195 protein-coding genes and 2 tRNA genes (2 of these 197 running past the window's edge) are annotated in these 230686 nt (G+C 38.7%); 104 read left to right on the top strand and 93 right to left on the bottom strand.

Annotation, left to right across the window (positions count from 1 at the left end; all coding sequences use genetic code 11):
- From OQ267_RS14775 to OQ267_RS14750, 6 genes are all read right to left on the bottom strand, one after another.
- Positions 1–356: the 5' end (the start) of a phosphoglycerate kinase gene (locus OQ267_RS14775; RefSeq protein ID WP_322974872.1), read on the bottom strand. It extends 838 nt beyond the left edge of the window; 356 of the gene's 1194 nt are visible here — the first part of the coding sequence; its start codon is at positions 354–356; its stop codon lies off the left edge, out of view.
- A gap of 9 nt (positions 357–365) precedes the next feature.
- Positions 366–797: a GNAT family N-acetyltransferase gene (locus OQ267_RS14770; protein WP_088300070.1), complete on the bottom strand. Its 432-nt coding sequence runs from the start codon at positions 795–797 to the stop codon at positions 366–368.
- 257 nt (positions 798–1054) lie between these two features.
- Positions 1055–3508 (bottom strand): glycoside hydrolase family 3 N-terminal domain-containing protein, encoded by a 2454-nt coding sequence (locus OQ267_RS14765; RefSeq protein WP_265836563.1) that lies wholly within the window; start codon positions 3506–3508, stop codon positions 1055–1057.
- A gap of 21 nt (positions 3509–3529) precedes the next feature.
- Positions 3530–4417 (bottom strand): alpha/beta hydrolase, encoded by an 888-nt coding sequence (locus OQ267_RS14760; RefSeq protein WP_265836562.1) that lies wholly within the window; start codon positions 4415–4417, stop codon positions 3530–3532.
- Between the two features lie 81 nt (positions 4418–4498).
- The gene (locus OQ267_RS14755; RefSeq protein WP_265836561.1) at positions 4499–6802 is read right to left on the bottom strand and encodes a glycoside hydrolase family 3 protein; all 2304 of its coding nucleotides are present in this window, start codon (positions 6800–6802) and stop codon (positions 4499–4501) included.
- A 4-nt stretch (positions 6803–6806) separates the two neighbouring features.
- Positions 6807–9044 carry a hypothetical protein gene (locus OQ267_RS14750; protein ID WP_265836559.1) on the bottom strand — a complete coding sequence of 746 codons (2238 nt, stop codon included), beginning with the start codon at positions 9042–9044 and terminating at the stop codon, positions 6807–6809.
- A gap of 185 nt (positions 9045–9229) precedes the next feature.
- On the opposite strand from OQ267_RS14750, the gene OQ267_RS14745 reads away from it, so the two are divergent.
- Positions 9230–9964: an NUDIX hydrolase gene (locus tag OQ267_RS14745; RefSeq protein ID WP_265836558.1), complete on the top strand. Its 735-nt coding sequence runs from the start codon at positions 9230–9232 to the stop codon at positions 9962–9964.
- A gap of 69 nt (positions 9965–10033) precedes the next feature.
- Here the strand turns inward: OQ267_RS14745 and gap are convergent, their stop codons facing one another.
- The 7 genes from gap to OQ267_RS14710 form a co-directional block, all read right to left on the bottom strand.
- On the bottom strand, positions 10034–11032 hold the full coding sequence (gene gap, locus OQ267_RS14740; protein WP_265836556.1) for a type I glyceraldehyde-3-phosphate dehydrogenase: 999 nt from the start codon (positions 11030–11032) through the stop codon (positions 10034–10036).
- A gap of 85 nt (positions 11033–11117) precedes the next feature.
- A complete protein-coding gene (locus OQ267_RS14735) occupies positions 11118–12194 on the bottom strand; it encodes an MraY family glycosyltransferase (protein WP_265836554.1) in 1077 nt (358 codons plus the stop codon).
- Between the two features lie 189 nt (positions 12195–12383).
- Positions 12384–13127: a glycosyltransferase family 2 protein gene (locus OQ267_RS14730; RefSeq protein WP_265836552.1), complete on the bottom strand. Its 744-nt coding sequence runs from the start codon at positions 13125–13127 to the stop codon at positions 12384–12386.
- Positions 13096–13470: a hypothetical protein gene (locus OQ267_RS14725; protein ID WP_088300083.1), complete on the bottom strand. Its 375-nt coding sequence runs from the start codon at positions 13468–13470 to the stop codon at positions 13096–13098. Before OQ267_RS14725 ends, OQ267_RS14730 begins: the two co-directional genes overlap by 32 nt.
- Positions 13471–13646: 176 nt before the next feature.
- Positions 13647–14054 carry a hypothetical protein gene (locus tag OQ267_RS14720; protein ID WP_265836550.1) on the bottom strand — a complete coding sequence of 136 codons (408 nt, stop codon included), beginning with the start codon at positions 14052–14054 and terminating at the stop codon, positions 13647–13649.
- Positions 14020–14829: a hypothetical protein gene (locus tag OQ267_RS14715; protein WP_265836549.1), complete on the bottom strand. Its 810-nt coding sequence runs from the start codon at positions 14827–14829 to the stop codon at positions 14020–14022. Before OQ267_RS14715 ends, OQ267_RS14720 begins: the two co-directional genes overlap by 35 nt.
- 175 nt (positions 14830–15004) lie before the next feature.
- A complete protein-coding gene (locus OQ267_RS14710; protein ID WP_265818848.1) occupies positions 15005–15652 on the bottom strand; it encodes a LexA family transcriptional regulator in 648 nt (215 codons plus the stop codon).
- A gap of 109 nt (positions 15653–15761) precedes the next feature.
- Here OQ267_RS14710 and OQ267_RS14705 point away from each other — a divergent pair, with 109 nt between their 5' ends.
- Together OQ267_RS14705 and OQ267_RS14700 are read left to right on the top strand one after the other, a co-directional pair.
- On the top strand, positions 15762–16943 hold the full coding sequence (locus OQ267_RS14705; protein WP_265836547.1) for a hypothetical protein: 1182 nt from the start codon (positions 15762–15764) through the stop codon (positions 16941–16943).
- A gap of 1 nt (position 16944) precedes the next feature.
- Positions 16945–17739, top strand: a complete 795-nt coding sequence (locus tag OQ267_RS14700) for a HEPN domain-containing protein (RefSeq protein WP_265836545.1) — start codon at positions 16945–16947, stop codon at positions 17737–17739.
- Positions 17740–17763: 24 nt separating this feature from the next.
- Here the strand turns inward: OQ267_RS14700 and OQ267_RS14695 are convergent, their stop codons facing one another.
- Positions 17764–18036: a hypothetical protein gene (locus OQ267_RS14695; protein WP_265818851.1), complete on the bottom strand. Its 273-nt coding sequence runs from the start codon at positions 18034–18036 to the stop codon at positions 17764–17766.
- A 434-nt stretch (positions 18037–18470) separates the two neighbouring features.
- Entirely contained in the window at positions 18471–19094 is a 624-nt protein-coding gene (locus OQ267_RS14690; RefSeq protein WP_265836543.1) for a hypothetical protein, read from the bottom strand.
- 615 nt (positions 19095–19709) lie between these two features.
- Between OQ267_RS14690 and OQ267_RS14685 the strand changes: the two genes are divergently transcribed.
- From OQ267_RS14685 to OQ267_RS14545, 29 genes are all read left to right on the top strand, one after another.
- Positions 19710–20483 carry a polysaccharide biosynthesis/export family protein gene (locus OQ267_RS14685; RefSeq protein WP_265836542.1) on the top strand — a complete coding sequence of 258 codons (774 nt, stop codon included), beginning with the start codon at positions 19710–19712 and terminating at the stop codon, positions 20481–20483.
- A 314-nt stretch (positions 20484–20797) separates the two neighbouring features.
- The gene (locus OQ267_RS14680; protein WP_265836540.1) at positions 20798–23200 is read left to right on the top strand and encodes a GumC family protein; all 2403 of its coding nucleotides are present in this window, start codon (positions 20798–20800) and stop codon (positions 23198–23200) included.
- A 154-nt stretch (positions 23201–23354) separates the two neighbouring features.
- Positions 23355–23858, top strand: a complete 504-nt coding sequence (locus OQ267_RS14675; protein ID WP_265836538.1) for a UpxY family transcription antiterminator — start codon at positions 23355–23357, stop codon at positions 23856–23858.
- Between the two features lie 402 nt (positions 23859–24260).
- Complete coding sequence (gene asnB, locus OQ267_RS14670; protein WP_265836536.1) at positions 24261–26051, top strand: asparagine synthase (glutamine-hydrolyzing); 1791 nt, start codon at positions 24261–24263, stop codon at positions 26049–26051.
- A gap of 179 nt (positions 26052–26230) precedes the next feature.
- On the top strand, positions 26231–27205 hold the full coding sequence (locus OQ267_RS14665; RefSeq protein WP_088300104.1) for a glycosyltransferase family 4 protein: 975 nt from the start codon (positions 26231–26233) through the stop codon (positions 27203–27205).
- A 40-nt stretch (positions 27206–27245) separates the two neighbouring features.
- A complete protein-coding gene (locus OQ267_RS14660; RefSeq protein ID WP_265836534.1) occupies positions 27246–28103 on the top strand; it encodes an ABC transporter permease in 858 nt (285 codons plus the stop codon).
- 129 nt (positions 28104–28232) lie between these two features.
- Positions 28233–28487, top strand: a complete 255-nt coding sequence (locus tag OQ267_RS22465; RefSeq protein WP_265836532.1) for a four helix bundle protein — start codon at positions 28233–28235, stop codon at positions 28485–28487.
- Between the two features lie 278 nt (positions 28488–28765).
- A complete protein-coding gene (locus OQ267_RS14650) occupies positions 28766–30037 on the top strand; it encodes a polysaccharide ABC transporter ATP-binding protein (RefSeq protein WP_265836530.1) in 1272 nt (423 codons plus the stop codon).
- Between the two features lie 7 nt (positions 30038–30044).
- The gene (locus OQ267_RS14645; protein WP_265836527.1) at positions 30045–30836 is read left to right on the top strand and encodes an FkbM family methyltransferase; all 792 of its coding nucleotides are present in this window, start codon (positions 30045–30047) and stop codon (positions 30834–30836) included.
- Positions 30833–31798 (top strand): DUF6492 family protein, encoded by a 966-nt coding sequence (locus OQ267_RS14640; protein ID WP_265836525.1) that lies wholly within the window; start codon positions 30833–30835, stop codon positions 31796–31798. The genes OQ267_RS14645 and OQ267_RS14640 overlap by 4 nt, the downstream gene beginning before the upstream one ends.
- Positions 31799–31825: 27 nt before the next feature.
- The gene (locus tag OQ267_RS14635) at positions 31826–32665 is read left to right on the top strand and encodes an alpha-1,2-fucosyltransferase (protein ID WP_265836524.1); all 840 of its coding nucleotides are present in this window, start codon (positions 31826–31828) and stop codon (positions 32663–32665) included.
- A 1-nt stretch (position 32666) separates the two neighbouring features.
- The gene (locus tag OQ267_RS14630; protein WP_265836523.1) at positions 32667–33680 is read left to right on the top strand and encodes a glycosyltransferase family 2 protein; all 1014 of its coding nucleotides are present in this window, start codon (positions 32667–32669) and stop codon (positions 33678–33680) included.
- Positions 33681–33682: 2 nt separating this feature from the next.
- Positions 33683–34573 (top strand): glycosyltransferase family 2 protein, encoded by an 891-nt coding sequence (locus tag OQ267_RS14625; RefSeq protein ID WP_265836522.1) that lies wholly within the window; start codon positions 33683–33685, stop codon positions 34571–34573.
- Positions 34570–35451 carry a glycosyltransferase gene (locus OQ267_RS14620; RefSeq protein ID WP_265836521.1) on the top strand — a complete coding sequence of 294 codons (882 nt, stop codon included), beginning with the start codon at positions 34570–34572 and terminating at the stop codon, positions 35449–35451. The genes OQ267_RS14625 and OQ267_RS14620 overlap by 4 nt, the downstream gene beginning before the upstream one ends.
- Positions 35452–35455: 4 nt before the next feature.
- The gene (locus tag OQ267_RS14615; RefSeq protein ID WP_265836520.1) at positions 35456–36106 is read left to right on the top strand and encodes a class I SAM-dependent methyltransferase; all 651 of its coding nucleotides are present in this window, start codon (positions 35456–35458) and stop codon (positions 36104–36106) included.
- A complete protein-coding gene (locus OQ267_RS14610; RefSeq protein ID WP_265836519.1) occupies positions 36103–36870 on the top strand; it encodes a glycosyltransferase family 2 protein in 768 nt (255 codons plus the stop codon). Before OQ267_RS14615 ends, OQ267_RS14610 begins: the two co-directional genes overlap by 4 nt.
- A complete protein-coding gene (locus OQ267_RS14605; RefSeq protein ID WP_265836517.1) occupies positions 36870–37901 on the top strand; it encodes a glycosyltransferase family 10 domain-containing protein in 1032 nt (343 codons plus the stop codon). Before OQ267_RS14610 ends, OQ267_RS14605 begins: the two co-directional genes overlap by 1 nt.
- 2 nt (positions 37902–37903) lie before the next feature.
- Positions 37904–38890 carry a glycosyltransferase family 2 protein gene (locus OQ267_RS14600; protein ID WP_265836516.1) on the top strand — a complete coding sequence of 329 codons (987 nt, stop codon included), beginning with the start codon at positions 37904–37906 and terminating at the stop codon, positions 38888–38890.
- A 94-nt stretch (positions 38891–38984) separates the two neighbouring features.
- Positions 38985–39965 (top strand): hypothetical protein, encoded by a 981-nt coding sequence (locus OQ267_RS14595; RefSeq protein ID WP_265836515.1) that lies wholly within the window; start codon positions 38985–38987, stop codon positions 39963–39965.
- Positions 39966–40454: 489 nt separating this feature from the next.
- Positions 40455–41627, top strand: a complete 1173-nt coding sequence (locus OQ267_RS14590) for a hypothetical protein (RefSeq protein ID WP_265836514.1) — start codon at positions 40455–40457, stop codon at positions 41625–41627.
- Positions 41624–42931 (top strand): glycosyltransferase, encoded by a 1308-nt coding sequence (locus OQ267_RS14585; RefSeq protein WP_265836512.1) that lies wholly within the window; start codon positions 41624–41626, stop codon positions 42929–42931. Before OQ267_RS14590 ends, OQ267_RS14585 begins: the two co-directional genes overlap by 4 nt.
- Positions 42909–43766, top strand: coding sequence for an FkbM family methyltransferase (locus OQ267_RS14580; RefSeq protein ID WP_265836510.1), 858 nt, complete (start codon positions 42909–42911; stop codon positions 43764–43766). The genes OQ267_RS14585 and OQ267_RS14580 overlap by 23 nt, the downstream gene beginning before the upstream one ends.
- A gap of 1 nt (position 43767) precedes the next feature.
- The gene (locus OQ267_RS14575; protein WP_265836509.1) at positions 43768–44961 is read left to right on the top strand and encodes a glycosyltransferase family 4 protein; all 1194 of its coding nucleotides are present in this window, start codon (positions 43768–43770) and stop codon (positions 44959–44961) included.
- Complete coding sequence (locus OQ267_RS14570; RefSeq protein WP_140418629.1) at positions 44948–46360, top strand: exosortase Y-associated Wzy-like protein; 1413 nt, start codon at positions 44948–44950, stop codon at positions 46358–46360. The genes OQ267_RS14575 and OQ267_RS14570 overlap by 14 nt, the downstream gene beginning before the upstream one ends.
- On the top strand, positions 46357–47565 hold the full coding sequence (locus OQ267_RS14565) for an XrtY-associated glycosyltransferase XYAG1 (RefSeq protein ID WP_265836507.1): 1209 nt from the start codon (positions 46357–46359) through the stop codon (positions 47563–47565). Before OQ267_RS14570 ends, OQ267_RS14565 begins: the two co-directional genes overlap by 4 nt.
- Complete coding sequence (locus OQ267_RS14560) at positions 47558–48421, top strand: glycosyltransferase family 2 protein (RefSeq protein WP_088300137.1); 864 nt, start codon at positions 47558–47560, stop codon at positions 48419–48421. The genes OQ267_RS14565 and OQ267_RS14560 overlap by 8 nt, the downstream gene beginning before the upstream one ends.
- Positions 48422–48451: 30 nt before the next feature.
- Entirely contained in the window at positions 48452–49036 is a 585-nt protein-coding gene (xrtY, locus tag OQ267_RS14555; protein ID WP_088300139.1) for an exosortase Y, read from the top strand.
- 26 nt (positions 49037–49062) lie between these two features.
- On the top strand, positions 49063–49614 hold the full coding sequence (locus tag OQ267_RS14550) for a WcaF family extracellular polysaccharide biosynthesis acetyltransferase (RefSeq protein WP_088300141.1): 552 nt from the start codon (positions 49063–49065) through the stop codon (positions 49612–49614).
- A 315-nt stretch (positions 49615–49929) separates the two neighbouring features.
- Positions 49930–50439: an RNA polymerase sigma factor gene (locus OQ267_RS14545; RefSeq protein ID WP_088300142.1), complete on the top strand. Its 510-nt coding sequence runs from the start codon at positions 49930–49932 to the stop codon at positions 50437–50439.
- Positions 50440–50515: 76 nt separating this feature from the next.
- Here the strand turns inward: OQ267_RS14545 and OQ267_RS14540 are convergent, their stop codons facing one another.
- Entirely contained in the window at positions 50516–50755 is a 240-nt protein-coding gene (locus OQ267_RS14540; protein WP_265818880.1) for a hypothetical protein, read from the bottom strand.
- A gap of 270 nt (positions 50756–51025) precedes the next feature.
- On the opposite strand from OQ267_RS14540, the gene OQ267_RS14535 reads away from it, so the two are divergent.
- Entirely contained in the window at positions 51026–51826 is an 801-nt protein-coding gene (locus OQ267_RS14535; protein WP_265836505.1) for a murein L,D-transpeptidase catalytic domain family protein, read from the top strand.
- Here OQ267_RS14535 and OQ267_RS14530 read toward each other — a convergent pair.
- Positions 51823–53355 (bottom strand): L,D-transpeptidase family protein, encoded by a 1533-nt coding sequence (locus tag OQ267_RS14530; protein WP_265836504.1) that lies wholly within the window; start codon positions 53353–53355, stop codon positions 51823–51825. The genes OQ267_RS14535 and OQ267_RS14530 overlap by 4 nt on opposite strands.
- 250 nt (positions 53356–53605) lie before the next feature.
- Between OQ267_RS14530 and OQ267_RS14525 the strand changes: the two genes are divergently transcribed.
- Positions 53606–53776 carry a hypothetical protein gene (locus OQ267_RS14525; protein WP_172406444.1) on the top strand — a complete coding sequence of 57 codons (171 nt, stop codon included), beginning with the start codon at positions 53606–53608 and terminating at the stop codon, positions 53774–53776.
- Positions 53777–53832: 56 nt separating this feature from the next.
- The gene (locus OQ267_RS14520; protein ID WP_088300150.1) at positions 53833–54018 is read left to right on the top strand and encodes a hypothetical protein; all 186 of its coding nucleotides are present in this window, start codon (positions 53833–53835) and stop codon (positions 54016–54018) included.
- 78 nt (positions 54019–54096) lie between these two features.
- Here the strand turns inward: OQ267_RS14520 and OQ267_RS14515 are convergent, their stop codons facing one another.
- The 3 genes from OQ267_RS14515 to OQ267_RS14505 all read right to left on the bottom strand — a co-directional run bounded on the left by OQ267_RS14515 (position 54097) and on the right by OQ267_RS14505 (position 57250).
- The gene (locus tag OQ267_RS14515) at positions 54097–54387 is read right to left on the bottom strand and encodes a hypothetical protein (protein WP_265836503.1); all 291 of its coding nucleotides are present in this window, start codon (positions 54385–54387) and stop codon (positions 54097–54099) included.
- Positions 54388–54488: 101 nt separating this feature from the next.
- Positions 54489–56684 (bottom strand): catalase, encoded by a 2196-nt coding sequence (locus tag OQ267_RS14510; RefSeq protein WP_265836501.1) that lies wholly within the window; start codon positions 56682–56684, stop codon positions 54489–54491.
- An 11-nt stretch (positions 56685–56695) separates the two neighbouring features.
- Positions 56696–57250 (bottom strand): ferritin-like domain-containing protein, encoded by a 555-nt coding sequence (locus OQ267_RS14505; RefSeq protein ID WP_265836500.1) that lies wholly within the window; start codon positions 57248–57250, stop codon positions 56696–56698.
- A gap of 268 nt (positions 57251–57518) precedes the next feature.
- Here OQ267_RS14505 and OQ267_RS14500 point away from each other — a divergent pair, with 268 nt between their 5' ends.
- The gene (locus OQ267_RS14500) at positions 57519–57995 is read left to right on the top strand and encodes an ankyrin repeat domain-containing protein (protein ID WP_265836499.1); all 477 of its coding nucleotides are present in this window, start codon (positions 57519–57521) and stop codon (positions 57993–57995) included.
- Positions 57996–58271: 276 nt separating this feature from the next.
- Here the strand turns inward: OQ267_RS14500 and OQ267_RS14495 are convergent, their stop codons facing one another.
- The 5 genes from OQ267_RS14495 to OQ267_RS14475 form a co-directional block, all read right to left on the bottom strand.
- The gene (locus tag OQ267_RS14495) at positions 58272–60125 is read right to left on the bottom strand and encodes an alkaline phosphatase (RefSeq protein WP_265836498.1); all 1854 of its coding nucleotides are present in this window, start codon (positions 60123–60125) and stop codon (positions 58272–58274) included.
- Positions 60119–61639 carry a RagB/SusD family nutrient uptake outer membrane protein gene (locus OQ267_RS14490; protein ID WP_265836496.1) on the bottom strand — a complete coding sequence of 507 codons (1521 nt, stop codon included), beginning with the start codon at positions 61637–61639 and terminating at the stop codon, positions 60119–60121. The genes OQ267_RS14495 and OQ267_RS14490 overlap by 7 nt, the downstream gene beginning before the upstream one ends.
- An 11-nt stretch (positions 61640–61650) precedes the next feature.
- Positions 61651–64998 carry a SusC/RagA family TonB-linked outer membrane protein gene (locus OQ267_RS14485; RefSeq protein ID WP_265836494.1) on the bottom strand — a complete coding sequence of 1116 codons (3348 nt, stop codon included), beginning with the start codon at positions 64996–64998 and terminating at the stop codon, positions 61651–61653.
- Between the two features lie 86 nt (positions 64999–65084).
- Entirely contained in the window at positions 65085–66029 is a 945-nt protein-coding gene (locus OQ267_RS14480; RefSeq protein WP_265836492.1) for a FecR family protein, read from the bottom strand.
- A gap of 110 nt (positions 66030–66139) precedes the next feature.
- The gene (locus OQ267_RS14475) at positions 66140–66697 is read right to left on the bottom strand and encodes an RNA polymerase sigma factor (protein WP_265836490.1); all 558 of its coding nucleotides are present in this window, start codon (positions 66695–66697) and stop codon (positions 66140–66142) included.
- Between the two features lie 262 nt (positions 66698–66959).
- On the opposite strand from OQ267_RS14475, the gene OQ267_RS14470 reads away from it, so the two are divergent.
- Positions 66960–67544, top strand: coding sequence for a hypothetical protein (locus tag OQ267_RS14470; protein ID WP_088300166.1), 585 nt, complete (start codon positions 66960–66962; stop codon positions 67542–67544).
- 73 nt (positions 67545–67617) lie between these two features.
- Here the strand turns inward: OQ267_RS14470 and OQ267_RS14465 are convergent, their stop codons facing one another.
- The gene (locus OQ267_RS14465; protein WP_265836488.1) at positions 67618–68883 is read right to left on the bottom strand and encodes an ATP-binding protein; all 1266 of its coding nucleotides are present in this window, start codon (positions 68881–68883) and stop codon (positions 67618–67620) included.
- 234 nt (positions 68884–69117) lie between these two features.
- Here OQ267_RS14465 and OQ267_RS14460 point away from each other — a divergent pair, with 234 nt between their 5' ends.
- The 4 genes from OQ267_RS14460 to OQ267_RS14445 all read left to right on the top strand — a co-directional run bounded on the left by OQ267_RS14460 (position 69118) and on the right by OQ267_RS14445 (position 71306).
- Positions 69118–69732: a Crp/Fnr family transcriptional regulator gene (locus tag OQ267_RS14460; protein WP_088300168.1), complete on the top strand. Its 615-nt coding sequence runs from the start codon at positions 69118–69120 to the stop codon at positions 69730–69732.
- A gap of 30 nt (positions 69733–69762) precedes the next feature.
- Positions 69763–70455 (top strand): dipeptidase PepE, encoded by a 693-nt coding sequence (pepE, locus tag OQ267_RS14455; protein WP_265836487.1) that lies wholly within the window; start codon positions 69763–69765, stop codon positions 70453–70455.
- Between the two features lie 143 nt (positions 70456–70598).
- Positions 70599–71036 (top strand): DoxX family protein, encoded by a 438-nt coding sequence (locus OQ267_RS14450; RefSeq protein ID WP_088300171.1) that lies wholly within the window; start codon positions 70599–70601, stop codon positions 71034–71036.
- Between the two features lie 185 nt (positions 71037–71221).
- Positions 71222–71306: transfer RNA gene (locus OQ267_RS14445), tRNA-Ser, on the top strand.
- 498 nt (positions 71307–71804) lie between these two features.
- On the opposite strand, the gene OQ267_RS14440 is transcribed toward OQ267_RS14445, so the two are convergent.
- Genes OQ267_RS14440 through OQ267_RS14425 form a run of 4 tightly spaced genes read right to left on the bottom strand, consistent with a single transcriptional unit; the run spans position 71805 to position 78481 of the window.
- Entirely contained in the window at positions 71805–73286 is a 1482-nt protein-coding gene (locus tag OQ267_RS14440) for an NAD(P)/FAD-dependent oxidoreductase (RefSeq protein WP_265836485.1), read from the bottom strand.
- Between the two features lie 10 nt (positions 73287–73296).
- On the bottom strand, positions 73297–74673 hold the full coding sequence (locus tag OQ267_RS14435; protein WP_088300174.1) for a radical SAM/SPASM domain-containing protein: 1377 nt from the start codon (positions 74671–74673) through the stop codon (positions 73297–73299).
- Positions 74674–74697: 24 nt separating this feature from the next.
- On the bottom strand, positions 74698–76959 hold the full coding sequence (locus OQ267_RS14430) for a hypothetical protein (RefSeq protein WP_265836483.1): 2262 nt from the start codon (positions 76957–76959) through the stop codon (positions 74698–74700).
- Positions 76960–76978: 19 nt separating this feature from the next.
- Positions 76979–78481: a ferritin-like domain-containing protein gene (locus OQ267_RS14425; protein WP_265818898.1), complete on the bottom strand. Its 1503-nt coding sequence runs from the start codon at positions 78479–78481 to the stop codon at positions 76979–76981.
- A gap of 828 nt (positions 78482–79309) precedes the next feature.
- Here OQ267_RS14425 and OQ267_RS14420 point away from each other — a divergent pair.
- On the top strand, positions 79310–79732 hold the full coding sequence (locus OQ267_RS14420; protein ID WP_265836481.1) for a hypothetical protein: 423 nt from the start codon (positions 79310–79312) through the stop codon (positions 79730–79732).
- A 49-nt stretch (positions 79733–79781) separates the two neighbouring features.
- Positions 79782–80591 (top strand): hypothetical protein, encoded by an 810-nt coding sequence (locus OQ267_RS14415; protein WP_265836479.1) that lies wholly within the window; start codon positions 79782–79784, stop codon positions 80589–80591.
- A 263-nt stretch (positions 80592–80854) separates the two neighbouring features.
- On the opposite strand, the gene OQ267_RS14410 is transcribed toward OQ267_RS14415, so the two are convergent.
- The 3 genes from OQ267_RS14410 to OQ267_RS14400 form a co-directional block, all read right to left on the bottom strand.
- Entirely contained in the window at positions 80855–83116 is a 2262-nt protein-coding gene (locus OQ267_RS14410) for a mechanosensitive ion channel family protein (RefSeq protein WP_265836477.1), read from the bottom strand.
- A 345-nt stretch (positions 83117–83461) separates the two neighbouring features.
- Positions 83462–84097, bottom strand: coding sequence for a response regulator (locus tag OQ267_RS14405; RefSeq protein ID WP_265818901.1), 636 nt, complete (start codon positions 84095–84097; stop codon positions 83462–83464).
- Positions 84084–86087 carry a sensor histidine kinase gene (locus tag OQ267_RS14400; RefSeq protein ID WP_265836476.1) on the bottom strand — a complete coding sequence of 668 codons (2004 nt, stop codon included), beginning with the start codon at positions 86085–86087 and terminating at the stop codon, positions 84084–84086. The genes OQ267_RS14405 and OQ267_RS14400 overlap by 14 nt, the downstream gene beginning before the upstream one ends.
- 363 nt (positions 86088–86450) lie before the next feature.
- Between OQ267_RS14400 and OQ267_RS14395 the strand changes: the two genes are divergently transcribed.
- Together OQ267_RS14395 and OQ267_RS14390 are read left to right on the top strand one after the other, a co-directional pair.
- The gene (locus OQ267_RS14395; RefSeq protein WP_265836475.1) at positions 86451–87245 is read left to right on the top strand and encodes a hypothetical protein; all 795 of its coding nucleotides are present in this window, start codon (positions 86451–86453) and stop codon (positions 87243–87245) included.
- 77 nt (positions 87246–87322) lie between these two features.
- Complete coding sequence (locus OQ267_RS14390; protein WP_265836474.1) at positions 87323–87973, top strand: DUF6624 domain-containing protein; 651 nt, start codon at positions 87323–87325, stop codon at positions 87971–87973.
- A 28-nt stretch (positions 87974–88001) separates the two neighbouring features.
- Here the strand turns inward: OQ267_RS14390 and OQ267_RS14385 are convergent, their stop codons facing one another.
- Positions 88002–88514, bottom strand: a complete 513-nt coding sequence (locus OQ267_RS14385) for a hypothetical protein (RefSeq protein ID WP_265836472.1) — start codon at positions 88512–88514, stop codon at positions 88002–88004.
- A gap of 307 nt (positions 88515–88821) precedes the next feature.
- On the opposite strand from OQ267_RS14385, the gene OQ267_RS14380 reads away from it, so the two are divergent.
- A complete protein-coding gene (locus OQ267_RS14380) occupies positions 88822–91323 on the top strand; it encodes a TonB-dependent receptor (RefSeq protein WP_265836471.1) in 2502 nt (833 codons plus the stop codon).
- A 116-nt stretch (positions 91324–91439) separates the two neighbouring features.
- Positions 91440–92453: an FAD:protein FMN transferase gene (locus OQ267_RS14375; protein WP_265836470.1), complete on the top strand. Its 1014-nt coding sequence runs from the start codon at positions 91440–91442 to the stop codon at positions 92451–92453.
- A gap of 115 nt (positions 92454–92568) precedes the next feature.
- Here the strand turns inward: OQ267_RS14375 and OQ267_RS14370 are convergent, their stop codons facing one another.
- The 5 genes from OQ267_RS14370 to OQ267_RS14350 all read right to left on the bottom strand — a co-directional run bounded on the left by OQ267_RS14370 (position 92569) and on the right by OQ267_RS14350 (position 101463).
- Positions 92569–94758: a PepSY domain-containing protein gene (locus OQ267_RS14370; protein WP_265836468.1), complete on the bottom strand. Its 2190-nt coding sequence runs from the start codon at positions 94756–94758 to the stop codon at positions 92569–92571.
- Positions 94759–94770: 12 nt separating this feature from the next.
- Positions 94771–95256 (bottom strand): DUF2271 domain-containing protein, encoded by a 486-nt coding sequence (locus OQ267_RS14365; RefSeq protein WP_265836466.1) that lies wholly within the window; start codon positions 95254–95256, stop codon positions 94771–94773.
- 4 nt (positions 95257–95260) lie between these two features.
- On the bottom strand, positions 95261–96733 hold the full coding sequence (locus OQ267_RS14360) for an ankyrin repeat domain-containing protein (RefSeq protein WP_265836464.1): 1473 nt from the start codon (positions 96731–96733) through the stop codon (positions 95261–95263).
- Between the two features lie 175 nt (positions 96734–96908).
- Positions 96909–98423 (bottom strand): SusD/RagB family nutrient-binding outer membrane lipoprotein, encoded by a 1515-nt coding sequence (locus tag OQ267_RS14355; RefSeq protein WP_265818911.1) that lies wholly within the window; start codon positions 98421–98423, stop codon positions 96909–96911.
- Between the two features lie 13 nt (positions 98424–98436).
- Positions 98437–101463 (bottom strand): SusC/RagA family TonB-linked outer membrane protein, encoded by a 3027-nt coding sequence (locus OQ267_RS14350; RefSeq protein ID WP_265836462.1) that lies wholly within the window; start codon positions 101461–101463, stop codon positions 98437–98439.
- A 96-nt stretch (positions 101464–101559) separates the two neighbouring features.
- Between OQ267_RS14350 and OQ267_RS14345 the strand changes: the two genes are divergently transcribed.
- A complete protein-coding gene (locus OQ267_RS14345) occupies positions 101560–102531 on the top strand; it encodes a helix-turn-helix domain-containing protein (RefSeq protein WP_265836460.1) in 972 nt (323 codons plus the stop codon).
- Between the two features lie 70 nt (positions 102532–102601).
- Here OQ267_RS14345 and OQ267_RS14340 read toward each other — a convergent pair whose 3' ends face one another.
- Positions 102602–102895 (bottom strand): hypothetical protein, encoded by a 294-nt coding sequence (locus tag OQ267_RS14340; protein WP_088300200.1) that lies wholly within the window; start codon positions 102893–102895, stop codon positions 102602–102604.
- Between the two features lie 134 nt (positions 102896–103029).
- Positions 103030–103725 carry an arylesterase gene (locus OQ267_RS14335; RefSeq protein ID WP_253248969.1) on the bottom strand — a complete coding sequence of 232 codons (696 nt, stop codon included), beginning with the start codon at positions 103723–103725 and terminating at the stop codon, positions 103030–103032.
- Between the two features lie 89 nt (positions 103726–103814).
- On the opposite strand from OQ267_RS14335, the gene OQ267_RS14330 reads away from it, so the two are divergent.
- The 3 genes from OQ267_RS14330 to OQ267_RS14320 all read left to right on the top strand — a co-directional run bounded on the left by OQ267_RS14330 (position 103815) and on the right by OQ267_RS14320 (position 107671).
- Positions 103815–104507, top strand: a complete 693-nt coding sequence (locus OQ267_RS14330; protein ID WP_265836458.1) for an ABC transporter ATP-binding protein — start codon at positions 103815–103817, stop codon at positions 104505–104507.
- Positions 104497–107031, top strand: coding sequence for an ABC transporter permease (locus OQ267_RS14325; protein WP_265836457.1), 2535 nt, complete (start codon positions 104497–104499; stop codon positions 107029–107031). Before OQ267_RS14330 ends, OQ267_RS14325 begins: the two co-directional genes overlap by 11 nt.
- A gap of 100 nt (positions 107032–107131) precedes the next feature.
- Positions 107132–107671, top strand: coding sequence for a lipocalin family protein (locus OQ267_RS14320; RefSeq protein WP_088300383.1), 540 nt, complete (start codon positions 107132–107134; stop codon positions 107669–107671).
- Here the strand turns inward: OQ267_RS14320 and surE are convergent, their stop codons facing one another.
- Positions 107672–108400 carry a 5'/3'-nucleotidase SurE gene (gene surE / locus OQ267_RS14315; RefSeq protein WP_088300204.1) on the bottom strand — a complete coding sequence of 243 codons (729 nt, stop codon included), beginning with the start codon at positions 108398–108400 and terminating at the stop codon, positions 107672–107674. It abuts the gene before it with no gap.
- 59 nt (positions 108401–108459) lie between these two features.
- Between surE and OQ267_RS14310 the strand changes: the two genes are divergently transcribed.
- The 3 genes from OQ267_RS14310 to OQ267_RS14300 are packed head-to-tail and all read left to right on the top strand — an operon-like array spanning position 108460 to position 110918.
- On the top strand, positions 108460–109380 hold the full coding sequence (locus OQ267_RS14310) for a diacylglycerol/lipid kinase family protein (protein ID WP_265836455.1): 921 nt from the start codon (positions 108460–108462) through the stop codon (positions 109378–109380).
- A gap of 39 nt (positions 109381–109419) precedes the next feature.
- Positions 109420–109602: a hypothetical protein gene (locus tag OQ267_RS14305; RefSeq protein WP_088300207.1), complete on the top strand. Its 183-nt coding sequence runs from the start codon at positions 109420–109422 to the stop codon at positions 109600–109602.
- A 26-nt stretch (positions 109603–109628) separates the two neighbouring features.
- Positions 109629–110918, top strand: a complete 1290-nt coding sequence (locus tag OQ267_RS14300; RefSeq protein ID WP_265836453.1) for a gluconate:H+ symporter — start codon at positions 109629–109631, stop codon at positions 110916–110918.
- A 32-nt stretch (positions 110919–110950) separates the two neighbouring features.
- Here the strand turns inward: OQ267_RS14300 and OQ267_RS14295 are convergent, their stop codons facing one another.
- Positions 110951–111808: an NAD(P)-dependent oxidoreductase gene (locus OQ267_RS14295; RefSeq protein ID WP_265836452.1), complete on the bottom strand. Its 858-nt coding sequence runs from the start codon at positions 111806–111808 to the stop codon at positions 110951–110953.
- Positions 111809–111979: 171 nt separating this feature from the next.
- On the opposite strand from OQ267_RS14295, the gene OQ267_RS14290 reads away from it, so the two are divergent.
- Positions 111980–113083 carry a DNA alkylation repair protein gene (locus OQ267_RS14290; RefSeq protein WP_265836451.1) on the top strand — a complete coding sequence of 368 codons (1104 nt, stop codon included), beginning with the start codon at positions 111980–111982 and terminating at the stop codon, positions 113081–113083.
- Here the strand turns inward: OQ267_RS14290 and OQ267_RS14285 are convergent.
- The 8 genes from OQ267_RS14285 to OQ267_RS14250 form a co-directional block, all read right to left on the bottom strand.
- Complete coding sequence (locus OQ267_RS14285; RefSeq protein WP_265818919.1) at positions 113067–113534, bottom strand: NUDIX domain-containing protein; 468 nt, start codon at positions 113532–113534, stop codon at positions 113067–113069. The two genes, OQ267_RS14290 and OQ267_RS14285, sit on opposite strands and share 17 nt — an antisense overlap.
- A 115-nt stretch (positions 113535–113649) precedes the next feature.
- Positions 113650–113841 carry a hypothetical protein gene (locus OQ267_RS14280; RefSeq protein ID WP_088300214.1) on the bottom strand — a complete coding sequence of 64 codons (192 nt, stop codon included), beginning with the start codon at positions 113839–113841 and terminating at the stop codon, positions 113650–113652.
- A 72-nt stretch (positions 113842–113913) separates the two neighbouring features.
- Positions 113914–115998 (bottom strand): glycoside hydrolase domain-containing protein, encoded by a 2085-nt coding sequence (locus OQ267_RS14275; RefSeq protein WP_265836449.1) that lies wholly within the window; start codon positions 115996–115998, stop codon positions 113914–113916.
- 143 nt (positions 115999–116141) lie between these two features.
- Positions 116142–116660, bottom strand: coding sequence for a DUF2911 domain-containing protein (locus OQ267_RS14270; RefSeq protein ID WP_265836448.1), 519 nt, complete (start codon positions 116658–116660; stop codon positions 116142–116144).
- A 31-nt stretch (positions 116661–116691) separates the two neighbouring features.
- Complete coding sequence (locus OQ267_RS14265; protein ID WP_265836447.1) at positions 116692–118383, bottom strand: sodium:solute symporter; 1692 nt, start codon at positions 118381–118383, stop codon at positions 116692–116694.
- Between the two features lie 168 nt (positions 118384–118551).
- The gene (locus OQ267_RS14260; protein WP_265836445.1) at positions 118552–121020 is read right to left on the bottom strand and encodes a PIG-L family deacetylase; all 2469 of its coding nucleotides are present in this window, start codon (positions 121018–121020) and stop codon (positions 118552–118554) included.
- A gap of 77 nt (positions 121021–121097) precedes the next feature.
- A complete protein-coding gene (locus OQ267_RS14255; protein WP_265836444.1) occupies positions 121098–122204 on the bottom strand; it encodes a M20/M25/M40 family metallo-hydrolase in 1107 nt (368 codons plus the stop codon).
- A gap of 12 nt (positions 122205–122216) precedes the next feature.
- A complete protein-coding gene (locus tag OQ267_RS14250) occupies positions 122217–122822 on the bottom strand; it encodes an N-acetyltransferase (protein ID WP_265836443.1) in 606 nt (201 codons plus the stop codon).
- Positions 122823–123106: 284 nt separating this feature from the next.
- Here OQ267_RS14250 and OQ267_RS14245 point away from each other — a divergent pair, with 284 nt between their 5' ends.
- The 10 genes from OQ267_RS14245 (at position 123107) to OQ267_RS14205 (ending at position 135780) form a co-directional block, all read left to right on the top strand.
- Positions 123107–124444 (top strand): sigma-54-dependent transcriptional regulator, encoded by a 1338-nt coding sequence (locus tag OQ267_RS14245; RefSeq protein WP_265836442.1) that lies wholly within the window; start codon positions 123107–123109, stop codon positions 124442–124444.
- 47 nt (positions 124445–124491) lie between these two features.
- Positions 124492–124725 (top strand): hypothetical protein, encoded by a 234-nt coding sequence (locus OQ267_RS14240; protein WP_265836441.1) that lies wholly within the window; start codon positions 124492–124494, stop codon positions 124723–124725.
- A gap of 249 nt (positions 124726–124974) precedes the next feature.
- A complete protein-coding gene (locus OQ267_RS14235) occupies positions 124975–126555 on the top strand; it encodes a M1 family metallopeptidase (RefSeq protein ID WP_265836439.1) in 1581 nt (526 codons plus the stop codon).
- A gap of 315 nt (positions 126556–126870) precedes the next feature.
- On the top strand, positions 126871–126948 hold the full coding sequence (locus OQ267_RS22390) for a potassium-transporting ATPase subunit F (RefSeq protein WP_082468366.1): 78 nt from the start codon (positions 126871–126873) through the stop codon (positions 126946–126948).
- Positions 126949–127042: 94 nt separating this feature from the next.
- The gene (gene kdpA, locus OQ267_RS14230; protein WP_265836437.1) at positions 127043–128761 is read left to right on the top strand and encodes a potassium-transporting ATPase subunit KdpA; all 1719 of its coding nucleotides are present in this window, start codon (positions 127043–127045) and stop codon (positions 128759–128761) included.
- A 47-nt stretch (positions 128762–128808) separates the two neighbouring features.
- Positions 128809–130836, top strand: coding sequence for a potassium-transporting ATPase subunit KdpB (gene kdpB / locus OQ267_RS14225; protein ID WP_265836436.1), 2028 nt, complete (start codon positions 128809–128811; stop codon positions 130834–130836).
- A 111-nt stretch (positions 130837–130947) separates the two neighbouring features.
- Complete coding sequence (locus tag OQ267_RS14220) at positions 130948–131508, top strand: K(+)-transporting ATPase subunit C (RefSeq protein ID WP_088300235.1); 561 nt, start codon at positions 130948–130950, stop codon at positions 131506–131508.
- Between the two features lie 150 nt (positions 131509–131658).
- Positions 131659–132729 carry a porin gene (locus tag OQ267_RS14215; protein ID WP_265836435.1) on the top strand — a complete coding sequence of 357 codons (1071 nt, stop codon included), beginning with the start codon at positions 131659–131661 and terminating at the stop codon, positions 132727–132729.
- A gap of 101 nt (positions 132730–132830) precedes the next feature.
- Entirely contained in the window at positions 132831–133955 is a 1125-nt protein-coding gene (locus OQ267_RS14210; RefSeq protein ID WP_265818929.1) for a sensor protein KdpD, read from the top strand.
- A gap of 85 nt (positions 133956–134040) precedes the next feature.
- Positions 134041–135780 (top strand): ATP-binding protein, encoded by a 1740-nt coding sequence (locus tag OQ267_RS14205; protein WP_265836434.1) that lies wholly within the window; start codon positions 134041–134043, stop codon positions 135778–135780.
- Here OQ267_RS14205 and OQ267_RS14200 read toward each other — a convergent pair.
- The 4 genes from OQ267_RS14200 to OQ267_RS14185 all read right to left on the bottom strand — a co-directional run bounded on the left by OQ267_RS14200 (position 135777) and on the right by OQ267_RS14185 (position 141337).
- A complete protein-coding gene (locus OQ267_RS14200; RefSeq protein WP_265836431.1) occupies positions 135777–136253 on the bottom strand; it encodes an acyl-CoA thioesterase in 477 nt (158 codons plus the stop codon). The genes OQ267_RS14205 and OQ267_RS14200 overlap by 4 nt on opposite strands.
- Positions 136254–137331: 1078 nt before the next feature.
- A complete protein-coding gene (locus tag OQ267_RS14195) occupies positions 137332–139488 on the bottom strand; it encodes a glycoside hydrolase family 97 protein (protein WP_265836429.1) in 2157 nt (718 codons plus the stop codon).
- Positions 139489–139614: 126 nt separating this feature from the next.
- Entirely contained in the window at positions 139615–140868 is a 1254-nt protein-coding gene (locus OQ267_RS14190) for a DUF2130 domain-containing protein (protein WP_088300242.1), read from the bottom strand.
- A gap of 79 nt (positions 140869–140947) precedes the next feature.
- A complete protein-coding gene (locus OQ267_RS14185; protein WP_265836427.1) occupies positions 140948–141337 on the bottom strand; it encodes an OsmC family protein in 390 nt (129 codons plus the stop codon).
- Positions 141338–141533: 196 nt separating this feature from the next.
- On the opposite strand from OQ267_RS14185, the gene OQ267_RS14180 reads away from it, so the two are divergent.
- Together OQ267_RS14180 and OQ267_RS14175 are read left to right on the top strand one after the other, a co-directional pair.
- The gene (locus OQ267_RS14180; protein ID WP_088300245.1) at positions 141534–141899 is read left to right on the top strand and encodes a YtxH domain-containing protein; all 366 of its coding nucleotides are present in this window, start codon (positions 141534–141536) and stop codon (positions 141897–141899) included.
- Positions 141900–141953: 54 nt separating this feature from the next.
- Positions 141954–142694: a YdcF family protein gene (locus tag OQ267_RS14175; protein WP_265836425.1), complete on the top strand. Its 741-nt coding sequence runs from the start codon at positions 141954–141956 to the stop codon at positions 142692–142694.
- Positions 142695–142772: 78 nt separating this feature from the next.
- On the opposite strand, the gene obgE is transcribed toward OQ267_RS14175, so the two are convergent.
- The 6 genes from obgE to OQ267_RS14145 all read right to left on the bottom strand — a co-directional run bounded on the left by obgE (position 142773) and on the right by OQ267_RS14145 (position 148044).
- Positions 142773–143768: a GTPase ObgE gene (gene obgE / locus OQ267_RS14170; RefSeq protein WP_088300248.1), complete on the bottom strand. Its 996-nt coding sequence runs from the start codon at positions 143766–143768 to the stop codon at positions 142773–142775.
- 115 nt (positions 143769–143883) lie between these two features.
- The gene (locus tag OQ267_RS14165; RefSeq protein ID WP_088300249.1) at positions 143884–144453 is read right to left on the bottom strand and encodes an adenylate kinase; all 570 of its coding nucleotides are present in this window, start codon (positions 144451–144453) and stop codon (positions 143884–143886) included.
- Between the two features lie 367 nt (positions 144454–144820).
- Entirely contained in the window at positions 144821–146197 is a 1377-nt protein-coding gene (locus OQ267_RS14160) for a jacalin-like lectin (protein WP_265836423.1), read from the bottom strand.
- A gap of 225 nt (positions 146198–146422) precedes the next feature.
- Positions 146423–146496: transfer RNA gene (locus OQ267_RS14155), tRNA-Arg, on the bottom strand.
- A 99-nt stretch (positions 146497–146595) separates the two neighbouring features.
- Complete coding sequence (locus OQ267_RS14150; RefSeq protein WP_265836422.1) at positions 146596–147060, bottom strand: redoxin domain-containing protein; 465 nt, start codon at positions 147058–147060, stop codon at positions 146596–146598.
- A 75-nt stretch (positions 147061–147135) separates the two neighbouring features.
- Positions 147136–148044 carry an SDR family oxidoreductase gene (locus OQ267_RS14145; RefSeq protein ID WP_265836419.1) on the bottom strand — a complete coding sequence of 303 codons (909 nt, stop codon included), beginning with the start codon at positions 148042–148044 and terminating at the stop codon, positions 147136–147138.
- Between the two features lie 160 nt (positions 148045–148204).
- Here OQ267_RS14145 and atpD point away from each other — a divergent pair, with 160 nt between their 5' ends.
- From atpD to OQ267_RS14045, 21 genes are all read left to right on the top strand, one after another.
- Complete coding sequence (gene atpD / locus OQ267_RS14140; RefSeq protein WP_088300253.1) at positions 148205–149707, top strand: F0F1 ATP synthase subunit beta; 1503 nt, start codon at positions 148205–148207, stop codon at positions 149705–149707.
- 81 nt (positions 149708–149788) lie between these two features.
- A complete protein-coding gene (atpC, locus tag OQ267_RS14135; protein ID WP_029283968.1) occupies positions 149789–150034 on the top strand; it encodes an ATP synthase F1 subunit epsilon in 246 nt (81 codons plus the stop codon).
- A gap of 441 nt (positions 150035–150475) precedes the next feature.
- A complete protein-coding gene (locus tag OQ267_RS14130; protein ID WP_172406446.1) occupies positions 150476–150613 on the top strand; it encodes a hypothetical protein in 138 nt (45 codons plus the stop codon).
- A 76-nt stretch (positions 150614–150689) separates the two neighbouring features.
- Complete coding sequence (ilvE, locus tag OQ267_RS14125; RefSeq protein ID WP_088300254.1) at positions 150690–151580, top strand: branched-chain-amino-acid transaminase; 891 nt, start codon at positions 150690–150692, stop codon at positions 151578–151580.
- Between the two features lie 5 nt (positions 151581–151585).
- Entirely contained in the window at positions 151586–152173 is a 588-nt protein-coding gene (locus OQ267_RS14120; protein WP_088300255.1) for an O-methyltransferase, read from the top strand.
- 26 nt (positions 152174–152199) lie between these two features.
- A complete protein-coding gene (gene ilvD, locus OQ267_RS14115) occupies positions 152200–153882 on the top strand; it encodes a dihydroxy-acid dehydratase (RefSeq protein WP_265818940.1) in 1683 nt (560 codons plus the stop codon).
- A gap of 77 nt (positions 153883–153959) precedes the next feature.
- Positions 153960–154553, top strand: coding sequence for an ORF6N domain-containing protein (locus OQ267_RS14110; protein ID WP_265836417.1), 594 nt, complete (start codon positions 153960–153962; stop codon positions 154551–154553).
- A 21-nt stretch (positions 154554–154574) separates the two neighbouring features.
- Complete coding sequence (gene ilvB / locus OQ267_RS14105) at positions 154575–156326, top strand: biosynthetic-type acetolactate synthase large subunit (protein ID WP_265836416.1); 1752 nt, start codon at positions 154575–154577, stop codon at positions 156324–156326.
- A 76-nt stretch (positions 156327–156402) separates the two neighbouring features.
- Complete coding sequence (gene ilvN, locus OQ267_RS14100; RefSeq protein ID WP_088300259.1) at positions 156403–157041, top strand: acetolactate synthase small subunit; 639 nt, start codon at positions 156403–156405, stop codon at positions 157039–157041.
- Between the two features lie 85 nt (positions 157042–157126).
- A complete protein-coding gene (locus tag OQ267_RS14095) occupies positions 157127–157525 on the top strand; it encodes a glyoxalase superfamily protein (protein ID WP_265836415.1) in 399 nt (132 codons plus the stop codon).
- On the top strand, positions 157522–157983 hold the full coding sequence (locus OQ267_RS14090) for a DinB family protein (protein ID WP_265836414.1): 462 nt from the start codon (positions 157522–157524) through the stop codon (positions 157981–157983). The genes OQ267_RS14095 and OQ267_RS14090 overlap by 4 nt, the downstream gene beginning before the upstream one ends.
- A 172-nt stretch (positions 157984–158155) precedes the next feature.
- Positions 158156–159637 (top strand): ketol-acid reductoisomerase, encoded by a 1482-nt coding sequence (gene ilvC / locus OQ267_RS14085; protein WP_265836412.1) that lies wholly within the window; start codon positions 158156–158158, stop codon positions 159635–159637.
- 105 nt (positions 159638–159742) lie between these two features.
- Positions 159743–161155 (top strand): 3-isopropylmalate dehydratase large subunit, encoded by a 1413-nt coding sequence (leuC, locus tag OQ267_RS14080; protein WP_265836410.1) that lies wholly within the window; start codon positions 159743–159745, stop codon positions 161153–161155.
- A gap of 62 nt (positions 161156–161217) precedes the next feature.
- On the top strand, positions 161218–161334 hold the full coding sequence (locus OQ267_RS22570; protein ID WP_416348657.1) for an antibiotic biosynthesis monooxygenase family protein: 117 nt from the start codon (positions 161218–161220) through the stop codon (positions 161332–161334).
- A gap of 227 nt (positions 161335–161561) precedes the next feature.
- The gene (locus tag OQ267_RS14075) at positions 161562–162251 is read left to right on the top strand and encodes a class I SAM-dependent methyltransferase (RefSeq protein ID WP_265836409.1); all 690 of its coding nucleotides are present in this window, start codon (positions 161562–161564) and stop codon (positions 162249–162251) included.
- Between the two features lie 59 nt (positions 162252–162310).
- On the top strand, positions 162311–162895 hold the full coding sequence (leuD, locus tag OQ267_RS14070; protein ID WP_265818949.1) for a 3-isopropylmalate dehydratase small subunit: 585 nt from the start codon (positions 162311–162313) through the stop codon (positions 162893–162895).
- Positions 162895–164385, top strand: coding sequence for an ATP-binding cassette domain-containing protein (locus OQ267_RS14065; protein ID WP_265836408.1), 1491 nt, complete (start codon positions 162895–162897; stop codon positions 164383–164385). The genes leuD and OQ267_RS14065 overlap by 1 nt, the downstream gene beginning before the upstream one ends.
- 58 nt (positions 164386–164443) lie before the next feature.
- Positions 164444–165535: a 3-isopropylmalate dehydrogenase gene (leuB, locus tag OQ267_RS14060; protein WP_265836406.1), complete on the top strand. Its 1092-nt coding sequence runs from the start codon at positions 164444–164446 to the stop codon at positions 165533–165535.
- A gap of 10 nt (positions 165536–165545) precedes the next feature.
- On the top strand, positions 165546–166706 hold the full coding sequence (locus OQ267_RS14055; protein WP_088300269.1) for a 2-isopropylmalate synthase: 1161 nt from the start codon (positions 165546–165548) through the stop codon (positions 166704–166706).
- Between the two features lie 353 nt (positions 166707–167059).
- On the top strand, positions 167060–168310 hold the full coding sequence (gene ilvA, locus OQ267_RS14050; RefSeq protein ID WP_172406448.1) for a threonine ammonia-lyase IlvA: 1251 nt from the start codon (positions 167060–167062) through the stop codon (positions 168308–168310).
- Positions 168311–168398: 88 nt separating this feature from the next.
- Positions 168399–168746, top strand: coding sequence for a cupin domain-containing protein (locus tag OQ267_RS14045; RefSeq protein WP_088300271.1), 348 nt, complete (start codon positions 168399–168401; stop codon positions 168744–168746).
- Between the two features lie 70 nt (positions 168747–168816).
- Here the strand turns inward: OQ267_RS14045 and OQ267_RS14040 are convergent, their stop codons facing one another.
- Positions 168817–169377 (bottom strand): DUF4230 domain-containing protein, encoded by a 561-nt coding sequence (locus OQ267_RS14040; RefSeq protein WP_265836404.1) that lies wholly within the window; start codon positions 169375–169377, stop codon positions 168817–168819.
- Positions 169378–169512: 135 nt separating this feature from the next.
- Between OQ267_RS14040 and OQ267_RS14035 the strand changes: the two genes are divergently transcribed.
- Positions 169513–169950: a hypothetical protein gene (locus tag OQ267_RS14035; protein ID WP_088300273.1), complete on the top strand. Its 438-nt coding sequence runs from the start codon at positions 169513–169515 to the stop codon at positions 169948–169950.
- A 7-nt stretch (positions 169951–169957) separates the two neighbouring features.
- On the opposite strand, the gene OQ267_RS14030 is transcribed toward OQ267_RS14035, so the two are convergent.
- Positions 169958–170950 carry an ABC transporter ATP-binding protein gene (locus OQ267_RS14030; RefSeq protein ID WP_265836402.1) on the bottom strand — a complete coding sequence of 331 codons (993 nt, stop codon included), beginning with the start codon at positions 170948–170950 and terminating at the stop codon, positions 169958–169960.
- Positions 170951–171141: 191 nt separating this feature from the next.
- Here OQ267_RS14030 and OQ267_RS14025 point away from each other — a divergent pair, with 191 nt between their 5' ends.
- A complete protein-coding gene (locus tag OQ267_RS14025; protein ID WP_265818960.1) occupies positions 171142–171423 on the top strand; it encodes a DUF6364 family protein in 282 nt (93 codons plus the stop codon).
- Positions 171389–171829: a PIN domain-containing protein gene (locus tag OQ267_RS14020; protein WP_265836401.1), complete on the top strand. Its 441-nt coding sequence runs from the start codon at positions 171389–171391 to the stop codon at positions 171827–171829. Before OQ267_RS14025 ends, OQ267_RS14020 begins: the two co-directional genes overlap by 35 nt.
- Before the next feature lie 81 nt (positions 171830–171910).
- Here the strand turns inward: OQ267_RS14020 and OQ267_RS14015 are convergent, their stop codons facing one another.
- From OQ267_RS14015 to hemA, 15 genes are all read right to left on the bottom strand, one after another.
- A complete protein-coding gene (locus tag OQ267_RS14015; protein WP_088300276.1) occupies positions 171911–172723 on the bottom strand; it encodes an outer membrane beta-barrel protein in 813 nt (270 codons plus the stop codon).
- A 136-nt stretch (positions 172724–172859) separates the two neighbouring features.
- Positions 172860–173615 (bottom strand): hypothetical protein, encoded by a 756-nt coding sequence (locus tag OQ267_RS14010; RefSeq protein ID WP_265836400.1) that lies wholly within the window; start codon positions 173613–173615, stop codon positions 172860–172862.
- Positions 173596–174165, bottom strand: a complete 570-nt coding sequence (locus tag OQ267_RS14005) for an RNA polymerase sigma factor (protein WP_088300278.1) — start codon at positions 174163–174165, stop codon at positions 173596–173598. The genes OQ267_RS14010 and OQ267_RS14005 overlap by 20 nt, the downstream gene beginning before the upstream one ends.
- Positions 174166–174515: 350 nt before the next feature.
- Positions 174516–175673 carry a hypothetical protein gene (locus tag OQ267_RS14000; protein WP_265836398.1) on the bottom strand — a complete coding sequence of 386 codons (1158 nt, stop codon included), beginning with the start codon at positions 175671–175673 and terminating at the stop codon, positions 174516–174518.
- Positions 175674–175837: 164 nt separating this feature from the next.
- Complete coding sequence (locus OQ267_RS13995; RefSeq protein ID WP_265836397.1) at positions 175838–176392, bottom strand: CopD family protein; 555 nt, start codon at positions 176390–176392, stop codon at positions 175838–175840.
- A gap of 27 nt (positions 176393–176419) precedes the next feature.
- Positions 176420–176701, bottom strand: a complete 282-nt coding sequence (locus OQ267_RS13990) for a type II toxin-antitoxin system YafQ family toxin (protein ID WP_265836396.1) — start codon at positions 176699–176701, stop codon at positions 176420–176422.
- Complete coding sequence (locus OQ267_RS13985; RefSeq protein WP_265836395.1) at positions 176701–176913, bottom strand: hypothetical protein; 213 nt, start codon at positions 176911–176913, stop codon at positions 176701–176703. Before OQ267_RS13985 ends, OQ267_RS13990 begins: the two co-directional genes overlap by 1 nt.
- A 58-nt stretch (positions 176914–176971) precedes the next feature.
- The gene (hemE, locus tag OQ267_RS13980) at positions 176972–177997 is read right to left on the bottom strand and encodes a uroporphyrinogen decarboxylase (protein ID WP_088300283.1); all 1026 of its coding nucleotides are present in this window, start codon (positions 177995–177997) and stop codon (positions 176972–176974) included.
- Between the two features lie 194 nt (positions 177998–178191).
- On the bottom strand, positions 178192–178707 hold the full coding sequence (locus tag OQ267_RS13975) for a hypothetical protein (RefSeq protein ID WP_088300284.1): 516 nt from the start codon (positions 178705–178707) through the stop codon (positions 178192–178194).
- A complete protein-coding gene (locus tag OQ267_RS13970; protein WP_029284042.1) occupies positions 178707–179411 on the bottom strand; it encodes a response regulator transcription factor in 705 nt (234 codons plus the stop codon). Before OQ267_RS13970 ends, OQ267_RS13975 begins: the two co-directional genes overlap by 1 nt.
- Positions 179412–179419: 8 nt before the next feature.
- Positions 179420–180286 (bottom strand): sensor histidine kinase, encoded by an 867-nt coding sequence (locus OQ267_RS13965; protein ID WP_265818967.1) that lies wholly within the window; start codon positions 180284–180286, stop codon positions 179420–179422.
- Between the two features lie 182 nt (positions 180287–180468).
- The gene (gene hemL / locus OQ267_RS13960; protein WP_265836394.1) at positions 180469–181839 is read right to left on the bottom strand and encodes a glutamate-1-semialdehyde 2,1-aminomutase; all 1371 of its coding nucleotides are present in this window, start codon (positions 181837–181839) and stop codon (positions 180469–180471) included.
- Between the two features lie 140 nt (positions 181840–181979).
- Complete coding sequence (hemB, locus tag OQ267_RS13955) at positions 181980–182948, bottom strand: porphobilinogen synthase (RefSeq protein ID WP_265836393.1); 969 nt, start codon at positions 182946–182948, stop codon at positions 181980–181982.
- A gap of 146 nt (positions 182949–183094) precedes the next feature.
- Positions 183095–184684, bottom strand: a complete 1590-nt coding sequence (gene hemC, locus OQ267_RS13950) for a hydroxymethylbilane synthase (RefSeq protein ID WP_265836392.1) — start codon at positions 184682–184684, stop codon at positions 183095–183097.
- A gap of 361 nt (positions 184685–185045) precedes the next feature.
- Entirely contained in the window at positions 185046–186272 is a 1227-nt protein-coding gene (gene hemA, locus OQ267_RS13945; protein ID WP_088300288.1) for a glutamyl-tRNA reductase, read from the bottom strand.
- A gap of 104 nt (positions 186273–186376) precedes the next feature.
- Between hemA and OQ267_RS22460 the strand changes: the two genes are divergently transcribed.
- Complete coding sequence (locus OQ267_RS22460; protein ID WP_088300289.1) at positions 186377–186769, top strand: DoxX family membrane protein; 393 nt, start codon at positions 186377–186379, stop codon at positions 186767–186769.
- A gap of 123 nt (positions 186770–186892) precedes the next feature.
- Positions 186893–187720, top strand: coding sequence for an alpha/beta hydrolase family protein (locus OQ267_RS13935; protein ID WP_265836391.1), 828 nt, complete (start codon positions 186893–186895; stop codon positions 187718–187720).
- A gap of 22 nt (positions 187721–187742) precedes the next feature.
- On the opposite strand, the gene OQ267_RS13930 is transcribed toward OQ267_RS13935, so the two are convergent.
- On the bottom strand, positions 187743–189017 hold the full coding sequence (locus OQ267_RS13930) for a mechanosensitive ion channel family protein (protein WP_265818973.1): 1275 nt from the start codon (positions 189015–189017) through the stop codon (positions 187743–187745).
- 51 nt (positions 189018–189068) lie between these two features.
- Positions 189069–191045, bottom strand: coding sequence for a (E)-4-hydroxy-3-methylbut-2-enyl-diphosphate synthase (gene ispG, locus OQ267_RS13925; RefSeq protein ID WP_265836389.1), 1977 nt, complete (start codon positions 191043–191045; stop codon positions 189069–189071).
- A 162-nt stretch (positions 191046–191207) separates the two neighbouring features.
- Between ispG and OQ267_RS13920 the strand changes: the two genes are divergently transcribed.
- Positions 191208–192404 carry an ATP-binding protein gene (locus OQ267_RS13920; protein WP_265836387.1) on the top strand — a complete coding sequence of 399 codons (1197 nt, stop codon included), beginning with the start codon at positions 191208–191210 and terminating at the stop codon, positions 192402–192404.
- A 108-nt stretch (positions 192405–192512) separates the two neighbouring features.
- On the opposite strand, the gene OQ267_RS13915 is transcribed toward OQ267_RS13920, so the two are convergent.
- The 4 genes from OQ267_RS13915 to OQ267_RS13900 all read right to left on the bottom strand — a co-directional run bounded on the left by OQ267_RS13915 (position 192513) and on the right by OQ267_RS13900 (position 195597).
- Entirely contained in the window at positions 192513–193124 is a 612-nt protein-coding gene (locus OQ267_RS13915; protein WP_265836386.1) for an RDD family protein, read from the bottom strand.
- Between the two features lie 85 nt (positions 193125–193209).
- The gene (locus OQ267_RS13910; protein WP_265836384.1) at positions 193210–194187 is read right to left on the bottom strand and encodes a LiaF transmembrane domain-containing protein; all 978 of its coding nucleotides are present in this window, start codon (positions 194185–194187) and stop codon (positions 193210–193212) included.
- Between the two features lie 5 nt (positions 194188–194192).
- Positions 194193–194888 (bottom strand): PspC domain-containing protein, encoded by a 696-nt coding sequence (locus OQ267_RS13905; RefSeq protein WP_265836382.1) that lies wholly within the window; start codon positions 194886–194888, stop codon positions 194193–194195.
- Positions 194889–194907: 19 nt separating this feature from the next.
- A complete protein-coding gene (locus tag OQ267_RS13900; RefSeq protein WP_265836380.1) occupies positions 194908–195597 on the bottom strand; it encodes an SDR family oxidoreductase in 690 nt (229 codons plus the stop codon).
- 144 nt (positions 195598–195741) lie between these two features.
- Between OQ267_RS13900 and OQ267_RS13895 the strand changes: the two genes are divergently transcribed.
- The 4 genes from OQ267_RS13895 to OQ267_RS13880 all read left to right on the top strand — a co-directional run bounded on the left by OQ267_RS13895 (position 195742) and on the right by OQ267_RS13880 (position 199302).
- Positions 195742–196476 carry an MlaE family ABC transporter permease gene (locus OQ267_RS13895; RefSeq protein WP_029284070.1) on the top strand — a complete coding sequence of 245 codons (735 nt, stop codon included), beginning with the start codon at positions 195742–195744 and terminating at the stop codon, positions 196474–196476.
- Positions 196476–197228 (top strand): ABC transporter ATP-binding protein, encoded by a 753-nt coding sequence (locus OQ267_RS13890; protein WP_029284071.1) that lies wholly within the window; start codon positions 196476–196478, stop codon positions 197226–197228. The genes OQ267_RS13895 and OQ267_RS13890 overlap by 1 nt, the downstream gene beginning before the upstream one ends.
- 53 nt (positions 197229–197281) lie before the next feature.
- Positions 197282–198163, top strand: coding sequence for a class I SAM-dependent methyltransferase (locus OQ267_RS13885; protein WP_265818980.1), 882 nt, complete (start codon positions 197282–197284; stop codon positions 198161–198163).
- Positions 198164–198255: 92 nt separating this feature from the next.
- Entirely contained in the window at positions 198256–199302 is a 1047-nt protein-coding gene (locus tag OQ267_RS13880; protein WP_265836379.1) for a hypothetical protein, read from the top strand.
- A gap of 76 nt (positions 199303–199378) precedes the next feature.
- On the opposite strand, the gene OQ267_RS13875 is transcribed toward OQ267_RS13880, so the two are convergent.
- The 4 genes from OQ267_RS13875 to OQ267_RS13860 form a co-directional block, all read right to left on the bottom strand.
- The gene (locus OQ267_RS13875; RefSeq protein ID WP_088300301.1) at positions 199379–200467 is read right to left on the bottom strand and encodes an acyl-CoA dehydrogenase family protein; all 1089 of its coding nucleotides are present in this window, start codon (positions 200465–200467) and stop codon (positions 199379–199381) included.
- A gap of 70 nt (positions 200468–200537) precedes the next feature.
- A complete protein-coding gene (pnuC, locus tag OQ267_RS13870) occupies positions 200538–201158 on the bottom strand; it encodes a nicotinamide riboside transporter PnuC (RefSeq protein ID WP_265836378.1) in 621 nt (206 codons plus the stop codon).
- A 502-nt stretch (positions 201159–201660) separates the two neighbouring features.
- The gene (locus OQ267_RS13865; RefSeq protein ID WP_265836377.1) at positions 201661–204636 is read right to left on the bottom strand and encodes a DNA gyrase/topoisomerase IV subunit A; all 2976 of its coding nucleotides are present in this window, start codon (positions 204634–204636) and stop codon (positions 201661–201663) included.
- Positions 204637–204808: 172 nt separating this feature from the next.
- Positions 204809–205297, bottom strand: coding sequence for a cytidine deaminase (locus tag OQ267_RS13860; RefSeq protein ID WP_088300304.1), 489 nt, complete (start codon positions 205295–205297; stop codon positions 204809–204811).
- A 147-nt stretch (positions 205298–205444) separates the two neighbouring features.
- On the opposite strand from OQ267_RS13860, the gene OQ267_RS13855 reads away from it, so the two are divergent.
- The 3 genes from OQ267_RS13855 to OQ267_RS13845 are packed head-to-tail and all read left to right on the top strand — an operon-like array spanning position 205445 to position 213754.
- A complete protein-coding gene (locus tag OQ267_RS13855; protein WP_265836375.1) occupies positions 205445–210439 on the top strand; it encodes a translocation/assembly module TamB domain-containing protein in 4995 nt (1664 codons plus the stop codon).
- Positions 210423–212726 (top strand): BamA/TamA family outer membrane protein, encoded by a 2304-nt coding sequence (locus OQ267_RS13850; RefSeq protein ID WP_265836373.1) that lies wholly within the window; start codon positions 210423–210425, stop codon positions 212724–212726. The genes OQ267_RS13855 and OQ267_RS13850 overlap by 17 nt, the downstream gene beginning before the upstream one ends.
- A gap of 5 nt (positions 212727–212731) precedes the next feature.
- On the top strand, positions 212732–213754 hold the full coding sequence (locus tag OQ267_RS13845) for a YihY/virulence factor BrkB family protein (RefSeq protein WP_088300306.1): 1023 nt from the start codon (positions 212732–212734) through the stop codon (positions 213752–213754).
- Positions 213755–213790: 36 nt separating this feature from the next.
- Here OQ267_RS13845 and OQ267_RS13840 read toward each other — a convergent pair whose 3' ends face one another.
- Positions 213791–215785, bottom strand: coding sequence for an ATP-binding protein (locus tag OQ267_RS13840; protein WP_265836371.1), 1995 nt, complete (start codon positions 215783–215785; stop codon positions 213791–213793).
- 39 nt (positions 215786–215824) lie between these two features.
- Complete coding sequence (locus OQ267_RS13835; protein WP_265836370.1) at positions 215825–217693, bottom strand: DNA topoisomerase IV subunit B; 1869 nt, start codon at positions 217691–217693, stop codon at positions 215825–215827.
- A 380-nt stretch (positions 217694–218073) separates the two neighbouring features.
- On the opposite strand from OQ267_RS13835, the gene OQ267_RS13830 reads away from it, so the two are divergent.
- Together OQ267_RS13830 and OQ267_RS13825 are read left to right on the top strand one after the other, a co-directional pair.
- Complete coding sequence (locus OQ267_RS13830; protein WP_088300309.1) at positions 218074–219432, top strand: APC family permease; 1359 nt, start codon at positions 218074–218076, stop codon at positions 219430–219432.
- Positions 219433–219479: 47 nt separating this feature from the next.
- Positions 219480–220877: an MFS transporter gene (locus OQ267_RS13825; RefSeq protein WP_265836369.1), complete on the top strand. Its 1398-nt coding sequence runs from the start codon at positions 219480–219482 to the stop codon at positions 220875–220877.
- A gap of 72 nt (positions 220878–220949) precedes the next feature.
- Here OQ267_RS13825 and OQ267_RS13820 read toward each other — a convergent pair whose 3' ends face one another.
- Both OQ267_RS13820 and OQ267_RS13815 read right to left on the bottom strand, forming a co-directional pair.
- Positions 220950–222665 (bottom strand): RagB/SusD family nutrient uptake outer membrane protein, encoded by a 1716-nt coding sequence (locus tag OQ267_RS13820; protein ID WP_265836368.1) that lies wholly within the window; start codon positions 222663–222665, stop codon positions 220950–220952.
- Between the two features lie 15 nt (positions 222666–222680).
- Positions 222681–225911: a SusC/RagA family TonB-linked outer membrane protein gene (locus OQ267_RS13815; RefSeq protein WP_265818990.1), complete on the bottom strand. Its 3231-nt coding sequence runs from the start codon at positions 225909–225911 to the stop codon at positions 222681–222683.
- 541 nt (positions 225912–226452) lie between these two features.
- Between OQ267_RS13815 and OQ267_RS13810 the strand changes: the two genes are divergently transcribed.
- The gene (locus OQ267_RS13810; RefSeq protein ID WP_265836367.1) at positions 226453–227751 is read left to right on the top strand and encodes a DEAD/DEAH box helicase; all 1299 of its coding nucleotides are present in this window, start codon (positions 226453–226455) and stop codon (positions 227749–227751) included.
- A 189-nt stretch (positions 227752–227940) separates the two neighbouring features.
- On the opposite strand, the gene leuS is transcribed toward OQ267_RS13810, so the two are convergent.
- Positions 227941–230686: the 3' portion of a leucine--tRNA ligase gene (gene leuS, locus OQ267_RS13805; RefSeq protein WP_265836366.1), read on the bottom strand. 80 nt of this gene lie beyond the right edge of the window; the window shows 2746 of its 2826 coding nt (coding positions 81–2826); its start codon lies off the right edge, out of view — the gene reads right to left on this strand; its stop codon occupies positions 227941–227943.

Here is a 230686-nt window from a genome sequence, read left to right as displayed (position 1 = left end):
TAAAAGCGGAGATTTTCTAATAACAGCACTTCACCCGGAAAAAGATTTTTTGCCTGATTAACAGCATCTTCACCAATACAGTCGGCAGCAAATTTCACTTCCAGATCAAGCATCCGCGATAAATCGCCCAGAATATGTTTTAAAGAGTATTTGTTAGTGGGGCCATCTTTTGGTCTGCCCAGGTGAGACATTAACACAACAGAACCGCCATCATTTAAAATTTTAGTGATGGTTGGCAATGCCGCACGCATTCTTTTATCATCGGTAATTTTAAATTCTTCATCAAGAGGCACGTTAAAATCTACCCTGATAAGCGCTTTTTTATCTTTAAAATTTAACTGATCGATTGTTTTCATGTTTATATATTATTTTAGTTTTAGTCGCATTTCATAATGGAAACCAATGCCTGGAATGTCAAATTCAGGTGATTCATTGATAAAGCCTATTTTTTTATAGAAAGTTACAGCGGCAGATCTTGCATTGCACCAAAGGTAATCGGTATGATATTCTTTCAGATATTCGACCGCAAAATGAATTAATGCTGCGCCGTAACCCCGGCCACCATAATCAGGATGTGTAGCCATTCCGCGGAGTTGATAACCTTCACCATCTTCCGGAAAAAAATCATTCCGCATAAAGGTAGCTACAGAAAGGATTTGATCATCTTCCACGTAACCGAGATGAAAGGTATCATAGGCTTGATCTCCATCAAAAACACATTCATTCAATGGCTTACCATTTCTCAACATCAGGCTTCTTAGCGGGAGAACTTCTTCAGGAAGAATGAATTTAACCATATTTTACTTTAACAAAAGTGTTGTACTTACTTACAAGGCAAATACTAGGATGTTTTTCAAGAGCCTTGGCAAAGTTAGCAAAGCATTTGAAACCTGATTAAAATTGAGGTAAGAATTTTGTTAATGACTTTTATTATCACCAGCAAATTGTGGTATTGACGAGGATGTCAGGAATATGGTTAGATGAGCGAATAATACATCTTTTTGAAAAAGCAGTCATAAAACCCCATGAAAAGGATTCTATGACTGCCTTAAATTTATTTACCTTTTAGTTCGTTAACCGGTGTGGTTAATGTAAAAGCTTTGTGTACTTTTTCTACTTCCAGTTCTTTAGCCAAAGAAAATTCTGCAGATTGTTTTATTGATAATGATGAGGTACCAATGTTAACTTTATAGGTTCCTGCTTCAGCTATCCATGCACTTCTGCTTTCCATAAACGAAGCGAGATCTTTTGGAGACAGTGTAAGTTGCACAGTTTCTGACTGACCAGGTTTTAACAACTTTGTTTTAGCAAATGCTTTTAACTCTTCCGCCGGTTTATCAACGTTTTGATGTGGTGCTGAAAGATAGAGTTGTACAATTTCCTTCCCGGCAACCTTTCCCGTGTTCTTAACGGTAACTGAAGCCGTCAATTTTCCTTCGAAATTTTTGCTGCTTAATTTTAGGTTGGCATATTCAAAACGGGTATAAGATAATCCGTAACCAAACTCAAAGGATGGTTTTACTTTGAAGGTATTAAAATAACGGTAACCCACATAAATACCTTCGGCATAAGTTACGTTTTCAGGGTTGGATGCAGGTGTACCCAACCAGTTTTTGGCTGAGGGCGTATCTTCATATTTTACCGGGAAAGTCATGGTTAATTTCCCTGAAGGTGTTACTTTACCACTAAAAATATCAGCTACAGAGTTTCCACCTTCCTGACCAGGCTGCCAGGACAATAAGATAGCATCTACTTTATCTTTCCAGCTGGCCGTTTCAATCACGCCGCCAATATTTAAAATTACCACCACTTTTTTGCCTTTTGCATGAAAAGCTTCAGTTACATTATTCATCAGGTTTACCTCATCCGCAGCCAGGTTAAAGTCATTATCTACAGTACGATCGCCTCCCTCACCAGAATTTCTTCCGATGGTGATCACCGCCAGTTCAGTTGATGCTGCCTTTTTTGCAATCAGCTCTTTATTTAAATCCAGCTCGGGCAATCTTTGCGGCAATGCCAGAATTCCCCGTTTTTTACGGCTTTCCAATTCTGCTGCCTTTTCTTTTGCTGCAAATGGCGTGTATAACGTTTTAAGTTCATCATCCAATTTATAGCCGCCCTTTTCCAGCCCCTCGATCAAGGAAACCGTATAAGCTTCATTCACATCACCACTTCCGGTTCCGCCCGAGATGAAATCGTATGAGGTTACCCCAAAAGCTGCAATTGATTTTCCTTTGGTCTGATAAGGCAATAAATGATCATTATTTTTCAATAAAATCATGCCTTCGGCAGCCGCACTCCTGGTCACCTCAGCATTAGCTTTTAAATCCGGGTGATCAGTATATTTATATTTCGCCATGGTTGGGGATTTGAAGACCAGCTCCAAAATTCTTTTAATGTTTGTTTCTACTACTGCTTTTGAAAGTTTACCATTTTTCATATTTTCAAGAATGGCTTTTTTCTGTGCAGGGAGGCCGGGCATTAATAAATCATTTCCTGCCTCAAGCTGGGCAACAACATTACTGGTACCACCTTGCAGTGAACTAAATCCGGCGTAACCGCCAAACCAATCCGTCATTACAATTCCTTTAAAGCCCCATTCATCGCGAAGAATATCCGTTAACAAATCTTTTCTTGCTGAAGTATAAGTTCCGTTAATCAGGTTATAAGATGACATCACCGTCCAGGGATTGGATTCTTTAACAGCAATTTCAAAGCCTTTTAAGTAAAGTTCACGCATGGCTCTTTCGGTAATGTGTTCGTTAATAGAAAGGCGATTGGTTTCCTGATTATTAGCGGCAAAGTGCTTAATAGATGTCCCTACACCGTTTGACTGGATGCCATTTACCATAGCTGAAGCAATTTTACCAGACACCAATGGATCTTCGGAGTAGTATTCAAAATTCCGGCCATTTAAGGGATTGCGGTGAATATTTAAGGCAGGAGCCAGCAGCACATCTACACCATATTCTTTCACTTCATTTCCCATGGCTTTACCAACAATCTGGATTAATGCCGGGTTCCAGGTAGAGGCGAGCGCAGTGCCTACCGGAAAAGCTGTACAGTAATAGGTATTCTTATCCTTTTCACGAATGGGTTTAATGCGTAATCCGGCAGGACCATCGGCTACAATGATTTCCGGAATCCCTAAACGCTTGATGGCATAGGTGCCACCGGCTGCTCCCGGAACACGACCTTCTATTGCACCAACCACTGGTGTTAAACCATCAAAACCAGGCATGCCCGTACCCATTAACATAGATGCTTTTTCTTCATCAGTCATTTTGCTGATCAAATCATCAATACGCTCACTGACCGGTAAACGGTAATCTTCATATTTATCTAACCTTCCGTTTCTGTTTAAATCTTCGAAAGTAAAACCATTTATGGTAATCCTAAGTGGTTTTTCTGTGTGTTTCGGGGATGCATTTTTCCAGGAAAGATTTGAAAATACCAATGCTGCCATCAGCGATAGCTTTAAATTCTGATTTACGTGATGCTTTTTCATATTTTATCTATTTGGCTATGATTAGTTTAATAATTTGTGATATTTTAACCAGTCTTCAAACCGGTCAACCCAGCTATCAACAGGCAGATTTTGCTTTCCCATTCCGAAGCCATGACCGCCTTTTTCATACATATGCAACTCTGCCGGGTAACCACCTTCAAGCCATTTATTATACAACTGAATACTTCTAGGTGCAAGTTTTAGCTGATCATCTGTTGCGGCACATACAAATAAAGGAGTGCTGAGTTTAGGTAAAGGCTTTTGTAACAGTGCTGCAGAAACACCACCATAAATGGACGCCGCAAAATTTGGAACGAAGTTGCCGTTATTGTTCAATACGGTTTGCATGGCAACAGTACTGCCTGCGGAAAAGCCAATAATGCCAATCTGATTGGTTTTAATATCATATCTGGACGCATTTTCATAAACGTACTGAAGGGCTTTTTTTCCATCTTGTGACGACATTTCAATTAACGGTGCAGTACTTTTTTCGAAAGCAGCCCGGTCTTTCAGTTTATCCATCATTTCTTTTGCAGGATCATTCGAAATGGTTTCGAGTAAACGATATTTTAAAACAAAAGCAGTAATTCCCTTTTCACTCAATCTTTTGGCTAAATCTATCCCTTCCCTGTTGATGGATAAACTCTGGAAACCACCACCAGGTGCAATTACCATGGCTGTACCTGTATTTTTCACACCTTCGGGCACTTTATAAACCAGAACCGAGGGATCAGTCACATTGTAAACCACTTCTGTTTTAAAGAGCTCGGAATAAACCTGTGCTTCTTTCTGCTTCCAGTTTTCAGACCCTGGCGCCTTGCCGTTATAGAGTTTTATAACTTCCTGTGCCTGAATGGAGGAAGAAAAGCCAAGGGCGGTAAGTAGTAATAAAGGGATTTTATTTTTCATGGGATTCTATTTTGTTATTGTCAATCTAAATTTCAAAACACTATCTTAAATGAGATAGCATCAGCATAAAATTTCTGTTCGTTATTTTTTATATTTTTCTGTTCTTGCATCTTTGATTACGCCTTTCCAGTTTAAGCCATAAGCAAAATCATAGCGGTTCCCATCTGTATCCTGATGTGGAATTAAATCAAACGGGACGTCCTCTTTCTGTTTTTCCACAGTTGCCATATTTGCCGGCATTTGCAAAGGCAACAAACCTGATGGTTCAGTTTTGCCTGAAATAACATCTAAAACAGCTTGTGTGGAAACACCAAAATTCAGTACAATGCCATTTACACTTTTCTCAAACTCATTAAAAATCATCGGTTTTGATGCGGTAACTGAAACGATAACCGGTTTTTCTTTCATCATTTCGCGGGTATCGAGAATGGTCCGCAAATCCATGGTATTGGATGCAGTAACCGTTTTGTCCTTATAGTTCCGGTCTTTAATAGTTGGGTCGATTACAGGATCGCCGGCAGCAATGCTTTTGGATCTGGCACTTTCTGCAGTATAGGTTCCGTATTGCAAGCTGATGGGCACATAACCATTACTGCCACTCTTGCGATCGTTGATATCATAACCACCTTCAACACTTTGCGGACTGCTTACAAATACGATAGCGAAATCTGCCTGATCAGGTACATCTGTTACGTTGTAATATTTTTTAACCAGTTCTATGTTAACCGGGTATTCAAACTTTGCAGCCGTATAAATGCCCCACCAGTCTTTGGTGGCCGCAGTGTATATTTTGGGGATATAAACCGTTTGTTTTGCTTTTACAGGAAGTACGTTAGCACTGTTTTTTAACAGTATAACAGATTTTAACTGTGCGTTATATCCTGCTTTCATAAATTCAGCATTGCCAACAATTGCTTTGGTTTCGGCTACATTTAAGTAAGGGTTTTCAAAAAGCCCGACACGGAATATGTTTTTAAGTAAGCGCACGGCAGACCTTTCAAAACGGGCCCGCATAAATTTTTCACCGTATTCTTTTATGCCCATTTGATAGGCTTCCAAAACAGGTTTCTGATCATTATTACCGCCAAACTGATCTACGCCTGCCATTAAAACTTTATAATGTCTCTGGGCAATGGTTAAAGCTTCGGCACCCCAGGGTTTACCGGCAAAAAGATTTGGCGTTTTTCCTTCATCACCAGTAACGAGCCAATCGGTACATACTACGCCATCGTAGCCATATTGATCTCTCAATAAATCGGTAATTATATACTTACTGAAGCCATTGGCTACATTTTCCTTATACTTTTTATCCTGATCAAAAGTGATGGTATAATAAGGCATTACTGCTGATGCTTTTGCTGTTTTTCCTTTTAGTTTAAAAGCACCATTTATAAAGGGATCAATATGTTGCTGCAAATTATTGCCGGGGTAAACCGTAAATTTTCCATAAGCCCAATGCCCGTCTCTTCCCCCTTCTTCTGCCCCGCCACTTGGCCAGTGTTTTACCATTGCATTTACACTTTGATAACCCCAGCCATCCTTAATTTCATCTTTTCCATAAGAAGTTTGAAAACCATCAATGTAGGCGCGCCCCATATCTGTGGTTAATAACGGGCTTTCGCCAAAAGTCATTGCAATGCGATACCAGCGGGGTTCGCTTCCAAGGTCAATCTGGGGAGACAATGCCGTTGCAATGCCAAGGGCGCGGTATTCTTTCGCTGCGATTTGACCAAACTGTTCCACAACTTCCGGATCGAAGGTTGCCGCCATGCCCAAACCATCAGGCCACATGGAAATTTTACCACCCGCACCAGCATTAAACTCACTTGTGGCTATTGCGGTATGCCGCGGATCCGAACTGTTATTTGCCGGGATGCCTAAACCAATGCCTTCAACAAAAGCCTGAACATTGTTATTCCAGGTGGCTGCAATTTCCGGCGTTTGCACACTGGTTAACAAGACATGGCGCAGGTTATCCTTTTTTAAAAAAAGCTTTTGCTGATCAGTTAAATCTGATGCCTTCGCCTTACTCTCCGGAAACACCTTACCACCGTAAGTACCCATATTGTATCCGGCTACGCCTGCCGGCAATGCCTGGTGCCTGCTGTAAAGCATTAAGCCGGCAATTTGTTCTACCGTCATTTTCGAAACCAGGTCTTTTGCCCTTTCATCTGCGGTTAAACGCCAGTCTTCATACCGGTCTAGTTTGCCATTTTGATTTAGATCTTTAAACTTTAATCCGTTAACCGATAATATTTTAACACCCGAACTGGTGGAATAGCCAAGCATGGCACCTCGGTTATTTTTAACGATGGAGAACTGTTGCGCATTTAATGAAAAATTCGCCAACAGGGCTATAGACAGGGTTACTGTAATTTTCTTCATTTGGTTAGAATTTGAAATTTAATGAGGCCTCAACGGTAAACGGACGGATATAGGAACCTACTAAAATCTGGTTGTAATAAGCAGATGCATCTGTAATTAACTCGGCACCGTTAATGGTACCTTTCGCACCGGTCTGGTTTAAGAAGTTAACTGCAGTTACACCGAAGTCAAAATGTTTGTTCACTTTATAATTTATACCGCCAAAGGTTTCCCAGCGTGCAGCAAAGTAAAGTGCATTGGTTAAGTTAGCAAATTGCTTGCTGAAATAGCGAAAACTGGCCCAAACTTTAAAATCTTTGTAGGTATAACTTGGATCAATCTCCATTAACACTTTAGAAATCTCCAGTACGTTTTTATTATCGTATGAGTAGTTATTTCCAAAGGCGGTGAAGTTGTAATTCTTATAAATTGGATTTTGAAAAGTAACGAGATAGTGGATATTGAACCCTTTAAACGGATTGGCTACAATGTCGGTAGTCCAACCCAATGTTTGTATGTCATAGTTCACTGTCGCCACCTGCGACTCGCTGGCATTGCCTGGATTCACCAGGTTTAAACGAGAGAAGTAATTGTTTCTGGTTAAATAAGTAGCCTGAGAAACAACACTAAATTTATCGTGATTATAGTAGATACCAAAAGCACCCAGCGGACTTTTAGTTTTAGACATGTTTGGCACTACCGCACCTGAATAGCTTTCCAGTCGGCCGTTATTCTCCGCATAGGTAAAATCAGCCAGTAAGCCAAGCCTATTGGTAATTTTGTAAACGGCATTTACTGATCCCCCAAAATGGAACCAGTTGTTATCAATCGGGCTTGTTTGTCTAGGATCGAATACAAAGCCTGCGGTACGTGGTGTTTGGTAATAATTTCCGCTTAATTTCTGGTATCTTAAATTAATGCCATAGTTGAGAGAGAATTTATCTGAAATGCTCCAGTTGTCTGAAAAATAGGTAGACAATTTATTTTCATAGCCATCATGATATTCTCCGCCAACATTATAGTTGTAAAAACCATCGGCATCTGTATTTGAAGTTCCGCCTGGTGTATTCCGTACCAGCTTTTCCGGGTTAGCTGAAACGGTTTGATAATAGAATGACCGGCTGGAAGTGTATTGATCCACATTATAATAATATTCGGTTAAACCCAGTCTTAAATTGTGGTCATTTACTTTTTTTGTTAATTCAAATCTTGAAAGAAAAGTTTGGGTAGGCGTTTTAGGGGTAGATAAGCCCAGCATAGAATTGACATTTCCGGTGTAAGCCTGTCCGTTACTTACATATGAAAAACCATCGTTTGATCCAGCCTGAAGAATGCCTAAAGGAATATTGGTTAGCGTTGTGGCTTTCGCAAATCTTAAACGCGTACTGAAATTAAATTTCCAGTCGTTTTTGAGCTTGTAATTTCCAAGCACATCAAAACTATGAGAGCTTGATGCAGCATCATTTCCACCTTCATTCTTAAAAGAAAACGCACCTGTACGGATATCCTTAAACTTCATGATCCCATCATTGATGATGTAAGAATCCCTGCCAATTCTAAAGTTATCCAGCTCTTCAACCTGCCCGTTTTCTTTATATTTAAACACGGCATAATTGGTTAACGAAATGGAATTGGCATATTTATACAGAAAACTGATCTCACCTTTATCTTTTTTGAATCGTTTGGTTAACCCGGCACGATAAATTTGTGTTTTATCAGAATAATTGGAAAATTGCACATCAAAAGAATTGGGATCATAGTTTTGGTAAATGCCAGCTACATATGACCAACCGTTTAATATTGGCCCCGAAACATTTACATCCCCTTTTAACCAACCATAATGGCTGCCAGATAAATTACCGACAACTTCTAATTTTGGTGTACCCAGTTTTGTATAGGAATTAACCGCAAAACCCAGATCACCTGTGGTAATCACTGATTCTCCTATTTTTAATAAACCTGTTTTTTGCAGGCTCACACTTTGGCGCCAGGTTCTGTTAGGCAATTCAGGCCAGAAAAAGTAAACGACAGGCAGGTTATTTTCCTGAATGGTAATGCCGCCTACCGTTGATGGCAAACCGATATTAACATCCCTCGGACCAGTATTATTTGCTGCGTTCAGCATGACGTTTCTATTATCCTCTTCTTTTTTCTCGCCAATTTTCTTTTGAGGAATGGAATCTCTTTTTATTTTTTCTTGCGCATAAGACGAAATGTATAATACGGAAAGTACTAACATCAGGGTACTCTTTAGGGTGCTCATAGCCAACTCGGATTTAGTATGTAATTTTTAAAGTAGTTTTTCAGCAAAAAAATGAAGGAAAGCGATATTGGTTAGCGTAAATCAGCATATTTATCATTGCTTCATTATGAAGCAATATTAATATGTTTAATTAAGAAAAACAAATTATTAATTTTAGAAGTCATTAATTCATATAAAATAAACCTATGATCAATCAGGATATTAAAGATAAAAGTGTGGAGTTATGGCGAAGTTCAATACCTCATATTTCAATAGACAGTGTGGTATTCGGCTTTCTGAACAACCAGTTAAATGTGTTATTGCTGAAGCTTAAAGAGGAAGAAAACTGGATTTTACCTGGTGGATATTTGCAAAAGGATGAAAGTATTGATGATGCAGCAAAAAGAATTTTATATGAAAGAAGTGGTGCCGATAAAATATTTCTGAATAATTTTTGTGTGTTTGGAGACCTCAACCGATCTGAAGAATATTTTAAGGATTATCCTGATGACCTGTGGCATAAGCAGCGTTTTATTACCATCGGTTATTATGCACTGGTTGACCAGACCAAGGTAAAACCGGTACCTGATAACTTCACCGACCGTTGTGAATGGATGCCGGTTAATGCCCTTCCCAGATTGGTAATGGACCATGAAACAATCATCAAAGAAGCATTGAGCACCTTAAGGGAACATATCAGTTATAAACCTATCGGCTATAATTTACTTCCTGAAACTTTTACACTTCCTGAATTGCAGGGACTTTATGAGGCTATTCTCGAAGAAAAACTAAACCGGGGGAATTTTTATAGAAAGATGATGCGTTATGATATCCTCATTAAACTTGACCAGCAGCGAAGAGGTGGTGCCTATAAAGCACCTGACCTGTATAAATTTGATGAAGCAAAATATAAAAAAGCGCTGAGTGGATTAAACTGGTAAATCATTCAGGCTTGATCATAATACTCAAGCCTGAATAATAATATTGAAGAACCAGGGGGAAACCAATTGTTAATTATATTCGTTCAACTGGTTTATTTTCTTTACAATATCAACCAGGCGTGAACTGTAGCCAAATTCATTATCATACCAGCCCACCACCTTTACCATATCGCCAACAATAGAAGTTAAAAGCGAATCAAAAATGCAGGAATGCGGATTATTGATAATATCTACCGATACAATCGGATCTTCAGTATATTCAATTACACCGGTCAGTTCATTCGATGCAGCACTTTTAAATGCAGCATTAATTTCACTGATGGTGGTTTTCTTTTTTAATAAACAGGTAAAATCAGTCAGCGATCCGTTCAACACCGGAACCCTTATTCCAGCTCCGCCTAAACAGCCATCCAACTCTGGAAAGATGTGGGTAATGGCTTTCGCCGCACCTGTAGTAGTGGGGATAATGGATGAAGATGCAGCCCTTGCCCGGCGCAAATCTTTATGATTGGAATCATGCAGGTTCTGATCACCTGTCATAGAGTGAATGGTAGTGATATAGCCTTCTTCAACACCCCAATGATCATTCAGGATTTTTATCATGGGCGCAATATTATTGGTCGTACAGCTGGCATTAGATAAGATTTCACTTTTAAGGTCAATCTGATCATCATTTACACCCAGCACCACCATTGGAATATCATCTGCTGCAGGTGCTGAAATTAATACCTGCCTGGCCCCGGCTTTAATGTGTTGTCCTGCCGTGTCTGTTGTCAGGTTTTTCCCTGTGCAATCTATTACGAGGTCAACCCTAAGGGCAGACCATGGTAATTCTTTAGCTTCCTTAATGGAAAAAACAGGAATGGTAAGTTTATCAATAACCAGTGCATCAGGTTTCGCGGCTACTTCGCCATTAAAAACACCATGTACAGAATCATATTTAAAAAGATGGGCCATGGCTTTGGCATCAGCCAGGTCATTGATGGCTACTACCTCAAAGCCCTCAAGCAATGCCAAACGCAAAAAAGTTCTGCCTATTCTCCCGAAACCATTTATCGCAAGCCTCATATTAAAAATTTAGAGGGCAAAATTAATGTTTATTTCCAGATTATAGCCCCATCATATGCTCTTCGTTCATTTTATTTTTGTCTGTTTAATCAGTTCGTTTTGAAAGCTGTCTTGAGATCAGTAAATTGAATATCATGCAGATGCCGATTAAAAGAAATATCAGGAGGAAGCTTCCCAGGTGTTGCAAAATCATGGTACAACACATGGCACTGAAATTCAGAATTACAGTTAGCATAACAATTTTATCCGGTTTAAAACCGAGGTCTTCCAGCCGGTGGTGAATATGATTCCGGTCACCAAGAAAAGGTGATTTTTTCTTTAAAATACGAACGGTAAATATGCGGAGTGAATCAAAAATCGGAACAATTAAAATAGATACAGCAATGGCTGGTGCCGAATAAAACGCTGGTGTATTCAGGCCTGTAAACTTATTTAACTCTATAAATTTAATGGCTAGTGCAGCTGTGGTTAAACCAATAATCAGTGCGCCGGTATCGCCCATAAATATTTTAGCCGGAAACCAGTTATACCTTAAAAAGCCGGCAAGGGCACCTGCCAGGGCAAAAGCAATAAATGCATAAGGCAACTCATCCATGATGGCAAAGCAGATACCAAAGCTCAGACTGGCCAGGATGCCAATGGTACCTGCCAGGCCATCAATCCCGTCAATCAGATTAAAGGCATTGTTTAAAAAAATAATCAGGATGATGGAAAATATTCCCCCGCCCAGGTAATTGATTTCATTGATTCCTAATACACCATACAGACTGGTAAGCCGGAAACCACCAAAAAAAACAAGTATGGCGGCAACAACTAATTGCAGCAAAAATTTTGTACTGGTATTGATACCATAAACATCATCTTTTAGGCCAAGGCCCGCCAGGATAATACAGGAAACAATTAAATAATTAGCCTCCTCAAAATTGATCAATGCGGAGAACAATAAGGTACAAATAGTAAAAATAGAAACGATTGACAATCCGCCCAGCCTCGATATATTTTCTGCATGATTTTTACGATGCAGATCGCTCACATCAAAAAGTTTATATTTCAGTGAAGCATGAATGATAGAAGGAATACTCAATATGACCAGGAGCAGTGCCAATAAAAATATTGCACAATAGAATACTTCTGGAGCAGTTGTTAAAAAATTTTTGAACAAAACGGGGAACTATTTTAACAAATATAGCCAATGATTGTAGACAATCCTGTTCTTTTTGTTCTTTACGAGTAATCATATCATTTACTTTACAATAACTTAACCGCTATACCGTAATAATTGCCGGGTTGAAACTTAATTTTCAATGTATCACATAAAATTTGTTTTTAATTTTGCTTAGAGGTGCAAAGATTACAGGTATTGAATAATTTTAGATACTTTTTTCCGCCATAATACCATTAATGGATTCGGGATTCTATTTCTTTTTAAAGCTTTATAATCATTCTTCAATGCCGCCATTAAATTCATGAAATTTTTATTGCTAACCCCTCCGGTCCTCATATTCACCATCAGCATTGGCAGGTAAACGGCTTTTAACTGGTGAACAAAAAAATACCGCAGGATGAGATCATAATCTGCGGCAGTACCCAAGTCAAGTGCATAATGTCCATACCGGAGAAAAAGTTCTTTTTTGATGTACAATGTAGGATGAGCCGGCATCCAGCCTTTTGCAATATCTTTTTCATCGGCCTGTTTGGATTTCCATCTTCTTAAAACCTGGTTATTAACCGGTTTAATATAATGAAGATCACCATAAATGGCGTCTATTTCAGGATTTTCGGAAAACTTCGCAGCTACATGTTTAATCACATGACGGTCAGCCAGCATATCGTCAGCATTTAAAATACCGATTACTGTTCCTGATGCCATCTGAATACCTTTATTTATGGCATCATATAATCCACGATCAGGTTCAGAAATAAAATGTTTTACAGCATATTGATAGGTTTCAATAATCTGAAGGCTTCCATCTGTTGATCCGCCATCTACGATAATATATTCAATATCGGGATAAGATTGATTGACAATTGATGCAATACACTCTTTCAGATAAGCCTCCCCGTTATAAATGACCGTGATAATGGATATTTTCATTTTTAAATGGCAGAAGCCTTTTACTTATGGTTAAAAAAGATATTCCTGCGGTAAATATAAATAATAAGGGAATAAAATCATCAATTGGGCATGCCTGGTAATAGGTACCTTTTTTACCGGCTTTACCATGACCAACGCAACCAGCAGAAGGCATTGACATATCCAGTGTCCAGGCACAATTGGCCTCAGGATAAATTTCACCTGGCGTGTTTGAAAATGTTCCGCCTGGCGGATTACTCTGATGAGTAAGCAATTCCGGATATCCGGGAACAAGACAGCCATATTCAGCGAAAACAAAAAACGGGATAAGATAAAGAGGGATGATTAAACATAACTTTTTCATAAGCCATTGGATTAATCATACACGAATGTAAGAAAAAAAATCAATACCTAAATATTAGGTATAATCAAAAATTCATTCTTTTTATAATTAAGTTTAAACTTTAAGGTAACGAATCATATTTTTATTTTGCTTACCCCACTTAGTCTTATCATTTTAGAAGCCATAACGATTATTGGCTAAGGCATTGGAATATCTCTGCCATAATCTTTTATATAATGAATTACGTTTCTTATTTCACAGTCGCTCAAAGTATCCATCCTTGCTGTTTTATAAGGCCCCTTTTTACTATACCATCCTTTATGCGCTTCTTTAAAACTATATCTGATAAGCTTTAAACTATCCATATTCGCCAAGCCACGAAATGTAGGCCAGCCACGGTCGTCCTTTAATTCCAAATCAGGTGCGAGATGACAGTTCCTGCAGCCAAGCGCAGAAATAATCTGACCGGCTTCATACTTATAATACCTACACGTATCACCTAAATTTTGGTTATTTAAAGTATTCTCTTTTGATTTATTTATACACGAGAGTGCCACTAAAAGCAGCAAACTACCTAAACTTAGCTTTATTATATTTGAAACCATTAGTTTTATCATTTATAAAAATTCTTAATAATTGAACAGTGTTATTGCTTATACTTGAATAACTACCTTTTAACATTTGTCTCAAATCTCTCATTATAAACTGCATCATATCTCCTTTTTCCATATCAGAAATGGATTGGCCTGAATTATCTTCTAGGTGATACATTAATCTTTCCTTTTTGCTATGATCTTCAATATCATCTAAACCCAACGTATGAAAAAATTCGTGAACCCCTAAATATTTATTTCTTTGCCAAATATTGTAAGTAATTACGGCAGGACCTCCCATTCCTTTTGTTAAACCACCAGAATAATGGCGCTTACCATACTGATCGGTAAACTGATGACTCATACTATCCACTACAGCCAATACAAAATCATTTCCTCTTAGTTGGCTCAACATATTAATCTGTATTACATGAACACTAAAGCTAAAATTATAGCGGATAGTATAAGTCCAGGATTTACTTTGATCGAAAATCTTTTTTGTAGCGTTATACTTTAAAAATCTAACCCCACTCTTATACCCACCTCCCCTTAACTTCGAGGTTATCACCTGCTGGGTAAAAGTCATCAGGCTGTTTAAATCAGGCGCACCATCAGTAGTAAGATCAAGCACTTTCAGGGTAATGGTAAAATCGCCGTATAGTGTTAACTCTCCACTACCATTATCGCTGATATGAAGGTTTTTGGCTACAATTCCTCCAGATAAGGGTTGATTTTGTAGCAATGAAATTTTGGTTTTAAATAAGTCAATTAAGTCATCAGTCATCATGAGTAAAATATACCTATATAAATATAGCCATAAATCATACAAACAACAAAATAGTGCTTACAGGTTAATTTGAAATTATTGATGGCTTATTGGATAAATGATTATCCTATTGCCTGATCAATCTTTATCCTAATTGCTTTCCCTATCCATGGAATTTACCAAAAGATATGTCGGTTTAAATTAAATTTCTGGTGATTTTTCCCTTGATTATATATAGCGAAGTGATGTTGCTTTTTTCGATGATGGTATCGCCTTTAAAGTTGGGGTTGGATGAACGCAAAATCAGTTTATTCCGGTCGGTATGTTCATAAATCATTTTGATGCTCCGCAGGTAGTTGGCTTTCGCATCAGCCATCACCACATATGCTTCTCCCCATTGCAGCACATCGTAATTTGTTACTTCACGAACAGCAATAATTTCACCGGATGCATATCTGGGATACATGCTGTCGCCGTAAACCGGAAGATAGGCTGTACAATCATTAAAAGGTTTATAATTTACAAAATACTCCGCCTTTTCTTCCATCAAAATCAGGGTATCGGTATCTGATAAACTGATATCATAATAAGGTACACCTTCCTTAATTTCAGAAATTACCGGACCGATTTTCTTTACTGCTTCCCCTACGCCGGTTTCCAGCCATTCGATGTTAATATTTAACTTAAAATTCAGCCTATCTTTAATAGCGTTAGAAATTCCGGTACGCCCGCGTAATATATCAGAGAGTGAACCATCCTTAATATTTAATGCCGCAGCAAAATCTCTCTGGGTTTTGAAACCTAATATATCCATTAATAATTTAAGGCGATCCAGTTCATTCATAATTAAAAATGTTGATAAGTTTAACTAAAATTATTTAGAATAACTTATTTTTTTAATATTTTTGTTATACCCCACGCAAGATAAATAAATTTTAAATTAAAATAAGCTCATGAAAAGTATCGAAATTAATATGCATCCTACCTTCGCATTTTATAAAAGATTTTTCGAACTGAAAAGTGTTTCCAATTACCAGTATTTTATGGATGAATGGATGGAACTCATGCTATCAGATTACTCATCTGAACAAAAGTATGCACCTGCCGATTTACTTTTTTTCTACCGGCTCCTGGTTGAACTTTATGAAATTTCATTTGCAACAAATAAGGAAGTATCTGCAGTAAAAGACTTCATCAGTAAGCACAGCAGTGTAACGGAAGATTTGCTCGAATATGAAACATATTGTTACTTTTTCAATAGCCGTTATTTAACAGTTGAGGAACTGATGCAGCCGCTTAAAACACTGAACTTTCTTTATGATGAAGACCAATTATTTAAATACAAAAATTTTCTGTTCGAATGGCTCAGCCACTCATTGGAGCAAGGCATCACTGATGGTTTTGACTCTTCCATTTACTCGCTTTATCGCAATACCAAGAGGTTAATTGAAGCCAGCTGGCTAATTTATGAACGGTTATTGAGGGCATTAGAAAGGCCATCCACCGTAATTAAAATCAATCACTTTCAGGATACCTGCCCTACCTTGCTGAGAAATGAATACCTAAAAAATCCCTATCATCAAATTATTCAGTTTTTCAGAGAAGGAAGCCTGGGCAGTTACCGCGATCAGCTCAAAGCATGGTTTAAAGCGGTTATAGCAAATAACCTGACAATGGCACCACCGGATTTTATATACCTGCATGACCAGCTGACCAGGCTTCTGGAAGCCTGTTACCTTATTTCAGCCTATCAAATTCCGGTTTCAACGCCTACTTCAGCTTCAGCGCAACCCCATCTCTTTTCCAGTTGGCTTGCCCTGCAGAACATCATCCATACCTCGCCGGAAGAGAACGATCCTTACGCCATTTTAACATTGCAGGAAGATGAAAAGACCAGCCCCCTTGATGTCTTCCACCCAATACTCACCCTTGAAAACATTATTAACATCAGAGAAGACTTAAAAGAATGGAGTTATTGCGGTTCAAAGGCATGCCATATTGCGCCAGCTAAAGGCAGTGCCTTTGATTTATACGAAATATTGATCAAAATCATGGAACTTGCTTTATTACTGGTTGCGGTTGATGAAGACAAGTTGTACTTACATTTTCACAATGAAACATTTATAAACCGATAAGATGAACTTCAACGCCTTGGAAACGAACAGAACCCTTGCTGCTTTAACTCAAAAGCAGTTTACGCATCTGCTGGAACTCATCACCAGCCTGATTCCGTTAGCCTATATTTTCCAGCGCAGGGCCGATGCAGGGGGCATCACTTTAATTATGGTTTTAGACCGCTTTCAATACCAACCGAGTGATGTCACCAGAAACATGCTGGAATTTATTGCCCTGGCCAAGATTAATATAGAAATCAGGTATTTCCCTTATGGAACCATGCACGATATGTTAGCGCGTGGCAATATATTTTATTCTAGCTATTGCCGTCGCGAACATTGTATCTATCAATCTGCCCCGCAATACGAATTGATTGAAACCGCTGCATGTACATTATCCGAAATCCGGGCACAATCTGCCGTGGTCATTCATCATAGACTAGAAAAGGCCAAGAGTTTTCAGGAAGGTGCATCAGTATATTTTAAGGAAGGTAAATTCCAGCTGTCAGCTTTTATGCTTCATCAGGTGTGCGAGCAAATGTTTAAGCTCATCATCAATTTATCCGAAGAGAAAATGTGCAAAAGTCATCAGTTAGTATTATTGCAGCAAACAGCTGGTTTTTATGTTCCTGAAATCAGGAATATCTTTGATGTAAGAAAAAGCAAAGAATTGAATTGGCTGGAGTTATTGCAAAGCGCTTATCTTGGTGCACGCTATGATGATCATTACGAAATCAGGCCTAAACAGGTTATTTACCTTCAAGAGAAAATTGCTTTCATGCTGGAAAAACTAGGGCAAAAATTACAGGCTTGCTAATCATTAAGCAATAAAATAAATCTACTACAGGATTTTCCTACTCCTGATCATAAACACCCCAAAAGCACTAGCTACGGCAGCCAGTGGAAAAGTATAATCATCCAGGTTGCAGTATACAAATGATTTGGTTACGATAAAACCATCAAGAGCTGTACCATTACAACCGGTGCCACCTATCGAAAATGCATAACCACCGGGGCAGACCCTACAGCCACCGTTCGCAGTGACCCATTTGGTCTGGCTATTATTAACACAGCTAGAGGTTTGTGGTTCGGTTGGAGAATTTTTATACGCCAATCTAGTTCCAAAAAGCAATCTTATGGTGTTATCTAAAAATCCTAAATCATCAACCGAGGTATAAACTGTAGACCCAACCTGGCATCCATTTGTTTGCGCATTAGAAATGCACGTACAGAATAGTAGTAAACAAAAACAAATAAAACCTTTCATATGCAGCGCGTTACAGCTGCAAAACTACATGGTGTTACGTTCAATATTAACGTTCATTTTATTCAATATCAAGCAGTTAAACTTATTCACTTAATGAACAGCAAAGATTTAAAATGAATGAAAATGAGTAAATGTCATATAAGAAAAAACAAAAGCTTGGCAACTTTAGCAATGTATTCAGCACATGCAGCACTTCAATTATAAAATTAAATAAATTGAAGTGCTATTGGTTACATTAATGAAATCCCCATCACACCATTATCAAAATATCCTGGTTAAATTTAAATGAGTTTTTTGCGAATAACGGGCAAAGAAATTACCCCGGTTATCACTACTAAAAAAGAAAAATGATCATCTAAAGGAAGATTGTCAGGACGTGTAGAAGCACACTTATTCGGATCTCTATAGGTATAGCCAACAATTGTTCCCTCGCCATCGGGTGTAGCATAACGTGATGATGCCACCACACATTCATGCTGCCGCGATGATGGATTTCGCCTGATATCATGACTGGCAGGAACAGTTATAAATCCACCATATGGCTTTATGGATGAATTCCAAACCTGAAATTCATCATAATCATTTATGGCACCACAATCATATGACCTGCCATTTCCCTTGTTAATTGGAACTGCTGATGAAGTGCTGTATACCTCAACAACATCGCTTACATTACCATAATATGTGGCTTTACCCAAATATTGAATAGCGATTCGCCCACCAAAATCGCAACCATTTCCTTTAATCTGGGCATCACACTTCAGCGTAATTATGGATAGCATTACAGTTGATAATCCAATTAACTGATGCTTTAAACTAATATATTGATAGAAATGATTTAATCGTTGATAGGATAGTTTGATCATTAACACCAACTGTTGCGTGATACTAAGAAATGAGGACATCAAAATAAATATTAAAACGTATTACTTATTTTACAAAACTATTCAAAACAAAACTATTAGCCAAATAAACAAGTCTCCATAAGTATTGTTTTTAAAATCAAAAAAAGTAGATTTTTATTTAAAAAACCCAGCCATTTTACTTTAAACGAATATTTTTTAATATATCACATAACAATTTGTACTCCAAAAACATTGACCATTGTCAATCTTAAAATTTTCAATAACAAAAAAACAGTGTATTCTTATTTTTATCTTATCTATGCAAATTAACCATATAAAAAAAAGTGAATTTATACTACACAATTACTGCTATAAAGGTTAAAAAAAGAAGTACTGATTTGAAAAAATAATTTAAGCCGAAAAAGCCATATTGATTTTCAGGTACATTTATTTTCACACTGCACCTTGCTGGATAATATTTAAATAAAAAGCTCAGATACTATAGCAAGAGTTATCGGCAGAAAAATATACAATCAATGCTTTTCACCTGCAACTTGTGCTAAAGACATTTTAAATTGTATTTTTATCCTAATTTTACATTTCAGCAAATACACCACACTTAGCCTTATGCCATATCTGAAATCGCATCTCCATTTTCTATTGATCAGCTTAATCATGGCCAGCCTTTTTGGTTGTGGTGCACGCAAAGAGCGTACTTTGTTTAATGCCCCTTCAGATATTGTGACTGACACCATTAAACAGGTATATGTGGTAAATGACCAGGGCATTAGCGATGCTTATTATAAAATCAAAGTAAATGACCAGCTCGCCGTTCGTAATGTTCAGAATTTTGAATTTGGTGCAACAACCAATAGTGGCTCAGCTACTGGTTCGGCGAATCAGAATGCATCCGGAGGCGGTCTCCAGAATGTACTTTCTTATCCGGTAGATTTGGATGGCAAAGTAAATTTACCTGCCATTGGAAAAGTTGAAGTAGCTGGCTTAAGCAGAAGGGAAGCAGCCATTAAAATCCAGGACATTTATAAAAATAAATTATTGAAGGAACCTATTATAGAACTTAGTGTGGTAAACCTTAAAGTTACCTTGCTGGGTGAGTTTGGGAAGCAGGGTAATTTTCTGCTGGAACGCGACAATACCACGCTAATTGATATTATAGGAGAAGCCGGTGGAATCAGTAAAACGGCAGATCCGAAAACCCTGAAAATTATCCGCGGCGACAGAACGCATCCGGAAATTATTTACGTTAATCTTAATGATATTAATAGCTTGGCCAGTAAAAAGCTGATCCTTCAAAATCATGACATTATTGTATTGCAACCTACTAAAAGCGCAGCCACGAGTGATAAACTTCAGAGTTTAAATAATATTTTGCAGCCATTGTTAGTGGTGGTGAATTTAGCTGTGCTTATTTTTACAGTAACCAGGTAAGTATTCTTAGTCTTTAGTCTTTAGTCTTTAGTCTTTAGTCTTTAGTCAAAACACAGATTCCAGTTCATGGTTTTAATCAATTGCCGGCATGCTTTAAAATAATTCTACTGATGACTATAGAGAACTATTCATCTGACATTCGAAATCAGCAAATCCTTGTTGCATACCTTTTTTCATTATCGCTGGAAGTACAAACGGGCAGAGACTTTTCAAAATGAAACTCAAAACATTTCCAATTAAATCATCTCTTTTTCAAAATTGATTTTATCTTTATACTTTAATTGATTGTTCCCAAACTTCAAAATCAAAAAACATTGACAGAGTTAGTGCAAGAGAAAAAGGCTGTTAGCCAGAGTATTGATTTTTATAAAATATTCAGGGTATTTTTAAGCCGTTGGTACTGGATTACCGGAACAGTTGCCCTTGCGCTCTTCGGTGCCTGGCTTTATTTATGGTATACTCCACCTATTTATCAAACAGGCGCATCTCTTAAATTGGAAGACAGTAATCCCAATCTCGGAACAAATGCCGGTATCGTTGCCTCACAAAACTACAATTACACAGATAAAATCCAGGCAGAAAGTTTTACTATCCGCAGTAATGAAGTGATTGCCAACGCTGTAAAAACACTGGATTACAAAATCAGCTATTACCTTAAAGGCCGTGTACGTACCACAGAACTGTATCCCAATGTTCCGTTTGTGATTGAAATCCTCAAGCAGGATAGCGTAAATTTCAGTCGCTCACTTTATACCGTAACAGGCAAAGACGAACAGCATTTTGAACTTTCTACTGCTGATAATGAAGACAAAAAGACCACTTATCAGTATAATGCGATAATCAATATTGGCAATATGTCTTTCCGGATCAAGGATAAAATACCGGTAAAGAGTACCTATCAATTTAAATTTAACAGTCAGGAAGATTTTATTGGCCGTGCGATGGGTGGTTTAAATATCGGCGAAGCGGCACGTTTCACAAATGTAATGGGCTTGAATCAAACAGATGGAAATGCCGTTTTCGCTGCTGATATTCTGAATGCCATCATGAAAGCGTATGTAAAATATGATGTGATCCAAAGGAGACGATCAGCCAGACAGACAGTTGATTTCATCAATAGCCAACTGGGCTTCATTGATACTGCAGCAGGAAAATCAGGCAGTACCCTCGCCAGTTATAAAGCTAGAAACAAGATGCTGGATGTCAGTTCTTCTACTTCCATGACAGTAGGAAAACTATCTGATTTTGAAAAGCAAAAAACCGAGCTCAACCTGAAACAATTAGGTATCAGGCAACTTCAGGAACAGGTTAACAGCAATAAATCGAAGATTGAAATCGGTATGGATCTTGATGGGGAGATCAATTCAGGCATGGGTACCCTGGTTACGCAGCTCAATAACCTGCTGGCCAGCCGGGAAGCAAAACTCAGCCAGTTTAATAATGATTCACAGCCCGTCAGGCAAATTGAACAACAAATTTCAAACGTGAAGGCCGGCATCAGAAACGCTGTGGCCGGTATGCTTCGCAAGAATGAGCAAACCATTCGTTACATAGATAGCCAGATTGCAGGTGTAACGCAAAAAATGAGTACCATACCACAAAAAGAACAAAACTTTGTAAAACTGCAAACCAATTTTGAAGTCAACAATAAAGTCCGTTCTTATCTTTCCGAAAAAAAGCTGGAAGCAGAAATGAATGCAGCCGCCATAGTACCGGGTGCATCCATCGTCAACCCTGCTTATCCATCTTATTATGCTATTTCGCCAAACAGCAGCAAAGCCTATACCACTGCACTGATGTTAGGCCTGACATCTGGTTTTGGCTTAATCTTGCTGGTACGGTTCCTCAATCCTTATATTTACGATAAGGAAACGGTTGAAGGCTTAACCCATACACCCATTATTGGCGTTATCCGTAAGTTCCCCGATTATATTGACCAGGACAGCAGACAGGCTTTATCGCTTTCGAAACCAAAATCGGTATTTGCTGAATCGGTTCGCTCCGTGCGGACAAACCTCAGCTTTCTGGCCAGTCATAAAGAAAGTAAAGTCATTTGCATCACTTCAGAAGTTTCGGGTGAAGGAAAATCATTTGTAACCATTAACCTGGCCGGAACCCTTGCCCTGATTGACAAGCGCATTATCCTTATAGCTGCCGATTTAAGACGTTCCAAGCTGCATAAGGCATTCGGCAATGACAATAAGAAAGGATTAAGTTCCCTGTTGTCTGGCCAGGCTAGCCTGGAAGAGGTGATTAGTCACGATGAAGTGCATCATATCGATTTTATCCCTTCAGGTCCAGTACCACCTAACCCTTCAGAACTCCTTCACTCCGCTACAATGAAAGAACTATTGTTAAAACTGGAACAACAGTATGATTATGTTTTGGTGGATACGGCACCTGTAGGATTGGTATCAGATGCGATTCCGTTAATCAGAAATGCTGATATTAATTTATTTGTTATCCGTTCCGGTGTTTCACAGCAGAGAGCTGCCAATATCCCTGAGCGTTTATCAAGAGAATATGGCTTAAGCAACCTGGCCATTATCCTTAACGCCTTTGGTGACGATGCCCTGTATGCAAATTATTATACCACTGATTATTCACGCGGAGGGGGCAACAGCACTTATTATTATTCTGATTATAGTGGTTATTCCGGATCGGGTTATTATGATGATGAAAACCGCAAATGGTGGATGTTCTGGAAAAAGAAGTAATGGCTTTTGGCATAAACAATTTTAGGGGCAATTTTCAGATTTATACTAAAAAATATCACCACTCAGGTTTCAAAAAAAATGATGATACATCCCTTTCCTATCGAGAAAAAGCTGAAAGGCAGATTGAAACTTATCACGGCATTTAATTTCAGACATGATCGACAATAATTACCGATGGTATCCTGTTTATACACGCTCAAGAGCAGAAAAAAAAGCATACGAAGAACTAATCCGGAAAGGGATTAATGCTTACCTTCCGCTCAGGAAAACCCTGAAACAATGGAGCGACCGCAAGAAATGGGTTAAAGAACCCCTCCTGAAGTCATATCTCTTTGTCTATATTTCCAGTAAGGAATACGCAGAAGTAATGATGACCAATGGCATTGCCAGGTTCCTCTATTTTTCAGGACATATCGCTGCTATGCCCAGCCAGCAAATTGAACATTTAAAATTATTACTCGCAACGGAACAAGACCTGGAGGTATTTGATCATGACATTAAACCAGGGCAGAAGGTATGGGTTAAAGCCGGACCGTTTAAAGATATGGCAGGAGAGCTGGTTTCCATCCATAACAAACAACGCATCATATTACGCCTGGATAATATCGGTTATTCCATCGAAATCAATACCTCAATGGCATTTGTATCACCTTTGTAATTCTGGAAATACATATTTAACAAGAAATCTGTTGCTTTCATTTAAATGAAAATAAAATCGCTTGTAAATACTTCTTTGCAAGTACCCGGTTTTCGCACAGATTTAGCATATTTGGGCTTAAAGCCTGTGGGATACATGAAAAGATTAAGGTCAATCATTAATAGAAAAACACAAAAGGATTAATAGTTAACCTCCTTATTGATTAGTTTTGCAAAGGGTAAACCTTTTGGAATTGAAACTCCGGGCATCAGATTTAAATATACTCGTCAGTTCATTTTTTTTTAAGAAAATGTGACTGAAGGGGCGAAGCTGTGTCAGGCCGGCATAAAATGACTTCAATCCATCAAAAAATAACTTTGAAATATCTGGTCTGGATAAAACCAGGAGCATAAAAATTGGGGCGTGTGTAGAATTGCGGGTGTCATAGATAAAAAAGCATATCCTGATCAACTCAGGCAGGATGTACAGCAGATGTGCGATGTTATGCGCCATGGTGGACCTGATGATGAAGGATTTTACACTGATGAGGCTGGAGGTTTAGGCTTTGGCCATCGCAGACTGGCCCTTATTGACCTCACTGCCGGCGGACACCAGCCCATGTTCGGACCGGAAGAAAAATTAGTCATCACCTTCAATGGCGAAATCTATAATTTTCCGGAATTGAAAAAAGAATTGTCTGCAGCGGGCTACCCCTTCCATACCCAGAGTGATACTGAAGTAATCCTGGCCGCTTATCAAGCCTGGGGTGTAAATGGTTTTAGGAAACTTAACGGGATGTTTGCTTTTGCACTGTATGACCGCTCCAAACAACTTAGTTACCTGGTTCGGGATCAATCAGGCATTAAACCCCTGTATTACGCCATTCAAAATCAGCGGCTGATCTTTTCATCTGAAGTAAAAGCCTTTAAAGAAACCTGTTATCCATTTATTGAAAATAAGGACTGGAAAATGTATTTCCTGGCTTTTGGACATATCCCCCAACCTTTTACAACGTTGCAGGATGTATTTTCATTAAAACCCGGGCATTATCTGAAATGGGATCATCAGCAACAGCTTCATGAAATCATTTCTTTTGAACAAAGCCCCCCTTCCCCATCCGTAACGTCTTCCTTAGAGGCTGCGGCCAACTTGGGTAAAAGCCTTGAGGCGGCAGTTCATCGCCATCTGATTGCCGACGCCCCCATTGGGGTATTTTTGAGTGGCGGCATAGATTCCAGTATCATTACCCTGCTCGCCAATCAACACACGGGTAAACACCTCCAAAGCTTATCTGTCAATTTTACGGATCAGGCTTTCTCTGAAGAAAAATATCAAAAAATCATTACCGCAAAAACCAGTGGCATTCATCGCACTTACCTGATTGAAGCACAGGATTTTGATGCAGACTTTGAAAAAATTATGGGGGCAATGGATCAGCCCACCAATGATGGCATCAATTCGTGGTTTGTAAATAAATATGCCAAAGAAAATGGCTTAAAGGCTGTTTTATCCGGAGTTGGTGCTGATGAACTGCTTGGCGGATACCCGTCATTCAGCAGAATGAAGATCATCAATATATTAAAAAAAATACCCCGCTTTCTTTTAAGGTTATGTAACCGGCTGCCTTCAGAAAAACTGAAAAGAATATATTACCTCAGCTACCGGAATCCGATTGGAGAATATCTTTTTCTCAGGGGATTTTTTACTCCGGAAACCATCGCCCGAATATTAAATATCGAAAAAAAAGAAATTGATCAGTTGTTTGAAAACTTTCCTATGGATGAAGAAATAAATGCTTTAAGTGGTGCAGAAAGGATTTCATGGCTGGAGACCCGTATTTTTATGCAAAACCAATTGTTAAAAGATACCGACTTTATGAGCATGAGCCACGGAGTAGAAGTCCGCGTACCTTTCCTTGATCAGCATTTCTTAGAAACCATCAATAGCATCGCTACCCCGCAACGCTTTCCTGCAGAAAAGAAAGGTTTGTTAATCCAGGCGTTTAAAAAAATCCTGCCTGAAGCAATATGGAAACGGCCTAAAATGGGTTTCAGTTTTCCGCTTCAACAGTGGTTTATACAAGGCGGACAGATTACAAATGAACAGATTTATGCCGATCATGATTTCGCCAGGCACCTGATGGAAAGATTTAAATCCGGAAAGATACATTGGTCTAAAGCCTTTGCGCTCTACCAGGTATGTAAAAAGGGTTAAGGGATAGTCAGAATGGGAAATAGAGAATAGAATTGGGGAATAGCGGATTGAAAAGTGAAAAGGTGTTATTTTTAAGTTTACATACTTTCAGCCTAACAGGTGGGATAGAAAAGGTATGCCGGTGCATCAGTAAAATTCTTAGTGATTTAAACATCACAAAAAATAATACGCATCAGCTAATGAGTCTCTACGATGATCAGCCGGATCTGCGTTATGTAAACACCGGAGATTTTAAAGGCTTGCGCGGAAAACGTTTAGCCTTTCTGCTCAATACCATCAGATTAGGCCGCAAGGCAAACACCATCCTGCTCAGTCACATTAATCTTTTACTATTTGCCTGGATCCTGAAAAAAATTCAGCCGCAAAAGCGAATCATTCTGCTGGCCCATGGTATTGAAATTTGGGAGAAACTGCCTAAATGGAAAACAACGTTTCTTCGTAAACACACAGAAATTTGGGCAGTCAGCCACTTTACGGCACAACAGATCGAAAAAACACATCAGTTAAATCCATCAATGATTAAGGTACTCCCTAATGGCCTGGATCCATTCTTTCCTATACCAACCCATTTTGAAAAACCAGGTAAACTGCTTCAACAGTATCGGCTTTCCACATCCAATAAAATACTTTTTACCTTAACCCGTCTTTCTTCACATGAACAATATAAGGGTTATGATCAGGTGATTCTGGCATTAAAAAATCTGCCTGAAGAAGTGGTTTATGTTTTGGCAGGTAAAGCCGATGATACGGAAAAGAAAAGGGTATTGACCTTAATTGAACAGCATCACCTGGCCCATAGGGTAATACTCACTGGTTTTCTCGAAGAAACAGCTTTGCAGGATTATTTCCTGCTGTCCGATTTATTTATCATGCCCAGCCAGGGTGAAGGTTTTGGGATTGCTTTCATAGAAGCGGCCGCCTGTGGTCGGTTTTCCATCGCCGGAAATGCTGATGGTAGCCGGAACGCCCTCCTGAACGGGAAACTTGGCTGCTTTGTTGATCCGCATCATATACATGAAATTGAAACAGCCATTTCTAAACAACTGGAAGATTCAAAATCCACTGCTGATGCCTCGGGCTTACAGCAAGCCTGTTTAAATGCTTTTAACTTTGAACAATACAGAATAAACTTTCTTAATCTATTATCCAATTAGATGAATCCTGACTACCAATTTTACACAGTTTTATCTGTTTATGGAGCATAAAGAAGAGTACAGCTGGACCATTGAAGCAAAAGCTTCGCTTTTTGACCTGAAGTTTGGTGAGATCTGGGCGTATCGCGATTTATTGTGGCTGCTGGTGCGTCGCGATTTTGTTTCCTTTTACAAACAGACCATTTTAGGTCCGCTATGGTTTTTCATTCAACCCTTGTTTACCACCATTATTTTTACTTTTATTTTTGGTAACCTGGCGGGCATATCCACCGATGGACTGCCTAAACCTTTGTTCTACATGGCCGGCATTACCGCCTGGAATTATTTTGCAGATTGTTTGACTAAAACATCTACCGTATTTAAAGATAACGCCGGTATTTTCGGGAAGGTATATTTCCCCAGATTGATCATGCCGCTCAGCATTGTGGTGAGCAACCTGGTGCGTTTCGGCGTACAGATGTTGCTGTTTATGCTGATGATGGCCTATTACCATTTTACGGGTGCGGCCTTCCATATCACCTGGGCGATTTGGCTCTTTCCTGTTATAGTGGTGCTGATGGCTTTACTGGGATTAGGTACCGGCATGATGATCTCAGCCATGACAACCAAATACCGCGACCTGGCTTTCCTGGTCACCTTTGGCGTGCAGCTTTTAATGTATGCCACCACCGTGATTTATCCGCTATCAGAAGCTTTAAATAAATATCCTGAATATGCCTGGATCATTGAATATAACCCCATGACACCCATTATTGAAACCTTCCGGTACGGATTTCTGGGTGAAGGAAGCTTTAGCTGGGGAAGTTTAGGTTATGCCACCGGCCTTACCGCTACCCTGCTCCTTTTCGGCGTGGTCATTTTCAATAAAGTAGAACGGAATTTTGTGGATACGGTTTAGGAAGGGAAGTGGATTAGATGGTTAGAATTTTGACTAATATTATATAATAAGTGATCATCCTTTATTTATTAATTCGTCTATAATAAAGATGACGCACGTTTATTTAGTGGAGAAACTGGAAGTTTGGACATGATCAATGTTGCTCAGAAAAGACATATCCAACTGACTAAAAAATTTCCAAAAGAAGAGACTTTTGGCCTGACCAGTCAGATCAAAAGATCAGTGAACAGTATGGGAGTATGCTTAGCTGAAAGATCCGGGAAGATTGCATTTGAACAGAAGACTCATTACACCAATATGGCTATTCTACTACGTTTGAACCTTAAATCATTTCATTGGGTTTACCTTTTGTTTACCCTTTCTCTACCCCTTGTTAACCCTTAGTTAACCCTTTGGTAACTCTTTGGTAACCCTTTGTTAACCCCCTGCTTACCCTTTGGTTACCTGCAAGGTAAAGCAGGAGTAACCAGGCAGTAATGAAATGGCAATGATTTAGCCCGTTTATATTAACTTAGTCAGGAGGATTATATATTGTACAGACATCAGATAGAAAATATTATCCTTAAACTTACCCATCTGTGAAATTCACAGCTCAATGGTAAGAACTGACATTTGTACATCACTAATCTAAATTAATCAACACATACGCTAACACCCATATCTTGTTGTCACACATCGCCATAAAAGTAGAAAACCTCAGTAAAGCTTACCAGTTAGGTCAAATCGGTACCGGCACCATCAGCCGGGATCTGGAACGCTGGTATGCCAGGATGCGTGGAAAAGAAGATCCCTTCCTGCGAATCGGGGAAAGCAACAATCAGCACACAAAAAGTGAAAGTGATGTAGTATGGAGTTTAAAAGACATTAATTTCGAGATTGAAAAAGGCGATGCTGTTGGTATTATTGGCCGTAATGGCGCTGGAAAGAGTACACTCCTTAAAATTTTAAGCAAAGTTACAGCCCCCACGACCGGAAAAATTTCAGGTAAAGGCCGGATTGCCAGCTTGCTGGAAGTAGGAACGGGATTCCATCCGGAGCTATCTGGCCGGGAAAATATATTCCTGAATGGAGCTATCCTGGGCATGCGTAAAAGGGAAATCCAGCGCAAACTGGATGAAATTGTCGATTTCGCCGGAATTGAACGCTACCTGGATACGCCTGTGAAACGGTATTCATCAGGCATGTACGTGCGACTGGCCTTTGCCGTGGCCGCACACCTGGAATCTGAAATCCTGATAGTAGACGAGGTACTGGCTGTAGGTGATGCAGAATTTCAGAAAAAGTGTTTAGGCAAGATGGGCGAAGTAAGTAAGGGTGAAGGACGGACGGTGCTGTTTGTGAGCCATAATATTAATAGTATAAGGCAACTCTGCAATAAAGGTATTCTTTTAGAGAATGGTCTGATTGTTACGAATAGTGGAATTGAAACTGTGATAGCAAAATATCAAGAAGAAGCTAATCAGTCTAACTCTTACTTTTATAATAGGAATAATGAAGTAAAGGATAAATACGTAAAATTACTAAAGCTTTTTTTTATCGATGCAAAAGGTGCCCCATTAACAAACTTTGATGTCTGCGAGGATTTTGGAGCTTACATAGAATATGAAATTTCAGACAGTTCTTATAAGCCAGATCTAAGCTTTCTTATTTCAACAGAAGATCGTATCGAGGTATTTCATATTGTTAAAGAAACTAATGATTATACAGTAGGTATAAAAAAATGGAGTGTATGGTTTCCAAAAGATTTATTTAATAATATGAAATATATCTTCACTTTAGGAATCACATCATCGAACCCTATTCACATACACTTACAAACTGAAGTTATGTTTGAAGTTAATGAAAATTACAACTCTCCCACCAGAGACAATAGCTATCGCGGAAAAATGCACGGCGTTGTTCGACCAAATTTAACCTGGACCCAAATAATTTAACATCAATATGCTGCATATTCCTGAACCAAATACAGAATCCATTTTAAAAATTAAAGACCTTTATTATCATTTCTTTAATTCCCAGCCATTTACAATCTTTGAATTTGGAGCACGCTATTGTGAAGATAGTTTAGAAATGTCAATAAATTTTCCAAATGCTAAAATTATCTGTTTCGAATGTAATCCCAACACTTTATCTGAATGCAGAGAAAAAGTTAAAAGTAATTCTAATATTAAATTAATTGAATCTGCGGTTGGAAATCACGATGGTACAATTACGTTTTATCCTATTAATAAAGAAAAAACTATTACAACCTGGGAAGATGGTAACCAAGGCGCATCGTCTATTTTTAAAGCTTCAGGTAATTATCCGGTCGAACAATATTACCAAGATGAAGTAGAAGTGCCTATTAAAAAACCAATCAGTATCATTAATGAGTTAAACATTGATCAGATTGATCTCTTATGGATGGACATCCAAGGCTCTGAATTATTGGCATTAAAAGGTTTTGAAGATAAACTAAGTTCAGTAAAATTGATTTTTACAGAGGTTGAGTTTATGGAGATATATTCGGGGCAACCTTTATTTAGAAATATAAAGCAATTTCTCGAAGACAATAATTTTTCATTTATTCAGCTTTTCAATGAAAGTAGTTTTTCTGCAGATGCTGTTTTTATAAATAACAAATTCGCATCAAAAGGTAAAATAGAAGAAGTTATAGCACTAAATCGAGCAGACATCACACAACCTAAAATTTTTAATCGAATAAAAAACAAGATAAAATCTTTGTTAAAATGATGAAAGGAATTAACTTCTTCCTTAAACTTTTTAACGCGATTATAATTTCATTTTTGGAGCATTTGAGAAAAATTCGTGGCTTTGATTCTCATTTTATGATTTCTTCACCATTAACTCGAAATCAACGAAATCGGGCATTATGGAAAATCAAAGTTTATTTACCTTTGTTTAATTTGGATAGCAACTTAAAAAGAAATGTTTCAAGTAATATCCCACTTGATGTTTTTATACCAATCTCTTCAAAAGATAGTCAATCCTTAAAAAGAGTAATTGATAGCATTAATAAAAATATCAAACATCCTATAAATAACATATATATTGTTAGTACAGCAGATCATTCTTTATTAACTTTTTGTCAAAATGAGGGTTTAATTTTTATAGATGAGAATAGCATGCTTGGCTATAATAAAAGTAGAATTGTCTATAAACACAACAATCAAGATAGATCTGGATGGCTATTTCAACAACTTCTTAAATTGAACTCAGACTCCATTTGCCAAATGGATAACATTTTAATATTGGATGCAGATACGTCCTTTGTAAGACCCAGGATTTTTATAAGAAAGAATAAATTTATAATAGATCAATCTGAAGAAAGGCATGAACCATACCATAATGTATATGAAAAAATGTTGGGGCGAAAAACAACATCACCACTTTCTTTTATTACACATTACATGATATTTAATAAATCTATACTTACTGAATTAAAACAAAAAATTGAAAAGATGCATAATTGCAAATGGGACGAAGCAATTATAACATATAATGATTATTCAAGTAATTCTGGTTTTTCAGAATATGAATTATATGGTAATTATATATACGAGAACCATCGTAAAAATATTTCATTAGCCTACTGGTTTAATGTAAATACACTACCAGATACCTATCCCAATTATATTAAATCTATCTCTTTGCATAGTTATTTAAAGACAACTACGAATAAATTCTATAATTAAAAATGAGGAGCATACCTTTTCTATAAAATGATTATAGTAAAATTACAGGGAGGTCTTGGTAACCAAATGTTTCAGTATGCGGCTGCCAGAACTTTATCTAATTCTGGGAAAGTATATCTGGATTTTTCTTTCCTGAATAAGAATAATATCACGACAGATTCTTTCACCGCACGTCAGTTTGAACTGGACATTTTTAAAAGAACGAAGACTCACATTTCAAACCCCTATTTTATCAGATTAATTCGTTCAAACAGAAAGATTTTTAAAATGCTTTCACCAAGATACCAGGAAGTAAAAGATGAAAACATTTTTGATTTTCTGAATAACAATTCATCAAACCTCTACTTAGACGGTTATTTTCAAAACCCACTCATTTTTCAAGACATCCGGAATATTTTAATGGATGAATTTACATTTCCTGAATTATCAAAACTGTCAAAAGAAATTGAATTAAATATTTTATCAACTACAAATCCTGTCGCTATACATATCCGTAGAGGAGATTATACCAAGCCGGAAATTCAGAGTTACCATGGAATACTACCTCTAAATTATTATAAACAAGGCATTGAACGTATTAAGTCCAAAGTAGAAAACCTAATATTTTATATTTTTTCTGATGATCCTGAATGGTGTGAACATAACCTGTCATTTATAGATAATAAACATATTATAGCTGGAACTAAACAGGCTTGGGAAGATATGTATCTCATCTCAAAATGTAAACACCAGATCATAGCAAACAGCAGCTTTAGCTGGTGGGGGGCCTGGCTGAATGCAAATCCTGAAAAGATCGTAGTCGCACCTAAAAAGTGGTTTAATAATGTTGACATCAATATTTTACCTAAAGAATGGATAAGTATCTAATATGATTAATAAGCCTCTTATTTCTGTTATAATGCCAGTCTACAATGCTGAAGATTTTGTAGCAGAAGCTATAGAAAGTATCCTAAGTCAAAGTTATAATAATTTTGAATTATTAATCTTCGATGATTCTTCTACAGACAAATCAATTGAGATAATAAAAGGTTTTAAAGATAAAAGAATAAAGTTATTTGAAAATATAGAGCACAAGGGGATTATTACCCTCTTAAACTATGGCATACAGATTGCAAAAGGTGATTTCATAGCAAGAATGGATGCAGATGATATCTCCCATCCGGATAGATTTATTTTTCAAATTAAGGCATTTGAAGATGATAAATCTTTAGGCGTATGTGGTACTATGTTTACAACATTTGGCGATAATAACATCTTAGTTAATCTACCTGAAAATCAAAAAGAAATATTAGGAACTCTGTTAATGGGTTGTTGTATCGGACATCCAACCGTTATGTTCAGAAAAAAAAATTTTATAGAAGGGAGTGTAGTATATAACAAGTCATTTTATACAGCAGAAGATTACGAATTATGGACTAGGCTAATATTCACAACAAAATTTAGAAATCTACAACAATCATTGCTAAAATATAGAGTACAAGAAAAACAAATTAGCCAAAGAAAGAAGGAAATACAAAATAATACCTCATACAGAATTTCACTAAAATATTTTAACAAAATATGCTTTATACTGATAAGAAAAAATATCGAAGCTGATGATTTTGGCAGTGAAGTTTTTGATTTTTTAATAGAAAATGCATCACTTATTATTAGTACTAATAAAAAAGAAGATCTAATAGAAGGAAAAGTTTTGCATCAAAGCCTAATTATGTATTATCAACTTTGCATTTTAAAAGGTATTAAATATAATCCTGTATTACTTTTTAAATCAATCAAGTCTTTATATTTTGAAAATTTAAGTCCATTACTTAAATTAAAGTTTACCGCAAAAAATCTATTATTTTATAGAAATAATAAAAGACAAATGAACACATCATTATAAGCATGATTAATAACACAAATTCTAATTACCTAGTTTCAGTTATTGTACCATGTTATAATCAAGCAGAGTATCTAGAAGAAGCCCTTAGCTCTGTCTTAAATCAAACCTATCAAAATTGGGAATGTATAATAATAAATGATGGATCAACAGATCATACTCAGGATATAGCAAATGAGTGGTGCGAAAGAGATAAAAGATTTATTTGTGTAAGTAAATTAAATGGTGGTTTAAGTTCTGCAAGAAATGCTGGACTTAAGATAGCTAATGGTGATTGGATACAATTTTTAGACGCTGATGACTATATCAATAAACAAAAAATTGAGCTGTCCTTGTATCAAATTACAAATCAAACAACGGTAGATGTTATCGTTACAAACTTTATGATGTTTACCACCACCCCCTTAAAGCCTACCCCTGCATTCTGTATATTAAATCAAGATCTATTAAAATTTGAAGATATTTTGTTCCGTTGGGACACTAAATTTAATATACCAATACATTGTGGTCTATTTAGAAAAAAGGTATTTAATAATGATACTTTTATTGAAATTCTGGAAGCAAAGGAAGACTGGGTGATGTGGGTTAAAATATCATCACAAAATTTTAAGTTTCTATTCTTTAACGAGCCATTCGCATTATATCGAATTAATCCAAATAGCATGACTAAAGATAAAGCTTTTGTAAGAAAGACTTTAATTGAAGCTTATAAGTATCTACTTAAAACTATCCCAATAGAGTATAAAGAAAGATTCGCTTTCAATATTATTGATCGTTTCAATGATGAACTTATAATGTATGAAAACGACATAATGCATTTTAAAAACAAAATACTCTATAAAACTGAACAAAAAATTAAAAAATCACTAAAGTCTTTTTTATTAAGAAATCATTGATATCCTTAATTATCTGCTCCAGAACACCCAAAATTTCTGAAACGTTACTTTCAAATATTAAGAAATCAATTGGGTTAAGATTTGAATTGATCACGGTTGATAATTCTGATGGTATATATAATATATTTGAGGCATACAATATTGGTGTACAACAAAGTAAAGGTGATATTTTATGCTTTATGCATGATGATATTATTTTTCATAGTAAGGATTGGGGAATTAAAATATTAGATCATTTCAAAGATATTAATACTGGAGCGATAGGTATTGCAGGAAGCCCATACCTTTCGAAAGAAACAGGCTCGTGGTGGGGTAGCGAACTTGTTAATGAATATTTGGCTATTGTTAATGATAATAAAGTTACTATAAAAAGTAAATATGATAATGGTATTGAATCTAACAAAAAAAGAGTAGTTACTTTAGATGGTGTATTTCTTTGTATTAGAAAGAATTTATTTAATTCAATTTCCTTTGACAATAAAATATTTTCAGGATTTCATTTCTATGATATTGATATATGTGTGCAAATTTTTATGTTAAATTACAAATTGTATTGTGTTTACGACATATTAATTTCACATCATTCAATAGGTGATATGAGCCAAAGATGGATTGAAAATGCACTTTTATTTAATAAAAAATGGAAAAATAAGTTACCATTACTATCTATTACACTGCCTTATACTAAACAAATTAATGGGGATCTGAAAACCATTAGAGAGATGGCAGATATATTAATTACAAACGGTGAATCTAAAAAGAAAATTTATTATAACTCTATACGAAAAATATTTACCATTAGCCAAGCTTTTTTATATTATAAGACATGGAAATATTTAGCATATTTTTCTTTTCAACTCATAAAGAATATCATATAATCACATGAAGGAAATTTATTTAAAAAAGGATGTATCTTATTATAGCCATACTCGAATAGAAATGTTAAAGTTTTTACCTAAGAGTTTTAGAACTGTTTTAGATGTTGGTTGCGCTACTGGCAATTTCGGCCAAATATTAAAACAACATTACTCTTGTGAAGTTTGGGGAGTTGAGCCAGATGAAAATTCAGCGGTAATTGCAAGAAAAAACCTAGATAAGGTTTATTGTGGAGTATTTGATGAAACAATCGAAATGCTTGCAACGAAGCAATTTGACTGCATATTTTTTAATGATGTGCTTGAACACTTGTCCCAACCTGATGAAGCTTTGAGAATTGCTAAAAAGTACTTGCTTCCTGATGGTTGTGTGATTGCATCAATTCCAAATATTAGATACTATCCAGTTATACTTTCTTTATTAAGATATAAAGATTTTGAATATGTTGATGCAGGAGTAATGGATAAAACACACCTGAGATTTTTCACTAAAAAAAGTATGGTTAGGCTTTTTGAAGAACAGGGGTATGAGATTCAAGTAATAGAGGGAATTAATCGTAACCATTTTAAATTTTTATCATTAATAAATTTTTTTTCATTTAAATCTGTTGATGACATGCACTTTCCACAATTTGTGTTAGTCGCAAAAAATAAATGAATAGCGAAAGAAAAATATTTATTGATGTAATTATCTTAAGCTACTCTAAGAGTGATCAACTTAAAGAACTTACAAAGCAAAGTGTTAGTACTTGCTTAAAATCAGAGAATGCAAGCTTTATAGAATTTAATATAATAGTTATCGAATCAAATCAATTATTAAAACCATATCAATTTGATAATACTCTAACTATTTATCCTGATGTTAATTTTGGTTTCCATAAATATTTAAATATTGGAATAAGGTCGTCTTCAAACGAATTTATTTGCTTGTGTAATAACGATTTGATTTTTCATAAAGGTTGGGCAACATCAATTTTAAATGCGATGGTTAATGACCCTAATTTGATGAGTGCTAGCCCATATTGCCCGACTTTTCATGGTACTAGAAATATTGTAAAATGTGATAATGTGATTTATGGCTATACTAACGGAATACATTTAGCTGGATGGTGTATATTTGTTAAAAGAAAACTGTTTGAACAAATTGGATTACTGGATGAACGGTTTATTTTTTGGTGTTGTGACGATGATTATAGAATGACTTTAAAAAAATATAATATTCCACATGCATTAGTGTGTAATTCTGTAGTGGAGCATTTAGAAAGCTCATCGATCAATAATATTGACACCAAGCCAGTAAGAAGTTTCCGTACAAAATTGTACACTACAGCGCAACAACACTTTTTCGATTTTAAATGGAATCATAAAAGTCGATTAATCCTTTATTTAAAATATTTGAAATTATTTATTTTAGATAAATAATGATAGTAAATCGACTTAAAAAAAATATAAAGATTAAATTTCAAAATGGTCTTTCATTTAACGATTTTAAGACCGAAGTTTTAGATATAAATTATCTTGATGAGTACTTCAACTTTATCGAATCAGAACAGCCAGATTTTATAATATTCGGACCTTATGGAAATGAAATTCCAGAAAAATCCAGTGATTACATACGAGTAGGTTATTTCTGTGAAAATATTCGTCCAGATTTTTCTTGCTGTGAATGGGCTTTCGGAATACCTAGAGAAACTGACATTAATCATCCCAGATATAAACGTATTCAATGGCACGGTTTAGAGCCTAAAAGCCTACTTAAAAATTTAACGGATAATGAAATAGATAGAATAATTTCATTAAAAAACAAGTTCTGCAACTTTCTCTATTCTAATCCAGTATTTTATCGTGAAGAATTTTTCAAACAACTTTCCAAATACAAAAAGGTAGATGCACCTGGAAAATCTATGAATAATATGTTATCTATTGATAAAATTTATAATGGGTCATTTTGGGATAGAAAAAGAGCATTTTTAGAATCTTATAAATTTACTATAGCCTTTGAAAGTTATAGCTATCCTGGCTATCAAACTGAGAAGCTCTATGATGCAATGCAAGTGAATAGCATTCCAATTTATTGTGGAGACCCCTATATTGGTGAAGTTTTTAATACCAACAGCTTTGTAAATGTTCCTGATCACACTTTAGTCTGTCGTTCAACCTTAGTGAAATTCGCGGAGCTAACGGGTCAACAAACTTTTAATGATTATAGACCGCAGTTTTATAAAAGCCCATTTTACAGAATTAAAAGGAAAACGAAGACATTAATTAGGAATCAAAAAATGAACATACAGTTCAATAATTTAAACTTTAGCGATATAATAGAACAAATTATTACAATTGATAAAAATGAGGATTTATACATCCAATATTTAAAACAACCATGGTTTAAACAAAATCAATTACCACAAAATACAAATAATAGAGAAACCTGGTTAAAGATTTTCAATTCTTAACTATGAATCCGCTAGTATCAATTATCATTCCCATTTATAATTCAGATCTTTATCTAAAAGAAACCATAGAGTCTGCTATTGATCAGACTTGGCCATATAAAGAAATAATATTAATAGATGATGGTTCTACTGATAAATCACTTGCAATTGCGAAAAGATACGAGTGTGATTGGATAAAAGTATATAGTCAATCAAATCAAGGTGCAAGTGTTGCAAGAAATTATGGCCTCAGCCAAGCAAAAGGAGATTACATCCAGTTTTTGGACGCAGATGACCTACTAAGTAAGAATAAGATTGAGCGGCAGATAAGGTTACTAGAAGACAATAAAAATTTCGTATCAATCTGTCCAACAGTTCATTTCAACGATGGTGAGTACCCTTATTCTGCAAAACCGGACGAGTATAATCGCAGTTTCCTTTTCTCGACTACAGATACCCATAATTTTCTCATCAATCTGTACGGAAAAAATGGAAAATCAGGTATGATCGCTATTCACTCTTGGTTAACACCAAAAACTGTCATTGATAAGACTGGATTATGGAATGAAATATTAACCACTGATGACGATGGTGAATATTTTTGTAGGGTTGCCCTAAATGCAGACGGAATTATATTAAGCGATGATGTTCTAAATTATTACAGAAAATACAAAGAAAGAAAAAGCTTATCTATGCAAGATTCTCGACAAGCATTGAAAAGTAGTTTAGATTCGGCGTTAATCAAAAAAAAGCTATTGCTTGATAAAAACAGTTCTAATGAAACTTTGGTAGCAGTTTATCATTTACTAATAAATATTGCAATACGTTCATTCCCTAGATATTTTTCAATTTATAAATTGGCCATACAGGAACTTCCAAAAATCAAATACTCATATAAACTTGAAGTAGGAGGTCGGAAAATCACAAACAGTATCGCAAATAAAATCGGTTGGCAACCCATCAGATTAGTGCAGTGTTTTTGGAACGTAATAAGAATTAAACAAAGATGATGCGAAAAGTCTAGAGTTAAAATTTTCAATTGGAATATATTTTTATAAAAAAGCCAAGAATTCTACTTAACGAACGACTTTATAATAGACCACCTTGAAGGCAATTAATCTTTTCTATTCAGAACCAGATCCAGATCGATGGATAAAATTTGATCGTTATCCGAGGAGATGGATTCGCAGAATACTGAGAGGTAAACCCAAACCTGGTGGTGTGATGATGGTAGCGCTTGAGCTTATAAAGGGACTGGAACTATTAAACATCCCCTATCGGTTCAACGACTATAAATATGCTAAACAACATCCAGAAGAATTAATTGGGGTTATCGGCAAGCCACATCTAATATTTGAAAGAAGATTCAAAAATCCAATTCTGTTTGGTGCTGGTGTTTTCTCACATCCAATCGAATGTCCTGACTTATTTCAAAAATATCCCAATGTCAAAAAAATATTAGTACCTGGTGAATGGATGAAAAAAATGTGTGAACCTTACTATGGTACTCAAGTCAGAAGTTGGGCAGTTGGTATTGATAGTAACCTATGGAAACCAACCTTCGAAAAGCCAAAAGAATATGATTTCCTCATCTATGATAAGGTGAGATGGAACTACGAAAGTGTGAATGACGAACTTATTAATCCAATCTATAAAATTCTTAAAGAAAAGAATTTGTCTTATCACATTATCAAGTACGGCAATTATATACCAAGCCAACTAAGGGATGTGATTGAGATGAGTAAAGCAGTAATTTTTCTTTGTGAACACGAAACGCAAGGCATTGCCTATCAGCAAATCCTTTCAACAGATACCCCAATTTTTGCATGGGATAGAGGCGGATTTTGGCAAGATCCTTACTATTACCCGGAAAAGGTTAAGTTTCAGCCCGTGAGTTCTGTACCATACTGGGATAATAGATGTGGACTGAAGTTTAGAGATATAAACCAGTTCAATGAGCTATTTCCTCAATTTCTTGACCAGCTCCAAAATCATAACTTCGAGCCCAGACAGTATATTTTAGAAAATTTAACATTGAAGATTTGTGCACAGAAATATATCGACACTTATCAATCACTATATTAAATGAGAATTTTAGTTTATCCTGGAATTCCAATTCCTCTACCCTTGTATGGCGACATGAACGCCTGGTAGATATGTTTGTTAAGGACTATGTTAATCAAGGGTATGAAGTGAGCTTACTATCTGGTCCAGATTCAAAACTACTTTGTAAAACATTTAATTTTGGCAAGTATTAATCTTGATAAGACCCGGGCAACAAATATTATTCAGTATCTAAAAACAATATGTAGAGGAAATCCACCATTTAAACTCCCTGAGGATATTTTAACTTCAAAACTGAAATCAGATCAAATGTTAAGGATTGATTTTAAGGGTAGTGATCCTGGGCTATAGGTCACTCCATCCTCCTTACAGAACATCTAAATTTTATGAAAACTTACCACAAATCATTACAAGAATAGAATGTAATGATTTCCCTGAATCACAAAATGGCTTTTATGATATTGTGGATGAGTTTGTGGATTGGACAGAAGCAAAATCTAAACTAAAAATATGAAAAAAATTCTTTTATTATCACCTTTTCCACCAACACAAAATCCAAGGCTATTAAAAGAATATGATGTATTATTAGCATACGGATATCATGTTAAAGTTATTTACGGTGAAAAAGATAAATGGTCTTCAAAATTAAATAAGAAAAGTGATAAAAATTTTATTAGAGTTGGAGGTAAACCAGGGTCCATAGTACATATTTTAACAAGAATTATTCAGAAACTATTAAATTTTGTTAGTCCTGTTGAATGGAACTATAATAGAGTTAGTTGGCTACTGTATTTTAAAGCTATTTTTTTTAAGGCAGATCTGTATATTGGACATAATCTAGCTGCTCTTCCCATAGTGGCTAAACTTGCTAAACTACATCATAGTAAATACGGATTTGATGCAGAAGACTTCTATCGACAAATAGATAATGATAATTTAGCCGGGCCTTCTTTTCAAAAAGCTAAATATTTAGAAGATAAATATTTGGTACATGCTGCCTACTTAACGGCTGCAAGCCCCTTAATTGCTAAACATTATGCTATTTTATATCCTTCTATTCATCCAATCGTAGTCAATAATGTATTTTCGAATCCTTGTCCGAAATCAGATCAATATTTAAAAAAGGTATCACAATTAAAATTATTTTGGTTTTCGCAAACTATCGGTAAAAACCGTGGATTGGAAGATATTATTGAAGCGCTTAATCTGGTTGGTAATCCGTTAATTGAATTACATTTGCTGGGTAATTTATCAGTTCAAGACACCATCTATTTTAACGGATTAGCCAACTTCGTTATTAAATATTATAAACCAATATCTGCTGATCAAATATTTGAACTAGCGCATAATTTTGATATTGGTTTAGCTCTTGAGCCTGGTTTTTGTTTAAATAATGAAATTGCATTATCAAACAAAATCTTTACCTATCTGATTTCCGGACTGGCCATTATCGCTTCTGATACGCAAGCACAAAAAGAATTTATGACATCAAACACCATTATTGGCGAATTGTATCCAATAGGAGATGTTACTGCTCTAGCGAATATAATCACCAAATTATTTAACAATAGGGACTTATTGAATACTTACCGGAAAAATTCATATAAACTGGCAAAATCAAAGTATAACTGGGAGATGGAACAGGAAAAATTTTTAACCATTATCAAATCGCTTGTCAGTTGAAAAAGCTTCTGATCATTTCCCCCTATTTCCCACCAATCAACGCAGCAGACATGCAACGCATCAGAATGAGCCTGCCCTATTTTTCCTCCCATGGATGGGAACCTGCGGTGGTAATGGTAGAGCCGGAATATACCGACCTGCCGACTGATACCCTTTTGAATGAAAATATTCCTGCCAGCGTAACCATCCACCAGGTAAAGGCCTTGCCGAAAAAATGGACGAGTAAGGTGGGTTTAGGCAGTATTGCTTTACGTGCTTTATGGTTCTATAAGAGAAAGGTGAATCAATTGCTCAAAAGTGAAAAATTTGACCTCATTTATTTTAGCACTACACAATTCCCCGTATTAATTCTAGGCCCGTACTGGAAAAAAAAATTCGGGGTTCCGTATATAATCGATATGCAGGATCCCTGGCGTTCTGAATACTACCAGGACAAATCGAAGATTGAACGCCCGAAAAAGCACTGGTTTTCATATCGGTTGAACAAGTTTTTAGAGCCTATTGCCATGCAAAAAGTTGATGGGTTGATCAGTGTTTCAAAAGGCTATTTAGATACACTGACCGAGCGGTATCCCCAATTAAATGATTTACCAAAACGCATAATCACATTTGCCGCATTTCCTCCAGATTTCGAGACGGTAAGGAAACACCGCGCAGAATTCAACCTACCCTATCTAAAAACCGCATCGAATTATAATTTTGTATATGTCGGCCGCGGCGGCCACGATCTTAAACAGGCTGCAGAAATTTTATTTTCGGCATTTCAAACCGGGCTTAAAGCACATCCTAGGTTATTTAAACATGCCCGCTTTCACTTTATCGGCACCAGTTACGCTCCCAAGGGAGAAGGAGTTGCCACTATTCAACCCATTGCCCGACAAATGGATATCTCAACATATGTAAATGAACAAACCGATCGTTTACCTTTTTATCAAAGCCTGTTCACACTCGATAATGCTGATCATTTAATGATACTGGGATCTGAAGATAAAAGCTATACTGCGTCTAAAATCTTTCCTTATATTTTATCTGACAAACCCATACTGGCCTTTTTTCACTCTGAAAGCAGTGCCGCACAAATTATTAGTGAATGCCAGGCGGGCACGGTGATTCCGTTGGAAGAAGATGCTATCCATTTACAGAAGATAGTGTATGAATATTTACATCGGGCACTGCTAGGCAGACAACAACCTGCGAAAACCGATTGGAAAGCCTTTGAAAATTATGAAGCGTTTAACATGTGCCGTAAGCAGTGTGAAGTTTTTAATGAAGTAATAGCAAATGCGGAAAGAAAAAATGGTTAAAAAATCTATACATCGTTTGTTGCGCTTCATTTTAAGGAGGAAGCTATTTAAGGGCCAATTCAGAATTTTCCTATCACTGTTCAAACGTCATATCCTTCATGGAATAATCACCATTACCAGGCCATTGTCTGGAAATTTTCGCTTAAATGTAAATACCGGTAACTTTATTGATGCAGCTATATATTTTACTGGTGATTACGAACCCTATTTAAAAAAACAATATCAAAAACTGATCAACCCTGGAGACTATGTCATGGATATTGGTGCCAATATTGGCTTCCACACGATGTATTTTGCTGAACTTTGCGGACCTGATGGAATAGTGTTTGCCTTTGAACCCATCCAATTCAACTACGATGCTTTATTGGATAATTTATCATTAAATAGCTTCACTCAAATACGCACTGTTAATGCTGCCTTAGGAAATGAAAACAGGGAAATGGATATACATATCGATCCATCAGCAAAAAATCCAGGAGCATATAACCTCCTTAGCGAAGGAGAAAAAAACACCTTTATAACCTGCCTGAAGGGTGATGATTATCTTTCGAGTATAGCACTTAAAAACATCAATTTTATAAAAATTGATGTTGAAGGTTATGAATATGAAGTATTGAAAGGTTTGAAACAAACGATACTACGTTTTCGCCCCACTATAATTTTTGAATATGACCGGAATTACCAGCTCAAGATGAACGCAGATGCCAGGCTTATTTTCGATTTCTTAAAAGAGCTAAAATATAATTTTTACTGTGTTGATGGTTATGGTGTACGAAAGCCTTTTACATATAATGAGCATGTACAGGGTGCTGAAATCATAGCACTTGCAAATTAACATGAAAAAACTCGCCATCATTGTTACCCATCCCATCCAGTATTACGTACCTGTTTATCAGCAACTTGCTAAAGCCTGCCATTTGAAAGTTTTCTATACCTGGGGAGAGCAGGGTGCCGCTTCAAAATATGATCCTGGTTTTAAAAAACATATTCAATGGGATATTCCACTACTGGATGGTTATGATTTTGAGTTTTTAAAAAATACGTCCAAAAATCCCGGATCACACCATTATAAAGGCATCATTAATCCTCAATTAATTGAAAGAATCAAAGCCTTTCAGCCAGATGCAATACTCATTTATGGCTGGGCTTATCAAAGTCATCTTAACGTGTTGCGCTACTTTAAAGGAAAAATCCCGGTATGGTTCCGTGGCGATTCTACCCTGCTGGATAAAGGTACCGGCCTTAAACAGTTATTGCGGAATTTATTTTTAAAATGGGTTTACCGTCATGTAGACCGGGCGTTTTTTGTCGGCAGTGCAAACCAGGCATATTTTTTAAGATTTGGCTTGCAAAACAGGCAACTTGTTTTTGCACCGCATGCAATAGACAATAGCCGTTTTGCAGCAGACAGATCAGATGAGGCCCTTTTGCTCAGGAAAAAACTGGGTATTGATCAGGACGCATTAGTCATTCTATTTGCCGGGAAGCTGGAGAAAAAGAAAAATCCTGAATTATTATTGCATGCTTTTATCGATCTGAATATAAATAACGTTCATCTCCTCTTTGTTGGGAATGGCGAACTGGAAACTGTTTTAAAGCAGAGAATCGAAAGCCTGGAAACGGATAACACTGATACAATCAACTTACCCTTACACACGAAGATTCATTTTATAGATTTCCAGAATCAGACGGATATGCCTGTAGTTTACCAGGCATGTGATCTATTCTGCCTACCTTCACAGGGTCCTGGTGAAACCTGGGGTCTGGCTGTTAATGAAGCCATGGCTGCAGGCAAAGCGATTTTGGTTTCTGATCGGGTAGGTAGTGCAAAAGATTTAATTTCAGAAGGAATAAATGGCAACATATTTATTTCAGGTGATTTAACCGACCTGAAAAATAAACTATTGATCTTAACTGCAGACCGTGAACAGCTATCGGCCATGGGGCAGGTATGTAAAGAGATGATTCAAAACTGGACATTCAAACATCAGGTTAACGCATTGATTAAAACATTACATGAAGGGCACTAAGCATGTTTACTATATCCTATTGTATATACCGTACCTGCTCAGCGTGGCTGTACGATCTTTACCCCATAGTTCTTACTTAATTGCCTGGTTTGGCTCATTCTTTATCTTTTGGGTGTGTTTCAAAGGAATTATTAAAAAACTCCCAAATGATCTGCCCCTCTTTGAACAATTATTAAGACCTGTCTTTTTTCTGCATGTCATCTTTGCAGGCTATATGGCCTGTACTTCTATTTTTTATTATGTGAATGCTTTAGGTTATGAATATTTCAGTTATGTGGGAAACAGGGATTTTTTATCAGGAGATATTTATAAGTCCATTGCGCTTTGTCAGCGTTATTATGTTTTAGGCCATGCTGCACTCGCACATGGGATTATTGCCGGGATGAATGATCCGCAGGAAAAAAAGTACCGGGTTTATGCACCATCCATGAGTAACTTATTATTGGGTATTTCAGTGGCATGTTTGCCTTTAGGCTATGTATTCTCTAAAATTGGCAGCTTAAACCAGTTTAGTGTGCAGTTAAGCGGCCTCAGTTTTGTGGCAGGCAGCATTGCACTGGCCTTTGCCATCCGGGAAAATAAAAGCGTTAATCTTTGGGCATCAGCAGGACTCTTTGTTTTGAATATGATGTCGGCCTTAAGTTCCGGATTTAAAGAACCCATCATCATTTGTGTATTACTGCTGGGTGTTTTTCTCCTGCCCGTTTACGGGAAAAAAGTATTACCCGTACTGATTCCAGTATTAGTTTTATTATTTTTTGTGCTCCCCACCTTTATTGGAAACTTTAGAAAAATATCTTCACAAGGGACGGACGCCATCACCGCTAGGAACAAAAGTTTCGACAGCATTTTCAACAATGATCACTTGAGCAATGATTTACAGGAAGATAACTGGGCATTTTTAACTGGTCGTTTATCCGAAATCAGTATGTTTATTACCTATACACAATCTACCCCCTATTACATCCCCTACTACAAAACCAATCTGCTTAAAAGTGCCTTGCAAACTATCGTTCCACGTGTATTATGGCCTGGAAAGCCAAATGTTGAAGAATTGGTTATGAATCGGGTTTATGCTGCGAGAGTGGTTGACAGGGAAAGTATTGTATCGGCCAAGCCTGCATTTATTGTAGACTGTTACCTCTCTTATGGTGGAATAGGCATCTGGATAGGCCTGTTTTTATATGGATATGTCGCCCAGAACCTTTCAGCACTTGCAGAAAGGATGTTCGGCGGTTATTTTATGGGAACGGCCGTGATGTTTGCAGGTTTGTTTCAAATTCTGTGGCGGGGAAACAGTTTTGAATTTGTTGCAAATGCTGTTTTCTGGAGTTTGATCACCATGCTGATCTTTCAAAAGGTATTTAAAGCCAGGGGAATCTTATATCAAGCCAGTTGAAAGTTATTCACGTTACTGCTTCCTATAAACCTGCATACATTTATGGTGGCCCTATTCAGAGTGTGGGCAAACTTTGTGAAGCCCTTGCTGCCGATCATAAGCACCCGATCCATCTTGAAGTTTTCACCACCACCGCCAATGGCGCTGCTGAACTTGCGGTAGAGACGCAGCAACCGCAGGTGGTTGATGGGGTTCAGGTAACCTATTTTAAAAGATGGACAAAAGACCACAGTCATTTTTCGCCAGGCTTACTATTAAGATTAAGAAAAGTACTTAAACAGGCTCAGCAGAACGATGAACAACTCATTATTCATATCCATGCATGGTGGAACCTGGTTTCTGTATTGGGTTGTCTGATTGCCAAATGGTATAATCTCCAGGTAGTACTTTCCCCAAGAGGCATGCTTACCCGTTATAGTCAACATAACCGACACTCCTTTGCGAAGCGTTTCATTCATTCCATTATGGGCAGGCACCTGTTAAGCTACTGCCATATTCATGCAACCAGTTTGCAGGAAAAGGCAGATATTCTGCAAATAATTCGTCATAAATCCATTACCGTCATCCCCAATCTGATCAATTTGGCACCAGCAACACATCAGCCGCAGCCGATTTCAACCGGATCCACGTTGAATCTGATTTTCCTTTCCAGAATCGAAGAAAAGAAAGGACTGGATTTATTATTCGATGCGCTTGCAAGGCTTAATTTTTCGTGGCATTTAACTATAGTGGGATCCGGATCAGCAAATTATGTGAAAAATTTAAAAGATCGGGCCAATGACTTGAAGATTGACGATCAGATTAAATGGTACGGACAAGTGAGTGATCAGGATAAGTTTGAATTGATGTCCGCACATGATGTACTGGTTTTAACCTCTTACAATGAAAACTTTGCTAATGTTGTGCTCGAGAGCCTTAGTGTTGGCACCGCCGTTTTAATTTCTGATCAGGTTGGATTGGCAGACTATGTCGAGGATAAAGATTTAGGATGGATTTGCCGTTTAACAGTAAACGATATCGTAAATAAACTCATTTCTTCAAATGATCAAAATAAAAGAGAAAGGATCAGACTGACAGCACCAGATCTGGTGAGACAGGATTTTAATGCAGCATTACTGGCAAGAAGATATTTGGAAATGTATAAGGAAGCGATGCGTTGTGAAGTTGATCAGACGGGTATAGTTGGGGATTATAATAATGAATAAGAATTATAGTTTTATTATACTCACCTTCAACGAAGAAATGCACTTGCCCAGGCTTTTGGAATCTATCAAAGGTCTCCATGCAGCAACCTATATTTTAGACAGTGGAAGTATTGATGCCACCATCGGGATTGCAGAAAAATATGGTGCTATAGTTAAACTGCATTTCTTTGAAAACCACCCTAAACAGTGGGATTTTGCTTTAAAAAACTTTGATATTCAAACGCCCTGGACTATTGGCTTGGATGCAGATCAAATCGTAACACCTGAACTTTATCACCTGCTTGATCAATTTAAAGCGGAAGAATATACCGGCGTTAACGGAATTTACTTTAACCGTAAAAATTATTTTCAGGGAAACTGGATTCGATTTGGAGGCTACTATCCGATTTACCTCCTAAAAATGTTTCGAACGGGAATTGGATATTCAGACCTAAATGAAAACATGGATCACCGCTTTATTACCTGCGGAAAAACAATGATCTGGAAAAAGGGTCACCTGGTAGAAGAAAATCTGAAAGAAAACGATATTGATTTCTGGTTTAAAAAACATGAGCGATATAGTGATCTTATTGCGCTTGAAGAAGTGGAAAGAATGCAAAACAAAAGAACACAAACCTTAAAGCCAAATTTATTGGGGAATCCTGATGAACAAAAGGCATGGCTCAGGCGCCTGTGGTGGAAACTACCCCTGGGCTTCAGGCCCTATTTATATTATGGCTTCCGGATGTTTTTTCAATTCGGTTTATTCGATAATAAAACGGCCAGACGCTTCCATTACCTTCAAGGACTCTGGTTTAGAAAGTTAGTGGATAAAAAAATCAATATTCTACTCCAAAAAAAAAATCTTTCACAATAGTATCATATTCTCACCTAGTTATAGCTCAAGATGCAAAGCCAAAAAATTACAACAGATAAAAAAGCGGCTAATAAAAAAGCCATCCAGTTTATTATTACCTTATTTGTACTGTATATTTTTTTCAGTCAGGGTAACCTGTTCATGTTTAGCGTGATGACACCTACCGGGCGTTATTACAATCCATACATTGCTGAACATTTTGATTATATTCAGGGTCTGAAAACTGCATTGATTAATCCAGCCGTATGGATAATCAAGTTATTTGGCTTTTATGCCATTCATAATGAAATGGATGTTTTAATCATTAACGGTCCGTATTTAAGAATAAACTATTCTTGCCTGGGTTTAGGAGTAATGAGTTTTCTGACTGCTTTTGTACTCGCCTATCCGGCATCTTGGAAAGCTACCTTTAAAATGCTTTTTTTAGGTATAATAACCATTTATATACTGAATATCTTGAGAATTGCAGGACTAGGGCTATTATTTGGTTTATTTCAAAGCCAGCGCAATTATTTTGAGTATCACCATGAAATCTTCAATGTTATCGTTTATATCATCATATTTGTGATGCTTTACATCTGGATCAAAAAGAACACTACAAAAGTTAGGCTTTAGGAAAAATTATCATTAACCATAAAAAATTGCTAAAAACACAGTTACAGAAAGATTTTGATACCGGTCATTTTCAGATTGGTGCTTCAGTTTTGAAGCAATTGCTATGGTATTTTACGGATGTGTTTTTCTTTAGAAGTAAGCTTATTCCATTCAGCACTGTGCTCGTTTTTTTATTAAGGGCATTTGGTGCAAAAATTGGCAGGGAGGTCCGCATTAAACCAGGCATACAAATCAAATATCCCTGGAAACTGGAAATTGGTGATTATTCCTGGCTGGCAGATTGTTATATAGAAAACCTGGATTGGGTAAAGATTGGTAACCATTGTTGCATTTCACAGCAGGCCATGCTCATGACCGGTAACCATAATTATAAAAAAACAACTTTTGATTTAATGATATCGCCCATCATTTTAGAAGATGGGGTATGGATTGGTGCAAGGGCGACAGTATGTCCGGGTTTGAAATTACATAGCCATTCCATATTAAGTATGGCTGGTGTGGCTGTAAGCAATCTTGACGCTTATGGCATTTATCAGGGAAATCCTGCTGTAAAAATAAGAGACCGGATAATTCTTTAAATATGAATTATTTATTAAATTTCTTAAGCCACTTTGTGGCTTTTTTTGTTGGTGATCATCTTTCAGGTGTTTTAATTCATCCAGTATTTTAGCTACCTGAAGCACCGATTCGAAGAAAAGTTAACCTATACTGATAAAAATCTAATACAGAATACGAACAGATATATTACTGTTGCTGAAAAAGTACCTGTACAAGCTGAGTATATCTACCCGTTTTTACCTCATTAAGGCAATTCTGCCCGTTATTTAAAAACCCTCCTGAAAGCTTTAGTGTTGTTTCCACAATCACCCTTGTTAAACCTTAACTGTTTACCTATGACAGAAAATGAATTTTCCATCAGCGTTAAAACACATGCTAAATCGCTGATCTCGCATGCGTTAAAATTTACCAAGGACCTCGATGATGCGAATGATCTTGTTCAGGATACACTCGTTAAAGCCACCCGGTTTGCTTACCGGTGCGATTATGAAACCAATACTAAAGTCTGGCTTTTTGTAATCATGCGAAATACCTTCATTAACAATTACCACAAAGGTGTTAGGCACAGAAGTAGAATTGTTCGGGAAGATGAGATATCCTCAAATCAGATGGCTTACAGTGCAACTACCAATGGTGCTGAAACCAGTTTTGCAATGGATGATATTAAAAAAGCATTGAACAGCCTTCCGGCCATGTATTCCGTGCCATTTATACGGTATTTTGAAGGCTATAAATATCAGGAAATTGCCGATGAACTGAATTTACCACTCGGAACCGTTAAAACTTATATCCATCATGCCAGGTTAAGGTTAAAAAAATTGCTTAAGCAGTATAAAAACAACTGAGCCTGTTTAACTCAAACCTAACCGGTCATCCTGAAAATTTCAGGATGACCGGTTTTATTTCCGGGTGTTAGAACTTTTAAAGCACAATATCAGCTATTTCAGCAGCTGAAGCGCCCGCATTTCCCCTGGGTGTATTTTCATTGTAAGAAGCCTCCAGGTGATTCAGGTATATTTTTAAATTCTGAATCTTCACATTTACCGCATCCTGCTGTTCAACAGAATGTTCAGGAGCGCCATCCATGGCATTGAGTACATCCACAGAATAATCCATAAAATCCTTCAGATTCTCGGATAAGAGTTCTTTCTTTTCTATCATTTTAATTTTGTTTGTAGAAATAACAGGAAGAACAGCAAAAGGTTCAGGTTAAATTTAAAGGCTGGAAGTTGCCGGCACTAAAGAACAGAATTAATGCTTCATTGATGATTTAAAAAGTGATTTTTCAGACAAATTCATACACTTGATACACATTAAATGTTTGCCGTTAATTTGCATTTAACGTAACATTTTTGTATCTTTATGTTCAACCAAAAAGAAAAAGCCTATTCATCAAGACCTACTTAAATCATTATTATAATCGTATAGCCTATGAGAAATTATGTTTTGGGAGTCTCCGGTCTTTTATTAATTGCCACTTGCTCATTGTTTACCGCATGGAAAAATGATGATGCCAAACAAGCAGGTAAGCGGTTTTCATCCGAAAACACTTTGGAGACAGCCTATATTCATCATGCAAGATCACTTTATCAATCTGCACATTTAAAAGATTCAGGACTTTCTTTTCCTGTATTTGAAAAAGCCTTAACTGGTTACTATAATTTGAAAAAAGCTGGCTTGCTTTCTGATCATGCCCTTTTAAGCATCGCTGATTTTGATCAGCCAAGCACCAGTAAAAGATTGTATGTATTAAATGTTGACCAAAGGGATGTGGTGCTCAATACCTGGGTAGCGCATGGACAGCGAAGTGGTGAAAATCAGGCTGTAACTTTTTCCAACCAGAATGATTCATTTGCGAGCAGCATTGGTTTTTTCGTTACCGGCGAAGAATATCATGGTACACATGGCCGATCCTTAAAACTGGATGGCATGGACCCGGGTTTTAATGATAATGCCAGGCTCCGTTCTATCGTGATTCATGGTGCGCCATACGTTAGTGAAGGTACTATAGCAGCTTTAGGACGATTGGGCAGAAGCCAGGGTTGCCCTGCTGTGGCTCCCGAGCTGGCTGATCCGCTTATTTCTTCCCTTGGTGAAGGTAGTGTACTTTTCATCAATAAATCTTCTGAGCGGTATGCTTCTACCTTTCTTAATGAAGAAAGTGCCTATCTGGCGATGATGCCTGAAATTAATGATACGCCGCTTTATGGCAACATTTCCAATATGGATTAAATTTTAATGAGATGCGTATACAACACGGCATCCAATCCATAAATATCCTTTGCAAATTTCAGTTTTCCTTCAGTATTCTGCCAGCAGGTATAATAGCTGAGATACACTGGAATTTGCTTTGAAAGTGAGATATTTTCGGCTTTTGGGTCTTTACTGACCATACCTGTACTGATCCTGTCGAATTTTTTTCCTGTACCAAAAAGTGCTCTTGCTAGTTCAAGAGGCTGTTCTACCCGAACACAGCCATGGCTCACCGCCCTTACAGGCTGATTAAAAGCCGCTTTTGCGGGCGTGTCATGCAAATACACACTACTTTGGTTATTAAACAGGAATTTGATTTTACCCAATGAATTATCATCCCCCGGACGTTGTTTAAAAGTATAGGTTTTTCCAACATCGGCAGCAGACCAGTCAATAGTTTCCGGGTCTTCGACCAGTTTTCCCTTATAAAACACATCAATATTTTTATTACCTAAATAATAACGATCTTTTGCTGCGTATTTAACAATTTTATTGGTTGCAATACTTTCCGGAATATTCCAAACCGGATTTACCTGAACGCTATGGATCATACTTTTTAGCTGTGGTGTTTCACGGTTGAAAGGCCTGTCTTTTTCAAGGTCATTGTCATCAAATTCTGTTAATGATGGGGCAATATTCTGGTTCCGCCCCTCTCCTACACATACTTTCATGGTTAAAGCAGCTTTTCCATTTTCGATGACATGAAGCTTAAATTCAGGAATGTTTACCCAAACGTACTTATCCTCGGCCGGGATATTCTTCCAGCGTAAACGTTCAAGATTTACCGCAATGAGGCGTTTGCTTTCTTCAGCAGAGCATCCCGGAGCAAGCACCTCTTGTTTCAGCGCCTGCTGCAGCATTTTATAATCTGCTCCTGCCGGCTGGATGCTGTCCAGAAAGAAGGCCAGATTTTTAGTTTGATAAGGTTTGATAAAACTTAATGAATCTGGTCTTTTTGTTTTGGTATAATATTGCGCATAAATGCGACGCGGACTTACCTTTCCAAATTCTATCGCCTGACTATAAGCTGTAATGGAATGGCTGGCGGCAAGTTCTAGTTCTATCAACGCCTGGTAGGCTGCATCCAGGTTATTTATATTGGTTTGCTGGTGGATTTTTGCGAGTGTTGATTTAAATTCCGAAACCTTAAATGTTTCCGGGGATAAACCATGATCTCCAGCCCGGGAAATGATTTCAGTAGCCTTTAACAATCCGCTATCCGGAAAATATTTCGTCACTAATACCGGTTCATAATTGTTGGCTGCGTATATAGCTTCAGTAAATTTAGGGTTTTGAAGTGTTTTCGCACGACTGGCTATGGCTGATTTTAGCTTCTGACCGAATTGCTCCATATCTACCTGACTGAAAATCTTATTACCGGTTTCTTTAGCCAGCTGCGCACCAATTTGTGATTTATTTTTCTTGCAACTTTGTAATATAGTTAAACTGAATATAATCAGCAGGAATATGCCCAACAGCCCGGGCCTTCTAAATTTCAATAAATACATAGCCTATATAATCTGATTTTCAGGCGATTTGTTTTATCAATTTCTTATCTGACTGACGACTAAATCATTGCATTAATTATGATATCCATGAAGTATAAAATAGCCAAAGGATATAATGCATTTTACCAAATTGACGAAGTTTTCTTTTCAAAAAGCTTATTTAGTCAGAAGTTCATTAAATCTTCATTTGATATGTAGAATTTTATGGAACAATTAACAACGTTTATAAATCGATAATTCAACAAGCAAAATGAAAGCAATAAAAATTTTAATGATCGCCCTTGTAGCTGCCTTTACTGTAAATACAGTTAGCGCACAAACAAAAACTCCTGCAAAAGCAAAAGCTGATACAGCACAGGTTAAAAAAGTAAAAAAAGAGCATGGCAAACACAAAGCCAAAAAAGCGGAAGTAAAAAAATAGTAATTAATATTTAATCTGCAATTAATCAGATTTATTCATCCATAATTAAAAACAACATGAAAGCAATTAAAATTTTAATGATCGCCCTAGTAGCAGCTTTTACTGTAAATACAGTTAGCGCACAAACTAAAACTCCTGCAAAAGCAAAAGCTGATACAACACAGGTTAAAAAAGTAAAAAAAGCACATGGTAAACATGCCGCAAAAAAAGCTGAGGCTAAAAAAGCTGAAGCTAAAAACTAATACCAATCACAAATGAAACCTACAAAGGGGTTGCCTTGAACTTTAAGGCAGCCCCTTTGTGATTTAAATAGTTGTGACCTAATTTAACGGCAGCTCACCCAAGCCTTCCAAAAACCATCCTGAATGGTATTTAAACGTTACTTCCTCTTCTCCAGATTTACGAACTACCTTTGAAGTAAAATCATGTGCGATTTCCTTTTTACTTTCTAAAACTGCTTTAGCTAAAAGGGCAAACTCATCCAGGTTTAAGCCATCTTCGATTACAAAATAAGGCTCTCCAGCTTCTGTCCAGCGGGTCTCTACCAATCCTTCTTCAAATTTTTTCTGTTGTTCTTCAGTCAATTGAGGAACATGGTTTTGATTATCCATATACTGTTAATTATTTAATTAATAAATCTTCTGCGAAATGCATAAGACAAAAAAAGACCGGCTTTGCGCCGGTCTTAGTATTTTAATACCTGGCTTATAAATTAAGCCGGAATTTTCCTAGGCACTTCCCTATCCCAGAATCTGTGCATCGCAATCATTTGTGCAAACAGATCTGTTAAAGCAGAAAGATCATCGGATACAATAATACCTTCGCTAAGTACGGTTTCAGCAGAATATTCTGCCGGAAGTTTTTTATGGAAATAACCAGCCTCCAATACTTGAATGGCAGCAGCATCAGCAGCAATCGCCTTGCAATGCTTAAAGGCTTCATTCAGGAAATGTACCGCATTGGCTTCAGCTTCTAAACTGGCTACACTGTTGGTTCCTCCCGGAACATACACGGCATCATAAAGTACAGATGCAGCAGTTAGAAAACTTTCATCTACCTGGATGTGCTGATCTTCTGCTGAAATAATCTCACCCAATTTAGGCGCAATAATATGAACCACTGCACCTTTTGCCACAAGTGCATCTTTTACCGTGCTTAATGATTTTCCATCAACTCCATCTGCAGCCAGGATAGCAATTTTTCTGGTTACAATAGAATCCTTGATGGTATTGGCCATGCTTAAAGCTTCTGACTTAGCCAACGATCCTTCTTTTTTCTCAGATGCATAATCTTCAGGATCAGCATCTGCAGGAACACTTCCATTGATTTCGGCAAGTGGAATCTCAGGCACATGTAAACCTAGCGAATAGGCAACGGCAGCAGCCAGACCTTTATCAATGTGTGCTAAAACACCCAGCATACGCTCACGGATAGGTACCATTTTCACCTTACCCAACTCAAAACAAAGGGCATCAATCAAGTGATTTTTTTCAGGGTCAGACTGGCTATCGAAAAATAATTTTGCCTGAGAAAAATGATCGAAGAAACTTTTGCTTCTGGCCCGTATCTTTCTGGCATCGATGCGTTCATTATAACTGGTAAAACCTCCATTTGCAGCAGCAGTTTGCTGTGGATCATTTGCCGCAATGGCATTTGGTCCGTAACTGGTTTTGCCACGATTAATGGTCTGGCGCATGTAGCCATCACGCTGGTTATTATGTACTGCTATCACCGGACGGTTAATCGGGATTTCATGAAAATTTGGTCCACCCAAGCGGATCAATTGCGTATCGGTATAAGAAAATAATCTGCCTTGCAACAGGGGATCATTGGTAAAATCAATTCCGGGAACGACGTGACCAATATGATAAGCCACCTGTTCTGTTTCTGAAAAGAAATTATCGGGATTGCGGTTCAATGTCATTTTACCGATTCTTTGCACAGGAACCAACTCTTCCGGTATCAATTTGGTAGAATCTAACAAGTCAAATTCAAATTTAAATTCATCTTCTTCCGGTATAATCTGAACACCCAATTCCCATTCAGGGAAAGCACCGGCCTCAATGGCATCCCAAAGATCTCTTCTATGAAAATCAGGATCTTTTCCGGAGATATTCTGGGCTTCATCCCAGGCTACTGCATGCACGCCCAAGAGAGGTTTCCAATGAAATTTAACAAAACTCGCTACGCCGGAAGCATTCACGAACCTGAAAGTATGCACGCCAAAGCCTTCCATCATACGGTAACTTCTGGGTAAAGCGCGATCGCTCATGGCCCACATAATCATATGTGCAGATTCAGGAAGCTGAGAAATAAAATCCCAAAAAGTATCATGGGCAGATGCGGCCTGAGGCATTTCATTATCGGGTTCAGGTTTTACCGCATGGATCAGATCCGGAAACTTAATGGCATCCTGAATAAAGAAGACTGGCATGTTGTTTCCAACCAGATCGAAATTTCCTTCCTGGGTATAAAACTTAACGGCAAATCCCCTTACATCCCGGGCAAGATCCGTTGATCCTCTTGATCCGGCTACCGTAGAAAACCTTACAAATACAGGTGTTTCTGCACCCGGATCACAAAGAAATGCTGCCCGTGTTACTTCAGACATGTCTTCATACACTTTAAATACACCGTGGGCGGCTGATCCCCTCGCATGAACGACACGTTCTGGAATACGCTCATGATCAAAATGCGTAATTTTTTCCCTCAGGATAAAATCTTCCAGCAGGGTTGCGCCCCTATCGCCAGCTTTTAATGAATTCTGATCGTCACTGATTTTCACCCCATGATTGGTGGTCATCTGCTGTCCGGTACTATCGGCCACAAATTCTTCCAGCTTAGTGGTTTTATCGTTTTCAACCTGAGCAGGTTTAGTGCTATTATTATTTACTGATTTCTTCGCCATCCTATTTTCTTTTAAGCTTCCTCAGCTGCTTTATAATTGATTTCGTTGCCTGCGATATCCGAAAGTTTCGAATCCGCATTTTTCTCTTCAGAAAGTGTTTCTTCCAAAAGATCGCCAACTTCTGTTAAACCCAAAGTGGTAGCCAGTTGAATTAAACCACTATAAGATGCAATTTCATAGTGTTCTACTTTTTGTGAGGCCAGAATAATGCCTACATCACGGGTGGCCGTACCTGGTTCTGTTTCTTCCACAATGCCTTCACCCTCTTTGGTAATCCCTTCCATGGCATCACATTTCTTTGCAATGGCCTTTTCTCCCAGCAATTCAAAAACCTGTTCTAATCTGGCTACATGTGTTTTTGTTTCTTCCAGGTGAGATTCAAGTGCAGAAACAAGTTCCGGGGCAGTAGCGGCAGAAATCATTTTTGGTAACGCTTTCACCAGGTGATTTTCTGCCCAATATAGGTCGCGGATACCGTCGGTAAAAAGTTCCTGAAGCGCTGAAGAAGAATCTTTAGTGGTTTTAGTACTCAACTTTGGTTCAGTACCGCTTTCCTGTTTTTTCATATTGATGTTTTGTTTAAGTTGATATTGGTGACTATACTGCATAGATGGATCAGAAATTATCTCTGGTTCCGTTTCTGCAACAAGTCGTTTTAAGAGAACCCATGCCAACACGAAATAGTTTTAAGAGTTTTAAGCAATAAATGTTTTTCTTTCGCAGGGATACCAAGTTAAAATCTCGATTCTCCACGCTAAAACAAGATGCTGATCAAAAGCATCAAATAAACTGTTCATTATCCAAACTTTGACAGGATAATATGGTTTTGATTGCATGGAAAATATCGACCAGTTGATGATACCCGCCGCAAGAAAAGGCGAAATGGAAGTTTTAGCAGAACTGATTCGCAGAAATGCCAATGTAAATGCACGCGATGAAAAAGGATATACGCCACTAATTATTGCCTGTTACAATAACCAGCTAGCTGCCGCGAAGGCACTGCTTGATGCCGGAGCAGATATTAATGCCGCCGATGATGGTGGCAATACAGCGCTCATGGGTGTAAGCTTTAAAGGTTATATTGAAATTGCCAGGTTATTAATTGAACGTGGTGCAAAGCTCGACCTCCAGCATGGTAATGGTGGAACAGCACTGATGTTTGCCAGCATGTTCGGACGGAACGACATATTGCAATTATTACTTTCCAGCGGAGCCAATGTAGAAATAACTGATTTTCGCGGGCAAACCGCAGCAGATCTGGCTGCCATGCAAAGGAATGAAGAAGGACTAAAATTGTTAAATGCATCCTAACCTCATCCTGAATTTAAGTCTGGATCTACATCATTGTTAATTTTAAAGGTGCTGAATCAGGTTCAGCATGACGAGTAATGGTCGTTATTTACGTCATCAGATAAGCGGCACGGTGACGATTAATACATTATTTATCGATAAAAAAGATTGCGTCGTCGGCAGAAAAAGCCTTCTCGCAATAACGGAGATATTGGAGAAAAAGTTAAAGAATTAACCAACAGCGTTGTCAACTCCCTCCCATAAAATAAGGAGGGGAGTTGATGCTACAATTATTAATTATTTTACACCAAATGCCTGTAAAATTCGCTTACAAATCTCAGTGTTCGGATAAACGCCAGTGAATTTTTGCGATCCCGGGCCGTAGGCAAAAACTGGAACCATGATGTTGGTATGGTCATCACTGCTGAAGTTCCCCCTAACGGTACCCTTTCTATAAGAAGCATCCAGCATGGATAGCCCGCCAGTTTCATGATCTGCCGTCACGATAACCAGTGTTTCCCCATCCTGATCAGCAAATCGCATGGCTTCGCCAACCATCCGGTCAAAATCATGCAGCTCGGTAACCACATAAGGTAAATCGTTTGCATGTCCGCCATGATCAATTTGTGCCCCTTCAGCCATAATAAAGAAACCCTTTTTATTTTTAGATAGCAATTCCATACTTTTTACCAGTGATGTTTTAAGCATTTCTCCCCTACCCTTTAAAACACTTCGGGTAACGGAATCATCTAACAATACCAATTGCCTGCCCGATGTTGCTGTCCTAAATTCACTCAGGTTATTTTGCAACTGGTAACCTTTGGCCTTTAGTTTCTGCATTAAACTGGCATCCTTATTTTCTAAAAAGCTTTTACGATTTGAACCAATTAACACATCAACCGGACTGTTCTGAAAATCGGCTGCAATATCCTGCGACATGGTTCGTTCGATCTGATGCGCATAAAATGCTGCCGGAGTGGCATCAGTGATATCTCCACTGGTGATGATAGCCGTTTTCATGCCAAGTGGTGCTAAAATTTCAGGAATAGATGATAAAGGCTTACCATTTACATCCATACTGATGTAACGATTGTTGGTTTTCTGTCCGGTGGCCATCGCCGTAGCACCCGCCGCAGAATCAGTAAAATCAGAATTGGAAGCCTCTGTGCGAGAAAGGCCAATATGCTGGATATTCATCATATTGAGTTGTCCGAAATTGGCACTTAAACCCGCCTGAATTTGAGCCAGTCCCATGCCATCTCCGATTAAAAGAATCACATTTTTAACCTTTTTAGGTAAACCGTCATTTTTATATGTGGGTTGATAGGGCTGATACTTTTTGGTATTGGTGTACTCCAGCTTATCTCTGTTTTTATAAAACTCGCCTAAAACAGTCGGCCGATCTGTTCCAATCCAGTCTGCTCCCATTTGCTCCAATTCTTTCCAGCTATTCGGACTATCTTTTGTGGCCCAAAAACGAAAGGGCTTGCCCATCCGGTGTGCTTCAGCAATCACATTTTTCATCTTCTGCAAATCAGGTGGTGTTGGTGTACCCTTTCCATTCCATACGGAAAAATACGAAAGATCATCACTGATCATCCCGATATGCTTCAACTGTTCATCAGTATAATTCCTCCCCGGACGACCGTCAAAAAATATCATTTGCGGATATTGGCTAAACTGATCAGCAGGTGGCACATCACCACTCATTACAATTTTAATGGCAGATGGATTTTTAGACTGATCAAACACAGATTCATAACCTTTCAGCTGTTTAATCAAGGTGGCAAGCACATGCGGGTAATCTTCCTTAATATCAATTACCAGCTGAAGTTTTTGTGTAGCACTGGCGTAAGGTTGATTTCCGTTTTCCTTAAACAAGGCAACCAGCGGGTCGAGGTAAATCTTTTTTAAGGTTTTGCCCGGCTTAATCTCGTTGCTTTCATGCGCTACATAAAGTTCTCCTTCGCGATAGAAAACATCAGCTTCAATGGAGCCCATCCCTGCGTAATAAGCCTGAAGTAAGGGGATTTGCTGTTTATAATCATTGTGACTATGACCATTATTGGCGGTCAGTTTCCGCTGTGCAGAAACTGACTGAATACCAAAAATGATGAACAATAAACAAATGAGTTGAGTGCTCTTTACCATCCCGGGTTTTGTTTAATTACGCCTGAACTGTTATCAATTTCTCTTTGCGGAACGGCCCATACATCATGAACCTGTGGGTTAAACATTCTGGCCGGCCAGATAACCGAACCATCATAGTCATGAAGTGGTTTGGCATAGGTGGCTTGTGCATCTCCCCAACGCACCAAATCGCGGTGGCGATCGGCCCATTCGCCGGCCAATTCATTCCGGCGCTCACGCTTTAAATCAGTCATGGTCATTCCGGTTTTGGATGCCAGACCGGCCCTTACCCTGATTCTGTTTAGTTCGGTATCGCCTGCACCAGCGCCATTTAAATTAATTGCTGCCTCAGCTTTAATCAAAAGGACTTCAGCAAAACGCATTAAAGGCACATTTAAATCTGTTGTTCCATTATCGCCATTTGGGTTAACGTGGGTAGGAATGGGATTGGCATAACTAAAAGGCTCCATATACTTTTTAAACTGGTAATTTGAAGTGGCACCACCATCTTTGGTAAAACTCCGCTCGGCACCAAAAAACATAAATTTATCACCTGGTTTTAAAATTGTAGCTTCACGACGCTGATCTCCTGTTTCAAAAGAATCATAAAGTTCTTTTGTAGGCAGGTAATAGCCCCAGCCATTATAAATTCCCCAGGCTTTGTTAGTCAGCATTACACCTGGCAATTTACTACCCCAGCCTGTGCCACCACCGTTTGGCGTACATACTACCGACCAAATGTATTCTTTAGACCAATTATTTGAAGCTTTAAATACATCAGCAAAGTTAGACAGCAAATCATGCTGACCAGAGCCAATGACCATATCAGCATATTTTGCTGCGTTTGCATAATCTTTCTTAAACAGATATACTTTTGATAAATATGCCCAGGCAGCCGTTTTGTGTGCTTTGCCATAATCAGCGGATTTCATTGCTGAAAAATTAGGCAAATTATCTGCGGCTTTCAATAATAATGAAATGATGTAGTCATAGTTCTCTGTTACATTTTTTGCCCTTGGGATGGCTACAGATGCATCAGCATCCGGAGTTACAATGGGTACGCCAGCTTTATCATTACCATAATTAGCCGCCAGTTGAAAATAAACCAGTCCGGCATTAAAATAAGCATCACCAATAATCTGTTTTTTTAATGTTTCATCCATGGCGATGGCTGGTACATGGGTAATGATGTCGTTTGCCCTTTTAATAATGGCATAACGCATGCTCCATTGCGATTCGGTATAACCACCGCCTACATAACTCCGGTTAAAGTTTTTGATATTATCTGCTTCTGGCTTATTTCTACCCGTAACCATATCATCGCTGGCATTGATAAACCAGAACATGCCACGACCATAAAAATCTTCTGCATTATAATTTTCATACATTCCGGCTTCGGCCTTCATGGCATCTTCCTTTGTTTTCCAGAAATTTTGCGCAGACGGAGATCCCTCTGGTGTGATATCCAGTTGCTTGGTGCACGAGGCGAAAGCTGCAATAACAATCAGTGCCAGGTATTTTATATTCGTTTTCATTAAATTATAAATTAAAGGTTAACACTCAAACCCAAGATGAAACTTCTGGCTTGCGGGTAACGGCCCACATCAAGGCCATTATTATCCATCCCGATTTCCGGGTCGAAGCCTGAGTACTTGGTAATGGTAAATAAATTGTTGGCAGTGACATAAACCCTTACCGCCCCGGTTTTAAGTTTGCCGGTGAGTGATTTTGGCAAACTATATCCGAGTGTTACATTGCGGATACGCAGATAGGAGCCATCTTCAATATAAAAATCGGAAGCGTTAAAGTTTCCATTGTTATCACTGGTAGAAATGACAGGTACTTTTCCACCCGGATTTTCAGGAGACCACGCATCTAAAATGCCCACCAGCTTATTGTAAGAAGGTCCGCTGGCACTATAAGTCGTTCTCTTAACCGCATTGAAAAGTTTATTTCCTTGCACGCCCTGTGCGAAGATATTGAAATCGAAGTTTTTATAACTGGCATTAAAGCTTAAGCCATAAGAGAAATCAGGATAGGCGCTCCCTGCGAAGTAACGGTCTTTGCTATCAATTGATCCATCGCCGTTAAGATCTGCAAATTTGAAATCGCCGGCTTTAGCATTTGGCTGAATTTTCTGTCCATTTGCATTTTTATAATGATCGGCTTCTGCCTGGCTTTGGAAAATACCTTCCGTTTTTAAAACGTAATAGCTATACAGCGGTTGGCCTACTGTAATAGACAGGGGCGCAAGCTCATTTCTGAAATTGGTACCTATAGCAATATTGGTTAATCCTGGTGCCAGTTCCTCTACCTTGTTATTAACTTTGGTTAACGTAGCGTTCACGGAATAGGTAAATGCCGTATTTTTAGCACTGTTATAAGTTAAACCAAGTTCAATACCTTTATCTTTCACTAATCCTGCATTGATGGTTTGAGAAGTTAATCCTGCGGTGCCTGGCAAAGAACGGGTCAGAATCATTTTATCCGTTTTCTTAATAAAATAATCTGCCACCAAACTTAAGCGATCAAGAACCGTTACATCCAAACCTATATTGGTTTGTTTACTTTCCGCCCATGTTAAATTTTTGTTTGCAAGAATGGTTTGAACATAACCGTTTTGCAGGGTTGGTGTTTGACCGAAATAACTCTGTGTTGCAGCCAGTAACGGATTAACCGCTGATGAAGATAAACTCCCCAGGTTACCTAAAATACCGTAACTTCCTCTTAGCTTTAATTCATTTAACCAGTTGGCTGATTTTAAAAACGCTTCTTTGTTGATAGACCAGCCTGCTGAAACAGAACCATAATTTCTAAACCTGTTTTCTTTGGCAAGCATAGATGAACCATCTCGTCTGCCGATAAATGACAATAAATATTTTTCCTTATAATTATAATTGGCCCTTAAAAACAATGATGAAATGGCTTTGGCATCATAATAACTGGTAGAAGGTTGAATAATGGTGGCATTGGTTAAATAACGGTACTGATTAGACTCATCATCAAAGCCAGATCCGGATGTGTACAAGCCATTGCTTTTGGTTCTCTGAAAGGTATAGCCACCTGTTAAATCAATTTGGTTAGATCCAATGGTGGTTTTGTAGTTTAGTACCTGTTCTGCTAAAAAATCATTTACCGCATCTGCTCTTTGTACCAAACTATTGCTTAACACCGGCTTTCCAACTTCCGGGCGTTTTGGTGTAAAACTTTTAAATTGGGCATCTGATTTGGTGATACTCAGGTTTGACCGAAAACTTAAACCTTTGGCCAGCTGAAGGGTAGCATAAGGATTCACCACCAACACGTTGACAGGGTTATTGATGTCAATTCTTTTTAATTCGGCAACCGGATTAATAATATCTCCGTAATCACCGGCATATTGTCCGCCAGGTAAACCTGCAAAACTGCCATCAGCATTGTAAGGTGTACCATTTGTAGGGTAATAAATGGCCGACAAAAGTGCACCCGTATAATCACTGCTGGTATTGGCACCATTACCATTGGTACTGCTATAAGAAAGGTTTTCACCCACTTTTAACCAGGGTGTAAGTTCATGTTCAGAATTGACCCTGAAATTATAGCGTTTGGTTTTGGTGTTCAGTACGATGCCTTCAGCATTGCGGTAATTGAAACTTAAATAAAAGGTTGATTTTTCACTTCCCCCGTTAATAGCCGTATTATAGTCCTGCAGTAAGGCATTTCTAAACACCTCATCCATCCAGTTGGTTCTGGTGGTTTGTCCGTCAGGATATTTGGAGAGATCAAATGCAGGCAAAATGGTTGTTCCGCCGTTTTTAGCTGCCGTTGCTGCCACCTGTGCACGTTGCTGGGCATTTAAGGTTTCCAGCTTTTTCCAGGCACTTTGTTCTCCAACCTTGGCATCAAAGCTGATTTGCATTTTGCCTTTCTTTCCTTTTTTAGTGGTGATTAAAACCACACCACCAGAAGCACGCGCACCATAAATTGCCGCGGAAGCATCTTTCAATACCGATATTGATTCGATATCGTTAGGGTTCAGGTTTGGCGTCCCCAGAAAAATTGATCCATCAATGACGTAAAGAACACTTTCGCCATTAATTCCACCCGCTCCTCTGATATTGATTCTGGGTGCTGATGTCGGGTCGCCACCTTCATTGGTTACGATTACGCCTGGCGATTTACCAGCCAATACTTCTCCAACACTATTTACAGACCTCGATGACAGTTTATCCAGTGAAACCAAACTCACCGCTCCTGTTAATGTTTCTTTCTTCTGGGTTCCGTAACCTACCACCACCACATCTGCCAAGGTGGATCTTTCCTCATTCAATATAATGTTAATGGTAAGGTGATCACCCACGGTTACCTCTTTGGTGCGGTAACCGATCATGGAAAAGGAAAGCACCGTTTGTGCACTTACTTCAATGCGGTATGCACCATTGGCATCAGTAGTGGTACCGCTTTGGGTACCCACTACTTTAACGGATACACCAGGTAAAACCAAACCGGTTGAATCTTTCACTACACCTGTTACAATCCGGTCGGGTTGATTAAAAGTAGCATTATTCAAAATGACGTAGTCGCCCTTTTCTTCTACGCGAAGGCCTAATTTATCCAGCAAAGAACGAACAGGCTCCATCTGGAAATCGCCGCTGAGCTGTGTATTTGTTTTTTGAAGAAGATCGGGATTGTAAACAAAGCTTAAACCTGAAACGCTTTCGATCTCCCGGATAATTTCATTGAGTTTACGGCCCTTGCTGATTTTAATGTTCACTTTGCTTTTGGCCAATCGCTGGGCCATACCGGGCGAAGCCAAAAGTGAGCTGCAGAATATGCAGATGATTGAAAATGTTAAGCATGAATATTTCATGATCTGATAAAGGGATAAGGTCCTCCTGGACGAGGTTGTTTTCATTTGTTTGTTTGCTTATAAGAGTTAAAATAGTTGCGAATAGTCTGTTTGAATAGCCACAGGTAGTTTATGAATGATTTAATTGTACATTATTGATAGATTTTAAATGTTTGGTGATTTTGATCTGAACTAAATTTGAGGTGGTGCAGTGTGCAAATGATATCAAGAATTTCTTCAGGCCGCTGTGCACTGTTAAATGTTGCCGTTGTTTTTAAGTTCACTAAGGAAGTTTGATGCAGCTGAATTTTAATATGATAGAGGTATTCCATCCGCCGGACAACCTGCATTAGTGTGGTTCCATTGAAATTGATTTCAACGGGGCGGACATCACGAACAGTATTGAGGATAGATTTGCCGCTAGTTTTATTAAATGAAAGTTTCTGATTTCTGGTTAACGTTCCCAGCAGTTTATCTTCATTTTTAATGGCCACCTTACCTGTTGAAACGATGACTTCCACTTCTTTTCTGGCATGATAGGCACGAATGAGAAACGAAGTTCCTAATACGGAAACATTTAAATGGTTGGGAAGCTTCACCTGAAAAGGTCTTTTTTCATCATGCGCAATGGAAAAAAATGCTTCTCCTTCTATGATGGAAACCTTTCGGGAATTTTTCAGGAATTTCTCAGGGTAAGTAATTTTGGCTAAAGGGGCTAAAGTAATTTCCGAACCATCGCTCAGTTTAATTTTTTTACGCTCGCCTGCCTGGGTTGAGGCTGTGATTTGTGTATTAGGGATTTCATGCCCTGTATGCTGTTGCCAAAGCCAGAACGTAACAGAAACAACAATTGCGATGGCAGCGGCAATGTTGATCCAGTGTTCCAATAAGAAAGGCTTCCTGGTTTCCTGATGATTAATAGCCAATCGCAGTTTTTGAAACATCTCTTCACTGATGGCAGCTTTTTGCTTGCCTGCAGGTGCTTCCTGGTTGGTGCCTAAGGCATTGTACCAATCTGTTACCTGATCACATTCTTCAGAACTTGCCGCTCCGTCCAGATATTTCTCCAACAGTTGTTTTGCCTTTTCTTCGCTCATTTGTATAGATGTCGTTTCAAAAGGAAAAGGGTACTAACCAAAAATGTTATCAGTAAGTTAAGTTTTGGTTAAGACCGGTAAAATGAAGAAAAGACCAGGTCTCAAATGAATCAAAACCATAAAAATGCGATAAGCAGCAAGTAGGATAAGTTTTCGCGGAGTATTTTCATTGCTGTGGTAATCTGGTTTTTTACCGTCTGTACAGAAATGTTAAGTTCAGCTGCAATCTCCTTAACGGTTTTATCCTGTTCCCTGCTCATCGAAATCACCAAACGCATCCGCTCAGGTAGAAGTTGCAGTACAGCCTCTACCTCTTTTGCAGTATCCTGGCGTATGAGGTGTTCATCCGGGGCAATTTCCCTCCGCTGATTCATCAGGTTGGCGTATTCAACCTGGTGAATATCTTTAATGGAACTGGATCTGTAATAATCGATTACCCTATTTTTTACCGCACCACATAAGTAGCCGGAAAGGTGGCCCGTTAAATCAAGTTTCTTTCGTTTTTCCCATAAAGAGATAAAAATCTCCTGCGTGATGTCTTGCGCAAGTGTTTCGTCGCCCAGCTTTTTAAAGGCTAAATCAAATACCTTTTCCCAATGGATATGGAATATTTGCTCCATTGCAGAAGGATCATCGTTTTTTAATGATGCAATTAATAAGTCGCTCAATGCTTTTAGTTTGCTGCAGCAAAGCTAGCAAGCCAATATTCACTTCATATTAATTCTTTATAAAGAGTGATGCATTAACTGCTCTTTCATGAAGGACTTATTTCAAATTAGTATCTGTATTAAGTGATTAGAACATCAATAAAACCTAAAATACTGATTTTCAAAAGGAAATAAAATAATTTAAACATTATTTAATTATAAATGTTGGCTCTTTAAATCGAAAATAATCTCGGTTATTATATTTATTATTAAATCATTTATCATGAAAAAAATTTTTATCTCTAGTTTATTCTCAGTAGCATTATTTATGGGTGTTGCTCAGGCACAAATTCAAAAAGGCAATGTAATGGTTGGTGGAAACCTGGCCAATATCAAGTTAGGTTTGGATAACCCTAAAGTTTTCAGTGTAGACATTACACCTAAAGCAGCCTGGTTTATCCAGGATAACCTGGCATTGGGTGGATATGTAAACTTTGGTTTAAGTACGACAAAAAATGCACCAACTACAACTAATTATGGTGTAGGTGCGTTAGGTCGTTATTATGCCGGTAAAGACGTTGAAGTATTAAACCACGGACGTTTCTTTGCAGAGGCAACAGTTGGTGTTGGTGGTACCAGTGTAAGCAGAGGTGGTGCCAATACAAACGGCTTAAACCTAAGTGTTGGTCCGGGTTTTGCTTATTTTATTACACCAAACATTGGTTTAGAAACCTTGTTAAAATACAATGGTTTAGTAGGATTTGGTAATACTACAGCTCAAAACAGCTTAAACCTTTCTTTTGGTTTCCAGGTTTATTTACCTGGACAAAGAACGGCTAACAAAGTAAAAGGCGATATCCGTAATTAATAACGAATAAATATTACAAAAAATGCCGGTATCGATCAGATACCGGCATTTTTTATTTCTGTAAAAGAAGCATTTATACAGGTAGCCCTAAAGCCTCTTTTAATTCCTGACAATCTTCTTCCTCCAGCGAAATAATTTCATTCAGCAGATTAAAGATTCCCTCCTTTTCATTAGTTTTTAGCATCAGATCAAATAAACGGATCACCATTTTCTTTTGATCAATGTTTAAACTGCTAAATAATTTAGGTTCTACTTCATATAATATTTTAATCAGCCGGATTAATTTTGGTTTAACCAGTTCCTTTTCGTGTGCAGTTGTATAATTCGGAAAAATCCCATCCTGCTCCAGACTTTCTATTAAGCGATCTGCATATTCCCGTAAAAATGGCTTTCGTTTATTTTTCAGGTAATCATTTAGTTCCTTAATTAGAAAACGATATTCCGGAGAAGATTTAGCTGACCCGAACAAAGCCACTTGTTCTTCATTTTCAAAACTTTTAAAATCAAAATCCCTGAAAAAGTCGCTATCTATATAAACGCTGTGAAAGTAATCGTCACTTTTTTTATTCAGGGTAGTGTAATCCTTATAAATTTCTTCGCCACCTGCCATAAAGTAATATTTAGAGAGTTCTTTATGCAGACTCTCCTTCCAGTGTACATATTTGATTTTAAACCTAAAGGCTGTATCCGCATAGTAAAGCTCAAACTCTTCCATACTTTTAACATTGGCTGAGAAATCCAGCGCATTTCCATTCACCAGCACTTGCAGTTTCTGGTGTCGGTTTAGTTCAATAAACCAACAAAATTCCTGAACTAAGAAAGGGATTACGGTTTGCTTAAAATCCAATTCACCAATACGCAGGTTAGTAAAGGTAACCACTGTTCCCGTCGTTTTAGCCGCATGAGGCTGCTCAAAGGCTTCGTAACTATTCAACCTTCCGGTATTGATTTGGATGACTCCCTGATGAAAGCCTTTATCATCCTGGTAAGTGGTATTCCAGCTGGCATTGTGGGCAAAAGTGAAAAAAGTAAGCCGGCCAACACCGTTCCGTCCGTGCATTTTGGAAGTATGCTTGGGAGCTGCAATTTGAACAGCCTTTTCTGATTCGAAAAAGGGATCAAACTTCTGCTGTAATTTTTCAAAGTTAATGCCATAACCATTGTCTGCAATTTGAAGACTATCCAGCCAGCCAAGTTCATTGCTCACATAATCGATGTGAATGGTATCAGCATTGGCGTCAAAACCATTCCAGATATATTCTGCTATCGCTTGCTTTTCATTATAATTTTTTAATACCCTTTGAATTCCCTTGGAGGTAATATTAACTTTCTCAGACATCTATTACTAAATTAATTAGCAAATATATCAGAATATTCCTGAATCTGTAAACTGTTGATGTCATTCACATCATTTATATTAACAATACTAAGGGAAGCAAGACTAAATGAATTTAGTTGTAGGTATGTGGCTTATCCCATTATCTAACTAAAACACCATAAAAGCATAACTAACTTTACTATTCTGCTATTTTTATATTTTTAATTGCGAATTTTGCTGAAAAGTAATTTTTAAATGAACATCGAAAATGTCTATGGCGATCAAAAGTGGGCCTCATCTGGCGGGCAATCACCCTTAATTGCTGTCTTTAAATCATTTCATCAACTTAATCCAGAAATTGAGGCAGTGATCAATGCCTATACTTTTCCGGTAAACTTTCCGAAAAATAAACACATTGCATCGCCATTAAAAAGAAACAAGTATATCTATCTGATCCTGCAGGGCGCTGTTCATGGTTACATTAAAATGGGCAATAAAAAAATCACCACGTGGATTGCTGCGGAAAATGAACTTGCAGGAACAATCAGAAACCTGTGGGAAGATGTCATTACTGATGAATATATTGAAACCATTGAAAATGTGTTCGCCATTGCCATTCCACACAGCATGTCTAAATTGCTATATGAAAATTATCCTGTCGCCAACTATGTAGGCAGAAAGATGACCGAAATGTATATCAAAGGTGCATCCGAAAGGGCATTTATTGTGCGGTTACCTACAGCTTTAAAACGCTATCAAAGATTATTAATTTCTTACCCGCACCTGATGAACAGGGTACCGCTAAAATATATTGCCTCCTTTATCAGCATGCGTTTAGAAACACTTAGCCGCATCAGAAGTAAAGTTTAACAACTATGCTTTTTATAATCCAACTACATAATGAATATTATTCTCGCTTCTACTTCGACGCTCTTCGGCGGCACTTATCTCCACTACCTTAAAGATGAAATTATAGACCTTTACAAAGGCATTGATGAAATTATCTTTATTCCATTTGCCAGACCAGGCGGCATTTCGCACGATGAGTATACCGATAAAGCCAGGGATTTTTTCGCCGCCCTGGAGATTAAGGTACGTGGTTTGCACGAATTTGAAGATCATATTAAGGCTATAAACGACGCCAGGGGATATTTTACCGGTGGCGGAAATACGTTTATGCTGGTCAAAACCCTTCATGAAAACGGCTTAATGGATGTTTTAAAAAGCAATATCGGAAATGGCAAAGCTTATCTGGGCTGCAGCGCCGGAAGCAATATTGGCGGCATTAATATGAAAACCACGAATGACATGCCGATTGTTTACCCGCCTTCCTTTAACTGTATGGAACTGGTTCCTTTTAACATTAATCCGCATTACCTGGACGCAAACCCTGACCTGAAACATAACGGAGAAACCCGGGAAACAAGAATAATGGAATTCTTAACTCAAAACAACATTAAGGTGATTGGTTTAAGAGAGGGCAACTGGATCAGAAGAATTGGCGACCGGATTACTACGGAAGGTACGGAACAGACAAGAATTTTCGAACAACATAAAACCCCATATGAAGTTGATCCGGGTACAGTGCTTTAACAACAGCATCCTGATTAAAGACCTACCCTTTTTAACATGTGTAAATATGATGATCACATGATTTAAATTACTGAAAATAAAGCAGGTAAACTTTGTTATTGATACCGACTTTCTGTAAATTGGATATACCAAATATAGAAATCATGAAACTACTCAAGAAAATTAAAAAATGGGGGGATCAGCATCATCCTCAATGGATTGATTATTTCAGAATATTGTTAGGCATCATTCTCATCTGGAAGGGTGTTGGTTTTTACATTAACATAGAAGCCTTTAATCATTTAATGCGAGGCGCAATGCTCAGTACGGCATTCAGTATTAGCATAGCAGCTCATTTTATTATTTTAGTCCATATTATTGGCGGTATTGCTATTGCCCTGGGCACACATACCAGGTTATTTTGCCTGGTTAACCTGCCCATACTAATCGGAGCTGTCTTTTTTATCAATATTTCTGCCGGGATATTTAAACCCTATTCGGAATTCTGGTTTTCATCGCTGGTATTGATTGGACTCATTTGTTTTATTGTCGAAGGAAACGGGGTGCTGGCTGTAGACAAAACGCAGCCTGTTCCTCAATAATTGACGTTTAATCGGGACTTTAATTCTGGCTAAAAAGCCAGGGATGCCACTATTTCCGCGAATTGAGCTTGATTTTTCTTTAAAAATAAAATGCTAACTTAATGGTTAACAAGAAGTAATGTTTTTTATTGAATATTAAAGCTAAAATGATTTGCAGATTACGATCAACTTTGTACTTTTGCAGCGGAGAGCTGGCAGAGTGGTCGAATGCGGCAGTCTTGAAAACTGTTGACTGTAATAGGTCCGGGGGTTCGAATCCCTCGCTCTCCGCAGCATAAAATTAAAAGCCTGTTTATCGTATGATAGACAGGCTTTTTGCTTTTTGGTAAAAAATATAAGGCATGATTTTACCTGCGAATATGATTTCTGTTTGAGGCGGTTCGGAGAAGCAATAATAACTTTGCGGTGAAGTACCTTAAAAATTTCGGAAAGATTATCAGGATCTGTTTGGCAAATGGATGGATGACCAAGGAATCATTTCCTAAATTATAAGCATAACGTTAAACCTGTGAAAAGACAGTATTTGACGGAAGGTGCAATTAAGATTATTGCTTCTAAATCCATATCTCGGAAAGTCTAATGAACTTGTAGTTAACTCGTTTTTTACTTTTACAGCCTATTCTTCCATGAGGCTGCTCATTAAAATTATCCGTTCCAGATTCTTTTTCATGGTAATTTCTTATTAAACTATTATGTCCCCATTGCCTGCGTTTTGGTTTTGGACAACAAAATATTCACACTTAAGCCCTAAAAAAGTAATAGCTACGCTCAAATTACTTCCAACAGTCCGAGATGACACAAACGGACTAGGATATCCCCGGCCATTTCAAATGGTATCTGCCGGCTCCAGAAATAGATCAGCTCTCCAATGGTTTCACCTCCTTTAACCGAGCTGATAAGGGGGAAAATCGCGACATTGCCGATATAAGCAACTTCCCTCTCCAACATAGGATGCCGAATAGTATCCTTTAACTGTAGACGATCGTTTTCGACACAGACTGCTTTGGTAAAAGTAACCTGTGGAGAAATCCTTACCTTTTTATGCCATAATTGGTCTATCGCATCTGCCGGCTTTATACGGGCACCGACAGTATTGTCTTTTTTATTGATGGGGCTTTCCTGTAACTTTAGCTTCAGTTTAGTGTAGAAGGCAGTTTCGTTAGCCTGTGCCGATATACCTACTTGAGATCTTTCTTTCCAGAAGCCGTTGTTGCTACCGGGCCAAGCACTATGGTAATATCCGCCTGTCCATTTTATATGCTGACTAATTGAATCTGCCATGTGATTCTCAAAAAAGGCCTGCGAAATTTCCACATCTCCGGAGTTAAGTATATTATTTACAGCAATTACCGTCTGTAGCGAAAAACGCATCGCTTTTTCCACTCCTGAAGAGGATAAGGGATCGAGTGTAAATGCGGCCTCTCCAATCCTGACATAGTTGTTGTCCCAGGGGTTATTATGACAATAATTCAATACCACACAGCTTTTGATTCCGGAATTTGAGAGACCAGTAAGCCCCTTACGAAACAATAAGGAAGAAGATACGCTGTGTTGAAAAAGCTTTTCTGGATGCTCTTTGCGAAGATCTGCCAGCGCAAAAAAAGCCATCATCCTAAATAACTTATCACCTGGTAAGGGTGAGCCCCATAACCAACCATTTTCCTGTGCCTCTATCAGGGTACAGGCTGGCATCGAAACGCTGCTGGTATTTGCGTAAAGCGCAACCATCGGTGGCGCAGTAATGATTTTATCGATCATCCTGCTACTGCTCCTACCTCTGGAGTCAAGCACAAAAATCGTTTTGAGCTCCATACACTGATTTTTTATCCTGATCAGCACCTTCCAATGATCGCTTTCTCTGCGAAAAATTTCCTGCTTTGCAGGCTGAAACAACACCAGCCCCTTTGAAACTGCCAACTGGATCAGATCATGGTCCAGTTTCCCTCTATCTACCATAATACCGCCGTTATGGTTCCTTAGCTCAATATTTCCCTCTTTGGCATTCTCCCAGATTACCCGGGCTGGGAGCTCATCGATATAGCCACGCTCCTTCAGCAGATGTCCTGCACCCAAGTAATCGAAAATGTTCCGAATACCTACAGATAAGGATTCCCCGATCTGCGGACGTGGAAAAACATGCTGTTCAACCAATGCTACGCGGTGACCAAGATCAAGAAGCCTGATTGCAGCAGAGGTTCCAGCAGGCCCTCCGCCAATGATTACTACGTCGAATACTTCAGGATTTCCCATTGAAACAAACTTAATTGAACCAGCCAGGTGCCAATCTCGAAATCCGCTCGTGTGCCTGAATGGTATAATGGAGCCAGCCTCGTATATAATCACAGGCATTTCTTCCTTTATCAATCACTTCATGATGACAACCGCCTCCACAGAGATAGCGGGCCCAGCACTGGTTGCAGGGAGACTGTTGATGCACATGTCTTGACTCCAGCCAACCATTCTGCAACTCTACATCAATGCCATTTAAAATATCACCCATGCGCCCGGCCGGTTCATTAACAAACCTGTGGCAAGCAGCAATTTCTCCATCTGCAGATACCCCCATGTAGCCTGCACCGGCGCCACATGGGTAGGGCCGGTGTGTTCCTTTATTGATTTCTTTAAGGGCATTGACCATATTCAGGTAAGGATAACGTTCACCCTGCAGCACTTTCTTTTCAAAGTGCAAACCACAGGCGATCATTGCCCCTAACAATTGCTCTAGGTCTTTTTCATCCATTTCACCTTTTCCGTTACTGGAGTTTAATAACGGGGAAAAACCTACACTATGGAAACCCATTTCGATAAAACCCTCAAGAACCTCAAGCAGATTAAGGTTTGCAGGAGTAACCGTTACACGGGCTGATACCTGCATTTTCCGCTGAATCTGCAGCAGCGGCTTAATATTTTCCATAATCTGATCATAGGTACCAGAACCGCTTTTCAGTGGCCGTTGTGCATCATGTTCTTCCCTTAATCCATCAAGGCTGACTGTAACGGAAAAAGCATATTTTTCAAAAAAAATGGCATCATCTTCGGTCAGCAATGTTCCGTTCGTAGTAATGGAAAAACCGATGTTAATATTTTTTTCCAGTGCCTTTTCGGCTGCGTATGCAGTTGCTATCCTTATCGCTTTCCGGTTCAGCAAAGGTTCTCCACCAAGGAAAGTAAGCTGTACACTTCCGTTTTCAGGACAGTCTTTAAGCAGTAGGTCGATCGATCTGGTGGCCACATCTAATGACATGCTTTTCATTGCGCCGCCAAAGCCTCCCTGATCTGCATAACAATAGGTACACCCCATATTGCATTTTTGAGCTATAGCCAATGAAAGCGCATAGACCGCGGGGCTTTTTAATGGCACATCATTTATTTTCAGCGGTGCATCAAGGCCCATATCCATCAGCTTGTTTTTAAGCCCGTTTTCATCTTTTGATCCCAGGAGCACTCGAAACTCTGCCTCAGTCTGGGGAGAAATCCGGTAAAGCATAGTGCCGTTGGTAACCAGTAACTGTGTATCCTGTCCACCTCTAACCAAGTGTACCTGCGGAGAGACCGGTTTGGATTCGGCTGCAATTTTTATCGCCATCCTGCCAGCTATATTGCCTGCCGGGGAATCTGTCTGTTTAAGCGTTAACATAAGTTATCTCCTTTTTTATAAATTCTACTTTTCCTGATCTGTTCCGGTAGCATCATTACCCTTGATGATAAAACTTAGTTCACCCTCCCAGTTTCTAAACAAGTCATCATAACTCAACAGACGTGAATCTGTCCTATTGTCGAGAATATATTCACCTGTTCTTTTCTTTGCCATCCAGTTATCGCCGGAACTAAGTCCTTTTTCGTCCGGCACTACATTTACAAAATCCGGACGGCTGGCTGCCCAATAATAGCAGGCACATTCACGATAATCGTTCTGCCATGGCGCACATAGCCCTTGGGTCATTTCGCCCGGCTTAATGATTTCTTCAGAAAAAACACTTGTGTCAGCTTCAAAAAAGTGATTTACTTTTAGGGGCACTTTTTGGTACAATTTTTCATTATCAAGATCTTTTGCCAAAGCAACAACCTCTGTTATTGATGGTCCAATGGTAAAATGGCATATTACTTCCTCTCCCTGTTTCTGTAATACCTGCGCCATAGAATTTGACCATTCCATAAAGGAAACTCCATTTGGATTGGCAGCAGTAATCAAAGGAATACTGTCGCCGCCCGGAAACACAGGACCAGAGGTAGCAACCATGGTTGGCTTATACCCTATCGCAACCAGGCGACAGCCTTTCAAATGCTCGAACTCTGGATCAGCGCTAACCACATAATTGTTATTTTCGATGAGCAAGATGCCTTCAAATGCACGCCGCCAAAGGTTCCTAAAATCGAATTCGAGTCCTGGAAAACAGTTGGAAATCGCTGCCCTCGGCAAGATGGAAAAAGGATTTCCCTCACCCAGATAATGTAGCTGGGCGGTAAGGTTCGAGGCCTTTAGGGCCTTATCACTTAAAGAGGATTTATTAAGTGCTCCTGCCGCCTGGCTATCCTTGAAAATTGCACCGGCAGCTGCCTGGATTACCAAATTAATCTGGCGATGCGTCAGGGTAAGCGATCGCCCATCTGCACCGCGCATAAGTGCCGGCATCTTGCGGAGCATTGGGCTGGAAAGATCGCCAATTTCATTCGGACGGCGAAGCGCATCGGCAAACCATGCAGCTGCACCTGTGCTGAGGCCTCCGAACACCCGTTCATGAAGCGCGCGCAAAGCCAGATTATCTACAATTGAGGTTGCCATTATCGGTTCATAAAGACGGCCAAAGTCATTGGTATTCTGTCTAACCATTGTACTGGCCGCATTCTGTATGCCTTCAAAAGAATTGCCGTTCATCACACTGGTATTCATCAACCTAATCGTTTCCAGTGCCCTTCGTACAATTTCCTCTGCTTCTTCAATATCTACTTCGCCAGTAACCTCTGGTCCAAGCAGGATCTGTTCGAGCTCATCCGAAACTACCCTGACCGGAAGCGTATCGGGTGCAAATGCCGGAGGTCCGGCGCTGATATGTGCCCTTGCTGTAAGCTTATCATCCTTACCCTTAAGATGTACAGAAACAAAACCATCACACTCGTCATCCAGATAACCCCAGCTGATTCTATCATTGTTCTCCAGGTAGTAACCTGCAAATATCTGTGCCGGATTGGTGTAGGTGGGTTCTCCAACTCCCTTTTCACAGTAACCCCACCAGCCTTTTTCTTTGTCGTAGATCACAAGATCTTCCGAATTGATGATCGGATCAGGCTGATTGAGCTTGTTTGGACTCTCATTCCTAAACCTGCTCGAACCATAAACCTTTCCCGCCCCTGGAGTAAAGCGGAAGCGAACTTCAGGAAATTCGGCCGTTGGCGAAATAAACTGTACTGATCCCAACGGCAATGTCTTTCCAGGGAGGAAGTTTTCGCTCTCGCCTAGTAAAGGCGCGACAGCATGGCTATTGAGGCCTAAAACCTTAGCATAAATCTTATCACCTTCCTTACCTGTTCTCCGGAATATCTTGATATTTCCAACCTCTACGTCCCAGCTGATGTCTTTTAGACTATAGCCAGCCTTTATCAATAATGCTTCAGTTAAGGGAACAAGCCTGTCTCCATCTTCATCGGTAAGTGCAAATACTTCAAGAAAAGGCGCTACAGGATGTATCTTGCCATCTTTGGATTCTACAGAAGGTGCATCCTTAAAATTGATCTGCTTTGGCAGTTCACCGGTAATCTTTCCCGAAACAGGATCAACACTAAAAGTCTGTTTTGGTATTATATTCCTGAAGTCAAGCGGTCTTTCCGGGGACAGACCAAGATCGTAGGCGGATAGGGGAACTGCAGAGGAGCCCAAACGGCCGATGGCAATAGGAGGAAGAATGCGAAGCGCTAAAATTTTCATAACAATAAAATTTAGGTTATTATTTAGAGGTAGAAATAAGTTCTTTTATAATTGCTGAAAGTCCCTGATCGGCTTCCCTTAGCACATAAAGGTATTTGAGGTTGGTAGGTGATACAAAGGGCACCAGACTTTCTATGATGGTTTCACTGGCATCTATCAGATCCTGATGTTCACGCCAGCGGTTTCCCTCTCCCATCGGGAGATCCAGCGTATAAGGAATGCTGAAAGGTGGCCCTGCCATCTTATCATCTATCCCGGGCGGGTTAAGTGGTGTTTGAACGAGTACATTAGAAATACTTCTTAAATTGTACATTTCTCCAAATGTGGCATTGATAATGGTAGCTCTTGGTGAGGTAGCACCGTTATTGTTAAAACCATTATCTAACAGGAAACTATGCGCAAGGTAATTCAGCAACATCCGGTAGCGAACATTAAAGAGATGGGCCCATGCTCTGGCCTCGGGATTGGTTATTGCATCCTTCTGATAATCCGTCCCAACCTTTTTTGAAGGTTCCAGGCTACCGTCAGCCTCCCTTTCGGCAATAAATGGATTAGTGGCTACATTTCTTGATGGCTCCCATGATCCGCCTATTTCTTTTTCCAGTTCACGCAGCTCTTTGTAAACAAACAGAAACCGTTCGAAATGTGAAGGCTTACCAGCATTTTCTTCATTTGTCGGCGCCTCGCCCTGTTCGGAAATTTCAAGTAAGGCAGCGTAAGCATCATCCCTACAGGTAAGTGGGGCAACCAGCACATCAGGACCTCCTTTAGGTCCTGTTTGCGCACTGCCGCGTTGTCCTCCCGTATATCCGCGTCCCCATTCATCAAATTTAGCCTGAAAGGGATAGGTATTGGCATGAAAAAGTTCATCAGGAATCTGTTTATCATCATTGATAAGGCTGAGAATCACTGTAAAAAGCGCACCTACCCGGTGAGGATCTGTGGTATCTTTATATACTTTTTCTTTGACCTCGATAGCGATTGGATCATCACTATTGATCCATTCTTCAGGGGATTCAGCGTATACATACTTGGCAAGCGATTCTAAGGTAAGCCGTTCTAGTTTAAAGGGAAAGGGATAAAAAGGGGTATCCCAAGGGTAGTCCATCCGTCCAAAGTTTAACGGAGCACCAATAAGCTTGAGTACATTCTGTACAGAGATAAAATGCCCCATTTCTTCTTTTGCTATGCCAAGAATAATATCTTGCCAGCCTTTAACCTTTTGCTGATACTCTTCAGGGATTTTTGAACCACCGATACTGTAACCCGCATACAGGTACTGGAGCATCAGTCCATGCTCTATTTCTGCATTAATGTAGAGCAAAAAGGAAAGATAATCTTTAGCATTAAATTCATATGGGATTTCGACTTTCAGGTCTTTAGGATCCGGAGGACCGGAAGCCCCGCCGGTTTCAATAGCGTGGAAATTTTTGATTCCTTCGGCTTTCATTAAAGCCTCTGCTCTGTTGCTTTCCGCCAACTGAAAAACAGGCTTTAAAAATCGTTCAAAATTGCTTTGCATAGTATGGTTTTTAGAGGTTAAAATTTTAATATTTATTCTTTGAATGATACTATGGATGATGTATCCTCAACACGTTATAAGCAGCATACCCATTTGTATTTTAGGAAATACATAAAATCCGGATCTACAGGCCGCCGCTGTATTACACTTACCGATCGGTTTACACTTACTGAGCCATATGAAAACTCAACTACTGGAACCGCGTATAAATATATTGAAGGTATAAAGCTTGTAAAAAGATTTTTTATCAGTGACTGACAGTGAAATAAGATAAACCTATAGCGTCCACCACTTAAGGATGGAGTAATATGAATGGAGAGCATATCGTGAGAGCGTTTTGTAAGTTAGTATCTAATGTAGTATTTATAATATAAATAAACAACTATAAAATTGTAAATAATACACAACATAAACACAATGAACAACCATCCATACCGGCTGGAAAAAAACATGGATATACCATTTGGAATTTTAAATTAATGATGAAACCTATTGTTAATTGAAAGTGATGATGATAAAAGGCGGGCTAACAGAAAAAATAACTAAAGAAAGGAATAGCGCTGCTTAAGGTCCAGCACCTGTTCATCCACAACCATTCCAGATCATATTTCTGGATAATTAATCTTGCTTTAAAACCAAAATAGGCATGAAGTGTTTATAGTTACAAAATCGAAAGTCTTGATGAATTATTCACCACAAAAAACTTATGGAAATAAGTCAAATCAGGGCAATATGATCTGGAATAATTGAGATTATAGCAAACCTGATTTGCACAGATGGCTTTAAGTAAATAGGTAACGAATAAAGCATTTAACTACTTAAAATACAATGAAATATATTCTAATTATCGCTTCTTTTCTTATCCTCAGCTCACAGGCGCATTCACAGATAAAACCAGTTCGAAAAGGGTGGCATTCTTTCACTATTCAATGGATAAGTTTTAATAAGATCAATCCAGGTAAGGTATATATTAAGAGTATTGGCGATGAGGAATATAGTATTGAAGGGGAACAAAGGGATAAAAAAACGAATGAATATGTAACTATCAAAGGGACATTCCTGAACCAGGGACGTACCTTAAAATTCAATGGTGATATTGTTTCAAAAATCAATTCGATTAACGGTGGCCAACCTTGCACACTGAACGGGCTTTCCATTTTTAAGGCCAGTGGCTCCAGAAAATACTGGAGGTTACAACAAATGCTTAACTGTGACGGTGAAACCACAGACTATATTGACATCTTCTTTTAGATCTGATCACTTCATAAAATAAACTCCATATTATTGAATCAATAACGCTATGAAAAAAAAGCTGCCTTTTGCATTATTCATGCTCATTACCATTTCTGTATTCACAACAGCTTGCAAGAAAAAACCAGCTGATGAACCAACTTCGCCAAGCAATTGTGGTACAAAATACGAAGTGATGTTCGGGGAATCGGGACCAATTAATGAAAATGCATCCGCGAATTATGAAAATGGTCAGCTTAAATCAATCAGCTCTGGCAGTTCAAATTTTAGCATCGAATATGCAACAGACAAAGCAGTTTTATTGGCTTTGGGTGTTCCATTTTATCAGATCGATATTGTAAATAAATTAGCCACAAGATCTACTGATCTAAAAAGTCAGACAGAAGAGCGAATGTCTTATGATGGTAACCGAAATCTCATTAAAATAGAAGCCTATCAGAATAATAGTTTAACAGACACCAAAATCCTGACATACAGCAATGGTAATCTTGCTTCCCTTACCCAAACCTATCCTGATGCGCCTGCGGTGAAAAGATTTACCACGTATAGCTATTTATCTGAAATTGCCTCAAAAGCTGACAATGATACACGTCATTTAATATTTGGTCCGCTAGACTTTTACACACCCCTGTTTCTTACCGGATCAACCTCCAGAAATCTTTTATCAGGAAGTTTATATATTTATACAGCCGAAAACTTTCGTACAGACCTGACAAAAACTTATACTTATACCAGAAATAGTGGTGGCATCATTACCAAAATTGTAGAAGATTCCCATACCGTAACAGTTAGCAATGGTGTGCAAACACAAAATGAAAGATTAAAAAGAACCATTTTCATTAACTCTACTTGTAATTAAAGGGGTTGCGAATTGGTGGCAAGCTACTGTCAACTTTAATCTAGTTTTGCCCGCAGATTAAAATGATGTACGCGGATTGGAATAGGATGGTGACACATTATCCTTTAATCGTCGTTCTGATCTGCTGGAAGAAATAGTAAGATAAGCACAGATTAATCATAACCGGCCAAGGTAGTTGCCCGCAGATTTAAAATGATTTACTGGTCCATTTTAATTATTAGGTGGCCCTTTATAAGCAGAGATTCCAGTGAACAGGCAAATGATTACAAAATTTCAATTCCCTTCTCTTCAAATGCTTCAAAGACCTGTGCATTAATCATGCTTCTGGTTAAATCCGCTTTGGAAATATCTTTACACCAAAAATAGATGTTGACGTTACTGTTCAGCTTACTCACCGGACTAATCATGATGATGGGTTCTTTACTGGTAAAGACATTATTGTTTTCCACGATAATATCCCTGATCAGACTCACTACTTCAGTTGAATTAAAAGGTTTGGCAATCGAAAGGGTTAAATCCACACGCATTTGATTGTTGCTGAGTGTCCAGTTGATGATGTTATTTGATAAAATGGAACCGTTAGGGATGATAATCTCAGCCCCCTCATCGCTTAGCAAAGTACTTGCACGCACACCTATTTCCTTCACTCTCCCCTTTTTATTGCTTAACTCAACAATATCGCCTATTCGGATGGTTTTATCAAAGATGAGAATAATGCCTGAAACAAAATTACTGACGATATTTTGTAAACCTAAACCAATACCTACACCCAGGGCACCAAGAATCACTGTGATTTTATCAATAGGCAACCCGGATGCGGCTACAGCAATTAAAAAGCCCCCAATTAGCAGGACTAACCTGGTTACCAACAGTTTGGAACGCTCACCTTTATTGTCATCAAAACTGTCATCTCCCGTATCACCAAAGAAATAAGCAATATACTTTTGTAAGAAATTCGCAATCCAGATAATACCCAGAAACAAGAAAATGCCTCCAAAAGTAAAAGAGAAACTCCCTATAGTTCTTTTTTCGGTTAACACCTCCATTACTGATTCATAAAGTCCGTTAAAGACATTAAGATTAGTGGCAAAAATCACAAACCAGATGATCGTAGCACCAATACCGGTTAATTTTTTAAGTCCGGAAATAACCGGTTGCCAATCGAAATACTCGGGATATCCTTTACGGATCCTGCTGCTTTTCATCTGCAACAAAAAAGCTTCTACCAAAACTTTGGCTAAAATGGTAAGTGATATTGCATTCAGCAACGAGCTTACTCCGGTTGAATAAAATATTTGTGTTAGCGTAAAGCGGCCAAACAGGTTACAGAAAACAGCGATAATGGCAAATCCGGTATAAATAAAACCTGTTACAAGGATCATCCTGTATCTCTTAATATTTTCATCAAGCATTTTCCACACCATTATACCATAAGCCACTGAACATAAGCTTAACAAGAGGAGCATCCAGCGCTGGTATCTGGGTGGCATACCTAAAAGACGCAAGAAAACAGGCGCCAGCAGGAGTACAACAAACAAGCACCAGTAATAGAATATTCTTGAACCCAATTTTTTTCGCAGATAAAAGGAAAGCACAATAGCCAGCAGTACCTGAACAGCTTCTATATAAAGTGCTGGCGCCCTGAGATCGAAAATGGGTGCCAGCGCAAAAAGCATAATTAGTGTAATTAAAAAGGGCTGCGGACTGATTAGTGAAAAATCATCAAGGGTTTCTAAGCGGTCATGCTGTTTTACACTCCGGAAATTAAAGAATACCCAGAAAAAGAATATGGCACAGGTAAAGAGCAAAAGAAGCCGGCTGCTTCTGGTATACACAAAATAATAACCTGATATTTCCTGCTCTCCCTGAATAAACCTTCGGAAACCCAGGCTCTTATTTGCTGACCGGTTTACTGATTCCCAAAGATACCGGCGCTCTTTACCAAAGGCTTTAATACTTACAGCATCAAGTTGACTATCTGTAATATACATTAACTCTTTGATGTTAATCAGATTCGATGAGGTTCTGGCATGAAGGTTATTGATGGATAAGGTAGCTGCTTTTATTAAACTATCTGTGACGAAACGTTTCTTTTTTAATTCGGCAAACTGGTCTTTAAACAGGATACGCAGGGCAGGCAATGTAAATACTTTGGCCAGTACGGTATCCTTCCTGAGATTCAGGAGTTCCGTTTTTAATGACCTTAATTCCTTTTCATATTCATCAAGATCTGCTAAACAGTCCCTGTTATTGCTTTGCAGCTCATCCAGCAAAGTCTGATCCATCTGAAGGTTCTGAAGATTTAAACTCCGGTCTGCCATAGTAAGCCTGCTCTTCAGCAGGGCCAGGGCAGCTTCATCCTGGGTTAAGTGCGCTTCCATCGGCTTTAACTTTTTAAAAGAACCTATGGTTACCGGAACTTTATTGATGGCTTCAAAAACTTTTTCCAGGTGCATGAGATAATCGCCCTTGGTTAAGGTTGCAGAATCAGAAAGAATAGAGACATCCTGATCTTTTTCTATCATTCGCCCTTTTTGAGCAAATGCATGGCTTAAACCAACGATGATAAGGAATATGATGAGGCTAGCAACCTTAAAGGAAAAAGTTTTTTTTGTTATCATTAGCATGGACATACCGCCTGCTGGCGTCAGGTCAAAAATAGCGAATTCTATTGGTTTAATAAACGATGCAATTGGCATTTGATAGAGGAAAGCCTATTGTCCTTTGGTTTACCAATATTTTAACAGCCAGCTGAAGATTTATCAAACGACATCGTGATATTATTATATTGGTTTCCCGGTAAAACAGATCGCTTCGCGATTAATCAAGCCATTTTAAATTAATTTCATGAACTTGACAGCTTTTTAAGCCTAAAATAAGTGTTGCTGGTTGGCAGACATGATTAACTCTGCTACGTTTTTTACCTGAAACTTTTGTAAAAGGTTTTTTCGGTGGGTATCAATAGTCAGCGGACTAAGAAATAATTCCTCACCAATGGCCTGACTGGTTTTGCCTTGGGCAATGAGTTCCAGGATTTGCTTTTCGCGTTTGGTTAGCCGGGGTGCCGCGAGCAATTCATTTCTGGATGGCCGGCTCAGAATCTCCGTAACTTCTTTGCTGTAACAAATGCTTCCTTTTACAGCTTCCGCAATACAAAGACGGAGTTCATCAAGCGAACTGTTTTTCAACAGGTATCCACTGGCCCCGTTCTGTATGGTTTGCACCACGATACTTCGCTCCGTTCTGTTACTTAGAATTAAGACAATAACAGATCTGTATTTTTTCTTAATCTTCAGGCAGAGATCCATTCCATTCACATCCGGAAGCGTAATATCAAGCAGGATGAGATCCACCTTTTCTGATTCGAGATACTTCATAATGGATTCACCATCCTGAAATCCACCAATCAGTTCAATATTTGATTCATTTTTTAAAAGATTTTTCAGCCCTTCAATCACAATCGGGTGATCATCAACTATAGCTGTTTTTAATTTATTTGGTTGCATCAATATTCAGTTCTATATTTATAGTTGTACCTTCCCCTTCAGCTGAAAGAATTTCCATTTGTCCGTTAAAAAAATCCACCCTGTTTCTGATACTCTTTAAGCCCATTCCCTTACTTTTTTCTTCCCGCAGATGATCAAAACCAATGCCGTTATCCTCCAGTGTAATCAAAAAAACTTTGGCGTCCTGTGTACATTGTAAAATAATACTGGAAGCTTGTGCATGTTTAATCGCGTTGGAAAGCAGCTCCTGAGCAATCCTGTAAATATGAAGCTGAATGGCAATCGGGATATTGGTTTGAATGTTAAAAGCTTCGAAGGCAATTTGCAAATTGTCACGCATGTGAAATTCACAAAGATCCTTCAAGGCTACTTCAAGTCCAAAATCAAGCAGCGTTTCGGGCACCATATTCCGGGCAATCCTTCGCAACTCACTTACAGAAGTATCCAACTGGCCAATAATTCGGTGCAGATCTTTATCCTGAGAAGCACCCGGCCGGGTATCGGTCCAGCCGGATAAGCCGATTTTTACACCTGCCAGCATTCCGCCCAAACCATCATGCAAATCTCTGGCGACACGCTCTCTTTCATGCTCTTCACCATCAAGCATAGCTTTAGTTACTTTAAGCTGCTGCTTTTGCTCCATTTCACTCAGCTGCTGACGGTAATTGATTTCTTTCTGCTCTGCCAGTTTTGATTTGTTCCGGGCAATTACGGCAACAAAAACCAATGATGCCAGCAGAAAAAGGCAACCAAGACCGAGAACCAGATTGTATAGCCGGTTATTCCGGGCATTCAGCAATGCCTGTTTATTTTGCACTTCCAATGATGCTATTTTATGTTGATTCTGAACGCTCCTGTATTTGGTTTCCAGCTCATTAACCTTCACTTTTATTTGATCATTATTAATGCTATCACTCACGCTACGGTACTTGCTTAACCACTTGTAAGCTTCTTTATAATCGTTCAGCTTCGCACTGGTTTTAGCCACCTCTCCATAAATGGTAGCCTTATCAATCATACTGGCCGTTAGCGTACCTTCCTTAATAATATCCAGTAGAATTTGCCTGGCCTTTCGATATTCTTTTTGCTGCCCGAAAATATCATACTGACGGAATAAAAACTGCTGATAGAGTTGATTTTGGTGATACTTTTTAGCCAATACGATGCCTTTATTAATGCTGGACAATGCCCGATCAAAGGCCTGAATAGTCGAAAAATAAAGTACCTCGTTATAAAAATACAGCGTATAATTTACGGATTCAGGAAATGGTTTTAAAAGTGCATTTGCCTTATCTAATAGTGTTTTCGCCTTTTCCGCATGATTTTCATAACAATAAATACTCACACCACTCAGGTAAGCAAATAACAGGCTGGTCTTATCATGTTTAGCGCTTTCAAGCAGACTGATTGCTTTCTGATTATAGAAAGTAGCCTTGGCAAATTGTGAATTGTTCATTAAGATGGTAGAAAGCCGAGTATAATATTGCGCCACCAGAGTCGAATCACCAGATTTTTCAGCATCGGGAATAGCCTTTTCAAGCGTAATTTTTGTAATAAAACTATACCCCTCCTTTTCTATATTCATGATGGCATAATTGTACCATGCGGCTGCCCGCATGACATAAGCCTTTTTAGTAGTAAAATAGGAGAGTGCATCTGCTGCCTTCCTAAATGCTACCGATGCCCTGGCTTTGTTCCAGTTAAAATAGTATTCTCCCTCATAAAAACTGGAAACTGCAATAGAATAGGGATCCTTTTTCGCGATTTTTTTCCCAGCTAATAGATAAGCTTTACTCTTCAGGGTATCTTTAAATTTCCAATAATCTACCAGCAAGAAATTAGCATTGGCTTTTGAACTATCTGCACCGGATGTCTTCAGGATATTTTGCAGACTATCCAGATAATGTTTTTCATTAATTGGAATCTGCTGCTGACAGAACACATAATGCGCACTTAACAGACAAAGAATAAATAAAGATAATTTTTTCATTGATTAAAAACAGTATAAACTGGAGCTGAGCATGATACACAGGAAATAATAACTACTTAAAAGAAACAAAGCTCAGGTGTAAATATCAGTCATAATTTGTAAGCAACCATAATTTCAGCCATTTGCTGCGAAAAATACCTAAAAACCAGTAGAAAAAAAACGATGAATCATGGTATTTCTTTTGAGAATGACTTCTGATAATTTTGTATGAGTTGCCTGAATAAGTAAAATGTAATGAGAAGCACAAGCGATCTGCAATGCGAATGGTGTAATTAAATGATGCATCACAAAGGGTATGTTTATTCTTTATACAGCCTATTAACGGAAGATCAATCATTTAAATCAGGATCTAATTTTATAATTATGATGAAAAATTTTTTATCGTTTTCTTTGGTCGCCTTCCTCCTGCTATCAGGAAATAAAGTACATGCCCAACTGGAAAACCTGCTGCAAAAAGCAAAAGATAAGGCAGAAAAGGCCTTAGAAAAAAAAGTAACTCATAAAGATGCTTCCCGCAAATCTAAAAATAGCGGTACGGATATGGGCTTTGATTTTACTCCTGGAGACTCATTGATCTTTGCAGAGAATTTTTCAAAATATGCAAAAGGAGCAACTGCTGCCAGCATCAAAACCAATGGAGCAGCAATAGTGACGACAGTAGAAGATGAAAGAGGTAAGTGGATGCTGTTAAGGGATAAAGCTACTTACAAGCTGACTAAACTCATCAGGTATCCAAAGCAATTTACAATTGAATTTGATATACTGGCCTCCGCCGATCAGGCAAATGATATCTCACCTTTATCATTTGGCTTTACAACAGATAATAGTGTACAGGATTATACCAGCAACGCGGGTGCTTATGTTGAGCTTCAGTATTATGATACCGATCAGGTGAATGTTGGCAATAGCAATCCCAAAAAATATGTCAATACAACCTTTGATCTGACTGAAAGCTTAAATCGCCCCCTAAAGGTATCTATACACGTTGATGGAGAAAGAATGATTGTATACCTGGATAAAACCAAGCTTGTAGACACGGAACTGTTTACCCCTACTGCTGCTAAAAACTTTTACATCACTGCACCCTGGGATTATACAAACGGAGCCAAGGTGATGGTAAGCAATATCATGATCAAGGGTTTTAGTAAAACTAAGTAGATTTAAAAAAACTATAAGTAAATGATAGCGCTGTTGCGATATTATGAAGTACCAGCAATATCAATTAATATAAAAAAATGAGACCCCTGATCACGCTTTTATTTCTCTTCTTCATTTATACACTACACGCTCAGGATCTGTTATGCGATGACCGAAAGTCCATTAGTGAGAAACTTGAAATGATCCGCGAAACGGATCAGGGAATCAGGAGCAGGCTGATTAAAGAAATGGCCACGAAAGATCCGCAGGCCATGAAAAAAATTGCACTGGAAATGAAAGCCAGCGACAAACAAAACCAGCTTGTTGTCGGATCACTTCTGGATAGGTGTGGCTGGCCAAAAGGGCTCAGTGCAGTTGAAAACAATACCATTTTCCTGGTTATTGATCATGCAGATACAGCGTTTATGATCAGGTACTTTCCTTTGTTGAAATCACAGGCAGACCAGGGCAAAGTGGCCAGGCGTGATTTGGCGACACTGCAGGATAGAATGCTTTTGAGAAGCGGGAAAAAACAATTCTTTGGTACCCAAACCCTGAAAGAAGGCAATATCGTGACCATCTGGCCGGTAGATGATCCGCAAGGCCTCGATGCACGTCGTAAAGAAATGGGACTCATACCAATGGGTGCATACATGGCGCTATTGAAAAAAACCTATCAATCGGAAGTGATCTGGGATCAGGACTTATCAGTGGATGCAGCTCAGGAAAAAATGCGTAAAAAGAATTAAGAGTCCAATATCAATGATCAAACATCGTTTAGTGTTTAGACTCACGCTCCATATATTGCGTTAATTCAAAAAGCCAATCGCCTCCATAAACAAACAAAATGCAAACCGTCACTAAAATAATAACATAGGTAATCACTTGTTTGAGCCTTTTATCATTGTTTTTATCCTTCAGGAAAAAAAAGTTTATGACCAAAAAGATTAATGCAGAAATAATACCTGATGGAATGCCCAGCCATGCGGCAGATAAAGCATTCCAGGGGTCTTTAAAATAGAAAGCATAGATAGAAGCAAACCCTAATAAGGCACTTGAAAAGAGTAATAACAACCCTTTAAAAAAATATTTGCCCATCAAACCAAACATCATCAAAAAAAGTGAAATGGCAAGTGTTAAGTAAGTGTAAGGAAGTTCTGTAATGAGATACGTTTTACTGCTTTCAATCGGAAAAATGATTCCAACACTGATCAGCAGGATCATCATACCAGCGATTAGACAAAGTTTTTTTAATTCCAGTCCTTTTGAGGGCAAATTAGTATCATGCATTAGTGATTGTGCTTTGTGATTCAAAATATTTCTAAGGATTGATAAAATGTAAGATAGGTATTCTTAATCATTAAACACACCGTTTTGCATTTGTTAAACTATTTGTATTAATCCCTATATATCAAAAACTTACACCATCTCTATTCTGATTTATGCTTAAAGTCATTAGCTCATGGGCAGAACAAATCTGATTTCTAAAGCAGCAAAATATTCAAACACATATTATTATTTAGAATAATTAAAAATAAGTTTCTAATCCCGTTTTAATTTCTTTCTTTTGCGACAACTAAGAATTAATCTAAATAAAATGAAGAAAACCTTTACCTATTTTTTTAACATAATCCTGCTTTCTATTTTTCTCACGGGCATCACTTATGCACAATCCAGAAACGGATCAGTATCCGGTTCCATTAAAACCAGCGATGGTAACCCTGCTCCTTTTGTAAGTGTTGGCTTGAAAAACACGGCTAAAACAACACAAAGTGATGAAAAAGGAAACTTCACTTTAAAAAATGTTTCACCTGGAAACTATGTATTAAAGATTTCAGCAATTGGTGTTTCGGTACAGGAGAAAAATGTTTTGGTTGTAGCTGGCGAAAATGCAGAAGTTTTATTATCCATCGCGGAATCGTCTTCCCAATTGGATGAAGTAGCCATCACAGGTTATAAAACACCTAATAAAAAACCGGTAAACCTCGGCAAAATTGCCATCGCCCCGATGGATCTTCCACAATCAGTACAGATTATTGGCAACCAGGTCATTACTGATCAACAGGCCAATCGCTTAAGCGATGTACTAAAAAATGTTAACGGTGTGGCTTTTGGTGAAAACCGTGGATCAGTAAGTGGTGAAACATTTTTCGCCCGAGGTTATAGCTTAGGTACCAACAATGTGTTTAAAAACGGATCACGTGCCAGTAGCGGAGGCATGCCTGAAACCAGTACCTTAGAATCAGTAGAAATTTTAAAAGGAAGTGCAGCCTTACTTTATGGCGGCGTAACAGGGGGCGCAGTGGTAAACATGGTCACTAAAAAACCTAAATTTGAGTATGGTGGAGAAGTATCTATGCGCGCCGGAAGTTACGACATGTATAAACCCATGGCAGATATTTACGGACCAATCTCTAAAAAAGTAGCATTCCGTTTAATCGGTACTTATGAAGATGCAGCAAGTTTCAGAAATTCTGTAAAATCAAACCGGATCTATGTAAATCCTTCCTTGCTTTACAAAATAAGTGATCAAACAGATCTTTTGCTTCAGGGGGATTATTTAAAAAGTGACATGACTCCTGATTTCGGGATTGGCACTGTTGAAAATCAGATTGTTGATATTGGTCGCGGTGCATTCGTAAATGCACCCTGGGCTTATAACAAAACAAACACCGCAACCTCACAATTAAACCTCAATCATAAATTTAATGATAGCTGGAAATTAAATGTTTTGGCTAATTTCCAGTCTTACAACCGCAATTACTTCAGTGCAGAGCGACCATTTGCCGATACCAAGGTGGCAACTAACCCTCTTCCATATGGTTTCGCGGCCCGAAATGTTACCCGTTCTAAAACAAAAGAATTTACTTACAATGAGCAGATCAACCTGAATGGCTTCTTTCAAACCGGAAGTATTACCCATACCTTGTTAGTTGGTGCAGATGCAGATCAATCGCGTACCACAAGCGGTGGCTTCAATTTTAATAATAACCTCACTACATTCAATTATGGAAATGTCAACCTACTGGATCCAGCCACTTATTTCGGATCGGGAATTGAGCCAATCGCAAACATGATTACCCAGACCTTTGCACCATTGTATCGTATGGGTGCTTTCGTACAAGATTTAGTTTCCATCACTGATCAGTTTAAAGTGCTTGCCGGAGTACGTTATACCTTTCAGAAAACACCGAGAACCGTGGCGACCAATCTGGCCACCGGTGTGCAAACGCTCAGCGTAAACAGTTTAGACAGGTCGAAAGTAGAAAGTGCTTTCACACCAAAATTTGGATTGATTTATCAGCCCTTAAAAACAACCTCTATTTATGCCAGTTATGCCAGCAACTTCATTCAGAATACGGGTACAGATATTAATCTAGCACCTCTTGATCCATCTACCGTTGATCAATATGAAGCCGGTGTTAAAAACGACCTTTTCCAGGGCAAACTTTCTGTTAATTTAACTGCTTACAGAATTTCAAATGATAAATTTGCCCAGCAGGCACTTCTAAATGCAAAAGGCGCACCTAATGGTGACACCAACATTAAAGAACTTAATGGAAAAACATTAAGTGATGGTCTGGAACTTGATATTACCGGTACAATTGTAAAAGGCTTAAACTTTATTGCAGGCTACAGTTACAATTATATTCGCTATACGCAAACACGAGACAAAACAGTTTATACCGTTCCTGAACCTACTACAGCACAGCCTAACGCCACCAGAACGGTTACATTAGGTGGCATTATTGAAGGTCAGCGTTTAGTAGGCTCTACGAAAAATACTGCAAATGGCACCTTATTTTATACCTTTCAGGATGGCCGTGTGAAAGGATTAAAACTGGGTGCTTCAGCTTATTACACAGGAGCAAGAAACGGTGGGTACAATGATTCTAAAATTCAGGCTTACAGCAGGCTCATTCCATTACGCGCCTTTACCACATTCGATTTCTCTGCGGGCTACAACTGGAAAAAACTTTCATTGCTGGCAAAAATTGCCAATATAACCAACGAGCTAAATTATTTCGTTCATGAAAACTACAGTGTGAATCCTATTCCGCCACGTCAGTTCATGACCACATTATCTTATAAATTTTAACTGATAAATCAGTCATGCCGAAGGCCTCAAAGTGTGTAAAATACTTTGAGGCCTTTTTATGGCTTGGATTACTGGTTTCCGGAATTGCTTTCTTAAATTTGACGATCAACCACCAAATGAAACACCTTTTACAAATTAAGCTGGCTACCTTCCTCCTGTTGTTAAATTGTGCTGTCTTCGGACAGACAATGAAAAAGAGAACGACCCTTTTAATGGGAAGTAAATTTGAAATTACCATCGTTGCAAAAGATGCACAAACTGCTTCGGCTAATATTGATACGGTGATTCAGGAAATCAGCAGAATTGAATACCTGATATCCGACTGGAAACCCAGCTCACAAATTTCACAGGTAAACAGCCATGCGGGTATTAAACCCATTAAGGTAGATAAAGAAGTTTTTGATTTAACCAAAAGGGCATTGAAACTGTCTGAAATTACCGGAGGTGCTTTTGACATTAGTTTTGCAGCCATGGATAGAATCTGGAAGTTTGATGGTTCCATGAAAGAGATGCCTACTGCCGAAGCCATTAAAAAATCAGTAGAAAAAGTAGGTTACAAAAACATTATTCTGGATAGCGTCAATTCCACCATCTTCCTGAAATTAAAAGGAATGAAAATTGGTTTTGGCGCACTGGGGGAAGGTTATGCAGCAGACCGGTCTCGCAATATGATGCTCCGTAAAGGCATCAAAGCCGGTATTGTTAATGGCTCAGGAGACATGAGTACCTGGGGAAGACATCCTAAAGGCCATTATTGGACCATCGGAATTACCAATCCTTTTCACAAAGATAGTTTATATGCTATAGTTCCCATTAAAAACGGTGCCGTGGTAACTTCCGGAAGCTATGAAAAATTTGTAGTCTTTAATGGAAAAAGATATGCCCATATTATCAATCCGGTTACGGGTTACCCGGCAACAGGTTTAACCAGTGTAACGGTATTTGGGCCAGATGCAGAACTGGCAAACGGTTTCAGTACATCTATTATGGTTTTGGGAAAGGATGCAGGTTTAAAGTTCATCAGTCAGTTTCCAAAATTTAGCTGCATCATGTTTAGTGATGATGGCCAGGTGTATCATTCTGATAATTTAAGCCAGAAAACAATTAAACAATGGAAAAAAGGCTTATAACATCTTCAATTTATTCCCCGCATCGATAATATTTTAGGATATTCTATTGATCAAATCAGGAAAACTGCATCCTGAAAAATAACTTCTTTATAATCCATTACCAAAGCGAAACTGCTTAATAGCAATCCATTAAAATCTGTCCCCTCGACTGGTAAAAACTGACACTTTGATTTGATGATTGCTGACATGCATCTTCCAGCCAGTCGATCACATCCTTTTGCATGCCCAGTGAACCGCAAAGCATTAATACCCCGCCATCATTGAGTGCTTCACCAACAAAAGCAGCATCTTCAGCCAGTAAATCTTTAACATATTGTTTGTTTCCTTCTCTGGAATAAGCCACATTTAATTTAGCCAGTTTGGAAAGTTCATTTTGCAAGGTATTTTCATAGAGCGAAAAGGATTCCTTATTCTTAAAACCGCAATAAAGATGAACATTTCTGCCCTCGCCATGCTGGCTTAACATGCCCAGAAACGGGGCAATACCAGTACCGTTTGATACCATAATTACAGTACGGGCTTTTTCAGGAAAGTGGAAATGCTTATTTTTAACAATGATGGCATTTATGGTTTGGCCGGTTTTAAGCTGATGTAAATAACCTGAACCCAAACCACCCTCATGCAGTTTAACACTTAACTGAATTTCTCTTCCAATTTTGCCAATTGAATATTGTCTTTCGCGATGATCACCGGCCGGATAAATGGCAAGCAAATCTCCTGAAGTAAATCTTTTTCTGCGCTTCGGGCGCAAGCGAATAATAAATGAGGTTTCGGCATGAGTGGAAATGGTTTTCTTTACCACTTCAAAAGGCTGCGTTTTTGGACGTTTCGCATCCAGCAATTTCGACAAGAGAGACAGCGTTATATCCGCATGTTGCGCCCATAAATTCGCCCATCTGGTAAAATCATCCGGAGATCGGTCATTAATGGTATGAATATCAAGTAATGGCCTGGCCCACTTCTGATGCGATAATGCGTTATTCACTTCGTAACCAAACTTGCAGAAATCAGGATAAGCATGAGAACCAAAAGCAATTACAGAAAAATCAACGGAATTGCTTTGTGGATATTTTTCCAATAGTGCACTGAACTTTTTAGCGTTTACAGGCGATTCACCCTGACCGTATGTAGCCGTAAAAACCAGCAATTGCCTGGCCTTGGCAAAAACCTGATAATCGTTTAGCTCAGCCATAAACGATGTTTTACCATTCTTTAACAGTTCCTGATGTATCGCACTGGCAAAGCGGAAGGTGGTTCCGTTTTCTGATCCAACCAATAGGATAAATTCTGCCTGATCTGATCGAAACTTATTTTTAATCCTGCCTGAACTGCGTTTCCACCAGATCACAAAGCCTGAATAAATAAAAAAAAGGATATTTACCGAAGCAATAGCCAAAACCATTGCCCAGAGGGCACTTCCTCTACCGGTATGTAAATCCAGACTAAGGTTATTGAAAAGTGTAGCTTTTGAATAGGCTTGTTCCGTCAGGATATCGCCGGTTATCTGGTTTACAGTAATTTCTTTATTATCCAGTTTCAGTGTAAAATAATCTTCTACATCCTCAGAGAAAGGAAATTCAATGGATTGAACTTTAGTCAGTGGAATATTTCTGAATACTTCGAAATCCGCCACTTTTTTTTTCGGCTCCGTTTGAAGTGCATCAAAATCAATCTTATGCGTAATCTTTTGTGTTTTAACGAGCCCAAATCTTTGCAGCGACAAAAATGTACCACTTAAGGAAATGATGATAACCGGAATCAGCATCAGTCTGCCCAGCACCACATGATAATATGCTGCAAAACCATCTTTGACAATTTTTCCGAAGAATTTTTTAATGCTTCGCTGGCGTTTGATGATCAGGATTGTACCTGAAGTGGCAATTAAGAACAAGAAAAAAGCCGTTAGCCCGATAAAAATCCGACCGGTTTCATGTAAAAACAAGGAACGGTGTAAGGTAGTTACCCACTGAAAAAATACATTTTCCTTTTCTACCTTCCCCAATGATTTTCCTGTTGCCGGATCCACATAAAAATTTCCGGAATTAGCTGCGAAGTCAGTTCCGTTTATCTTCACGAACTGATTGGCATCTATGGTAACATCGCCAATATCAGTATACGACTTTTGAAGACGTGGAATGAGTTCAGCAACGGTAAGCTGACTGAATTTTTCTGACCGGTAAGGTTGATTTTTTTCCGCAACAGGCTTAAAAGACAGGATGACCCCCGTAACGGAAGCAAGGGTTATAAAAAGAAAAGAAGATACCGCCAGGGCTAAATGGCTGTATCTCCATATGGAAATTGTCATTAATAAAGCTGTTTAGTTTGCACTTAGGCGTACATACCTGATGTAACCTGTGCCTTCAGTTTTAGCGGTCAAACCTTCGGTGGTTAACGGAATTTCAATATCTTTTAAATAGTATTTATTATCTTCAACAGCGGTTTCAAAACGCAGCTTGTAACCTTTGTTTATTTTATCGGTTTCAATATCCAGAACCGTAACGCTGCGATCGCCGCCCGTAACCGAAGCACCGGTTATGGCACTGATATTAGTTGGTTTTTTCTTGTATGCTTTGTGCCACTCTTTAAGGTCAGGATACCACTTTTTATCAGATCCCATCACATAAAGTGTTTTTTCATAGGCCCCTTTCGCATCTATTAAAGACACCGCGATGTAAGCACCTTCGCCAACATAATTGGTCATTTGCACCATACATTTATACTTTGTAGTTTTTTGGGCAACACTGACTGCAGGAACGGAATAAATTAATGTTAATGCCAGGCACAGTTTAAAAAAGTTATTCATTTGATTATTTTAAAAAGTCGATTGATACTTTGTTTTTAGTTAAAAATTCATTTTCTGATGCCAAATCATAAGGTGTTTCCTTAAAATCTGTAGCCACATCTTTTTTAGCACCTGCTGAAATTAAATAGTGCATCAGTTCTGTATCCTTTGCGGTCATCGCCGCTTTATGCAATGCCGTATAACCTTCTTTATTTTTCAGATTCACATCAACCTGATAACCAGCCACAAGCTTAGCCAATGCCAGGTCATTTTTAGCCACAGCCAGGTGATATAAAGAATTTCCGTTTGGCTGGATTGCAGCCACATTGAAACCTTTATCGGTTAACACCTTCAACTTGGCGTTGAAATCGTCCATACTCCTTGTACCGTAAGATTGGAAAAGATAATAAGCCAGGTTATTACCCTCTTTATCGGCTATGTTCATATCCGCTCCTTTGTCAAGCAGGAATTTCACTACCTCACCGGAGTTGCTGCGAACCGCCATGGCAAGTGCCGATACGCCTTTGGCATTTGTTTGATTGATGTTTTTTACCTTTGCCGAAAGCAATTCAAGTGTGGCCAGGTCTCTCGTAAAACCGGCAGCATTAATAAATGCCGTATTTCCGTCTTTATCAGCCTGATTTATATCTACTCCTTTTGAGAGAAAATAATTGATCACTTCTTCCTGTTTAGGTTTGCGGACAATATAAAATAGTGCATTTTCACCATTACTCCCGGTAACCGTTGGTTTCAATTTTAATCCTTCCAGGTATTGAAACACAGCTAAACCATTGGAAGATCCGCGACCGCCCTGAGCCGCCATGATGAACGCATGATCATTGTATTTTACCCCTTTTGCGATGAGCTTATTCATCAGTTCTATGTTTCCGCTTCTGGCTACGTAATTAAAAGCAGTATTTCCGTTCGCATCCACACTATTCAGGCTTAAGCCTTTCGATACAAAATAATCCGTCAGGGCAAAATTCTTGTCATTTGAAATGGCAATTAAAAGTGCATTTGCGCCGTCATGATTCAGGTCTTTTTTGAGATCAGCACCTTTTGAAAGTAATAAGTCATAAACTTTAGTATTGGCCTGGCCACCAACTGCGGCGAATGTTAATGGTGTAAAACCATGACTATCCTGAAGATCCACCTTTGCACCATTTTTCAAAAGGTATTCCATCACCGGGATATTTCCTTTTGATGCAGCCCAGAACAAATAGGTTCTGCTGTCGTGGGTTAATTTATTGACATCGTTCCCTTTTTGAGCCAGCAGGTATAAAATAGATTCCTCTGGTGCTCCATTGTTAATGGCATAAACGGTGGCATCAAAAGACATTTGATTTAACTGCGAAGGACTATTTCCCTTCTCAATTTCTGATTTAATGGTGGCCAGGTCTGTATTTCCTTTCCAGAAGGATTGCTCCAGAAAGGTATTTTTTTGAGCCTGTGCCCCAAGAGCAGCCATGGCAAGAACAGCAAAGAAGATTTTTTTCATTTTGAAGCTGAATAGTTATTGATTTCAATTCTCCGGGCGAACCACAAGAATTCCGGCTAAGTTAACAAGAATCGTTCTAAATAATGGATTGTATTGAATTTATTTAAATTAATTACAGATAAATTTTCTGTTACAGAAAAGCCGCAGCTTATGTGTCTGCGGCTTGAAATTAACATTAGTTATCCCACCAAACTTTATCAATAGTAACCTGATCGCCGCCCTGTTTGGAGGCTTCTGCGTTATTGGTTTGTCTTTCCGATTCCGGGTACATCAAACGAAGGGGTCTGGCATCTGCTGAAGGCGCTTGTAACGAATTAGGTATGGCCGGCAAACCCAGTCTTCTATAATCACTCCAGGCTTCAATGCCGTTTGTGCCATTCATCGACAACCATTTTTGTGTAATGATGGCACTGATTTTATTGGCTGCCTGATCAAAATTAACCGCAGTTTGTGCATTATAGGCCGTGAAAGCCGACGCCGGAACTTCATTGTAAGCGAAAGATGCTTGAATGCCCTGCTCATAAAAGTTTTTTGCACTCCCGGCAATCCATCCTCTTTGTGCCGCTTCGGCTTGTAAGAAAAGACTTTCGTAAGCACCCATTAAAACCAATGGCTGTAAGGCACTTTTCAGTAAACCCGCAGCAGCATTTGCATTTTCCTGCGGTCCGCGGAGGGCTGAAGTGAATGCCCGGTTATATTCTGCCGCAGCATTCGGATTTCCGAAAAGCACTCCCTTATAATCTCCGGCAATGGCCTGATAAATTTTGGCCATTCTTGGATCATTCCGTTGTTTATACTGATCAATTAAGAATGTAGTAGGCCTTAAGTTATCGTAAGCAGCCGTAGTAGCCCCCTGAACATTGCGGTAATACGTTTCCCAAAAAGGATTAATCTTTCCTGCCGTATTTTCATATCCGGGTTTAAGTGTCACATGCTGGTTCAGTTCCAGGTAACCGCTTCCTTCCGCCTGGATTTTCTGAATTTCTGCCGTAATGTAAGCCTGATTATTTTTTTCACTCTGGCGGATCAGTGCCCTGAGTTTAATGGTATTGCCAAATTTCGCCCATAAAGGTTTTGATCCATTGAAGATGATATCTGCACGGGCAATGCTCGCATCAGCAGCTGCTCCTTTAATTTCATTTATCCCTTCAGTAATGAGGTTAATGGATTTCTGATAAACCGCCTGGCCACTTTCATAACGCGGGGTCGGAAATCTGGTACCCTGCAAGGCATCATCAAAAGGGATATTGTTGTAAATATCAACCAACCTTAAAAAATGCCATCCTTGCATCATTTTAGCAATGCCGGAATAGTAGCCTGCACCTTCCTGCTGCCCCTGTTCTTTAATTAACTGGTAATAAAGCAAATTCTGGAAACCATTTTCCCAAATGGGAATCCCATCCCGCTGGTGCCTGATGGATGGACCATCATAACTTTTTTCTTTAAAATATTGATTAATACCTTCACTATTGGTTCCCCAGTAGCCACCCCAGAAAGCACCAAGCTGATTGAGCTGAATGGCTTCCTGATTTACTGTACTCAAAAGGGCAGCGGGTAGTTTCGCACTTAAAGGGAGATTCTGATTAACCGGATTATTTGGATCGTTATTCACATCCAGAAATTTTTCACAGGCACTAAAAACTACCATGATCAACCCTGTGAACAGATATAAACTTAAATGTCTTTTCATTTTATTAAAATCTTTAAAATACCACGTTAATATTGAAACCAAATGTTCTGTATGGAGGCACCTGCCTGAAACTGATATAACCATCAGTATCATTGTATAAATATTCCGGATCTCCATAGGTATTATCCTGGTGTCTGATCAGAAAGAGGTTATTGGCTATAAAACTCAGCCTGGCTTCTTTAATTACATTTTGCCTAGCCAGTAGTTTTGCAGGAAAATTATAGCTGATGTTCAGCTCACGCATTTTGAAAAAATCAGATTTGGCGGCCGTATTGCTTTGTACCGCACCCTGTGCCTGCCAGAATGCCTTATCACCTTTTGACAATACAGTAGTATTGGGCGCAAATACCCCTGGAGATGTTTCGATCACTGAGTTTGGATAAATAAATGGCTGACGGTTAAATTCTATTGTTGCAGGATGCGTTCCTGCGGTATACATCCGGGGTACAATTTCAGAATACAACCAGCCCCCCATTCTCCAGTCAAACTGTGCCCCCAGGCTGATGTTCCTGTAAGTGACCATGGTATTTAACCCCATTTGGTGCGGCGGAACCATCGTCCCTAAATGTACGGCATCGGTTGCCACCACCGGATTGCCATTGGTTGCATTAATCACCACATTTCCATTTGGATCCCTTTTATAATCGCTCACCTGCAAACTGGGGTAAGCCTGGCCAATATTGGCATAAGACTGGCGGAAAATATTAAATGATTCCAGGCCTTCAAAAAGTTCCTTCACCTGGTTATTAATATAGGTATAGTTGAAGCCTAAGTTCCATTTGAAATTGGCATTGCGGATGATGTCTCCATTTAAATTGAGCTCGATTACACTATTGGTTAACCGGCCTGCATTTACCCTTGCACTGGCATAACCCGTTGCACGGGATGTGGTGGCATTAAAAATCTGTCCTTTCGAATCCGAGAAAACATAAGCGCCTTCAAAATTCAAACGGTTATTGAACAAACCCAGCTGAATACCTGCTTCGTAAGAGGTCACAAATTCAGGCTCAATATCGGGGTTAGGGAAAGTTGCTCCCGGCAGGAAACCAACCAGGTTACCAAATGGAAAACCGTTGGCCTGGCTATAAGGGTTGTTGAGTGAATATGGATTGAGCGTATTATTACCTGTTTTATTATATGATGCATATATTTTACCAAATGAAAGTGTTTTGCTGTTTTTCAAAGGTGTTATGGCCTCCGAGAAAACAAATGAGGTACTTAATCCAGGGTAAAAATAAGATCGATTTTCTTTGCTCAGGGTTGAAACCCAATCGTTTCTTCCGGTTAAGGTAAGGAACAAATAGTTATGGTAACCTGCAGTAAATTCTCCATAGCTTGCTAAAGAACGGAATTGGGTAATTGTGCTTCTTCCAGACACTTGCCCGAGGGCACTTCCCTGATTGAATAAATCGGGGAATAACAGGTTTGCCGAACTTAGTGTTTGGGCTTTGGTGTAATCGCTTCTTAAATTCTGACCAATTAATAAACGGGTGGTGAACTTTCCAAAATCCTTATTAAAACTGAGGATTAAATCATTGTTCATCTTCCTGAAATTGTCTGAACCATCGTTAACCGATCCATTTACATTTCGCTGTCCGCTACCTTCAAATTTCCCTACAGTACTTCTCGTTTCGGCAACCGTAGCATAATAACCGAAACGATAGAGTGCTTTAAACCATGGCGTAAACTGGTAATCCAATTCTACTTTTCCATTAAGGGTTTGCTGTTTGGTATCATCACGATAGTTGTCGATCTGGAAGTAGGGATTTTTCTGCTGATCGGTGAAAAAGTTTGCCGGATTGGCATTTGATCCCCTGTCCTGCCAGTTCCTCATGGAAGTGAAATCAAAATTGGCAGGTAACTGGTAAGCGGTAATCCATGGTCCGTCAGGTGTGGTATTTTTATTAAAAAGCACATAATTTACATTGTAGGAAGTATTTAACTTGCCGAATTTTCTTGCTCCGTTAAACCTGGCACCTGTTCTCCTGCTTTCATCTTCCGGAATAATTCCTTTAATTTTAACATCCTGAACCGATAAAAAATAAGTCGACTTATCATCTCCGCCCGAAAAAGAGACATCATTCTGCATGTTTAGTCCGGTATCAAAAAGTTCAAGCCGCTTATCCTGATCTGGGGTGGCATACAAGGCCTGCGGCTGTGTCCCATTCGGTAGAGCAGGACCAAAATTTTTCATGGTTCCATCAAAAGCCGGACCCCAGCTTTCATATTGCGTAGGTACGTAAACACCATTTACGCCCTGACCAAAGGCTTGCTGAGCAGGGGGCAACATCATCACTTTTGAAAAAGTGGTTGTATTAGAAAAGGTAACCCTGCCACGGCCCTTTGCACCTTGCCTGGTGCTGATCATAATGGCTCCGTTTACACCTTCTGAACCATATAAAGCTGCAGCATTCGCGCCTTTCAGTACCGTAATTTCTTCAATATCATTTGGATTGATCCGGCCAATACTAGGCACGGGAACACCATCCAGTACATAAATAGGCTCGTTTTTGGTCCGGTTTAATGATCTTGATCCACGCATCACGATCTGAATCTGCGGATCTACCTTACTATCAAACATGTTTACCCTTAAACCCGAAACCTTGCTGGTTAATCCGTTTAACGGGTTAATGGTTTTACCTTGATTCAGGTAATCATCCTTTATGGTTTGCGTACTGGTTCCAAGTTCTCTTGCAGATCTTTTAATGCCCAGTGCGCCCGTCACCACCAGGTCTGCCAGCTGGTTTTCTTCGCTTTCCAATGTAATGTGCAACATCCCCGTTGAACCACTTAAAATAATGGTTTGCCTTTTGAAACCCACATAAGCAACGGATAGCTGATCGCCGCTATTTGCCTGGATGGCAAATCCGCCCAGTTGATCGGTATAAACACTTTCGTTCTGACCTGCCACAAAAATGCTTGCGCCAACCAGAGGTCGCTGCTCCGTATCGGTAACCTTTCCGGTTATGGTGATTTTTTGCGCTTTTAAATGCCAGGAGAACATCATTGCACAGAAAAAAATAAGTAAACTTTTTTTCATATAAATTAATGAGTTAATGATTTTGCAGTTTGTTATTTATAAATAGTCTTAATAAATAGTAACTTTGGCAAAAGTATCATTAACCTCGACCTCAAAATGCCAGATAAGGGAAATTTTATAACCAGAAAAGGAAATAATCATAACCTGATTTACCAGCCCTTTCCGGTGTATAAAATGAGTCAGAAATCGAAAAGTTCAGAACTGAATATTGACGGAGCTCTTTTACGCAGGGTGAAGATAAATGCCGGTGGCTTTTACCTGCATAGATTGAGCATCGTTCCGGAGGAATTTTATCTTATTTTTAGTCATTCGGCCACCATTAAAATCGATGGTTTACACCATAAGGTGCTGTTGCTTCCCAATCAGTATTTAATACTGAATGAGGGAACGGCGGGCAGTTATCGTTTTTTTATCAATTACCTGGAACATCAGGATGATATTTATTTCATCCGTTTAAACTGTAAAAAATTCAAATCTTTTCAGGAAGCTATCGCTTTAAACAGGCAGCTGGCCATGGATATTGAAATTATTAATATTTTGGGTAATATGTTCAACTGCGACTATGCTGATCCACTCAAAACAACTTACCTGGAAGCCAAAACTATCGAATTGCTTTGTCACATTCAACATCAGATTAAAGTGGTACAGGGTAATATGGAAACATTTGATGTTCCGGCACATATGCTTGATGCAATCCAGCTGGCGCGGGATATTTTAATTCATGACCTGAAGGCCCCTGTTTCTTTAACCAGCCTTGCCCGACAGGCAGGAACCAATGAGAACTACCTGAAAAAATATTTTAAACAGGTTTTCGGAAAAACTGTTTTTGCTTTCCTGAATGCGCATAAAATGCAACTGGCGAAACTGATGCTCACCAAAGAAAGGATGCCGGTTAGCCAGGTTGCAGCAGATCTGGGCTATAAAAATTCTTCGAATTTTAGCGTTAATTTTTTTAAATATTATGGCTTTCTGCCAAAAAAATTAAAATCTGCGAAAATATACCTCCCGCTTTTAACAGCAGATATTTTGATGATGCTTGAAGAAATGACCATGATACCAGCTTCCTGAAGCAAGTATAAGATGTTCAGCTTAATATCTGTATGAAATTAAACAGCAATGTACAAGCACCATTTTTAAATTAATCAACCGATGAAGAGGGTCTTAAAGAAGAATACCAGTTAATGGGGTGCGACCTCAGTTTCATGCCATCGCTCTCAATGTGATAAAGAATAATCGGATTGCTGAAATCGACCAGTCGCTCTACTTTTTTAGCGAGTTTACTTAAAAATTCTCCACTGGAAATGCCCTCTTTTAAATGTACATAAATGACAGAAGCAGTTTTAAATTCAAAACGTTCTACCACTCCCGGCCATTCAGATTTTATCCTGTTTAAAAATGCATTAATTTTTGTATCGTTTCTTAGATCTTCCATACGCTTAAGATTCTGATAACTAAATTTACCAATAAATTCTAAAAACGAATAATTGTAACAGAGAGTATACATAACGCAGGCTTATCTCTTCCATTCTGTTAATATGACAATTTTTTGTACTGCAGTGCCGGATATTATTTGGCCACCAGCACATCTTTTAATACCGCCCAAACATTTTCGGCGAGAATTTTATCCCCTTCAGCAGTAGGGTGAATACCATCTTCCTGATTCAGTTTTGGCACCCCTCCTACCTTATCTAAAAGAAAAGGCACCAGAGCCATGTTATTTTTCCTGGCCAGGCTGGGGAATATGTTCTTAAAATCTTCCGCATATTGAGCTCCCATATTTGGGGGTACCTGCATACCGGCCATTACCATTTTCACTTCAGGATATTTTAGCCTGACACTGTCTATAATGCTTTGAAGATTTTTAGTAGTTTGGGCAACCGGCAATCCGCGCAAGCCATCATTGGCGCCCAGTTCCAGCACAAATACATCAATGGGCTGTTTCAATAGCCATGAAATCCTGCTTTTTCCTGCAGCTGAGGTTTCACCGCTGAGCCCGCCATTAATCACTTTATAAGGCATTTTTAATGAATCAATCCGGTTTTGAATCAGCGCCGGATAAGCTTCCGTGGGGTCAAGCCCATAACCTGCTGTTAGGCTCGTACCGAAAAAAAGAATATTTTTAAGCTTCTGATCATTAACTTTTGAGGTTTGACGGACAGTATCCGACTGTTGATCCTGGTTTTCTTTATTTTGTTTGTTCCCGCAGGCTGCAAATAGCAAAGCCAAAACAAATAGGCCTGTCAAGCGTTTTCGTAACATCATATGCAATTAAATCTCTAATCAAAAACCAATAACAGATCAGTCTCAGTTATGTTTGGTCAATATCCGTATACACCTCTAAAAAGAATCGATTGGAAAGTATTTTAAATATCAGAAACGTTAATAAAATTTATCAAAGTGCCGGACGTGAGCTGAAGGTGTTGAATCAGATCAATTTTGCGATCGAAAGCGGCTCCACTGTAGCCATCACCGGTCCATCAGGGAGTGGAAAAACCACTTTACTCGGTTTGTGCGCCGGCCTTGACCGCGCAAGCAGTGGCACCGTTGAACTCAATGGCATCGCATTGGAAAAATTGAATGAAGATGAGCGTGCTGCAGTGAGGAATCAATATGTAGGTTTCATCTTTCAGAATTTTCAGCTCCTGCCCACCCTGACCGCTTTAGAAAACGTCATGGTGCCGCTCGAATTACGGGGTGCCAAAAACATCAGGGCCCAGGCACTTGATCTGCTTGACAGGGTTGGACTGGCAGACCGGTCTCATCATTATCCGGTTCAATTGTCGGGAGGTGAACAGCAAAGGGTTTCGCTGGCAAGGGCTTTTTCCAACCAGCCAGCCATTCTTTTCGCCGACGAGCCTACCGGAAATCTGGATGCAGATACCAGCGAAAAAGTGATTAAACTGCTGTTTGATCTGAACCAGGATGCCGGTACTACCTTGGTGATCGTTACCCATGATCTTGAACTTGCTGCCCGAACCAGCAGAACCATTAAAATTAAAGGCGGAACCATCATTTCTGATGAAAACCATAGTTATGCAGAATAAGATCCCCAGGCAGCGCATTCAATTTTCATGGCTGTTTAAAATGGCCTGGCGCGATAGCCGCAAGAACCGCTCGCGCTTACTCTTATTTATCTCTTCCATTGTACTGGGCATTGCAGCCCTGGTAGCGGTATATTCCTTTAAAGATAATTTACAGCATGATATTGATGCACAGGCAAAGGAGCTTACCGGTGCCGATCTGGTTTTGGATAGCCGAAAGGGTATAACCAAGGCCATGCAAAAGATGCTTGATACCCTCGGAAACGAACGTTCGCAGGAAAAGACTTTTGCCTCCATGATTTATTTTAAGAAAGGTGGCGGTAGCAGATTGGTGCAGATGAAGGCCCTGAAAGGTGATTATCCTTATTACGGCACCCTCGAAACCATTCCCTTAGAAGCTGCTGAAAACTTTCAATCCGGTCAGGATGCCTTAGTAGACCAGACCCTTATGCTGCAATTCGGAGCCAAAGTGGGCGATTCGCTTAAGGTGGGCGACATCAGTTTCAAAATACTAGGGACGCTGGTGAAGGCACCCGGACAAACCGGAATAGCAGCTACGGTAGCACCTACCGTTTATATTCCCATGCAGTTTTTGGCCAAAACCAATCTCATTAAAACCGGAAGCAGGATCAACAATAAATTTTATTACAAGTATAATGATCCATCAGGTGTGGATGAATGGGTGAAGAAAAATGAATCTAAACTTGAAAGTGAAGGCTTCGACGCTGACACGGTTGAATCACGCAAGGAACAAACCGGAAGATCATTTAAAGATGTAAACCGCTTCCTGGCTTTATCTGGTTTTATTGCTTTGCTTTTGGGTTGTGTGGGTGTGGGGAGTGCCATTCATGTTTACATTCAGGAAAAGCTCAGTGCCATCGCCACTTTACGCTGTTTGGGCTTAAAGGCCCGGCATGCTTTTTTCATTTACCTCATTCAGATATTTTTTATTGGCCTGGTTGCCGCTGTGCTCGGGGCAGTTATTGGTACGGGCATACAGTTTCTACTGCCTGTAGTGCTCAAAGATTTTTTACCTGTAGAAATAACCATGCGGGTTTCATGGGCAGCTGTAGCACAGGGCATTTTACTAGGACTGATCATTTCTATCCTTTTTGCCCTTCCCTCACTATTGTCGGTGAGAAAAATTTCGCCTTTAAATGCCATCCGGATTTCATTTGAGCGGACAAGTCAAAAACAAGACCCATTTATATGGCTGGTTTACCTGTTAATGACAGCATTTGTAGTTGGCTTTACCCACCTGCAAATGAAAAACTGGATACAGACACTGGTATTTACGCTAAGCATTGGTATTGCCTTTCTACTCTTAATTTTGCTTTCCAGGGTTTTGATGTTCATGGTTAGAAAGCTCTTGCCCAATTCCATCAGTTATTTGTGGCGGCAGGGTTTCGCAAATCTCTATCGCCCAAACAACCAAACCCTGATGCTGACGGTTTCCATTGGCCTTTCCACTGCATTTATCTGTACTTTATTTTTTATTCAGGGTATCCTGATGAGCAGGGTCACACTTTCTTCAGGCAGTAATCAGCCGAACCTGGTGATGTTTGATATTCAGAATACGCAAAAAAAAGGCTTGGATAGCCTGACAAAGTCTTTTAACCTGCCATTGATGAACCAGGTTCCCGTGATCACGATGCGGATAGAAGAAATTAACGGAAAAACTTCCAGCGCAGACACCAGTAACCGCCGTGCATACCGCAACGAAATCCGGGCCACTTACCAGGATAGCCTCACTGCAGCTGAGCAGATTGTAGCCGGCAAATGGATCGGTACGGTAAAGCCGGATGAAACCATTTATATTTCACTTGATCAGCGTTATGCCAGTCAAATTCATGTTGGCCTGAATGATAAAATCGTTTTTAACGTACAGGGCATGATGATCCCCACTGTAGTTGGAAGTCTTCGAGAGGTGAACTGGAGCAGGATGCAGACCAATTTCAGGGTAGTCTTCCCGGCCGGGGTGCTGGAGCAGGCACCACAGTTTCATGTATTGATGACACGCGTACCCACGAATGAGCTATCTGCTAAATTTCAGGGCGAAGTGGTTCAGCATTTCCCCAACGTGTCTGTAATTGATTTAGACCTGGTACTAAAACTGCTGGATGAGTTGCTGGGAAAAATTGGTTTTGTGATTCAATTTATGGCAGGTTTCAGCATGGTTACCGGCTGGATAGTATTGATTTCTGCCGTGCTGACCAGCAAAAACCAAAGAACAAGGGAAAGCATTTTACTGCGAACGATGGGCGCCAGCAAAAAACAAATCCTGGCCATTAATGCCATAGAGTACTTTTTTCTGGGAGCCTTTGCTGCCGGCGCCGGGTTAATCCTGGCCATCGTGGGAAGCTGGGCGATGGCAAAATTCACTTTTGATGCGGCATTTGTTCCACCTTTCCCGGCCACATTATTACTTTTTGCTTCGGTTATCCTGCTGGTTGTGGTTACGGGCATACTCAGTACAAGAAGCATTTTAAACCAACCGCCACTTAAAATATTACGGTCTGGAAGTTAATTCAGGAGGATGATTACGTTAATAAAAATCCCATGTTAAATATTCACCCACCGGAAACATTTTGAAAGCGGGGATGTTTTTAAGCAAATTGAATTATAGCATGAACAATAAGCTTAGAAACATCCTTCTCCTGGCTACCTTAGGCATAATCGTGGTAAGTTATGCCGGTTGCGGGGTATCAATACCCAAAGGTGCAAAAGCCATAAAACCTTTTAAAAAAGATAAATACCTGGGTAAATGGTATGAAATAGCCCGGATGGATTTTAAATTTGAAAAAGATTTAAACAATGTTACTGCCACCTATACTTTGGAAGACGGGGCAATTAAAGTAGATAACCGTGGTTATAACGATGTAAAAAAAGAATGGAAGCAAAGCATTGGCAAAGCCAAGTTTGTGAATGATGAAAATGAGGCCAGACTTAAAGTTTCTTTCTTCGGGCCGTTTTACGCAGGCTATAACGTTATTGAAATTGATGCAGATTATCAATATGCCCTTGTGGCTGGAAACAGTTTAGATTACCTGTGGATTTTATCAAGAAAGCCAACCATACCGGAAGAAATTAAAGCGGCTTATCTGAAAAAAGCAAAAGATATTGGTTATAAAACAGCAGAACTTGTGTGGACAAAGCACGATCAATAATTACTGATCGTGCTTTCTTTTTTCAAGTTCAACCTCATCGGTTAAATCCAGGCGCAATGGTGTGATGGATACATAATCATTTTCTACTGCCCAGCGGTCTGTATCTTCTTCCGCAGGTTCCAAAGCAGATACGGTAATCCAGTAATGCTTTCGCTCCATGGGATCTGTTCCCGGCACCACATGTCCATCATAAAGCCTTACCGATTGACGCGTCCATTTTATCCCTTTGGGTAAGGGTGGAAAATTCACATTGTACAGGCCCAGTTCATCATCTTTAAATACCGTATTTAATACCTCCGCCACATAAGCATCAAGCGCTTCAAAATCAGGTTCTGTTTTTCCAACAGGTGTACTCAATGCCACACCTTTTACGCCCAGTAATACCGCTTGCTTTGCTGCTGCCAGGGTTCCTGAATGCCACATGGAATTGCCCAGATTCGGTCCCATATTTATTCCAGAGAGTACCACATCTGTATCAGGATACATGTGCAGGCCTAAAGCCACACAATCTGCCGGCGTTCCGTTCACCCGGTGTGCATCTATATTTTCAAAAGTGATGGGAGATGATTTAATAGAAAGTGGTCTGGAATGGGTAATGGCATGGCCCATGGAAGATTGTTCCACATCCGGCGCTACAATCCTGACTGTCCCAAATTGTAAAGCCATTTTAGATAATGCTGCGATTCCGGGGCTGTAAATACCATCGTCGTTCGTAATCAGAATATTCATATCTTTCAAAATTAGGTATAGAATTAAAACCGAAACGGCCTGTTATTGTTCATAACAATATGAAAAATGCAGATAAACTGGTGAGACTGATCCATAACCCAGGGGCCGGAGAAGGAAAGTATTCAAAAAAAGAAATCGTTAAAATGATGGATACTCACGGTTATGAATGTGATTATGTATCTTCCAAAAAGAAGTCGGCTTTAAAAAACATTGAACCCGAAACCAAATTTATTGCCATCGCCGGCGGCGATGGTACCATCCGGAAAACCATTATGGGCCTGTTGAGCAAAAAGCTGAAGTTTAAACGCCCCATAGCACTATTGCCATTTGGCACAGCAAACAACATTGCCACCTCGCTTGGTATCAGTGAAGATGTAGGTCAAAATGTATCCACATGGGATGATTATAAGCTCAGAAATTTTGATGTGGGCCAGGCACTCGGTTTAAAAAAGGCTGCCTATTTTATAGAATCACTTGGATTTGGACTTTTCCCGCAGCTTATTCAAACCCTGGAAGATACTGATACTAAAAATATCGAAACTGCCGACGAAGAATTTGAGCTGGCGCTGAACAAATTGCTTGAGATCACCAGGGCCTATCCGGCCAGAAAATGCCAGATTAGCATTGACGAAGAAAAGATCGAAAAGCATTGTATTATGGTAGAAATTATGAACATTTCGCGCCTCGGTCCTAATTTGAAACTAAGTGAAAAAGCTGATCCCGGAGACGGTTTTTTTGATGTGGTTATTGTTGGGGAAGAAAACCGGATGGCAATGGAAAATTATATTACCGATATCGCAAAAGGAAAGAACATTCCGTTCCCGATTGCCTCCATTCCCGCTAAAAATATCAGCATCAGCTGGGAAGGTACGGATATGCACATTGACGATACCATTAAAGAAGAAGAAAGCTACACATTAACCATATCCATATTGCATAGTCTGCTCGAAGTCATTGTAAATAAAGAGACACTGGCATAAATAGCTTTAAAAGATACCTGATATCCTTACTTTTGATGAATGATCAGATTAAATAGTGAAACACCTAATGATGTACTTCAAGAGGTTAAAATTGGCGACATGGTAACTGATACCTTTAGTAAAACCGGCCTGGTAGAAAGTATTGAAGTGAATGATGATGGTTTATATAGAATTTACGAATTTCACCTCGTAACCGGAAGAACAATCAAGATAAAAAGGTAAATTGCCTTTCAAACCCTGATTGCCCTATGTCATTGTTGATTTTATTTACCGGCATTTTACTGCTCTTTCTGATGATCCTTAAAAAGATCAACCCCATGATTGCACTCATGGCAGTGGCCATTGCAACCGGATTATTACTCGGAATGCCGGTTTCGAAGGTAATTGGTGCGGTGAGCAATGGAATTGGCAGCACTTTAGGTAGTATGGTCATGGTGCTTGCCTTTGGTGCCATGATGGGAAAACTGATTGAAGATAGCGGGGCAGCACGGAAAATCGTTTTTATTTTAATCAAGGCTTTTGGAAAGCAGCACATCCAGTGGGCTGTTTTGCTTACAGGTTTGTTGGTTGGCATTCCCCTGTTTTATAATGCAGGCTTTGTGGTTTTGATTCCGCTGGTGTTTGCCATTTCTGCAGCTACAGGACTATCCAAACTATATATCGGCCTGCCTATGGCTACCGCACTTTCAGTAACCCATGGTTTCTTACCTCCCCATCCCGGACCTGTTGCACTTGCAGGTATTTTCCATGCAGATATTGGCCAGACGCTGATATATGGACTGGTGCTGAGCCTGCCCATTGCCGTCATTGCAGGAATTTATTTCCCGAGGTTAATCATGAAGAAGATTCAGCCTGCCCTCATAAAGGATTTTGTACTGGAAGAAGGTGAAGGCTTACCTGGCACGGCAAAGAGTTTTATGGTGGCATTGCTGCCGGTATTTCTGATCATTGCCGGAACCATCGGAAGTGGCCTGAATACAGTGTACCCGGGCAAATCGATATTTATTTTTCTTGCCGATCCTACAGCCGCCTTACTGATCTCGGTAATCCTGACACTCCTCATCCAAAACAACAGCATTGAAAAAGCTATGGAATCCTGTACAGAAGGGGTAAAAAGCATTGCCATGATTATATTGATCATTGCTGCCGGTGGGGCTTTTAAACAAATTTTAATTGACAGCGGCGTGGGCGAAACCGTCAAACAATTAACGGGTAATTTAAATCTTTCTCCGTTGTTACTGGCCTGGTTAATTACGGCCTCACTGCGCATAACCCTCGGCTCCGCCACTGTTGCAGCCGTAACCGCCTCCGGGATGGTGCTACCTCTGATCGGTCAACATGCCCCTCCCGAATTAATGGTGTTATCTGTAGGGGCAGGTAGCCTGATGCTTTCTCACGTTAATGATACCGGTTTCTGGATGTTTAAAGAGTATTTTAACCTCAGCCTTAAAGAAACATTTGGAACCTGGACCATGATGGAAAGTATTGTTTCCGTACTCGGATTAGTTGGGGTACTTCTCTTAAATCAGTTTTTATAAAACATACACACCATTTCTGAATACGAATAAATTTATCCATTAAGCGATTTGAGCGCTTTTATAATTGCAACCAGATCTTCTTCCCCATACTGTGCCTGCGCCCTTTCATAAGTTGATAATGCGGTTTTAGCCAAGGGAGATGAGATGCCTTCATCCCTGGCGAGCCTCAAATCTTTTACAATGTGTTTTAAAGCAAAAGCAGCTTTATAATCATCGTTCAGAATGGCCTCGCCTTTTATCTTGGTGTATACATTGCCGATGGCTGCATTTCCGATGAGTTCTAATAAATCTGCCGGTTGAATTCCCTTTTCACTGGCAAACAAAATGGTTTCTGCCAGGCCTTGTGTGTATAGTGCCAATAGCGAATTGATGGCCAGCTTAGCTATATTTCCCGCTCCAGTATCACCTACCCACTTGCTTAATTTCCCCAACACATCAAAAATGGGTTTTACTTCTTCAAAAGCAGACTTTGCGCCCCCGGCCATAATCACCAACTGACCAGTTTCTGCCTGCTTCACGCTCCCTGATACCGGGGCATCAAGGTACCGGCAATTTTGTAATTTACACAGTTCATCCATTTTTTTTGAAATGGCCGGAGACACCGTACTCATATTGATAATGACTTTCCCATCTATCTGACCGCGAATCAATCCCTTTTCACCTTCAAAAACAGCGGTTATGGCCTGATCATCGGTTACCATTACAATAACCACATCAGATTCCCGGCTAAGTGCTTCAGGGCTCTCCGCTACTGCTGCACCCATAGCAGTTAAAGCAGATTCTTTTTCTGTACTTCTGTTGTATACGGTAACCGGATATGATGCTTTTAAAAGCTGTGCAGCCATTGGAATACCCATGTTTCCTAATCCAATCCATCCTATTTTTTTCATATTCAATTTATGTTCTGATCAACAACAAAGTTGATGAATAAATGATTGAATATGGCATAGCCGATATCATATTTAAAACAAATTTTCTGAATAAGAAACTTGTTGAATGTGTAAAACAATAGCTAGAAATAAATTTGTATCACATAACTTTAGCACAAAATCCACCATCAGATGAGTTATTTGCTTAAAGACCTTTATTCACCGGCATTTTATGGGAAACTAACAGATGCCCTGCTTTTGACTGTTCCGGCTTTCTACCGGGACAAGTTTTTAAAAGAGATTTTTATTGCCGAATTTGAATCAAAGGAACTGAAGGAAAGAATGAAACATACCACAAATGTGATTCATCGATTCTTTCCTGAAAACTATAATGATACGATTGAAATCATTAAAAAGACCATCGTGGAATTAAGAAAAATAGGCATTGGTGAAGATGGACTGGCCTTTATGTTCCTGCCGGATTACATCGAAACTTACGGAATGGATGATTTTGACACCTCTGTTGAAGCATTGGAATTTGTAACCCAGTTTGTGAGTTGTGAATTTGCCGTTCGCCCCTTTATTTTAAAGTACGGCGATAAAATGATGCGCCGCATGCAGCAATGGTCATTACATGAAAGCCATAAAGTGAGGAGATTGGCAAGCGAGGGCAGCCGGCCCAGGCTACCCTGGGCCATGGGTATTCCATTTTTGAAAAAAGATCCGGGTGCTGTATTACCTATTCTGGAAAACCTGAAGCACGATCCTGCTGAATATGTGCGGAGAAGTGTGGCCAACAACCTGAATGATATCGCTAAAGACCATCCGGGCACTGTATTAGAAATCGCTAAAAAATGGGCGGGAATCAGCCCGGAAACAGATGCGCTAATCAAACATGGTTGCAGAACCCTCTTAAAACAGGGCCATCCTGAAATCCTCAAACATTATGGATTAAATGATCATGGAATGATCTTGAAAGACTTCCATCTTTTAACACCAGACATCCGCATGGGTGAAAGCCTGGCCTTTTCATTCACCATTCAAAATGAACTTCTTACTGAACAGAAGGTGAGGCTGGAATATGCCATTTATTACAAAAAGCAGAACGGGCAGCATCATAAAAAAGTGTTCAAGATTTCTGAAAGGATTTATCCTGCCGGCATGAAGGTGAATATTTTACGTAAGCAAAAGTTTGTCCCGATCACGACACGAAGGTTTCATTTGGGTAACCACCGGATTGCTGTGATCATTAATGGAGCAGAAAAACAGTCATCTGATTTTAATTTACACGCTTAGTCAGTATAGAAACCAATTCATCTAATAAGGGAATCTGCCGGTCTTTAATCGCCAGGATGGCATTTTCATAAGTAAACCAGTCGCCTCTGTCTACCTCTACAAAGCTTTGTATTTTGCCCGATTTTGGTGGCCATTGCATTTCAAAAGTGTTACTATGCAGTGTTGCCGGATCAAGATCACCTTCAACGGCCCAGCATAACACCCTCTTGCCGCCTTTTTGAATAATGGGTTGCAGTTCGATGAAATCGCCATCAATTCTCGTTCCCACTTCCTCTTCAAATTCGCGGATGGCTGCATGCAGCGGTTCCTCATTTTCATCCAGTTCACCCTTTGGTACAGACCATACCCCTAAATCTTTTTTGGCAAAAATTGGTCCGCCGGGATGAATGAGAAAAAATTCCGGTTCCGGACCTGTTTTCCTGTAAAGTAATATTCCTGCGCTTTGTCTCATGTTTAAATATAATGCAAGGTGTATGACTGCCGGTAAAAACGAACCACACTGGTACTACAAAAAAAGTCTGTTTCAGTTAAGAGACAGACTTTTTCTATTTCAATTGAATGCTATTTTATAACAATCCATATAAGCCATGTGCGTAGGTACGCAGGGAAGCAGATACACTCTGCATCTTTTCTGGCGACGGTCCCTTTACCTTGTAGGCTTCAGGATGTAATTCTAAGGATTGATCATTTACTGAATCGGATGTGCTTTTATTGCTTAATGTAGCATGCTGTTCTTCGCTGATTTTTAAAGGAGCCATATTAATAATTATTTATATCAGATTAACATGTTTCTCAGAAATAAGTTTGAAAACCTGGCATATTTTTATAAATTATTTTTCTACCGAAGAAATCCAGTTTTCCGTATCCGAAATCTTGACCGGCTCTGCAGAAGCTATAATCTTCAACACACCACCCGCATTAATCTCAGCCTGAGTGATATAGTTTTTTCTAAAAGGCTGATCATTTAAAAAGACGGCTTTGATATACTTATTTTTAAGGCTAAAATTCCCGGTTTCAATTTTAAAAGTCTTCCCTTTTGGCAAATGGTAAGTTAATGAAGGAAATAAAGGGACATTCAAGTAATAGACCGGCCAGCCTACACAAGCGGGAGAAAAACCACTGGCCGCAAAAACATACCAGGCACTCATGGCGCCGGCATCATCATCCATGGTTCTTAAATAAGCCTGTGGTTCATTTTTATAAATTTTGCCAATGTATGATCCTATGCCCCGGCTATTGTCGTTAAAATAATTCTGAATCACCGTATCTGCAGCCAGCTGGTGCATCCAGTATTGAGATTTATATCCTGATGTGGTGGCATTATACATCAATGGTACCTGCAAATCGGGTTCATTGGCATGGTTATATAAATCTTTTGCAAAAAATTGATCCAGATTGGCCAGGTAGGCTTCTGCTCCTCCATCCAGTTCAATTAATCCCTGCACATCATAAGGTACAAACCACCTGTATTGCCAGATGGTTCCCTGGTACAGACCTCTTGCCTGCATGCGATCTACATCATTTCTGGTTAAATCTCTAAAATCCTTATTCCAGTATTTTTTATATTCCAGGGCTTTATTTTTATAGGATTGAGATTTATCCTTATTCTTCAGAATGGCAAATATTTCTCCCAGTGCCCAGTGATCATAACTGGATTCCAATGCTTTATCCGGCGATTTATAATCCAATCCGTCTACTTCTTTCGCCAGGGAATCTGCAATTTTCGCAAAATCTACCGGATATCCTTTCCGGTAAGCATCCAGCAAGACCACAATGGCATGCTCAGAACGGACGGTATTTGATGGCTCATGCTGACTTGCATAATCCTTTTTACCAGATTGATACAACTCTGCAATAGAAGTGATCATCCCTGCATATTCGCTTTGATTAATGAGAGAAAGTAAGGGCAGTTGCGTCCGGTAATTGTCCCAGATGGCCCATCCGTTGTAATGAATTTGCTTATCTTTCTGCAATTCTCCTCTGGTGTTCCGGTAAGTACCATCTTGTTCAGAAATGACATATGGCGACTGCATGGTGCGATACAGGAGTGAATAAAATAATGCTGAGTTTTCTTCATTTCCATTCACTTCAATCTGACTTAAATGACGATTCCACTCCGAAGCACTCAGCATTTTGACATGTTCAAATGAATCGTTACTAATTGTCGCTGAAGCTGCTTCTGCACTCACAGAGGATAAGGCTACATTGATTTCTGTGGTAACTGCAGCTTCCGGAAGCGACAAAACCAAACGGTGATTGCCATTGTCTTTCCAGCTTTTTGTACCTTTTGCCACCAGGCAATAATAAATTTTATATTTTCCTACACCGCAGGTCGTTCTGGAAGTAATCCAGCCTGAAATTGTATCTCCTTTTACCTGATGCTGCTCATCAACAAAAGCACCGTTAAAAGCATAACTCAAATCAAGATATAATCCCTTTTTACCTTTCGGAAACTGATAAACATGTTTCCCTGCATTTTTTAAAACACTTAGCTGTACGCTTATTTTATTGCCAAAGCCAACCGCATAATAACCCGGGCTGGCCTTTTCTGAAGTCTTGATCAGATCAGTTTTCAAGGGATCAGTGCCTAAAAAAGGCCTGATTAAAATATTCCCTCCTGAGCCCTGGCAACCTACGCCTTCAAAACGGTTATGCGTAAAACCTTCAAATTTCTTCGCCAGGTATTCGTAACCGGTATGGGTTTTAGGATAGGTTTGTGGCCCGATGCTTAACATGCTAAAAGGATAAGATGCAGCCGGCGACATTTGTCCGTGATCGCCAGAAGATCCCAGAAATACATTGACCAGATCCACAGGCTGTTTTCCTTTTACAGAAAAAGAATGATGATTTGATTGTGCTAAAACGTTTAATTTAAAAAACAAAAAGCAATAAGTTAACCGGATAAAAAATTTCATTATGTGTTATTAATATCCGGCCAAAATAATGTTTTAGCATGAAGTTGCTGTTATGTTACCATTTCTTTACATAACAGCTGGAAATAAATAAGGCCATTTCAGATCAGTGAAATGGCCTTTGAAATAATATTAATTTTCTTTTTCTATTTAACAGATACCGGTACGGAAACCTTATCCCAATCTAAAGAGAAGCCAGTTTTAGTAATTTTATAAACCAAACGTTCCTGGGTGGCTTTCAATACTTTGGTTTTAACATCAACACGTAAAGCATCTTTGCCTTCTTCATATTTATAAGCACCCCATTGCTTTGGTTCTTTGTTAAAAATTGCCGTCCATGTTCCGCTTTCTTTAGGGATTAAAAAGAAGCTATATTTTCCAGCGGCCAATGGTTTTCCTTCCACCATAATGTCTTTATCCGTTTCAAAAGTAGTGGCTTCGTTTGCACCGGCACGCCAAACTTTATCATAAGCTTCCAAACCTCCCCAGATTTTACGGCCTTTTACAGCCGGGCTGCTATAGTTAATGGTAATGGTAGCACCTTTTACTTTTCCGGTAACCGTTGCCGCAGGACTTGGTTTAGGCTGGGCATCCTGAGCCATTGCACTTACAGAGAATGTAATGGCTGCAAAAAGCAGGGTGATTGATTTAATCATCTTTTTCATATGGTATATATTTGTTTTGTTGTTTTGAGATTTACGAAAATAAGTTTTTAAGCCGATAAAACCATAATCCTAAAGTCGAAAAAATGATTACTGCCGCGGCACCAATTACATTTAACCAGAGGAATGACACCACATCGAATTTATAAACAGCAATTACGGCAATTTCAGAAAGGATAGCGGAAATAAATACCAGCGGGCCATCGATTTTTTTAAAATAAAAAGCCACCAGGAAAATGCCGAGAATTGGTCCGTAAAAAAGTGATCCCAAAACATTTACTGCCTCAATTAGCGAACCCATCTGGGTAGCGAACATCGCCACTGCAATAGAAAATATACCCCAGCCTAAAGTATGTAGTCGGCTATATTTCAACTCCGTAGTGTCATCAATTTTTTTATTGCTAAAAAGAAGATGTATATCTTTTAATGAGCAGGCTGCCAATGAATTTAATGCCGCAGAAATAGAACCCCAGCTGGCCAGGAAAATGACGGCAAATAATAATCCGATCATCCCGACAGGTAAAGTGTTTTTAACAAAGTATAGAAAGATATAATTGGTATCTGTTTTCTCAGCATTAAAGTTGGATTGGTTAATGGCTTCTTCTACCCTGCCATGCAAATCTTTAACCTCAATTTGGGTAGATTTAAATTTCGCAACAGAAGCATTTAATTCCGGTGATTGGCTTTCCTTCTGCAAGAGAATAATTTTGGATTCCTGATTAAATTTTGCCGCTAAAGCCTGATGCTCCTTTTCAAATATGGCCGCTTGTTTGGGTTGAGTTTCTTTTAAATATTGATATGACCTTTCATTGAAATAGATGGGTGCCGGTTTTAAGGAAAAGAAAGCAAATAATAAGGCTCCAATTAAAAGGATGGCAAACTGCATGGGTATTTTGACCAAACCATTCAGCAGCAAACCCATTTTGGCATTGGTGTTATCCTTTGCGGTAATGTATCGCCCCACCTGACTTTGATCGGTGCCGAAATAGGATAGTGCCAGGAAAAACCCGCCAATCAATCCACTCCAGATGTTGTATTTATCTTTCCAGTTGAAATCAGTAGTGATCACATTCAGTTTTCCGGATTTTCCGGCCAGGTATAGGGCATCACTGAAGCCAATTCCATTTGGCATATTTTGCACCAGTAAATAACCGGCAAAAGCCATGGTTCCTAAAATGATCAGGAATTGCAGTTTTTGGGTATGTGCAATGGCTTTTGCCCCGCCAACGTAGGTGTAAATTAAAAGGATGCCACCAGTTAGCACATTGGTGAGGTAGATGTTCCAGTTTAATACGCTGGATAAAATAATGCTTGGCGCATATATACTGATCCCGGTTGATAAGCCCCGGGAAAACAGGAAAAGCAGAGAAGTTAAAACCCTTGTTTTTTTATTGAAACGGTTCTCCAGATACTCGTAAGCAGTGTATACATTTAACCGTTGAAATATTGGAATAAAGGTTACACAAATTACAATCATGGCCAATGGCAAACCGAAATAGTATTGCACGAAACGCATGCCATCGGTATAGGCTTGCCCCGGCGCCGACAAAAAGGTAATTGCACTTGCCTGCGTAGCCATGATCCCCAGCAGCACGATGTACCAGGGCATCTTACTATCGGCCTTCAAATATGATTCGTTACTTTTTTGTCCGCGACCGATGAAAACACCGTAAACCACAACGGCTAATAACGTAAAAATGAGTACACACCAATCGATATTACTCATGCCCAGAATTTAGTGAAAAAATAATAAAATACCACCTGAAACACCAGGGCCAGCGCTAGTAAAATATACCAGGTATTCCAGTTTTTGAACTGATTTTTCATTTAATTTAGATGTGAATTCATAATTTAGGTGTCTGAAAACATAAGATAGCAATTATTCCATAATGGCTTACTTCCCTGCTGATATAAAATTAAAAAACAGCCTTGCTGCACCTACATTACCTGCCGGCAATTGCCTGAAAAATGCCAGTGGTGAATAAATGAAATTCCCCTTACCGTATTTCGCATACAATGTGGCTCCTCTTAAAGGCTCTTCTCCGGTATCGTTCATTTCAAAAAGCGGTTCATATTTATCATCCCATTTATCTGGAAAATAGGCACCACGCTCCTGCACCCAGCCGTTAAAATCTGCTGCTGTAATCTTATTCGGATAGTTTAAAAGCTTATGATTTGGAACCAGGAATTTAACTGAAGCATTTTCTTCAGTAACTCTTTTTCCGCTTATGCTAAAAGGATAAACACCAAAATCCTGTAAGGCCATATCCTGAGTAGTATTGTATTGCATTACCATGGTACCACCGTTTTCTACATAGTTTTTCAAAGCCGGCTGCCAGTTCTTGATTCTCTTTTCGGTATTGATCACCCTTACCCCTGTTACAATGGCATCGTATGTAGCCAGTTTTGCAGGGTTCAAAATATCAGCTTCCGTTAATACATCCACCTGCAAACCAGCCTGACGTAAAAACTCCGGAATCAGATCTCCTGCACCTTGAATATACCCTATTCTTTTTGCCAGCACCTTGATATCGCCTTTTAATAACCAGGTTGTTGCCGGTACAAAATATTGCAGGGAAGGCAGGTGCGGATACTGAATCAATACCTGTCCTTTTGTAAAAGTATTTTGCTCTGCTGAAAAAACAGCTTCAAGTTTATTCTGACTGCTTTTAATTTTTGATAAATCTTCAGCAGGAATTAAAAAGTCTTTAATGGTAACGGTATTTTCAGGTAAATTGATTCCGTTAAAGGTTTTGACGATCACATTTCCAATCTTAAAATCAACCTTACCATAATTGATGGATTTATTAGCCTTCAACCTCAGGGTAACGGCTAATCCTTCTTTTTCCCTGGCAAAATATACCGGCTCGGCAAAACTTAAACCAAGTGCCGGAACAATCCTTAATTGCTCTACCACATCACCTTTAACCGGGTCTAACTTTTTGAACGATAAAGGCAGTTTTACTTTAAATTGTTCCGTACCGATTTTAAGCGACAAAACAACATTCAGTGCAGCTTCATTCTCAGCCAAACCGATTAAGGTATCATTGGCCACACTAAAAGTAGCTGCATTTTTTGCAGGTTTTTCTAACCAGTAGGGTTCAGTTAACCCTGCTCCTGCCGGGATTTGAATCTTACGCTCAATGGTCAGCAGGGAATCGCCCGAAACCCTGCGGTTTAAATTATCTGTTTGGTTGATCCAATTTACCTGTTCTAACAATACCGGAACCGAGGACCGGGCAATTACATTTAAACGAAAGCTGTAACTGTTGCCTGCAATGGCTTCTGCCTGGTCGGTAACCACTTCACCCATAAAACCGGTACAGCTTAAAATAATGTGGTCGATAGCAGCTAGTTTATCTTTCCGAAGATTCACATCCTGCAGTTCAGCAATCTTCTTGCGCAACATCAATAAACCATGTAAACTCTTATCCGGATGGTTATAATCAAAAGACAAGAGGGTAATATCAATTAACTCATCAATGTCATTGATTCCCCTGTCAGACCAGTTCATCGGGATTCTTTCAAACAAATTTGCTTTGGCCTGATCACCTAAAACCGGCGAAAAATATTCCGTTCGTACGCCAGCCACGGCTTGTGTGCCTGCACCCTGGCTTTTGTGTAAACTTCTGCTGAGTCCTGCCAGCTCACCATAACCCAATCCGAGCTGGGCATCATACTGACCAACAGTTGCCTTCAACTGGTTTTCGGCTGTGGTATTTGTTGATCCAAATCTGAAAGTATTCCAAAGGATGCGTTTGGGTTGCCAAATACTTACATATTTCAATTGATTGGGGAATGCCGTTTGATCTCCTGCCAGTTTAAAAGCCTTTTCAGCTATCACTGCAGAAGCCGCATGTTGTCCGTGGCCTGCTGCTGCTGTTGGCGGAAAACGACAAATAATGACATCAGGTCTGAATTTGCGGATTACCCAAACTACATCAGCCGTAAGGCTGTCGGCATCCCATTGTTTAAAGGTATCTTCTGTATTTTTGGAAAAACCAAAATCAATGGCCCGTGTAAAAAACTGCTGCGCACCATCCAGTTTCCTTGCTTCCAGTAATTCATGTGTTCTGATTAATCCCAGGGCTGCACCCTGCTCGGTACCTAAAAGGTTCTGACCGCCATCTCCCCGGGTAAGCGACAGATAGCCGGTTTCCACGTTCTGCTCATTAATTAACCAGGAAAGTAAGCCTGTATTTTCATCATCAGGGTGGGCCGCCAGATAAAGTACCTTTGGAAGATGCTTAAGCGTTTTCAGTTCCCGGTAAATTGCTGAAGATTTCGCCGGCCGCACTTGCTGGGCAGCGCAAAAACTGACAAAGAAACTGAGGACGATTACTGGGCTTAATTTTTTAAACATAGCATTTGGTTTACGAGGTCAAATATGCTTAAAAAGGATTTATTTCAGGCGGTCGTAAACGAAAAAGTACATAAAGCTTATGCACCTTGCTTAAAAAGCGATTCCAGCAGACGAATATAGATCGTTATTCCTTCTTCAATTTCATCGATGTAAACAAATTCATCAGCTGTATGTGATCGCGCAGACTCTCCTGGTCCCATTTTTATCGAAGGCATATCCAACCATCCCTGATCTGAGCTGGTAGGTGATAAATAGGTTTTTCTGCCTAAACCCAAACCCGCCACCACAATAGGATGCAACAAGCTGATGTGGGATGGCTGTAAAATATTTGGCCTGACATTGAAGCTTGAAATGGTATGGTTGATGATGGTGTTCAGAATTTCTCTGGATGTATAATTGTGATCGAACCTGATATCCACGGTAAAGTGGCAACAGCCCGGAACAATATTATGTTGCATGCCCGCATCAATTTGCGTTACGCTCATTTTTACAGGTTGCGGGGCACCATCCTCAATCGGGAACTGATAACTGGAAAACCAGGCAATATCCCTCATGGCTTTGTAAATGGCGTTATCGCCCTCCTCTCTCGCGGCATGACCAGATCGACCTTTCGCCGTACAATCAATCACCATCGAGCCTTTTTCTGCAATTGCCATTTGCATGTTTGTAGGTTCACCAACAATAGCGAAAGAAATCGGTTCCAATTCATCCAGAATACATTTGATGCCGTTTCCACCTGAAGTTTCTTCTTCCGCCGTTGCGGCTAAACAAAGGTTGAAAGGCAAATTTTCGTCTTCATAGAAATAAATGAAAGCAGAGATCAGCGATACCAGCGCAGCACCGGCATCGTTGCTTCCTAAACCATACAGCTTGTCATCGTAAACAACCGCTGCAAATGGATCACGCGTATATTGTTCATTTGGCCTTACGGTATCGTGATGTGAATTGAGTAAAATAGTAGGCTTCTGCGGGTTAAAGAATTTATTGTAACACCATACATTATTCCGCTTGCGGACGGTATTTATCTGATGTTTCGTCAAATGCAATTCAATTTCATCAGCTGTTTTATCTTCAGCACCGCTATAAGATGGCATACTGATCAAGGTGGTTAAAAGAGCGATCGCTTCGTTATAAAGCCTGTTTAAATCTGGATGTGTTGTTGCCCGTGTATCTGAAATATTCATGGTTCGGTTTGATTAATGGATGGCTAATGATTGTTGTTTTTTATCTGCTAAAGCGGCTTGGGTGACGATTTGTTCAATGTGCTCAGGAGTAAACAGCATGGCAGTGCATAAGCAGTTACGCCGTTTTTTTCTTTCCAGAATATCGAAGTTGGTACAACTTGCGCAACCCGCCCAAAAGGCTTCATCTTGGGTAATCTGATCAAAAGTTACCGGCTCAAAACCCAGCTGGCTATTCATTTTCATAATGGCTGCGCCCGAGGTAATGCTGAATATCCTGGCCTGCGGAAAATGACGCCTTGACAAGTTGAAAATTCTGTTTTTAATGCATTTCGCTACGCCAGAATTCCGGAACTTTGGCTTCACAATTAATCCGGAATTGGAGATGAATTTGCCATGTTCCCAGTTTTCGAAGTAGGAAAAGCCTACCCATTCACCACCACTGGTTACCGCAATAATCGCTTTGCCGGTTTCCATTTTTTCAATGATGGATGCGGGTGTTCTTCTGGAGATTCCAGATCCTCTGATGATGGCGGAGTTCAGAGTTTCATCTACAATTTCACCTGCATAAATGGCATCTTCTTTTGTGGCAAGGCGGACAAATATTATTTGATTGTTCATTTTTTCTAAAATTTCATCATCCACCAGGACAAACCTGGTGCCCTGCAAACAACAAACCCATATCTATCTGATTGTCTGCATAAAAACTTTCAAAAAAAGGATTACTAAGCATTACCGGCAAAACGAAACACACCAAAATGGAAAGCTTTTTCCCAATATGAAAAGATTGCAGCTTAACCATTCCAAAATGATTGCTCCGAATGGAAAAAATGCAGGATAGATTATATTTCAATTTCTGTTGATTCGCCTTTTTTATCCTTAATATTGTAGCTTATTTCAAACCTATGAACGGGATCATCCTCATCATTGATGATGAAAAAAAAATCAGCAGTTTACTGTCCAGAATTATAGAACTGGAAGGTTTTAGAACTTTGCAGGCCGCTACAGGCAAAGAGGGCTTAAAACTTTTAAAAAACAATGATGTAAGTATTGTAATCAGCGATGTAAAATTGCCCGACGTAAACGGCGTGGCCATGGTGAAGGACATTAAACTGATCAAACCTTTTGTGGAGGTAATCAACCTTACCGCATACGGAACGATATCAGACGGTGTTTTGGCGATTAAAAATGGTGCTTTCGATTACCTGGTTAAAGGAGATGACAATGATAAAATAATCCCTTTACTTTATAAAGCAATTGAGAAAGCAAATCTGCAGCAACGTGTTGCCGAACTAGCACAAAAAATTGCAGGCAAACATCACTTCAGCACGATGATCGGTCATTCCAAAAAACTCACCGAAGCAATTGATTTGGCGAAAAGAGTAAGCCAGACCGATACAACCGTTTTGCTTTTAGGTGAAACCGGAACCGGGAAGGAAGTTTTCGCACAATCCATTCATTATGAAAGTCCGAGGGCAGCAAAGCCTTTTGTAGCCTTAAACTGTAGTGGCTTTAGTCCTGATTTATTAGAAAGCGAACTATTTGGTTACAAAGCAGGTGCTTTTACCGGTGCGAATAAAGATAAAAAAGGCTTACTGGAAGAAGCCAATGGCGGAACCTTGTTCCTGGATGAAATAGGTGAAATGAACCTCGATTTACAAGCCAAGCTTTTGCGGGTGCTGGAAAATCAAAGTTTTATTAAAGTTGGGGATACGCACACACAACAGGTAAATGTACGCATATTGGCCGCCACCAATAAAGATCTTAAAGCAGATGCTGAATCTGGAAAGTTCCGTTCTGATTTATATTACCGCCTTTCGGTTTTCACGATCATGCTGCCGCCTTTGCGCGAACGCAAAATAGATATCCCTTTGCTGGCAAAACATTATTTGGCAGAATTTGCTGTTAAATCCAATCGGGCTCAGCTTAAAGCAGACGATAAACTGCTGGAAATATTGGAGAAACATCAATGGCGTGGTAACATCCGGGAGCTCAAAAATGTGATGGAGCGCCTGGTGATCCTATCTGACGGCGCCGAACTTAATTTATCAGCCTTACCACCAGAATTTTTTGAATTTGTGCCTGTTCAGAATCATTTCAATCTTCAACAGATAGAAAAACAACATATCCAGAAGGTGCTGATTCATACCAAAGGCAATAAAACGGAAACTTCCAGGTTACTGGGGATTGGCCTGACAACCCTGTATAGAAAAATTGAAGAATACGGAATTTTGGAAATATAAACAGGGGAAGGTAAAAGGTCATTTAAAAAAATCATTAAATTTGGTATATGAGCATTCAATATTTATCAAATGAGCATGGGCAAATCACTGCGGTTCAACTTACTATTGAAGATTGGGAAAAGATTAAAGACCTGCACCCAGAAGTAGAATCGATTAATGCTTCTTTACCAGAATGGCATAAGGAAGTTCTGGATACCAGATTGCAATCCCTGTGTAAGGATTCAAATAAAATAGTGCCGCTATCCGCATTAATGGAGGAGCTTGATCGAAATCAGGTATAAAAAACATCTGGTCAGTCTTTACAGCTGTTTTTCCGTATTCCATTTATTTTATCATTGATGATGAACTTAGCCGGATCGTAATTATCGGCATTTTACATCAAGCCAGGAATCCGGCACTACAGTACAATAGGAATAGATAGTTTCGCAAATCATTTAAGATAGACCTTAATGCAAGCCCTGGCAGAAACATTAAAAATATTCAATCAATTACATTATTCATTTTAAATACATTACCATTAATTCATCAGCATGCAGAAATATATTCTAATATTATTATTATCAACACTATCTTTTTCCATCTTCGCACAGGAAAATTATTTTCAGCAAAAATTAACCTATAACATTGATGTTACTTTAAACGATAAAGAAAAATCACTCAAAGGATTCGAAACCATTGTTTATAAAAACAATTCACCATCCACACTTGATTTTATCTGGTTTCACATCTGGCCAAATGCCTATAAAAACGAATCAACTGCACTTTTTCAGCAAATCAGGAATGATACTTCCCGCAAGGAAAAACTTAAAAACGTAAGCTACGGCAGTATTGATGGCTTAGGTTTCAAGGTAAATGGAAAATTGGCTGAAACAAAAGCACACCCTAACCCACAGTACATTGATATTGTGAAAGTCATGCTTCCTGCCCCCTTAAAATCCGGTGATTCTGTAACTATTACAACTGGTTTTAATGTGAAATTACCCAGCTATTTCTCCCGGTCCGGCTATGCCGGTACCGAATTTATGGCAACACAATGGTACCCGAAACCCGCCGTGTTTGACAGAGATGGATGGCATGAGTTCCCTTACCTGGATATGGGTGAATTTTACAGCGAATATGCAGACTATAAGGTAAACATCACCCTTCCCACCAATTATGTAGTTGGTGCTACGGGCGTTCTGCAGAATGCAGATGAACTTGCTGCTTATAAAAGTATAGGTGCAAAAAATACAGCGGCCAGAAACAACAAGCCTGCATTATACCGTGCTAAAAGCAGTTCAGGCACTAAAACCCTAACTTACCTAATAAATGATGTGCCTGATTTTGCCTGGTTTGCTGATCAGGACCTGGTCATTCAATACGATACCATAAAACTTGCTTCAGGAAAAGTTGTGGATGCTTTCAGCTATTACCATAATAAGGAAAATACACTTTGGGTAAATAGTATTGACTACATTAAAGATGCAACTAAAAAGTACAGTCAATGGATTGGCGAATATGAATACCCGGTGGTACAAGCCATTGAAGGGCCCAAAAACAATGCCAGCGGCGGAATGGAATACCCTACTATTACCCTGATAACCAGTCCGGATGCGAAAAAAGAAACCCTTGATGGCGTAATTACCCATGAAGTGGGCCACAACTGGTTTATGAGTATGCTGGGCAATAACGAAAGAATACATACCTGGCAAGACGAGGGTTTTAATACCTTTTTCCAGTTCCGTTATGAAGCCGAGAAATACAGATCGAATTCTATTTTTGGTGATGCCATTCCGGCAAAGATTAAGGAACTACCTGCTGATCGGTTTCTGGCCAGTGTTTATGGTGCCTTGTCAAATGTACCTATGCAATCAGCCATTGAAACACCCGCAGCTGACTTCAAAACTTCTGAAGAATATAGTTTAATCTCATATGCCAAGACGGCCCTCTGGCTTTATATTTTGGAATCGCAGTTGGGAAAAGAAAAATTTGATCAGGCCTTTAAAAATTATTTCAGTGAATGGAAAAATAAACATCCGCAACCATTAGATTTTAAAATCTCTATGGAAAAATCATTGGGTGTTAATCTGGATAAATATTTCAGCTTGCTGAACCAACAGGGGAAGTTTTAGTTTGAAGTCTGAAGTCTGAAGGCTATAAACGAATGCGAAAATCCTCTTCTGAAAAATAAACCATCCTTCCACAATGGTAAAAACCCTTCCAAAACGGAAGGGTTTTTTTATGCCTGAAAATTTAATCCTGACTAAAATAAAACATAAATCAATACAAATCAGCAACTTATAAAAACACATCTTTCTGCGGCACAACAGTTGGCAATAGCCTTTCAAAAATTAATAAAGTTATGACCATAATCCTGTTTTTAATTATCCTTTTGCTCTGCTGGGCAACTTATAAATCAATTGATTGGTTCGAAAAAATTTAAAGCCATGTTAGCATTATTCATCATCGCCATCGCCGTATTTATCTATATGATTTACGTGCTGATCAAACCCGAAAAATTTTAATGGAGGAAATAGAAAATCGGTAAAAGAAAATTGATAAATCCATCTAAAATCTATTCCCTATTGACTAATTCCTATTCTCCAAAAAACAAAAAAAATGAACACTGAATTAACCGGCATTATTGCCACATTCCTGCTTACTTTAGTCATCGCCATTCCCTTAGGAAAATATCTGGCCAAGGTTTTTGCAGGAGAAAAGGTCTGGACAGACTTTTTAAAACCGCTTGAAAACTTAATCTATAAACTTTCGGGCATCAATATTAAAGTACAGATGGACTGGAAACAGCAACTGAAAGCTTTATTAGCCATTAATGTATTGTGGCTGATATATGGCTTTTTCGTACTGATTTTCCAGAATCACCTTCCATTAAATCCGGATGGAAATCCAGGCATGACACCAGATCTGGCCTTTAATACCATTATTAGCTTTGTGGCCAACTGTAACCTGCAGCATTATTCTGGTGAAAGCGGCGTAAGTTATTTAACGCAGCAATTTGTATTGATGTTTCTTCAGTTTGTAAGCGCTGCAACGGGTATTGCTGCTGCAGTGGTCTTTTTTAAAGCATTCAGAGACAAAACTACTACACAACTGGGTAACTTCTGGGAATTTTTTGTAAAAGCCATCACCCGGCTATTGCTTCCGTTATCGGTAATTGTTGCTTTAATCTTAACCTTCAATGGTACACCTGCCAGTTACGATGCAAAGGATCAGTTTATATCGGTTCAGGGCGATACCGTAAATGTTTCTCGTGGACCAGCCGCTCAGTTTATCGCTATTAAACACTTGGGAACGAATGGAGGTGGGTATTTTGGTGCAAATTCTGCTCACCCATTCGAAAACCCAAGCTATTTAACCAACATGGTGGAAGCAATTTCGCAAACGATTATTCCATTGGCGATGGTCATTGCTTTCGGTTACTTTATTCGCAGGCGTAAACTGGCCTGGACTATTTTTGGAGTGATGACCATTGGTTTATTTATGTTGCTGATTCCAACCATTACTTCAGAATTAGGTGGAAATCCGGCATTAGCCAAAATGGGAATTTCTCAGGCCACAGGCGCTATGGAAGGGAAAGAAGTTCGCTTCGGACCAGCCGCTACAGCTTATTGGAGTACCTTAACCACTGTTATTTCAACTGGTTCGGTAAACGGAATGCACGACAGTACTATGCCACTCACTGGTTTATGGCAACTGTTAGCCATGATGATTAATGGCTTTTATGGAGGCTGCGGTGTAGGTATATTGAATTATTTCATCTATCTGATTATTGCTGTATTTATTTCAGGTTTGATGGTAGGCAGAACCCCTGAATTTCTGGGACACAAAGTGGAAGCCAGGGAAATCAAAATTGCTGCGTTAATTACTTTGTTAAGTCCTTTTCTAATTCTTGCTGGTACCGCAATTGCAAGTTATGTTTTTACCAATCATGCCGATGCCGCCTGGGCTGTTCAGCCTAAAGCATGGTTAAATAATCCTGGTTTTCATGGTTTCTCTGAAATGCTGTACGAGGTAACTTCATCTAACGCCAACAATGGTTCAGGCTTCGAAGGTTTGGGAGATAACAATATTTTCTGGAACGTATTAACCGGGGTGATCATCTTTCTCGGTCGCTTCCTGCCCATTATCGGCCCTGTAGCGATTGCTGGTTTATTAGGTGCTAAAAAATTCATTCCTGAATCTGCAGGAACCTTAAAAACTGACACCAAAACATTTGCGCTGATGACTTTAGCCGTGATTTTAGTGTTGAATGCACTTTCTTATTTCCCGGCACTGGCCTTAGGCCCGCTGGCTGAATATTTTACCATGCTTAAATAAATCTGCGAAATCACTTTAATCTGTGAAATCAATTTAAAATAAATAAAATGAAACCCAATAATAAATTGTTTGAACCAGCTTTGGTCAAAACAGCATTGAAAGAATCATTCATCAAACTCGATCCCAGGGTAATGGTGCGCAACCCGGTCATGTTTACCGTTGAAGTAGGCACTTTGGTAATGGCTTATGTTACTGTATACTCCTTTAGTCACAGCGGGCAGGGATCGCCATTGTATAACTTCTGCATCTTTTTGGTACTTCTGCTTACCGTAGTATTTGCCAACTTTGCAGAAGCTATTGCAGAGGCCAGAGGAAAAGCCCAGGCAGACAGTTTGCGGAAAACCCGTGAAGAAACACCTGCAAAAGTCCTTTTAGAAAATGGTACAATTGAAATCCGTTCTTCAAACCAATTGCAAAAAGGCGACGTATTTGTTTGCGAAACCGGCGATACCATTCCAACCGATGGAGAAATCATTGAAGGTATTGCAACTATCGATGAATCAGCCATTACAGGAGAATCTGCTCCGGTAATCCGGGAATCAGGTGGTGATAAATCATCAGTTACCGGTGGTACAAAAGTATTATCTGATGAAATCAAAGTACAGGTGAGCACAGCGCCTGGTGAAAGCTTTCTGGATAAAATGATTGCCCTGGTAGAAGGTGCTTCACGCCAGAAAACACCAAATGAAATTGCATTAACGATACTCTTGGCAAGCTTTACGCTGGTATTTATTATCGTTTGCGTTACCTTGAAACCATTTGCCGATTACGCCAATACACCAATTACGATTGCAGCATTAATATCGCTTTTTGTTTGCCTGATCCCAACAACTATAGGTGGTTTATTATCAGCCATCGGTATTGCCGGAATGGACCGGGCGCTACGGGCAAATGTGATTACCAAATCAGGTAAAGCAGTAGAAACCGCAGGAGATATAGATGTGCTCTTGTTGGATAAAACCGGAACCATCACCATTGGTAACCGCAAGGCAACCCGCTTCTATCCTACTGCAGGTGTTGTGATTAAAGATTTTACGGATGCCTGCGTATTAAGTTCGCTGGCAGATGAAACGCCTGAAGGCAAATCGATTATTGAATTGGCTAATGAACAGGGCTTTAAAACTGCCGGAACACCACAAGGTTCTACCTTTATCAAATTCACAGCCGAAACCCGCTCCAGTGGATTGGATACTGCCGATGGTAGACGCATCAGAAAGGGGGCTTTCGATTCCATCAGAAATATCGTGGAAAAAGCAGGGAATATTTTTCCATCTGATATTGAAAGTCATGTAAAAAATATTGCCACCAATGGCGGAACCCCTTTAGTGGTGTCAGAAAATGAGAAAGCACTTGGCGTAATTGAGTTGCAGGACATCATTAAACCAGGTATCAGTGAACGTTTTGAACGCTTGCGCAAAATGGGTGTTAAAACTGTAATGGTTACCGGAGATAATCCTTTAACAGCCAAATACATTGCAGAAAAGGCTGGTGTAGATGATTTTATTGCAGAGGCTAAGCCAGAAGATAAAATGAACTACATTAAGGACGAGCAGGCACTAGGAAAGCTTGTGGCCATGATGGGTGATGGTACCAATGATGCTCCGGCACTTGCCCAGGCTGATGTTGGTGTGGCCATGAACAGTGGTACCCAGGCCGCGAAAGAAGCTGGTAATATGGTCGATTTAGATAACGATCCTACGAAATTAATTGAGATTGTAGAAATCGGGAAACAGCTCCTCATTACACGCGGAACACTGACCACTTTTTCCATTGCCAATGATGTGGCGAAATATTTCGCCATTGTTCCGGCACTATTTATTGCCGCTATACCGGCATTGCAAAGCCTCAACATTATGGCCTTACATTCACCAGAAAGTGCAATTATGTCGGCTGTGATTTTTAATGCGATTATCATCCCGATATTAATTCCGCTCGCCTTAAAAGGTGTGGCCTATAAACCTATCGGTGCAACGGCACTGCTGCGCAGGAACTTATTCATTTATGGCATTGGAGGGGTTGTCGCTCCGTTCATCGGCATCAAATTAATTGATTTAGTAGTTGGGTTATTTGTATAAACATACTGTCAAGTTGAGCTTGTCGAAATGAAGATTAACTTCTTCGGCAAGCTCAGGATGACAAAACTAAATCTTCATCATCATTTAAAATCTGTGTAATCACATAATATCATGAAAAAATACATCATTCCATCCATACGCTTAACATTAGTTTTAATCGTATTGTTATGTATCATCTATCCCATCAGTATTGCATTGGCAGGCCGGTTTTCCAAAGGAAATGGTGCTGGTGAGAAAATCACTAAAAATGGAAAAACAATTGGCTATGCCTTATTAGGTCAATCATTTACTAAACCAGCATATTTCTGGGGAAGACCATCAGCAGTAAACTACAACGCCGCAGGCTCTGCAGGTTCAAACAAAGGACCTTCTAATCCTGATTATCTGAAAGAAGTACAATCAAGAATAGACACCTTGCTAAAATATAATCCCGGATTAAAAAAATCGGAGATTCCTGCTGATATGGTTACGGCATCAGGAAGTGGTTTAGACCCAAATATTTCTGAACAAGGCGCTACCATTCAAATTGCCAGAGTAGCTAAAACAAGGCATATCAGTGAACAGAAAGTTAAAGAACTGGTTGCCCTTAATACCATCAAACCTTTAATGGGTTTATTCGGCCCGTCATCAGTAAATGTATTAAAACTGAACCTGGCACTAGACAATCTGTAACACATCGTCATTTCTACCGGAGCAAAGGAAAATGGAGGAGGTCCTTGAAATTTAGTTGTTATACTTCAACGCTTTCTCCCCTCCGGTTGAAAAGAACATCAATTGATCATGTTTAAAATCACCTTTAACAGGTGTAATCACCATACAAAAATGAAAAAACTCGTTATCCTTATTACCACTTTAACCGCATCAATTACCGCTTTCGCACAAGAAGCATCTAAAGTAAAATTTTCAGGTTATATTGAAGCTTACTATGGCTACGACTTCAATAAACCTGCCGACCATAACCGACCTGCATTTATTTACTCTCATAACCGCACTAATGAAGTTAACCTCAATTTAGGCTTTATCAAGGCTGCTTATGACGATGGTGCCATCCGTGCCAACCTGGCTGTAATGGCTGGAACGTATGCTAATGCCAACTTAGCTGCCGAGCCAGGTGTACTTAAAAATATTTTCGAAGCCAATGCAGGCGTTAAACTCTCTAAATCAGCAAACTTATGGATTGATGCCGGTATCTTTTCATCGCACATTGGTTTTGAAGGCGCCATATCGAAAGATTGTTGGGTTTTAACCAGAAATATTGCTTCAGAAAACACACCCTATTATGAATCAGGGGCAAAACTAACCTATGGTACCCAGGATGGAAAACTTACCGCTACGCTGCTTTATCTGAACGGATGGCAAAGAATTACCCGCCAGAATGGAAATGACAAACCTGCGGGCGGCTTGCAGTTAAGTTGGAAACCCACACCAAAAATCACAGTTAATTACAGCAATTATCTGGGAACAGAGGGTGTTGATTCTGTTCGGGTGAACCGTTTTTATCATAATCTGTATGGTATTTTCCAGTTAACAGATCAATTTGGATTAACCCTTGGCTTGGATTATGGTACCCAACAAAAAGCTAAAGGTAGCAGCAGCGTTAATGAAGTCATTTCACCGGTAGCCATTGTGCAATATAAATTTGCAGATAAATGGGCTATGGCAGGAAGATTTGAATATTACGAAGATAAAAATGGTATTTTTATCTCAACGGGAACGCCCAACGGATTTAGAACAAAAGGCTATTCCTTAAATTTAGATTATTCACCAATCCCGAATGCAGTTGTTCGCTTGGAAGGAAAAACTTACGACAGCAAGGATAAAATTTTTAATCGTGGAACGAATTCCATAAATGCCAGTACCACATTAACAGCCAGTATAGCCGTGGCCTTTTAAATTGCCGCGTAACAAATGCAATATTTAAATATTGCCACGGAAATGCAGTGATAAAGGAAGATTTACCGTATGAAACTGTATTTCCGTGGTTAAAGAAGACAATGCAAAATAAAGAAGATTCTGTACAACATTTCCTTGAACTGATTCAGAAATCCAGGCGGGGAAAGCTCAAAATTTATATTGGGATGAGTGCCGGTGTAGGCAAAACCTACCGGATGCTGCAGGAATCTCATGCCCTGTTGCGAAACGGTGTGGATCTTTGTATTGGCTACGTAGAAACACACCGAAGAAAAGAGACAGCAGCTTTGGTTGATGGTTTGCCAATGATTGCCCGAAAGAAAATCTTTTATCGCGGTAAAGAAATCGAAGAAATGGATTTACAGGGTATTCTAAACCGTCATCCTGAAATTGTGGTGGTAGATGAATTGGCCCATACCAATGCCGAAGGCAGTAAGAACAGCAAACGCTGGCAGGATGTTTTCGATTTACTTGAAGCTGGTATTAATGTTATTTCAGCAGTGAATATCCAGCACCTGGAAAGTATCAACGAAGAGATTGAACAGATCACGGGTATCAGCGTAACAGAGCGGATTCCCGACAAAATACTGGAACTGGCAGATGAAATCGTGAACATTGATTTAACTGCAGATGAACTGATTACACGTTTAAAAGAAGGGAAGATTTATGATCAAAGTAAAATAGACAAGGCACTAGGCAACTTTTTTCAGGCAGATAAGATATTGCAGCTCAGGGAATTTGCATTAAAAGAAGTGGTACACCAGGTGGAAAGAAAAATTCAGATTGAAATTCCGAAATCAGTAAAACTACGTTCGGAACGTTTTCTGGCCTGTATTTCCTCAAACGCAGCAACGGCAGGTGTCGTCATCCGGAAAACAGCCCGGCTGGCTTCCTATTATCATTCTCCATGGATTGCGTTGTATGTTCAAAGTGATGCCGAAAGCTTTGATAAAATCAAACTGGATAAACAACGGCACTTAATTAACCATTTTAAACTGGCCACTGAACTGGGTGCCGAAGTGATCAAGGTAAAAAGCAATCAGGTTACACAAACCATCATTAATATGGCAACCGAAAAAGAAATTTCCACCATTTGCATTGGTAAGCCTCATTTAAATATTTTTCAGGTGATCATGCGAACGGCTATTTTTAATCAGTTGTTACGTAATTTAGCTGCAAAAGAAATTGATTTGGTTATACTTTCTTAAAATCTAATCTAATAAATTTTACCACCTAAGCACATCTAAACTTAAATATACTAAGGCTTCTTAGGTGGTAATAAACAACTTCACCATGAAAATAAAAACCAAGCTCCGTCTCGGATTCGGCTTCCTCTTCATCATCGTTTTATCTTTTGGTCTGATCGCCTTATTCTTTCTGAATGAATTGTCTGATAAATCTAAAGTAATCCTGAAAGACAATTATAAATCGCTCAAATATGTCAGTGCCATGCGGAATGTTGTAGATGAAAGCAATTTTCCTTTATCAGCCGCAAAGGCAAAAATATTTGAGGAAAATTTAAAAAACGAAGGTCGGAATATTACAGAACAAGGTGAGAAAATAGCCTTTCAGAAACTTTTATCAACTTACAAATCTTTACAGGTTGCTTCCGGTACGAACAATATAAAAAACATGCGTACCGCCTTGCAAAGCATTGAAGAGGTAAATATGAAGGCCATTTACAAAAAGAATGATCAGGCAAATGCGGCATCAGCAAGGGCCAATTTATACATTTCAATTGCGGCCGTGCTGAGTTTTCTCATCCTGTTTACGTTTATTGTCAACTTCCCTGGTTTTGTTGCCAATCCACTGGCTGAATTTAGTGCCGCTATCAAACAAATCAGCAGAAAGAATTACAAACAACGGCTTCATTTTAAAAACCACGATGAGTTCACCGAACTTGCTGATGCCTTTAATGGGATGGTGGTGAAGCTGAATGAATGGGAAAACAGCAATCTTTCAAAAATCAAATCTGAAAAATCGCGGATTGAGGCCATCATCGCACAGATGCAGGATGCCATCATCGGCTTAAATGAAAAGGGTGAAATCCTGTTTTTAAATCACCTGGCAGCAAAGCTGATGAATCTGAATGAAGGAAAAGTCATCGGCCAGAATGCTACAGAACTGATAAAAAAGAACGAACTATTGAAGCGCATCATTAAACCGGAAACCAAAGACAAAACCTTAAAAATTTATGTGGATGAAAAAGAATCTTATTTCTTACTGGAGCATCGCGAAATTGTAATTCCGAATTATGAAGATCAGGATGAAAAGACATTAATCGCATCTTCAAAATCGGCAGGCAGTGTTTACGTACTGAAAAACATTACTCAATTCAAAGAATTGGATGAGGCCAAAACCAATTTCATTGCAACAGTATCTCATGAACTGAAAACACCCCTTGCATCCATAAAAATGAGTTTAAAGTTGCTTGGCGATGAACGTGTTGGCCTGATGAATGAAGAACAAAACCAGCTTTTAACCCATATCAAAGAAGATAGCGACCGGCTGTTAAAAATCACAAGCGAGCTTCTGGATTTATCGCAGGTAGAAACCGGAAACTTAAAACTAACCTTTGCGATAACCAAACCTGAGGATATTGTACAATATGCCATTGATGCGGTAAAATTTCAGGCCGAACAAAAATCAATTAAACTGGAATTAAACTGCGACGCGAACTTACCGAAAGTGAATGCCGACATCCAGAAAACAGCCTGGGTACTGGTTAATTTTTTATCAAATGCTTTGCGTTACAGTTCGGAGAAATCCAAAGTGGTAATTGATATTTTGCAAAAGGATAAATTTGTTCAGTTCTCAGTTAAAGATTACGGAAAAGGCATTGATGAAAAATATCAGAAACGCCTGTTTGAACGCTATTTTCAGGTGCCGACTGATGGGCAGAACAAATCAGGATCCGGCTTGGGCTTAGCCATTTCGAAAGACTTCATTGAAGCAGAAGATGGAAAAATCTGGGTAGAGAGTGCTATTGGCGAAGGAAGTAAATTTAGCTTTGCCTTACCTGTTATAGACTAAACTATATAGGGTTCCATCTCCTTATCAATGCTTTTACGGAGCTCCATCAGTTTAATGGCATAACCATGCATGGCAATTTCTTTTTCCGTTTTTGGTTTAAAGGCAGGAACGGCTTTAGATTGCCCTTCATGGTCAACAGCAACAAAAACAATGATACAATGTGTATTTTTAACAAAATCAGCCTGATCAACAGGTTTTGAAAAGGCATCTACAGCAATATGCATACTGGTTTTACCGGTGTAAATAATCCGTGCTTCCATTTTAACCAAATGTCCGATATGAACCGGATGAAAAAAACGGATTCCACCAACATAAACAGTTACACAATACGTTTGACTCCATTGTAAGGCACAGGCAAAAGCAGCCTGGTCAATCCATTTCATCATCATTCCACCATGTACTTTACCGCCATAGTTTACATCTGATGGTTCGCTTAAAAACTGAAGTTCGATGTGATTTTTTGTTCTGGCCATGATTGTTAGCTCCCGCAGATTGAAATAATTTATATAAATACTTGTTGACAGCAATATGCGAAAATTATGGTATCTAAGAAACAGTACTAAAGAATTTCTGCTGATAAAACCAAAATCTGCGTAAATCATTTTAAATCTGCAGGAGATTTTTTATTACTGAACTTAAAACCAAATAGCTTCGAGACCATATAATATTTCCCGCTGATCACACAGATAACCGCTGATAAAACCAAATCTGCATATATCATTTTAAATCTGCGGGAGATTTTTTATTACTGAACTTAAAACCAAATAGCTTCGAGACATTATAATATTTCCCGCTGATCACACAGATAACCGCTGATAAAACCAAATCTGCGGGAGATTTTTTTTACTGAACTTAAAACCAAATAGCTTTGAGACCATATAGTATTTCCCGCTGATCACACAGATAACCGCTGATAAAACCAAATCTTCGTATATCATTTTAATCTGCGGGAGATTTTTTATTACTGAACTTAAAAAACCAAATAGCTTCGAGACCATATAATATTTCCCGCTGATCACACAGATAACCGCTGATAAAATCAAATCTGCATATATCATTTTAAATCTGCGGGAGATTTTTTATTACTGAACTTAAAACCAAATAGCTTTGAGACCATATAGTATTTCCCGCTGATCACACAGATAACTGCTGATAAAACCAAATCTGCGTATATCATTTTAAATCTGCGGGAGTTTTTTTACTACTGAACTTAAAACCAAATAGCTTCGAGACCATATAATATTTCCCGCTGATCACACAGATAACCGCTGATAAAACCACATCTGCGTATATCATTTTAAATCTGCGGGAGACTTTTTATTACTGAATTTAAAACCAAATAGCTTCGAGACATTATAATATTTCCTGCTGATCACACAGATAACCACTGATAAAACCAAATCTGCGTATATCATTTTAAATCAGCAGGCGCATTTTAAACAGGTAATCATAAACAAAAAAGTCGTAGTTAAGTACTACGACTTAATGAAAAAGAAAAACTTTATATCATTTGCAATAAAACTCAGCCTTCCCGGCCATTAAACACAAAACTTATTTTGCCATAATACTGATTGCATAGCCACCACCCGGTGCACAATATTGCGTTAACTTCGTTTTATTGGTTACTTCCATTTTACGAATAGTGTAGGCTTTAGGATTTTTTTCGTAATGTGCATCCTTCGCATCAGCATAAATGGTTGCTATATATTTTTTGCCTGCATCTAAAAAGGCTAAATTGATTTTTGAAGTGCGGGCGATTTCATCATTTGTACGACCTACAAACCAGTTATTTTTACCTTTTGCCTTACGGGCGAAAGTAATGTAATCGCCAGGTTCTGCCTCTAAAACTTTGGTATCATCCCAGTCCACTGCCACATCTTTAATAAACTGGAAAGCATCCATATACTTATTATAGGTTTCCGGTAAATCTGCAGCCATTTGCAACGGGCTATACATTGTTACGTAAAGCGCCAGCTGACGGGCAAGTGTGCTGTGTACAAATGAATTGTTTTCTGGGTTATAAGCACTCACTTTGGTTTCAAAAATACCGGGTGTATAATCCATCGGACCGCCAATTAAACGCGTGAAAGGTAATATAGTGGTATGATCGGCATTATTACCACCAAAAGCCTCATATTCCGTTCCCCGGGCAGATTCATTTCCAATCAGATTGGGATAAGTACGTGCCAAACCTGTCGGGCGAACGGCCTCATGTGCATTGACCATGATTTTATATTCAGCAGCTTTTTGAATAGCATATAAATAATGATTGTTTAACCATTGTCCGTAGTGATGTTCGCCACGTGGAATCATATTGCCTACATAACCACTTTTTACCGCATCATAACCATTGGCTTTCATAAATTTATAAGCGGTATCCAAATGCCTTTCATAATTTCGTACTGATGAAGAAGTTTCATGGTGCATGATCATTTTGATACCTTTACTTGCCGCATAACGATGTAATTCTTTCACATCAAAATCAGGATAAGGTGTAACGAAATCGAAAACGTAATCTTTGGTTTTGCCAAACCAGTCTTCCCAGCCTTCATTCCAGCCTTCAACCAATACAGCATCTAAACCGTTTTTAGCCGCGAAATCGATATATTCTTTTACGTGCGCCGTATTTGCAGAATGTTTGCCATTAGGCTGAGTTTTCGAATAATCAGTTACGCCCAATTGTACGCTGGTTAAATTGTTGTAAGCCCAGGTGCTTTTGCCCGTGATCATTTCCCACCAAACCCCTACATATTTGGTTGGTTTAATCCAGGATACATTTTTGAATTTTGTAGGCTCATTCAGGTTGTAGGTTAATTTTGAAGTGAGGATATCTCCGGCTTGATCGCTTACAATGATGGTTCTCCACGGTGATACACATGGCGCCTGCATATAGCCTTTATCGCCAATGGCATCGGGTGTTAACCATGATTCTAAAACCATGCTTTGATCATCAAGATTTAACGACATCAATGAATAATTGATGAGCGCAGCTTCGTGAATATTAATATATAAACCATCCTTGCTCTTCATCATTAAAGGAGTTTGCAATCCTGTTGGCGAAAAGGTGGTTTGCGATGCATTTGGTGTTACCGCAGCTTTCATTTTACCACGAACTTCTGATAAATTTGAAGTCACCGTACTATACTCTTGTGTGTCATAATCCCCCGGCAACCAAAAAGCTTTATGATCGCCAGCCAATGCAAATTGTGTTTTTTCTTCTTTAATGACGAAATAGTCAAGATTTTTCTGCTCTGGAAATTCATACCTGAAGCCTAAACCATCATTAAACAACCTTAAACGAATCATCATATATCTGTTGGTTTCCTTTTGAGTAAGGGTTACCGCTAACTCATTATAATGATTGGTTATTTCTTTCACTTCACCCCAAACAGGCTTCCATGTTTCATTGAAGGTACTTGTTTTCGTATCGGTGATGGTAAAACCATTCGTTAAGTTTTTACCATCCTTCAGCTCCAAACCCAGCTTACTGGTTTTAATGACATTCTTACCTTTATATTTTAAACTGTACGTGGGCACACCACCTTCAGCTAAAGAAAAATGTGCGGTTAAGTTGGCATCCGGCGATTTTAGTTCCTGTCCGGAAACGTTCCCGGAAAATAGCAAAATGCAAATAAATGCCAGAAATTCTGAGCGGTTGAGCGCTTTATTTTTTTTGTTCTTATTCACTGTATATATTTTGTTTATCATTCTTTTTGTTTGAACCAGATGCCATTTTTTTATCCAAAGGGATGCAGATTTCAGGCATTTAAGAAAACATAAGACTGTATTACTGATAGCTATTTTTTATTGTCGGACATCACATCTGTGATCATTTTAATCCAGCAACAACGTTTCATCATCGTCATCTGTTAAACTTAACTGAATACTGTCATTACCCGCAATGCCTTCAATGGAGCCTCGGATATGCGTGGCGTTCAACAATACTTTTTCAAGCTGCTTCTCACGGGCTTTCCATAAACGTTCCATAGCATCCCGTTCGCGCTGAATGGAAAGTTTCATACTCATAAAACCTTCGCGAATGGCTTTCCATTGCTCTGAAAATTCTGTACCCGTGAGATAATCATAAAGCATGTGCATTTTATCACCCCGGTTTTCCTGTGATTTAATGGCAGTTGACAAACGCAAAATTCCATCACGCAGCACATAAGCCACAGCATTTACCTCTTCAAAAGAACAGATCCATACCCCATCGCGCTGACCGAAACTGCTCATGCCTTTTGGATAACACTGACTGACAATCACCGCCACATCAACGCCCATACTCCGCATGTCTTTTTTTAATTTTTCAATCCAGTCGCCACCAAAATCTTTAGTACGCTTACTTTCATAGATAATTTTGCCGCATTCCTGCCCAAACTGGTTGCGCACCACCTGCACACAATCTGCCCCACGAACGCCTTTACCTACTTCTTCAATTAAATCGAAAGGAAAATTGCTGCGCAACAGTTCTTCCAGAATCAGTTCCTGCACTTCACCCTGCAACTGCATACTGCCTTGCTCTGCTTTACGCTTCATTTCTTCAGCCAGTTTTTTCTGATCATCAAGCTGTTTTTCCAGCTCTCTTAAACGCAACTGGTGTTCAGTATCTTTAATGCTGTTTTTTTCTGCCTCCTGCTTACGGATCTGTTCTACAAGTTCATTGCGCTGCTCTTGCATTTTACGTTGAAAGGCCAGCTCCATCTCCTCTTCCTTTACCTTCAAACTTTGCTCACGGCGTAAAAATTCCAGCTCCTTTTCGCGGGCTAGTTTCAATTTTTCCTCATTATCCTTCGCATTACCTTCCAGCATCTGTAATTTGGTTTCAAAATCCGCAGCAATACTTTTACGCAGATTGCCTTCCAAATCATCTTTTAATTTGGTTTTTTCTTCAGCCAACTTTAATTCAAAAGCTTTTTGCTGAAGTTGCTTATCATGCTCCATTGCGGCAAGCTTCCGCTGAAATTCCTCGTCCTTTTGCCGGGTAAAAGTGACCATTTTTTCACGCAGCTCTTTCTTATAATCTTCGGCCATGGCTTCTTCCATCGGAAAAACATGGGCACAATTCGGACATTTAATTTCAGTAGCCATAGTTATTTACTCCAGATAAAACTGAGTGATACAAAGATATTAAAGCTTTTCAGGAATGTGTAAATGAGTTTTGCACCTTTTAAAGCACCTTTGATCTGATCTCATGTCCAACAGTCAGCATTTTACTCACCGGACATTTGGCTGCGATATCTTCCAAACGGCTTTTTTGTTCATCAGTTAACTCCCCAGTACAGGTTATTTCTTCGAAGAATACCGTTTCACCATTCTCCGTATCAACATTTACCTCCACTTCTATTTTATCAACAGGCCATTCTTTCCGGTCGGCATACATCCTTATGGTAATGGCCACACACGAAGCCAATGATGCCATTAATAATCCCTTTGGTGCAAACCCCTTATTTGTTCCGCCCAAGTCGAAAGGTTCATCCACTATAATATCGTGTGAACCATTTGTAACCGAACAAGCATAATGTTCCCTGTTTATTGTTGCCTTTACCATTTTTTGCATTTATGTTAAGCTTAAACTTACCAAATCTTTTGCGCATCTGCAGCTGATTTAGATTTATTGAAACATTATACTTTAGCGATTGTTCCTTTTAAAAACGCATCGTGATGAATCCGAGGTCATTAACATTTTATGAGCACAATTGGCTTATTTTTAATACCGGGTTCCATCATATAATCTATACCTAAAACATAAACAGATGAAGTACAGAAAATTAATCGGAAAATATTTAGACCACAAATCAAATAACAACAGCCAGGTTGCATTGGCATTGGTTGCAGGTTTGGCAGCAGGAGCAATTGTAAGCATCTTATTTGCACCTGATAGCGGAGCCGGAACAAGAGATAAAATTGCCGGTGGCGCAAAAAACCTGCGTTATGGCTTTCAGGATAAATACAATTTATTGAAAGAAAAAGTATTTGGAGTTGAAGCCATTGAAGAAGATATTGTAGAACATGAAATACCTCATTTTAAGCATAAGGTGGAGAAGAAACCAAAATCCGACATCAGGGAATTGATGGATAACGCACATGAAAATGTTCAGGTTCAGGAAGGACAAGGCTAACCAACCAGTTAGATCAAAATAAAAATCATAGTTTTAAGGTGTAATTGCCTGACTATGATTTTTATTTTTTCTAAAGTTTTTTTATTTCTTCTCCGTCCAATAGTATGGATTTCTATCCTACTGTTGGTTGCATTATCGTCTAAACGAAGAAAAAAGCAACTGTTAATCGCCGCAATATTATCACTGTTATTCTTTTCTAATAACTTTATTGCAGGGCAGGTTGCACATGCATACGAATCCAGCTATCCGTTACGCAATCATCATGATATTGGTATCGTTTTAGGCGGTTATTCATCCCTTAACTTAAGGACACATGACATCGCTTTTGGGCCCAGCAGCGACAGGTTATTTCAGGCAGTTAAACTTTTAAAAGCGGGAAATCTCAAAAAAATCTTGCTAAGCGGAGGCAGTGCAAATTTATTAGACACCACAACCAAAGAGTCTGATCTGACCTATAAATTTTTAAGACAAATCGGAATCCCCGACTCTTCCATATGGGTTGAAAATTTGAGCAGGAATACAGTAGAAAATGCGCAGCGGAGTATTGATATGATCCACCGCAAACAACCAAATGCAAGTATCCTGGTGATTACCAGCGCCTGGCACATCCCCAGATCACGAATTATATTTGATAAAATTGCGAAGCAAAAACTGGATTATTACCCCACAAATTTTATTGGAAAATCTGCGTTCGAACTGACTGATTTTATCATTCCGGATGCAGCAGCATTTTCCATTTGGGATGTATTATTAAAAGAATGGGTAGGCTGCCTGATAGACAGGATAAGAGCTTAACTTCTGATTGTCAGCCAGTTTAACTACCCAGGTTATTACGAAGCAAAATATACTGTTGACCCTATTTAGTTAAAAGGTTCAGCCTTCAATCGCTTTCCAGAGCAAATCTTTTAATTCCAGTATGTTTTTCTCCGCAACAGAGGAGATAAATATGGATGGAATACCTGGCAAATCCTGTTTCATTTCAGCAACCAATTCATCATCCAGCATATCAGATTTTGTAATGGCCAGAATATGTGGTTTCTGCATTAATTCAGGATTATAAGATTCAAGCTCACGTTTTAAAATCTCGTATTCTTCCTTTATCGATCTGCTGGTATCTGCCGGAACCATGAATAAAAGCACAGAATTACGTTCAATGTGACGCAGGAAACGATAGCCTAAGCCTTTACCTTTTGATGCGCCTTCTATAATTCCCGGAATATCAGCCATAACGAAAGATTTTCCGCCACGGTAACTTACAATTCCGAGATTAGGTACGATAGTCGTAAAAGGATAATCGGCGATTTCTGGTTTGGCTGCTGAAACTACAGACAATAAAGTAGATTTACCTGCATTAGGGAAACCAACTAAACCCACATCAGCTAAAACCTTTAGTTCAAGAATATTCCAAACTTCTTTTCCCTGTTCACCTGGTTGTGCGAAACGGGGGGTCTGCTGAACAGCATTTTTAAAGTGGGCATTTCCCAAACCGCCACGGCCACCTGGAGTTAAAATTTTTGTTTCGCCATGTTTGGTGATCTCAAAAAGCACCTCACCGGTTTCTGCATCTTTGGCAATGGTTCCGAGTGGAACCTCCAGAATTTCATCTTTACCCTGACGACCGAATTTATGTGAACTCCCGCCAGCCAGTCCGTCTTCGGCAATAATATGTTTACGGTATTTAAGGTGCAATAATGTCCAGATGTTGCTGTTCCCGACCACGATGATATGGCCACCACGACCACCATCACCACCATCAGGACCCCCCATTGATGTTAAAATATCACGATGCAAATGTGCTGAACCTGCCCCGCCCTTACCCGAACGGCAACAAATTTTTACATAATCCACGAAATTCGAACCCTGCGACATATTGCTTTACAATTTTAGATTTACGATTTCAGATCACCAAAATCGCTAAAAAACAAACATCCGCAAAAAATAACTGATTATCTTTTGCGGATGAGATTTATTTAATTTTTTAATATTAGAACTGATCAATTACAGCGCAAAGATCACTATAAACTTTTTCTATATCACCAATTCCATTTACTTTTTTCAATTTTCCCTGCTCCTCATAATAAGGTAATACATGAATGGTTTTATCAAAGTATTCTGAAATCCGTTTTTTCAATTTTTCTGCATCGTCATCAGGTCTGCCACTCACCTTATGGCGTTCGGCGATACGTTTGGTTAATTCAACCTGATCAACATCTAAAGCAATAACACCAGCAATTTTACTGCCTTTACGCTCTAGAAATAAGTCGAGTTCTTTTGCTTGTGGCACAGTACGTGGAAATCCATCAAAAACAAATCCTTTTGCATCTGGATTTTTATCCACTTCTTCTTCAAGCATCGCTATTGTAATCGCATCCGGAACCAATTCGCCATCTGCCAACAATTGACTTACTTTTATTCCTAATTCTGTTTCACCTTTTACGTGTGCCCTAAAAAGATCGCCTGTTGAAACATGTACCAACTGATATTTTGCAATCAGTTTTTCAGATTGGGTGCCTTTACCCGCCCCTGGAGGGCCAAAGAGAACTAAATTAAGCATTAACGTGGTTTAGGTTATCTTTAAAATTAAAAAGCCTTATTCCTATGGCTATACTATCAGAAAGCGAAACACAAAGTGTTGCCTTTCAAGGCTGCAAATATATAATTATTAATTTATAAGGCATTTATTATTCAGAATTTATTTAAAAAACAAGGTTCTGCAAACTCAATTCGAAGTATTTACATGAATAATCCTGAAGATTATTTAACATAAACCAAATATCACCACCATTTTAGAATAGTTTCTTAAAAAACAGTGCATTTAAGTAAAAAAGCCAGACGAATTTAATGCAAATCTTACGCATATAAAACAATAAGCGGCTGACCATGATAATGATGCAACCGCTTATGCTTATGTTTAATATGGATTAGTTTTTAGTGTAAATAACACCTAATTTATCTATCTCGTCGCCTGCATTACCATAAAAACCGGTAATTTTATAACCAGTCGGAGCAGTATAGGTTACTACATTTGAAGTTGCTGTACCAACTGCCAGTGTTCGGCCTGAACTGGTGGTAAGTTTAACGTAAAATATTCGTGTGCGACCTGAGTATTCACCTGAACATAACATTGCCGATGTAACAGTTTCGCCGTTCTGCAAGGTAAGTGATTGTGCAGTACCACCGTTACCACCATGTTTTAGAATGGTTCCATCTGTAAAAGTTACTCCTATACCATCAACACGATTGGCTCCTTGCAGGGTAAACACTTTAGCGTTATGTGCTGAGGTAAGGGTTTCGAGATCATTAAATGGATTACCATGCGGACCTCCAAATAAATCACTTGCTCCGAAAGCAGACTGAAGCGTATAGGTAAAATTAGTTGTTAATGGCATATGGTCTGATAACTGCTGACCGGCATCATTTACAAAACTTTTTACCACATTATAACCAGAGGCCTGCAGCTTTATAAATTTGCTGCTGCGATAATATATTTTATCTACAATTTCACAAGTGTTACTGATATTAGGAAAATCGCACACAATAGCCGCACTGCCCAATACCGGAATATTACCACCACGGATCAGTTCAATCCAGGGATCAATCATTCCATTTACATTCAGAAATAAATGCAGGTTATTATCGCGGGTATACCTGCCGTTAGAATCACCCATTACAATGACAGCATTTCCTTTAGAATTGGCAGCAATATAATTACTCAATTGCAATAGGTTATCGGCACGTGCATCTATAGAAGCCTGATCAGACTCCGCATTGGTATGCATATTATAAACATCTATATACACGCCACCGGCTATTCTGTAACGGCAATATGTAAATCCCTTCGGAATAAGTGCATTCTCATTAATGCGTTTGTTCCAGGTAATCCGGGCAAAATCTGTCATAGGAAAATAAGACAGGGAATTTAAACCATCTCCAAAAGGCACTCCGCCACTTGTAGATGAACGATAAGGGTGGGCATTTCCTTTATCATATAATTCTGCATGGTAGTTAAAATCTTCCTGTACATGCACAATATCATAGGCATTCGCCATTTTACCTATTAACGCAGTACTGGCTGCCCGGGGTGTTTGTGCACTGGAGGCTATTTCTGGCAAACCTGCAACATTATAACTTAATACCGAAAATGTACCACCTGTGGACGTAATTACCCGGTTACTGGCAAGGGATAGCTTGGATTTAGCACCTGATAAAGCTACAGGCTGCTCCTGCTGTTTATTACAGCTGGCTAAGGCAAGCAGTGCTGACATGGCAAGCCCAATTAATTTTTGAGATGACTTCATTTGAATGGCGATGTTTTTTATACTTAAGATTAAATAATTAATTATCAATCAAATATGTAAACACACTTTTAGCTCGAAGTTAACTCTGTATTACAAAATTAATCCGCTCATCAACTGAAAACTTTTTACTGCTCTTGCGGCATTATGCAACCAACAACTTTATGAGAACAGGCCATATTTTTGGGGGTATAAAAAAAGCGGCTGATGATCATCAGCCGCTTTTTGTGCACTTGTAGGGATTCGAACCCCAAACCTTCTCATCCGTAGTGAGATGCTCTATCCAATTGAGCTACAAATGCATTTTCCGTATCGTTAACGGACTGCAAAGGTATAATTTGAGATTTTAATTTCCAATTAATTTTTAAAAAAATCTCAAATTATATTCACCATTTTTTTGATTAGGCCTTCAAAACATCATCAATTGCTTTAAAATCAGGCAATTCTCCGGCATTCTCTAAAACTTCAGCATAAGCGATCTTACCTTCTTCATCTACCACAAAAGCTGCTCTTTTTGAAACACCTTTCAAACCAAATGCAAATTCAGGATAAAAAGCACTATATGCTTCTGATACATCTTTATTAAAATCAGACAATAAAGGAAACTGATAACCCTGCACTTCTTTAAACTTGGCTAAAGAAAATGGAGAATCTACAGAAATACCCAATACCTGCGCATTAATGCCTTCATAAAAGCTAAAGTTATCACGCATGGCACATAATTGTTCTGTACAAACTCCGGTGAAAGCCATCGGGAAAAAATGAATGATGACCTTTTTCCCTTTAAAAGCTGATAATGAAACCTCTGTTAAATCAGAGCTGTATAATTTAAAATCCGGGGCCTGATCGCCTACTTGTAGTGACATATTTAATTGTTTTATTGTTAAATGTTTTATTGTTATTATTAAGCTTGCCTGCCTAATGAACTAGTGACAAGTGAACTAATTATTTTTTTTCATCTGCTCGTCCAAGATTTTCAACCCTTCTTCAAAGCTATGCGGTTGGTAATTTAAATCATTCATCGCTTTATCCAAAATAAAACCTGTTTTAGCAGGGCGTTTAGCTGTTTGGTTTAAGCTTTCAGAACTGATCTGCGAAATCAACGATTGATCCAGCATCCAATAATCGGCAACTTTTTTTACTAAATCTGCAATACTCATGTAATCTTTGCCTGAAATATGGTATATGCCCTTCGCATTATTTTCTACCGCCAGCAAACAGGCCTCGGCTAAATCTTCCGCCAGTGTTGGTGTGCGCCACTGGTCGTTAACCACCTGAATGGGCTGGCCTTTTTCTAATGCATTCTTTGCCCATAGCACGATATTGCTTCTGCTCATATCAGAATTAATTCCGTAAACCAGTATGGTGCGCAAAATAGCCCAGCTTACTTTCGATGCTTTAACGGCATCTTCTGCTTTAAGTTTAGTTTCGCCATAATAACTAAGTGGTCTGGGTACATCCTCCTCCCTGTAAGGGCCGGCCGACCCGTCAAATATAAAATCAGTACTTAAATGTATAAAATGAATACGGTATGCTTCACAAATGGATACCAGATTTTTAGTAGCCTGAACATTTAACTGATCACATAAAGCTTTATTTTCTTCACTGGTATCAACATTCGTCATTGCAGCAGTATGAATAACCGCGTCAGGTTGATGAATTTTTAGAATTTGTTTCACCTGATCAAAATCTAAAATATCCATTTCAACATATTGATAACCTCGAACAGCAGGATACCGGTTTGCGCCTTTTGAAGTTGCAATTAGTTTTACTCTTCCTTCCTTTAAAATTTTTTCCGTTATTTTCTGGCCTAAAAGACCATTGCTTCCGGTGACTAAAATGGTTTTCATTCGATTTTTTAAAGCCCTAAATTACCTATTAAAACCCTGTTAGAAAAATTTCTAATATATATTTAAAATTTACTAATAATAACTTAACTTTGCCAACCGAATTGGAGCCCTTATAAACAGCTTTAATTCATTGACTGTAATAAATTTACTCACAACAGATATGCCTAACTTAGGAAAAATAGCACAAATTATCGGCCCAGTGGTTGACGTTAGCTTTGCTGATGATGCCCATCTACCTAAAATTTTTGATGCGTTAGAGATAACGAAAGAAAATGGACAAAAAATTGTTTTAGAAGTTCAACAGCACTTAGGTGAAGATCGTGTTCGTGCAATCTCAATGGACTCTACTGATGGTTTAGTTCGTGGAATGAGTGTGGTTGATACGGGTTCAGCGATTCAAATGCCAGTTGGCGACCAGATTAAAGGCCGTTTATTTAATGTAGTTGGAGAAGCCATTGATGGTATTACTGCTGTTGATAAAACTGGTGGCCGTCCTATTCACGCTACTCCTCCTAAGTTCGAAGATTTATCTACTGAAACTGAAGTACTTTTTACAGGTATTAAAGTAATCGATTTATTAGAGCCTTATGCTAAAGGTGGTAAAATTGGTTTATTCGGTGGTGCAGGTGTAGGTAAAACCGTATTGATTATGGAGCTGGTAAATAACATCGCTAAAGCTTATGCGGGTTTATCAGTATTCGCAGGTGTTGGTGAGCGTACCCGTGAAGGGAACGATTTACTTCGCGAGTTCATTGAATCAGGCGTAATCAACTACGGTGATGATTTCTTACACTCTATGGAAAAAGGTGGATGGGATTTGAAATCTGTTGACACTGAAAAATTAAAAGAATCTAAAGCAACATTGGTTTTCGGTCAGATGAACGAGCCTCCTGGTGCACGTGCTCGTGTAGCATTATCAGGATTAACGGTTGCAGAATATTTCCGTGATGGTGATGGCGAAGGTGCCGGAAAAGATATCCTTTTCTTCGTTGATAACATCTTCCGTTTCACTCAGGCAGGTTCTGAAGTTTCAGCTTTATTAGGTCGTATGCCATCAGCAGTAGGTTACCAACCAACATTGGCAACTGAAATGGGTTTAATGCAGGAGCGTATTACATCAACTAAACGCGGATCAATTACATCAGTACAAGCAGTATATGTGCCTGCGGATGATTTAACTGACCCTGCACCGGCAACAACATTTGCCCACTTGGATGCCACTACGGTACTTTCACGTAAAATTGCTGAGCTAGGTATTTACCCTGCAGTAGATCCTTTGGATTCTACTTCACGTATCCTCTCTCCTGCTGTTTTAGGTGATGAGCACTACAACACGGCTCAACGTGTGAAAGAAACTTTACAACGTTATAAAGAATTACAGGATATCATCGCGATTTTAGGTATGGATGAGTTATCTGAAGAAGATAAATTAGTCGTATCAAGAGCACGTCGTGTTCAGCGTTTCTTGTCACAACCTTTCCACGTAGCTGAACAATTTACAGGCTTAAAAGGTGTATTGGTTGACATTAAAGATACCATTAAAGGTTTCAACATGATTATGGATGGTGAAGTGGATGAGTATCCTGAAGCTGCATTTAACTTAGTTGGTAGCATTGAAGATGCCATCGAAAAAGGTAAAAAATTATTAGCAGAAGCAAACTAAGAGAGACGTGAGACACTAGATAGGAGATATGAGAGAGACCTGGTCTCAAAGCTCATGTCTCAAATCTTAAATCTATTCAAAATGAATTTAGAAATATTAACCCCAGATAAAAAAGTATTCGAAGGTGAAGTAACAGCAGTTACTGTTCCTGGTACTTTAGGTTCTTTTCAGATCTTAAAAGACCATGCTCCGATCATCTCAACTTTGGAAGATGGAGAAGTTATTATAAAAGCAGGTAAAACTGATGAACAACGTTTTTTTATTAAAGGTGGCGTAGTTGAAGCCATTCATAATAAAATTGTCGTTCTGGCAGAAGGTATTGCTTAATAAAATTCGTCATGCTGATTTTATTTCAGCATCTCAAAGAAAAGCCTTTTCGATTAATTTCGGGAAGGCTTTTTTCTTTAGAACTGAATACAATAAAGCAATGCCTGATAAAATTGAATGTATTAAAATTTACATTCCCTGAAAACGCCTAAAAAATATAGTTTTTAAACTGTTCTTATTTTCAATTTTCTTTAGTTAAAAACACATTTTAAGAAGAAAACCATAAAAATTGCAATGCAAGCATAACAAACAGACTGTATACCGTTTTGATATTTAGTCTACCATCACCCATGGTATATCAGTAATTCTCATTAAAAATAGAATTATATTTCAAATTACCAAGTTATTAAAGAATTATATTCTGATTTCTTTTTTTTTCTATTTCTCTTGTTTATTAATATACCAAAAACTAAATTGGTATTTATAAAGAAACAGAAAACCATGGCAATTCAAAGCAATACTTTTTCACATTACACTACAGCAATTTCTGCAGTAAATGTTGTATTGTTACCTGTCATTACGCCGAACCTACTCCTACTGAATATTTTATGGAGCAGTAAGCAGGCGCAGATTAAATAGATTTTTCAAAAAAAATGATACTTAAAGCGTCCTGACACAAACAGGACGCTTTTTTTAAATAACAAAACGCAGTATTATGAAATATTATAATTCTAATACGATTATTTACCTTGACGGACGGTTTGAAAAAGCTGTAGATAGCAGTACTGATCTTTATGGTCAATCGCTACATTATGGTTATGCAGCTTTTGAGGGCATCAGGGCTTACAAAACCCATAACGGCAACCGTATTTTTAAGGCAGCAGCACACTTCGATCGTTTGGAGCGTTCCTGCCAATTAGCTAATATTCCTTTCCCCTGGGATAAGCAAGAATTAATCAAGGAAACTTATAAGCTATTAACCCTGAATAAATTAAAAGACGCTTATATCCGCCCTTTGGTTTTTTGCCACCCAAACATGAAATTGAATGGCCCGAGCGGGGTTTCTATTTTAATTTGTGCTTGGGATTGGGATGCTTACTCAGGTAATAAACTGTTGAAATTAACCATTTCAGATTACGAACGACCAAACCCGAAATCAACTCCTATGGAAGCAAAGTTGAGTGGAAATTACATAAACTCCATCCTGGCAACTACCGCAGCGAATATTAAAGGCTATGATGAGGCTTTGCTTTTGGATATGCATGGATTTGTTGCTGAAGCATCTGGTGCAAATATCTTCATTGAAAAAGATGGCAAAATTTATACGCCGTCATTAGGGAATATTTTACCCGGAATTACCAGGGCAACAGTGAAAGAACTTTGTACCATATTAGATATTGAATGTATGGAGAAAAAAATAACGGTAGAAGATCTAAAAAATGCCGATAGTGCTTTTTTATGTGGAACGGCCACAGAAATTGCGGGCATTGCTTCCATTGATGACATTGTTTTCCGCAACCTTTGGAGGGAGTCTATTGGTTATACCATTCAGCGTGCTTACAAAAATCTGGTATTGGAAAAAGTAAACTATGAGGTAATTATCTAAAAATAATGAATCAAGAGATCAACCAGCAATTTCCGAATACCTACCAGCAAATTTTACGTGCGACTAAAGCATCAGGATTTGATATGGCATCTGATGTGCTGACTTGTTCCTTATTAAGAACACTTGCAAGTTCAAAACCTGGCAGCACTTTTCTGGAATTAGGTACAGGAACAGGTTTATCAACTTCATGGATATTGGATGGAATGGATGCATCATCTACCCTGACATCTATTGACAATGATGAAAAATTTTTAAGCATTGCGAAGGATTTCTTGGGAAATGATACCCGGGCAAATATAATTTTAACGGATGGAGGCGATTGGATTAAAAAAAATAAACACAAAAAGTTTAATTACATCTTTGCAGATACCTGGAATGGAAAGTATTTGCTTTTGGATGAAGTCATTGCCATGTTGAATCCAGGAGGACTTTATATTATAGATGATATGCTTCCTCAATTAAATTGGCCTGACGGTCATCAGGAAAAAGCAATCAAGTTAATAGCAGATTTAGAATCGCGCAACGATTTGCAAATAACTAAACAGGTATGGGCCTCAGGCATTGTAATTGGCGTAAAAAAAACAACAAACTAACAGAACCAGTATATACATTTTAAACCATGAGCGAATTAAACAAATACAGTAAAACATTTACACAAGATCCCACACAACCGGCGGCGCAAGCCATGCTTTATGGAATCGGATTAACCGATGCGGATATGGCAAAGGCACAGGTTGGCATTGCAAGCATGGGGTACGATGGCAATACCTGCAATATGCACTTAAATGACCTTGCAAAAGATGTTAAAGCCGGGGTTTGGAAAAATGATTTAGTGGGTTTGGTTTTTAATACCATTGGTGTAAGTGATGGAATGAGTAATGGTACTGATGGTATGCGTTATTCATTGGTGAGCCGTGATGTGATTGCAGATAGTATTGAAACCATTTGCGGGGGGCAGTATTATGATGGTATTATTTCTATTCCGGGATGTGATAAAAATATGCCGGGAGCGATTATGGCAATGGCCCGTTTAGATCGCCCGTCTATCATGGTTTATGGTGGTACAATTGCACCAGGACATTACAAAGGAGAGGAATTGAATATCGTTTCTGCCTTTGAAGCTTTAGGACAAAAAATTTGCGGTAATTTATCGGAAGAAGATTATCAGGGCATCATCAAACATACTTGTCCGGGTGCAGGTGCCTGCGGCGGCATGTATACGGCCAATACGATGGCCTCGGCAATTGAGGCTTTAGGAATGAGTTTGCCTTACTCCTCTTCGAACCCGGCCATTAGTCCGGAAAAAAAACAAGAGTGCTTAGATGCCGGGAAATACATTAAAGTTTTATTGGAAAAAGATATTAAGCCATCTGATATCATGACGAGAAAGGCATTTGAAAATGCCATTCGTTCCATCATCATATTAGGCGGAAGTACCAATGCCGTATTGCACTTTATCGCAATGGGCAAAGCCATCGGCATCGACATTACACAGGATGATTTCCAGAGAATGAGCGATATAACCCCTGTACTGGCCGATTTTAAACCAAGTGGTAAATACTTAATGCAAGATTTACACCAGTATGGCGGCATCCCTGCAGTATTGAAATACTTGCTAAACGAGGGTTTATTACACGGCGATTGCTTAACCGTAACCGGCAAAACAATGGCTGAAAACCTGGCTGATGTAAAATCAATTATGGATTATGATCAGAAAATTGTTCAGAAATTAAGCGAACCCATCAAACCAACTGGTCACTTGCAAATCCTTTACGGCAACTTAGCCGAAAAAGGTTCAGTTGCAAAAATCTCCGGTAAGGAAGGTGAAAAGTTCGAAGGTCCGGCGCGTGTATTTGATGGTGAGCATGATTTAATTGCAGGTATTTCAAGTGGTCGTGTTCAGCCTGGTGATGTAATTGTGATTAAAAATTCTGGTCCGGTAGGTGCACCGGGCATGCCTGAAATGTTGAAACCTACTTCTGCTATCATTGGTGCTGGTTTAGGTAAATCAGTTGCTTTGATTACTGATGGACGTTTTTCAGGTGGTACACACGGTTTTGTGGTTGGGCACATCACTCCGGAATCATACAAAGGTGGCTTAATCGGCTTGGTGGAAGATAACGACCCAATTTTGATTGATGCCGTAAATAACATCATCAGTTTGCAAGTAAGCGAAGAAATTATCGCAGCACGAAGAGCAAAATATGTTCAACCAGAATTAAAAGTTACAAAAGGTGTTTTATACAAATATGCTAAAACAGTATCAGACGCAGCAAGTGGCTGTGTAACTGACGAATATTAAACCCTATCCCCTTTGAAGGGAGAAGGAAATAACAAAAAGTCATCCCGACTATAAACTAATATTTAAATGAAAACGATATGCAAATTATTAAAAGCATTGAAAGTAGAATTTATACAATCAGGGATGAAAGGGTAATGTTAGATTTTGATCTGGCATCACTTTACGAAGTAGAGACAAAAGTATTGAATCAGGCAGTGAAACGAAACATCACACGCTTTCCTGAAGATTTTATGTTTCAACTTACTTCAAAAGAATGGGAAAGTATCCGATCACAAATGGTAACCGGATATGAAAAAGTTAACCCATTAAAAATTGAGTTGACTAATAACCCCAACTTGAAGTCACAAATTGTGACTTCAAGTTGGGGAGGCACCAGAAAAATGCCTTATGCTTTCACAGAGCAAGGCGTAGCGATGCTAAGTGGCGTATTGAAGAGTGAAAAGGCAATTAACATGAATATTGCCATCATGAGAGTTTTTGTTGATGTTCGAAAAATTTTGCTAAAACAAAGTAATATGAATGAACAACTAACAGCAATTAAAGAACGGATTGGTGAACACGATGTTCAATTGAATGAACTATATGATGCAATGGAAAATTTAATAGACGAAAAGATCACTCAGTTGAAATGGAAAGATAGAGAGCGGATTGGGTTTAAAATCAAAGAATAATAGAACCGTAAAAATATAATTATGGAAACTGCACAAGATACACTACAACAAACCGAGACTAAGGCAGAAGCCTCAAAAACCCTCTTTAAAGGAACAGGATCTCAGGTTTTGTTGAATGGATTAATTGAAGAGGGTGTAACTACCATCTTTGGCTATCCCGGCGGTGCCATCATGCCAATTTATGATGCACTTTATGACTATGCTGACAAATTAGAACATATTTTGGTCCGCCATGAGCAAGGTGGTATCCATGCCGCACAAGGTTTTGCAAGGGCAAGTGGTGAAGTTGGTGTAGTGTTTGCCACCAGCGGCCCTGGTGCTACAAATTTAGTTACTGGCTTAGCCGATGCCCAGATTGATAGCACGCCGCTAGTTTGTATTACCGGACAAGTTTTTGCTCATCTTTTGGGAACTGATGCTTTCCAGGAAACAGATGTCATTAACATTACTACGCCAGTTACCAAATGGAACTATCAGGTTACTGATGCAAAAGAAATTCCTGAAGTTTTGGCCAAAGCTTTTTATATCGCTAAAAGCGGCAGACCAGGACCGGTTTTAATTGATATTACCAAGAATGCACAATTACAGGTAGAGGAATTTCCTGAATATGTAAAATGCAATCATATCCGCTCTTACCGCCCTAAGCCCAAAGTTCGTGTAGAATATATTGAGCAAGCAGCTGCACTAATCAACGAAGCAAAAAAACCATTTGTTCTTTTCGGACAGGGTATTGTTTTAGGCAAAGCTGAAACAGAATTTAAAGCTTTTATAGAGAAAACTGGCATTCCAGCGGCCTGGACTATTTTGGGCGAAAGCGCGATCCCTACCGCCCATCCTTTAAATGTAGGGATGTTAGGAATGCATGGCAACTATGGCCCTAATGTTTTAACCAATGAATGTGATATTTTAATCGCAATCGGGATGCGTTTTGATGATCGGGTAACCGGGCGTTTAGATAAATATGCAAAGCAAGCCAAAATCATTCATTTGGATATAGACCCAGCTGAAATTGATAAAAATGTTAAAGCTGATGTAGGGGTTTGGGGCGATTGTAAGGAAACTTTACCCTTGTTAACCAAACTGGTGCATGAAAACAAACATGAAGACTGGGTGGCCAAATTCAGAGAATATAACCAACAGGAAATTGATCAGGTAATTACTCCTGAACTGTATCCAACCAGTGAGGAAATGACCATGGGCGAGGTATTGCGCAACATCAATGAAATTTGTGGTGGCGATGCTGTTATCGTTACCGATGTTGGTCAGCACCAGATGGTGGCCTGCCGTTATGCTAAGTTTAATAATACCCGTAGTAATATTACATCTGGTGGTTTAGGTACCATGGGATTTGGCTTACCTGCGGCAATTGGTGCTAAATACGGTGCTCCTGATAAAACGGTAATCGCCATTATTGGAGATGGTGGTTTCCAGATGACCCCACAGGAACTGGGTACCATTATGCAATTCGGGGCAGCTGTTAAAATCCTGATTTTAAACAATCGTTTTTTAGGGATGGTTCGTCAATGGCAACAATTATTTCATGATAAACGTTATTCATTTGTGAACATTACCAGTCCTGATTTTGTGGCTTTAGCTAAATCTTATTACATCGAAGCTGATAAAGTTGATGATCGTGCTAACCTCAGAAAAGCTTTGGAAACGATGATCAGCCACGAGGGTTCTTATCTGTTAGAGGTGATGGTAGGAAGAGAAAATAACGTTTTCCCTATGGTTCCTCAAGGAATGAGTGTAAGCGAAATCAGGTTGAAGTAAGCTGAAAGACTAAAGCGAAAAATAGCATAAACAAAACCTTCATGGCCTTTGTGCCTTGGTGGTAAAAATTTTGGACATGAGTACTGAAAATACAATACAACATAAAATAGACAAGGCTGATTTAGACGGAAAGCAGGAGTACACCATCACCGTATATGCAGAAAACCGTATTGGTCTGTTAAACAGGATTGCGATCATTTTCTCTAAAAGAAAAATAAATATCGAAAGTTTAAACACTTCGCCATCAGAAATAGATGGGATTCACCGTTTTAACATTGTAATTACGGAAAGTTACGAAGTAGTGAGAAAACTTGCACGCCAGATTGAAAAGCAAATTGAGGTATTGAAAGTCTATTTCAACACCAATGAGGAAATCATCTGGCAGGAACTGGCACTATATAAAGTTTCTACTGATGAAATTGCAGAAAAAGTAACGGTAGAGCGTTTGCTTAGGCAATATGGCGCAAGTGCCGTGGTAATCCGGAAAGATTATACGGTTTTTGCTGTAACCGGACACAGAGAGGAAACAGATGCTCTGGTAAAGGCCCTGGAGCCATATGAGTTAATTGAATTTGTTCGTTCTGCAAGAGTTGCCATTATAAAAGACAGTGCCGGCTTCCACGAAAAGCTGAAAGAATTTGAAGCCTTTGAACCAGGGGAAGAATTAGTAGAGAATGAATTTTTAGATAAGGGAGAGAAGATTTTTACGATGTAATACAAAGGTGAAAGGTAGAAAGGCATAAGGTGAAACGTAAACAACACGATGCTTAGCGCTCTTTGCGGTTAAAAATTAAAGAAATATGAAATGCAATAAAACCATACCGATTTTAAGAATATTCGATTATGATAAAGCAATCGAGTTTTATGTAAATTGGCTTGGATTTAAAATAGACTGGGAATACCCCTTGGAAAAGAATTCCCCGGTTTATATCCAGGTTTCATTAAACGGTCTTGAACTTCATTTAAGCGAACACCATGGAGATAGCGCCCCTGGTGCGCACGTTTATGTTGACTGTGTAGGTTTAAAGGAATTCCATAAAGAAATAACAGCAAAGAATTACAAATATAATAGTCCAGGCTTAGAGGAAACTTTTCATGGAACCTGGGCAGTAACCGTAAATGACCCGTTCTTTAACCAGATCACTTTTAACGAAGAGCGAAACGAAGCTGAAAATACAAAGATTAAAGAAAAAATATGAACGAAGTATTTGATTTCATAATAAACTCACGTAAGGCATTTATTAAGTTAATGGATGGCTTAACAATCGAAGAATTGAATAAAATTCCTGATGGATTTAACAACAACATCATCTGGAACTTTGGCCATATTGTAGTGAGCACGCAAACGCTTTGTTATGTTCGTACCGGTGTATTACAAGATGCTGCTTCGGTAAAATTTAACGAGTATTATAAAAAAGATACAAAGCCATCTTATACAGTAACTAAAGAAGAGGTAGCAGAATTAAAAGCCATTGCATTACAGAGCATTGAAAAAATTAAGGCAGATTATGCAAATGGAAAATTTTCCATCATTACTCCTTTCACAACAGCTACCTATGGCGTGCAGATGAACAGTATAGAAGATGTACTGATCACCACGATTGGTCATGATAACTTGCATTATGGCTATGCATGGGCACAAAAAAATAAAATTTAAAGATTGAAGATGAATGATATGATCTGTGAAATCAACCCATCTGTGTAATCAAACCGAAGGAAATGTGAGATGGAAAATGGATAAAATCGGTGAAATCACTATATCTGTGAAATCAAACCGAAGGAAAAAAATATATAAACCGATAATTAAATAGAAATAAACCAATAAAACGATGTCAAATTATTTTAACACATTACCTCTCAGAGAAAAATTAAACCAACTTGGTGTTTGCGATTTCATGGATAGCAACGAATTTTTAGATGGCGTTAGCGCTTTAAAAGGCAAAAAACTGGTAATTGTTGGTTGCGGCGCGCAGGGCTTGAACCAGGGTTTAAATTTAAGAGATAGTGGTTTAGATGTAAGCTATACGTTGCGCAAAGAGGCGATTGAAGGCAAGAGAGATTCATGGAAAAACGCAACTGAAAACAACTTTAAGGTTGGTACCTACGAAGAATTAATCCCAACTGCAGATGTAGTGATCAACCTTACGCCTGATAAACAACATACAGCTGTGGTGAATGCCATTATGCCATTGATGAAAGATGGTGCTACTTTATTATATTCTCACGGTTTTAATATCGTGGAAGAAGGCATGCAAATCCGTAAAGATTTAACGGTGATTATGGTGGCTCCTAAATGCCCGGGCAGTGAGGTGAGAGCCGAATATGTTCGTGGTTTTGGTGTACCTACTTTAATTGCTGTACACCCTGAAAACGATCCTCAAGGTAAAGGCTTGGCACAAGCTAAAGCCTATTGCGTAGGTACAGGCGGTCACAGGGCTGGTGTATTAAAATCATCTTTTGTTGCAGAGGTTAAATCTGATTTAATGGGCGAGCAAACCATTCTTTGTGGTTTATTGCAAACAGGTTCTATCCTATCATTCGATAAAATGGTCGAAAAAGGAATCGATGCAGGATACGCTTCCAAACTGGTTCAGTATGGTGTTGAGGTAATTACTGAAGCTTTAAAGCAAGGCGGTATTACAGCCATGATGGACAGGTTAAGTAACGTTGCCAAAATCAAAGCTTTTGAAATCTCTGAAGAACTAAAAGACATCATGCGTCCGTTGTTTCAAAAACACCAGGATGATATCATGAGTGGCGAGTTTAGCCGCACCATGATGGAAGACTGGGCTGCCGGAGACAAAAACTTGTTAAAATGGAGAGCTGAAACAGGTGAAACTGCCTTCGAAAAAACACCTGCCGGCGATGTTAAAATTGGCGAACAGGAATATTTTGACAACTATACACTTATGGTGGCATTTGTACGTGCTGGTGTAGAACTGGCTTTTGAAACGATGGTACAGGCTGGTATTAAACCAGAATCTGCTTACTATGAATCACTGCATGAAACACCTCTTATTGCAAACACCATTGCCCGTAAGAAATTGTTCGAAATGAACCGTGTAATTTCTGATACCGCTGAATACGGTTGTTACTTATTTGATCAGGCTTGTAAACCATTATTAGCTGACTTTATGAAAAAGGTAGATACTGATTTGGTTGGTAAAAACTTTAATGAAGGTAAGGATGGCGCTGTAGACAATAGAAAATTAATTGAAGTGAATGAGGCCATCCGCTCACATGAAGTAGAACAAATTGGTGCTACTTTACGCAAAGCAATGACTGCAATGAAAGCCATTAAAACTGCATAACCTCACCCCTAAATCCCCTCTCTTTTTAGAGGGGATTTAGGACAGGTCTTAGAAAAATAATAATTACAAACTTAAATTCCCCCATTAGGGGGCTAGGGGGTAAAAATGTCAAAAACATTAGTAGAAAAAATTTGGGATGCTCACGTTGTAAAAAGTGAAGAAGGATTTCCTGACATTTTATACATCGATACACACCTCATTCACGAGGTAACTTCTCCTCAGGCTTTTGATGGTTTGCGCAAAAGAGGTTTGCCTGTCTTGCGTCCGAAACAAACGGTGGCAACAGCCGACCATAATGTGCCTACTTTAAACCAGTCGTTACCCATTAAAGAGGAACTTTCCCGCTATCAGGTGGATATGCTGACTAAAAATTGTGCAGAATTTGGTATTGAACTTTATGGTTTAGGACATCCATTCCAGGGAATTGTTCACGTCATCGGTCCTGAATTAGGTATAACCTTACCAGGAAAAACAATGGTTTGCGGCGATAGTCACACCTCTACACATGGTGCTTTTGGTGCAATTGCTTTCGGTATCGGCACCTCGCAGGTAGAACAGGTTTTCGCCACACAATGTTTATTGCAATCGAAACCTAAAACCATGAAAATTGAGGTAAATGGTGAACTTGGTAAAGGCGTTGGCGCAAAAGATATTATTCTTTATATCATTTCACAGATATCTGCTGCGGGTGGTACCGGATACTTTATTGAATATGCAGGTTCGGCAATAGAGGCTTTAAGTATGGAAGCCCGGATGACGATCTGTAACATGAGCATTGAAATGGGTGCCAGAGGAGGGTTAATCGCACCAGACCCAACCACTTTCGATTATATTAAAGGAAGAGAGTTTGCGCCCGCAGGTGAAGAATGGGACAAATCATTAGCCTACTGGAAAACTTTATACAGCGATGCTGATGCCAAATTTGATAGCGTACTCACTTTTGATGCAGCGGATATTGCGCCAATGATTACTTATGGAACCAACCCCGGAATGGGTATGGGCATCCAGGAACATATCCCCGCAACCAATGCACAACCAGAGAAAGAAAAGCTTTCTTATCAAAAGGCACTGGATTATATGGGTTTCGATGATGATGCATCTTTAATCGGCAAATCGGTTGATTATGTTTTCATTGGCAGTTGTACCAATTCACGCATTGAAGATTTACGCGAAGTAGCAGATTTCGTTAAAGACAAACGCAAGGCAGATAACGTAACGGTTTGGATTGTTCCAGGCTCAAAACAAGTGGAGCAACAGGCTAAGAATGAAGGTTTAGATCGGATTTTTGAAGCAGCAGGTTTCCAGTTACGCGAACCAGGTTGCAGCGCATGTTTAGGTATGAATGAAGATAAAATCCCTGCTGGTAAATACTGTGTGTCTACATCGAACAGAAACTTTGAAGGTAGACAAGGACAAAATGCCCGTACACTCTTGGCTAGTCCGTTAACGGCTGCCGCCGCCGCTGTTACTGGTGTAATTACTGATGTGAGGGAGATGCTTTTGCAAGATCAAGGATAAACAAAGATTAAAGATTGTAAAATACCTATTCATTAGTAATTGCGATAACAGAAACATAAAACATGATTTTAGAAGTTGCGATATTACATGTAAAAGCAGGTTTATCTGCTGATTTTGAAAAGGCCTTTAGCGAAGCTCAAAAAATCATTTCATCAATGAATGGCTACATTTCGCACTAATTAAAAAAATGCCTTGAAGAAACTGGTAAATATATTCTGCTGGTTAATTGGGAAACATTGGAAGATCATACTGAAGGCTTTAGAGGTTCAGCTGCCTATCAGGATTGGAAAAATTTATTACATCACTTTTATGATCCTTTTCCAACAGTTGAACATTATACTGAGGTTTAAGGCAACAAAATCTTAAATGTACATAGGTTGTAAAATACGAAGGCTATAAAATAAAAATGGAAAAATTACAAGAAATACAAAATCAGTTTAATGCCGTATCGGAAAAGTACGATAGGCAAAGGCGTTTTCTGATTCCTTGTTTTGATGATTTTTATGGAACAGCTTTAGCCTTATCTGAACAAGTTTCAACTGTAAAGAACATTTTGGACGTTGGTGCCGGAACAGGATTAATGAGTGCTTTTTTTCAAGAAAAATATCCCGACGCTAAAATCACACTTGTAGATATTTCTCAGGATATGCTTAAAAAAGCAAAAGAACGCTTCGTAGGAAATGAGAACATCAGCTTTTTGAATGCGGATTTTGCAACCATTGATTTACCTGAAAATCATTACGATTTGGTAGTTTCCGGCTTAGCCATACATCATTTACCAGATGAATTGAAACAACAGTTATTTGGGAAAATCGCAAAAACACTAAAATCTGATGGCTGGTTGATTAACGCCGATCAGGTTTTAGGTGAAACCGATTTAGCAGAAAAGATTTATACTGAAAACTGGAAAAACCACGTAAAGCAACATCCAAATTTAACAGAAGATGAAAAGCAAAGTGCCTTCGATCGAATTAAAGTTGATATGATGGCATCATTAAACGACCAGTTAAAATGGTTGGAAGAAGCAGGATTGCAAAATGCAAACTGTTATTATCAGTATTACAATTTTGTAGTCTTTGCTGCAAATAAACAATAATTAATCAATGAAATCACTTTAATCGGTGAAATCTTTTAAACCAGTGAAATCATATTAAAATGAAGAAGTTCACAACATTAACATCGGCCGTAGTGCCCTTAAATATAGAAAACATCGATACCGATCAGATTATTCCGGCGAGGTTTTTAAAAGCGACTACGCGTGAAGGTTTTGGCGAAAACTTGTTCCGCGACTGGCGTTACGAAAATGATAATCAACCTAAAGCTGATTTCGTTTTAAACGACCCGACTTATAGCGGTAAAATTTTGGTTGCCGGTAAAAACTTTGGTTGTGGAAGTAGTCGTGAACATGCAGCCTGGGCTATTCAGGATGCAGGTTTTGATGCTGTGATCAGCAGCTTCTTTGCTGATATCTTTAAAGGCAATGCACTAAATAATGGTTTGTTACCCATTCAGGTGAGTGAAGAATTCCTGTCCCAGATTTTTAAAGCGGTGGATCAGAATGCTAAATCGCCACTGGAAGTTGATTTGGAAAATCAAACGGTAACCATTATTGAAACTGGTGCTCAGGAATCTTTTGAGATCAATCCTTACAAAAAATCATGCCTGATTAACGGTTATGATGATATCGATTTCATCTTAAACCAAAAACAATTAATTGAAGAATTCGAGCAAGCAAGATAATGTTTAAACCATTCGTTCACATACAGAATTTAAATCTGAGTTACCACAACAAACTGGTGCTAAAGGATTTGTATTGGGCAATGAATGTTTGCGAAAATTATGTAATTGGTGGTAAAAGCGGAACAGGAAAAACTTCGTTAGCAAAAGCAATTGCAGGTTTAATTCCAGCTCAGGGAAGTATTGAGATTGATTTTGATGTATTGAGCACACTACCAAAAGAAGTACTTTATGTAGAAAGCTGGTACCAGTTTAAAAACTTAGAAGGTGTTGCCAATTTTTATTACCAGCAACGTTATACCAGTCAGCAGGCTAAAGAAACTTTAACCGTTCATGCAGAGTTGGTCAGTTATGGTAAAGAAAAAGGGCTTCACTTAGATCAGGTAGAACCGATATTAGAAGCTTTGGGTTTTGCGACATTTGCAAGTTCACAATTAATTGAATTATCCAGCGGCGAACATAAAAAACTGCAATTGGTTAAAGCACTTTGGTTAAAACCACAGTTATTAATTGTCGACCAACCATATACAGGTTTAGATGCGGCTTCGCGCAAGAGCCTTAACATTTTACTGGACCGGGTGGCTGAAGAAGGGGTTCAATTGATTTTGATCTGTAATGAAAGTGAATTACCAACCTGTATCAATTCTTTTGCCGAAATAAGAGAGGGACAATTAATTCAAGTAGATGCTTTAGAACCCTCTGTCAGTTCCGAAATCCATTTAAGAGAAATTCCGGATTTCTTAAAAGAATCGCCGGTTTATAGTTCGCAGAATATTGTAAAAATGGTTAATGTGAACATTAGCTATGGCGAAAAACAGGTATTGAAAAATATCAACTGGGAAGTTAAGGCTGGCGAAAAATGGCTTTTACAAGGGCATAATGGTTCTGGAAAATCGACCTTGTTAAGCTTGGTAAACGGCGATCATCCACAATCTTATGCCAACGAACTTTATTTATTCGGCAACAGGCGTGGAAGTGGTGAAAGCATCTGGGACATTAAACAGCATATAGGCTTAATCTCTCCCGAGTTTCACTGGTATTTTGATCCAACCGCTACTGTTTGGCAAAGCATCGCCTCGGGCTTTTATGATTCCGTAGGTTTATTTCAGCAACTGCCCTATTCAAAAAGTGAACAGGTAAATGAACTGATCAACTATTTTGGATTAACAGAAAGCCGAAATGAGTTATTAAGTACGCTCCCATTGGGTAACCAAAGATTGGTTTTACTGGCCAGAACCATTATCAAAAATCCGGAGCTGTTAATTCTCGATGAACCCTGCCAGGGATTGGATCAGCAGCAAACACAACATTTTAACCAACTGGTTGATGAACTGTGTAGCAATGGCATGACCTTAATTTACGTTGGCCATTTTGAATCGCAGTTGCCAACCTGCATAGAAAAAAGAATATTATTAGAAAAAGGCGAGGTAAAAGTCGTCGAAAGTTTAAATACCAAAACTCGTCATTACGAGGTACAAAGCAATTCCATCTAGAAAATATAGTGCAAAAAATTGCTTCGTACCTGGCAAAGATGATAATATATCTCATACAATGAAGAAGAACATTTTAGTAATACCTGGAGACGGTATTGGACCCGAAGTAACCACTTGGGGAAAAGCAGCATTAGAGAAAATTGCAGAAATTTTCGGACATGAGTTTGTTTTTGATGAAGCTTTAATGGGACATGCAGCAATTGAAGTTACAGGTGAGCCACTGCCTGACGAAACTTTAGATAAAGCAAGAAAAAGCGATGCCATCCTTTTCGGAGCCATTGGTCACGCCAAATACGATAACGACCCAAGCTTAAAAGTAAGACCTGAACAGGGCCTGCTAAAAATCCGCAAAGAACTGGGTCTTTTTGCCAATCTCCGTCCGATATTACTATTTGATGAACTTCTGGAAGCCTCAAGCATTAAACCGGAAATTTTAAGGGGAACCGATATTTTGTTCTTCCGCGAATTGACAGGAGATGTTTATTTCGGAGAAAAAACCCGCTCAGAAGATAGAAACACGGCTTCCGATTTAATGATCTATCACCGTTACGAAGTGGAGCGTATTGCACATAAAGCCTATCAGGCGGCGCAGCAACGCAATAAGAGATTATGTTCGGTAGATAAAGCAAACGTTTTAGAGAGTTCACGCCTATGGCGCGAAACCGTTCAGGAGATTGCAAAACAATACCCAGATGTAGAAACGGAGCACATGTTTATTGATAATGCGGCCATGCAATTAATCAAAAATCCAAAGAAATTTGATGTGGTTTTAACTGCAAATTTATTTGGCGATATCTTAACTGATGAAGCTTCTCAAATTGCGGGATCAATGGGCATGTTAGCCTCCGCATCTGTTGGAGAAAGCACCGGTTTCTTCGAGCCTATTCATGGCTCTGCACACGATATTACAGGTAAAGATTTAGCAAATCCATTGGCCTCTATCCTATCAGCAGCATTAATGCTTGAAATTGGCTTCGGGCTCAAAGAAGAAGCTAAATTATTGGTAGACACGGTTGATGAGGTTTTGAAAGAAGGTTTCAGAACGCACGACATTGCTGATCAAAGCACTAACCGATTTAAAGTTTTAGGCACTGCCGAAATGGGCAAATTGGTATTAAAATTCTTATCTCAAAAAATTACTCACTCTTAAATTTAAGATTATGATTCACGACCCAAACAAAGTTTATATATTCGACACAACCTTACGTGATGGTGAGCAGGTTCCGGGCTGCCAGTTAGATACAAACCAGAAGGTAGAAATCGCAAAATCTCTTGAACGACTAGGCGTTGATGTTATTGAAGCTGGTTTTCCCGTATCCAGTCCGGGAGACTTTAACAGCGTAATCGAATTATCAAAAGCTGTAACCAACCCTATTATTTGTGCGTTAACACGTGCCAATAAAAATGATATTGATGTAGCAGCTGATGCTTTACGTTATGCAAAAAGACCACGGATTCATACCGGGATTGGTTCTTCTGATTTCCATATCAAACATAAATTTAACAGTACCCGCGAAGAAATTTTAGAACGTGCTGTAGAAGCGGTAAAATATTCGAAAAAATTTGTAGAGGATGTAGAGTTCTACGCAGAAGATGCCGGCCGTGCAGATATTGAATTTTTAGCTAAAATGGTTGAAGCGGTAATTGCAGCTGGTGCTACTGTAGTCAATATTCCGGATACAAATGGTTATTGCCTTCCAGACCAATACGGTTCTAAAATTCTTTATCTAAAAGAAAACGTAAAAAATATTGACAACGCAATTATTTCAGTTCACTGCCACAATGATTTAGGCCTGGCTACGGCAAATTCAATTTCAGGCTTACAGCATGGTGCCCGGCAGGTAGAATGTACCATTAACGGTATCGGTGAACGTGCAGGAAATACGTCGATGGAAGAAGTAGTGATGATTTTAAAAACCCATAAAATTTTGGGATTAAACACCCAGATTGATGCTACCCGCTTTTACGAAATGAGCCACATGATCAGAAACCAAATGAATATGCCTGTTCAACCAAATAAAGCGATTGTTGGTGGAAATGCGTTCTCGCACAGTTCCGGCATTCACCAGGATGGTTTCTTGAAAAACCGTGAAAACTACGAAATTATTAAACCTGAAGATGTAGGTTTCCCGGATGCAACAATTGTATTGACAGCGAGGAGCGGTCGACATGCATTGAAACACCATCTGGATCGCTTAGGCCATAGATTGGAAAAAGACAATCTGGATATGGTTTATAAACAGTTTTTGGTTTTAGCAGATGGCAAACAAGGCATTAATGATCATGATTTAAACCAGCTGGTTGCCCTGCATTTAGCATAGAACTTGAAAGGTTAAAGACTAAACTAAAAGTGAGCCGCGAATGGCGTGAAAAGTTAAGGGTTTTGCATTAAACAGTTAGCATTTTCAATTTAATGCACTGACTTAAGCTTCCTAAACCTGATAGCAGTGGAAATACTTTTTAATTGCAGCAACCTTAAATATCATGTGATGCTGAGGCACGAAGCATCTGGAACCGATGAAAATGGATCTTCATTCTTCTGCAGGACAGGAGTTTTAAAAAGATTGGAACGAATAGCAGGACTGCAATAACCAAAAAGTACAGTAACCTGCTTTACAAAAATAGAAGAGAATAATGGTCTTATACTGAGTTCTCTTTACCTGATATGACAACAATGAACACAACAATACTGAATACATTGGATTTTAATGCTGCATCGCAACAACTTAAAGGCGTGGTAAAACGTACGCCTTTAGAATTTAACGCCGGTCTTTCTGCTCGTTATAATGCAAATATTTATTTAAAAAGGGAAGATTTGCAGATTGTTCGTTCCTATAAACTGCGTGGTGCATACAACAAAATCAGTTCATTGCCGCAAGAGGCCTTAATAAATGGCGTGGTTTGTGCAAGTGCCGGAAATCATGCCCAGGGTGTAGCTTATTCATGCAAGAAACTAGGGATTAAGGGTGTGATATTTATGCCTGAGATTACGCCAAAGCAAAAGATTAAACAGGTTAATATGTTTGGGGGCGATAATATTGAAATCATTTTAGTTGGCGATACCTTCGATGATTGTTTAAAGGAAGCCCTGATTTATGCTGAAGAAAAAGCCTCAACCTTTATCCCTCCCTTTGATGACGATAAAGTAATTGAAGGACAGGCTACCGTTGCGATGGAAATTTATGAAGATCTGCCAGAGCTAGATGCCATAATCGTTCCGGTTGGTGGTGGTGGTTTAGCTTCAGGCGTGATTGCCTACCTGCAAACCGTAAAGCCTGCTGTAAAAATTTTCGGTGTTGAACCAATGGGCGCACCATCATTAAGCGAAGCATTAAAAAATGGCGGACCAATAACTGTTGAAAATATAGAGCGTTTTGTAGACGGTGCAGCGGTAAAAAGAATGGGATGGATCACCTATCAGTATTGTAAAGAATTGCTAAGTTCTACTTATTTAATCCCTGAAGGACAAATTTGCACCACCATTTTAAAGCTTTATAATGAAGATGCGATTGTTGTAGAACCTGCCGGTGCCTTATCTGTTGCGGCATTAGAACAGGTAAAAGATCAGATTGCAGGCAAAAACGTGGTATGTGTGATTAGTGGTGGCAATAACGACATTGAACGCATGCAGGAAATTAAAGAGAAATCTTTACTCTTTGAAGGCCTGAAACATTATTTCATTGTTCGTTTCCCACAGCGACCAGGTGCCCTAAAATTATTTGTGAATGAAGTTTTAGGTCCGCAGGATGACATTACCCGCTTTGAGTTTATCAAAAAAACCAATAAGGAAAATGGGCCAGCCTTAGTTGGAATTGAACTTTCAAATAAAAACGATTATGCCAGTTTATTGCAGCGCATGAAAGATTTTAAATTCGAGATTATTGAATTAAATCAGGATCAGACTTTATTTGAGTATTTAGTTTAAAGGAGTTAACCGAAAAGGATGCCAATCTATTCGCAGGGAAAACAATAGATCTTAACTTACATTTCTTACATGGTAAATAAAACGCATCATGAATTTTAAAGATTTACCCAACAAAACATTAATAGAAGATAACGATATCGATTGGGACGATTTAGGTGCTGGTGTAAAGCGTAAAGTAATGCCATTTGATGAGCACCTGATGTTGGTAAAGGTCAGCTTTCAGAAAGGTGCAATTGGTACCATTCACAACCATCCGCATTTGCAATTGAGTTATGTAGCCAAAGGAAGCTTTGAAGTGACCATGGGCGATGATAAAAAGATTCTTAACGAAGGGGATATCTTTTTTGCGCCAACACGCGTGTACCATGGTGTAGTTTGTTTAGAAGCAGGATTGTTAATTGATATTTTCAATCCACACCGGGAAGATTTTTTATAATAAATTTAACCACCTCAGCAACCCAAAACTACTTAAACGTTATCAGGTGTCTGAGGTGGTATATGTATTGCTACTCAAAAGTCAAACGTACATTTTTATAACCCAGGCCTTCAATTATAGGTTTCAGTACACTTGCTGCATTGGTTTTGGTCTGTGCTAAAATATCTGATTTTTTCACTTCAGAGGTTATCTTTTGTTCAGCGGCCTTATAAGCTTCGTCTACCAGCTTAGCCTCCCTGAAATAAGCCATTTTAGTATCGTAAACCCTGGAGTTTTTGTGGTCAATTTTTACATAGCAAATCTCTGGCTGTGGTAAATTTACTACAGCAGAATCAGCATTGACCTGGATATGGTCTTTTGTAACTTTTGTGAGATCAATACAACCTACAGCTTCTGCTTTTACAATGAGTAAAACGCTGGCCTCCGGTAAAAAATCTGTTTTATTTTTGTGTTCCAGTACATCACTAATCTGATAGCGAACCAGCTCCAATTTGCCTATAGCCTCTATTTTCTCTACCAGCAGTTGATGTTTACTTTCAACAGATGTACTGATGCTGAACTTTTTGGAGATGAAGAAGTAGCCGGCTATCAGTAAAATTAACCACGGTAAAACCCTAAAAAATATTTTCATGATGCAGGAATTAATCTAAATTTCTTTGTTGTGTGATACCGGTTAAACAATTATTAATCCACATTGTGTGATTCAGCATTTTTGGCAGTTGTTTTGTAATATGAAGTTAAACACACACAAATAAACAAAATCAACATGAAAAAACTTACTATCCTCATGCTTTGCATCGCCACACTAGGTTTGGCATCTTGCAAGAAAGATACACTCGTTCAGAACCCAACTAATAAAACAATTATAGTGGATGTTCTTCCGAGCGATTGGCAATTATCAGCTGACAGAAATACTTATACCGTTCAGCTTGATAAAATAACAAACTTAAAAGAAATAGATGACTTTCATATTGATAACGAAGGAACTATTGTTGCAATATCTTATCCTAATTCAAGCGGGAATTTCACGAATTATTCGGCTTTACCGTTCGTATATAATTTACAATCTTATAGCTATACAGTTTATTCAGGAGGAATACTTATAGAAGTACAAAATTCAGATACTCAAACTGTTGATCCGATAAGACCTAGCACCAAAGTAAGAATTAAAATTACTTTAGTCGCAGCAGAAAATGTAACTTAATATTTTCTTAAAACTCTAAAAAACGACTAATGTTCAACTGAACGTAGTCGTTTTTTTTATGTTCACCCCTATTCAGCTGTAAAGCACGAATGGTTACACCGTTGCGTTCCAATAGCAGTTCATCATAAAAACCTTTGTAATAAACGTCTTTCACTTCAAAACGCCTGCTACTCCAATTGTTAGAGATTTCTGCCCATTCCGGATAAAAAACCACATGAGCTGAAAATGTTTTTAGTCCGATTTTTTCAGCATCACCACGGGATAGCACCACAGCATTGCCTAAAATCTGGGCCGTATAAATGTGTTTAGGTTTTTGATAAATTTCTGATGGCTTACCGGTTTGCAAAAGTTCTCCCTCACGAACAATCAACAGCTGATCGGCCAGAAATAAGCCATCGGCCGGATCATGAGAAACCAGGATTACAGTAACACCGGTTTCGGCGGCAACACGTTTGATATCCGCCCTTAACTGGTTTTTTAAAAGCGCATCCACCTGACTAAAAGGTTCATCTAACAACAATACCTTTGTATCAGAAACCATGGCTTTAGCAATCGCCACACGTTGTTGCTCACCACCACTTAGTTCAATAATTTTCTTGTTTTTTAAGGGAAGAATCCGAAGGTGTTCCATAATAGCCAAAGTCTTTTCAGCCTTGATTTTAAGATCAGTATTGGATAATTGCGAGGCAATATTATCATAAACCTTTGCATAGATATTCAGTGAAAAATCCTGCGTTACCATTTTCATCTGTTTATGCCCGGGGATTAGTTGTTCATCTGGTCCTTTAATACGTTCGTTTTCAAAAAAGATTTCGCCTGAATCTGTTTTTAATAGACCATAAATGGATTTTAATAAAGTTGATTTACCGCTTCCGCTTTCGCCAATAATGGCTACCACATCCCCCCTATTAATATCAAAACTAATGTTTTTAATTCCGCCAGCCTGATCAGCCTGGTATTGTTTGGTTAAATTTCTTACGCTGATAATGGTATCGCTCACAGAGGTAAAGATAAAGCTTAAAGCAGAAAGACTAAAGTTTAAAGCAAAAGAATATTACACAATTAAATAAACTAAGAGACTAAAGCTCATAGCTAAAAATATCACACGTGTATTTTTATTAAAATTTGCACGTGCAAGTACATCCATGTATCTTTACATCAATACATCTTGACGTCAATAATAAGAAGATTATGAATACCAAGCTAACCTTAACCATAGATGAGTCTGTAATTAAACGGGCGAAGGCTTATGCACAAGAGCAAGGGAGAAGTTTGTCTGCTGTTGTAGAAAATTACTTGAAAGCTGTAATTGCAAGAGAAGAAATTAAGCCTGTTCAAGAAGAACTTTCTCCACTGTTAAAATCATTATTAGCTAATCGTCCTAAAATTAATTTGCCTGCAGATTATGATTATAAAAAAGAATTAGAGAAAATTAGGGATGAAAAATATAAAAAATACTGGGATAATGAATAACATTGTTATCGATTCTGATATTTTATTAGACTTTCTTCTTCAAAGACAACCATTTTTTGATCACTCTTCAAAGGTTTTAGCACTCTGTGAAAGAGGAAAGGTTAAAGGATTTATTACAGGTTTAATTATAAGTAATACTTATTATTTGTTAAGGAAACATTTTCAACATAAATTGATTATGAATGACTTTAAACAGTTACTAGTTTTCTTAGATGTATTAACGATCGAAAAAAATACTATTTTAAAAGCTATTGATTCTGAATTTTCTGATTTTGAAGATGCCCTTCAAAATTTTTCAGCCGAAAGTAATGGCATCATTAATGCCATCATCACTCGTAATATTAATGATTATAAGAAAAGTAAGCTTAGCGTACTTACACCAACTATGTTTTTAGAAATATTATAAAACAAAAAATCCTGCCTCGCCTAACCGAAACAGGATTTACTGTGTGTTGTTTTGATCAAATACCCTTTTCAGGGTTTAAAATCAATTTAGTCCAAAGGTTACGCCGAAGCTCATGTTTTTCAAACCTGCCTGTGCTGTTGTATTAAACATATCGTTGAAATAGTATTTGGTAAATAAGCCAAAACCACCATAACCTAACCTAAATGTACCACCATAACGCACCGACTGGAAGTGGTAATTATCATATTGTTTTTCTTTTCCACGTTCATCGCTAATCTGTTTTATTTTTCCATTTAAAAGGAAGCTCACTTCAGGGCCTAAAATAAAATAGAACCTTTTGCCCTTGTCGTTTTCTTTGGTGCGCAATTCAAAGTTTAAAGGAATGTGAACATAGCTACTGGAAAAACGATTTTTGGAGAAAGCGATATTTTCATTTACATAGGCTAGTGTAGGTTGATTTTTCTGAATGGTAATGTTATCCCTTAAACGAATTAATGTCCAGTCGAAACCGCCCGCTACATAAACCTTAAAGTTCGAATTAAAACGATAACCAAATTGTAAAACATCGAAAGAGAACGTACTGGTTTTACCACCTTTATAATCTAAAAATTCATTGGTAGGTGATAAATTAAAACTACCATTATCAACTAACCTCGAAAAGCCCAGATCAACTCTGGTAAAAGTAATACCACCAACAAAACGACCTTTCTTAACTTTATCTAAAGAATCTGTATTTTTTGTGATCAGGCTTCCCCCACCAATATTTATCGTATATTTTGCTTTCTTTTTCATCACCGTATCTTTCACTACGGTATCTTGTTGTGCAAAAGCACCTGGAGCCATAACACCGGTAAGCCCGCTTACCAAAAGTGTTGTAAAAATGAGATGTTTCATATGTTGTGTGTTTTTTAAAATGAGAATTATTGAATGAGAGAATTATAAAATGAATGAGTTGTTTTTAATTAAATGATTGATCAGTTGAATGAAAGAATGGTTGAACCTACCAAGTCTTATCACCCTCTAATTTGGTTTATTTCCTGTTTTTCTTACCAATTCTAAAAGGCCCGATGTTTACTGCAGATATGGAAGAATCATCATCATCTGTTCTGAACTGGATTAATTTATCTTTCCTTTTATCCATTTTATTTACGATCAGGTTAACTACATCGCCCACATTACGGATTCCTCTTTTTTCAGGTTGATCATTTTCTCCTGCCACCTCATCCGGTAAAATAGTGCTGGTATTTGCAGCCAGAATAACTTCTTCCTGAGGTTTTAATATCGCTTCCTCAATTTTAGTTTTAAGATCCTTCTGAGGTGTTTCAGTTTTAGCCATTAAGGTTTCCTGCTTTGGTATTTCAGGCGAAGTAATTGGCTTCTGACTTCCAGCAGGAGCAGTCTTTTCTTTTTCTGAACTTTTTGCAATCATTTCAACGGGTTTTGAAGCCTCAGGTAAAACCCGTTCTATTTTTTCAGCTGGAGTGATTACAGCCTTAGCAGTATCTGTAACTGGTAATTTTTCAATTGCTGGTTTAGCTACTTTAGGTGTTATATGATTTGCAAACTGTTTCGGTTTAACATCCTGCTGCTGATAAACCAAAACACTCGCGGTAGCGATTAATAGTACTGCTGCTGCCGATAACCAGTAAATGGGTATAATTCTTTTACTCTTTGGTTCTATTTTACTTTCAATGCTGCCCCATAAATCTTTAGCGGGTGCGATTTCTGCATCTTCAAAAGCATTTTTAAATAACTGATCAAAATCTTTATCCTGTATAGGTTGCATAACCAAATCCCTCCATTTTTATAATTTCTTCTTTTAATATCGCCCTTGCCCTTGATAACTGCGATTTACTTGCACCCTCAGAAATGCCCAGTGTTTCACCGATTTCCTTGTGCGAATAACCTTCAATTACATACATATTAAAAACCATCCGGTAACCATCCGCTAATTTTTGTATTACCTTCATTAGATCCTGCATACCCAGTGTACCAAAATCAAATCCGGTTGAAGGTTGTTCGTATGCTTCATCAATATCAACTACATTCAGACTCCGTAAATTTTTCCGGTAACTTTCAATGGCAGTATTTACCATTACCCTTCTGATCCAACCTTCAAAAGAACCATCACCCCTGTATTCCTTTATCTTTTGAAAAATCTTGATGTAACCCATTTGCAATACATCTTCAGCTTCCATTTTATCTTTGGCGTAACGCATACAAACAGCCAACATTTTCGGTGCAGTTTGCCTGTAAAGCAATTCCTGCATTTTCCGGTCGCCGGTTTTGCAGCCTTCCATCAAATCGTTTATTGTATAGCTTCGCGTCAATTTCATTGTGTGTTTGTATATAGAAGATGGCAGATAACACACATTGGTTGCATGGGAGGCAAAAAAAAGTTAAATAAAGTTAAAATTATCAGATAGATATTGATTTTCAGATGGATATCTGATGTTTAATTTTTAGAAAGTTATAGTTTTTTGATTTGAAAAGCAAAGGCAGAGCATTTTTTAAGCGTTCGTCCCGCTATTCCCTTCAAAAGCCTTGGCTCGTTCCTCACCTTCGTATTTTTCGCTGCTATCGGGTTTAGAAATCAGGGAACAGTTTAAAAACAAGAAACCTCGTAAGTTTTGAAAACCTACGAGGTTTGAAATGGATCAGCTGAATCACCCTAAACCTTACACTTTTACCTTTCGGCTTTCTTCACCTTAAACAATTTAAAATCCTGTTTATACGTTAAGAAAAAAGAGTGGTTAAACTGCAATTGTTTATCGGTATGATCCAGATCAATATGTGGTTCGAACCGAACATCCAGATATAAATGTGGAATAAGTTCCTTCTGATAGGCATAACGCAGCGAAATGATATTTCTTCCGCTCTGCTTTAAGCCATTGGTATATAAATTACTTGAAACAGATTCATACAAAGGCATACCTTTTATCGAAATAAAATTATTTCCTTTCCAGTATGATGCCACTAAGCTGCCCCATTTACTTTCCACGCCAGCATTCAGCCACATACCAAAACCACCTTGATAGGCTCTTCTTTTATCAGGCGAAAAATCTTTGTAAACCGCAATATAGTTATCGGTATAAACCTGTTTGATATTCGCACTAATATCTTTATGCAGTTTTAAACCCGTAGCGCCGTTAAAAACCGTACTAATCGGAATTTCCTTTAACACATCAATTTGTCCGCCCTGGTGGAAAGCCAGGAACTGTGCAGGAAAACTAAACTTCCACCCATTATTTTCAGCAATAGTAGTTTCGGTTGATAAACCACCTATTATTTCCTCTTTCGCAGCCTCTCCGGTGTAAATCATTTTCTGCCAGGCAATCCAGGCATCTAAACTAAATTTCTTCCGCTCTATCAATAGCTGTGTTCCATATTCAATTGGCGTAGTAATTATTCTTTCAAAATCATAAAGTGGTTCTATGTATTTATGCTGAATTCCTCCTTCCAAACTTCCGAAAACAAGGGTTAAATTTCTTTTATGGTATTTTAAGCTAAACAATGGTTTGGCATCTGTAACCCCATTTCTGCCAAAATCTTTTCTTATAAATGCACCTGCGGTAATGGCCAGATTTGGATGTGCATAATAAACGATCTGTGGCTGTAACTGTGTCCCGTAAAAGGTATAACCATCATGAAAATCGTTGGTATATTCGTAGTTCCGAACATAGTTTAAATTGTAAAAGTTAAAATGAACTTCATTGATTAAACTGCTATCAGGACGGATTCTGTTTTCAAAAGCCGATTGATTGAATTGTGCTGCTGCGAAATAGGATGTGAATGAAAAAGTTAGGAAGAGTAAGGCCTTTTTCAAACCTGTGTTTATGAACATGTGCTTGGATTTTATCGCTCAAATTTAGAATAGTTTTTCGTAAAGTATAAAGGCGTGAGGATCAAAGTACCTAGAATTGAATACAAGTTGACGAAAAGCAAACAAAGCACACTTAATTGGATTTTGACTTTCTGATTTAATCTTTCAGTTCTATTCTTAAAAGCTTATTTCTTCAGCCGGTAATTCTTGTATAGCTTAACTGCAATCATAATTGCCATTGCTACCCCCATGATGCCAATTAAACCATAAATCCAGTTAATCGCATCTTTAAGGATAACCACAAAAACGATAGCAATCATAAAGATTGTTGCCAATTCCCGCCACAGGCGCAACTGAAAACTGCTCATTTTAAATTGATTGTTTTTAAGTTGCTTCACAATATTCTGGCAGATGAAATGATAGATTAGCAAACCGATTACAAAACCAAGTTTAACATGCATCCAGGGCATCTGTAATAGCATAGGATGTAATGTCAGCATGGAAGCACCTGCCATAACAGAAATAACCATTGCCGGAACAGCAATAATTTTCCACAAAGTAGCTTCCATTTTAGTGAATTGCTGGAGAAGAATACTTTTTTCAGGCTCCGGCTTTTCAGTTGCCTCGGTATGGTAAATAAAAAGACTTAAAATATAGAATAACCCAGCCATCCAGCTGATGACAAATACAATATGTACCGCAAGAAAGTATGGATAATAGGGCTGCAGGGTTTCTATCATTAGACGTTGAAGAAATAAATGTTTGATTTAAAATAAATCAGAATGTGTTCCAACTCTTAATAAGATTATTACTCTTTCTTCCGTTACTTCAAACCAAATGATTAATAAATCAGGTTTAATATGAGCCTCCCAATTATTGTTATAATTTCCAATTAATTTATGAGGGCGATATTTCTTTTCAATTCCAACAACTCCATCAATTTCTAATTTAAATAAAAAATCTTTAATGAAATCAGCATTCTTTGTTGAACGCTTTTTCATTAACCTAACATCCTTATCAAATTGATTAGTTGGTTTTAAAACAAACATTATAATAAGTCGATATAGGTTTTTATATCTGTAATTGGTTCACCTATTCCAATACCATTATGAGCATCGTTAATCGTTTTTAATGTGATTGAATTAGGAACAGGATTAGAATTATCAGAATTTTCTCTTTTAAAAGTAACACCAAGCTCTTTTAGTAGCTGTTTAACTAACTCACTTTTTTTTTCAGGAATATTTATAATCAGTGTTTCCATATTTAAATATAACAATTTATATCCGCCGTTCAAAGCCTACTTTAGGGAATTTAGGGCTTTAATACCTAAATTCCTTTACCACCTCAATTGCATACTTTACGTTGTCGAAAGGAATATCAGGCATAATACCATGTCCTAAATTGAAGATAAAACCTTCAGTTCCACGCATGCGCTCGAATAACTTATGAATCTGTGCTTTAATTACGGATTGATCTGCATATAAAATATGTGGATCTAAATTTCCCTGAACGGCAATACCCGCAGGCAAAGCATTCTTGATATTTAATAAATCAGCATTCCAGTCAACCGAAATTACGTCTGGTTTAGCTTCTGCCATAATCGGCGCAAAAACCGAACTTCCTTTACAGAAAGAAATTACCGGAATATCTTTTCTGTTTAGGTTGGCAATAATTTCCTGAATGTAACGATGCGAAAACTCCTGGTAATCATTCCATGATAAGGCAAGCGCCCAACTATCGAAAATCTGAACAGCATTTACGCCAGCAGCAATCTGCAGGTTCAGATAATCTGCGGTTACCTTTGCAATTTTACCCAAAAGTTTGTGCGCTAACTCTGGTTGGTTATGTATGAAGAGTTTGGTTAATTTGAAATCTTTAGACGATCCACCTTCAATTAAATAGCTCATTACCGTAAAAGGTGCGCCAGCAAAACCAATTAGTGGTATATTTCCATCTAAACGTTGTTGAATTACTTTAATCGCATCAGCTACATATTGTAACTCATCCAAACAATCCACATTTAAATTTTCAATGTCCTGAGCAGTACGTACCGGATTGGCAAATTTAGGACCAACGCCTTGAGTGAAACTCAAATCGCCACCCATTGCTTCGCCCGTTACTAAAATATCGCAGAATAAAATTGCGGCATCAATTCCTAATAAATCTACAGGCAACATGGTAACATCGGCTGCAATCTCAGGCGTTTTGCACATCTCTAAAAAAGAGTATTTGTTTTTGATCTCCCAATATTGCGGCATAAAACGACCAGCCTGACGCATCATCCATACTGGCGGACGTTCTGTTTGTTTTGAGAATGCAGCGTCTAAAAATAAGTTATTCTTCATGATTTGTAGTTGCTATTCCATTAAATCGCCATACTGAATTTATTTCAGCATCTTTCTTTATAATTAAAACCTGAACTAAATTCAGGATGACGAACGGAAAAAAATTAATGATGCAAAGCTATAAATAAAAAAAAAACGAAGTACCTTTTTATTCCTAAACTGATGCTTCGTTATTCAAAATGACAATATTAATATTATAATTTGCTGATTTCCCTTTCAACCTTCGCAATAATTTCTTTTGATCGGGTCGATTCTGCCAGTTCTTTAGCCAGTTTTGTATAGGCTTCTGCTTTTTCCTTATCTTTCTTTCTTAAGGCAAGATTGGCAAGATGAATCAGCACATAACCTTTCTGGTTCTTACCGCCCACCGGGAACCGGCTGGCCAGTTGAAAATGGTATTCGGCCTTATCATAATCTTCTTCTTTCAGGGCCATATTGCCCTGCATAAATTCATAATAGCCCCTTCGGTTTCTTGATAATCTTTCTGGATTCGGTACTTCAGCCAACATTAGTTTAGCTTTTACAAAATCATTATTTTTAAAATATTTGGATGCCATTAAAACAGAACTATGCCTAAAGTGACTCCAAATGATAAAAAGAAAAAGAAAACCAGCGACAGCCGCCAGCTCATACTGAGTATAAAAGATACAAACCAATGCTGCCAGTAAAAAAACAGCCATCAATACATACCTGCCAAGACTATTATACATTAATGGATATCAGTGAATTTATAGCCTACCCCCCGAATCGAATGAAAATAAACCGGATTTTTCTGGTCTGGCTCAAAATACTTTCGGAACGTTAAAATAAAGTTATCAATTGTTCTGGTTGATGGATAAACATCATAATTCCAAACGGTTTCTAAAATTTGCTCACGAGAAACGGCATCATTCTTACGCTCAATTAAAAGCTTTAACAACATCGTTTCTTTTTTGGTCAATGGTGTAATGGTACCATCATCATTTTTCAATTCAAAAGAATTAAAATAGATTGTTTTATCACCGATTTTATAAGAGTTTAACTCTTTCAGATCATCAGATTTTAAGCTGCGTTTAACTAAAATACCCACACGAAGAATCAATTCTTCTAAGTTGAAAGGCTTAACTAAATAATCATCTGCTCCTTTTTTTAACCCTAAAACACGGTCTTCTGAAGTGTTTTTGGCTGTCAGGAACATAATCGGAACTTCTGCATTTTCCAGACGAATCGTTTCACACACCTGGAAACCATCCATTTCGGGAAGCATAACATCTAATACAATAAGATTAAAACGCTCCTCTTTAAAAACTTTAAGAGCTGTTTTGCCATCTTTAACGGCGTGAACTTTATAACCCTCCAGTTCGAGGTTTAATTTGATAGCATCTAACAAGTGATCCTCGTCTTCTACCAATAGAATTCTTAATTTTTGTGACATAATTGAGATTAACTAAATGTTACTTCAAAAATACTTCCTTGAGGCAGATTATCTTTTACTGTAATATCTGCATCATGGTATTGTAAAACCTCTTTCACAATAAACAAGCCTAAACCTGTTCCTTTCGCTTTCCTGACATTCTCATTACCAACCCGGTAAAACTTATCAAATATCAACATTTTTTCGGCATCTGAAATACCCGGCCCTTTATCAATTACACTGAGTTGAATATGCCCTTCAACCTGATGCAAAAGCACATTTATCTCATCACAAGGACTCGAATACTTTACTGCATTTTCTATCAAATTCGTCACGACTGACGATAAGGCAAATTTGTCACCTACAATCTGCAGATTTGGCTGAATTTGTGCATTAATCAATTGCTCATTACCGCAGGAGTGAACTTGCAACCTATCTGTGATCTTATAAACCAATTCAGAAAAATTAAATTCTTCTTTCGGAAAACTATAGGAACGATTTTCAATTTTAGTAGCCAACAGCATGTTTTCAACCAGATCATCCAAACGTTCAATATCTTTTAATGAATTATTTAACAAAGAAACCTGACGGGCTTTATCCAGATCCCTTTTAACAATGGTTTGGATAGAAAGTTTTATGGCTGCCAGTGGCGATTTTAATTCATGCGTAATCGACATCAGGAAATTCTGCTGTTGTTCACGAAGTTTATCTTCACGTTTAAGCGACTGGTGCAGAAAATAACCGCCGATACAAAGCAAAAAAAGAAAGACGGACCCTTCCCCCATAATCATTGTCATGCGGCTTGGCTGCAAACGCACAACCAAAGTTCCCCATGAAACTAACTGGATTAATGCGTAAAGCAATAATGCGTAAAATATAATTATAGATTTCTTCATTCCCTTCGGGTTGATTTTACTGATTTTTGGATTACATTGATTGAGTTCACAATCACCCACAACCCCTCCTTTAAAATAAGGAGGGGAGTTCCCTTAAAAGTTTTATTACTAACGTGAACTTATATGGTTAAAACTCTTTGTTCACTGTAAAAACTTAGCGTTCTCGGTGGTTAAACAAAGCCTTACTTCTTAAACACCAAATCCAATGCTTCAAAAATAGCACGTTTTGCTTTCTCCAATTCTATTTTGGTATGGGCCGCAGATACGAAACCAACCTCATAACCCGATGGGCCTAAATAAATTCCTCTATTGAGCAATTCACGGTGCATGATCTTAAATTTATCCATGCTTCCGGCATCAATATCATCAGCAGATTGGATTTTATCCTTATCTGTAAAGGCAAACCAAAAAATAGAACCTATCGTAAAAACTTTAAATTTATAATTTCTGGCTGTAGCAAATCGTTGAATGCTGGCTACGAAATCTTGTGTTTTAGCATTTAGATCTTTATAAAAACCAGATCTGCTGAGTTCTGTTAGTGTCGCAATTCCTGCAGCCATCGCAACCGGATTACCCGATAAAGTACCTGCCTGATAAACACCTCCATCAGGAGAAATATGCCCCATAATTTCAGCAGAGGCACCATACATCCCCACAGGTAAGCCTCCACCAATGATTTTTCCATAAGTTACAATATCTGGTGTGATACCATAATGCGCAGCTGCACCTTCAAAGCCAACCCTGAAACCAGTGATGACTTCATCAAAAATGAGCAGAGACTTGTTATCTGTACAGATTTTACGTAAGAATTTGATATATTCTTCATCCTGCATGATCAAGCCATTATTTGCCGGAATACCTTCGATAATTACAGCAGCTACCTGATCTTTAAACTGATTGAAAGCTTGTTTAATGGCATTTGTATCATTTAAAGGTATTACGATGGTTTCTTCAGCGAAAGATTTTGGAACCCCTGCTGATGACGTTTCACCAAAAGTAACCAAACCGGAACCTGCCTTTACTAATAATGAATCGCTATGACCGTGGTAACAGCCTTCAAATTTGATGATTTTATCTCTGCCGGTAAATCCCCTGGCCAAACGAATCGCCGACATCACAGCCTCAGTACCAGAACTCGTGAAACGAATTTTTTCTACAAACCGGTTATTTTTAATAATCAGTTCTGCCAATTCATTTTCTAAAGCAGTTGGTGCACCAAAACTCATTCCGTTCTGCATCACTTCGGTAACCTTCTCACGGATTTTTGGATGGTTATGGCCTAAAATCAGTGGCCCCCAGCTTCCACAAAAATCAATAAATTGATTACCGTCTGCATCCCAGATATAACAGCCATCACCTTTTTCAATAAAAAGTGGTGTACCATACACCGATTTAAAAGCCCTTACAGGCGAATTTACACCACCCGGAAAATAGGTTTTTGATCTCTCATACAACTCCGCTGATTTTACCCTTGAAATATCAGGTTTACTTCCTGTGTTAACCGGAATATCGGCCTCATTGCCCGAAAATATTTTCTTTAATGAATCTAACATTTTTTTAGTTTTTAAGTTGTACGTATTAAGTTTTAAGTATTCGCCAAAACGCAGAACCTAAAACCTAAACTTACAATCTTCCTTTTCTCAAACCTATATATTAAGTTTTAAGTCTCTACCTAAACGTAGAACTTACAACTTTAAATCCAATCGTTATTTAAAATATCTTTAATATGATAAGTAGTAATGATACTTGCACCGGCTCTTGCAAAGGCATGCATCGTTTCCATTACCACCTTTTGTTCGTCAATCCAGCCACGTTCTGCAGCAGCCTTAACCATGGAGTATTCACCTGATACATTGTAAACCGCTATAGGTAGATTGGTATCTTGTTTTAACCGTTGGATAATATCCAGGTAAGCTAATCCGGGTTTCACCATCAGTACATCTGCACCTTCCTGTTCATCCAGCTGTGCTTCACGTAAAGCTTCTAAAGGATTTCTAAAATCCATCTGATAAGCTTTACGGTCACCTTTGCTCGGGGCACAGTCTGCAGCCTCTCTAAACGGGCCATAATAAGCCGAGGCAAATTTCGTCGCATGACTCATAATGGCTGCATTTACAAAACCATTATCATCCAACAGATTTCGCATCGCTTCAATTCTGCCATCCATCATATCTGATGGCGCAAGCATATCAGCTCCGGCTTGCGCATGTGTTAAAGCCATTTTGGCAATTACATCAACCGTTTTATCGTTTTGAACATAATCATTTTCCAAAATACCGCAGTGCCCATGAGTGGTATAAGAACAAACGCATACATCGGTCACCACATATAAATCATCGCCAAATTGTTTCTTTAATTCACGAACGGCTGTTGGCACCAGGGAATGATCATGATAGGCAGACTTTGCATCAGCTGACTTTTCATCTCCGACACCAAAAAGCATGATTTTATTCAAGCCCTTTTTCATTCCGGCTTCCACATCCTTAACCAAAGCATTAACCGAATAATGGTTTACACCAGGCATGGCATCAATCGCATGTGTAACATTTGTTCCAGGCACTACAAAATACGGGTACACAAACATATCTTTCGATAGTCGGGTTTCGGCTACCATCTCTCTCACTAACGGATTTTTCCGTAATCTTCGCGGACGATTTAACATATAATTAGTATTTAGTATCAAGTATCGAGACTTGAGTATTCATTTTTCCTTGGAAGTGATTTCACCGATTCCTTATTTAATAGCACTGTTATGAGTAAGTCGTTTTGCTTTCAGCACTAATCTTTTAGCTTCCAAACCCTCAACCTCTATTTAATTTCTATTCCAAAAACGGCCTCTGCTAATCCGATTTCATCAGGAGAATATGGCAAGGCATATTTTACACCCATCTCATCAAACTTTTTCCCTGTTGAATTACCGATGGCAATTACTTGTTGCCCAGGTTCTAGCAAATTATCAGCAAAATAGGCATCTACATTGGATGGACTGGTAAAAATTAACACATCAGCATAACTCTGGTCGATGTTTTCTTCAATTACCGTTTCGTAAATGGGTAAATCAATAATTTTAGCATCAGCTGGCAAAGATTTTTGGATAGACTGCAATGAATCCTGTGCCCTTGGAAACAGGATATTTTTTCCTGAAACCAGCTTTGCAAAATCTTCAGCAACTTCTGTAATATCACCACTTTCACCTACAAAATTGGCAACATGACCAAACTTACGCAAGGCATCCTCCGACCCCCTACCTACTACGCCAAATTGTGTTTTCTTAGGTAAATGCGGTTTAAGATTGAAAAAATACTCCACACTATTTCGGCTGCTAAAGAAAATCCAATCAATATTTTTTAAAATAAACTGATCTAAAACCGTTACGATAGGAAAAGTACGAATTAAAGAACGGCCTTCAATTTCAATTCCTTTGCTTTCCAGTGCTTTACGAAAATAGCTATGTTCTCCAATTTCGCGTGAGATAAAAACTTTAGCCGGCTTCTTTCTTTCCTGACTAAACTTGGCAACGATTTTTTCGGCCAAACCTTCCGTCGTTTCTGAGCGCAAAAACAAGCGTTCAGGAAAATCATCTGCGGTTTCAGCTTTTGATGTCCATACTTCAAAGACACCATCTTCTTCTTTGCAGTAACAGCCTAACGGCATATGGCACCCTCCCTCAAACAAGTTCAAAACTTTACGTTCCACACCCACTTCTTTAGCAGTTAAGGGATCGTGTAGTGTTTGAAGTGCTTCAAAGAGTTCATGATCATTTTCTCTGATTTGTATCGCTAAAGCACCCTGAGCCGGAGCCGGAACAAATGTAGTAGGTGCTAATTCCTCTACATGAAACTCACTAACATCTAAACCCAACCGTTTAATACCAGCTTTGGCGAGCATAATGGCATCATAGCTTTCATCCCTCAATTTCTGGATACGTGTAGGTACATTTCCCCGTAAATCTTCAATTTCCAAATCAGACCGTAAGCCCAATAATTGCGCTTTTCTCCTGTTTGATGAAGTACCCACCATGGCACCCTTTTTCAATGAAAGTTTCTGGGATACATCTACGCAATCTTTTAAAATCAATAGATATTCAGTGGCTTCCTCACGTGGAGGAATAGCGGCAATAGTTAAGCCTGCAGGATGATTGGTCGGCAAATCTTTCAGGCAGTGAACGGCCAGGTCAATTGTACCAGCCAGGAGCTCTTCTTCCAGTTCTTTGGTAAAAAAACCTTTTCCTTCTAATTTATCCAATCTCAAATTCAGGATTTTATCGCCCTGTGTTTTGATGATTTTAATATCAGCTTCTATTCCAATTGCAGCTAACTCACTTTGAATATGATTAGCCTGCCATAAAGCGAGGTCGCTACCGCGTGTTCCGATGGTTAATTTCTTCACTATAAACATTTGATGAGTAGCAAATTTAAGGTAAATAGTGCTTGAAACTATAAATTGTTTAAAAATGAGACAGTGAGGTTACAGAGAAGGGAGATTGAGATGAAAGTAGCGTAATTTAAATCACAATGAGAAGTTCCCGTAGCTGGATAGTTATTTATTAATTAGGCTAAAAACCCTTTAGGAAACAGAGATTTAAAATGCTAAATTGTAAGTAAAATGAATTCGTTTGACCAGATCAGGAGGGTAAAAAAGTATAAGCTTTAATCGAAGAGCATTACATCTAGAATTTGTTCACCCTGATTAAACCCAAAAGAGATAAAACCTAACTTAACGTACTTTGGGCGTACCTTAAGCGTTCTTAGCGGTTAAATTAAGATTCTTTAACCAGAATTTCTTTGGCCATAATCATCGGTACACTGATGCACTTTTTCTCCATGTAATTCATTACGCGTTCCAGAACTTCGCGGGAAGCTTCATCCATCTGGCTAATTTCATCTGCAAATACGCCATTCAATGCCGTATTTTTGATTTCTTTAATCTTCCGTGGAACATCCTGCATGGCCAGTTCAATCCGGCGTTGTTTCAGTACGGTAAAAAACTCAGCGATATTGGCATTGATGATATCCTCCGCGTGAACCAATTCATTATAACGTTCCTGGATATTTTTACGGGCAACTTCTTTTAAAGATTCTACTTCAATGTAATGAACCGGGTTATTGTGAATAACAGCGGGGGCCACATCGTTCGGGATCGCTAAATCAACAATTACCTTTTTCCCCGTATCGCCATTTAATAGCTTAGCATAAAGGGCTTCATTGATAATGGCTTCAGTAGAACCTGTACAGGTAATAATCACATCAAAGCCTTCCGTAAAATCTTCTAAAGCTTCTAAAGGATAAGCTTTACCATTCAACTCTCCCGCTAAAGATTCTGCTTTAGATAGGGTACGGTTAAAAATAGAAAAGTTTGAGTATTTATGTTTATTAAGATATTTTGCAATATTCTGGTTGGTTTCACCTGCTCCAATGATTAATACACGTGAATTGCCGCACATGTTTAATTCTTTAAGCTTGCGATAAGCAAGAGAAACCACAGAAACCGGATTTTTTGAAATGTTCGTATGCGTATAAACCTCTTTCGCAGTTTTAACCACCCGCTCCATAATCATACGCATATAATCGCCGGTAAAACCTGCATCACGGCAGTTTTCATAAGCTTTACGTATCTGTGCAAGAATTTCTTTTTCGCCAACCACCAAACTTTCCAAAGAACAAGACGTTCTTAAAAGATGGTTGAAAGCTTCTTCGTTTTCGAAAACGGTAACATTATCAAGGAAACGCTCCATAAACTCCGGAGGCAAACCCATGTCCAACACCGTAAGAAACCGGGTAACAAATTCTTTATCTGTTTTCTCCTTAGTCAAAAAAACAAACTCTACACGGTTACAGGTTCCAACGTAAAAAATTTCGCTAACAGGAAGCTCAGTTTGAATATTCTTCAACCTGCTATCCAAACTCTGGTCACAAATAACTAATTTCCCTAAAGATTTCAGGTCGATGTGGTGATGCGTAAAAGCTATTACTTTTAAATATTCCAAGTGCTTCCGTTGTTAACTATTATCGGGATACAAAAGTAGCATGGATGATGCATGTCACCGTCATTCATCTGTAATTTAGGTTAATTTAGAACGGTTTTAAATAGATGCAAAACACTGACAATCGAAACATTATTTACAAAACTTTCCTAGGGATATATGGCCTTTTGTATATCCTGGGAGGGATTAATCATTTTATATCAACACCCGCATATCACGCCATTATGCCAAAATGGTTGCCGGCTCATGCATTTTTAATTTATCTATCTGGTATGATGGAAATTGTTTCAGGAATAATGCTGCTTTTTTCAAGAACAAAAAAACTGGCTGCTTTATTTATTATTCTGATGTTAGTTGCATTCCTACCTGCACATATATACATGATTCAGATCGCACCCTTTCAGCTTGGCAAAATTTTGGTAACACCCCTTATTGCTTGGGTGAGATTACCATTTCAACTATTATTGATCGGCTGGGCCTGGTATTATTATCGAAAATAGGATAAGGTAATGAGAATTTACTCCTCCTATTTTGCATAACACCAGCAAAAGGATATGATAAGCGCACACAAATTTACAACAAAATCAGTTTTAGTAAGTTTATCTTATACACCAATTCCTTAAATGATGATTATACAAAATGATTTTAGCTTAAGTGGTTCAGATGGAAAACTAATTATTGGAGATATTACTTTTGATGATAAAAACCCTAATACCCCAATTGTACTTTTCGTGCATGGCTTTAAAGGGTTTAAAGATTGGGGCACACATCATCTGGTGGCCAGATATTTCGCCAGCAATGGATACAGGTATATTAAATTCAATTTATCACATGGTGGCGTACCTGCAGATTATCCTGTAGATGTTACTGATATGGAAGCTTTTGCCAGCAATACCATTTCTAAAGAGCTTTTTGATGTAAATGCAGTACTCGATTTTATAACCAAAGCTTACGGTAGTGAAACCCGAGTAAATTTAATTGGCCATAGTCGAGGTGGTGGATTAGCCATCATTGAGGCCGCAAATGATGTGAGAATTAATAAGCTCATCACCTGGAGCGCTATTTCGAGCTTCAATAGTCTTTGGAAAAAGGAACAGGAAGCGGAATGGAAAAAAACAGGCAAAATCTTCGTAACCAATGCAAGGACGAAAGAACAAATGCCGTTAAACGTTACTTTACTGGAAGATTTTGAGCAAAATACTCAGACATTCAACATCATTGATGCAGCTAAACGCATTAACATTCCGTGGTTAATTGTTCAGGGTGATGATGATGTAAATGTCCCTTTTGAGCATGCACAAAAATTAGCAGATGCCAATCCGAATAGCAGACTGGCGAAAATTGAAGGTGCCAATCATGTATATGGCGCATCTCATCCTTATGAAACCGAAACCTTACCACCACTTTTATTGAAGGTTTGTGAACGGTGTTTAACTTTTTTAGATGAGTAAATTGATAGCAAAGAGGGGATGTTTAATCATTCCCTTTTTCAACAAATCTTCTCATGTCACTTCCACTAGGACTTTGAAAAATCTCCAGATCGAAGTAAGGTACGGCAGCCAGCAGGTGATCGAAAATATCTGCAGCAACCTCTTCAAATTTTTTCAATGCCTTTTCTTTCGAGAAAACGTATATTTCTATTGGGAGTCCGTTTTCAGTGGCCTGTAACTGGCGAACCATAAAAGTTAAATCGGTATTAATGGAAGGATTACTTTCCAGGTATTTCTCAGCGTAAACCCTAAAAGTGCCAATATTCGTCATATGACGCCCGTTTACCAGGTTATTGGGATTCACGGTATTTTCAGCGTTGAACTGCTCAATTTGTAATTGCGTTTCTTTGAGGTAATCCTTTAAAAAATCAATGCTTTGCAAACGGCTGATTAAATCATCATCACAAAATTTTATGCTCGATATTTTAATATTAATGTGGCGTTTAATCCTCCTCCCCTCACTTTCTTCCATCGCCCGCCAATTTTTAAAAGATTCACTCACAATGGCATAACTAGGCACAATAGTAACCGTTTTATCCCAATTTCTCACTTTAATGGTAGTTAAATTGATCTCGGTTACTTCTCCATCGGCGCCATATTTTTCTACGGTAATCCAATCACCAACACGAACCAAATCGATGGCACTCATTTGCACTGAAGCCACAAAGCCTAAAATTGGATCGCGAAATACTAGAATAAAAACAGCGGTAACGGCTCCAAATCCTCCAAAAATATACAAAAGCGACTGGTTAAGTATGATGGATAAAATCAACACAAAACCAAAGATATAAATGATAATTTTAGCTACCTGCTTGTAACTCCTGATGGGTTTATCAGCATATTTTCGTGACGATTCCATCACAGAAACCAACGCATTTAAAAAGGCATTAATGGCGAACATGGTTGCCAGCACCACATAAATTTTAGAAAAAATAATGGCGTAGAAATACCAGTTTTTAAAATCAATAAAAACATACGGAACGGCATTATAAATGATGTAGGCACCGAATATTAAGGCAAAAGCCCTGAAAACACGAAATTCGTATAAGGCTAGCTGCCAGTCTGATTTAGTTTTTGCACTTTTGACTACACCAATAAAAACCTGTCTCGTAACAAAAATCGTGATGAACAGAAAAAGTGTAACACCAATTGATCCAAGTAGAAAATAGCTGTAAATTAATGCTCCGCCTGTTAATCCCTGTTCGATTAAGAGTTTTCTTAATTCATTAAAAATGGATTCAAACTCGAATAGGTTCATGAGCGCAATTTAGGTTTATTCTTGGAAATGTTAGATGACTTAAGGAAGCGATTAAACCTTCTCTATCCAATTGCCGTCATTCTTAATGATTTCAATCAGTTCATCTAAAGCAAAAGCCGTATTAACATTCTTCTTCACCACTTCCTGACCACGATAAAGCGTAATTTTGTCTGGACCTGTACCTACATATCCATAATCAGCATCGGCCATTTCACCCGGACCGTTTACAATGCAGCCCATGATTCCGATCTTAAGCCCTTTCAAATGATCGGTCCTTGAGCGGATAAGTTGTGTGGTTTCCTGCAAGTCAAAAAGTGTTCTGCCGCAACTTGGGCAAGAAATGTATTCAGTTTTACTGATGCGTGTACGTGTGGCCTGCAAAATACCAAAGCTGGTGGAGTTAATTAATGCAAGATCCAGGCCTGGTGCATCTATCCAGATTCCGTCACCAAAACCATCCGTAAATAGTGCACCAAAATCTGTTGCAGCATAAAGCATTAAGGTATCTGCATCCAGATTTTCATAACTTCTTCTGATGATGACCGGAATTTGCATGTTCAGGCTTTGCAAAGCAATAAAAAATGCCCTTTGTTCTGCCATTCCGTGTTTAGCGGATGTTTCGAGAATGAGCACAACATTATTTAGTGATACAGTTGTTAAAGTGGTTAGTTGGCTCGCATCAATTCTGACAAAATTCAAGAACTCATCCTTCACTTCAGTCCTGCTAAATTCTTCTAGGGAAAATAGAGGATGACAGTTGTTTTTATCACGAAGATTTAGCCATGTATGATAGTTATAAACCTGCTTTAAATTTCCAGGGAAAGAAAAGGAAGGCAGGTTATCACCAAGAAAAGCGAGGTCACATGCCTGATCGGCCAGGTTATATTTATCTAATCCCGCACTGTAATTATAGCCAACCGAATTCAAAAGGTAAGGATCTTTTAGGTTTTCTTTTGAAACATCAATCATGACCAAAGGGTGGTGATGATCACCAATGTGCTGAACAGACTGGGTAATTCTTCTTGAATAGGCATATGGAGAGTAAGTTGGAAGTTGAGTATTAGGAGTTAGGAGTATAATCGGCGACTCCGCACTCCGAACTTCAAACTCCAAACTCCTTTTCACATACCGATCAGCCAAAGCTTTTGCTACCGGTGCTTCAAATTCAGGGTCTTCCGTTAAGGAAACACGAATGGTATCACCTAAACCATCTTCCAGCAAAGTACCAATGCCTACAGCAGATTTAATTCGTCCATCTTCGCCATCTCCTGCTTCTGTTACGCCCAGGTGTAAAGGATAATTCATGCCTTCTTTCACCATGGTTTCAACCAATAAACGATAAGCCTGAACCATTACCTGTGTATTGCTGGCTTTCATAGAGATCACCAGGTTATAATAATTTTCGGCCTCACACATGCGGATAAATTCCATAGCAGATTCCACCATTCCTCTTGGTGTATCGCCATAATGACTCATGATCCGGTCTGAAAGTGAACCATGATTGGTTCCAATACGCATGGCAGTACCATATTCTTTACAGATTTTTATCAGTGGAATAAATTTTTTATTAATTCTTTCCAGTTCAGCGGTATAGGCGTCATGCGTGTATTCCAGATTTTCAAACTTCTTTTTATCAGCATAATTACCCGGATTTACCCTTACCTTCTCAACAATTCTTGCAGCCATTTCAGCTGCATTTGGTGTGAAGTGAATATCAGCAATCAGTGGGACATCATAGCCTCGGAAACGTAATTCCTTTTTAATATTAGCTAAATTTTCAGCTTCTTTTATGCTGGGTGCGGTGATACGAACATATTCACATCCAGATTCTACCATGCGAATGGTTTGCTCTACTGTTCCAATGGTATCCATGGTATCGGTTGTTGTCATCGATTGGATACGAATGGAGTTATGACCACCTAAAGCGATGTCTCCAATCTTAACTTCGCGGGTTAAAAACCTGGAATACTGCGTTAAACTGTTGCAATACCCTCCACCTAACTCATGCTTTACCGATAAATTTTCCATGCTACGGCAAAGATAGGCTAAATGTTTAATTGTTAAATTGATGGATTGTTAAAATTTTAAGATAGTAAAAATTTATTTTGCTAATAATTAAAAGCAATTTTCCCTTATTTTGCTATTTTTTTATAGCAATTTTTACTATTTTTGCTTATAAATACTATCAAAATGGAAAAGTTACGGCTTAAATCAAATTTAATTGTACAGCAACAAACAATGAATATTGTGAGGCCATTATCAAAAAGGATAGACTGGAGCGATAGAATTATTAGCATTTTGGGCGCCAGAGGGACTGGCAAGACTACCTTGATTTTACAGCACATTAAAGCTAATTATGGTTTAAGTGATGAAGCGTTATATGTTTCTATGGATGATATTTATTTCTCCAATAACAAATTATCAGACTTTGCAGAAGAATTTAGACAAAATGGAGGAAAAATATTATTTATTGATGAAGTACACAAATACCCGGATTGGGCAAAAGAAATAAAAAATATATACGATTTTTACAAAGACTTAAAAATCGTATTTACAGGTTCATCTATTATCGATATCTCCAGACAAAAAATAGATTTAAGCCGTAGGGCAGTACAATACGAATTAACAGGATTATCTTACAGAGAATTTTTAAGTTTTAGTAATATTATAAATCTTGATGCTATTTCATTAGAGGATTTGCTTCAAAATCATATTCAAATTGCACATGATTTAATTTCAAAATTTAAGCCATTACAGTACTTTAATGAATACTTAAAACATGGTTACTATCCTTTTTTTGTAGAAAATATCAATACCTATCACCTACGACTGGAAAAGGTTGTTAGATTAATTATAGAAGAAGATTTACAGTTTATAGCAGGTTTTAACCCACATCATTCCAGAAAAATCTATCAATTACTTTATATTTTATCAACTAATGTCCCTTTTAAACCTAACATTAGCAATTTAAGCGAAAAAACAGGAATTAGTAGAAATGCAATTGTAGAGTATTTGTATTACTTACACAATGCAAAATTAATAAATACGCTTTCGGCGGCTGGTAAAAGCATTAGTACCTTACAAAAACCTGATAAAATTTTTTTAGAAAATACAAATCTATCATTTGCTTTAAGTCCAAATAACACAGAGAAAGGTTCTTTACGTGAAGCCTTTTTTATGAATCAGCTTACAAATGCCGGGCATGCTATTAATTTACCTCTTAAAGGCGATTTTTATATTAATGATCAATTCACTTTTGAAATCGGAGGTAAGGAAAAATCAACTAAACAATTAACCGGGATTGACAATTCTTTCTTTGCCGTTGATGACATGGAAGCGGGTATAGGCAATAAAATTCCTTTATGGATGTTTGGTCTACTTTATTAATTTATTATAATTTAGAAAATAATCAAAATAGAAGTAATATTATCAAAGCCGGAATATTGATTTCTGCTATTTGGCTTGTCCTAAATCGCAAAAGTATATCCAGCTTTTCTATATCAACCTATCTCTAATTACTAAAGTATCAGCAGTAATGTCGTGCCAGCATTGATTTTTTTTATTAAGAAAGCAATACAGATAGCCAAAAAAAACAGGAATTACAGATAAGATTTTAGAAAAATTGCGTGCCATGGAACGACCTGTGGTTATCCTGCTTCCTTCCAAATCTGTCACCTTAATATTCAGCATCCTTTTACCAATGGTAGCTTGCCTTGATGATGATTCTGCAAATACACCATAAATTAATTTAACGATAAAAATGACAGGAAATGGCACTATAAAAGCCATAATTCTTTCATCCTTTCCTTGTATAAAAATATAACTGGTGAGAATGATAACCGTATAAATTCCAAAAATAATAAAGTGATCGATCACTGAAGCAAGTAACCGCTGGTCAAACGCGGCAAAATATTGAGGAGCAGTTTTTTGATATTTAAAGCCTAAAAGCTCACGCAATTCGGGAATTGCATGAGCTTCTTTATAATCGTCCATTCCGGGTGTGCGAATGAAGGTATTGGGCGTTATGTTTAACCCCTCCAGATCTGATAAAACGTAAGGGCCTTGTGGCTTACCATTAATTACAACTGTATATTGATCAGGATTCATTGGATTTTTAGATTTTAAGATCAAAGTTTTTAAAGGCCAGACCATGTATAGCCTTCAACTTTCCACCCTCAAACCTTCAACCTTTTTAGTATCTACTTACTTCAAAGTTACTTAATCCGCCGTCTAAATTGATGAAAATTTTGTTTGTGGATGCTTTATAATTTGAAGTTTCATAAAGTCCGTCACTTATTTTTTCAAATCCTGCGAAATCCTTTGCCGATAAGCCGGTTTGCGTTTTTATTCTGCAACCAGAATTAACGGGAACCTTAATCTTCACATCTGCCACGCCTGATTTCACAATTACATCAGTAATGGGCAACAATTCACCAAGTTTAATATCTAAAGCTGCAGCGCCACCATCAAAACGGAATGTGCGCACTTTATAATCCTGAAAATCGAGATCAGCTGAACCTGCACCTAGTTTCATGAAAATTTCCCAGTTCGCAGTTTTATTTAAATGAAAGTCGACATCATTAGAACCATTATTAAAGTTCCATTTTTTTCTTTTATCATCCAGCTGGAAAGTAAGAATAGTGGCACTATCCGTTACTGCTTTTTTCAATGAAAAATTACCATTTTTCCCTTTAACATTCGCATCAATCAATTCAGAAGTTTCTCCATTTAAATTGAAAGATATTCCGCCTCCAGCAATGTTCAATATTGTTTTCTTTGCATTATCTGTAGATACAAAAGGTTCTGAAAGCTTAAATTCTCTCACGGATGATGTATCTCCATCATTATCATTGTCATCATCATTGTCATCGATATCAATATCCACGCCTTTCTTAAAATGACTGCCCCACCATGAACCACGCTCAGGAATTTGTTGTCCTCTGATAAAGAGAAATGACAATGCCACTACCAATACAGCTATAGATATAATACTGCCGGTTTGAGAATTATTTCTGTTGAACAGAATATTCAGTCCGCCAATGATTAAGAATATTGGCCAGAAGCCCCAGACATTACGCCAGTAAAAGTTGATTATTCCAAAGTTTTCGAGTAGAAGTACACCACCTATAAAAAGCAGTAAAATACCCCAAATTAATCTATCTAATTTCATAAAATTTATAATTGAGGAGGGTGAGTTGTTATAGTTTCTTTAGACTCTTGAGATGTTGGATCGTCCGGTGTTGCAACAACATCTGAAAAATCTGCCTTTTTATCTTCTTCAGCAGCCTTTTGTTGCTGCTGAAAAGCCTGCCAATCATTTTTTCTTTTTGATTTAGCGATAATGCTGATTCCTAAGGCAATAAAGATTAATGGCCACATAAACTTAAACAGGTTTCTGATGGTAAACCAATCCGGGATGAAATCCATTTCCCGCATTAAAAAGAAACAACCAATCACCAGCATCACCAAGCCAGCAACTGTACGCCCGGTATCATTAGGCTTATTAAATTTATTGAAATCGGGCTGGGTTTCGAAAGCCGTTTTTGAAGCACCTTCATTTACAGGTTGCGTCCAGTTTGGATTTCCACTTCCTGCAGGTCCGGTAAATGGAGATGGATTACCAAATGGACTGGTATTTTTTTGATTAAAATAATCGTTAAATTTTGAGAACCTGGATGCCGGATCATTGTTAACCGGAACGATGATCCACATGATCACATAGGCGATCAAACCGGCCCCAGCCATAAAAATGGTTGACAATACAAATAACAATCTGATTATGGTAACCTCAACCTGCATATAGTCTGCAAGTCCTGAAGCTACCCCGGCAATCATCTTATCATGTTCGTTTCTAAAAAGCTTCTTTTCCATAATGCTGTTTATTTAGCGTTTAAAAATCCAGCGGTGTGATTAAAATCTCATCAACATTTGCCCCTTTACTTAAGTTTAAAATGGCATAAAGCGTTTCAGCAATATCGGCGGGTTGTACAAATTTCTCATCTGGTATAGTTGTTCCTTCCCAAGAAGCTGTTTTTGTTGAACCCGGCAAAAAGGCTGTTACTTTAACATGGTGTGGTGCTAACTCTTGCCGCAATACATGATTAAGACTTAACATCGCTGATTTTGTTACACTATAACTTCCACCATTTTCGACAGGGATTTTGCTCGCCACCGAACAGATGTTAAAAATATGTCCACAGCGCCTTGAACGCATTTCTTTCCCCAAAAATTTACTGATGTAATAAGCTGCATTAACGTTTAGCGCTTGTTGCGCTTCGAAAACTTCATCCGTTTCATCTAACAAACTGCCTGGCATATAAACACCTACATTATTAACAAGAACATCTATATGGCCGAATTCATTTTTTACCTGTTGAAGAAATTGATAAACCTCTTCCTTAATAGAACAATCTACCTGATAAGTTTTAATCATTCGATCTGGCTGCGCAAGTTTTTCACGCAGTTCATCTAAATCATGCGAACTTCTGGCTACCAATGCCAAATCATACCCTTCATTACAAAGTTTAACTGCTATTGCCCGACCAATGCCTTTTGTTGCGCCCGTGATTACCGCTTTCATTTCCCGTTATTTAATTTTGTTGACAAAAAACCATATTAATAATCAAAACCACGAATATTTTTGCAATTATCAAAGACCGACAACTTTTTTATCGTTTCTTTGTAGTAATATAAATGATCATTTAAATTAAGCAATACATACGGAATGAATTTTACCAATTTCGGGAGATACATCCTGCTACTCAAATCTGTATTCAGAAGGCCGGAAAAACTTAAAATATATTTGAAGGAAATTGCCAAGCAAATGGATTATGTAGGTGTGGGCTCACTGGGCCTTATCGCCATCATCTCTACATTTATTGGTGCAGTAATGACCCTCCAGATTGCTTTCCAGCTGGTGAGTGATTTTATACCTAAAACCATTATCGGTTCAGTGAACAGAGATTCGAGTATTCTGGAGTTAAGTCCAACCATCAGCGCAATTGTGCTGGCTGGAAAAATCGGCTCTGCTATTTCATCTGAAATTGGCTCTATGCGTGTAACCGAACAGATTGATGCACTGGAAATTATGGGCATTAATGCGCCGGGTTATTTAATTCTTCCAAAAATCATCTCAGGCATTACCATGGTACCTATGCTGGTAATCATCTCTATGTTTTTAAGTATCTCTGGTGGTTATCTTGGCGGTTCACTATCAGGTGCAGTTACTCCGGCAGAATATCTTCAGGGAATCACCACAGATTTTAACCCTTATACCATTGTGGTTGCTTTGGTAAAAGCTTTTGTTTTTGGATTTATTATTACTTCAGTTCCGGCATATGAAGGTTTTTATGTTCGTGGCGGAGCTTTAGAAGTTTCTCAGGCCAGTACCAGGGCAGTTGTAATTAGCTGTATCTCTATTCTTGTTTGCGATTATTTAGTTACCCAATTGTTATTGTAATGATCGAAGTTAAAGATATATATAAATCATTTTCGGGCAATGACGTTTTAAAAGGCATTTCCGGTAAGTTTGAAGAGGGTGTTACGAACTTGATTATTGGAGGTTCGGGCTCTGGTAAAACAACCTTGCTGAAATGTATGGTTGGTTTACATCAGCCAGATTCCGGTTCTGTTTTATATGATGGCCGCGACTTTACCCCTATGACTTACGAACAAAGGATCGAAGTGCGTAAAGAAATCGGAATGCTTTTTCAGGGTTCTGCCCTATTTGACAGTATGACGGTAGAGGATAATATTATGTTTCCGCTGAATATGTTTACTGATCAAACCAGAAAAGAAAAGCTGGAACGCGTAAATTTTTGTCTGGAACGCGTTAATCTGGCTGGCAAAAACAAATTGTTCCCGGCAGAACTTTCAGGCGGAATGAAGAAACGTGTGGGTATCGCCCGTGCCATTTCAATGAATCCTAAATACTTATTTTGTGATGAGCCTAATTCTGGATTGGATCCAAAAACTTCCATTGTTATTGATGAATTAATTCAGGAGTTAACCGAAGAATTCAAAACCACTACCATTGTAGTTACCCATGATATGAACTCTGTAATGGGGATTGGAGATTATATTTTATTCCTGCATGAAGGTAAGAAATTTTGGGAAGGTAGTAATAAGGAAATTGCGCATACAGACATTAAAGAGTTGAACGACTTTGTGTTCGCAAGTCGCTTTATGAAAGCTGCAAAAGACAAGTTTTAAATACAACTATCATTGCGAGTTACGAAGCAATAACGAACAACACATATTAATACATGATACAATTATTGACCCCAACGCACTGGAAAGATTATGAACTGATTGACTGCGGGGATTTTGAAAAATTAGAACGTTTTGGAAATGTGATTTTAATCCGTCCTGAACCACAGGCCGTTTGGAAAAAAACATTATCAGAATCAGAGTGGAAAAAAACAGCGAACATTACATTCAGAGGTCGGTCTGCAACTTCAGGAGAGTGGGTTAAAAAAAATCAATCCATACCAGATCGCTGGCATGTAGAATATAAAAATGACGAAGTGGCTATTAAACTTCGCTTAGGACTAACTTCCTTTAAACATGTTGGTGTGTTCCCTGAGCAAGCGGTTAACTGGGATTTTATTTCTTCTTCCATTAAAAAATTTAAAACGCCCCAACCAAAGGTGCTCAACCTTTTTGCCTATACAGGTGCTGCCTCTTTAATTGCAAATGCTGCCGGAGCAGAAACCACCCACGTCGATTCTATTAAACAGGTCGTAACCTGGGCAAATGAAAATCAAGAATTATCTGGCTTGAAAAATACCCGTTGGATGGTGGAAGATGCTTTAAAGTTTGTAAAAAAAGAACTGAAGAGAGGTAAAAAATACAATGGTATTATTTTAGATCCACCAGCATATGGCCATGGACCGAATGGCGAAAAGTGGAAGCTGGAAGATCATATCCAGGAAATGATGCAAGATGTAGTTCAGCTTTTGGATGAAGAGGAACATTTCTTAATTTTAAATACCTATTCATTAGGATTTTCATCTGTGATTGTCGAAAATTTAATCCGGACCTCTTATCCAAGTGTTCAGAACTTAGAAACAGGCGAGTTATACTTACAAGCTACTGCAGGTATAAAACTACCTTTAGGTGTTTTTGGTAAATTCTGTAACGTATAATTTATTTGTTTTAATTCAGCAAATTTCCATATCTTTTCCGATTAAAAGCCAGTTGTAAAAACTGCAACACTAAATAACCCATTATATTATCTATGAAATTCCCCAAATTAGCAGGCACAATTATACTTGGCTTTGCTGCAATCAGTTTATTTGCAAACTGTAACTCAGATGGCAAGAGCAAAAGTGGTACCGGCCAGAATACATCTGACACCACTAAAAAGAAAGGAGATTCAACCGCAAACGTGATGAAGCCTGTTGATCCAAAACTATATGATTCTCTTGTAAAAAAACTTGCTAACGGTGATACCACAGGCAAATGGCCGGTTAAAAATCAACCTGTTCCACTTGCTGGCGCCATTTTACCTTTTAAAAGGATTGTGGTTTATTACGGAAACCTTCACTCTAAAAAAATGGGGGCTTTGGGTGAGTACGCACCAAAAGAGATGTGGCAACGCCTAAATGCTGAAGTTAAACATTGGGAAAAGGCTGACCCTTCTACACCTGTTCAACCGGGTTTGCATTACATTGCTGCAGTAGCAAGCGGAACACCTGGAAAAGACAAAAAATATATCAACCGGATGGGTAACAAACAGATTGATTCTGTATTAACCATTGCAAAAATGCAACCTAATACCATCGTTTTTCTGGATTTACAGGTGGCATTAAGCACTATAAAGGATGAGCTTCCGCATATTGCCAAATATCTTCAGTTGCCATATGTGCATTTAGGAATCGATCCTGAATTTTCAATGAAAGATGGTTCTCTTCCAGGCAAAAAAATTGGAACTTATGATGCTGCTGATGTCAACTATGTAACAGGATACCTTGCAGATATCGTTAAAAAATACAACTTGCCTCCGAAAGTATTTGTTTTACACCGTTTTACAAAGAAAATGGTAACCAATGCTGCAAACATTAAATTACGTCCGGAAGTACAGGTGGTTGTACACATGGATGGATGGGGTGAGCCAGAACTGAAGAAAGGTACCTATCGCCATTTCGTTTATGGTGAGCCTGTGCAGTTTACAGGTTTCAAGCTTTTTTATAAAAATGATTTGAAAAAAGAACCTAAACGTTTAATGACTCCGGAAGAGTTATTAAAACTTACACCGAAACCGATCTACATTCAGTATCAGTAAAAAAAAGCCCATGATGATCATGGGCTTTTTTTATTTCATTTTAGGGTCTAAATTAAACTGGAAATTATACCCACCACTAATTTTCAAAAGTGAGCAATGCATGCTGACTTGCGGTATGAATATCTCGCCAAACCCGGTTAATTTCTGATTCCTTTTTAGCGGCTTCCAACCCACCATAAGGGAAAAGCGTATCAGCAGCTCTTCTACAGGCATGAGCAAGTTTCCTGCTTATGCGACTCACCATTTGCAATTGATCTTCTTGTATCGAACCATTTTGAATAAGTTGATCCCATGATTGATCAAAGGTGGTATAAAATTGATTTCTCAACGATTCAACTTCGGTTTTGCAACCATTTAATTCAGAAGTAAAAAAAGCTACCTGTTCATCATTGTATCTGCTTAGCCCCGAACGTGCAAAAAAAGAATCTTCCACCAACCGGATAAAATGCCTGCCCATCCCCAGGCTATTCACAGCCAGCGTAGTTTCAGCCAGTTGTAAAAAAGGATAATCAAAGCCTTGATCTGCCACTTTAATATCGCTATTGATTTTAAAGGTTCTGTTTACTGGAACAAGCAGGTCTTTTACTTCAAATGCATGACTTCCGGTTGCAATCAACCCAAAATATGACCAGCCGGAAAGAATTTCCACTTCATTTTTCTTAAGGATAAAAGAGATGACTTCAGGATTTCCATCTTCATCTAGAAGATCAGTACCATCTACTTTTTTTATCGTACAATTGGCTGTAAAAACAGTAGCATGCAAGGCACCACTGGCATATTTCCAATGACCATTAATCAGGTAACCACTTTCCATTTGAACTGCCGTTCCTCCAACTGCACCACTGCCCGCAAAACAAACTTCCCTCTCTGAAAAAATTTCTTTCGCAAGTTCCTGATCTAAAAAACCCGCAAACCAGGCGGCACCAGCGCAAAGGGTTACAGTCCACCCTAAGCTCCCATCGGCTTCAGCCAACTCCTCTTCAAGATGTAAAATTTCAGGAAGTTTCTTCCCTGCACCACCATAAATTTGAGGCACAAAAAGTTTAAACCAGTTTTCCTTGTAGGCAAGGTCCAAAATTTCCGGATGCAACTCTCCCAACGCTTCAGATTGCGCTGCAAATTCCCTTACCTTATTTTGCCAGGTTGATGTTAACGTATTTTGCATGTTTTTTTATCTAATGAGCATGGAAGGTATTCGATTCAAAGCAAATACTACCTTTTCCATATTGGTAGTGTTAAGCCACCCTAAATTTCCTCTTGCCGATAATTCTCTTCCAATCTAGAAAGCCAAATATGGCGACTATAAAAAGGAAAGTAGTTAGGCAGGCCATGAGCGGTAGCTTTTTATGAAATAATAAAGGTATAGCCACTATATTGGAGATGTTGAGGAAAATCCAATTCTCAATTTTACGTTTTGCGAGCAGCCACATTCCGGCCCATGCGGTTGATGACACGAAGGCATCCAGAAGTGGTACGTCAGAATCAGTGTGGTGTCTTAATGCAAAATATAACACAAAGAAACCAACTACAGCAATTAACACTGCAATTAACAACTCCTGGCTGGTACTCCATGATACCTGGTTTTCACCGTCAATTTTGCGCTTTTTCCAAATCATCCACCCATAAACACTCATCACCAGATAGTAAATGCTGAGCAACATTTCTGCATAGAGCTTAACATTAAGTAAAAGAAACATGGATAATAGAATGGAAATAATGCCGGTGGGATATAACCAGATGTTGTTTTTTTTAGCCAGTAAAACCTCAGAAACACCGAAACCAACGGCCAGCCATTCTATGATTGAAGTATGTAGAATTTGTTGTTGAAAAAGCCTGAACCACTCCTGAAAATTCATTTACAATAATTTTGCCTCACGGCAGATAAAAATAATTGAAACTGCTTTCAGGGCGAAACAGTATGTTGAATTAACCTCTTCCCTACGCCGGCATTATCCGGATCAGGTGCATTTAAGTTAAAAGTTTTGGTTCAAAGTTAAAAGCTTAAACTTTCGACTTTGGACTTTTAACTTTCCAATTAAAACGGGTGTAATCTCAGCCTCCGATTGCAACAGGTCTTGCACAATTCAAAAGCACCCCTTTGAGTAAGGCAAATATAGATTTAAATTTTAAGATACGTAATCGAAAGATACTATTCTTTTAAACTCTCAACAGGTGGAGGATTGCCCGACCCACCAATTCTTTAAATGTGAAATAGTCGAATTTACCATCAGTATTTATGCTACAAAGGAAATCAGCGTTTATATTTCAACCTAATGGTTGGTGTCACATCAACCATTAGGTTCTTGTATAGCGATTACATTAAGATTGCTGCGTACCTCAGCAATAACGACTTATTGTTTAAAAAAGTCCCAATTGACCTTTGTCATCAATTTCAATATCATTGGGATTGGTAATTTCGAAATCTACCTTTTTAGCCGGCTTTTCTTCAGCTTTCGGCTTATCCTTAATTTTAGGTTCTTCTTTTTTCGCCGGTGCAGGTTTTTCTACTTCTTCAACAGCTTTTTCTTCAGTCCCGGTTTCTTCCTCTTTAATCCCAGTTGGTTCCTGAGCTGGTTGTTTGATTACCGGCTTTTCTTCCTGTACTATTTTCTCTTCAACAGCAGGCACTATTTTCCGTTCAAATTTAGGCTTTGGCTGCTCTTTTATTGCTGTTTCGGCAACCTCCTCAACTACTTCTGGCTTAGAAATTTCTTCATTGGTTTCAGGCTCGGCCATATCATTAACTGTTTCTGTTTCTACTACCGCCCCTTCAATACCTTCACCTGACTCATCATTACTCCCACTTTGTTCATTTTCATCAGCATCTTCCACTTCAATGGCGGGTTCTTCCAACACTACTTTTTGCACATCATGTGGCGATAAGCGGTTGCCATTTGCCTTTAAGCCTTTTACATCAATTAATTCTGCAAGCATCAAATCTAACGTCTCCGGAATTTGCGTTTTACCTTTAAGCACATCAACAATAATCCTTGCGGCAGGGTGCGCCGTTAAAAACAACAATTTAGATTTTTGTTCCTCACTGATAAAAATGGTTTTTCTACCAATGGATTGCAGTTCAAAAACAAAACGCTTGATGAAATAATTTTGTGCTTTGCCTTCAAAATGAACCGCAGCAAATACCTTTTCAGGATCAAACTTTTCGATCAAAATCAAGCCGTCATCAAAGTGGTTACTTAGTTCAAATGAGCTTAATTCATAATAACCGTCTTTATGTACCTGTAAAATCCGGTCATCACCATCAAACTCACCGAGATACTTCCCTCTTCCATCAACGTTTAGGCGCTTTAACAAATCATCATACCAAATTTTTAACCCTGATAAGGTAGAAACCCCTTTACTTTTTAAGGTGATTTTTTTAACGGGATATTTAGAAATGATATTCCCCTGCGATCCACGACCTTTAATGGCTACTTCAGCAAAATCCTGATCAAATTGAAGCTTACGCAATTTAGAGTGCGGCTTCAGGGCAACATTTATAATTTCAGCTTCACCATTCGGATTGGCAGTAAAATATAAAACTTTCGAGCCTTTTGATCCTTTGGTTAAATCGTATTCCTTATCTCTTGTTACACCGACAACTGCAAAACGCTTAATGTAAGCTACTCCTGTACCGCCATCTTTGTAAATCATATTGTAGATGGTGCGCTCGTCGTTTTTTTTAAAAACCTGGGCATGAATAATTCCCTTTCCAACAAAGGTTTTATCGGCCACTTTGGTGATCATACACTTTCCATCTTCACGGAAAACAATCACTTCATCAATGTCTGAGCAATCTGCAATAAACTCATCTTTACGTAAGCCCGTACCAATGAAACCATCCTCACGGTTTACATACAGTTTCACATTTGCTAAAGCCACTTTTGAAGCTTCTACCCGATCAAACAAACGGATTTCAGTTTTCCGTTCTCTACCTTTCCCGTATTTATCTTTTAATTTCTGAAACCAGGCGATGGTGTAATCGGTCAGGTGTTTTAAGTGATTTTTAACCACCTTGATTTCATCTTCCAGATTTTTCATTTGCTCATCTGCCTTTTTCACATCAAAACGGGTGATGCTACTCATTGGTTTATCGATCAGCTTTTTAAAATCTTCGGGTAAAATTTCCCGGTAAAGCGAAGGTTTGAAAGGATCAAAAAGTAAATGCAATACTTCAACAACGGTATCGAAATTACTGGAATTTTCATATTCAGGGTTTTTATACATCCCCTCCTGAATAAATATCTTAAGTAGTGAACTAAAAAAGATTTTTTCCTGCAGCTCATGCAGGCGAATCTCCAGTTCTTTTTTTAATAAACTTTTGGTGTGTTTGGTATTTTGAATCAGGATGTCGTTTACACTTAAAAAGTGTGGCTTATCATCCTGGATAATACAGGTATTGGGTGAGATCGAAACCTCGCAAGCCGTAAAAGCATATAATGCATCAATGGTTACATCAGGCGAAATTCCGGGAGCCAGGTGCACAATAATTTCTACATGCGCTGCTGTACTGTCTTCAATTTTTTTGATTTTGATTTTGCCCTTATCGTTGGCAGCCAGAATACTGTCGATGACAGAGCTGGTTGTGGTACTGTAAGGAACTTCTGTAATCACGAGGGTTTTCTTATCCTTTTCGGTGATTTTTGCCCTAACCCTGATTTTGCCGCCGCGCTGTCCTTCATTATAATTCGAAAAATCAGCCATTCCACCGGTAAAAAAGTCAGGTACAATATTCGGCCTTTCTCCTTTTAACACATCAATCGAAGCATCCAGCAATTCGTTAAAATTGTGTGGCATTACCTTAGTTGCCAAACCAACGGCAATACCTTCTGCTCCCTGTGCCAATAACAACGGAAATTTAACCGGTAAAGTGATGGGTTCATTATTTCGTCCATCATAACTCAATTGCCATTCGGTAGTATCGGGATTGAAGACCACTTCATTTGCGAATTTCGACAAGCGGGCTTCAATATAACGCGGTGCCGCAGCACTATCGCCGGTAATGGGATCTCCCCAGTTGCCCTGCATATCAATCAGCAAATCTTTCTGACCAATTTGTACCATTGCATCACCAATGGAAGCATCACCATGTGGGTGATACTTCATGGTATTTCCAATTACATTGGCTGCCTTATTGAAACGCCCATCATCCATTTCTTTCAACGAATGCATAATACGGCGCTGAACAGGTTTTAAACCATCATGAATATGCGGAACGGCACGATCCAGAATTACATAAGACGCATAATCGAGAAACCAGTTTTCATATAAACCATTAATTGGCGTTACGGTATGCTTGTGTTCTTCGTTTATGTTTTGGTCTAATTCTTCACTCATCTATTTACAAAATTGGCAGCCGTAAATATAATAAAAATGATCTCATCGAATGAACAGAGGTTATGCACATTCAAAGTTCAAATTTTGATGGAATGACTTAAATAATTAAATTTTACCCTTTTATTGAAGTGTTTATTTTACATGATGCCGGACTTTTAGCTTTGATAAAACGCTATCTTTCCAGCCTGTCTTCTACAAAAGAAAAAGGCAGTAAGCTTTTTACGCTGGGTACTTTTAAGATTTCGCCATTGAGGCAGTAAAAAATCACTTCAATTGGTGTTGTTTGTTTACGTTCAAATTCTGCCATCACCTGCAAACAGCCTCCGCATGAGGTAACAGGTTTTGTGATCTGGAAATGATCAGTTTGCGCAGTAATGGCCATGCTTTCAATAATGGCATTGGGCTGATTGGATCCGATAGAGAATAATGCTACACGCTCTGCACACAATCCGGATGGATAGGCTAAATTTTCCTGGTTGCTCCCAAGAATGGTTTCACCGGATGCCAAACGGATGGCCGTACCCACCCTGAACTTTGAATAAGGTGAATATGAACCCTTTAAGGCCAGCTCTGCATTTTCACAAAGCAGCTTGTCTTTTGTGTTCAGTTCATTAAGGCCAGCATACTGCTCAAAACTAATATTCAGATTTAATAATTTCATTTATTGTTGATTATTATGCCGCCAATGTTAAATTTTTGCAGCGGGCGAACAATTTAGTTTATTTTTTGTATTATTTATAAATATGCCCTAAAATTTATTTAGGGGTACGCTTTTAGCATTTAAAGAAACCATCAAACATTATCAGCTTTGAATAAATACGTACGTAAAAGTTTAAAAATTTTACTCTGGGTAATTGCTTCAATTATCATCCTGGTTGTCGGTATAGCCCTTTCACTAAATATTCCTGCCGTACAAAATTTTGTAAAAGGAAAGGCAATTAACTATCTCAAAACCAAAACTAAAACTGAAGTCAGTTTGGAAAGCATTAAAATTGCTTTACCTAAAGATGTGGTTTTAAATAAATTTTACATCGAAGACCGAAAAGGCGATACACTGCTATATGCTGAAAAGTTAGCCGTAGATATCAGTCTGTTTAAATTATTAAAGAATACGGTTGAGATTAATAATATTGAGTTAAAAAATATCCGTGCGAATGTGAAGCGTATTAACCCCGATACCACATTTAATTTTTCTTTCCTGGTCGATGCTTTTATGAGTGACCAGAAAAAACCAGAAAAAAAAGTGGATCAGGATACGACTTCAACCCTCAAATTTTCTGTAGATAAGGTTTCTTTTGAAGATATTGGCATTACCTATCGGGATGATGTGGCCGGAAATGATGTAAAACTCTATTTAGGGGCATTTAAAACTAAATTAAAAACATTTGATTTAGCCAACCAGCACTATGTGATTAAAGCGCTTAACTTAAATAATACTTCGCTTAAATATCTTCAGCAAAAACCTTTAACCCAATTGGTACAGCACATTACCAATAGTGTAGATAGTAGCCAGAAAGAAACAGGGAAACTGCCTTTAATTGAAGTGGAAAATTTTGCCTTCAACAATGTGAAGGTAAATTATGATGATCAGATCTCCACAACGAAAGCCATTGCTACTGTAAATGAATTGGGTCTGGTCCATTTAAAGGTAGATCTCACTAACAGTAAATACACTGTAGAGGATGCTAAATTAAATAAATCCAATATTCTCTTCGCCTTTAAACCTGCACCAAGCAACAATTTAAAAAAAGTTAAAGATACGGTTGTTCCGGAAAAATCGCCTTTGGGCTTGATGATTAAAAATATCAGCCTAACAGATAATAATTTTCAGTTTGATAACCTTGGTGCAAAAGCCGCACCTAAAGGAATGGACTTTAATCACCTCAAAATCAGCAGACTTACTTTTGGTGCCAGCGATGTAAGTTACAGTGCTGATGGTATTAAAGCCAATGTTAAAAATGGATCATTGAAAGAAAAGAGTGGTTTTGCCTTAAATGAGTTAAAAGGAAATGCCATATATAATGATAAGCAGATTAAGTTAAGCAACTTCATTTTAAAAACGCCAAACACCGCCATTGAAAATGCCACCGAACTTAACTTTACTTCAATGGATGACTTAACTAAACATCCTGAAAAAGTGAAACTGGCACTAAGTTTCAAAAATACGACTATAGGGTTAAAAGATGCCGGTTATTTCAGTGATGCCATTCCGGCGAATTACCGCAATGAAAAAATTAAACTGAATGCAAAGGTAAATGGCTATCTTAATAACCTGAACATCCCACTTTTACAAATCAGCGGATTAAAGAATACACAGATAGACATTAGTGGTACGGCCAAAGGCTTACCTGACATAAACAAAACCTTTCTTGATCTGAATATTAAAAAACTTTATATCACAAAAAGCGACATTCTGGTGGCCGTACCTAAAAAATCACTTCCACCATCTATTGAACTTCCAAATGTAATCAATGCCAGAGGAAAGTTTACCGGATCAATGACTGATTTCAACACCAATATGAATATTCAAACGGATATGGGTGGTGCAATAGTAGTTGCGGGAATGAAGGGACCAAAAGGGAGAGAAAGCTATAAAGCAGATATCAGTCTGAATAATTTCAATGTTGGTCGATTGCTAAAAATGCAGCCTAAATTAGGTCGTGTTACGGTGAAGGCTGATGTTGCAGGGACCGGCCTTGATCCTAAAAAAATTAATGCAAAATTTAACGCACGGGTTTTAAATGCCTATTATAATAAATACACCTATCGCAACCTGAATCTTGCCGGTACATATGCCAATCAGAAAATAGCCATTAACAGTAGCATGCCGGATAGCAATGCCAATTTTGCATTGAATGCCAATGTTAACCTGGCGGGAAAATATCCGGCGGTGAAGGCAGATTTAAACTTAAAGCAGTTAAATCTACAAGCCTTGAATTTTAGTCCGACAGTATTAAGTGCTGCAGGCCTTGTTAAGGTTGATTTGGCCACCGCAGATGCAGATTACTTAAATGGCAGTGTTGATGTTACAGGTTTACAGCTGGTAAAAGATCAGCAAAGAATTAATGTGGATACCATATCTGTCAGAGCTAAAAGCACAGCAACTGAAAATGAGCTGACCCTCAAATCAGAAGTTTTATCAGCAAAAATCGATGGTAAATATCAACTGACGAAAGTGAGCAATGCCATCATTAATGAAATTAACAAATATTATGCTTTTGGAGAAGTGACCAAAATCCCAGATCAACGGATGCGTTTCTTTGTTAAGGTTTATGATTCAAAATTATTGAAGCAGTTTGTTCCGGAGTTGACCGTTTTTAAACCCTCGCAATTTTACGGGTTAATTGATACCCAAAAAGACAGCCTGCAGATTAAAGGGAGTTTCCCACAGGTGGTATATGGTGATTTTAAAATCGATACCACACTGATAAACATCAATAACGATAACAATAAACTGGATTATGCCTTAACCGTTAAAGCATTGCAAAGTCCATCAGTTTCACTTTTTAATACAGAAGTAAGTGGTGAAGCGGCAAGTAATATCTTAGGTGTTAATATTTTTCTTCGCGACAGACAACGTAAAGATAAATATGTAATCGGTGGAAATTTTCAATCTATTAATAAAGACTTCAAATTTACTTTAGATCCGCAAAAATTATTGCTCGACTATCAAAAATGGGTGGTATCTCAAGATAATTATATCCAGTTTGGTGCATCCGGCATACTGGTGAATCAATTTCAGATCAGCAACAGCGGTCAGTCATTATCGATTAACAGTAACCCTACACAACCCAATGCACCGCTATCCGTTGAGTTTAAAGATTTCCAGTTAGAAACCCTGACTAAATTTGCAGAAACAGATACTACTTTGGTGGGCGGGCGTTTAAATGGAACAGCAAATGTGAAAGATCTGGCTTCATCAGCTAAATTTGAGGCAAACTTAACTATCGATCAATTGCGTTATCAAAAAGATCAGTTAGGTACGTTGCGTTTAGCCGTTAATAATGACACACAAAATGCCTATGAAGTAAATGTGGCCTTAAGCGGCGTGCACGATTTAAGGGTAAACGGATTCTATTACACGGCTCCGAAAAGTGCATTGGATTTAACTGTAAACATTGATAAAATAGAATTAAAAAATATAGAGAGTTTATCTGCCGGACAATTAAAAAACGGAACCGGAACCATTACTGGTGCCTTAAGTGTTAAGGGTGAATTAACTGCACCTAAAATTTTAGGCGACCTTACTTTTAATAATGCCGGGATTAATGTGGCCTATGTTAACTCTTATTTCAGAATGCCTAATGAAAAGATTTCCTTCACCAATGAAGGCATTAGCTTTAATAACTTTACGCTGATAGATTCTCTAAACCAGAAAGCAACCATCAATGGAAAGGTAATGACTACAGATTACAGAAGTTATCGTTTTGGTTTAGATATTAAGATGAATAACTTCAGGGCCATTAATTCTACTGCAGCTGATAATGACATGATTTATGGAAAGGTTTTCTTAACCAGTGATATTCAGGTTAGAGGAGATATGAATCAGCCAGATGTGAAGATGAATATTAAGGTGAATAAAGATACCAGATTCTTCTTCGCCCTGCCTTCAAGCGATCCATCCATTATAGATCAGGATGGCATTGTACAATTTATTGATGCAGATGCACCACCATTTAACGGGCAAAAAGCACTTAAAGTGGATAGCATCAATAAATCTTCCATGAAAGGTATTAACCTGGTCGCAGCCATTACCATTGATCCTGAAGCAGAACTTAATGTGGTGGTAGATCCTTCAAATGGTGACGCCTTGAATATTAAGGGTGATGCCAACCTGAATGCCACCATGGATCCAAGTGGAAAAATAAGCATGACCGGCCGTTATGAAGTTATTGATGGTTCTTATAATTTATCTGTTGGCCCTTTAGGCAAAAAAGAATTTAAGCTGGTTAAAGGCAGTACCATCGTATGGACAGGCGAACCGACATCAGCAAATGTAAACTTAACGGCACTTTATGAGGTAAATGCAGCACCTATTGATTTATTGAACCAGCCAGATTTATACGAAGCAAGAACCAAGTTGCCTTTTCAGGTTTATCTGATGATGAAAGGTGAACTGTTGAAGCCGATTATTTCCTTCAGGTTAGACCTGCCTGAAAATGAGCGTAATGCATTAGGCGGACAGGTATATACCAGATTGATTAACGTTAACCGGAATGAAAGCGAGTTGAATAAACAGGTATTCGCCTTACTGGCATTGAATAGATTTATCGCCAATAATCCTTTTGAAAGTTTAGCCGGTGGCGGTGGTGGTGTTTCTACACTTGCCCGCTCTAGTGTGAGCAAACTTTTGACAGAGCAATTAAATAACCTGACTTCTGATTTGATTCAGGGGGTAGATCTTAATTTTGGAGTGAATTCATCAGAAGATTATTCTACCGGTTCCATGCAGCAAAAAACTGACCTTGAAGTGGGCTTATCCAAGAAGTTGCTTAATGATCGGTTAACGGTTACCGTAGGAAGCTCATTTGCATTGGAAGGTCCGCAGGCGCCAGGTGAAAAATCAACAGACATTGCAGGAAATGTAAATGTAGAATATGCCCTATCGGCAGATGGAAGATATAGGTTAAGAGCTTACAGAAGAAATCAAAACGATGTAATTGTGCAGGGACAGATTATCGAGACAGGTTTAGGATTTACCCTTGTTGTGGATTACAATAAATTCAGAGAAATATTCCAGAAGAAAAGAAACAGAAGAACAAGAAACATTGAACAGAAAGCACAAAATGAGAAAACTAACTAGACCTATCCTATTTCTATTGGCTTGTTTAGTTTACGCGGGCTGTAGCAGTACCAAATCTTTAAAACCAGGGCAGATTTTATATACCGGCGCTGAAGTAAAAATTAATCCTGATTCTACAGGTAAAATTGACGACGAAAAACAGATAAAGGCAGACTTAAAAGGTAAGACACGACCTAAGCCTAATAATAAATTGAAACTGGCCATTTATAATTTTGCCGGCGAACCTAAAAAGGCAAAAGGTGGATTAAGAAACTGGATTCGAAAAAAAGGGCAGGCTCCTGTGCTTTTAAGTGAGGTTAAACTTAAATACAATAATGATGTACTAACCAGTTATCTGTTGAGTGAAGGTTACCTGCAGGCCGAAGTAACAGGTGATACAGTGGTTAAAAATAGAAAAGGAAAAGCCATTTACACTGCTAATACTGGTCAGCGGTATAAAATTAATCAGGTAAATTTTCCGCCGGATTCTGGTGTGCTGACTAAAATTATCAATACCAATAAAGCCAAAACCTTATTAAAAGCAGGGGATTTTTACGACCTTGACAATTATAAAAACGAGCGGATCAGAATTGATAACGATTTAAAAGAAAATGGTTATTTCTATTTCAGTCCTGATTATTTAATTATGCAGGTGGATAGTACCATTGGCAAAAACCTGGTTAATGTTTCAATAAAGGTGAAGGATATTGCTCCGGATGCTGCATTAAAGCCATATACCATTAAAAACATCAATATCTATCCAAACTATTCCTTAAGAAGAGATACGATTTTAAGACGTTTAAAACCCCTGGAGTACAAGGATTTTAATATTTATGATGATCGAAATACCTTTAAGCCACGCTTGTTTGATCGTTTGGTTTTCTTCCAGAAAGGGGAACCATATAACCGTAAAGATCATAACCAATCATTAAACAGGATGGTTAATATTGGTGCCTTTCAGGATGTAAGAGCAGAATTTTTACCTGTAGACAGTTTTAAAAACAACCAGCTGGACCTTAATATTTACCTGACGCCTTTAAAGAAAAACTCACTGACGTTTTCGGTGACCGGAACCAGTAAATCCAATAACTTTGTGGGTTCGGAAGTGAAGGTGACACAAACCACCAGAAACCTTTTTAGGGGCGCAGAACAGTTAGACTTAAGTGTAGGTGGTGGTTTTGAAACCCAAACCAGGGGAACATCACTGGGCCGGAATTCCCTCTCCCTTACTACCGAAGCTAAGTTAACTTTCCCCAGATTTATTGTTCCCTTTTATAAGCCGAACAGCACCACCGCCTTTATTCCCAAAACCATTGCCTCGCTCTCATATCAAATGCTGAACCGGGGTAGTGAATATACGCTGAATGCTTTTAAAGGTGAATTTGGGTATAACTTTCAAGAAAACCAGTATAAGGAACATAATTTTAATCCAATATCAGTAAGTTACGTTTCAACTAGTTTCCCTTCAGACACTACAAAATTAAGATTATATACAGAAAATCCTCTTTTAAGAACTACCCTAGAAAACCAATTCATCATTGGAAGTAATTATAACTTCACCTACACCAACCAAATGGAAACCAACCGAAGAAACAATACATTTTTCTTTGGTAGTATAGAAACCGGTGGGAACCTGTGGGGTACATTTGTTCCGAAGGATGAAGAAGGCAAGCGCTCCATTTTTAATGTTCCTTTATCTCAATTTGTTAGATTAGAAGCCGACTTAAGGGATTATTATAAAATCAACAGAAATGTAACCTGGGCCAACCGGTTAAATGTTGGTTATGGTTATGCATATGGGAACAGTACTTCTTTACCATTTGTAAGACAATTTTTTGCCGGAGGTAGTAATGACATCAGGGCTTTTCCAGCCAGAACTTTAGGTCCTGGAACATACAAAGTACCAGATAATGCTATTTTTGCCGATCAGGGTGGAGATATCAAACTGATGCTGAATTCAGAATTAAGATTTAAACTCGTCAGTGTATTATATGGTGCATTATTTGTAGATGCAGGTAATATCTGGCTCAGAAAAGAGGATGTGGGTATTCCTGGAACGGAAAATACCGGTAGGCCTGGTTCTGAATTTAAACTCAAAAACGCGTTAAATGAATTGGCTGTTGGTACCGGAGCGGGGTTACGTGTTGATGCAACCATCTTTGTCGTTCGTTTAGATGTGGCATTCCCGGTGCGTAAACCTTATTTAGCAGAAGGACAGCGCTGGGTATTTGATAATATCGCCTTTGGTGACAAGGACTGGAGAAGAGAGAATTTAATCTTTAACATTGGAATTGGATATCCGTTTTAAGCATCATGAAGTTAGTTAGCAAAATCAGACATTTTTTTATAGCACTGTACCATCTTTTTATAGCAGCAGGTAAGGGTTTTGTGGAAGACAGGATTACGAAACTGAGCGCGTCCCTTGCTTATTATACAATATTTTCGCTAACACCTTTAATTATTATTGTTTTATCTGCCGCCACCTTGTTTTTAGGAAATAAAAGCAATACCGATACACGAAACAGGTTTTTTGCTCAGGTTACAGATATGGTTGGTCCGGATGCTGCCGTTCAGATTCAGGGTTTTGTGGAACATTCCACCAAATCGGGTCAGTCTACTATTGGCTTAATTATTGGTATCGCCACACTAATTATTGGTTCTACAGCCATTTTTATTGAAATTCAGGACAGCATCAACATGATCTGGAAGGTAAAGGCCATTCCAAAAAAGGGCTGGCTGAAAATGTTAACGAACCGGCTTCTTTCTTTTTCACTGATTGTTTCCATGGGTTTTTTGCTGTTGGTATCACTCGTGATTAACAGTGTGGTGGTGGGCCTTGGCGATAAGCTGATTGCTTTACTTTCCAAGAGTGAAATTGATGAGGTGATTCCGGTGGCGGATGATACGATGGCCCTGATCATTTATATTTTAAATAATGTGATTACACTCGCAGCAGTAACAGCTGTTTTTACAGTCATCTTTAAAGTGCTGCCCGACGTGGTTATTAAATGGAAATCAGCCATTATTGGTGCTTTATTCACGGCTGTACTTTTCAGCTTAGGTAAGTATTTAATCGGAATTTATATTGAGAAAGGCAATCCGGGTTCTGCATTTGGTGCGGCAAGTTCTATCATTGTAATCCTGCTGTGGATTTATTATACTTCAATAATTCTTTATTTTGGTGCTGAGTTTACACAAGCTTATGCAGAAAAGTACGATGGCGGAATTGCACCGAGTAAATATGCCGTATTTACGAAAATTACCATTGTAGAGAAAAACGTGGACGTTCTTCCTCCTCAACATCCGGAAGAAACCGTTCATGCACCAGTCAACTAACTGAAGCAAATCCTTATTTTAGGAGATCATTTCCCGCTATCGGATGTATTTTAAAATTTTCTCCAGTAGCTCATGTTCCAGGAACGGTTTCAGTACTAATTCATCCATTCCGGAGGCCAGGTATTTCAGCCGGTCTTCTAGTAAAACATTGGCAGTGATCCCCAATATCGGGGTGCTGCGCTTTTTAGCATCGTTTTCATTTCTAATCTTACCAGCAAGTTCTATCCCGCCCATTTTGAGCATTTGTATATCAGTTAAGATAAGATCATATTCATTTTCGCAAAATAATTTATAGGCTTCTTCTCCGTTATATACCGCATCATAAGAAATTTTATATTTTTTGAGAATGGTACCAGCCAGCATAATATTCAACTTGTTATCATCAGCCATTAAAATTCTTTTTCGTTCCAGTAATGTGGCTTTATCAAATAATTCTGTGTTTACCCTTTCTGTAAAAGTATGGTGAGTGATTTGATAAGGTATTTCGAAAGAAAACACAGCGCCCTCCCCTTCCTCACTCCTTACATAAATGGTTCCGCCTTGAAATTCAACTATTTTTTTACAAATGGCCAGGCCCAGGCCTGTACCATGTTGTCTTTCTTTTGTTGAAGTACCGTAAACCTGGGCAAATTCTTCGAAAATAATTTCCTGATCAGCAAGCTTAATGCCTATACCTGTATCAATAATATTTACTTTAAGTTTTGCCTGGTTTCTATTAGTTAAAGTGAGCAATGCTTCCAATGTGACGCTTCCACGTGACGTAAATTTGATGGCATTGCCTAACAAATTCATCAGCACCTGCTTTAGCCTCAAAGGATCACCAAGAAAATAGATATCCTCGTTTACAGACATCTCCAGATAGAAACCAATCTCCTTTTGTGAAGCCTGAATACGCATGCTTTCAAAAACATTTTTAATGGTAGTATAAGGTAAGAAAGGAACTTGAGCTAAAGTCACCTTGCCTGTTTCATATTTTGAAAAATCAAGAATATCATTGACAACATTCAGAAGCATCATAGATGATTCGCTGATGGCGGCAACCTGTTCCTTTTGTACAGGCGTAAAGTCAATCTGAATCAACTGTTCCGAGAATCCGATAATGGAGCTTAGAGGTGTGCGAATTTCATGACTCATGTTTGCCAGGAAGCAGCTTTTGGTGCGCGCATAAGATACCAGTTCATTGCTGTAATCAATTAAAGCTTTTTCATCCTTATAACAATGGTAGATCATGTAAAAGATAAAAGCCAATAAACCAACAGTGAGCGTAAGCAATACTTTGGTAAATTTATCTAAATTAATAACCGCATTCAAGGTGCTTTTATGAGTGATTTGCGATAAGTTGTAATAGTATTCTTTCTCAATGGATTGATATCTTTTTAATCCTTGAATGATGCCAGAAATTAATTGATAATCAATGTTAAACAATTGTTTTTCTTCATTGATAAGATCAATCCTTAAATATTCATTAATGGCTTTAAGCTGCAACTCATTACGGGCTAAGCGGACAGAATCAGTTGTTTGAACCAGTGCGGATGTAGTAATACGATTCTGGTCTTTAATTTTAAAAAGATTAGTTTCCGGAAGAGATTGCCGTTCAAGTACCTGATCAAGCTTTATTGAAAAACTGATCAGACTGTCACACAAAATTTTCAGCCTGATAAACTCGTTTATAGCCGGTTGGTTTTGACTGATTAAATAAGGTTGACCTTTAGATATAAAATCGTTTTGCTTTTTCCGGCTGATGGCATCAAGAATGAAGGAGATTTCCTTAATCTCCTTCATAAATTCGTGGTGATAACAATGCTTTCTATTCACCATGAACATTCTGCAGTTGTTTTTTGCATGATATAACTTTAAAATACAACTATCAAGTTTAGCGTAATCATATTCTACCTGAGCAATTTTATCAACCGATTGGAGAAGCGGCAGGTTTGAAAAATTCACAAAAATAACGGCTGTTATTCCGAAAATGATCAAAATTGAAGAGACAATGATCAGGTATTTGTTTGCTAAACTTTTAGTGGATTTCAAATGCGTCGATTTAATTTTGTGATTATATCAACGCCGAATTTATGCTACTTCATCAATTATCTTAGGTTCTTCCTCCACCTCGTCTTTCTCCACACGAAGATTTCTGATGATATGTTGTTGCCTATCAGGAGTATTTTTTCCCATATAATATTCCAACAGGCTTTTAATGGTCTGATCTTTTAAAATAACAGGATCAAGCCTGATATCTTTACCAATAAACAAACCAAACTCATCAGGAGAAATCTCTCCCAATCCTTTAAAACGGGTGATTTCGGGCTTGCTACCTAATTTTGCAATAGCATTTCGACGCTCTTCATCACTATAACAATAAATGGTTTCTTTCTTATTTCTAACCCTAAACAAGGGTGTCTGTAATATATAAACATGGCCTGCTTTTACTAAATCAGGAAAAAACTGAAGAAAAAAGGTCATCATGAGTAAACGGATGTGCATGCCGTCCACATCTGCATCAGTCGCAATTACGATATTGTTGTAATGCAAACCATCCAGGCCATCTTCAATATTAAGCGCATGTTGCAGTAAATTAAACTCTTCATTTTCATAAACCACTTTTTTAGTCAGCTCATAGCAGTTAAGTGGTTTACCTTTTAAGCTGAAAACGGCCTGGCAATCCACATCCCTTGATTTTGTAATGGAACCTGATGCTGAATCACCTTCAGTAATAAATAAGGTCGTTTCATAGCGTTTTTCATGTGTACTGTTAAAATGAACCTTACAGTCACGCAGTTTTTTATTGTGTAGCGAAGCTTTTTTAGCCCTGTCGTTTGCTAACTTTTTAATTCCTGCAATGTCTTTACGTTCCCGTTCAGATTGATTAATACGCTTCAAAAGGGCATCTGCCACATCCGGATTTTTGTGCAGATAATCATCCAGTTCTTTTTTAACGAAATCGTTAATAAATGTAGCTACCGATGGTCCTTCAGGCCCCATATTCTGAGAACCCAGCTTCGTTTTGGTCTGCGATTCGAAAACAGGTTCCTGTACCCGGATGGAAATGGCCGCTATAATAGATGAACGGACATCAGCTGCATCAAATTCCTTCTTAAAAAATTCACGAACGGTTTTTACTACTGCCGCGCGAAAGGCCGCCTGGTGTGTTCCGCCCTGTGTGGTGTGCTGCCCGTTGACAAAAGAATGGTAATCCTCACCATATTGCTGTCCGTGGGTCATGGCAATTTCGATATCATGCCCTACCATATGTATAATCGGATAGCGAATTTCTTCAGGCTTATTGAATTTGGAAAGCAAATCATACAAGCCCCTTTCTGAAAAATATTTCTGATTATTGAAATTGATGGTCAAACCCGTGTTCAGAAACACGTAATTCCATACCATACTTTCTACAAAATCAGGGATATAATGGTAATTTCTGAAAATGGTTTCATCAGGATAAAAGGTAATGGCCGTTCCATTGCGCTGGGTAGTATCAATTACGGGTTGTTCATTTACAATTTCCCCTTTAGAAAACTCTACTTTTTTGGTTTTACCATCACGGTATGATTGTACGGTAAATATGGTGGATAAGGCATTTACAGCCTTGGTACCAACACCATTTAACCCAACAGATTTCTGAAAGGCATTGCTGTCATATTTCCCCCCCGTATTGATCTTACTTACACAATCAATCACTTTTCCTAATGGGATACCACGACCATAATCACGAACATTTATTTTCTGCTCAGAAACAGTGATTTCAATGGTTTTTCCGGTTCCCATCACAAACTCATCAATAGAATTATCTACAATTTCTTTCAACAAAACATAAATTCCATCATCTTGTGCAGAACCATCACCCAGTTTACCAATGTACATACCGGGCCGTAATCGAATGTGTTCTTTCCAATCTAATGAGCGAATGCTGTCGTCGTTATAAATTACTTCTGCCATAAATTTTTTAATTGTTATCAGGTTGGTTGAACTTTACGATTACACAAAGGAGCCTTACCGAGGGATGTTCGGAACAAGCCTTAACACTCAACATGACAATAAGTTTGGGATGATTTGATATCGCTTAAATGAGCCATCATCTGTGATGACGGTTCAAAAGCCGGATAGCAAAATTATTGTACAATAATAGTTTTAATCTTTGAAGCTCGCAAATGAAAATTTCAACAATTGTTAAGGGGATTGAGGAGCCCGGAAAATGAGAGATGGAAAAGTGAGAATTTTTGAATGTTGAATGGTCAAATTACCAGCTGAAAACGGCCAACCGGAAACTTCTTCCATAATTTCCCTATCTTCGTTCTCTTTTATTTAAACCTGATTTAATGCAACCTAAAAAGCAGCTCTCACTCTTTGATTTATCCATGATCGTAGTGAGTTTGGTGATTGGAATGGGAATTTTTCGTACGCCGGTAAATGTGGCTGCAAAAGCTCAGATACCTGAACTTTTCTATTTGGCATGGTTTATTGGTGGCTTTGTGGCATTTTGCGGGGCACTTACGTATGCAGAAATTGGTTCCAGATACCCTGTAACAGGAGGATACTATAAAATCTTTTCTGCCGCTTATCATCCTTCAATTGCTTTTGCAATCAATTGCATCGTCATCATTTCAAGCGCGGCATCTGTAGCAGCTATTTCTATTATTGGAGCAGAATATTTAGGCAAAATTGTTTTACCAGCCCATATGCAAACTGATGTTTATCGGGTAGCCATTGCCATTACCACCATTTTAGTCTTTTATTTCATCAATCTACTGGGTTTAAAAGCAAGTTCAAAAACGCAAAATATATTAACAATAGTGAAAATCGGCTTGATTTTGCTGCTCATCTCAGCGGTATTTTTTGGTTCACAAACCGAAACCATCATGCCTGTATTTAAAACGCATACGGGCACACGGCCAGGGTGGACAGATTATGGAAAAGCTTTGGGATTATGCTTAATTGCCGTGTCTTTTTCTTACGCAGGATACGCACAAACCATTAATTTCGGGGGTGAAGTGAAAGAAGCCAAAAAAGTGATTCCACGTTCAATCATCATTGGCCTATCCATTATTGTTGCACTTTACCTGATTATCAACTACGTTTATGTTCGGGTAATCGGTTTCGAAGAACTTAAATCTGCCGAAAGTATCGCAGCCATTTTAGCTTCCAGGATATTTGGACCTGCTGGTTTTAAGATGCTTTCAGTCATTATTTTTGTTTCTGTAATGGGTTATGTAAATGTGAATTTATTGAGCAATCCAAGGGCCATGTTTGCCATGGGTGAAGAAGGGGCACTTCCAAAGATTTTCAGCAAAATGAATCAGAAAACGGAAGTGATTACCATCAGTTTAACCGTTTTCACTTTAATTGCGGTGGTCATTATCTTTTATGCCAAAACTTTCGACAAAATCTTAAACTACACCATTTTTCTGGAAAGCATCAGTATGGCCAGTTCTGCCGCCACCATCTTTATTTTAAGAAAGCGGACAGCACATCTTGATCAGAAAAGCATTTATACCGTCCCTTTATATCCTATATTGCCCATTATATTCATTGCGGCTTATACTTTTGTTGCGTTTAGCATTTATGCAGACGATCCTGGCGCAGCGCTCAATGGTTTATTTATTTTTACAGGTTTTCTGGTTATTTATTTTGCGACCAAACTATTTCAAAAGAAACGTAATTTTTCTAATAAAAACTAATCAAAAGCATATAGTTTTCAACCACTTTCTGCAAATAAAGTTGTTACTTGAAACTAATTAGAAGCGCACAGGTTCGTTACCAAAAGAATAAATCAAATGGAAAAAATTTAATGAATAAAACGCTCACTTTAAAACAAGAAATTACTTATGCAGCAGGCATGATTGGCTGGAGTACAATGACAAATATTATCATTGTAATGCTGCCTTTTTTTTATTTGCCTCCAAATCATTCCGGCTTACCTGCTTTGGTTCCGCAACTTGTTTTTTTAGGCGCGTTCAATATTTTATCCATTATTGCCGCATCCGGAAGATTGGTTGATGCCTTGTTTGATCCCTTCATTGCAGGCAGAAGCGATGCCAGTAAAAATCCGAATGGCCGCCGGATGCCATTTATGAAATGGGCGATTGTACCGGCCATGCTGTTTTGCGGATTGGTGTTTTATCCTCTTCAAAAAACAGAGAGCTTACAAAATGCCTGGTGGCTGACCATCACCCTGTGCTTGTTTTTTATATCTGTAACCACTTATATTATTCCCTATAATGCCTTATTGGCAGAAGTAACCAACACCCCGCAGCAAAAAGTTAAATTATCCAGTTATCAGCAGGTTGGATTTGTAATTGGCATTATCTTTTCAGCTTGCACCAATAATTTCGCCGATCTCGTTCAGGACTACTGTACAGTGGCAAACCGGAGTGAAGCCATACAAATCGCCATTTGGGCTTTGTGTTTATTATCAGGCTTGATGATGGTGATGCCCATATTCACCATTAAGGAAAAAGACTTTTCTGTAGCCAGGCCAACACATGTACCCCTATGGCCCGCCATAAAAAACACCTTTAAAAACAAAAACTTTAAGTATTACCTGATTTCAGATTTTGCCTTTTATACCGCGTTAAGTATCATTTCAAGCGGATTATTATTTTTTTGCACCGTTTTACTAGGTTTACCGGAATCAGAGGGCGGGAAATTTATGGGTACCATGGTAATCGCTTCTTTATTATTTTATCCGCTGATTACTTTCGGATCGGCTAAAATTGGCAAGAAGCCTTTTGTATTATTGGGATTCGGCATCCTGTGCCTGATATTTGTAACCATTTATTTCTTGGGCAAACTCCCGTTCGGTCCTTACACACAAATTTATCTTCTGGTACTCTCAGCCTCTTTTCCTTTGGCTGCCCTGGGTATTTTGCCCACAGCCATCTTAGCAGATATAGCTCAAAAGGATACTTTAGAAACCGGTGAAAACCACGAAGGAATGTTTTTTGCAGTGAAATACCTTTTTGTAAAATTAGGGCAGACTTTAGGCATCGCTATTTTTGCCATGCTCACGATTTACGGGAAAGATCCGGGAAATGATTTTGGCCTCCGCCTGAATGGAATTGTAGGATTCGGACTTTGTTTACTGGCACTTTTATTTTTTAGCAGGTTTAAGGAAGAAAAATAAATCCATTAAACGGGCTGGCATAAAAAAACGCATGAAACAGATTGCTTCATGCGTTTTTTAAAATTAAGGCTATTAGTACCCTGGACTTTGTTTCAAGGTTCCGTTACTTCTGTCAATCTGATCCTGAGGTAATGGAAAATATTCGTCTCTTGATTCAATCGTTATACCATTCAGATAGTTGAAGTATTTTCCTTCAAAGGTAAAATAACTCTCCAGTGTCTGCTTGGCAATCCCCCAGCGCACCAGGTCAAAAAAGCGGTGTCCTTCCATCGCCAATTCCAGTCTGCGCTCAAAACGAACCGCATTCCTGGCATAAGTAGCATTTGGAAATGATGGATATGGGCTAACTTTGTAAGCTGCCGCCGGCGTACCGTTAATTGTTGTCGGGGATATTTTAGCTGCCCGAAGTCGAACAGCGTTCACTAATGTTAATGCTGTAGAAAGGTCATTTGTTTCAACAGCACATTCTGCGGCCATTAGATAAACATCACTTAAACGGATAAGATTAACATTTAAACCGGTGACGTTAGTCATACCCGGACCAGTACCCGAAGCAATCTGAGAAGACTCAATTGAATTTTTTACCGCTACAAACGGGCCACCATTACTGGCATCCCTGATCCAGCTATCGCCAGCCATAATTCCCCAATCACGATAAGGTACACCGCGGCGTCCGATGGTGGATTCTATTCTTGGATCAAATGCTATTGAACGATCTAACTGATAACTGGCTTTCTCAGCAGCTGATAAATTTAAATCAGAAGTATAAGCATTGGTTCGGTAGCTACCATCTAACAGTGGTAAGCCTGAAGCATCTACTTTAAAGGCATTGGCTAAATCAATAGTTGGCTGAAAAAATCCGCAGCAGTTAATTGGTGTTACCCCTCCATAAGGGAAATTTAACATATCACCCACATTGCCATTATCACCACCTGTTCCGTCTGTACCTACCGAATGCTGTACAGCTACGATAGATTCTGGTCCGTCTTCTTTGGTAATATCAAAATTATCGCCATAAGGCATATCTACCAAACTTCCTTTTGCCGTAATGACGGCATTAAGTTGAGCATAAGCTTCAGCATAGCGTTTTTGGTATAATAAAACCTTTCCAAGGTAAGCCTGAGCAGCATATTTATCCATACGACCCTTTTGACCTTTAGGTTTAGTGGTTCCAAGGTTTGCTACTGCAGCCTGAAGATCCTCAATGATATTCGGGTAGATATCCTTGTCGTTGGGAACAATGGCTCCGTTTGAGGCTTCGGTAACATAGGGCACCATTTTAAAAACCCTCACAAGAAAGAAATAATAATGCGCCCTGAGCAGCCTGGCTTCGCCCTGAATTTCTTTCGCCCTGCTATCTGAAAACTTTGTAGCACCACTTCCAGATTGTAGCGTTGCAAGTACCTTTAGAGTATTGTTACAACGTTGAACACCTTCAAAGCATCTATCGTACAAGTTAGCGAGGTTATCATTTGTGCTGGTAGGCGAGTGTTGCTCTATGGCATTCATATTAGGCTGATCTCCATTACTACTGCCTTTGTGCGCATTATCAGAAGCTACTTCACCAAATAACCATTGGCTCGGTGCTGCACCATAATTACCCCATGTGCCATTAATATTACCATTGAGCAGACCGTATGCACCTACAAGTAAACCCTCTACCCCATCCTGTGTGGTCAATTGTTCTGCTGTAAGCTCAGCCTGCGGGTTTAGCGAAAGAAAGTCCTTTTTGCACGATACGCTACTTAAAATGAATATGAATAAGAAAATATATTTTATATGTTTCATCTTGAAATCTTTTAATTAAAATCCAACATTTATACCTAATAAAAACTGTCGAGGTGATGGATATACCCCCTGATCAACCCCCGGAGCAGTGAAGCCATCCGTAATCTGACTAACTTCCGGATCTACGCCTGTATATTTGGTGATGGTAAATAAGTTACTCGCTGCAACATATACCCTGAATTTGCTGATACCTGCTTTAGATCCAAAAACTTTATCAGTAGGGATGGAATATCCGATCTGAAGATTTTTAAGCCTTAGAAAACTACCATTCTGAATATAGTAACTGGAAGAAGCAAATTCTACATCAGATGCACCCGTATATGCAGATGGGATAGTACTGGTAGGGTTGCTTGGACTCCAGGCATTTAGCAAACGGGTACTTTTGGCCCCATCAAATGATGGGAAATCGGTAAAGTACCGGGTAGCTTCGAAGATATCATTACCTTGTACACCATATAAGAATGCTGTAATATCAAAATTATGATAAGAGGCGTTCAGATTAATACCATAAGTAAAATCAGGATTTGGATTTCCAATAATGGTACGGTCTTTCGGGTCAATCACACCATCTCCGTTAATATCCATGTATTTTAAGCCACCTACACGGGCACCAGTATAAGATGGGCTGTTCTGGATATCTGCTGCACTCTGGTAAATTCCATTGGTTTTATATCCATAGAAAGATCCGAATGGGGCACCTTGCTGTAGAACACTGGTTTGCAAACTTCTGTAATTACCATACACCTGGTTGAAAATTCCGGGAGCAAGCTGATCAATTTTATTTACGTTTCTTGAAAAGTTAACACCAATATCAAACTTAAATGGATTATCGGCTTTTCTGCCATAGTGATAGGCCACATTAAATTCGATCCCTTTATTGCTCATATCACCAATATTCACAAATGGAGAACTTCCGCCTCCAACTGCGCTTGAAGGTAAAGGCAGGTTATAAAGCATATCGGTAGTTTTCTTATTGTACCAGTCTACTGATCCATCAAAAGCACCTTCAAATAAGGTAAAATCTATACCCACATTCAGGGCTTTTAATGATTCCCATTTCACATCGGAATTTAGATAAGCATTTTGCCATACACCAGTGGTGAGCGTATTTCCACCTCCAACGGCATAAGCTGCATTCGTGATCGAACTTTGGTACCTGTTGATATACTGATATGGCGGAATCCGCTGGTTACCCGTTTGACCGTAACCTACACGAAGTTTTAAGTCACTTACCCATTTGACACTCTTCAAAAACTCCTCTTCCGATAATCTCCAGGCTATACTCCCTGCGGGATAAACACCGTATTTGTTTGCCGGACCGAAGTTAGATGATCCATCCCTCCGAACGGTTACGCTGGCCAGGTAGCGGTCATTAAATGAATAATCTACTTTTCCAAATATGGAGAATAGGGAACCGATAGCGCCTGTGCTGGAATTACTGATATTGGAAGATCCGGTGTTGAGGTAATAATAATCCAGATCGCCTAGTAAAAAGAAATCATTTCTTGATCCATTTAATTGTCTGGATCTTGAACGTATGGCTTCAGTACCAACCAATACATTTAATTTATGCTTTTCATTAAAGGTAGCACTATAATTTAAAGTATTAGACCAGGTCCATTCTGTATTATAACCCTGGTATTCGCTTAAATTATTAGAGTTATTTCCTTCCGAGAATTCGAGGTTTGGATAACGCATAGACATCCCGTTATAATTTTCATAACGGATACCGAAATTCGTTCTCAATACCAAACCTTTCAGAATATCGCCTTCGGCAAACATATTACCGAAAAAGAAATTGCTTTTGTTTAAATTATCCTTTGCCCTGTAAAGAAAAGCAACTGGATTTTCAGCATTTCCGAGCTGACTTCCACGGCTTCCTGCAAAATTTCCGTTAATGTCATAAACCGGAATAATTGTCGGAATCCTGTAGGCCCAGCTTAATGCACTACCCTGATCTTGGTAACCACCTGGCGTATTTGGATTTACACCAAAACCATATCCTTCAGAATAACTGTATTGCGCGTTTTCACCAAAACGAACGTGTTTGTTGAATGCACTAACGGTTGTATTTGATCGAAGGTTATAACGTTTAAAACCTGTATATTCAATTGTTCCCTTCTGATTAAGATAGCCTGCAGACAAGGCATAGGTTGAATTTTCAGAACCGCCTGTTGCGCCTAGCTGATAATTTTGTACCGGAGCCGAACGGGTAATCTCATCAAACCAGTTTGTTCCTTGTTTGTTGGCCTTGGTTATCTGGTAAAAAAGCGAAGGATCCCGGCTGTAATTGTATCTTGACGGATCAGCATCTGCCGAAGTAACATCCTGCCCTAAAACAGATCCTGCGACCAAATATTCTGGTAGTACCGGCGTTGTTCCAGAACCATAATTTCTCCCTGCAGCAATTGCTTTCCCGGCATTGGTATAGCTGTCAAATACATATTGCGCATATTGTTGCGGATTCATCATTTCTGGAAAACTGCCTTTCCGGGGTACCTGCGTGCCATAATAAGAATCGACGGTGATTTTTGGTTTGCCGGATGTTCCTTTCCTGGTAGTGATAATTACAACCCCGTTATTTGCCCTGGAGCCATAAATTGATGCTGATGATGCATCCTTTAGCACCTGCATACTTTCGATATCATTCTGATTAAGCCAGGAGAGTTTACCTTCAAACGGCACACCATCAATAACATATAGCGGCTCATTATTATTAATGGTACTTGTTCCCCTGATTCGGATCTGCGGTGTTGAACCTGGTGCACCATCATTAATAATCTGTACACCAGTAGCCTTTCCCTGCAATGCTTCCACCGCACTTGCTGCAGGCTGAGCTTTTAAAACACCCATATCCACTACGGCTACGGCACCGGTTAAATCTTTTTTACGTTGCGAAGAATAACCGGTTACCACCACCTCGGTTAAATTGTTATTCTCCGCCTGTAGTATTATTGAAATATTGGTCTGGTTGCCAACTGTTACTTCTTTATTTGTAAATCCAATAAATGAAATTACCAATACATCTGATGGCTTTGCACTGATTGAAAATGCGCCATTGGCATCAGTTGTTGTACCTCCTGCCGCATTTTTAAGTTTGATTGTTGCACCTATAATAGGAAGTTGATCATCACTGGCAATAACCTTACCAGTAACTTTAGTTTGGGCAGTTGCGCCAATGGCATACAACAAACCCAAGCACAGAAGAAGGAATCCCCTCCTGAAAAAGGATAGATTTTGTTTCATAATTTATATTTTGGTTAGTATTCGTTTTTAGATCCGACTCACCTACTTGTAAAGGAGTTCGAAGCTATTGGCCCTATCATAGATCTGTTAGTAACGGAGAATGGTTGTTCGCCCGATGTGAGGATTTAAAGGTGTTACGAGATAGGTTAAGGAACCAATTTGTGGATAAAGTACAGGTAATGCCATACGTAGAATTTTATTTGGTTAGTTAATAAGTTTATTCGTAGTTTAAATCATACTTTACAAACAAATTATGTATATTTCTGATTATAAACTGATTACAAATTAATCATAAAATCATTACAAGCCAAATAATATTTTTTTTAATCGGATTAATACAGCCATTTATAATGGGGAGCATTATTTTCATCCCTGATCTTTTGTAAAAATAATTTTTCTCGTCTCTCCGATTATTTCCCTATCTTTGTTGCCGAAGCAGGAATAAGGGCTTGCCATTCTGAATGGCATATTCTCTCCGCAAGTTAGTCCTTCAACAAATGATTGTTCTAGCTTCTTCAATAAATATTACAAAAATTCATACATGTTATTCAAAGAATTAAACCTCATAGCGCCTATTTTACAGGCACTGGAGAAAGAAGGTTATACACAACCTACCCCTATTCAGGAGCAATCCATCCCAACCATATTAAAAGGAAAAGATTTATTGGGCTGTGCGCAAACCGGAACCGGAAAAACTGCCGCCTTTGCCATCCCGATGTTGCAGCTATTACACGAAAAACACATCAATACCAAGGCAAATAAAAATATTAAAGCCCTGGTTTTAACACCAACCCGCGAGCTTGCTATTCAAATTGAAGAAAGCTTTAAGGCTTATGGCAGTAACCTTAACTTGCGTAGGCTGGTTATTTTTGGTGGCGTAAACCAACACTCACAGGTAGAAGCACTTAGAAAAGGTGTTGATATTTTAGTGGCAACTCCCGGCCGTTTACTGGATTTAATGAACCAGGGATTCATTAGCCTAAGTACCATTGAACTTTTTGTGCTGGATGAAGCCGACCGGATGCTGGATATGGGTTTCATTCACGATGTAAAGAAGGTGGTGGCCAAATTACCGGCAAAACGCCAGACTTTATTTTTCTCGGCCACGATGCCTGATGAAATTCAGAAATTGGCCAATACCATTTTATCCAGTCCGACAAAAGTAGAAGTTACACCAATTTCTTCTACGGCTGAAACCATTGTGCAATCTGTTTATTTTGTGGATAAGCCTGATAAAAAGAAATTATTAATCCATCTGCTGGAAGATAAAAAAATCGAGACCGCTTTAGTGTTTACACGTACCAAGCATGGCGCTGACCGGATTGTGAAAGATTTAGCTCATGCCGGAATCAAAGCAGCCGCCATTCATGGCAATAAATCGCAAAATGCCAGACAAAGGGCTTTAACTGATTTTAAAGATCGGAAAATTCGTGTGTTGGTGGCAACAGATATTGCAGCCCGTGGTATTGATATCGACCAGTTATCTCACGTTTTTAATTATGAGTTACCTAACATACCTGAATCATATGTACACAGAATTGGGCGTACAGGCCGTGCAGGTGCAAATGGTATTGCCATTTCTTTTTGTGATGCGGAAGAAAATGAATATTTGTTAGATATTCAGAAGCTGATTAAAATCACACTACCTGTAGTTGATGATCATCCTTATCCGCTTAGTTGGGAAAGCATGCTGGCTAAAAACCAGGTTAAACGTAAACCTCAGGCACAATCTAAAGGTGGTGGCGGTAAAAGAAGTGGTGATGGAAATATGAGTGGCAAACCGCGTAACGCCAGCAATAATAGAAGACCAGGCGGAAATAGAAATAAGGCGAAAGCTTAAGCCTGTCCGTCGTTCTGAACTTGATTCAGTATACAATATGATTTAGATGCTGAATAACGATTTCCCATAAAATCGGGAATGAGGATAGCCTAAAGAAGCAAATCCCGAATTGATTGCTCAATCCGGGATTTGCTTTTTATTAAAGAATAGAAAGAAAGACCCTATGCCTTAAACTTTCCATCCTCAACCTTAAACAACTACATTAATAATCTTTCCTTTAACAAAAATGATTTTCTTGGGTGCTTTGCCATCCAAAAATTTCTGGAACTGTTCATTGGCCAATAGAATGGCTTCTACTTCTGGTTGTGCCAGGGTTAAACTCAAATTCAGGTTCATTTTCATTTTACCGTTCACTGAAACGGGATAAGCAAACTCATCCTCCACCAGGTGATCCGGATTAAAGGTTGGGAAAGCCGTGTAAGACAAGGTTCCTGCTTCATTCCCCAGCTGTACCCAAAGTTCTTCACAAATGTGCGGTGCATACGGTGATAAGATCACCACCAGATCCTGCAAAACAGCACGTTTATTACATTTTAAATCGGTCAGCTCATTTACCGCAATCATAAAACTAGATACAGAAGTATTGAAAGAGAAACGCTCAATATCGTCCTGCACTTTTTTAATGATTTTGTGTAAAGCTTTCAGTTCTGCCTTGGTTGGCTCCGCATCAGAAACCGTAAATTCCCAGGCTTCATTGTGGAATAATCTCCAGAATTTCCGCAGGAACTTAAATACGCCTTCAATCCCATTGGTATTCCAGGGTTTACTTTGCTCCAACGGACCTAAGAACATTTCATACATACGCAAGGTATCTGCGCCGTAACGCTCAATCAAATCATCAGGATTCACCACATTGAATTTTGATTTAGACATTTTTTCGACTTCAACACCGCAAATGTATTTGCCGTTTTCCAGAATGAATTCGGCATTGGCATATTCTTCTCTCCACGACTTAAATTTATTCAAATCTAAGGTATCGTTCTCCACAATGTTAACATCAACATGCAATGCTGAAGTTTTGTATTCCTTTCTTAATCCTGCTGAAACAAAAGTATTAGTTGGCTTTCCATTCTCGTCATTGATGCGGTAAACAAAATTACTTCTACCTTGGATCATCCCCTGGTTAATCAGTTTTTTGAAAGGTTCTTCTTCTTTAGTATAACCCAGATCTTTCAAAAACTTATTCCAGAAACGACTGTATAGTAAGTGGCCCGTTGCATGTTCAGAACCGCCGATGTATAAATCAACAGCCTGCCAGTAGTCAACCGCTTCTTTAGCTGCAAAGTCAGTATCATTACTGGCGTCCATATAACGGTACCAATACCAGCTGCTTCCAGCCCAGCCTGGCATGGTGCTTAGCTCATAATGATCACCGGCAGAAGGCGTCCAGTTGTTTGCCCTTGCCAAAGGTGGCTCACCCGTTTCAGTAGGCAAATACTTATCAATTTCTGGTAATATGAGGGGTAATTCCTCTTCTTTTATTAAATATGGTAATCCATCCTTAAAATAAACCGGAATCGGCTCACCCCAGTAACGCTGACGACCAAAAATAGCATCACGCTGACGGAAGTTAACCTTTGCTTTACCAACATTTTCATCTTCCAGCCAGTTATTTAAAAGTGGAACAGCTTCTTTATAGGTTAATCCATTGATGAAAGCTGAATTAATATATTTCCCCTCTTTGGTTGGGTCGGCCTGCACATCAATGTCTTTCTGTGCGTCTAAAATTTGAATAACCGGCAGATTAAAATGCGTCGCAAATAACCAGTCACGCTGATCGCCGCTCGGCACACCCATCACCGCGCCTGTTCCATAACCTGCAAGTACATAATCTGCAATGTATAATGGAATACGTTCACCACTCACCGGATTAATGACATAGGTACCGGTAAAAGCACCTGAAACTGTTTTAGTGTCCGCCATGCGGTCTAATTCAGATTTCTTTTTGGTTTGGGCTATATAATTTTCTACTTCAGCTTTTTGCTCAGGCCTAGTTAATTCAGCAACCCATTCGTGTTCAGGCGCTAAAACCAGGTAAGAAACCCCGAAAATGGTATCTACGCGGGTGGTGAAAACCTCAATGTAGTCTGAAGTACGGAGTACAGCATCAGAAGTCTCATTCGTAGATCGTAAATCTTCAATCTTAAATTTAACTGATGCGCCTACGCTCTTTCCAATCCAGTTGCGTTGCATTTCCTTCACGGGTTCCGGCCAGTCGATGGTATCTAAACCTTGTAAAAGTCTGTCAGCATAGGCAGTGATTCTCATGCTCCATTGCATCATTTTTTTCTGTTCCACCGGAAAACCGCCACGTTCAGAGAAACCATCTTTAACTTCATCATTGGCCAGAACTGTTCCTAAAGCCGGGCACCAGTTCACCGTACTTTCCCGTAAATAGGTTAAGCGGTATTTCAACAATTCAGTTTGCTTTTCTTCCTCCGTAAAGGTTGCCCAATCACTTGGCAGGAATGATTTTACGTCTTCGTCGCAAGCGGCTTTTACATCAGCCGACCCTGAAGCATTAAATTTCTCAATTAAAGTGGTGATGTCTTCAGCACGATCATTTTCAAGGTTGTACCAGGAATTGAACAATTGCATAAAAATCCACTGTGTCCATTTATAGTATGATGGCTCGCTGGTACGCACTTCTCTGCTCCAGTCAAAAGAAAAACCAATCTGATCTAACTGGCGACGGTAAGTGGCAATGTTTGCCTCAGTGGTAATGGCCGGATGCTGACCAGTTTGTATGGCATATTGTTCTGCAGGCAAACCGAAAGAATCATAGCCCATTGGATGCAAAACATTAAAACCTTTAAGGCGTTTGTATCTTGAAAAAATATCAGATGCAATGTAACCCAGTGGGTGACCAACGTGTAAACCTGCTCCTGATGGATAAGGAAACATGTCTAGCACATAATATTTTGGTTTTTCAGAA

This window comes from Pedobacter sp. MR22-3 (assembly GCF_026240075.1).
In the GTDB taxonomy this organism is placed as follows: domain Bacteria; phylum Bacteroidota; class Bacteroidia; order Sphingobacteriales; family Sphingobacteriaceae; genus Pedobacter.
This window is presented reverse-complemented; position numbering and strand designations above follow the sequence as displayed.

What these genes read in the sequence shown, in the direction of transcription:
- OQ267_RS22570 (WP_416348657.1), top strand. Translation starts at nt 161,218, where the DNA reads ATGATTTTAGAAGTTGCGATATTACATGTAAAAGCAGGTTTATCTGCT.
- surE (WP_088300204.1), bottom strand. Translation starts at nt 108,400, where the DNA reads ATGAATATTCTGATTACGAACGACGATGGTATTTACAGCCCCGGAATC.
- kdpA (WP_265836437.1), top strand. Translation starts at nt 127,043, where the DNA reads ATGAACACTGAATTAACCGGCATTATTGCCACATTCCTGCTTACTTTA.
- OQ267_RS14095 (WP_265836415.1), top strand. Translation starts at nt 157,127, where the DNA reads ATGAAATGCAATAAAACCATACCGATTTTAAGAATATTCGATTATGAT.
- OQ267_RS14770 (WP_088300070.1), bottom strand. Translation starts at nt 797, where the DNA reads ATGGTTAAATTCATTCTTCCTGAAGAAGTTCTCCCGCTAAGAAGCCTG.
- OQ267_RS14485 (WP_265836494.1), bottom strand. Translation starts at nt 64,998, where the DNA reads ATGAAAACAACCTCGTCCAGGAGGACCTTATCCCTTTATCAGATCATG.
- OQ267_RS14760 (WP_265836562.1), bottom strand. Translation starts at nt 4,417, where the DNA reads ATGAAAAATAAAATCCCTTTATTACTACTTACCGCCCTTGGCTTTTCT.
- OQ267_RS14365 (WP_265836466.1), bottom strand. Translation starts at nt 95,256, where the DNA reads ATGAATAACTTTTTTAAACTGTGCCTGGCATTAACATTAATTTATTCC.
- leuD (WP_265818949.1), top strand. Translation starts at nt 162,311, where the DNA reads ATGAAGAAGTTCACAACATTAACATCGGCCGTAGTGCCCTTAAATATA.
- OQ267_RS14160 (WP_265836423.1), bottom strand. Translation starts at nt 146,197, where the DNA reads ATGAAGTCATCTCAAAAATTAATTGGGCTTGCCATGTCAGCACTGCTT.
- OQ267_RS14615 (WP_265836520.1), top strand. Translation starts at nt 35,456, where the DNA reads ATGAAGGAAATTTATTTAAAAAAGGATGTATCTTATTATAGCCATACT.
- OQ267_RS14660 (WP_265836534.1), top strand. Translation starts at nt 27,246, where the DNA reads ATGGAGCATAAAGAAGAGTACAGCTGGACCATTGAAGCAAAAGCTTCG.
- OQ267_RS14400 (WP_265836476.1), bottom strand. Translation starts at nt 86,087, where the DNA reads ATGAAAAAATTATCTTTATTTATTCTTTGTCTGTTAAGTGCGCATTAT.
- OQ267_RS14335 (WP_253248969.1), bottom strand. Translation starts at nt 103,725, where the DNA reads ATGATGTTACGAAAACGCTTGACAGGCCTATTTGTTTTGGCTTTGCTA.
- leuB (WP_265836406.1), top strand. Translation starts at nt 164,444, where the DNA reads ATGAAGAAGAACATTTTAGTAATACCTGGAGACGGTATTGGACCCGAA.
- OQ267_RS13965 (WP_265818967.1), bottom strand. Translation starts at nt 180,286, where the DNA reads ATGAAGAAATCTATAATTATATTTTACGCATTATTGCTTTACGCATTA.
- OQ267_RS14190 (WP_088300242.1), bottom strand. Translation starts at nt 140,868, where the DNA reads ATGGCTACTGAAATTAAATGTCCGAATTGTGCCCATGTTTTTCCGATG.
- OQ267_RS14640 (WP_265836525.1), top strand. Translation starts at nt 30,833, where the DNA reads ATGATGAAAGGAATTAACTTCTTCCTTAAACTTTTTAACGCGATTATA.
- OQ267_RS14255 (WP_265836444.1), bottom strand. Translation starts at nt 122,204, where the DNA reads ATGAATATTTCAGATACACGGGCAACAACACATCCAGATTTAAACAGG.
- OQ267_RS14110 (WP_265836417.1), top strand. Translation starts at nt 153,960, where the DNA reads ATGCAAATTATTAAAAGCATTGAAAGTAGAATTTATACAATCAGGGAT.
- ilvB (WP_265836416.1), top strand. Translation starts at nt 154,575, where the DNA reads ATGGAAACTGCACAAGATACACTACAACAAACCGAGACTAAGGCAGAA.
- OQ267_RS14520 (WP_088300150.1), top strand. Translation starts at nt 53,833, where the DNA reads ATGAAAGCAATTAAAATTTTAATGATCGCCCTAGTAGCAGCTTTTACT.
- OQ267_RS13900 (WP_265836380.1), bottom strand. Translation starts at nt 195,597, where the DNA reads ATGAAAGCGGTAATCACGGGCGCAACAAAAGGCATTGGTCGGGCAATA.
- OQ267_RS13885 (WP_265818980.1), top strand. Translation starts at nt 197,282, where the DNA reads ATGATACAATTATTGACCCCAACGCACTGGAAAGATTATGAACTGATT.
- OQ267_RS13990 (WP_265836396.1), bottom strand. Translation starts at nt 176,701, where the DNA reads ATGTTTGTTTTAAAACCAACTAATCAATTTGATAAGGATGTTAGGTTA.
- ilvN (WP_088300259.1), top strand. Translation starts at nt 156,403, where the DNA reads ATGAGTACTGAAAATACAATACAACATAAAATAGACAAGGCTGATTTA.
- OQ267_RS14730 (WP_265836552.1), bottom strand. Translation starts at nt 13,127, where the DNA reads ATGAAAATATCCATTATCACGGTCATTTATAACGGGGAGGCTTATCTG.
- OQ267_RS14310 (WP_265836455.1), top strand. Translation starts at nt 108,460, where the DNA reads ATGAAAAATGCAGATAAACTGGTGAGACTGATCCATAACCCAGGGGCC.
- OQ267_RS14260 (WP_265836445.1), bottom strand. Translation starts at nt 121,020, where the DNA reads ATGTTTAAAAAATTAAGCCCAGTAATCGTCCTCAGTTTCTTTGTCAGT.
- OQ267_RS14090 (WP_265836414.1), top strand. Translation starts at nt 157,522, where the DNA reads ATGAACGAAGTATTTGATTTCATAATAAACTCACGTAAGGCATTTATT.
- OQ267_RS14005 (WP_088300278.1), bottom strand. Translation starts at nt 174,165, where the DNA reads ATGAAATTGACGCGAAGCTATACAATAAACGATTTGATGGAAGGCTGC.
- OQ267_RS14605 (WP_265836517.1), top strand. Translation starts at nt 36,870, where the DNA reads ATGATAGTAAATCGACTTAAAAAAAATATAAAGATTAAATTTCAAAAT.
- OQ267_RS14045 (WP_088300271.1), top strand. Translation starts at nt 168,399, where the DNA reads ATGAATTTTAAAGATTTACCCAACAAAACATTAATAGAAGATAACGAT.
- OQ267_RS14450 (WP_088300171.1), top strand. Translation starts at nt 70,599, where the DNA reads ATGAAACTACTCAAGAAAATTAAAAAATGGGGGGATCAGCATCATCCT.
- OQ267_RS14440 (WP_265836485.1), bottom strand. Translation starts at nt 73,286, where the DNA reads ATGGGAAATCCTGAAGTATTCGACGTAGTAATCATTGGCGGAGGGCCT.
- OQ267_RS13845 (WP_088300306.1), top strand. Translation starts at nt 212,732, where the DNA reads ATGAAGTTAGTTAGCAAAATCAGACATTTTTTTATAGCACTGTACCAT.
- OQ267_RS14580 (WP_265836510.1), top strand. Translation starts at nt 42,909, where the DNA reads ATGCGGAAAGAAAAAATGGTTAAAAAATCTATACATCGTTTGTTGCGC.
- OQ267_RS14215 (WP_265836435.1), top strand. Translation starts at nt 131,659, where the DNA reads ATGAAAAAACTCGTTATCCTTATTACCACTTTAACCGCATCAATTACC.
- OQ267_RS14415 (WP_265836479.1), top strand. Translation starts at nt 79,782, where the DNA reads ATGAAAAAAAAGCTGCCTTTTGCATTATTCATGCTCATTACCATTTCT.
- OQ267_RS14490 (WP_265836496.1), bottom strand. Translation starts at nt 61,639, where the DNA reads ATGAAAACGAATATAAAATACCTGGCACTGATTGTTATTGCAGCTTTC.
- OQ267_RS14395 (WP_265836475.1), top strand. Translation starts at nt 86,451, where the DNA reads ATGATGAAAAATTTTTTATCGTTTTCTTTGGTCGCCTTCCTCCTGCTA.
- kdpB (WP_265836436.1), top strand. Translation starts at nt 128,809, where the DNA reads ATGAAACCCAATAATAAATTGTTTGAACCAGCTTTGGTCAAAACAGCA.
- OQ267_RS14280 (WP_088300214.1), bottom strand. Translation starts at nt 113,841, where the DNA reads ATGGCTCCTTTAAAAATCAGCGAAGAACAGCATGCTACATTAAGCAAT.
- OQ267_RS14590 (WP_265836514.1), top strand. Translation starts at nt 40,455, where the DNA reads ATGAAAAAAATTCTTTTATTATCACCTTTTCCACCAACACAAAATCCA.
- atpD (WP_088300253.1), top strand. Translation starts at nt 148,205, where the DNA reads ATGCCTAACTTAGGAAAAATAGCACAAATTATCGGCCCAGTGGTTGAC.
- OQ267_RS14530 (WP_265836504.1), bottom strand. Translation starts at nt 53,355, where the DNA reads ATGTATTTATTGAAATTTAGAAGGCCCGGGCTGTTGGGCATATTCCTG.
- ilvD (WP_265818940.1), top strand. Translation starts at nt 152,200, where the DNA reads ATGAGCGAATTAAACAAATACAGTAAAACATTTACACAAGATCCCACA.
- OQ267_RS14360 (WP_265836464.1), bottom strand. Translation starts at nt 96,733, where the DNA reads ATGAAAAAAATCTTCTTTGCTGTTCTTGCCATGGCTGCTCTTGGGGCA.
- OQ267_RS22390 (WP_082468366.1), top strand. Translation starts at nt 126,871, where the DNA reads ATGTTAGCATTATTCATCATCGCCATCGCCGTATTTATCTATATGATT.
- OQ267_RS14065 (WP_265836408.1), top strand. Translation starts at nt 162,895, where the DNA reads ATGTTTAAACCATTCGTTCACATACAGAATTTAAATCTGAGTTACCAC.
- OQ267_RS14410 (WP_265836477.1), bottom strand. Translation starts at nt 83,116, where the DNA reads ATGATAGAAAAAGATCAGGATGTCTCTATTCTTTCTGATTCTGCAACC.
- OQ267_RS13850 (WP_265836373.1), top strand. Translation starts at nt 210,423, where the DNA reads ATGAGAAAACTAACTAGACCTATCCTATTTCTATTGGCTTGTTTAGTT.
- pnuC (WP_265836378.1), bottom strand. Translation starts at nt 201,158, where the DNA reads ATGAATTTTCAGGAGTGGTTCAGGCTTTTTCAACAACAAATTCTACAT.
- OQ267_RS14300 (WP_265836453.1), top strand. Translation starts at nt 109,629, where the DNA reads ATGTCATTGTTGATTTTATTTACCGGCATTTTACTGCTCTTTCTGATG.
- OQ267_RS14710 (WP_265818848.1), bottom strand. Translation starts at nt 15,652, where the DNA reads ATGAATGAACTGGATCGCCTTAAATTATTAATGGATATATTAGGTTTC.
- OQ267_RS14645 (WP_265836527.1), top strand. Translation starts at nt 30,045, where the DNA reads ATGCTGCATATTCCTGAACCAAATACAGAATCCATTTTAAAAATTAAA.
- OQ267_RS14425 (WP_265818898.1), bottom strand. Translation starts at nt 78,481, where the DNA reads ATGCAAAGCAATTTTGAACGATTTTTAAAGCCTGTTTTTCAGTTGGCG.
- OQ267_RS14705 (WP_265836547.1), top strand. Translation starts at nt 15,762, where the DNA reads ATGAAAAGTATCGAAATTAATATGCATCCTACCTTCGCATTTTATAAA.
- atpC (WP_029283968.1), top strand. Translation starts at nt 149,789, where the DNA reads ATGAATTTAGAAATATTAACCCCAGATAAAAAAGTATTCGAAGGTGAA.
- OQ267_RS14630 (WP_265836523.1), top strand. Translation starts at nt 32,667, where the DNA reads ATGATTAATAAGCCTCTTATTTCTGTTATAATGCCAGTCTACAATGCT.
- gap (WP_265836556.1), bottom strand. Translation starts at nt 11,032, where the DNA reads ATGAGGCTTGCGATAAATGGTTTCGGGAGAATAGGCAGAACTTTTTTG.
- OQ267_RS14575 (WP_265836509.1), top strand. Translation starts at nt 43,768, where the DNA reads ATGAAAAAACTCGCCATCATTGTTACCCATCCCATCCAGTATTACGTA.
- OQ267_RS14685 (WP_265836542.1), top strand. Translation starts at nt 19,710, where the DNA reads ATGGCCAGCCTTTTTGGTTGTGGTGCACGCAAAGAGCGTACTTTGTTT.
- OQ267_RS14750 (WP_265836559.1), bottom strand. Translation starts at nt 9,044, where the DNA reads ATGAGCACCCTAAAGAGTACCCTGATGTTAGTACTTTCCGTATTATAC.
- OQ267_RS14500 (WP_265836499.1), top strand. Translation starts at nt 57,519, where the DNA reads ATGGAAAATATCGACCAGTTGATGATACCCGCCGCAAGAAAAGGCGAA.
- OQ267_RS14275 (WP_265836449.1), bottom strand. Translation starts at nt 115,998, where the DNA reads ATGAAATTTTTTATCCGGTTAACTTATTGCTTTTTGTTTTTTAAATTA.
- OQ267_RS14145 (WP_265836419.1), bottom strand. Translation starts at nt 148,044, where the DNA reads ATGAAAACCATTTTAGTCACCGGAAGCAATGGTCTTTTAGGCCAGAAA.
- OQ267_RS14325 (WP_265836457.1), top strand. Translation starts at nt 104,497, where the DNA reads ATGCAGAATAAGATCCCCAGGCAGCGCATTCAATTTTCATGGCTGTTT.
- OQ267_RS14515 (WP_265836503.1), bottom strand. Translation starts at nt 54,387, where the DNA reads ATGGATAATCAAAACCATGTTCCTCAATTGACTGAAGAACAACAGAAA.
- OQ267_RS13835 (WP_265836370.1), bottom strand. Translation starts at nt 217,693, where the DNA reads ATGGCAGAAGTAATTTATAACGACGACAGCATTCGCTCATTAGATTGG.
- OQ267_RS14320 (WP_088300383.1), top strand. Translation starts at nt 107,132, where the DNA reads ATGAACAATAAGCTTAGAAACATCCTTCTCCTGGCTACCTTAGGCATA.
- ilvC (WP_265836412.1), top strand. Translation starts at nt 158,156, where the DNA reads ATGTCAAATTATTTTAACACATTACCTCTCAGAGAAAAATTAAACCAA.
- OQ267_RS14435 (WP_088300174.1), bottom strand. Translation starts at nt 74,673, where the DNA reads ATGTTAACGCTTAAACAGACAGATTCCCCGGCAGGCAATATAGCTGGC.
- OQ267_RS14295 (WP_265836452.1), bottom strand. Translation starts at nt 111,808, where the DNA reads ATGAAAAAAATAGGATGGATTGGATTAGGAAACATGGGTATTCCAATG.
- OQ267_RS14205 (WP_265836434.1), top strand. Translation starts at nt 134,041, where the DNA reads ATGAAAATAAAAACCAAGCTCCGTCTCGGATTCGGCTTCCTCTTCATC.
- OQ267_RS14755 (WP_265836561.1), bottom strand. Translation starts at nt 6,802, where the DNA reads ATGAAGAAAATTACAGTAACCCTGTCTATAGCCCTGTTGGCGAATTTT.
- OQ267_RS14035 (WP_088300273.1), top strand. Translation starts at nt 169,513, where the DNA reads ATGAAAAAACTTACTATCCTCATGCTTTGCATCGCCACACTAGGTTTG.
- OQ267_RS14290 (WP_265836451.1), top strand. Translation starts at nt 111,980, where the DNA reads ATGAGTTATTTGCTTAAAGACCTTTATTCACCGGCATTTTATGGGAAA.
- OQ267_RS14715 (WP_265836549.1), bottom strand. Translation starts at nt 14,829, where the DNA reads ATGATGACTGATGACTTAATTGACTTATTTAAAACCAAAATTTCATTG.
- OQ267_RS14570 (WP_140418629.1), top strand. Translation starts at nt 44,948, where the DNA reads ATGAAGGGCACTAAGCATGTTTACTATATCCTATTGTATATACCGTAC.
- OQ267_RS22465 (WP_265836532.1), top strand. Translation starts at nt 28,233, where the DNA reads ATGATCAATGTTGCTCAGAAAAGACATATCCAACTGACTAAAAAATTT.
- OQ267_RS14460 (WP_088300168.1), top strand. Translation starts at nt 69,118, where the DNA reads ATGAACATCGAAAATGTCTATGGCGATCAAAAGTGGGCCTCATCTGGC.
- OQ267_RS14540 (WP_265818880.1), bottom strand. Translation starts at nt 50,755, where the DNA reads ATGATAGAAAAGAAAGAACTCTTATCCGAGAATCTGAAGGATTTTATG.
- OQ267_RS13875 (WP_088300301.1), bottom strand. Translation starts at nt 200,467, where the DNA reads ATGCAAAATACGTTAACATCAACCTGGCAAAATAAGGTAAGGGAATTT.
- OQ267_RS14055 (WP_088300269.1), top strand. Translation starts at nt 165,546, where the DNA reads ATGATTCACGACCCAAACAAAGTTTATATATTCGACACAACCTTACGT.
- OQ267_RS14150 (WP_265836422.1), bottom strand. Translation starts at nt 147,060, where the DNA reads ATGTCACTACAAGTAGGCGATCAGGCCCCGGATTTTAAATTATACAGC.
- OQ267_RS14370 (WP_265836468.1), bottom strand. Translation starts at nt 94,758, where the DNA reads ATGACAATTTCCATATGGAGATACAGCCATTTAGCCCTGGCGGTATCT.
- OQ267_RS14000 (WP_265836398.1), bottom strand. Translation starts at nt 175,673, where the DNA reads ATGTTCATAAACACAGGTTTGAAAAAGGCCTTACTCTTCCTAACTTTT.
- OQ267_RS14165 (WP_088300249.1), bottom strand. Translation starts at nt 144,453, where the DNA reads ATGCTTAATTTAGTTCTCTTTGGCCCTCCAGGGGCGGGTAAAGGCACC.
- OQ267_RS14600 (WP_265836516.1), top strand. Translation starts at nt 37,904, where the DNA reads ATGAATCCGCTAGTATCAATTATCATTCCCATTTATAATTCAGATCTT.
- OQ267_RS14525 (WP_172406444.1), top strand. Translation starts at nt 53,606, where the DNA reads ATGAAAGCAATAAAAATTTTAATGATCGCCCTTGTAGCTGCCTTTACT.
- ilvA (WP_172406448.1), top strand. Translation starts at nt 167,060, where the DNA reads ATGAACACAACAATACTGAATACATTGGATTTTAATGCTGCATCGCAA.
- OQ267_RS13985 (WP_265836395.1), bottom strand. Translation starts at nt 176,913, where the DNA reads ATGGAAACACTGATTATAAATATTCCTGAAAAAAAAAGTGAGTTAGTT.
- OQ267_RS14210 (WP_265818929.1), top strand. Translation starts at nt 132,831, where the DNA reads ATGCAAAATAAAGAAGATTCTGTACAACATTTCCTTGAACTGATTCAG.
- OQ267_RS14380 (WP_265836471.1), top strand. Translation starts at nt 88,822, where the DNA reads ATGAAGAAAACCTTTACCTATTTTTTTAACATAATCCTGCTTTCTATT.
- ispG (WP_265836389.1), bottom strand. Translation starts at nt 191,045, where the DNA reads ATGGAAAATTTATCGGTAAAGCATGAGTTAGGTGGAGGGTATTGCAAC.
- OQ267_RS14075 (WP_265836409.1), top strand. Translation starts at nt 161,562, where the DNA reads ATGGAAAAATTACAAGAAATACAAAATCAGTTTAATGCCGTATCGGAA.
- OQ267_RS14350 (WP_265836462.1), bottom strand. Translation starts at nt 101,463, where the DNA reads ATGAAAAAAAGTTTACTTATTTTTTTCTGTGCAATGATGTTCTCCTGG.
- OQ267_RS14430 (WP_265836483.1), bottom strand. Translation starts at nt 76,959, where the DNA reads ATGAAAATTTTAGCGCTTCGCATTCTTCCTCCTATTGCCATCGGCCGT.
- OQ267_RS14305 (WP_088300207.1), top strand. Translation starts at nt 109,420, where the DNA reads ATGATCAGATTAAATAGTGAAACACCTAATGATGTACTTCAAGAGGTT.
- leuC (WP_265836410.1), top strand. Translation starts at nt 159,743, where the DNA reads ATGTCAAAAACATTAGTAGAAAAAATTTGGGATGCTCACGTTGTAAAA.
- OQ267_RS14040 (WP_265836404.1), bottom strand. Translation starts at nt 169,377, where the DNA reads ATGAAAATATTTTTTAGGGTTTTACCGTGGTTAATTTTACTGATAGCC.
- OQ267_RS13890 (WP_029284071.1), top strand. Translation starts at nt 196,476, where the DNA reads ATGATCGAAGTTAAAGATATATATAAATCATTTTCGGGCAATGACGTT.
- hemE (WP_088300283.1), bottom strand. Translation starts at nt 177,997, where the DNA reads ATGAAGAATAACTTATTTTTAGACGCTGCATTCTCAAAACAAACAGAA.
- OQ267_RS14200 (WP_265836431.1), bottom strand. Translation starts at nt 136,253, where the DNA reads ATGGCCAGAACAAAAAATCACATCGAACTTCAGTTTTTAAGCGAACCA.
- OQ267_RS13895 (WP_029284070.1), top strand. Translation starts at nt 195,742, where the DNA reads ATGAATTTTACCAATTTCGGGAGATACATCCTGCTACTCAAATCTGTA.
- OQ267_RS13865 (WP_265836377.1), bottom strand. Translation starts at nt 204,636, where the DNA reads ATGAGTGAAGAATTAGACCAAAACATAAACGAAGAACACAAGCATACC.
- OQ267_RS14560 (WP_088300137.1), top strand. Translation starts at nt 47,558, where the DNA reads ATGAATAAGAATTATAGTTTTATTATACTCACCTTCAACGAAGAAATG.
- OQ267_RS14235 (WP_265836439.1), top strand. Translation starts at nt 124,975, where the DNA reads ATGCAGAAATATATTCTAATATTATTATTATCAACACTATCTTTTTCC.
- OQ267_RS14355 (WP_265818911.1), bottom strand. Translation starts at nt 98,423, where the DNA reads ATGAAAAGACATTTAAGTTTATATCTGTTCACAGGGTTGATCATGGTA.
- OQ267_RS14510 (WP_265836501.1), bottom strand. Translation starts at nt 56,684, where the DNA reads ATGGCGAAGAAATCAGTAAATAATAATAGCACTAAACCTGCTCAGGTT.
- OQ267_RS13970 (WP_029284042.1), bottom strand. Translation starts at nt 179,411, where the DNA reads ATGTCACAAAAATTAAGAATTCTATTGGTAGAAGACGAGGATCACTTG.
- OQ267_RS13935 (WP_265836391.1), top strand. Translation starts at nt 186,893, where the DNA reads ATGATGATTATACAAAATGATTTTAGCTTAAGTGGTTCAGATGGAAAA.
- OQ267_RS13815 (WP_265818990.1), bottom strand. Translation starts at nt 225,911, where the DNA reads ATGAAACAAAATCTATCCTTTTTCAGGAGGGGATTCCTTCTTCTGTGC.
- OQ267_RS14635 (WP_265836524.1), top strand. Translation starts at nt 31,826, where the DNA reads ATGATTATAGTAAAATTACAGGGAGGTCTTGGTAACCAAATGTTTCAG.
- OQ267_RS14545 (WP_088300142.1), top strand. Translation starts at nt 49,930, where the DNA reads ATGACAGAAAATGAATTTTCCATCAGCGTTAAAACACATGCTAAATCG.
- OQ267_RS13830 (WP_088300309.1), top strand. Translation starts at nt 218,074, where the DNA reads ATGCAACCTAAAAAGCAGCTCTCACTCTTTGATTTATCCATGATCGTA.
- OQ267_RS13995 (WP_265836397.1), bottom strand. Translation starts at nt 176,392, where the DNA reads ATGATAGAAACCCTGCAGCCCTATTATCCATACTTTCTTGCGGTACAT.
- OQ267_RS14285 (WP_265818919.1), bottom strand. Translation starts at nt 113,534, where the DNA reads ATGAGACAAAGCGCAGGAATATTACTTTACAGGAAAACAGGTCCGGAA.
- OQ267_RS14725 (WP_088300083.1), bottom strand. Translation starts at nt 13,470, where the DNA reads ATGAAAAAGTTATGTTTAATCATCCCTCTTTATCTTATCCCGTTTTTT.
- OQ267_RS14720 (WP_265836550.1), bottom strand. Translation starts at nt 14,054, where the DNA reads ATGGTTTCAAATATAATAAAGCTAAGTTTAGGTAGTTTGCTGCTTTTA.
- OQ267_RS14535 (WP_265836505.1), top strand. Translation starts at nt 51,026, where the DNA reads ATGAGAAATTATGTTTTGGGAGTCTCCGGTCTTTTATTAATTGCCACT.
- OQ267_RS14175 (WP_265836425.1), top strand. Translation starts at nt 141,954, where the DNA reads ATGATTTTTATTTTTTCTAAAGTTTTTTTATTTCTTCTCCGTCCAATA.
- OQ267_RS13920 (WP_265836387.1), top strand. Translation starts at nt 191,208, where the DNA reads ATGGAAAAGTTACGGCTTAAATCAAATTTAATTGTACAGCAACAAACA.
- OQ267_RS14625 (WP_265836522.1), top strand. Translation starts at nt 33,683, where the DNA reads ATGATTAATAACACAAATTCTAATTACCTAGTTTCAGTTATTGTACCA.
- OQ267_RS14420 (WP_265836481.1), top strand. Translation starts at nt 79,310, where the DNA reads ATGAAATATATTCTAATTATCGCTTCTTTTCTTATCCTCAGCTCACAG.
- OQ267_RS14240 (WP_265836441.1), top strand. Translation starts at nt 124,492, where the DNA reads ATGAGCATTCAATATTTATCAAATGAGCATGGGCAAATCACTGCGGTT.
- OQ267_RS14265 (WP_265836447.1), bottom strand. Translation starts at nt 118,383, where the DNA reads ATGAGTAATATCGATTGGTGTGTACTCATTTTTACGTTATTAGCCGTT.
- OQ267_RS13860 (WP_088300304.1), bottom strand. Translation starts at nt 205,297, where the DNA reads ATGAAATTATTAAATCTGAATATTAGTTTTGAGCAGTATGCTGGCCTT.
- obgE (WP_088300248.1), bottom strand. Translation starts at nt 143,768, where the DNA reads ATGTCGCAGGGTTCGAATTTCGTGGATTATGTAAAAATTTGTTGCCGT.
- OQ267_RS14025 (WP_265818960.1), top strand. Translation starts at nt 171,142, where the DNA reads ATGAATACCAAGCTAACCTTAACCATAGATGAGTCTGTAATTAAACGG.
- ilvE (WP_088300254.1), top strand. Translation starts at nt 150,690, where the DNA reads ATGAAATATTATAATTCTAATACGATTATTTACCTTGACGGACGGTTT.
- OQ267_RS14195 (WP_265836429.1), bottom strand. Translation starts at nt 139,488, where the DNA reads ATGATAAACAAAATATATACAGTGAATAAGAACAAAAAAAATAAAGCG.
- OQ267_RS13975 (WP_088300284.1), bottom strand. Translation starts at nt 178,707, where the DNA reads ATGTATAATAGTCTTGGCAGGTATGTATTGATGGCTGTTTTTTTACTG.
- hemB (WP_265836393.1), bottom strand. Translation starts at nt 182,948, where the DNA reads ATGTTAAATCGTCCGCGAAGATTACGGAAAAATCCGTTAGTGAGAGAG.
- OQ267_RS14250 (WP_265836443.1), bottom strand. Translation starts at nt 122,822, where the DNA reads ATGAACAATCAAATAATATTTGTCCGCCTTGCCACAAAAGAAGATGCC.
- hemC (WP_265836392.1), bottom strand. Translation starts at nt 184,684, where the DNA reads ATGTTTATAGTGAAGAAATTAACCATCGGAACACGCGGTAGCGACCTC.
- OQ267_RS14340 (WP_088300200.1), bottom strand. Translation starts at nt 102,895, where the DNA reads ATGGAAGATCTAAGAAACGATACAAAAATTAATGCATTTTTAAACAGG.
- OQ267_RS14220 (WP_088300235.1), top strand. Translation starts at nt 130,948, where the DNA reads ATGAAAAAATACATCATTCCATCCATACGCTTAACATTAGTTTTAATC.
- OQ267_RS14015 (WP_088300276.1), bottom strand. Translation starts at nt 172,723, where the DNA reads ATGAAACATCTCATTTTTACAACACTTTTGGTAAGCGGGCTTACCGGT.
- OQ267_RS14405 (WP_265818901.1), bottom strand. Translation starts at nt 84,097, where the DNA reads ATGCAACCAAATAAATTAAAAACAGCTATAGTTGATGATCACCCGATT.
- OQ267_RS14745 (WP_265836558.1), top strand. Translation starts at nt 9,230, where the DNA reads ATGATCAATCAGGATATTAAAGATAAAAGTGTGGAGTTATGGCGAAGT.
- OQ267_RS13930 (WP_265818973.1), bottom strand. Translation starts at nt 189,017, where the DNA reads ATGAACCTATTCGAGTTTGAATCCATTTTTAATGAATTAAGAAAACTC.
- OQ267_RS13915 (WP_265836386.1), bottom strand. Translation starts at nt 193,124, where the DNA reads ATGAATCCTGATCAATATACAGTTGTAATTAATGGTAAGCCACAAGGC.
- OQ267_RS13880 (WP_265836379.1), top strand. Translation starts at nt 198,256, where the DNA reads ATGAAATTCCCCAAATTAGCAGGCACAATTATACTTGGCTTTGCTGCA.
- OQ267_RS14675 (WP_265836538.1), top strand. Translation starts at nt 23,355, where the DNA reads ATGATCGACAATAATTACCGATGGTATCCTGTTTATACACGCTCAAGA.
- xrtY (WP_088300139.1), top strand. Translation starts at nt 48,452, where the DNA reads ATGCAAAGCCAAAAAATTACAACAGATAAAAAAGCGGCTAATAAAAAA.
- OQ267_RS14020 (WP_265836401.1), top strand. Translation starts at nt 171,389, where the DNA reads ATGAAAAATATAAAAAATACTGGGATAATGAATAACATTGTTATCGAT.
- OQ267_RS14690 (WP_265836543.1), bottom strand. Translation starts at nt 19,094, where the DNA reads ATGTCCTCATTTCTTAGTATCACGCAACAGTTGGTGTTAATGATCAAA.
- OQ267_RS14700 (WP_265836545.1), top strand. Translation starts at nt 16,945, where the DNA reads ATGAACTTCAACGCCTTGGAAACGAACAGAACCCTTGCTGCTTTAACT.
- OQ267_RS14245 (WP_265836442.1), top strand. Translation starts at nt 123,107, where the DNA reads ATGAACGGGATCATCCTCATCATTGATGATGAAAAAAAAATCAGCAGT.
- OQ267_RS14180 (WP_088300245.1), top strand. Translation starts at nt 141,534, where the DNA reads ATGAAGTACAGAAAATTAATCGGAAAATATTTAGACCACAAATCAAAT.
- OQ267_RS14505 (WP_265836500.1), bottom strand. Translation starts at nt 57,250, where the DNA reads ATGAAAAAACAGGAAAGCGGTACTGAACCAAAGTTGAGTACTAAAACC.
- OQ267_RS14130 (WP_172406446.1), top strand. Translation starts at nt 150,476, where the DNA reads ATGGCAATTCAAAGCAATACTTTTTCACATTACACTACAGCAATTTCT.
- OQ267_RS13820 (WP_265836368.1), bottom strand. Translation starts at nt 222,665, where the DNA reads ATGAAACATATAAAATATATTTTCTTATTCATATTCATTTTAAGTAGC.
- OQ267_RS14385 (WP_265836472.1), bottom strand. Translation starts at nt 88,514, where the DNA reads ATGCATGATACTAATTTGCCCTCAAAAGGACTGGAATTAAAAAAACTT.
- OQ267_RS14765 (WP_265836563.1), bottom strand. Translation starts at nt 3,508, where the DNA reads ATGAAAAAGCATCACGTAAATCAGAATTTAAAGCTATCGCTGATGGCA.
- OQ267_RS14120 (WP_088300255.1), top strand. Translation starts at nt 151,586, where the DNA reads ATGAATCAAGAGATCAACCAGCAATTTCCGAATACCTACCAGCAAATT.
- pepE (WP_265836487.1), top strand. Translation starts at nt 69,763, where the DNA reads ATGAATATTATTCTCGCTTCTACTTCGACGCTCTTCGGCGGCACTTAT.
- hemL (WP_265836394.1), bottom strand. Translation starts at nt 181,839, where the DNA reads ATGTTAGATTCATTAAAGAAAATATTTTCGGGCAATGAGGCCGATATT.
- OQ267_RS13910 (WP_265836384.1), bottom strand. Translation starts at nt 194,187, where the DNA reads ATGAAATTAGATAGATTAATTTGGGGTATTTTACTGCTTTTTATAGGT.
- OQ267_RS14185 (WP_265836427.1), bottom strand. Translation starts at nt 141,337, where the DNA reads ATGCAAAAAATGGTAAAGGCAACAATAAACAGGGAACATTATGCTTGT.
- OQ267_RS14345 (WP_265836460.1), top strand. Translation starts at nt 101,560, where the DNA reads ATGCCAGATAAGGGAAATTTTATAACCAGAAAAGGAAATAATCATAAC.
- OQ267_RS14480 (WP_265836492.1), bottom strand. Translation starts at nt 66,029, where the DNA reads ATGAGCGAAGAAAAGGCAAAACAACTGTTGGAGAAATATCTGGACGGA.
- OQ267_RS14010 (WP_265836400.1), bottom strand. Translation starts at nt 173,615, where the DNA reads ATGCAACCTATACAGGATAAAGATTTTGATCAGTTATTTAAAAATGCT.
- OQ267_RS14375 (WP_265836470.1), top strand. Translation starts at nt 91,440, where the DNA reads ATGAAACACCTTTTACAAATTAAGCTGGCTACCTTCCTCCTGTTGTTA.
- OQ267_RS14610 (WP_265836519.1), top strand. Translation starts at nt 36,103, where the DNA reads ATGAATAGCGAAAGAAAAATATTTATTGATGTAATTATCTTAAGCTAC.
- OQ267_RS14495 (WP_265836498.1), bottom strand. Translation starts at nt 60,125, where the DNA reads ATGGTAAAGAGCACTCAACTCATTTGTTTATTGTTCATCATTTTTGGT.
- OQ267_RS14470 (WP_088300166.1), top strand. Translation starts at nt 66,960, where the DNA reads ATGAAAAAAATTTTTATCTCTAGTTTATTCTCAGTAGCATTATTTATG.
- OQ267_RS22460 (WP_088300289.1), top strand. Translation starts at nt 186,377, where the DNA reads ATGCAAAACACTGACAATCGAAACATTATTTACAAAACTTTCCTAGGG.
- OQ267_RS14465 (WP_265836488.1), bottom strand. Translation starts at nt 68,883, where the DNA reads ATGTCTGAGAAAGTTAATATTACCTCCAAGGGAATTCAAAGGGTATTA.
- OQ267_RS14390 (WP_265836474.1), top strand. Translation starts at nt 87,323, where the DNA reads ATGAGACCCCTGATCACGCTTTTATTTCTCTTCTTCATTTATACACTA.
- OQ267_RS14270 (WP_265836448.1), bottom strand. Translation starts at nt 116,660, where the DNA reads ATGAAAAAGATGATTAAATCAATCACCCTGCTTTTTGCAGCCATTACA.
- OQ267_RS13810 (WP_265836367.1), top strand. Translation starts at nt 226,453, where the DNA reads ATGTTATTCAAAGAATTAAACCTCATAGCGCCTATTTTACAGGCACTG.
- OQ267_RS14665 (WP_088300104.1), top strand. Translation starts at nt 26,231, where the DNA reads ATGAGTCTCTACGATGATCAGCCGGATCTGCGTTATGTAAACACCGGA.
- OQ267_RS13905 (WP_265836382.1), bottom strand. Translation starts at nt 194,888, where the DNA reads ATGGAAAAGAAGCTTTTTAGAAACGAACATGATAAGATGATTGCCGGG.